Source organism: Apilactobacillus pseudapinorum, from assembly GCF_040369555.1.
GTDB lineage: Bacteria > Bacillota > Bacilli > Lactobacillales > Lactobacillaceae > Apilactobacillus.
In genome coordinates, this window is sequence record NZ_BAABVU010000022.1 from 1 (window position 1) to 230,686 (window position 230,686).

At 32.5% G+C, this 230,686-nt stretch carries 221 protein-coding genes, 2 tRNA genes, 1 other RNA gene, 1 pseudogene, 2 riboswitches and 3 other annotated features (1 of these 230 cut by a window edge); of the genes and pseudogenes, 150 read left to right on the top strand and 75 right to left on the bottom strand.

The genetic code is table 11. The features are described 5' to 3' along the window. The first annotated feature begins 122 nt into the window (after window positions 1–122). From lepA to ABWU86_RS03865, 10 genes are all read left to right on the top strand, one after another. The gene (lepA, locus tag ABWU86_RS03820; protein WP_293792919.1) at window positions 123–1,961 is read left to right on the top strand and encodes a translation elongation factor 4; all 1,839 of its coding nucleotides are present in this window, start codon (window positions 123–125) and stop codon (window positions 1,959–1,961) included. Between the two features lie 177 nt (window positions 1,962–2,138). Then, on the top strand, window positions 2,139–3,392 hold the full coding sequence (locus tag ABWU86_RS03825) for a solute carrier family 23 protein (RefSeq protein ID WP_353321520.1): 1,254 nt from the start codon (window positions 2,139–2,141) through the stop codon (window positions 3,390–3,392). Window positions 3,393–3,559: 167 nt separating this feature from the next. Further along, entirely contained in the window at window positions 3,560–8,590 is a 5,031-nt protein-coding gene (locus tag ABWU86_RS03830) for a CDP-glycerol glycerophosphotransferase family protein (protein WP_353321522.1), read from the top strand. Window positions 8,591–8,923: 333 nt separating this feature from the next. Beyond that, window positions 8,924–9,664 (top strand): fructose permease, encoded by a 741-nt coding sequence (locus ABWU86_RS03835; protein WP_293792915.1) that lies wholly within the window; start codon window positions 8,924–8,926, stop codon window positions 9,662–9,664. A 165-nt stretch (window positions 9,665–9,829) separates the two neighbouring features. Then, window positions 9,830–10,156, top strand: a complete 327-nt coding sequence (locus tag ABWU86_RS03840) for a hypothetical protein (RefSeq protein WP_187291394.1) — start codon at window positions 9,830–9,832, stop codon at window positions 10,154–10,156. Window positions 10,157–10,227: 71 nt separating this feature from the next. Then, window positions 10,228–11,112, top strand: coding sequence for a 50S ribosomal protein L11 methyltransferase (gene prmA / locus ABWU86_RS03845; RefSeq protein ID WP_353321525.1), 885 nt, complete (start codon window positions 10,228–10,230; stop codon window positions 11,110–11,112). A gap of 3 nt (window positions 11,113–11,115) precedes the next feature. Then, complete coding sequence (locus tag ABWU86_RS03850) at window positions 11,116–11,859, top strand: 16S rRNA (uracil(1498)-N(3))-methyltransferase (RefSeq protein WP_293792910.1); 744 nt, start codon at window positions 11,116–11,118, stop codon at window positions 11,857–11,859. A gap of 43 nt (window positions 11,860–11,902) precedes the next feature. Further along, on the top strand, window positions 11,903–14,131 hold the full coding sequence (locus tag ABWU86_RS03855; RefSeq protein ID WP_293792908.1) for a RelA/SpoT family protein: 2,229 nt from the start codon (window positions 11,903–11,905) through the stop codon (window positions 14,129–14,131). Between the two features lie 12 nt (window positions 14,132–14,143). Next, on the top strand, window positions 14,144–14,590 hold the full coding sequence (gene dtd, locus ABWU86_RS03860; RefSeq protein ID WP_293792907.1) for a D-aminoacyl-tRNA deacylase: 447 nt from the start codon (window positions 14,144–14,146) through the stop codon (window positions 14,588–14,590). A 44-nt stretch (window positions 14,591–14,634) separates the two neighbouring features. Further along, window positions 14,635–15,267 carry an HAD-IA family hydrolase gene (locus ABWU86_RS03865; RefSeq protein ID WP_293792906.1) on the top strand — a complete coding sequence of 211 codons (633 nt, stop codon included), beginning with the start codon at window positions 14,635–14,637 and terminating at the stop codon, window positions 15,265–15,267. Here ABWU86_RS03865 and ABWU86_RS03870 read toward each other — a convergent pair. Beyond that, entirely contained in the window at window positions 15,253–16,098 is an 846-nt protein-coding gene (locus ABWU86_RS03870; RefSeq protein WP_353321528.1) for a fructosamine kinase family protein, read from the bottom strand. The genes ABWU86_RS03865 and ABWU86_RS03870 overlap by 15 nt on opposite strands. A 349-nt stretch (window positions 16,099–16,447) precedes the next feature. Here ABWU86_RS03870 and hisS point away from each other — a divergent pair, with 349 nt between their 5' ends. From hisS to ABWU86_RS03905, 7 genes are all read left to right on the top strand, one after another. Beyond that, on the top strand, window positions 16,448–17,746 hold the full coding sequence (gene hisS, locus ABWU86_RS03875) for a histidine--tRNA ligase (RefSeq protein WP_293792904.1): 1,299 nt from the start codon (window positions 16,448–16,450) through the stop codon (window positions 17,744–17,746). An 18-nt stretch (window positions 17,747–17,764) separates the two neighbouring features. Then, the gene (aspS, locus tag ABWU86_RS03880; RefSeq protein ID WP_293792903.1) at window positions 17,765–19,540 is read left to right on the top strand and encodes an aspartate--tRNA ligase; all 1,776 of its coding nucleotides are present in this window, start codon (window positions 17,765–17,767) and stop codon (window positions 19,538–19,540) included. Window positions 19,541–19,629: 89 nt separating this feature from the next. Beyond that, window positions 19,630–20,508: a YitT family protein gene (locus ABWU86_RS03885; protein ID WP_293792901.1), complete on the top strand. Its 879-nt coding sequence runs from the start codon at window positions 19,630–19,632 to the stop codon at window positions 20,506–20,508. A 79-nt stretch (window positions 20,509–20,587) separates the two neighbouring features. Then, the gene (locus tag ABWU86_RS03890) at window positions 20,588–21,739 is read left to right on the top strand and encodes a CDP-glycerol glycerophosphotransferase family protein (RefSeq protein WP_293792900.1); all 1,152 of its coding nucleotides are present in this window, start codon (window positions 20,588–20,590) and stop codon (window positions 21,737–21,739) included. A 16-nt stretch (window positions 21,740–21,755) separates the two neighbouring features. Next, a complete protein-coding gene (locus ABWU86_RS03895) occupies window positions 21,756–22,565 on the top strand; it encodes an ABC transporter permease (protein ID WP_053950121.1) in 810 nt (269 codons plus the stop codon). Window positions 22,566–22,588: 23 nt separating this feature from the next. Beyond that, entirely contained in the window at window positions 22,589–23,812 is a 1,224-nt protein-coding gene (locus tag ABWU86_RS03900; RefSeq protein WP_353321532.1) for a CDP-glycerol glycerophosphotransferase family protein, read from the top strand. Further along, window positions 23,802–24,707: a deoxyribonuclease IV gene (locus ABWU86_RS03905; protein ID WP_293792898.1), complete on the top strand. Its 906-nt coding sequence runs from the start codon at window positions 23,802–23,804 to the stop codon at window positions 24,705–24,707. Before ABWU86_RS03900 ends, ABWU86_RS03905 begins: the two co-directional genes overlap by 11 nt. A 22-nt stretch (window positions 24,708–24,729) precedes the next feature. Here ABWU86_RS03905 and ABWU86_RS03910 read toward each other — a convergent pair whose 3' ends face one another. After that, window positions 24,730–25,542, bottom strand: coding sequence for a pyruvate, water dikinase regulatory protein (locus ABWU86_RS03910; protein ID WP_293792896.1), 813 nt, complete (start codon window positions 25,540–25,542; stop codon window positions 24,730–24,732). Between the two features lie 184 nt (window positions 25,543–25,726). Between ABWU86_RS03910 and rpsU the strand changes: the two genes are divergently transcribed. From rpsU to clpB, 15 genes are all read left to right on the top strand, one after another. Further along, window positions 25,727–25,921: a 30S ribosomal protein S21 gene (gene rpsU, locus ABWU86_RS03915; protein WP_034530758.1), complete on the top strand. Its 195-nt coding sequence runs from the start codon at window positions 25,727–25,729 to the stop codon at window positions 25,919–25,921. A gap of 68 nt (window positions 25,922–25,989) precedes the next feature. After that, on the top strand, window positions 25,990–26,433 hold the full coding sequence (locus ABWU86_RS03920; protein WP_293792887.1) for a GatB/YqeY domain-containing protein: 444 nt from the start codon (window positions 25,990–25,992) through the stop codon (window positions 26,431–26,433). Between the two features lie 113 nt (window positions 26,434–26,546). After that, window positions 26,547–27,515, top strand: coding sequence for a PhoH family protein (locus tag ABWU86_RS03925; protein ID WP_353321535.1), 969 nt, complete (start codon window positions 26,547–26,549; stop codon window positions 27,513–27,515). Window positions 27,516–27,533: 18 nt separating this feature from the next. Next, complete coding sequence (gene ybeY, locus ABWU86_RS03930; RefSeq protein WP_293792884.1) at window positions 27,534–28,013, top strand: rRNA maturation RNase YbeY; 480 nt, start codon at window positions 27,534–27,536, stop codon at window positions 28,011–28,013. Beyond that, complete coding sequence (locus ABWU86_RS03935; RefSeq protein WP_293792881.1) at window positions 27,997–28,386, top strand: diacylglycerol kinase family protein; 390 nt, start codon at window positions 27,997–27,999, stop codon at window positions 28,384–28,386. Before ybeY ends, ABWU86_RS03935 begins: the two co-directional genes overlap by 17 nt. A gap of 16 nt (window positions 28,387–28,402) precedes the next feature. Further along, window positions 28,403–29,311 carry a GTPase Era gene (gene era, locus ABWU86_RS03940; RefSeq protein ID WP_293792880.1) on the top strand — a complete coding sequence of 303 codons (909 nt, stop codon included), beginning with the start codon at window positions 28,403–28,405 and terminating at the stop codon, window positions 29,309–29,311. A 20-nt stretch (window positions 29,312–29,331) separates the two neighbouring features. Then, on the top strand, window positions 29,332–30,093 hold the full coding sequence (recO, locus tag ABWU86_RS03945; RefSeq protein WP_293792879.1) for a DNA repair protein RecO: 762 nt from the start codon (window positions 29,332–29,334) through the stop codon (window positions 30,091–30,093). Window positions 30,094–30,367: 274 nt separating this feature from the next. Beyond that, a complete protein-coding gene (gene glyQ / locus ABWU86_RS03950; protein ID WP_053950112.1) occupies window positions 30,368–31,300 on the top strand; it encodes a glycine--tRNA ligase subunit alpha in 933 nt (310 codons plus the stop codon). Then, window positions 31,300–33,378 (top strand): glycine--tRNA ligase subunit beta, encoded by a 2,079-nt coding sequence (glyS, locus tag ABWU86_RS03955; protein ID WP_293792878.1) that lies wholly within the window; start codon window positions 31,300–31,302, stop codon window positions 33,376–33,378. Before glyQ ends, glyS begins: the two co-directional genes overlap by 1 nt. Window positions 33,379–33,487: 109 nt before the next feature. Beyond that, on the top strand, window positions 33,488–35,332 hold the full coding sequence (gene dnaG, locus ABWU86_RS03960; protein ID WP_293792877.1) for a DNA primase: 1,845 nt from the start codon (window positions 33,488–33,490) through the stop codon (window positions 35,330–35,332). Window positions 35,333–35,349: 17 nt separating this feature from the next. After that, the gene (gene rpoD / locus ABWU86_RS03965; RefSeq protein ID WP_293792875.1) at window positions 35,350–36,462 is read left to right on the top strand and encodes an RNA polymerase sigma factor RpoD; all 1,113 of its coding nucleotides are present in this window, start codon (window positions 35,350–35,352) and stop codon (window positions 36,460–36,462) included. A gap of 87 nt (window positions 36,463–36,549) precedes the next feature. After that, the gene (locus tag ABWU86_RS03970; RefSeq protein ID WP_293792874.1) at window positions 36,550–37,245 is read left to right on the top strand and encodes a tRNA (adenine(22)-N(1))-methyltransferase; all 696 of its coding nucleotides are present in this window, start codon (window positions 36,550–36,552) and stop codon (window positions 37,243–37,245) included. A gap of 2 nt (window positions 37,246–37,247) precedes the next feature. Further along, window positions 37,248–38,051 (top strand): Nif3-like dinuclear metal center hexameric protein, encoded by an 804-nt coding sequence (locus tag ABWU86_RS03975; protein WP_353321540.1) that lies wholly within the window; start codon window positions 37,248–37,250, stop codon window positions 38,049–38,051. 15 nt (window positions 38,052–38,066) lie between these two features. Continuing rightward, window positions 38,067–39,302: a peptidase T gene (pepT, locus tag ABWU86_RS03980; RefSeq protein WP_293792871.1), complete on the top strand. Its 1,236-nt coding sequence runs from the start codon at window positions 38,067–38,069 to the stop codon at window positions 39,300–39,302. 102 nt (window positions 39,303–39,404) lie between these two features. Continuing rightward, window positions 39,405–41,987, top strand: coding sequence for an ATP-dependent chaperone ClpB (gene clpB, locus ABWU86_RS03985; protein ID WP_353321542.1), 2,583 nt, complete (start codon window positions 39,405–39,407; stop codon window positions 41,985–41,987). Window positions 41,988–42,022: 35 nt separating this feature from the next. On the opposite strand, the gene ABWU86_RS03990 is transcribed toward clpB, so the two are convergent. Beyond that, window positions 42,023–42,214 carry a DUF2929 family protein gene (locus tag ABWU86_RS03990; RefSeq protein WP_330376116.1) on the bottom strand — a complete coding sequence of 64 codons (192 nt, stop codon included), beginning with the start codon at window positions 42,212–42,214 and terminating at the stop codon, window positions 42,023–42,025. A gap of 114 nt (window positions 42,215–42,328) precedes the next feature. On the opposite strand from ABWU86_RS03990, the gene dnaE reads away from it, so the two are divergent. The 17 genes from dnaE to ABWU86_RS04075 all read left to right on the top strand — a co-directional run bounded on the left by dnaE (window position 42,329) and on the right by ABWU86_RS04075 (window position 60,933). Beyond that, the gene (gene dnaE / locus ABWU86_RS03995) at window positions 42,329–45,697 is read left to right on the top strand and encodes a DNA polymerase III subunit alpha (protein ID WP_353321544.1); all 3,369 of its coding nucleotides are present in this window, start codon (window positions 42,329–42,331) and stop codon (window positions 45,695–45,697) included. Between the two features lie 137 nt (window positions 45,698–45,834). Next, window positions 45,835–47,595, top strand: coding sequence for a pyruvate kinase (gene pyk / locus ABWU86_RS04000; RefSeq protein WP_293792866.1), 1,761 nt, complete (start codon window positions 45,835–45,837; stop codon window positions 47,593–47,595). 106 nt (window positions 47,596–47,701) lie between these two features. Next, window positions 47,702–48,586 (top strand): CvfB family protein, encoded by an 885-nt coding sequence (locus ABWU86_RS04005; protein ID WP_293792865.1) that lies wholly within the window; start codon window positions 47,702–47,704, stop codon window positions 48,584–48,586. A 14-nt stretch (window positions 48,587–48,600) separates the two neighbouring features. Then, the gene (xerD, locus tag ABWU86_RS04010) at window positions 48,601–49,488 is read left to right on the top strand and encodes a site-specific tyrosine recombinase XerD (protein WP_293792863.1); all 888 of its coding nucleotides are present in this window, start codon (window positions 48,601–48,603) and stop codon (window positions 49,486–49,488) included. Window positions 49,489–49,508: 20 nt separating this feature from the next. Next, window positions 49,509–49,877 carry a hypothetical protein gene (locus tag ABWU86_RS04015; RefSeq protein ID WP_293792862.1) on the top strand — a complete coding sequence of 123 codons (369 nt, stop codon included), beginning with the start codon at window positions 49,509–49,511 and terminating at the stop codon, window positions 49,875–49,877. Then, window positions 49,858–50,610: a segregation and condensation protein A gene (locus tag ABWU86_RS04020; RefSeq protein ID WP_293792861.1), complete on the top strand. Its 753-nt coding sequence runs from the start codon at window positions 49,858–49,860 to the stop codon at window positions 50,608–50,610. The genes ABWU86_RS04015 and ABWU86_RS04020 overlap by 20 nt, the downstream gene beginning before the upstream one ends. Continuing rightward, a complete protein-coding gene (gene scpB, locus ABWU86_RS04025) occupies window positions 50,611–51,171 on the top strand; it encodes an SMC-Scp complex subunit ScpB (protein WP_353321548.1) in 561 nt (186 codons plus the stop codon). It abuts the gene before it with no gap. Next, complete coding sequence (locus tag ABWU86_RS04030; protein WP_053950096.1) at window positions 51,140–51,865, top strand: pseudouridine synthase; 726 nt, start codon at window positions 51,140–51,142, stop codon at window positions 51,863–51,865. Before scpB ends, ABWU86_RS04030 begins: the two co-directional genes overlap by 32 nt. 58 nt (window positions 51,866–51,923) lie before the next feature. Then, a riboswitch (FMN riboswitch) is annotated at window positions 51,924–52,045 on the top strand. 83 nt (window positions 52,046–52,128) lie between these two features. Next, on the top strand, window positions 52,129–52,710 hold the full coding sequence (locus ABWU86_RS04035) for an ECF transporter S component (protein ID WP_293792858.1): 582 nt from the start codon (window positions 52,129–52,131) through the stop codon (window positions 52,708–52,710). After that, complete coding sequence (locus ABWU86_RS04040; protein ID WP_353321551.1) at window positions 52,679–53,749, top strand: helix-turn-helix domain-containing protein; 1,071 nt, start codon at window positions 52,679–52,681, stop codon at window positions 53,747–53,749. Before ABWU86_RS04035 ends, ABWU86_RS04040 begins: the two co-directional genes overlap by 32 nt. Then, on the top strand, window positions 53,742–55,187 hold the full coding sequence (locus ABWU86_RS04045; protein ID WP_353321553.1) for a RecQ family ATP-dependent DNA helicase: 1,446 nt from the start codon (window positions 53,742–53,744) through the stop codon (window positions 55,185–55,187). The genes ABWU86_RS04040 and ABWU86_RS04045 overlap by 8 nt, the downstream gene beginning before the upstream one ends. 50 nt (window positions 55,188–55,237) lie before the next feature. Continuing rightward, entirely contained in the window at window positions 55,238–55,768 is a 531-nt protein-coding gene (locus ABWU86_RS04050; protein ID WP_293792852.1) for a LysM peptidoglycan-binding domain-containing protein, read from the top strand. Window positions 55,769–55,787: 19 nt separating this feature from the next. Further along, window positions 55,788–56,468 carry a (d)CMP kinase gene (gene cmk / locus ABWU86_RS04055; RefSeq protein ID WP_293792851.1) on the top strand — a complete coding sequence of 227 codons (681 nt, stop codon included), beginning with the start codon at window positions 55,788–55,790 and terminating at the stop codon, window positions 56,466–56,468. A gap of 76 nt (window positions 56,469–56,544) precedes the next feature. Next, a complete protein-coding gene (rpsA, locus tag ABWU86_RS04060) occupies window positions 56,545–57,762 on the top strand; it encodes a 30S ribosomal protein S1 (RefSeq protein WP_353321555.1) in 1,218 nt (405 codons plus the stop codon). Window positions 57,763–57,840: 78 nt separating this feature from the next. Beyond that, a complete protein-coding gene (gene der, locus ABWU86_RS04065; RefSeq protein ID WP_053950089.1) occupies window positions 57,841–59,148 on the top strand; it encodes a ribosome biogenesis GTPase Der in 1,308 nt (435 codons plus the stop codon). Window positions 59,149–59,319: 171 nt separating this feature from the next. After that, window positions 59,320–59,595 carry an HU family DNA-binding protein gene (locus ABWU86_RS04070; RefSeq protein ID WP_053950088.1) on the top strand — a complete coding sequence of 92 codons (276 nt, stop codon included), beginning with the start codon at window positions 59,320–59,322 and terminating at the stop codon, window positions 59,593–59,595. 78 nt (window positions 59,596–59,673) lie between these two features. Next, a complete protein-coding gene (locus ABWU86_RS04075; RefSeq protein WP_353321557.1) occupies window positions 59,674–60,933 on the top strand; it encodes a tetratricopeptide repeat protein in 1,260 nt (419 codons plus the stop codon). On the opposite strand, the gene ABWU86_RS04080 is transcribed toward ABWU86_RS04075, so the two are convergent. Continuing rightward, a complete protein-coding gene (locus ABWU86_RS04080; RefSeq protein WP_353321559.1) occupies window positions 60,925–61,755 on the bottom strand; it encodes a phage integrase N-terminal SAM-like domain-containing protein in 831 nt (276 codons plus the stop codon). The genes ABWU86_RS04075 and ABWU86_RS04080 overlap by 9 nt on opposite strands. A 122-nt stretch (window positions 61,756–61,877) precedes the next feature. Between ABWU86_RS04080 and ABWU86_RS04085 the strand changes: the two genes are divergently transcribed. The 13 genes from ABWU86_RS04085 to ABWU86_RS04145 all read left to right on the top strand — a co-directional run bounded on the left by ABWU86_RS04085 (window position 61,878) and on the right by ABWU86_RS04145 (window position 74,938). Further along, window positions 61,878–63,077 (top strand): CCA tRNA nucleotidyltransferase, encoded by a 1,200-nt coding sequence (locus tag ABWU86_RS04085; RefSeq protein WP_353321561.1) that lies wholly within the window; start codon window positions 61,878–61,880, stop codon window positions 63,075–63,077. A gap of 12 nt (window positions 63,078–63,089) precedes the next feature. Further along, window positions 63,090–64,991, top strand: a complete 1,902-nt coding sequence (locus tag ABWU86_RS04090) for an ABC-F family ATP-binding cassette domain-containing protein (protein WP_353321563.1) — start codon at window positions 63,090–63,092, stop codon at window positions 64,989–64,991. A gap of 9 nt (window positions 64,992–65,000) precedes the next feature. Next, entirely contained in the window at window positions 65,001–65,951 is a 951-nt protein-coding gene (locus tag ABWU86_RS04095; RefSeq protein WP_353321565.1) for a thymidylate synthase, read from the top strand. Between the two features lie 20 nt (window positions 65,952–65,971). Then, window positions 65,972–66,463, top strand: a complete 492-nt coding sequence (locus tag ABWU86_RS04100; RefSeq protein ID WP_293792841.1) for a dihydrofolate reductase — start codon at window positions 65,972–65,974, stop codon at window positions 66,461–66,463. A gap of 122 nt (window positions 66,464–66,585) precedes the next feature. Then, window positions 66,586–67,401, top strand: a complete 816-nt coding sequence (locus tag ABWU86_RS04105) for an SGNH/GDSL hydrolase family protein (RefSeq protein ID WP_353321568.1) — start codon at window positions 66,586–66,588, stop codon at window positions 67,399–67,401. Between the two features lie 13 nt (window positions 67,402–67,414). Then, window positions 67,415–68,005 carry a YpmS family protein gene (locus tag ABWU86_RS04110; RefSeq protein WP_293792839.1) on the top strand — a complete coding sequence of 197 codons (591 nt, stop codon included), beginning with the start codon at window positions 67,415–67,417 and terminating at the stop codon, window positions 68,003–68,005. A gap of 11 nt (window positions 68,006–68,016) precedes the next feature. After that, the gene (locus ABWU86_RS04115; protein WP_053950079.1) at window positions 68,017–68,235 is read left to right on the top strand and encodes a YozE family protein; all 219 of its coding nucleotides are present in this window, start codon (window positions 68,017–68,019) and stop codon (window positions 68,233–68,235) included. Between the two features lie 77 nt (window positions 68,236–68,312). Beyond that, complete coding sequence (gene ylqF, locus ABWU86_RS04120) at window positions 68,313–69,170, top strand: ribosome biogenesis GTPase YlqF (protein ID WP_293792838.1); 858 nt, start codon at window positions 68,313–68,315, stop codon at window positions 69,168–69,170. 5 nt (window positions 69,171–69,175) lie between these two features. Continuing rightward, window positions 69,176–69,943: a ribonuclease HII gene (locus ABWU86_RS04125; RefSeq protein ID WP_293792837.1), complete on the top strand. Its 768-nt coding sequence runs from the start codon at window positions 69,176–69,178 to the stop codon at window positions 69,941–69,943. 42 nt (window positions 69,944–69,985) lie between these two features. Beyond that, the gene (gene dprA / locus ABWU86_RS04130; RefSeq protein WP_293792836.1) at window positions 69,986–70,864 is read left to right on the top strand and encodes a DNA-processing protein DprA; all 879 of its coding nucleotides are present in this window, start codon (window positions 69,986–69,988) and stop codon (window positions 70,862–70,864) included. A gap of 47 nt (window positions 70,865–70,911) precedes the next feature. Next, entirely contained in the window at window positions 70,912–73,020 is a 2,109-nt protein-coding gene (gene topA, locus ABWU86_RS04135) for a type I DNA topoisomerase (protein ID WP_353321572.1), read from the top strand. Between the two features lie 69 nt (window positions 73,021–73,089). After that, entirely contained in the window at window positions 73,090–74,001 is a 912-nt protein-coding gene (gene xerC / locus ABWU86_RS04140; protein ID WP_293792833.1) for a tyrosine recombinase XerC, read from the top strand. A 67-nt stretch (window positions 74,002–74,068) separates the two neighbouring features. Continuing rightward, entirely contained in the window at window positions 74,069–74,938 is an 870-nt protein-coding gene (locus ABWU86_RS04145) for an aldose 1-epimerase family protein (protein ID WP_293792832.1), read from the top strand. A 37-nt stretch (window positions 74,939–74,975) separates the two neighbouring features. Here the strand turns inward: ABWU86_RS04145 and yidC are convergent, their stop codons facing one another. Together yidC and ABWU86_RS04155 are read right to left on the bottom strand one after the other, a co-directional pair. Further along, complete coding sequence (gene yidC, locus ABWU86_RS04150; protein ID WP_293792830.1) at window positions 74,976–75,905, bottom strand: membrane protein insertase YidC; 930 nt, start codon at window positions 75,903–75,905, stop codon at window positions 74,976–74,978. A 72-nt stretch (window positions 75,906–75,977) separates the two neighbouring features. Further along, window positions 75,978–76,256 carry an acylphosphatase gene (locus tag ABWU86_RS04155; RefSeq protein ID WP_293792828.1) on the bottom strand — a complete coding sequence of 93 codons (279 nt, stop codon included), beginning with the start codon at window positions 76,254–76,256 and terminating at the stop codon, window positions 75,978–75,980. Between the two features lie 112 nt (window positions 76,257–76,368). Here ABWU86_RS04155 and ABWU86_RS04160 point away from each other — a divergent pair, with 112 nt between their 5' ends. The 8 genes from ABWU86_RS04160 to greA all read left to right on the top strand — a co-directional run bounded on the left by ABWU86_RS04160 (window position 76,369) and on the right by greA (window position 84,139). Next, window positions 76,369–77,139, top strand: a complete 771-nt coding sequence (locus ABWU86_RS04160; RefSeq protein WP_293792826.1) for a TrmH family RNA methyltransferase — start codon at window positions 76,369–76,371, stop codon at window positions 77,137–77,139. Between the two features lie 30 nt (window positions 77,140–77,169). After that, the gene (locus ABWU86_RS04165) at window positions 77,170–77,661 is read left to right on the top strand and encodes an HD domain-containing protein (RefSeq protein WP_293792824.1); all 492 of its coding nucleotides are present in this window, start codon (window positions 77,170–77,172) and stop codon (window positions 77,659–77,661) included. A gap of 12 nt (window positions 77,662–77,673) precedes the next feature. Further along, complete coding sequence (locus tag ABWU86_RS04170) at window positions 77,674–78,021, top strand: winged helix-turn-helix transcriptional regulator (protein WP_435370532.1); 348 nt, start codon at window positions 77,674–77,676, stop codon at window positions 78,019–78,021. Between the two features lie 44 nt (window positions 78,022–78,065). Next, window positions 78,066–78,296: a binding site (T-box leader), on the top strand. A gap of 39 nt (window positions 78,297–78,335) precedes the next feature. Next, a complete protein-coding gene (gene pheS / locus ABWU86_RS04175) occupies window positions 78,336–79,376 on the top strand; it encodes a phenylalanine--tRNA ligase subunit alpha (protein WP_293792822.1) in 1,041 nt (346 codons plus the stop codon). 12 nt (window positions 79,377–79,388) lie between these two features. Next, a complete protein-coding gene (pheT, locus tag ABWU86_RS04180; RefSeq protein ID WP_353321578.1) occupies window positions 79,389–81,800 on the top strand; it encodes a phenylalanine--tRNA ligase subunit beta in 2,412 nt (803 codons plus the stop codon). A gap of 21 nt (window positions 81,801–81,821) precedes the next feature. Further along, entirely contained in the window at window positions 81,822–82,946 is a 1,125-nt protein-coding gene (gene mltG / locus ABWU86_RS04185) for an endolytic transglycosylase MltG (protein ID WP_353321580.1), read from the top strand. Window positions 82,947–82,968: 22 nt separating this feature from the next. Continuing rightward, entirely contained in the window at window positions 82,969–83,643 is a 675-nt protein-coding gene (udk, locus tag ABWU86_RS04190; RefSeq protein WP_293792818.1) for a uridine kinase, read from the top strand. Between the two features lie 19 nt (window positions 83,644–83,662). Then, window positions 83,663–84,139, top strand: a complete 477-nt coding sequence (gene greA, locus ABWU86_RS04195; protein WP_293792816.1) for a transcription elongation factor GreA — start codon at window positions 83,663–83,665, stop codon at window positions 84,137–84,139. Window positions 84,140–84,161: 22 nt separating this feature from the next. Here greA and ABWU86_RS04200 read toward each other — a convergent pair whose 3' ends face one another. Further along, window positions 84,162–86,768: a YfhO family protein gene (locus tag ABWU86_RS04200; protein WP_353321583.1), complete on the bottom strand. Its 2,607-nt coding sequence runs from the start codon at window positions 86,766–86,768 to the stop codon at window positions 84,162–84,164. A gap of 98 nt (window positions 86,769–86,866) precedes the next feature. Here ABWU86_RS04200 and ABWU86_RS04205 point away from each other — a divergent pair, with 98 nt between their 5' ends. The 7 genes from ABWU86_RS04205 to ABWU86_RS04235 all read left to right on the top strand — a co-directional run bounded on the left by ABWU86_RS04205 (window position 86,867) and on the right by ABWU86_RS04235 (window position 92,105). Continuing rightward, a complete protein-coding gene (locus tag ABWU86_RS04205; RefSeq protein ID WP_353321585.1) occupies window positions 86,867–88,930 on the top strand; it encodes a peptidoglycan D,D-transpeptidase FtsI family protein in 2,064 nt (687 codons plus the stop codon). Between the two features lie 132 nt (window positions 88,931–89,062). Next, entirely contained in the window at window positions 89,063–89,212 is a 150-nt protein-coding gene (gene rpmG, locus ABWU86_RS04210; RefSeq protein ID WP_053950061.1) for a 50S ribosomal protein L33, read from the top strand. Window positions 89,213–89,271: 59 nt separating this feature from the next. Beyond that, window positions 89,272–89,802, top strand: a complete 531-nt coding sequence (locus ABWU86_RS04215; protein ID WP_293792810.1) for a 5-formyltetrahydrofolate cyclo-ligase — start codon at window positions 89,272–89,274, stop codon at window positions 89,800–89,802. Next, entirely contained in the window at window positions 89,771–90,466 is a 696-nt protein-coding gene (locus tag ABWU86_RS04220; RefSeq protein ID WP_353321588.1) for a rhomboid family intramembrane serine protease, read from the top strand. Before ABWU86_RS04215 ends, ABWU86_RS04220 begins: the two co-directional genes overlap by 32 nt. A 42-nt stretch (window positions 90,467–90,508) precedes the next feature. After that, window positions 90,509–90,706, top strand: a complete 198-nt coding sequence (locus ABWU86_RS04225; protein WP_293792808.1) for a YqgQ family protein — start codon at window positions 90,509–90,511, stop codon at window positions 90,704–90,706. A gap of 26 nt (window positions 90,707–90,732) precedes the next feature. After that, the gene (locus tag ABWU86_RS04230; protein WP_353321590.1) at window positions 90,733–91,701 is read left to right on the top strand and encodes an ROK family glucokinase; all 969 of its coding nucleotides are present in this window, start codon (window positions 90,733–90,735) and stop codon (window positions 91,699–91,701) included. A gap of 35 nt (window positions 91,702–91,736) precedes the next feature. After that, a complete protein-coding gene (locus ABWU86_RS04235) occupies window positions 91,737–92,105 on the top strand; it encodes a rhodanese-like domain-containing protein (protein WP_353321592.1) in 369 nt (122 codons plus the stop codon). Window positions 92,106–92,145: 40 nt separating this feature from the next. Here ABWU86_RS04235 and ABWU86_RS04240 read toward each other — a convergent pair whose 3' ends face one another. Continuing rightward, the gene (locus ABWU86_RS04240; RefSeq protein WP_293792804.1) at window positions 92,146–92,322 is read right to left on the bottom strand and encodes a DUF3042 family protein; all 177 of its coding nucleotides are present in this window, start codon (window positions 92,320–92,322) and stop codon (window positions 92,146–92,148) included. Window positions 92,323–92,457: 135 nt separating this feature from the next. On the opposite strand from ABWU86_RS04240, the gene miaA reads away from it, so the two are divergent. The 28 genes from miaA (at window position 92,458) to ABWU86_RS04380 (ending at window position 116,500) form a co-directional block, all read left to right on the top strand. Then, window positions 92,458–93,375: a tRNA (adenosine(37)-N6)-dimethylallyltransferase MiaA gene (gene miaA / locus ABWU86_RS04245; protein WP_293792801.1), complete on the top strand. Its 918-nt coding sequence runs from the start codon at window positions 92,458–92,460 to the stop codon at window positions 93,373–93,375. 89 nt (window positions 93,376–93,464) lie between these two features. After that, on the top strand, window positions 93,465–93,836 hold the full coding sequence (locus ABWU86_RS04250) for a MerR family transcriptional regulator (RefSeq protein WP_293792800.1): 372 nt from the start codon (window positions 93,465–93,467) through the stop codon (window positions 93,834–93,836). 36 nt (window positions 93,837–93,872) lie between these two features. After that, window positions 93,873–95,216 (top strand): type I glutamate--ammonia ligase, encoded by a 1,344-nt coding sequence (gene glnA, locus ABWU86_RS04255; protein ID WP_293792799.1) that lies wholly within the window; start codon window positions 93,873–93,875, stop codon window positions 95,214–95,216. Window positions 95,217–95,307: 91 nt separating this feature from the next. Next, window positions 95,308–95,823, top strand: a complete 516-nt coding sequence (locus ABWU86_RS04260) for a hypothetical protein (RefSeq protein ID WP_293792798.1) — start codon at window positions 95,308–95,310, stop codon at window positions 95,821–95,823. Window positions 95,824–95,897: 74 nt separating this feature from the next. After that, a tRNA-Arg gene (locus ABWU86_RS04265) sits at window positions 95,898–95,971 on the top strand. A gap of 99 nt (window positions 95,972–96,070) precedes the next feature. Continuing rightward, window positions 96,071–96,145: a sequence feature (ribosomal protein L21 leader region), on the top strand. A gap of 18 nt (window positions 96,146–96,163) precedes the next feature. Beyond that, entirely contained in the window at window positions 96,164–96,472 is a 309-nt protein-coding gene (rplU, locus tag ABWU86_RS04270; protein ID WP_034531057.1) for a 50S ribosomal protein L21, read from the top strand. 14 nt (window positions 96,473–96,486) lie between these two features. Further along, window positions 96,487–96,828: a ribosomal-processing cysteine protease Prp gene (locus ABWU86_RS04275; RefSeq protein WP_293792796.1), complete on the top strand. Its 342-nt coding sequence runs from the start codon at window positions 96,487–96,489 to the stop codon at window positions 96,826–96,828. A gap of 22 nt (window positions 96,829–96,850) precedes the next feature. Next, window positions 96,851–97,147: a 50S ribosomal protein L27 gene (gene rpmA, locus ABWU86_RS04280; RefSeq protein ID WP_034531059.1), complete on the top strand. Its 297-nt coding sequence runs from the start codon at window positions 96,851–96,853 to the stop codon at window positions 97,145–97,147. A gap of 162 nt (window positions 97,148–97,309) precedes the next feature. Then, entirely contained in the window at window positions 97,310–97,873 is a 564-nt protein-coding gene (efp, locus tag ABWU86_RS04285; RefSeq protein ID WP_053950050.1) for an elongation factor P, read from the top strand. 43 nt (window positions 97,874–97,916) lie between these two features. Then, the gene (locus tag ABWU86_RS04290) at window positions 97,917–98,354 is read left to right on the top strand and encodes an Asp23/Gls24 family envelope stress response protein (protein WP_293792788.1); all 438 of its coding nucleotides are present in this window, start codon (window positions 97,917–97,919) and stop codon (window positions 98,352–98,354) included. Further along, on the top strand, window positions 98,354–98,755 hold the full coding sequence (gene nusB, locus ABWU86_RS04295; RefSeq protein WP_293792787.1) for a transcription antitermination factor NusB: 402 nt from the start codon (window positions 98,354–98,356) through the stop codon (window positions 98,753–98,755). The genes ABWU86_RS04290 and nusB overlap by 1 nt, the downstream gene beginning before the upstream one ends. A gap of 100 nt (window positions 98,756–98,855) precedes the next feature. After that, entirely contained in the window at window positions 98,856–99,716 is an 861-nt protein-coding gene (locus ABWU86_RS04300; protein ID WP_293792786.1) for a bifunctional 5,10-methylenetetrahydrofolate dehydrogenase/5,10-methenyltetrahydrofolate cyclohydrolase, read from the top strand. Then, entirely contained in the window at window positions 99,709–101,049 is a 1,341-nt protein-coding gene (gene xseA, locus ABWU86_RS04305) for an exodeoxyribonuclease VII large subunit (RefSeq protein WP_353321598.1), read from the top strand. The genes ABWU86_RS04300 and xseA overlap by 8 nt, the downstream gene beginning before the upstream one ends. Continuing rightward, on the top strand, window positions 101,049–101,282 hold the full coding sequence (locus tag ABWU86_RS04310) for an exodeoxyribonuclease VII small subunit (protein ID WP_053950045.1): 234 nt from the start codon (window positions 101,049–101,051) through the stop codon (window positions 101,280–101,282). The genes xseA and ABWU86_RS04310 overlap by 1 nt, the downstream gene beginning before the upstream one ends. Continuing rightward, on the top strand, window positions 101,282–102,175 hold the full coding sequence (locus tag ABWU86_RS04315) for a polyprenyl synthetase family protein (RefSeq protein WP_293792782.1): 894 nt from the start codon (window positions 101,282–101,284) through the stop codon (window positions 102,173–102,175). Before ABWU86_RS04310 ends, ABWU86_RS04315 begins: the two co-directional genes overlap by 1 nt. A gap of 13 nt (window positions 102,176–102,188) precedes the next feature. Next, window positions 102,189–102,995, top strand: a complete 807-nt coding sequence (locus tag ABWU86_RS04320; RefSeq protein WP_293792781.1) for a TlyA family RNA methyltransferase — start codon at window positions 102,189–102,191, stop codon at window positions 102,993–102,995. 18 nt (window positions 102,996–103,013) lie between these two features. Next, entirely contained in the window at window positions 103,014–104,705 is a 1,692-nt protein-coding gene (recN, locus tag ABWU86_RS04325) for a DNA repair protein RecN (protein ID WP_293792780.1), read from the top strand. Window positions 104,706–104,767: 62 nt separating this feature from the next. Further along, window positions 104,768–105,385, top strand: a complete 618-nt coding sequence (gene gmk, locus ABWU86_RS04330) for a guanylate kinase (RefSeq protein ID WP_053950041.1) — start codon at window positions 104,768–104,770, stop codon at window positions 105,383–105,385. Further along, window positions 105,385–105,588: a DNA-directed RNA polymerase subunit omega gene (gene rpoZ / locus ABWU86_RS04335; RefSeq protein WP_293792777.1), complete on the top strand. Its 204-nt coding sequence runs from the start codon at window positions 105,385–105,387 to the stop codon at window positions 105,586–105,588. Before gmk ends, rpoZ begins: the two co-directional genes overlap by 1 nt. Before the next feature lie 95 nt (window positions 105,589–105,683). Continuing rightward, entirely contained in the window at window positions 105,684–106,874 is a 1,191-nt protein-coding gene (coaBC, locus tag ABWU86_RS04340; protein WP_353321602.1) for a bifunctional phosphopantothenoylcysteine decarboxylase/phosphopantothenate--cysteine ligase CoaBC, read from the top strand. A gap of 18 nt (window positions 106,875–106,892) precedes the next feature. Next, window positions 106,893–109,307 carry a primosomal protein N' gene (gene priA / locus ABWU86_RS04345; RefSeq protein ID WP_353321604.1) on the top strand — a complete coding sequence of 805 codons (2,415 nt, stop codon included), beginning with the start codon at window positions 106,893–106,895 and terminating at the stop codon, window positions 109,305–109,307. A 15-nt stretch (window positions 109,308–109,322) separates the two neighbouring features. After that, entirely contained in the window at window positions 109,323–110,282 is a 960-nt protein-coding gene (gene fmt / locus ABWU86_RS04350) for a methionyl-tRNA formyltransferase (protein WP_293792772.1), read from the top strand. Then, window positions 110,269–111,609: a 16S rRNA (cytosine(967)-C(5))-methyltransferase RsmB gene (gene rsmB / locus ABWU86_RS04355; protein WP_353321606.1), complete on the top strand. Its 1,341-nt coding sequence runs from the start codon at window positions 110,269–110,271 to the stop codon at window positions 111,607–111,609. The genes fmt and rsmB overlap by 14 nt, the downstream gene beginning before the upstream one ends. Before the next feature lie 2 nt (window positions 111,610–111,611). Beyond that, the gene (locus tag ABWU86_RS04360; RefSeq protein WP_353321608.1) at window positions 111,612–112,358 is read left to right on the top strand and encodes a Stp1/IreP family PP2C-type Ser/Thr phosphatase; all 747 of its coding nucleotides are present in this window, start codon (window positions 111,612–111,614) and stop codon (window positions 112,356–112,358) included. Continuing rightward, window positions 112,355–114,244, top strand: coding sequence for a Stk1 family PASTA domain-containing Ser/Thr kinase (gene pknB / locus ABWU86_RS04365; RefSeq protein ID WP_353321610.1), 1,890 nt, complete (start codon window positions 112,355–112,357; stop codon window positions 114,242–114,244). Before ABWU86_RS04360 ends, pknB begins: the two co-directional genes overlap by 4 nt. Window positions 114,245–114,286: 42 nt before the next feature. Next, the gene (gene rsgA, locus ABWU86_RS04370) at window positions 114,287–115,186 is read left to right on the top strand and encodes a ribosome small subunit-dependent GTPase A (protein WP_293792765.1); all 900 of its coding nucleotides are present in this window, start codon (window positions 114,287–114,289) and stop codon (window positions 115,184–115,186) included. A gap of 10 nt (window positions 115,187–115,196) precedes the next feature. Then, on the top strand, window positions 115,197–115,847 hold the full coding sequence (gene rpe / locus ABWU86_RS04375; RefSeq protein ID WP_293792763.1) for a ribulose-phosphate 3-epimerase: 651 nt from the start codon (window positions 115,197–115,199) through the stop codon (window positions 115,845–115,847). Window positions 115,848–115,849: 2 nt separating this feature from the next. After that, window positions 115,850–116,500: a thiamine diphosphokinase gene (locus ABWU86_RS04380; RefSeq protein ID WP_353321613.1), complete on the top strand. Its 651-nt coding sequence runs from the start codon at window positions 115,850–115,852 to the stop codon at window positions 116,498–116,500. A gap of 80 nt (window positions 116,501–116,580) precedes the next feature. On the opposite strand, the gene rpmB is transcribed toward ABWU86_RS04380, so the two are convergent. Next, window positions 116,581–116,766: a 50S ribosomal protein L28 gene (rpmB, locus tag ABWU86_RS04385; RefSeq protein ID WP_053950031.1), complete on the bottom strand. Its 186-nt coding sequence runs from the start codon at window positions 116,764–116,766 to the stop codon at window positions 116,581–116,583. A gap of 227 nt (window positions 116,767–116,993) precedes the next feature. Here rpmB and ABWU86_RS04390 point away from each other — a divergent pair, with 227 nt between their 5' ends. The 15 genes and pseudogenes from ABWU86_RS04390 to rplS all read left to right on the top strand — a co-directional run bounded on the left by ABWU86_RS04390 (window position 116,994) and on the right by rplS (window position 132,209). Beyond that, the gene (locus ABWU86_RS04390) at window positions 116,994–117,353 is read left to right on the top strand and encodes an Asp23/Gls24 family envelope stress response protein (protein ID WP_053950030.1); all 360 of its coding nucleotides are present in this window, start codon (window positions 116,994–116,996) and stop codon (window positions 117,351–117,353) included. A gap of 16 nt (window positions 117,354–117,369) precedes the next feature. Then, a complete protein-coding gene (locus ABWU86_RS04395) occupies window positions 117,370–119,031 on the top strand; it encodes a DAK2 domain-containing protein (RefSeq protein WP_293792760.1) in 1,662 nt (553 codons plus the stop codon). A 57-nt stretch (window positions 119,032–119,088) separates the two neighbouring features. Beyond that, a complete protein-coding gene (gene recG / locus ABWU86_RS04400) occupies window positions 119,089–121,122 on the top strand; it encodes an ATP-dependent DNA helicase RecG (RefSeq protein ID WP_293792759.1) in 2,034 nt (677 codons plus the stop codon). Window positions 121,123–121,138: 16 nt separating this feature from the next. After that, entirely contained in the window at window positions 121,139–122,179 is a 1,041-nt protein-coding gene (gene plsX, locus ABWU86_RS04405; protein WP_293792758.1) for a phosphate acyltransferase PlsX, read from the top strand. 49 nt (window positions 122,180–122,228) lie between these two features. Further along, on the top strand, window positions 122,229–122,477 hold the full coding sequence (gene acpP, locus ABWU86_RS04410) for an acyl carrier protein (RefSeq protein ID WP_293792757.1): 249 nt from the start codon (window positions 122,229–122,231) through the stop codon (window positions 122,475–122,477). A 62-nt stretch (window positions 122,478–122,539) separates the two neighbouring features. Continuing rightward, window positions 122,540–123,232 (top strand): ribonuclease III, encoded by a 693-nt coding sequence (rnc, locus tag ABWU86_RS04415; RefSeq protein ID WP_053950025.1) that lies wholly within the window; start codon window positions 122,540–122,542, stop codon window positions 123,230–123,232. Window positions 123,233–123,252: 20 nt separating this feature from the next. Further along, window positions 123,253–126,804, top strand: coding sequence for a chromosome segregation protein SMC (gene smc / locus ABWU86_RS04420; RefSeq protein WP_353321617.1), 3,552 nt, complete (start codon window positions 123,253–123,255; stop codon window positions 126,802–126,804). A gap of 180 nt (window positions 126,805–126,984) precedes the next feature. Then, a pseudogene (gene ftsY / locus ABWU86_RS04425) lies at window positions 126,985–127,899 on the top strand (signal recognition particle-docking protein FtsY); the annotation flags it as partial. A 21-nt stretch (window positions 127,900–127,920) separates the two neighbouring features. After that, window positions 127,921–128,262 (top strand): putative DNA-binding protein, encoded by a 342-nt coding sequence (locus tag ABWU86_RS04430; protein ID WP_293792754.1) that lies wholly within the window; start codon window positions 127,921–127,923, stop codon window positions 128,260–128,262. Between the two features lie 14 nt (window positions 128,263–128,276). After that, complete coding sequence (ffh, locus tag ABWU86_RS04435) at window positions 128,277–129,755, top strand: signal recognition particle protein (RefSeq protein WP_293792752.1); 1,479 nt, start codon at window positions 128,277–128,279, stop codon at window positions 129,753–129,755. 110 nt (window positions 129,756–129,865) lie between these two features. Beyond that, window positions 129,866–130,141 (top strand): 30S ribosomal protein S16, encoded by a 276-nt coding sequence (gene rpsP, locus ABWU86_RS04440; RefSeq protein ID WP_053950021.1) that lies wholly within the window; start codon window positions 129,866–129,868, stop codon window positions 130,139–130,141. A 14-nt stretch (window positions 130,142–130,155) separates the two neighbouring features. Then, window positions 130,156–130,413: a KH domain-containing protein gene (locus ABWU86_RS04445; protein ID WP_053950020.1), complete on the top strand. Its 258-nt coding sequence runs from the start codon at window positions 130,156–130,158 to the stop codon at window positions 130,411–130,413. A gap of 54 nt (window positions 130,414–130,467) precedes the next feature. Then, the gene (gene rimM, locus ABWU86_RS04450) at window positions 130,468–130,992 is read left to right on the top strand and encodes a ribosome maturation factor RimM (protein ID WP_293792740.1); all 525 of its coding nucleotides are present in this window, start codon (window positions 130,468–130,470) and stop codon (window positions 130,990–130,992) included. Next, window positions 130,982–131,728 (top strand): tRNA (guanosine(37)-N1)-methyltransferase TrmD, encoded by a 747-nt coding sequence (gene trmD, locus ABWU86_RS04455; RefSeq protein WP_353321714.1) that lies wholly within the window; start codon window positions 130,982–130,984, stop codon window positions 131,726–131,728. The genes rimM and trmD overlap by 11 nt, the downstream gene beginning before the upstream one ends. A 124-nt stretch (window positions 131,729–131,852) precedes the next feature. After that, window positions 131,853–132,209, top strand: a complete 357-nt coding sequence (gene rplS, locus ABWU86_RS04460; protein WP_053950017.1) for a 50S ribosomal protein L19 — start codon at window positions 131,853–131,855, stop codon at window positions 132,207–132,209. 96 nt (window positions 132,210–132,305) lie between these two features. Here rplS and ABWU86_RS04465 read toward each other — a convergent pair whose 3' ends face one another. Next, complete coding sequence (locus ABWU86_RS04465) at window positions 132,306–133,736, bottom strand: C69 family dipeptidase (protein ID WP_435370533.1); 1,431 nt, start codon at window positions 133,734–133,736, stop codon at window positions 132,306–132,308. A 117-nt stretch (window positions 133,737–133,853) separates the two neighbouring features. Here ABWU86_RS04465 and ABWU86_RS04470 point away from each other — a divergent pair, with 117 nt between their 5' ends. After that, window positions 133,854–134,042: a 2-hydroxymuconate tautomerase gene (locus ABWU86_RS04470; RefSeq protein WP_353321623.1), complete on the top strand. Its 189-nt coding sequence runs from the start codon at window positions 133,854–133,856 to the stop codon at window positions 134,040–134,042. Between the two features lie 18 nt (window positions 134,043–134,060). Then, the gene (gene glpK, locus ABWU86_RS04475) at window positions 134,061–135,566 is read left to right on the top strand and encodes a glycerol kinase GlpK (protein ID WP_293792736.1); all 1,506 of its coding nucleotides are present in this window, start codon (window positions 134,061–134,063) and stop codon (window positions 135,564–135,566) included. Between the two features lie 28 nt (window positions 135,567–135,594). Here the strand turns inward: glpK and ABWU86_RS04480 are convergent, their stop codons facing one another. Beyond that, entirely contained in the window at window positions 135,595–136,401 is an 807-nt protein-coding gene (locus ABWU86_RS04480) for a Cof-type HAD-IIB family hydrolase (protein WP_353321626.1), read from the bottom strand. A gap of 86 nt (window positions 136,402–136,487) precedes the next feature. Between ABWU86_RS04480 and ABWU86_RS04485 the strand changes: the two genes are divergently transcribed. The 3 genes from ABWU86_RS04485 (at window position 136,488) to ABWU86_RS04495 (ending at window position 140,209) form a co-directional block, all read left to right on the top strand. After that, on the top strand, window positions 136,488–137,828 hold the full coding sequence (locus tag ABWU86_RS04485; RefSeq protein ID WP_353321628.1) for an RsmF rRNA methyltransferase first C-terminal domain-containing protein: 1,341 nt from the start codon (window positions 136,488–136,490) through the stop codon (window positions 137,826–137,828). A gap of 159 nt (window positions 137,829–137,987) precedes the next feature. Further along, the gene (locus ABWU86_RS04490) at window positions 137,988–138,776 is read left to right on the top strand and encodes a zinc-ribbon domain-containing protein (protein ID WP_293792729.1); all 789 of its coding nucleotides are present in this window, start codon (window positions 137,988–137,990) and stop codon (window positions 138,774–138,776) included. Between the two features lie 17 nt (window positions 138,777–138,793). Further along, complete coding sequence (locus ABWU86_RS04495; protein ID WP_353321631.1) at window positions 138,794–140,209, top strand: TcaA 3rd/4th domain-containing protein; 1,416 nt, start codon at window positions 138,794–138,796, stop codon at window positions 140,207–140,209. A gap of 113 nt (window positions 140,210–140,322) precedes the next feature. Here ABWU86_RS04495 and fni read toward each other — a convergent pair whose 3' ends face one another. The 4 genes from fni to mvk are packed head-to-tail and all read right to left on the bottom strand — an operon-like array spanning window position 140,323 to window position 144,364. Continuing rightward, complete coding sequence (gene fni, locus ABWU86_RS04500; RefSeq protein WP_353321633.1) at window positions 140,323–141,366, bottom strand: type 2 isopentenyl-diphosphate Delta-isomerase; 1,044 nt, start codon at window positions 141,364–141,366, stop codon at window positions 140,323–140,325. Between the two features lie 2 nt (window positions 141,367–141,368). Beyond that, a complete protein-coding gene (locus tag ABWU86_RS04505; protein WP_353321635.1) occupies window positions 141,369–142,427 on the bottom strand; it encodes a phosphomevalonate kinase in 1,059 nt (352 codons plus the stop codon). A 14-nt stretch (window positions 142,428–142,441) separates the two neighbouring features. Next, window positions 142,442–143,416 (bottom strand): diphosphomevalonate decarboxylase, encoded by a 975-nt coding sequence (gene mvaD, locus ABWU86_RS04510; protein WP_353321637.1) that lies wholly within the window; start codon window positions 143,414–143,416, stop codon window positions 142,442–142,444. A gap of 18 nt (window positions 143,417–143,434) precedes the next feature. Continuing rightward, on the bottom strand, window positions 143,435–144,364 hold the full coding sequence (gene mvk / locus ABWU86_RS04515) for a mevalonate kinase (RefSeq protein ID WP_293792721.1): 930 nt from the start codon (window positions 144,362–144,364) through the stop codon (window positions 143,435–143,437). 159 nt (window positions 144,365–144,523) lie between these two features. On the opposite strand from mvk, the gene ABWU86_RS04520 reads away from it, so the two are divergent. The 3 genes from ABWU86_RS04520 to ABWU86_RS04530 are packed head-to-tail and all read left to right on the top strand — an operon-like array spanning window position 144,524 to window position 148,479. Beyond that, window positions 144,524–147,232: an exonuclease domain-containing protein gene (locus ABWU86_RS04520; protein WP_353321640.1), complete on the top strand. Its 2,709-nt coding sequence runs from the start codon at window positions 144,524–144,526 to the stop codon at window positions 147,230–147,232. Window positions 147,233–147,244: 12 nt separating this feature from the next. After that, window positions 147,245–147,748 carry a cell wall elongation regulator TseB-like domain-containing protein gene (locus ABWU86_RS04525; RefSeq protein ID WP_293792719.1) on the top strand — a complete coding sequence of 168 codons (504 nt, stop codon included), beginning with the start codon at window positions 147,245–147,247 and terminating at the stop codon, window positions 147,746–147,748. 14 nt (window positions 147,749–147,762) lie between these two features. Next, a complete protein-coding gene (locus ABWU86_RS04530) occupies window positions 147,763–148,479 on the top strand; it encodes a DnaD domain-containing protein (protein WP_293792718.1) in 717 nt (238 codons plus the stop codon). Window positions 148,480–148,517: 38 nt separating this feature from the next. Here the strand turns inward: ABWU86_RS04530 and ABWU86_RS04535 are convergent, their stop codons facing one another. Together ABWU86_RS04535 and recU are read right to left on the bottom strand one after the other, a co-directional pair. Continuing rightward, window positions 148,518–150,824: a PBP1A family penicillin-binding protein gene (locus ABWU86_RS04535; protein WP_293792715.1), complete on the bottom strand. Its 2,307-nt coding sequence runs from the start codon at window positions 150,822–150,824 to the stop codon at window positions 148,518–148,520. A 20-nt stretch (window positions 150,825–150,844) separates the two neighbouring features. Then, window positions 150,845–151,450, bottom strand: coding sequence for a Holliday junction resolvase RecU (recU, locus tag ABWU86_RS04540; RefSeq protein WP_293792714.1), 606 nt, complete (start codon window positions 151,448–151,450; stop codon window positions 150,845–150,847). 101 nt (window positions 151,451–151,551) lie between these two features. On the opposite strand from recU, the gene ABWU86_RS04545 reads away from it, so the two are divergent. The 5 genes from ABWU86_RS04545 (at window position 151,552) to ABWU86_RS04565 (ending at window position 155,318) form a co-directional block, all read left to right on the top strand. Continuing rightward, window positions 151,552–152,118 (top strand): SLOG family protein, encoded by a 567-nt coding sequence (locus ABWU86_RS04545; protein WP_293792713.1) that lies wholly within the window; start codon window positions 151,552–151,554, stop codon window positions 152,116–152,118. 69 nt (window positions 152,119–152,187) lie between these two features. Then, window positions 152,188–152,571 carry a cell division regulator GpsB gene (gene gpsB / locus ABWU86_RS04550; protein ID WP_293792711.1) on the top strand — a complete coding sequence of 128 codons (384 nt, stop codon included), beginning with the start codon at window positions 152,188–152,190 and terminating at the stop codon, window positions 152,569–152,571. A 19-nt stretch (window positions 152,572–152,590) separates the two neighbouring features. Then, an RNA gene (gene rnpB, locus ABWU86_RS04555) (RNase P RNA component class B) lies at window positions 152,591–152,962 on the top strand. Between the two features lie 84 nt (window positions 152,963–153,046). Continuing rightward, window positions 153,047–154,180 carry a THUMP domain-containing class I SAM-dependent RNA methyltransferase gene (locus ABWU86_RS04560; RefSeq protein ID WP_353321644.1) on the top strand — a complete coding sequence of 378 codons (1,134 nt, stop codon included), beginning with the start codon at window positions 153,047–153,049 and terminating at the stop codon, window positions 154,178–154,180. A gap of 13 nt (window positions 154,181–154,193) precedes the next feature. Further along, window positions 154,194–155,318 carry an NAD(P)/FAD-dependent oxidoreductase gene (locus ABWU86_RS04565; protein ID WP_293792709.1) on the top strand — a complete coding sequence of 375 codons (1,125 nt, stop codon included), beginning with the start codon at window positions 154,194–154,196 and terminating at the stop codon, window positions 155,316–155,318. On the opposite strand, the gene ABWU86_RS04570 is transcribed toward ABWU86_RS04565, so the two are convergent. Beyond that, window positions 155,307–155,696 (bottom strand): ribonuclease HI family protein, encoded by a 390-nt coding sequence (locus tag ABWU86_RS04570; protein ID WP_293792708.1) that lies wholly within the window; start codon window positions 155,694–155,696, stop codon window positions 155,307–155,309. The genes ABWU86_RS04565 and ABWU86_RS04570 overlap by 12 nt on opposite strands. A gap of 33 nt (window positions 155,697–155,729) precedes the next feature. Between ABWU86_RS04570 and ABWU86_RS04575 the strand changes: the two genes are divergently transcribed. Genes ABWU86_RS04575 through ABWU86_RS04605 form a run of 7 tightly spaced genes read left to right on the top strand, consistent with a single transcriptional unit; the run spans window position 155,730 to window position 163,311 of the window. Then, complete coding sequence (locus ABWU86_RS04575; protein ID WP_293792707.1) at window positions 155,730–156,113, top strand: EbsA family protein; 384 nt, start codon at window positions 155,730–155,732, stop codon at window positions 156,111–156,113. A 22-nt stretch (window positions 156,114–156,135) separates the two neighbouring features. Then, window positions 156,136–157,791 carry a formate--tetrahydrofolate ligase gene (locus ABWU86_RS04580; protein ID WP_293792705.1) on the top strand — a complete coding sequence of 552 codons (1,656 nt, stop codon included), beginning with the start codon at window positions 156,136–156,138 and terminating at the stop codon, window positions 157,789–157,791. Between the two features lie 10 nt (window positions 157,792–157,801). After that, entirely contained in the window at window positions 157,802–158,254 is a 453-nt protein-coding gene (gene lspA / locus ABWU86_RS04585) for a signal peptidase II (RefSeq protein ID WP_293792704.1), read from the top strand. Window positions 158,255–158,264: 10 nt separating this feature from the next. After that, a complete protein-coding gene (locus tag ABWU86_RS04590; protein WP_353321716.1) occupies window positions 158,265–159,167 on the top strand; it encodes an RluA family pseudouridine synthase in 903 nt (300 codons plus the stop codon). Between the two features lie 11 nt (window positions 159,168–159,178). After that, window positions 159,179–159,706: a bifunctional pyr operon transcriptional regulator/uracil phosphoribosyltransferase PyrR gene (gene pyrR, locus ABWU86_RS04595; protein ID WP_053949994.1), complete on the top strand. Its 528-nt coding sequence runs from the start codon at window positions 159,179–159,181 to the stop codon at window positions 159,704–159,706. A 32-nt stretch (window positions 159,707–159,738) separates the two neighbouring features. Beyond that, the gene (locus tag ABWU86_RS04600) at window positions 159,739–160,812 is read left to right on the top strand and encodes a carbamoyl phosphate synthase small subunit (protein ID WP_353321648.1); all 1,074 of its coding nucleotides are present in this window, start codon (window positions 159,739–159,741) and stop codon (window positions 160,810–160,812) included. 3 nt (window positions 160,813–160,815) lie between these two features. Then, window positions 160,816–163,311, top strand: coding sequence for a carbamoyl phosphate synthase preATP-grasp domain-containing protein (locus ABWU86_RS04605; RefSeq protein ID WP_353321650.1), 2,496 nt, complete (start codon window positions 160,816–160,818; stop codon window positions 163,309–163,311). Window positions 163,312–163,344: 33 nt separating this feature from the next. Here the strand turns inward: ABWU86_RS04605 and ABWU86_RS04610 are convergent, their stop codons facing one another. The 7 genes from ABWU86_RS04610 to ABWU86_RS04640 form a co-directional block, all read right to left on the bottom strand. Further along, a complete protein-coding gene (locus ABWU86_RS04610) occupies window positions 163,345–163,902 on the bottom strand; it encodes a hypothetical protein (protein WP_293792699.1) in 558 nt (185 codons plus the stop codon). An 11-nt stretch (window positions 163,903–163,913) separates the two neighbouring features. Continuing rightward, window positions 163,914–164,354 (bottom strand): hypothetical protein, encoded by a 441-nt coding sequence (locus tag ABWU86_RS04615; RefSeq protein WP_293792698.1) that lies wholly within the window; start codon window positions 164,352–164,354, stop codon window positions 163,914–163,916. Between the two features lie 146 nt (window positions 164,355–164,500). Further along, a complete protein-coding gene (locus ABWU86_RS04620; protein ID WP_293792697.1) occupies window positions 164,501–164,986 on the bottom strand; it encodes a hypothetical protein in 486 nt (161 codons plus the stop codon). 174 nt (window positions 164,987–165,160) lie between these two features. Then, on the bottom strand, window positions 165,161–165,688 hold the full coding sequence (locus ABWU86_RS04625; RefSeq protein ID WP_293792695.1) for a GNAT family N-acetyltransferase: 528 nt from the start codon (window positions 165,686–165,688) through the stop codon (window positions 165,161–165,163). Window positions 165,689–165,930: 242 nt separating this feature from the next. Continuing rightward, the gene (locus tag ABWU86_RS04630) at window positions 165,931–166,401 is read right to left on the bottom strand and encodes a glutathione peroxidase (protein WP_353321718.1); all 471 of its coding nucleotides are present in this window, start codon (window positions 166,399–166,401) and stop codon (window positions 165,931–165,933) included. A 28-nt stretch (window positions 166,402–166,429) separates the two neighbouring features. Continuing rightward, window positions 166,430–166,975, bottom strand: coding sequence for a folate family ECF transporter S component (locus tag ABWU86_RS04635; RefSeq protein ID WP_353321654.1), 546 nt, complete (start codon window positions 166,973–166,975; stop codon window positions 166,430–166,432). A gap of 65 nt (window positions 166,976–167,040) precedes the next feature. Beyond that, window positions 167,041–167,135, bottom strand: a riboswitch (THF riboswitch). A gap of 155 nt (window positions 167,136–167,290) precedes the next feature. Next, a complete protein-coding gene (locus tag ABWU86_RS04640) occupies window positions 167,291–168,157 on the bottom strand; it encodes a DegV family protein (protein WP_293792694.1) in 867 nt (288 codons plus the stop codon). Between the two features lie 159 nt (window positions 168,158–168,316). Here ABWU86_RS04640 and ABWU86_RS04645 point away from each other — a divergent pair, with 159 nt between their 5' ends. Then, window positions 168,317–170,026: an NFACT RNA binding domain-containing protein gene (locus ABWU86_RS04645; protein ID WP_353321657.1), complete on the top strand. Its 1,710-nt coding sequence runs from the start codon at window positions 168,317–168,319 to the stop codon at window positions 170,024–170,026. Window positions 170,027–170,058: 32 nt separating this feature from the next. Here the strand turns inward: ABWU86_RS04645 and msrA are convergent, their stop codons facing one another. The 7 genes from msrA to parE all read right to left on the bottom strand — a co-directional run bounded on the left by msrA (window position 170,059) and on the right by parE (window position 178,471). Next, on the bottom strand, window positions 170,059–170,580 hold the full coding sequence (gene msrA / locus ABWU86_RS04650) for a peptide-methionine (S)-S-oxide reductase MsrA (protein WP_293792690.1): 522 nt from the start codon (window positions 170,578–170,580) through the stop codon (window positions 170,059–170,061). Between the two features lie 15 nt (window positions 170,581–170,595). Next, on the bottom strand, window positions 170,596–171,033 hold the full coding sequence (gene msrB, locus ABWU86_RS04655) for a peptide-methionine (R)-S-oxide reductase MsrB (RefSeq protein ID WP_053949984.1): 438 nt from the start codon (window positions 171,031–171,033) through the stop codon (window positions 170,596–170,598). A 112-nt stretch (window positions 171,034–171,145) separates the two neighbouring features. Further along, window positions 171,146–171,862 carry a nicotinamide mononucleotide transporter gene (locus ABWU86_RS04660; RefSeq protein ID WP_353321660.1) on the bottom strand — a complete coding sequence of 239 codons (717 nt, stop codon included), beginning with the start codon at window positions 171,860–171,862 and terminating at the stop codon, window positions 171,146–171,148. A 116-nt stretch (window positions 171,863–171,978) separates the two neighbouring features. Next, a complete protein-coding gene (locus tag ABWU86_RS04665) occupies window positions 171,979–172,905 on the bottom strand; it encodes a manganese-dependent inorganic pyrophosphatase (RefSeq protein WP_353321662.1) in 927 nt (308 codons plus the stop codon). A 21-nt stretch (window positions 172,906–172,926) separates the two neighbouring features. Beyond that, window positions 172,927–173,895, bottom strand: coding sequence for a LysR family transcriptional regulator (locus tag ABWU86_RS04670; RefSeq protein WP_293792685.1), 969 nt, complete (start codon window positions 173,893–173,895; stop codon window positions 172,927–172,929). Window positions 173,896–174,019: 124 nt separating this feature from the next. Then, window positions 174,020–176,485, bottom strand: a complete 2,466-nt coding sequence (gene parC, locus ABWU86_RS04675) for a DNA topoisomerase IV subunit A (RefSeq protein WP_353321665.1) — start codon at window positions 176,483–176,485, stop codon at window positions 174,020–174,022. 15 nt (window positions 176,486–176,500) lie between these two features. After that, entirely contained in the window at window positions 176,501–178,471 is a 1,971-nt protein-coding gene (parE, locus tag ABWU86_RS04680) for a DNA topoisomerase IV subunit B (protein ID WP_293792681.1), read from the bottom strand. A 150-nt stretch (window positions 178,472–178,621) separates the two neighbouring features. Between parE and plsY the strand changes: the two genes are divergently transcribed. Next, the gene (gene plsY, locus ABWU86_RS04685) at window positions 178,622–179,230 is read left to right on the top strand and encodes a glycerol-3-phosphate 1-O-acyltransferase PlsY (protein WP_293792680.1); all 609 of its coding nucleotides are present in this window, start codon (window positions 178,622–178,624) and stop codon (window positions 179,228–179,230) included. A gap of 33 nt (window positions 179,231–179,263) precedes the next feature. Here plsY and ABWU86_RS04690 read toward each other — a convergent pair whose 3' ends face one another. The 27 genes from ABWU86_RS04690 to ABWU86_RS04820 form a co-directional block, all read right to left on the bottom strand. After that, window positions 179,264–180,823, bottom strand: a complete 1,560-nt coding sequence (locus ABWU86_RS04690) for a HAMP domain-containing sensor histidine kinase (RefSeq protein WP_293792679.1) — start codon at window positions 180,821–180,823, stop codon at window positions 179,264–179,266. Continuing rightward, the gene (locus tag ABWU86_RS04695) at window positions 180,820–181,506 is read right to left on the bottom strand and encodes a response regulator transcription factor (RefSeq protein WP_053949977.1); all 687 of its coding nucleotides are present in this window, start codon (window positions 181,504–181,506) and stop codon (window positions 180,820–180,822) included. Before ABWU86_RS04695 ends, ABWU86_RS04690 begins: the two co-directional genes overlap by 4 nt. Before the next feature lie 260 nt (window positions 181,507–181,766). Next, a complete protein-coding gene (rpmF, locus tag ABWU86_RS04700; RefSeq protein ID WP_053949976.1) occupies window positions 181,767–181,946 on the bottom strand; it encodes a 50S ribosomal protein L32 in 180 nt (59 codons plus the stop codon). Window positions 181,947–182,008: 62 nt separating this feature from the next. Continuing rightward, on the bottom strand, window positions 182,009–182,563 hold the full coding sequence (locus ABWU86_RS04705) for a YceD family protein (protein ID WP_293792675.1): 555 nt from the start codon (window positions 182,561–182,563) through the stop codon (window positions 182,009–182,011). A gap of 86 nt (window positions 182,564–182,649) precedes the next feature. Then, window positions 182,650–183,777, bottom strand: coding sequence for a nucleotidyltransferase (locus ABWU86_RS04710; protein WP_293792673.1), 1,128 nt, complete (start codon window positions 183,775–183,777; stop codon window positions 182,650–182,652). Between the two features lie 5 nt (window positions 183,778–183,782). After that, window positions 183,783–184,517: a class I SAM-dependent DNA methyltransferase gene (locus ABWU86_RS04715; RefSeq protein WP_293792672.1), complete on the bottom strand. Its 735-nt coding sequence runs from the start codon at window positions 184,515–184,517 to the stop codon at window positions 183,783–183,785. Between the two features lies 1 nt (window position 184,518). Further along, window positions 184,519–184,875 (bottom strand): ribosome silencing factor, encoded by a 357-nt coding sequence (gene rsfS / locus ABWU86_RS04720; protein ID WP_293792670.1) that lies wholly within the window; start codon window positions 184,873–184,875, stop codon window positions 184,519–184,521. Between the two features lie 14 nt (window positions 184,876–184,889). Further along, the gene (gene yqeK / locus ABWU86_RS04725) at window positions 184,890–185,501 is read right to left on the bottom strand and encodes a bis(5'-nucleosyl)-tetraphosphatase (symmetrical) YqeK (RefSeq protein WP_293792669.1); all 612 of its coding nucleotides are present in this window, start codon (window positions 185,499–185,501) and stop codon (window positions 184,890–184,892) included. Then, a complete protein-coding gene (locus tag ABWU86_RS04730) occupies window positions 185,494–186,111 on the bottom strand; it encodes a nicotinate-nucleotide adenylyltransferase (protein ID WP_293792668.1) in 618 nt (205 codons plus the stop codon). Before ABWU86_RS04730 ends, yqeK begins: the two co-directional genes overlap by 8 nt. A gap of 14 nt (window positions 186,112–186,125) precedes the next feature. Continuing rightward, window positions 186,126–186,437, bottom strand: a complete 312-nt coding sequence (gene yhbY / locus ABWU86_RS04735) for a ribosome assembly RNA-binding protein YhbY (RefSeq protein ID WP_293792667.1) — start codon at window positions 186,435–186,437, stop codon at window positions 186,126–186,128. Between the two features lie 14 nt (window positions 186,438–186,451). Next, entirely contained in the window at window positions 186,452–187,585 is a 1,134-nt protein-coding gene (gene yqeH / locus ABWU86_RS04740) for a ribosome biogenesis GTPase YqeH (protein WP_293792665.1), read from the bottom strand. Continuing rightward, window positions 187,572–188,108, bottom strand: a complete 537-nt coding sequence (locus tag ABWU86_RS04745; RefSeq protein ID WP_053949967.1) for a YqeG family HAD IIIA-type phosphatase — start codon at window positions 188,106–188,108, stop codon at window positions 187,572–187,574. Before ABWU86_RS04745 ends, yqeH begins: the two co-directional genes overlap by 14 nt. Window positions 188,109–188,211: 103 nt before the next feature. Continuing rightward, window positions 188,212–188,568: a 50S ribosomal protein L20 gene (gene rplT / locus ABWU86_RS04750; protein ID WP_034531196.1), complete on the bottom strand. Its 357-nt coding sequence runs from the start codon at window positions 188,566–188,568 to the stop codon at window positions 188,212–188,214. A gap of 42 nt (window positions 188,569–188,610) precedes the next feature. Beyond that, the gene (rpmI, locus tag ABWU86_RS04755; protein WP_034531197.1) at window positions 188,611–188,799 is read right to left on the bottom strand and encodes a 50S ribosomal protein L35; all 189 of its coding nucleotides are present in this window, start codon (window positions 188,797–188,799) and stop codon (window positions 188,611–188,613) included. Window positions 188,800–188,846: 47 nt separating this feature from the next. Further along, window positions 188,847–189,356, bottom strand: coding sequence for a translation initiation factor IF-3 (infC, locus tag ABWU86_RS04760; RefSeq protein WP_053949966.1), 510 nt, complete (start codon window positions 189,354–189,356; stop codon window positions 188,847–188,849). Window positions 189,357–189,394: 38 nt separating this feature from the next. Next, window positions 189,395–189,534: a sequence feature (ribosomal protein L20 leader region), on the bottom strand. Between the two features lie 46 nt (window positions 189,535–189,580). Further along, entirely contained in the window at window positions 189,581–191,524 is a 1,944-nt protein-coding gene (gene thrS, locus ABWU86_RS04765; RefSeq protein WP_293792629.1) for a threonine--tRNA ligase, read from the bottom strand. A gap of 331 nt (window positions 191,525–191,855) precedes the next feature. Then, window positions 191,856–192,788 (bottom strand): primosomal protein DnaI, encoded by a 933-nt coding sequence (gene dnaI / locus ABWU86_RS04770; RefSeq protein WP_353321672.1) that lies wholly within the window; start codon window positions 192,786–192,788, stop codon window positions 191,856–191,858. A gap of 2 nt (window positions 192,789–192,790) precedes the next feature. After that, on the bottom strand, window positions 192,791–194,164 hold the full coding sequence (locus ABWU86_RS04775) for a replication initiation and membrane attachment family protein (protein ID WP_293792624.1): 1,374 nt from the start codon (window positions 194,162–194,164) through the stop codon (window positions 192,791–192,793). Window positions 194,165–194,176: 12 nt separating this feature from the next. Continuing rightward, window positions 194,177–194,647: a transcriptional regulator NrdR gene (nrdR, locus tag ABWU86_RS04780; protein WP_293792622.1), complete on the bottom strand. Its 471-nt coding sequence runs from the start codon at window positions 194,645–194,647 to the stop codon at window positions 194,177–194,179. Between the two features lie 17 nt (window positions 194,648–194,664). Next, window positions 194,665–195,249 (bottom strand): dephospho-CoA kinase, encoded by a 585-nt coding sequence (coaE, locus tag ABWU86_RS04785; protein WP_293792620.1) that lies wholly within the window; start codon window positions 195,247–195,249, stop codon window positions 194,665–194,667. A gap of 2 nt (window positions 195,250–195,251) precedes the next feature. Continuing rightward, complete coding sequence (gene mutM / locus ABWU86_RS04790; RefSeq protein WP_293792618.1) at window positions 195,252–196,085, bottom strand: bifunctional DNA-formamidopyrimidine glycosylase/DNA-(apurinic or apyrimidinic site) lyase; 834 nt, start codon at window positions 196,083–196,085, stop codon at window positions 195,252–195,254. A 19-nt stretch (window positions 196,086–196,104) separates the two neighbouring features. Then, window positions 196,105–198,753 carry a DNA polymerase I gene (gene polA, locus ABWU86_RS04795; RefSeq protein ID WP_293792616.1) on the bottom strand — a complete coding sequence of 883 codons (2,649 nt, stop codon included), beginning with the start codon at window positions 198,751–198,753 and terminating at the stop codon, window positions 196,105–196,107. Between the two features lie 105 nt (window positions 198,754–198,858). Continuing rightward, entirely contained in the window at window positions 198,859–199,554 is a 696-nt protein-coding gene (locus tag ABWU86_RS04800) for a Bax inhibitor-1/YccA family protein (RefSeq protein WP_053949958.1), read from the bottom strand. A 76-nt stretch (window positions 199,555–199,630) separates the two neighbouring features. Continuing rightward, window positions 199,631–200,962 (bottom strand): UDP-N-acetylmuramate--L-alanine ligase, encoded by a 1,332-nt coding sequence (gene murC, locus ABWU86_RS04805; RefSeq protein ID WP_293792612.1) that lies wholly within the window; start codon window positions 200,960–200,962, stop codon window positions 199,631–199,633. A gap of 70 nt (window positions 200,963–201,032) precedes the next feature. Further along, complete coding sequence (locus tag ABWU86_RS04810; protein WP_353321677.1) at window positions 201,033–203,426, bottom strand: DNA translocase FtsK; 2,394 nt, start codon at window positions 203,424–203,426, stop codon at window positions 201,033–201,035. Between the two features lie 52 nt (window positions 203,427–203,478). Continuing rightward, a complete protein-coding gene (gene ytpR, locus ABWU86_RS04815; protein WP_293792608.1) occupies window positions 203,479–204,123 on the bottom strand; it encodes a YtpR family tRNA-binding protein in 645 nt (214 codons plus the stop codon). Window positions 204,124–204,147: 24 nt separating this feature from the next. Beyond that, a complete protein-coding gene (locus ABWU86_RS04820; RefSeq protein ID WP_293792606.1) occupies window positions 204,148–204,465 on the bottom strand; it encodes a thioredoxin family protein in 318 nt (105 codons plus the stop codon). 140 nt (window positions 204,466–204,605) lie between these two features. Between ABWU86_RS04820 and ABWU86_RS04825 the strand changes: the two genes are divergently transcribed. Further along, window positions 204,606–204,890, top strand: a complete 285-nt coding sequence (locus ABWU86_RS04825; protein WP_353321679.1) for a hypothetical protein — start codon at window positions 204,606–204,608, stop codon at window positions 204,888–204,890. Between the two features lies 1 nt (window position 204,891). On the opposite strand, the gene trmB is transcribed toward ABWU86_RS04825, so the two are convergent. The 3 genes from trmB to ABWU86_RS04840 all read right to left on the bottom strand — a co-directional run bounded on the left by trmB (window position 204,892) and on the right by ABWU86_RS04840 (window position 207,598). Further along, window positions 204,892–205,542 (bottom strand): tRNA (guanosine(46)-N7)-methyltransferase TrmB, encoded by a 651-nt coding sequence (gene trmB / locus ABWU86_RS04830; RefSeq protein ID WP_053949952.1) that lies wholly within the window; start codon window positions 205,540–205,542, stop codon window positions 204,892–204,894. A gap of 117 nt (window positions 205,543–205,659) precedes the next feature. After that, window positions 205,660–206,865: an ABC transporter permease gene (locus ABWU86_RS04835; protein WP_353321682.1), complete on the bottom strand. Its 1,206-nt coding sequence runs from the start codon at window positions 206,863–206,865 to the stop codon at window positions 205,660–205,662. After that, the gene (locus ABWU86_RS04840) at window positions 206,858–207,598 is read right to left on the bottom strand and encodes an ABC transporter ATP-binding protein (protein ID WP_293792598.1); all 741 of its coding nucleotides are present in this window, start codon (window positions 207,596–207,598) and stop codon (window positions 206,858–206,860) included. Before ABWU86_RS04840 ends, ABWU86_RS04835 begins: the two co-directional genes overlap by 8 nt. A gap of 111 nt (window positions 207,599–207,709) precedes the next feature. On the opposite strand from ABWU86_RS04840, the gene ABWU86_RS04845 reads away from it, so the two are divergent. The 3 genes from ABWU86_RS04845 to ABWU86_RS04855 all read left to right on the top strand — a co-directional run bounded on the left by ABWU86_RS04845 (window position 207,710) and on the right by ABWU86_RS04855 (window position 209,451). Further along, the gene (locus tag ABWU86_RS04845; protein ID WP_293792596.1) at window positions 207,710–208,138 is read left to right on the top strand and encodes an HIT family protein; all 429 of its coding nucleotides are present in this window, start codon (window positions 207,710–207,712) and stop codon (window positions 208,136–208,138) included. Between the two features lie 2 nt (window positions 208,139–208,140). Then, window positions 208,141–208,452 carry a hypothetical protein gene (locus ABWU86_RS04850; protein ID WP_293792595.1) on the top strand — a complete coding sequence of 104 codons (312 nt, stop codon included), beginning with the start codon at window positions 208,141–208,143 and terminating at the stop codon, window positions 208,450–208,452. 108 nt (window positions 208,453–208,560) lie between these two features. After that, complete coding sequence (locus tag ABWU86_RS04855; RefSeq protein ID WP_293792593.1) at window positions 208,561–209,451, top strand: peptidylprolyl isomerase; 891 nt, start codon at window positions 208,561–208,563, stop codon at window positions 209,449–209,451. Window positions 209,452–209,534: 83 nt separating this feature from the next. On the opposite strand, the gene ABWU86_RS04860 is transcribed toward ABWU86_RS04855, so the two are convergent. From ABWU86_RS04860 to ABWU86_RS04885, 6 genes are all read right to left on the bottom strand, one after another. Further along, window positions 209,535–212,009, bottom strand: coding sequence for an ATP-binding protein (locus ABWU86_RS04860; RefSeq protein ID WP_353321685.1), 2,475 nt, complete (start codon window positions 212,007–212,009; stop codon window positions 209,535–209,537). Next, window positions 211,999–213,186 carry a metallophosphoesterase family protein gene (locus ABWU86_RS04865; protein ID WP_293792590.1) on the bottom strand — a complete coding sequence of 396 codons (1,188 nt, stop codon included), beginning with the start codon at window positions 213,184–213,186 and terminating at the stop codon, window positions 211,999–212,001. The genes ABWU86_RS04860 and ABWU86_RS04865 overlap by 11 nt, the downstream gene beginning before the upstream one ends. 78 nt (window positions 213,187–213,264) lie before the next feature. Then, on the bottom strand, window positions 213,265–215,358 hold the full coding sequence (locus ABWU86_RS04870; RefSeq protein ID WP_293792589.1) for a transglycosylase domain-containing protein: 2,094 nt from the start codon (window positions 215,356–215,358) through the stop codon (window positions 213,265–213,267). Window positions 215,359–215,470: 112 nt separating this feature from the next. Continuing rightward, window positions 215,471–217,162: an arginine--tRNA ligase gene (argS, locus tag ABWU86_RS04875; protein ID WP_353321688.1), complete on the bottom strand. Its 1,692-nt coding sequence runs from the start codon at window positions 217,160–217,162 to the stop codon at window positions 215,471–215,473. A 234-nt stretch (window positions 217,163–217,396) separates the two neighbouring features. Further along, window positions 217,397–217,467, bottom strand: a tRNA-Gly gene (locus ABWU86_RS04880). 48 nt (window positions 217,468–217,515) lie between these two features. Further along, window positions 217,516–217,740, bottom strand: coding sequence for a hypothetical protein (locus tag ABWU86_RS04885; RefSeq protein ID WP_053949943.1), 225 nt, complete (start codon window positions 217,738–217,740; stop codon window positions 217,516–217,518). 220 nt (window positions 217,741–217,960) lie between these two features. Between ABWU86_RS04885 and ABWU86_RS04890 the strand changes: the two genes are divergently transcribed. Further along, window positions 217,961–218,299 (top strand): DUF1516 family protein, encoded by a 339-nt coding sequence (locus tag ABWU86_RS04890; RefSeq protein WP_293792584.1) that lies wholly within the window; start codon window positions 217,961–217,963, stop codon window positions 218,297–218,299. Between the two features lie 14 nt (window positions 218,300–218,313). Here ABWU86_RS04890 and ABWU86_RS04895 read toward each other — a convergent pair whose 3' ends face one another. The 5 genes from ABWU86_RS04895 to ABWU86_RS04915 form a co-directional block, all read right to left on the bottom strand. Beyond that, entirely contained in the window at window positions 218,314–219,033 is a 720-nt protein-coding gene (locus ABWU86_RS04895; RefSeq protein ID WP_353321720.1) for an amino acid racemase, read from the bottom strand. 10 nt (window positions 219,034–219,043) lie between these two features. Next, window positions 219,044–220,294 (bottom strand): carboxylate--amine ligase, encoded by a 1,251-nt coding sequence (locus tag ABWU86_RS04900; RefSeq protein ID WP_353321691.1) that lies wholly within the window; start codon window positions 220,292–220,294, stop codon window positions 219,044–219,046. Then, window positions 220,287–221,825 carry a UDP-N-acetylmuramoyl-L-alanyl-D-glutamate--2,6-diaminopimelate ligase gene (locus tag ABWU86_RS04905; protein WP_353321694.1) on the bottom strand — a complete coding sequence of 513 codons (1,539 nt, stop codon included), beginning with the start codon at window positions 221,823–221,825 and terminating at the stop codon, window positions 220,287–220,289. The genes ABWU86_RS04900 and ABWU86_RS04905 overlap by 8 nt, the downstream gene beginning before the upstream one ends. Before the next feature lie 32 nt (window positions 221,826–221,857). Then, on the bottom strand, window positions 221,858–223,741 hold the full coding sequence (asnB, locus tag ABWU86_RS04910; protein WP_293792579.1) for an asparagine synthase (glutamine-hydrolyzing): 1,884 nt from the start codon (window positions 223,739–223,741) through the stop codon (window positions 221,858–221,860). A gap of 230 nt (window positions 223,742–223,971) precedes the next feature. Then, window positions 223,972–226,233, bottom strand: coding sequence for an excinuclease ABC subunit UvrA (locus ABWU86_RS04915; RefSeq protein ID WP_353321697.1), 2,262 nt, complete (start codon window positions 226,231–226,233; stop codon window positions 223,972–223,974). Between the two features lie 173 nt (window positions 226,234–226,406). Between ABWU86_RS04915 and ABWU86_RS04920 the strand changes: the two genes are divergently transcribed. Beyond that, window positions 226,407–226,745, top strand: a complete 339-nt coding sequence (locus ABWU86_RS04920) for a hypothetical protein (protein ID WP_293792575.1) — start codon at window positions 226,407–226,409, stop codon at window positions 226,743–226,745. A gap of 27 nt (window positions 226,746–226,772) precedes the next feature. Here ABWU86_RS04920 and ABWU86_RS04925 read toward each other — a convergent pair whose 3' ends face one another. Continuing rightward, entirely contained in the window at window positions 226,773–228,500 is a 1,728-nt protein-coding gene (locus tag ABWU86_RS04925) for a S53 family peptidase (RefSeq protein WP_353321699.1), read from the bottom strand. A gap of 139 nt (window positions 228,501–228,639) precedes the next feature. Between ABWU86_RS04925 and mscL the strand changes: the two genes are divergently transcribed. Together mscL and ABWU86_RS04935 are read left to right on the top strand one after the other, a co-directional pair. Next, entirely contained in the window at window positions 228,640–229,011 is a 372-nt protein-coding gene (gene mscL / locus ABWU86_RS04930) for a large conductance mechanosensitive channel protein MscL (RefSeq protein ID WP_293792572.1), read from the top strand. Between the two features lie 107 nt (window positions 229,012–229,118). Then, entirely contained in the window at window positions 229,119–229,751 is a 633-nt protein-coding gene (locus tag ABWU86_RS04935; RefSeq protein ID WP_293792571.1) for a deoxynucleoside kinase, read from the top strand. Between the two features lie 39 nt (window positions 229,752–229,790). On the opposite strand, the gene pepV is transcribed toward ABWU86_RS04935, so the two are convergent. Then, window positions 229,791–230,686, bottom strand: the 3' portion of a protein-coding gene (gene pepV / locus ABWU86_RS04940) for a dipeptidase PepV (RefSeq protein WP_353321702.1). It continues 514 nt past the right edge of the window; 896 of the gene's 1,410 nt are visible here — the last part of the coding sequence; its start codon lies beyond the right edge, outside the window; its stop codon occupies window positions 229,791–229,793.

Consider the following 230,686-nt stretch of genomic DNA (forward strand, 5'->3'; position numbering starts at 1 on the left):
TAAATAAAAAGAGTCGTTAAAGCGACTCTTTTTTTGTTTGCTATTAATATTATTTAGTTTGTACAAACCGTGTGCGGTTGTTATAATTATATTAATATATTACGTTGAAAGTAGGAATAAACATGGATTTAGAAAAAATGAAGGAACATCAAAAATACATTCGTAACTTTTCGATTGTTGCTCATATTGATCATGGTAAATCTACTTTAGCTGATCGAATTTTGGAAATGACAGATACTGTCGCTAAAAGAGACATGCAAAATCAATTGTTGGATGATATGGAACTTGAAAGAGAACGTGGAATCACAATCAAATTAAATGCAGTTGAACTAAAATATCATGCTAAAGACGGTCATGATTATGAATTTCACTTAATCGATACACCTGGACATGTCGATTTTTCATATGAAGTTTCAAGAAGTTTGGCAGCTTGTGAGGGTGCTGTATTAGTTGTTGATGCAGCCCAAGGTGTTGAAGCTCAAACCTTAGCTAATGTTTACTTAGCAATTGATGACGATTTGGAAATTGTTCCAGTAATTAATAAGATTGATCTACCTTCTGCTAGACCAGATATGGTTAAAAAAGAAGTAGAAGACATCATTGGAATTGATGCAGATAACGCTGTTCTAGCTAGTGCTAAAAAGGGAATTGGAATTGAAGATTTATTAGAAAGAATTGTCGAAGAAGTTCCAGCACCTACTGGTGATTTAGATGCGCCACTAAAGGCATTAGTATTTGACTCAGTCTATGATGACTATCGTGGAGTTGTTCTTAGTGTTCGCTTAGAAGATGGGGTCGTTAAGCCCGGCGATAAAATCAGATTAATGAACAGTGGAAGTGAATATGAAGTAACCGAAGTCGGTGTTAACTCTCCACATCCAGTTCAAAGAGAATATCTAATGGCAGGGGATGTTGGATACATTACCGCAAGTATCAAGGATATTAACCAAACTAGGGTTGGGGATACTGTAACTAATGCTAATAATCCTGCAGAAGAAGCTTTGCCTGGTTATCGTGAAATGGAACCAATGGTCTATTCTGGATTGTATCCTACTGATAACGCCAAATTCACAGATTTAAGAGAATCTCTAGAAAAACTAAAGCTTAATGATGCAGCGTTAGAATTTGAACCAGAATCTTCACAAGCGCTAGGATTTGGATTTAGATGTGGATTCTTAGGAATGTTGCACATGGATGTTGTTCAAGAAAGATTAGAAAGAGAATTTAATCTAGATCTTATTACAACAGCTCCATCAGTTACTTACCATGTGTTCACAACAGATGGTAATCGTAAAGATGTGGAAAACCCATCAGAAATGCCTGATGCATCCGAAATTAAGTCAGTTGAAGAACCATATGTTAATGCAACCGTAATGGTGCCAAATGACTATGTTGGAGCGGTAATGGAACTTTGCCAATCAAGACGTGGTCAGTTTGATACAATGGAATATATTGATGATTATAGAGTTAATATCATGTATTCAATTCCACTATCAGAAATCATTTTTGATTTCTTTGATAAGTTGAAATCAACTACCAGAGGGTATGCGTCACTTGATTATGAATTAGGTGACTACAAGCCATCTGATTTAGTTAAGATTGATATCTTGTTAAATGGTGAAAAGGTTGATGCATTGAGTTTTATTTCACATCGACAATTCTCAGCAAGTCGTGCCAGAATTATTGTTGAAAAGCTTAAAAAGATTATCCCTAGACAAAACTTTGAAATTCCAGTTCAAGCTGCTATTGGAGCTAAAGTTATTGCTAGAACTAATATTAAAGCTTATCGAAAAGATGTTACTGCGCACCTATATGGTGGGGATAGAACTAGAAGAATGAAACTACTTGAAAAGCAAAAGGCTGGTAAGAAGCGTATGAAGGCAGTTGGTAAAGTTGATATTCCACAAGCTGCATTTATGGCGGTTCTACAAACAGATGAAGAAGAAACTGATAAAAAGTAGTTGACATTTCTTATTAATCTAAGTATTATTTAATAAAAATATAGAGTCTTTAATTTAGTCCCGTGAGGCTGAAAAGATTGAACGAATTTAATTAAAATTTGTAAAGGTCTATTTATCTCGGGATAAATAGACCTTTTTTGCTAAATTAAAGCTCTTAAGTTTTTGGGAGGAAGAATTATGGATAAAAAGCAAGATGTTATTTTAGATGTTAATGACAAACCGGGATTCTGGCTATGGATTGGTTTATCATTACAACACATGTTCTCAATGTTTGGGAGTACAGTAATTGTGCCATTACTAGTTGGATTGAGTCCAAGTATTGCACTATTTACATCAGGTGTAGGAACATTAATTCATATCTTAGTGACACAAAAGAAAATTCCCGCATACATGGGATCTAGTTTTGCTTTCATTGTTCCAATGAAATATTTGATGCAAGTGACAGGTTATCCTGGAATCGCTCAAGGAGTGATCGCTGTTGGGATTATTTACCTAATTGTCGCTCTATTGATCAGCATGATTGGTTCAGAATGGATTGATAAGTTATTGCCAGCCGTAGTGGTAGGACCAGTTGTTATTGTAATTGGTTTATCATTAGCAGGAAGTGCTGCCAACGATGCAATGTTAAATAATGGTAACTATGACTACAAATACGTTATCGTTTCGCTTGTAACATTATTATTAGCAATATTCTTTAATATGTATGTAAAAGGCTTCCTTGGCTTTATGCCAATCTTATTAGCAATCATCTGCGGTTATGTAATTTCAATCGCAATGGGACTAGTAAATCTATCTACTATTGCAAATGCACCATGGTTTGCAATGCCTAAATTTGAAATTCCATTTGTTTCATACAACGTTAAGTTTGAATGGGGAGCAATTATTGCAATCGCACCAATTGCCTTTGTGACAATTACTGAACATTTGGGTCACTTAATGGTCTTAGATGAATTAACTGGTAGAAATTATTTTAAAAACCCTGGTCTAAACAGAACTTTAACAGGGGACGGATTAGCATCAGTCTTCGCTGGATTATTTGGTGGACCAGCCGTTACAAGTTATGGTGAAAACATTGGAGTTATGGCGATTACAAAGATTCATAGTGTTTATGTTTTAATCGGAGCTGCAATCTTCGCCGTATTATTCTCATTTATTAATAAGTTAAACGTACTAATAATGCAAATGCCACTACCTGTAATTGGTGGTATTAGTTTCTTGCTATTCGGTACTATTGCTTCTAGTGGGATTAAGATCATGATTGAAAACCAAATTGATTTAGCTAAGAAGAGAAACTTAATGATCATATCAACTATCTTAGTAATCGGTGTTGGTGGATTCATGTTAAAAATCGGAACATTACCTTTAAACGGATTAGCTGTTTCAGTAATCTTAGGAGTAATATTGAATTTAGTATTACCTAAAAATGAATAAATATTAATAAAATACCAATTAAAAATGAAGTTATTAATGATATAATTTAGCTATATCATTCAAAGTAATCGCTATATTACTTTGCACCAATTGACCGAATTTTTAATCGGTATTTTTTTATTTTCAATATTTATAACAAACAAAAAGATAAGTGAGATGTAATAACAATGAGAGAACCATATTTATCTGTGATTGTAGCCTGTTATAACGTCGAAGATTATATCAGAAGATGTTTAGACTCAATTGCAAATACAACTTTTCCCAAGGACAACCTTGAAGTATTGATGATTGATGATGAATCAACAGATAATACAAAAGATATTATTGATGAATATGCTGAAAAATATGATTTCTTTAGAGCATTACATAAGACCAACGGTGGAATTAGTACCACTAGAAATTATGGGATGAAGCATGCTAGAGGGCAATATATCGCATTTGTTGATGGTGACGATATTGTCCCAGAAGATGCATATTCCAATTTAACTTATAAAGCACGTCAAAACGATTCTGATGTTGTTGTTGGATTCGTAGAACGTTTTGATAAATATCGTTTAACTAATTCATATCTGCACTCATTTGCTGTGCATGATGACTATAATTCTACTGATATTAGAAATAATCATGATTTGCTATATGATACTACTGTATGGAATAAGTTATACAAGCGTTCTTTTATAGTGGAAAATAATATTCAATTCATTGAAGGGATGATTTACGAAGATATTCCCTTCACTTTAGATGTGCACTTGAAATCAAAAAAGACATCCATTATTGAAGATGTTGTCTACAAATGGAGATGGCGAGAAAGTTCAGATTCAATTACTCAAACAAGAAGTGCGATTTCTAACTTCCAAAACCGTTTGGATGCTTTAAATATTGCATATAAAATGTTATTGGATGCTGGTTTTACTAAGGACGATAGTATCATCAGCGATTTTATGTATAAGGTTTTATTCTTGGACATATACATTTTTATCCAAAACCTTGGTGATAATGAAGAAGACTATATATACAAAGTCCAAGAAATGGTTTATGTTTTCCTAAGAGATTGGGAATTATGGAATGCAGATATATTTAAGCAACTGCCAATTAAGCACCAAATAATGTATCATGCTCTTCAAATAAATGACATCTCTTTGATTAATTCATTTACTTACAATGAAGTGATAGGTGAATTTAAAGATAGTTTCCATGGTAAAAAGTACCAACTAAGATTGCCAGAAATTAGTGATGATAAAGAACTAATTAAAGAGCTAATTTTAGATAACAATAATTGTAAAATTGATCAAAAAATTCGTAAGGCTGAATATAGAGATATTAAGAAGGGTACTTTTGAAATCAGTGGTGCTTTTAAATTCAATCGAATTAAATTAATAAAAAAATGGTTCAAGAAATCCAATTCAAGTGAATCCATTACAGCCAAATTAATTAATATAAAAAATAATAAGTCCTTTAGCGTAAATATTATTAGAAAGCCAACAGTATTATTAAAACGTATTATGAAGCCTAAGGGTAAGTACAATAATGCTGGATACGAAGTTGTCTTTAGTATTCCAAAAGCAATTAAACATCTAGGTGTTGGGACATGGAAATTACAAATTAGTAATTCAATCAGCAATAAGTATTTTATTAACGATGTAGCAACTAATCCAACCGCTAAGTTAGCTGATAAGAAATTAATGCCGTTTGAAAGAGACGGGTTTAAGGTTATTACTAGATACAACAGTGTTGGAACATTAGTATTTGATGTTGATAGTATTGAAGCTAAAAAAGGCCATGATCCAATAATTAGTGTTCCAACCGTTAAGGATGAAGAACACGTTATTTTCAATATGGATAATGCAACTGCCAGTGATTACAATATGGTTATGTCAGATGGACACAATCAAGTTATTGCGAAGCAAGATCATGAGGGTGGCTTTATTTTTGCATTGGGTGATTTCAATAAGCTATTTGTAAATAAAAAAGTCGGCTTATTTATTCGTGATACAGTTACTAACGCATTAGTCGGATATTCATTCTTCTCTGAAAAGATGCATAAACAAATTAATTTATCTAATGATTATTCATTATCAATGTATTATGGTGACCCCAATCATATGGAAATGACATATGAAAGAACTCCTTTTGTCATCAATAAAATGACGATTAATAATTCCAACGTCTTAAAGGTAGAAGCTAAGTTAAAAAACTATAGTGATTTAAAGAACGTTAATATTAATAATAGTCGTGTTGAAATGATTAGTAAGGATAAGCAAACCAGAGTTGTTCTTAATAAAGATAATAACGATTTGAAATTTAATGAAGGTATTTTATCTTTCAATTACGAGTTAACCAACGATCAAAAAACGCAGCTAAATCTTTTAAGCGGAGATTATCAATTTAAGGCGTACATCTATAATGAAAATCGAGTAGATATTTATCGAATTAAGTATGCGAAAAAAGCCAAGATTGGGTTAACTGATTTACCTTTCAAAGGCAAAACAGTTGTTAAATATGAAGTGAAAAAAGATGCTGATAAAAACATCTTATTATGTATTAACCAGCCATTCTTTAAACTAATTGATTCTAAAAAATCACTTAGATCACTATCATACTCATTGCTATATCCTTTAATGAGATTTCTACCGCTAAGAAAAATTATGATTTTCGATTCATATTGGTCTTCTAAATTCGATAGCAATGAAAGATTGATGTATGAATATGTAGTTAAAGAGCATCCTGAAATAAAAACTGTTTGGATTTTCAATAACGTTGAAACAAAAATCAGTGGGAATGCTGATAAAGTAAAGGTTAATAGCTTTAAATATTGGTATTACTTAGCGGTTGCTAAGTATATTATTCAGAATACAAATATGCCAAATAGATATGCTAAGCGAAAGGGACAAATTGAAGTAGAAACTCTTCATGGAACATTTTTAAAGCACATGGGTTATGATGAACCACACTTTAAATTTGGAACAAAGAAGATTCAAAACCTTTTTGCTAGCCGTAATCGTCGTTGGGACTATTTAGTTGTTCCATCAGACTATATGGCAAGAACTGCAAGCAAGGCATTTAATTATAGTCAAAAGATTATTAAATCTGGTTTTCCTAGAAATGATGAATTGTATACCAACAACAATGTTGATTATTGTAATCAAATTAAGAATAAAATTGGTATTCCGTTAGATAAAAAAGTTATCTTATATGCTCCAACCTATAGAGCGGAAGCTGGATTTGACTTTAAATTGGACTTAGATAAACTACAAGAAAAACTTTCTGATGATTATGTATTATTAGTTAGATTGCATTATTTTGTAGCACACTCAAATAGTTTTTATTCTAATCCTGGATTTGTCTATGATGTTAGTGACTATGACAACATTAATGACTTATATCTAATTGCTGATACGTTGGTAACCGATTATTCATCAGTTATGTTTGATTTTGCTCATTTAAAACGACCTATGATTTTTTATGCATATGATAAAGACTGGTATTTAGATGAAGAAAATCGTGGTGTTTATCTAGATTATGATAAACAAATGCCTGGTCCAATTGTTTATGATGAAAATCAATTAATTGATAGCTTAGCTAATTTAAATAGTGTTCATGACCAATATAAAGAACAATTAGATCAGTTCTATACAGAGTTCGCACAATATGGGGATGGAGGAACAGCAACAAAGCAAGTTGTTGAAACCGTCTTAAATACTAACGATACTGAATTAGATCAAGAGCCTGATGATAAGTTGATTACTAGAAAAATTGGTCATTTCTTTAATACTAATTATTTACAAGCGGAAATTTTAAATTGGTTATCCAAGAAATTATCAAAGAAGAACATTGTTATTTTTGAAAGTTTCTTTGGAACTCAATATTCAGATAACCCTAAAGCTATCTATGAATACATGAGGGATAATTATCCACAATATAAACTATATTGGAATGTTAATAATGAAGATAAGCAATACTTCATTGATAATAAAATTCCATATATTCTTCGCTTTGGGTTTAGTAGTATTTGGAAACAAGCTAGAGCTAAATATTGGGTAACCAATGTTAGAAGACCATTTAGATGGCAACCTAGTGAAGATACTATTGTTTTACAAACTTGGCATGGAACACCGTTAAAAACACTGGCAGCTGATGTTATGAAAGTAACAATGCCAGGAATGAATGCACAAAAGTATCATAAAGATGTTTTTAAAGATGATAACAGATGGTCAAGATTGATTGCTCCTAATATGTATTCAGTTAAGATTATGCAACGAGCATTTAGAATGAAAGCAAACCAAATGCAATTAGATGGATACCCAAGAAATGATGTATTAATTAATCATACAACTGATGATATTGAAAGAATTAAACAATCACTAAATATCAATAGCAATAAAAAGGTTGTATTGTACGCACCAACATGGCGCGATAATGAGTACGTTAAAAATGATGAGTTTACAGCTAAATTACATCTTGATTTAGATCAAATTAAGAATACTTTTGGTAGTGATGTTTTAGTTTTAGTTAGAACACATTACTTGATTTCAAACAATCTAGACTTATCAAGTTATACTGATATCGCTTTAGATGTAAGTCAATACCCAGATATTGCAGATTTATATTTAATTAGTGACGTTTTAATTACTGATTATTCTTCTGTAATGTTCGATTATGCAACATTGAAACGACCAATGATTTTCTTCACGTATGATTTAGATGCATATGCGAATGAAATTCGTGGATTCTATTTTGACTTCGTTAAAGAAGCTCCTGGACCAATGGTTAAAACAACTCAAGATGTTGTATCCAATCTAAAAGAGATTTTAGATGATTGGCAATCAAACGAAAAGTACATGGCATTCTTTGATAAATATGCATCATGGATGGATGGAAATGCATCTAAACGAGCAGTAGAAAAGATGTTAAGCAAGCATAGTTTGGAACCAGTTGAGAATGATAATCTTTCAGATTACAATTTAGAAAAGACAATGATTGTAAAAGATGGTTCAGCATTATGGGAGCCTGAAAAAGACTTCGCAGACTTTAAGGATATAAAATTTGCAAAGAATGTTGATGGCGATCAAAAAGTGCAAGTGCTTAAGGAAATGCATTTAATCGATTCTCACTTTAATGAACAAGTGGGTGACTCATTTGCATTGATTAGATTAAACAGTAACTCTTATTGGGTAAACATATTTGATTTAACAAAATAGGAAAAAGCATTGAATAATATTCAATGCTTTTTTGTTTGAAAAAATATTAAAAAGGGGTTTATTTTATATAGAAAATGGTTTATAATTTATTTTGTTATAAAGTTCACAAACTAAATATAAGTTATTTTATGTACAAACTAAGTAATATCAGATTATGATATTTATAAATGTTAGTTTAAATATCTTATGAAAACTTACTTTTAAAGAGGGTTTAAGCAACTTTTAAAAGTTTGTGCTAAATTTAACTAAGTTATAGGTGGACATTATATATATTAATAATAGATAAAAGTTTCACAAATTAAAACTATTTAGGGATAAAGGGGTATTGTTATCATGCAAATTAATGGAAGTGCTAACAAAACTAAAAGAACTATTTCATGGACTAGTGCTATCATCTACTTTTTAGTATCTTTGGTTATTAATTCAATGGGGAATGTTTTAACATTAGTAACTAGTGCTAAGATTCACCCATCATTCTTAGGATCAGCATATTGGACTGCTGCTGAAAATAACCTAGGATTTGCGGTTTTAGGTAATGGTAAATGGGTATTATTCTGGGCATTCTTTGGATTAGGAATGTTGATTACTGTATTAAACTCTATTTTAGTTGGTAAATGGAGCTGGAGTAGAGTTCTTGGAAATGCTGCGTTTTTAGGACCATTCTCATTGCTAATTAATTACTTTAACGGAATCGTTACTAATTGGTTACCTGATGCACACGGTTGGTTAATGACTGTTTTATATGTTCTATTAAACTTCGTTGGTGTTTCATTTATTGCAATCGCAATTTCAATTTACCAACGTGTTAACATTGCTTTACATCCTGCAGATGATTTAATGCAAATTTTAAGATTTAAATACTGCAATGGAAATGCTTCAAAGGCAATGTGGTTCTCATACATTCCACCAACATTAATGGCAATCATTGCTATTATTATTACTCATCAATTTAATAACTTTGGATTAGGAACAATCTTTGCATTCTTCTTCCAAGGTGGAATTACTGGAATTGCTGATAAACATATCTTTAAAAACTTAAAACACCAAGCAATTGATGTTGGTGACGTAAAATAAAATCGTAAAGCGCTGAGTTCTTTCTAAATATTGAAATTTCAGCGCTTTTCTTTATGCTTTTATAGGTAGACAATTGGTCAAACTTAATATAAAATTTATATAGAATGATTTATGGACAGATTTATGCTTTATTAAATAAATAATACGAAAATGGAGGTGTTAATAATGCTTAATCGTACAAAAAAGTTTTTGAGAGATAATGGATACTATTACAAAAAGACTTATATTAGACCATTGCTTACTCCTGATAATGTTTATGTGTTTAGATTTGGAAAGAAAAACTTGGATAATCGACTAATCATTAGATACGGTCATAAATGGACTGGTAGACAAAAAATTAATGAAATTGACTTAAGACTTCATAAACAAAAACATCCTCGTATTTTCAAAGACGAAAATTCACTAATGTTGTACTTAGAATCACACTTACAACAACATGAGGAAAAATTGAAACAACTTAAGCTGCAAAAGGCACAAGCTGAGTCTAAGTAATAAGTTAAATTAACGGAGTGTGTCCATATGGATGCACTTTTTTTGTAAAAAGTTAACAGGGGAGTATGGCAATGGAATGGACAGAAATTTCAGTATTAACTAGTGATGAATCACAAGATGCAGTAATCAATATCTTAATGGATTTTGGATCGCTTGGAGTTGAACTTGATACTATCAATGAAGATACTTTAAGTATTAATTCTTATTTTCCAGAGAATTTTGATATTGAATCAAAGGTTCCAGCAATCCAATCAAGAGTTTCACAATTGGCAGAATTTGGTTTGAACCCAGGTGAAGCCAAAGTGATTACTAAGAATTTGAATGATGATAAATGGAATTCAGAATGGGAAAAGTATTATCACGCTAAGAGAATTACTAAATTCTTAACTATCTCACCAGTTTGGGAAAACTATGTAAAAGAGTTTGATGGTGAATTGGTAATAAAATTAGATCCTAAAAAAGCTTTTGGAACCGGTGTGCATCCAACCACCGTATTATGTTTACAAGCGATTGAATCAGTAATTCGTGAAAATGAAAGTATCCTAGATGTTGGTACTGGTTCTGGAGTCTTAAGTATTGCTGGTAAATTACTTGGTGCTGGAGAAATTAGTGCTTATGATTATGATGACGATGCTGTCGATTCTGCAAAGAAAAACGTCGCTTTAAATGGATTTGAAAATGACATCTTTGTTGATAAAAACAGTTTATTAGATGGTATATCTAAGAAAGCAGATATCATTCTAGCAAATATGCTACCAGAAGCGGTTTTACCATTAATTCCACAGGCTGCTAACAACCTTAATGAAGGCGGGAAGATCATTATTTCTGGTATTATTAAAGATAAATTATCAATTACATTAGAAACTTTAGAAAACAATCAATACGTAATAGACCAAGTAACTACTCTAGGTGATTGGCGAGGAATTATTGCTCATTTAAGAAGGGATGACGAATAAGTTATGCAACACTATTTCACTAATGAAAATTTAAACGTTGATCAAACTTTTCAAGTGAGTGATGATATTGCACATCATTTTATGTCAGTTCTAAGATCTGGCGAGGGCAATCAATTTGAGATTGTAGATGATAGTCACAAACTTTATATTGCTGAAATTGTTGATCAAGAAAATAATATTGCGAATGTAATTAGTCAAATTGACAGTGATGTTGAGCTACCAATTCAAGCAACAATTGTTTGTGGATTACCTAAAAAAGAAAAGGCAGAGTTGATTGTTCAAAAAGCAACAGAGTTAGGGGTTAGCAAAGTTATTTTTGTTCCTACAGAATGGGCTATCGCAAAGTGGAAAAATAAAGCTGACAAAAAGATTCAAAGATTAGCTAAGATTGCCAAAAGTGCTGCAGAACAATCACATCGAAATGTGATTCCGGTTGTTGAATACATTAATTCGTTAAAAGAATTAAGTGAGATTGAATTCGACCATAAATTAATTGCATATGAAGAATCAGCTAAGCAAGGAGAAAAATCTGATTTAATTAAAACTCTTGAAAATACTGAGGATGGAGAATCTATCGCGATGTTTTTTGGACCCGAAGGTGGAATTTCTCCTAAAGAAGTTAGTTTTCTAAGTGAAAAGGGTTATCAAACTTGTGGTCTAGGTCCTCGAATTTTAAGAACTGAAACCGCACCATTTTATTTTCTATCAGCATTATCAGTTTGTAAGGAACTAAATTTATATAATTAGTGATAAAATAAATGAAATAAACGATTGGAAGAAGGTTTTGGAAATGTCTGAACATAAGATTTGGTCTAAGGAAGATCTATTTAATGAAATTTCCAGCTACATGAATAAAAAGCATGTAGCGATTGTAAAAAAAGCATATGAATTTGCGTCAATCTGTCATAAAGACCAGTTTAGACAATCCGGTGAACCTTATATTGTCCACCCAATTCAAGTAGCAAGCATTCTTGCAACATTGAGAATGGATCCAGAAACCGTTAGTGCTGGATTACTACATGATGTCGTTGAAGACACGGGCGCATCACTAGAAGATATTGGTGAATTATTTGGCAATGATATTGAACTAATAGTTGATGGAGTCACAAAGTTAGGTAAAATTAAGTACAAATCAAATCAAGAACAGCTAGCAGAAAATCATCGTAAATTATTGTTAGCAATGTGTAAGGATATTCGTGTCATGATTGTTAAGCTTGCTGACAGATTACACAATATGCGTACGCTAAAACATTTGAGACCAGAAAAACAACGTCGTATTTCCAATGAAACCCTAGAAATCTATGCACCATTAGCTGATCGTTTAGGGATAGGTACAATTAAGTGGGAACTAGAAGATATCTCACTAAGATATTTGAACCCACAACAATACTATCGAATTGTCCATTTAATGAATTCAAAGAGAAATGAAAGAGTTTCATACATCACTGAGGCAATTGATGAAGTCAACTCACAAGTAAAGCAAATGGGATTAAAGAATGTCCAAGTATATGGAAGACCCAAGCATCTTTACTCTGTTTACAGAAAAATGGTTACCAAGAAAAAGCAATTTGAACAAATTTATGACCTATTAGCTGTTAGATGCATCGTGGATTCTATTAGGGATTGTTATGCTGTCTTAGGAGCAATTCATACTAAATGGTCTCCAATGCCAGGGAGATTTAAAGATTATATTGCAATGCCTAAGGCTAATATGTATCAATCTCTTCATACTACAGTTGTGGGACCAGGTGGTAGACCTTTAGAAGTTCAAATTAGAACTAAAGAAATGCACCAAATTGCTGAATATGGGGTTGCCGCTCATTGGGCTTACAAAGAAGGTATGACTGATGAAGTTAAGGAATCTACTGATAATAACCGTTTGAATTGGTTTAAACGAATTATCGAACTTCAAGAAGACACCGATAACGCTTCTGAATTCATGGATAGTGTTAAGGGAGACCTATTTGGAGATCATGTTTATGCATTTACCCCACAAGGGGATGTCTTGGAACTACCTAAGGGTGCTGGACCATTAGATATGGCTTACTTAATTCATACCGATGTTGGTAACCATACAGTGGGTTCTCGTGTTAATGGGAAAATTGAACCACTTGATTATCAGATTCAAACAGGAGATATTGTCGAAATTATGACATCCACAAGTTCTGCTGGTCCTAGCCAAGATTGGATTAATTTGGTTTCTACCAGCCGTGCTAAACATAAGATTAAACAATATTTTAAATCTCGTGATCGCGAGAAAAACGTTAACGCTGGAAAAGAAATATTGATGAAAGCAATCCGTGACGCTGGATTCGATGTTAACAGCGTTTTAACTAAAGAGAACTTAGATCGAGTATTGAAAAATACTTACTACAATCAAGTTAATGATATGTATGCGGAAGTTGGTTTTGGCAACAAACAACCTAATGGAATCGTTAATGTCTTAACATCTGATATTAGGGATGAAAAAGAACGTCAACGAATCGAACAACAACAAAAAGACATTCTAGAAAATCATCAAACTATTGATAATTCAACTGATGATAGTAACAAAACGAGTAAAAACAAAAAGCCTTCGGATGGAATCGTAATTGAAGGAGTAGACAACTTACTGGTAAGACTAAGTCATTGTTGCTCACCTGTGCCAGGAGATAAAGTGGTTGGGTATATTACTAAGGGACGCGGAGTATCAGTTCATAGAAGTGAATGTCCGAATATTCATGATGATGATGAAAGATTAGTTAGCGTTACTTGGAATATTTCACCAGATAACCATGCCTTCTTTAATGCTAACGTTGAGGTTCAAGGATACAACAGAAGCAATATCTTAAATGATGTTATTAAAAAGGTAAGTACAGTTTGCAAGCAACTTAATTCCGTTGAAGGAAAAGTTGATCATGATAAAACAGCTACTATTTCTTTGAAATTAGGGGTAAAAAACTTAGAACAGCTTGATATGATTATTGATCACTTGAAAAATGTTGCGGATGTGTACGTTGTAAAAAGACCATTTATGTAAGGAGTAGTTTAGATGAGAGTTTTACTACAAAGAGTTGCGAATGCAAGCGTTTCAGTCGACGAAGAATGTATAGGTGAAATAAACCAAGGATATTTATTATTAGTGGGTGTTAAAGACACTGATACCGAAGATGATATTGATTACTTGGTTAGAAAGATTACTAATCTAAGAATATTCGCTGATGATGAAGGTAAAACTAATCTAAGCCTTAAGGATATTAATGGAGATATCTTATCTGTATCGCAATTCACATTGTATGCAGATACTAAGAAAGGAAATCGTCCATCTTTTGTAAAGGCAGGTAAACCAGATTTTGCGTCAGACATGTATGATAAATTTAATGAAGAATTAAGACAAGCTGGTAACCACGTTGAAACTGGTAGCTTTGGTGCTGATATGCAAGTTCAGCTACTTAATGATGGACCATTTACAATCTTTTTTGACACTGAAAACAAATAAAAAGAGCTTATTAAAGCTCTTTTTTAATTAGGAGATTATTTTATATGAATATGATTTTTGATTTTGATGGAACCATAATGGATACATATCCAATCATGGTTGACGCGTTTGTAGATTCATTAGTTCAACTCAAGGTCGATGATTTTGAAATTGACGACTATGAAATTAATCAAATTATGAGAAGACATTCCCTTGCTACTTGTTTACAAAAATATTCAGCTCACTTTAACCTAAGTGAATCAATTTTATCTGAATATTATCGTAAAAATGAGAGCGAGAATATAGTGGATGCTAATCTATTTTTAAACATAAAACAGGTGTTAACTAAGAATATCGAAGACGGTGGGAAGAATTTTATTCTTACACATCGTGATGATACAGCAATTAAATTATTGCAAAAACATTCTATCGATACGTTGTTTGCTGAGATAGTTACTAAGAATCATAATTTTAAGCGTAAACCAGATCCTGAATCTTTAAATTACCTTATTAACAATAACAACTTAAATCGAGAAAATACGATTATGGTTGGAGACCGTAAATTAGATATAGATGCGGCACATAATGCTGGAATCAAGGGATGTTTATTTGATCCTGATGCAATGATTAATTCAACAGGGGACCCAGAATTTAACTTTAATAACTACTATGATTTATTAAATTCAGAATTGATCTAGTATTGAAATTACAGATGGAAGATACATTTGGCCAAACATAACTAAATGAGCAGTTAAATAATATAGTTGATAATACTTAATTCTATGTTGCCAACCTTCATCTAGTGGAAAGTTTTGATTATATGATTCATAAAATTCTGAATTAAATCCACCGAAAACTGTACTAACCCCGATGTCAAATTCTCTGTCGCCATAGAAAACATCAGGGTCAATTAAAATTGGTTCACCATTAACAAAAGAAAAATTACCACTCCAAAGGTCACCGTGTAAGATGGATGGAACACTTTTGTGACTTTTCATGTCAATTTTAAAAGAGTTGATAACATTGTTAAATTTATCCAGCTCATTATTATTAATTAATCCTTGATCGATTGCCCTTTGAATAAGAGGAGCTAATCTTTGGTCAATGAAAAATGATGACCAGCTATCTTGCCAATGATTATTTTTAGGAATCTTACCTAAATCAAAATTATGATTCAAACCAAAATTCGAACCAATTTCATGGTGGACATTTGCAAGCAGTTTACCTAGTTTATTTTGATCACCAATGTGGGATAAATCTAACCAATTTTGAATTAGATAACCATCACCATCAATTTCACCATAAGTAACGATTTGAGGTGTTAAACATCTCTCGCTAAGTTTATTAATTCCTTCAACTTCATGTTCAAAGAATTGTTTTCCTTTATTTGGTTGAACTTTCATAAAATATTCTTTGTTATCAGCTACTATTGAATAAGCTTCGTTTATATCACCGCCACTAACCGAAGAAATTTCAGAAACGTTTTGAAATGGTAAATGTTTCAACCATTCACTTGATAATCTACTCATTAATATCACCTCGAGGGCATTGTACAATTTATTTTTTGCTTCGTAAACATTTGAGTTCTTGACTTTTTTATTAAATTACATTAATCTGAAACATGAATAGAATAGTTGCTGATGAAGAAAAGAAAAGTACGGATTTATTTCGAAAAAAGAGAGCGTTAGTTTTGGTGAAATAACGACGAATTGAGTTCGGAAAGACACTTTTTAGGCTAATGGTCTTATACCATTCGTTATTATACGTTACATAAGAGTTAAAAAAAGGTGGTACCGTGCTTTTGCGCCCTTGTCTAAATATTTTTTTAGACAAGGGCTTTTTTTATCAGTTTATAAATACGTTATCGGAGGGATTAACATGCGATATCAACGTCCAAAAGGAACCGCAGATATTTTGCCAGGTGAATCAGAACAATGGCAATTTGTTGAAGAAACAGCAAGAATGCTTTTTTCAGATTACAGATATCAAGAAATAAGAACACCAATGTTTGAAAGCTTCGATGTTTTTTCTAGAACATCAGGTGAAACTTCTGATATTGTTACAAAAGAAATGTATGATTTTTATGATAAAGGTGATCGTCATATTACCTTAAGACCTGAAGGGACTGCAGGGGTCGTAAGATCATTTGTCGAAAATAAATTATTCGGTCCAGACACACCAAAACCAGTTAAGATGTTCTACATGGGACCAATGTTTAGATACGAACGTCCACAATCTGGAAGACTAAGAGAATTTCATCAAATTGGAGTGGAAGCTTTTGGAAGCGAATCACCACAATTAGATGTTGAAGTTATTTCAATGGCTGTTGATTACTTACAACACTTAGGAATCGATGATTTGAGAATTGCAATTAATACCCTAGGTGATAAAGAAACTAGAGCAAACTATCGTCAAGCGCTAATCGACTACTTAGAACCTCATTTTGAAGAATTAAGTGATGATTCAAAGGAAAGATTACACAAAAATCCATTAAGAGTTTTAGATAGTAAAGCTCCAGAAGATCAACTAATTGTTGATGGTGCTCCATCAATTTTGGATTATTTAACTGATGATGCTCAAAATCATTTTGATAAGGTAACCAGAATGCTGGATGGTTTAGGAATCAAATATGACGTTGACCATACAATGGTACGTGGACTAGATTACTATAACCACACTATCTTCGAAATTATGGCTAATGCTAAAGAATTAGGTGAAGGATACACAACAATTTGTGCTGGTGGTCGTTACGATGGACTAGTGGAAGAATTGGGTGGACCACAAATGCCAGGAGTTGGATTTGGATTAGGAGTTGAAAGACTACTATTACTAATGAATTCCAAAGAATTTGTATTTCCAAACTTTAATGCTTTAGATGCGTATGTAGTTGGTATTGGTGAAGAAGCTAGTTTAGAAGCATTTAAGGTTGTGCAAGCACTAAGAGATAATGGTTTCGCTGCAGATAAAGACTATCTAGATAGAAAGCCAAAAGCGCAATTTAAGAGTGCTGACAAGTTAAATGCCAAATTCACCTTAACTTTAGGTGAAAAAGAATTAGAAAATAATACCATTCATTTAAAGAATATGGCAGATGGAAAAGAAATAACTGTTGGAATTAATGATGTTAAAACTCGATTTGCAGAATTATTAAATGAATTTGATTCTGATAATTTATAAAATGAGGAGAGATATGATATGAACCGAACAACTTATTGTGGTTTAGTAGATGAAAGCTTCTTGAACCAAGAAGTGTGTTTAGACGGATGGGTTGCTAAACGCCGTGATTTAGGAAAATTAATTTTCGTTGATTTAAGAGATACAAAAGGAATCGTGCAATTGGTTTTCAGTGACAAAAATAGCGCTAAAGCACTAGAAATCGCTGATCAATTAAGAAACGAATATGTTATCGAAGTTAAGGGAACTGTAGTTGCCAGAAATGAAAAAGAAATTAATACCGAAATCAACACTGGAAAAATTGAAATTGCAGTTTCTGATGTTAAAATTCTAAACAAGTCAGAAAACCCTCCATTTGATATTAAGGATGATATTACTGCGTCTGAAGAAACCAAGTTAAAATATAGATATCTTGATTTAAGAAGACCAGAAGTACAAAAGGGTATTATTTTAAGAAGTAAGATTACCCAAGCGGTTCATCAATACTTCAATGAAAATGGATTTGTGGATATTGAAACACCAAACTTAACTGTTTCAACACCTGAAGGTGCACGTGATTACTTAGTACCATCACGTTTATACCATGGTTCATTCTACGCATTACCTCAATCACCTCAATTATTTAAACAACTATTAATGGGTTCTGGGTTCGACCGTTACTACCAAATTGCTCGTTGTTTTAGAGATGAAGATTTACGTGGTGACCGTCAACCAGAATTTACTCAAATTGATATGGAAACTTCATTCTTAAACGCTGAAGACATTCAAAAGTTAACTGAAGGTCTAATTGTGAAGGTAATGAAAGATACATTAAATATCGATATTAAAGCGCCATTTAAGCGTATTACTTGGCAAGAATCAATGGACCGTTTTGGTACCGACCAACCAGATGTTAGATTTGGTATGGAATTAAAAGACTTGTCAGATGTTGTTAAAGATGTTGACTTTAAGGTCTTTAGCAGTGCAATTGAAAATGGTGGCAAGGTTAAAGCAATCGCAGTACCTGGTGGTGCAGATAAATATTCTAGAAAAGATATTGATAAGTATGCTGCATACATTGAAAGATTTGGTGCTAAGGGATTAGCATGGATGAAGGTTACTGACGAAGGTTTAACTGGTCCAATTTCTAAATTCTTTACTGATGATCAAGTTGTTGCTCAATTATTAGAAGTTACTGAAGCAAAATCTGGTGATTTACTATTATTCGCTGCTGATCGTGAAAAAGTTGTCGCAGATACACTTGGTTACTTAAGATGTGATATCGCAAAAGAACTAGACATGATTCCTGAAAACGAATTCGACTTCCTATGGGTTGTTGATTGGCCATTGTTTGAATATGATGAAGGAATTGACAGATGGGTTCCAGCTCACCATCCATTCACAATGCCAAATGAAGGTGATGAACATTACCTAAATGATGGCGAAGATCCACATAAAGCTCACGCACAAAGCTACGATATTATTCTAAATGGTCTAGAACTTGGTGGTGGATCAATCCGTATCCATACTAAAGAACTACAATTGAAGATGTTGAAAGCTTTAGGCTTTACAAGAGAAAGTGCTCAAGAACAATTTGGTTACTTCTTAGATGCATTAGATTACGGTTTCCCACCTCATGGAGGACTAGCTATTGGTCTTGACCGTTTTGCTAGATTATTGGCACAAACTGAAAACATTAGAGATGTTATAGCATTCCCTAAGAATTCTAAAGCAACTGAACCAATGACAAATGCTCCTGCACCTGTATCTAAGAAACAATTAGATGATCTTGGTTTAGAAAGCGAAGACGAAATTTAATATCAAAAAGGCTTCCCAATAGGGGAGCCTTTTTTTAATCACTATTTGTGTTATACTATTTTCATATTAAATGAGAGGTAATGAGACATATGGACGATGTTCAAAGGATTTGGAGAAGACATCAATATTTAGCAAAAGCTTCAACAGCCTTCATGTATGGAATTATGATTTCCATTGCCATGAACTTTTTTTGGACACCTGGAAAAATTTATTCATCTGGTTTTACCGGGTTATCACAATTAATTAATACACTTTCAGAAAGATTTTTACCATTTGCGATATCGCCATCAATTGGTTTGTTCTGCTTAAACATTCCATTCTTTATACTAGCATGGAAGCAAATTGGACATCAGTTTACCTGCTTTACCATTTTAACTGTTTTTCTAGCCAGTTTTATGATCAAAGCACTTCATCCAGTTTATTTAACCAATGATCCTATGATATGTGCAATTTTTGGGGGAGTGGTTAATGGTTTTGGTACCGGTATGAGTCTGAAAAATGAGATTTCAACCGGTGGTTTAGATATTTTAGGAATTGTTATTCGAAGAAAAACAGGTCGAAGTATTGGAACAATTAACATTGCTTTCAATATCTTTATTATTACCGCGGCAGGATTCACTTATGGTTGGCCATATGCTTTCTACTCAGCGATTGGGATTGTAGTTAACGCTAAAGCAATCGATTTTGCATATACTAGACAGCAAAGAATGCAAGTGTTAATTGTTACAGATCATCCTAAAACGGTTATTGATAGTGTACAAAATCATATTCCTAGAGGAATTACTATCATTCATGGTGCAGAAGGTGCTTACCAACATGACACCAAGACCATTTTATTTACAACAATTTCTAGATATGAAATGTCCGAATTGCAAGAAGCACTGGATGAATCTGATGAACATGCATTTGCTAGTGTGACAGAGGCTTCTACTATATTGGGTCACTTTTATGAGCATAAACTTGAATAATAAAATAAATTTTAATTATTAATTATGTTATAATACTGGATTGTGTGATAGTTTTATTAAAATTTTGGTGGGATATGTTTTGAAAGTCATATATATATGTTTAATTAGATTGGTTTCGTTAATTTGCTTTTTTAAGAAAAAGCAAAATGTAATTTACATAATGAGTTTTGATAATAATTTAGGATTAATTAAATCAATGGCAAGAAAAATGCCAAAAGATAAGACCCTTTATGTTTATTATGAAGCTTCAAATGAAGCAGCTGCTACTGACTTAGCAGCATATGGTATTAAAACAGTACAATTTCAAGAAGGCCTTAAGCTAATAATGGATTTAATTCCAAAAATAATGGCAAGTAATGTTGTTTTTTGTGATAATTACTTTCCATTTATGGGAGGAATTGTTAAATCTAAAAAACTAAAGGTTGTTCAGTTGTGGCATGCAAATGGTGCCATTAAGAAATTTGGCTGGCAAGACCCATCAACTAAAGATAGAAGTAATTCTGATAAGAGAAGGTTCCAAAAAGTATATAATAGCTTTGACGAATACGTTGTTGCATCTGAAACCATGGGACACGTATTTGAAGAAAGTTATCATGTTTCATTTGATAAGATGCAAATGATGGGATATCCACGATCAGACAGACTTTTTAAAGATAAATGGCTTCAAATTGCCAGAAGAAGAGTTTACAGTTTCGCACCACAATTAAAGGATAAACGTGTTATTTTATATGCACCAACGTATCGAGATGATGGACAATCTTTTAATCCTCCTAAGGGATTAATCAAGGCATTATCTAACGATGAAAATGCAATGGTGGTAATAAAATTACATCCATTATTGCGTGACATTGAAAGTAAGTTACAGGAAGAAACCAAATGTCCAAACGTTTTATTCTGTAACCAACTTTCAACAACTGATTTGCTAGCAGTAACAGACACGTTAGTTACTGATTATTCTTCTGTGGCTTTTGATTACTCATTGCTACCTAATGCACATTCATTGTTATTCTTTATGTTTGATATTGAACAATACAAACAAAAGCCAGGATTGCAAGAGAACTTGTTAAATTGGTTACCAACAAATCCAATTAAAACATTGGATGAATTGAAAACAGCAATTAGTGAAAATAAAAAAACAGATTTTACTAATTTTAATAATCATTGGAACAAATATAATGACGGTTTTGCTACAACCAGAGTTATTGATAAATATATAAAAACTTTAAAGTAAAGGAAGTGTGATCGACTTGAAGGAAGTCATTACATTAATTAAAGAACAAATTGAAAATTTACCAATCATGTTTAGAGTATCTAAATATGAAGACAAATCTGACTACCAAAGTCATTATTTAGGAATTATTTGGGCATACCTATACCCAATTATCCAAATCATGATTTATTGGTTAGTTTTCGGGGTTGGATTGAAAAAGGGAACATCTGGAAGTGTTGATTACCTAACTTGGATGGTTATCGGTATCACTCCATGGTTCTACATGAACAGTGTAACTTTAGACGCTTCTAAGAGTATCTATCAACAAGTGGGAATGGTATCAAAAATGAAATTCCCTGTAAGTGTATTACCTTCAATTAAGATTCTTACTAACCTAAGTTCTTTCTGGGCAATGCTTGCTTGTTCAATTATTCTTGGATACTTAAAGGGTGGAGTATTACCTAACATATACTGGATTCAATGGATTTACTACTTCTTTGCAATGATTTGCTGGTTATTGGCATTTGGAATCTTTAACTCTACGGTAACTATTTTGGTTCGTGATTACAGAATTTTCTTACAATCAATCATGAGAGTTCTATTCTACATGTCTGGTGTGCTATTTAACTTTGAAACTAATGCTTTCCCAGCATTCTTTGTTAGATTCTTACAATTAAACCCATTCTTCTACATTGTTTCAGGATTTAGAGAATCAATGTTAGGTGAAGATTGGTTCTGGCAAAAACCTATGTTAATGCTTATTTTCTGGTTAATGGTATTATTCTTCCTATTAATTGGATCACATTTACATTACAAGTTTAGAGCAAGATTCGTTGATTATATTTAATATAAAAGGATTGAACGTTTTTTATGATGAAACTTAAAAAGAAAATAGTTAAATTAATAAAAAAATCAATCAGAAGATGTTTGATTCTTATTAATAATTTCTTGATTATTTTCCCCGTTAAGAAAAACTCTGTAGTTTTTGAGAGTTTTCAAGGCAAAGATATAAATGATAATCCAGCGGCAATTTATCAAAAATGGGTTGAATTATATCCTGAATACAAAAATATCGCATATTTTACAGTTAGAAAGTCTGAATATAAGACTTTTAGTAAATTGTACCCTGATGTAAAAATCGTAAAAAGATTTATGCCAAGATGGGTTTGGGCGATGGCTAGAGCTAATTTCTGGGTGTTTAACTCAAGAACACCTAAATGGTGGAATAAAAACAAGGGAACTGTTTACATGCAAACTTGGCATGGAACACCTTTGAAAAAGTTAGGAACAGACATTGAAAATGTGATGATGCCTGGAACTGATACAGAAAGATATAAAAAGAATTTTACTGAAGAAGCTAATCGTTGGGATTATTTAATCGCTCCAAATCAATACTCTAAGGATATATTTAAACGAGCTTTTGGTTTTAACAACAAGTTCTTAGATATTGGTTATCCTCGTAATGATGTTCTTTATTATGATAATAATGAGTTACAAATCAGTAAGTTAAAAAAGCAATATTTAGGTAGAGATGACGTAAGAGTTATTACCTATGCTCCAACTTGGAGAGATGATAACTATAAGCGTAAAGGAGTTTATAATTTTGAATTACCTTTCAGCTTGGAAGAATTCTTCAACAATGTTGATGAAAATACTTTCCTAATTCTGCGTCCACATTATCTAGTAAAAGACTTTATTGACATTACTGGTTATGAAGATCGTGCATTTATCATGGTAGAAGAAGATATGAGTGATATTTATCTAATGACTGATTTATTAATCACTGACTATTCTTCTGTAATGTTTGATTATGCAAACTTAAAGAGACCAATGTTATTTTATGCTTATGATTTAAATCACTATGAAGATGACATAAGAGGTTTTTACTTCGATTACAGAAGTGAATTACCTGGCCCTGTTGTAGAAAAAGAAAATGATTTCTATAATCAAATTCATGTTTTTACTGAAAATAATGAATACGAAGATTATGTAGAAAAATACAATAAATTTTATGATAAATTCTGTGGATGGGAATCCGAAAATTCTTCAGCAGAATTTGTTAAAATCATGAGGGGGATTAATAATGGAAAGTAAGTTTTTAATTGGTTCACATGTAGGTATGAGCGGATCAACTATGTTTTTAGGATCTGCTAAAGAGGCTGATAGCTATGGCGAAAATGTATTTATGGTCTACACTGGTGCACCACAAAATACTAGAAGAAAGCCAATCGAAGAACTACGTGCTGACGATGGAAAACAATACATGAAAGAACATGACATCTTAGAAACAGTTGTTCATGCTCCATACATTATTAATCTAGGAAATATTACTAAGCCCCAAAATTTTGAATTTGGAATTCAATTTTTACACGATGAAGTAAAAAGAGCTGAAGCTATTGGTGCATCTCAAATTGTATTGCATCCGGGAGCTCATGTTGGTGAAGGTGCCGATAAAGCAATTGCGCAAATTGCTAAAGGACTAAATGAAGTAATTGAACCCGATCAAAAAGTTCAAATTGCATTAGAAACCATGGCTGGCAAAGGGACAGAAGTTGGTAGAACATTTGAAGAAATTGCTCAGATTATGGATGGAGTTACTTTAAATGATAAACTATCAGTTACTTTTGATACCTGTCATACTAATGATGCAGGATATGATGTCAAAAATGATTTTGATGGAGTATTAAATGAATTTGATCATGTTATTGGTTTAGACAAAATCAAAGTAATTCATTTGAATGATTCAAAAAATGATTTTGGGAGTCATAAAGATAGACATGAGATTATCGGATTAGGAACAATCGGTTTCGATGCGCTTAATTACATTGCTCATCACGAAGCTCTTGTGGATGTTCCTAAAGTAATGGAAACACCAGCTGTTGCCATCGAAGGAACTAAGAAAAAAGTATCTCCACATTATTTCGAAGTTAAAATGTTAAAAGAACAAAAATTCAATGATTCATTAATGAATGATATCTTAAACCAATAAAAAAAGAGCGTAAGCTCTTTTTTTATTTATATGAATCAATGTTAAGACTTTCCATGATAATTGTAGCTGTTTCTTCGATAGATTTATCATGAACGTTTATAATTAAACATCCAAGTTGTTTATATAGCTTATCAGCATAATCTAATTCAGCATTGATATTATCGGTACTTGAATAAGGTGTTTCTTCTTCGATTCCATATGATTCCATTCTGGTTTTTCTGATCTTTTGAATATCTGCTGTATCACTAGTTAATCCAAATATCTTATTTGAATCAACATCGAAAACTTCTTTTGGTAATTGAAGGGTTGGACCAATTGGAACATTTGATACCTTTAATTTTTTATTTGCAAGATATAAAGATAAGGGTGTCTTGGAAGTTCTGGAAATACCAAGAATCACGACATCTGCCTTGGTTAAATTTTGTGGGTTACTTCCATCGTCATTTTCAACAGAAAACTCCATTGCTTCAATTCTTTTGAAATATTCATCGTTTAGGTCATGGACAAGACCTGATACTCTTTCTGGATTACTGCCCAGTTGACTACTAATTGCTTTCATTGGTCTTTGTACACAATCAACATTTTGAAGATTATTTTCAGAAGCGAAGTCTTCTATTAGTAAGCTTAGATTAGCATTAACTAGAGTATGGAAAATAACAGCATTTTTTTCTTTTGCAATTTTTAAGATTCCAGCTAGCATAGATTCAGTTGTTATAAATGGATATCTTTCATAAGATATATCAGCAGAATCAAATTGCGCTCCAGCAGTTTTTGCAACCTGCATTGCAGTTTCTCCACTAGAATCAGAAATAGCAAAAATATTAATATGCTTCATTTTTAATCACTCCTTCATAATTCAAATATATTATATCAAGATTATATGATAAAAGTATGCTAGAAATTAAAATGTAATATTGACGTTAATAATATTGTTTTGTATAATTATTAAGAACAGTTTTAATAACTAAAAAATAAAAGATAACTGTTGTATTTCGAGCTCGGAGGGAGGGAATTTTCATATGTCAAAAACAGTCGTTCGTAAAAACGAATCTCTTGATGATGCTCTTCGTCGATTTAAACGTACAGTTTCTAAGAACGGTACTTTACGTGAATACCGTAAACGAGAATTCTACGAAAAACCAAGTGTTAAACGTAAATTAAAATCTGAAGCAGCAAGAAAGCGCAACAACAAGAAAAAAAGCCGTCGCTTTTAATTACTAAAAACGTTCCTGTTATTTCAGGAGCGTTTTTTTTGCTAAAAAATCGAAAGAAGGAATTTATAATGAGTATTGCTAATAATTTAACTGAAGATTTGAAGACTGCAATGAAGGAACACAACAAGGTTTCTCTAAACGTAATTAGATCATTGAAAACAGCTTTAACTAACGAAAAGGTTTCTGTAGGTCATGATTTAACTGACGAAGAAGAACTTACTGTTATTACTCGAGAAGTTAAGCAAGTTAAAGAATCAATCGCTGAATTTAAAAACGGTGGTAGAGACGATTTAGTTGCTGAACAAGAACAACAATTAGAAGTTCTAAGCAAATACGCTCCAGAACAAATGTCAAAAGAAGAAATTGATAAAGTGGTTGAAGAAACTATCAACGAAGTTGGCGCAAGTGCAATGTCTGATTTCGGAAAAGTAATGGGTGCTATTATGCCTAAGGTTAAGGGTAAAGCTGATGGAAACGAAGTAAATCAATCAGTTAAAGCTCATTTAAGCTAGAAATAACTAAAAGTATGATTTAATCATGCTTTTTTATACATATTAATAACTTTTTTAAACTAAAAAGTTGTGCTAATATTTGATTATAAAAATGATAAAAAGGAGTCGCTATATTGACAGAAAATACTGAAGTAACCAAAGAATTCATCATTCATAATTTAGATTTTGAACCTAAGCTATTAGGCGCACAAAATAAATACGTTACAATTCTTGAAGAGGGTATGGATGTTTCTATTAATGCTTTTGGGACAAATGTTAAAGTGTCCGGAAGCGAGGACGATGTTAATAAAGTTATCTCAATTTTTAAAAACTTAATGGATTTAATTCAAAATGGAGTTACTTTAAATAGTAGCGATATCGTATCAGCTATGAATATGGCGAAAAATGATACGCTAAGCTATTTTAAGGATCTATACAATCAAATATTAATCAAAGACTTTAAAGGTAAACCAGTAAGGGTTAAAAACTTTGGACAACGTCAATATGTTCAGTCAGTAAAAAGAAATGACATAACATTTGGGGTTGGTCCAGCCGGAACTGGTAAAACATATTTAGCTGTTGTTATGGCCATTGCTGCGTTAAAACACGGTGATGTAGAAAAAATTATCTTAACTAGACCGGCTGTTGAAGCTGGAGAAAGTTTAGGATTTTTGCCAGGTGATTTAAAAGAAAAGGTTGATCCATATTTAAGACCTATATATGATGCTCTTCACTCCATTTTGGGTAGAGAACATACTGCTAGATTGATGGAAAGAGGAGTAATTGAAATTGCTCCGTTAGCATATATGCGTGGAAGAACATTAGAATCAGCGTTTGTTATCCTAGATGAAGCTCAAAATACTACTACGGCACAAATGAAGATGTTCTTAACACGTCTTGGATTCGGTTCTAAAATGATTGTTAATGGTGATATATCTCAAATTGATTTGCCTAAGCATGCAAGTAGCGGTCTAGTGCAAGCACAAACTATTTTACAAAACGTTGATAAAATTAGATTTGTAACATTTGATTCAAAAGATGTTGTTAGACATCCGGTAGTTGCTAGAATTATCGATGCATATTCTGAATATCAAAAAAATTAATCAAACAGGAGTAATTAGATGGACTTAGAAATTTACGATAAGACTAAAGATGGTGTGGACGAAAAACACGTCGAGTTGGTACAAAATGTTCTTCAGTTTGCAAGCAAGCAATTGAACTTAAAGGATAATACTGAAATGTCAGTAACATTTGTTAATAATGATGAGATTAAGGAAATTAATAGTAAGTACAGGGGCGTAGATCGTGCCACTGATGTTATTAGTTTTGCAATCGAAGATGGAGAAGATGAATTCCCATTAATTATGGATGAAGAAATGGCAGCAGAAATACCCGAAAATATTGGAGACATTTTTGTTTCAATTGACAAGGTATCCGAACAAGCAGAATTTCTAAATCACTCTTATGAAAGAGAATTAGGATTTTTAGTTGTGCATGGCTTCTTGCACTTAAACGGGTACGACCATATGAAACAAGAAGATGAGGATGTTATGTTCCCACTTCAAAGAAAGATAATGGATGATTATGGCCTTGAAAGATAAAAAAGTGCCTAGTAAAAATCGTAATTTTATCGAGTCGCTTAAGCATGCAATTGATGGCTTAATCACTTTATGCAAAACAGAACGTAACTTTCGAATTCATCTTTTGATATCAGTAGTCGTAATTATTTTATCAATTATTTTAAAGATTAAATTAGAGCAATGGATATGGATTTTATTAGCAATCTTTATTGTTTTAATTTCAGAAGTAATTAACACGTTATGTGAATCAATAGTTAATTTAATTGTTGGGCAAGAGTATAATAAGATAGCTAAAAAAACAAAGGATGTTGCAGCTGCAGGAGTTGTGATTGCATCAATCTTTGCAATTATTATAGGATGTATAGTTTATATCCCAATAATATTGGAATTGTAATTTATGGAGGAATATTATGGAATTTGATCCAAACTTTCACTCAGGATTTGTCGCAATCGTTGGTCGACCAAACGTTGGAAAATCAACATTTTTAAACCGAATTATCGGACAAAAAATTGCCATCATGAGTGACAAAGCACAAACTACTAGAAATAAAATTCAAGGTGTTTATACAGATGATGATTCACAAATTGTTTTCTTAGATACACCAGGAATTCATAAACCAATTAATAAACTAGATGATTTTATGGAAAAATCAGCTTTCTCTGCATTAAAGGAAGTTGACGCCGTTTTATTCATGGTTAGTGCTACAGAAACAAGGGGAGCGGGGGATAACTTTATTATCAATCGCTTAAAAGAAATTGATAAGCCCGTTTACTTAATCATTAATAAGATTGATGAAATTAATCCTAATAAATTACTAAGTATTATGGATATTTATAAAAAGGCATTAGATTGGAAAGAAGTATTTCCAATCTCTGCTCTTCAAGGAAACAATGTGGATGAACTAATGGCTAATTTAAAGGCGCTATTACCAGCAGGGCCACAATACTATCCTGAAGATGAAGTGACTGATCATCCGGAACGTTTTATTGTTGCTGAATTAATTAGAGAAAAAATATTAATGTTAGCTAGAGATGAAATTCCATATTCAATCGCTATTGATATTTTAAGCATGAAGACAAATGAACATGGTAATGTTGACATTCAAGCTGATATTTTAGTTGATAGACCTGGACAAAAAGGTATTTTAATCGGTAAGCAAGGTTCAATGTTGAAAAAGATTGGAACATTAGCTAGACAAGATATCGAAGATTTATTAGGCAGTAAAGTCTACTTAAAGCTTTGGGTTAAAGTTCATCCAGGATGGAGAAATGAATCTTCAGTTCTTAAGTCATTAGGATACAAGAAAGATAACTACTAAGAAATTGGTTGGTGAACAGAATGGATTCACAAACTTACATGAATTTTCATGGCATTTTATTATATAGGCGTGATTATAAAGAGAATGACATGCTTGTTAAATTTCTAACAGCAGAAGCTGGTAAGAAGATGTTTTTCATTAGAGGAGCCCGTAAAAGAGGCTTCAAAATGATGGCAGATATTTTACCATTCACTTATGGGACATATTCTGGAAAAATTAATAACGATAATCTCTCATATATATACAGCGGGTTAGATACCAGCCACTATGAAAATATAAGTGAAGACATTTTTCTTAATGCGTATGCTACTTATATTATGTCTTTAATTGATACAGCTTTTGATGATTCTGTACCGATTCCATTTTGGTTTAATCAGTTGTTCGCAGCATTAAGGTTTATCGATAATGGAGTAGATCCTGAAGTAATCACTAACATCATGGAAATCCAATTGTTAGATGTATTTGGTGTTAAACCAGAATTAAGAGGATGTAGCGTTTGCGGTAGAACGAATTTGAATTTTGATTATTCTGAAGCATATGGTGGATTAATATGTCAGAATCATTTTCATTTAGACGAAAACCGGCTCCATTTAGATCAAAAAACAATTTATTACTTAAGAAGATTTTCAATTGTTGATTTAAATCGTTTAGGAAACGTTAATGTCAATGAAACCACTAAGGTTAATTTACGTAAATTACTAGATAAAATATATTCTGACGCAGTTGGAATTCATTTAAAGAGTAAAAAGTTTCTGGATCAAATTAATGATTTAAAATTATAGAATTGATTTTTTGGATTTACTAAACTATAATTAAATTAATTAAATACGAATGGTAATGACAGAAGAATGTTACTAAGATTTTTTCAGCGAGAATAGATTGGTGGAAGCTATTCAATACTTTAGTAATTGGCACTTTTGGAACCAAACAAATCAAGCTGCTGATTAATTTCAGAAGTAGGGTGGAACCGCGAATAATCGTCCCTATGTAATTGGTATTTTATATACTTTTTACATAGGGATTTTTTATGCCATTCGTTTACTAGGAGGAAATAAAATGACAGATAAGTTGTCAATGCAAGATATTATTTTAAAACTACAACAATACTGGTCATCACAGGGATGTATGCTAATGCAAGCTTACGACACTGAAAAAGGTGCCGGAACTATGAGTCCATACACATTTTTAAGAGCTATTGGTCCTGAACCATGGAATGCTGCTTATGTAGAACCATCAAGAAGACCTGCTGATGGTAGATATGGTGAAAACCCTAACCGTTTATACCAACATCATCAATTCCAAGTAATTATGAAACCGTCTCCTGAAAACATTCAAGAATTATACTTAGATAGTTTAAAGGAATTAGGGATTAATCCGGAAGAACATGACATTCGATTCGTTGAAGATAACTGGGAAAATCCTTCAATGGGTTGTGCTGGTGTTGGTTGGGAAATTTGGCTTGACGGAATGGAAGTTACTCAATTCACTTACTTCCAAATCGTTGGTGGTCAAGAAATGAATCCAGTAGCTTCAGAAATCACATACGGTCTTGAAAGACTAGCTTCATATGTGCAAGATGTTAATAATGTTTTTGAACTTGAATGGAGTGATGGTGTTAAATACGGTGATATTTTCAAAGAACCAGAATTTGAACACTCAAAATACAGTTTCGAAGAAAGTAATCAAGACATGCTTTTGAAGATGTTTGATGATTTTGAAGAAGAAGCTAAAAAGCAAATTGCTAACGGATTAGTTCATCCAGCGTATGATTATGTTCTAAAATGTAGTCACACTTTTAACCTTTTAGATGCCCGTGGTGCAGTATCTGTAACAGAACGTGCCGGTTATCTTTCAAGAATTAGAAGAATGGCTAGAGAAATTGCTAAAGCATTTATTGCTGAAAGAAAGAAGCTTGGCTTCCCATTAATTAAAGATGAAAAATTAAGACAATCACTGCTACAAGATGATGAAAACAAGGAGGAAAAATAATGGATCATACATTTTTATTTGAAATTGGTCTAGAAGAAATGCCTGCACATGTTGTAACACCAAGTATTGACCAATTAGTTAAAAAGACACAAGAATACTTGAAAGAACAAAGAATCGACTTTGAAAGTATCAAGCCTTATTCAACTCCTAGAAGATTAACAATTCAAATTACTGGATTGGCTGATAAGCAAGAAGATATTAACGAAACAGTTAAAGGTCCTGCTAAGAAAATTGCTTTAGATGATCAAGGTAATTGGTCTAAGGCAGCAATTGGTTTTACCAAGGGACAAGGTGTAAGTACCGATGACATTACCTTTAAGGAAATTAAAGGAACAGAATATGTATTTGTTGAAAAGCATATTGCTGGAAAAGATGTTAAAGAAGTTTTAATGGGATTAAAAGATGTTGTTACAAGCATGAACTTCCCAACTTTAATGAAATGGAACGTTTATCGTTTAGACTTTATTCGTCCAATTCGTTGGATGGTTGCATTACTTGATGATGAAGTACTACCAATTAAGATTTTGGATGTTGCAGCTTCAAACGTAAGTCGTGGACACCGTTTCTTAGGTAGTGACACTACAATTAATTCTGCTGATGAATATGAAGATAAATTAAGAGAACAATTTGTCATCGTTGATGCTAATAAGAGAAAAGAAACAATTGTTGAACAAATTAAGCAAATTCAAGATGAAAACAATTGGGTAATTAACATTAACAAAGGACTACTAGAAGAAGTTAATAACTTAGTAGAATGGCCAACTGCATTCTTTGGTAAGTTTGAAGAAAAGTATCTTCAATTACCATCAGAAGTATTAATTACTTCAATGAAAGATAACCAAAGATTCTTCTACGTTACTGATAAAGAAAATCAAATTTTACCTTACTTCATTTCAGTTAGAAACGGTAATAAAGATTTTATCGAAAACGTTATTGCTGGAAATGAAAAAGTTCTTACAGCTCGACTAGAAGATGCAATGTTCTTCTACCAAGAAGATCAAGCTAAAGATATTGACTTTTATGTTAACAAACTTAAGAAGGTTAGCTTCCATGATAAAATTTCAACTATTTTTGAAAAGATGCAACGTGTAGAACAAATCGCATCAATCATTGGTAAAAAGGCAAACCTATCTGATCAAGAATTGACAGATGTGAAACGCGCTGCACAAATTTACAAATTCGATTTAGTTACTGGAATGGTTGGAGAATTCTCTGAACTACAAGGTGTTATGGGTGAAAAATACGCTTTAATTAAAGGCGAAAATGCATCTGTTGCAACTGCAATTAGAGAACACTACATGCCAATTTCGGCTAGTGGTGACCTCCCAGAAACTAAGGTAGGGGCTGTCCTATCATTAGCTGATAAGTTTGACAGTATTTTAACTTTCTTTGCTGCAGGTATGATTCCTAGTGGTTCAAATGACCCATACGCACTTAGAAGACAAGCTAACGGAATTGTTAGAATCGTTAAAAACGAAAAATTAAACTTTAATCTTGCTGAATTAATGAATGAATTAATTAGTGCAGAAAAAGATGCTAATGTTGCTCCGGAATTAGACCAAGCCAAGGAAATTCCAGAAATTGTATCATTTATTAAAGATAGAATTGTCAAACAAATGAAATCAGAAAATATCAGACATGATATTATTGATGCTGCTGGAAATTCACAAAATTACAATATTGAATTTATCTTTGATGTGGCAGCTGTGTTAGAACAACATAAAGATGATGCAGAATTTAAAGAATCAGTTGAAGCATTAACTCGTGTTCTTAGAATTTCTGAAAAGAGTGATTTTGCAGAAGATGATTTAAACATTGATGAATCACTTTTCGAAAATGACTCTGAAAAGTCATTACATGCTGCTGTAGAATCAATTAAAAATGATTTCTACACTTTAGGTGCTAATGATGAATACACTAAGCTATTTGACCTTAAGAATGATATCGAAGGATACTTTGATCAAACAATGGTTATGTCAGATAACGAAGCTGTTAAGAATAACCATTTACGTGAATTAACTAAGCTATCTAATATGATTAAATGGTTCGCTGACTTTAATCAACTTATCGTTAAATAAAATTGATAGACAATGCTATTATGCGTTGCTAAAATGTTGTATAATAGTTTTCCATGTTTAAAATAAAAGTCGCACTAAGTGGTGCGACTTTTATGGGTGAAAAGGAGATATGATGCCAATGATTCCTGAAGAAGTAATTGAACAAGTTAGGAACGAAACCAATATTGCTGATATTATTGGTCAATTTGTTGCTCTTAGAAAATCAGGTAGTAATTTAATGGGATTATGTCCATTTCACGATGAAAACAGTCCATCATTTTCTGTGAATGAAGATAGACAATTATTTAAGTGCTTTGGTTGTGGAAAAGGTGGAAATGTTTTCACTTTTATGATGGAACTAGAAAATCTAACATATCCAGAAGCGATTTTGAAGGTCGCTGACATGAGTGGAATTGAAATATCTGATCAATATAAACAAAGCAATAGTCAAAAGCCTAAAATGAATTCAACTGAAACTAAGTTGATTGAGATGCATGAAAAGTCGACTGAAGTATATCATCATATTTTAATGAATACTGAATTAGGCCAAAAAGCGTTGGACTATTTGCATGATCGAGGTTTAACCGACGAGACAATTAAGTACTATCAAATTGGTTTTGCACCTAACAATAATGTTATCAATCGTTTTTTAGTTGAACAAAAGTTTGAATATCAAGACATGCGGAAGTCTGGATTGTTTCTTGAAGATGACGAAGGTAAATTGCGAGATAGATTTTTCAATCGAATCATGTTTCCAATTAAAAATGAATTTGGATCTATAATTGGTTTTTCTGGAAGAGTTCTAAACAAGGAAGACTCAACAGCAAAATATTTAAATAGTCCAGAAACAGACATTTTTAATAAAAGGGATGTTTTGTTTAACTTATCAAACGCAAAAGCGGCAATTAGAAAAAATGATGCTGTTATTCTGTTTGAAGGTTTTATGGATGTTATTTCTGCTTATCAATCAGGCATTGAAAATGGAATTGCTTCGATGGGAACTAGTTTAACTAATGACCAAATCAAAGTAATTAATAGACATTGTAGCAGCGTATATGTTTGTTATGACGGTGATGCTGCTGGTCAAAATGCGATTAATAGGGCACTCTCATTGTTAGGAAATTCAAACCTAACGTTAAGAGTTATCCAAATGCCAGAGGGTATTGATCCAGATGAATATCGTAAGCAGTTTGGCGAAGAAAAATTTGCTGATTATATGAGTAAGTCAATAGAATCTCCTATAGCATTTAAGATGAGATACTATAAGTTAAATCGTAATTTAGATAACGAAACCGATAAATTTAGTTACATCCAAGATGTATTAAAAGAAGTTGCCAAGGTTGACCAACCAATTGAAAGAGATCTTTATATAAATCAATTAGCGGATCAATTTAATCTAAATAAAAACGATTTAACGATGACAATGAATTCGTTCATTCAAAAAAATGACGCGGTCAACCGAGTTAATTATTCTCGAAATGGTAAGAATGATAATAATGCTCAGATGATTGCGCCTATTCAATCAGTTAGATATAGATCTAAAGTTGAAATGGCTGAATTATACTTGTTAAATCGAATATTAATGTCACAAGAACTATGGCAACGATTAATGAGTGTCGATGGATTCGCATTTGTTGATGTTGATTATCAATTGTTATATAACTTGGCACAAGAATATATGGCCACACATGATGAGTATAATTCGGCAGAATTTCAAGATTTTATTAAAGAAGAAAAGCTTAGAAAATTATTGATTGATATTGAAATGTTACAAATAAATGATTCACCATCTGTTGATGAAGTGGATGACTATGTTAATATAATAATGAACGAAGCTCCGATTGATTCACAATTGAAACAAAAGCAAATCGAATTAAATGAAGCTAAACAGCTTGGCGATATAGACAGACAAACTGAAATAGCGATGGAGATTATCCAGTTACAAAAACAAAAGAACCTAGGCGGTCGTGCTTAATCATAGGAGGCATATAAATGGCTGAAAAGAAATTAACCAAAAAAGAACTAAAGGAATCAACTGATGCTTTAATCAAAAAGCAAAAAAAGATTGGTCATGTAACATATGATGATGTTAATGACACAATTGCCGTTCCTTTTAAATTATCTAAGACTGATATGTATGAGTTATTAGAAAAAATTGAAGATGCAGGGATTAGTGTCGTAGACGAAAATGGTGAACCAGATCCAAGAGCGCTAGAAGCTGCAAAGAAAGTTACTCAAACAGAACTAAAGAATACAGCTTCTGCTCCTACAGGGGTAAAGATTAATGACCCTGTTAGAATGTATCTTAAAGAAATCGGTCGAGTACCTCTTTTAACCGCTGAACAAGAAGTTAACTTAGCCCTTAGAATTGAAGAAGGCGATGAAGAAGCTAAACAAGAATTAGCTGAAGCCAACCTTAGATTAGTAGTTTCAATTGCTAAGCGTTATGTTGGAAGAGGGATGCAATTCCTTGATTTAATCCAAGAAGGTAATATGGGATTAATGAAAGCGGTAGAAAAGTTTGATTACCGTAAAGGATTCAAGTTCTCAACTTATGCAACTTGGTGGATTAGACAAGCGATTACTCGTGCAATTGCCGATCAAGCTAGAACAATCAGAATCCCTGTTCACATGGTTGAAACCATTAACAAGTTAATTCGTATCCAACGTCAATTACTTCAAGATTTAGGTCGTGAACCTACACCTGAAGAAATTGGTGCCGAAATGGATATGCCAACTCAAAAGGTTAGAAGCATTCTAAAGATTTCTCAAGAACCAGTTTCTTTAGAAACACCAATTGGTGAAGAAGATGACTCACATTTAGGTGATTTTATCGAAGACCAAGATGCAACTAGTCCTGCTGACCATGCTGCATATGAATTGCTTAAAGAACAACTAGAAGGCGTATTAGATACATTAACTGATAGAGAAGAAAATGTTCTAAGATTACGTTTTGGTTTAGACGATGGACGTACTAGAACCCTTGAAGAAGTAGGTAAGGTGTTTGGTGTTACTCGTGAAAGAATTAGACAAATCGAAGCGAAAGCACTAAGAAAGCTACGCCACCCATCTAGAAGTAAACAATTAAAAGATTTTCTTGAATAATCAAAAAACAGATAGCGATGCTATCTGTTTTTTATTTATAATTCCAGTTATAATATAAGTAATTATATAAGTAGAAAAGGTGCTTTTATGGACGCAAATAATTTATCACAAAGACTAAAAACTGTAGCTGACTTTGTTCCAAAAAATAGTAGAGTAGCTGATATTGGTTCTGATCATGCTTATTTACCAGTTTACTTAATGAAACAAAATCAAATCGAATTTGGTATCGCTAGTGAAGTAGCGAAAGGTCCGCTTGAAAATGCCAAACAAGAAATTTTATCAGAAGGGCTTTCAGATAAAATAGATACAAGACTAGCTGATGGACTGCTATCAATTAATAAAGAAGATAATATAAATTGTGTTACCATTGCAGGAATGGGTGGAACATTAATTCGTCAAATTCTTGAAAATGGAAAAAATCATCTAAGTGGTAATGAAGTATTAGTGTTACAACCTAATGTTGGTGAAAATCGACTAAGAACATGGCTGATGAATAATCATTATGAAATTAAAGATGAAACTATTTTAAGAGAAGATGGTCATACTTACGAAATAATTGTGGCTGAAAAAGTAAACCATGATGTTGAATATTCTGAACAAGAATTGCAATTTGGACCATTCTTATTAAAACAACATTCTGAAGTTTTTGTAGAAAAGTGGCAGAATGAAATTAACCGTATTGAAATGGTAATTGATCAAATGAATCAAGCTAAAAAAGAGAAACCAATTGAAAAAATTCAAAAAATGAAGGATGACATTAACTCAATTAAAGAGGTGTTATAAATATGAACGCTAGTAAATTGATTGAACAATTTGAAAAGTTTTCTCCGAAAGATATCGCGGTTGACCATGATCCAATCGGATTACAAATCGGTGATATCAACCAGGATATTCATAAGGTTTTAGTGACTTTGGATGTTAGACCTGAAGTAGTTGACGAAGCCATTGAAAATAATTGTGATATGATTTTTTCACATCATCCAGCGATGTTTCGTCCGGTAAAAAACATGGATTTATCAGTTCCTCAAAATGCAATGTATGCTAAATTAATTAAAAATAATATTTTAGTTTATTCCGCTCATACTAATTTGGATAATGCTGAAGGTGGAATGAATGACTGGTTATCTGAAGCAATGGATTTAAGAAACGTTGAAGGCTTAGTTAGTCAAGGAATTTATAATGATAACGAATACTTTATGGGTAGAATTGGTGATTTAAAGGAAGAAACCACCGTTTATGAGTTTGCCCAAAAATGTAAAGAATTTTTCAATGTTGATGGATTAAGATTAATTAGTCATCAAGATAATCATAAAGTAAAAAGAGTAGCTGTTTTAGGCGGTGATGGAGGCAAGTTTTATTCTATCGCACAACAAAAAGGCGCTGATGTTTATGTAACAGGAGATGTGTATTATCATGTTGGACATGATATGATTGCAGATAACATGTCTGTAGTAGATCCGGGACATCATATTGAAAGTATTTGTAAGCCATATTTATGCGAAATGCTCAAAGAGTGGTCAAAAGAGTTTGGTTGGCCAATAGATGTGATAAAATCTAATATAAACACTGATCCATATCAATTTATTTAAGGAGTGTACATTATTATGTCTAAGTACGAAGATTTAGTACCACGTTTTATAAATTATGTTAAACAAAATACCAGATCGGATGAAAGTAGTGCCACAATCCCATCATCTAGTCGCCAAATTGATTTTTTAAATAAATTAAAAGATGAATTAAAAGAAATTGGACTAGAAAACGTTAGAACCAACGAAGAAAGTGCATATGTATTTGCAACTTTACCTTCTAATGTTGATGAAGATGTAAAGAAAATTGGTTTTATTTCACACATTGATACAGCAGATTTTAATTCTGAAAATGTAAATCCTCAATTTGTCGAAAATTACGATGGAAAATCAAACATTGCGTTAGGCAATGGTGAATACAACCTAGATCCAAATGTTTTTGAAAGCTTACATAAATATGAAGGCAATACTTTAATTACTACAGACGGTAATACTTTATTAGGTGCAGATGATAAAGCAGGAGTTGCTGAAATTGTATCTTCAATGAAGTACCTAATTGATCACCCAGAAATTAAACATGGTGAAATTGAAGTTGGATTTGGTCCCGATGAAGAAATTGGAACAGGTTCACTTAAATTTGACGTTCAAGATTTCGGTGCTGACATGGCTTACACTGTCGATGGTGGAGCTAAGGGTCAATTACAATACGAAACATTCAATGCTGCGTCAGCAACTGTTGAAATTAAAGGAACCGACGTTCACCCAGGTGAAGCTAAGAACGTAATGGTGAACGCTGCAATTTTAGGGATGGATTTCAATGCTAAATTACCAGCATATGAAAGACCTGAATATACTGACGGTAAGGAAGGCTTCTATTTCTTAATTGAAATGAATGGAACTGCTGACTTTACTAAATTGTCATACATTATCAGAGACCATGATAGAGCTAGATTCGAATCTAGAAAACAATACTTTGCAAAAATCGCTGAAGAAATGAATAAATCATTTGGCGAAGATAGAGTTAAAGTAACCGTAAAAGATCAATACTACAACATGGCAGAAGTAATCGAAAAGAACATGGAAGTTGTTGACTTAGCAAAAGAAGCAATGAACAGCGTTGATGTTACTCCTGATATTTTCCCAGTTCGTGGTGGAACAGATGGTTCAACAATTTCATTTAAGGGCTTACCAACACCTAACTTGTTTGCCGGTGGAGAAAACATGCACGGTCGTTTTGAATATGTTTCTGTTGAAACAATGGAAAAGGCTTGTGATGTTATTATCGCTATCGCTAATTTAAATGTTGAAAAATAATAGTCAATAAAGGTCAAATTATTTGAAAATAAAAGACCTTTTGGTAAAATTTACCTATGAGAAGTATTCTCATAGGTATTTTTTTATTAAGCAGGTGAAAAAATGAATCCAGAAGAATTAACAGAAGCTGTTACCCAATCGTTTTCAGAAGCGCAAAAGGTAGCAACTAATAGAAAACATCAAGAAATCACAATCGCACATTTATTTAAAGTGTTAGTTCAACCAGGAGAATTAGCTAGACAAATTTTCTCAGAAGTTGGATTAGATGTTGATGATTTAGAACAAGAGTTAGATAAAGAATTAGATGAAATATCTATAGTTGAAGGAAGTAACGTTAGCTACGGACAAAACATTTCTTCTAACATGTTGTCATTAATTCAATTTGCTCAAAAAGAAAAGGATAAGTTGGGCGATCAATATATTGCTGTTGATACTTTAGTATTAGCGCTAATGGATATTAGTGGCAATAAATTAGTTGATTATTTAAAAGAAAATCATGTTTCAAAAGATATGGTCGAAAAGGCAATTGATAAAATTAGAGGAGGAGAAAAGGTGACTTCAAAGAATCAAGAAGATAATTTTCAAGCTTTAAAGAAGTACGGAGTTGATTTAGTTGCAGAAGCACGTGCTGGAAAGCTAGGACCTATTATTGGTAGGGATGAAGAAATAATTGATGTCATTAGAATCCTTTCTAGAATGACAAAAAACAATCCTGTCCTCATTGGTGATCCAGGTGTAGGTAAGACCGCAATTGTTGAAGGTTTAGCCAAAAGAATTGCTGTGAATGATGTTCCTGAAAATCTAAAAAACAAGTCATTATTTGAATTAGATATGAGTTCATTAATCGCTGGGGCTAAATATCGTGGTGAATTTGAAGAAAGACTAAAGGCAGTCTTAAAAGCTGTTAAAAAATCTGATGGACAAGTTATTATGTTCATTGATGAAATTCACAATATTGTTGGCGCTGGTAAGACAGAAGGAAGCATGGACGCTGGTAATATCTTAAAGCCTATGTTAGCTAGAGGTGAACTTCATCTAATTGGTGCCACTACCGTCGATGAATATCGTAAATACATGCAAAAGGATAAAGCGTTAGAAAGAAGATTCCAAAAAGTGAATGTTGAAGAACCTTCTGTGGATGATACAATTACGATTTTGCGTGGAATTAAAGAACGTTTGGAAATTCACCATGGGGTCAGAATTCATGACAACGCTTTAGTTGCAGCTGCTAAACTGGCTGATAGATATATTCCAGAAAGATTTTTACCAGATAAGGCAATTGATTTAGTTGATGAAGCGTCATCAACAATTGAAGTTGAAATGAATTCAAATCCGACTGAGTTAGATCAAGCTAATCGTAAATTAATGCGTGCTGAAGTTGAAGAGGCATCGTTAAAGAAAGAAGACGACGATGAATCTAAGCAACGTTTAGCTAAGTTAGAACCAGAATTGGCTAACTTGAAAGAAACAGTTAATAAACTAAACGCTAGATGGCAACAGGAAAAGACTTCAATCAAAGCATTAAGCGATAAAAAAGCGGAATTAGATCAAGCTAAGAATGAACTACAACAAGCCGAAAGTAACTATGATTTAGATAAGGTGGCAGTTTTACAACATGGTACAATTCCAGAATTAGAAAAAGAATTAGCTAAGATGGAAAATCAAGATCATGATGATGACTGGTTAGTAAGTGAGTCAGTAACTGAAGATGGAATTGCTGAAGTACTAAGTCGTGAAACTAGAATTCCAGTAGCTCGTCTAATGGAAGGCGAAAAAGAAAAAATACTTCACTTGGATGACAATCTTCATAAGAGAGTGATTGGACAAGATGAAGCTGTTGAATCTGTTGCCGATGCCGTTCTTCGTTCAAGAGCGGGTTTACAAGATCCAAGCAAACCATTGGGATCATTTTTATTCTTGGGTCCAACAGGTGTTGGTAAGACAGAATTAGCCAAGTCTTTAGCTGAAAACTTATTTGATTCTGAAGAACATATGGTAAGAATCGATATGTCTGAGTATATGGAAAAAGAATCGGTATCTAGATTAGTTGGTGCTGCACCGGGATATGTAGGATATGAAGAAGGTGGACAGCTAACTGAAGCAGTTAGAAGAGATCCATATACAATTGTATTATTTGATGAAATCGAAAAAGCTCATCCAGATGTCTTTAATGTCTTATTACAAGTTTTAGATGATGGACGTTTAACAGATGGACAAGGTCATACTGTAGATTTTAAAAACACCTTGTTAATAATGACTTCTAATTTAGGTTCTGACATCTTATTGGATGGTTTAGATAAGGATGGAAATATCTCTGAAAAAGCAAGAAAACAAGTTTCAGAATTGTTGAAGAAGAGTTTTAAACCGGAATTCTTAAACAGAATTGATGAAATCATCACTTTTAAACCATTATCAAAATCAGATGTGAGAGAAATTGTTAAGCAATTAATTCAAAAATTAGGCAATAGATTAAACGACAAACAAATTACAATTAACATCTCTGATGATGCAATAGACTGGATCACAGATAATGGATATGATCCACAATATGGTGGTCGTCCATTACAAAGATTTGTTACCAGAAATGTCGAAACACCGTTAGCAAGATTACTAATTGCAGGTGATATTAAACCTAAAGATACCATCAACATTGGATTAAATAATGACAAACTAACATTTAAATAAAATAAAAAAGCTCAAGTAATTTACTTGAGCTTTTGTTATTTAACTGAATGTTTTGAAATTAGTGATACACAGTTGACTGTAATTACAACAACCACTGCAGAAACGATACCAATTTCAGTTGTGTTATATGTTAGCTGAGTTAATTGGCTAGCAATGTATCCGATGATTTCACCGAAAATAAATGCCCAAAAGATCACCAATAGATTTGAAATAATGAATTTCATCATATCCACCTCACATTTCATAGAAATTTTACCACAGTTAAGATTGAAAAAACAGTTATAAATAATTCAGTTCATATGTATTTTTGTTATAATTGGTTTAAGGAAAGGGATGATTTAATGGATTATACACCACTTAACTTAATGAGTTCATACAGTTTATTGAATAGTACGATTTCAATAGATGAATTAATTTCAACAGCAAAAAAAAGAGGATACAAGTCACTAGCCTTAACTGATGAAAATAATATGTATGGTGCTATTGAGTTTTATGACGCATGTATAAAAGAAGATATTCATCCCATCATCGGACTAACGATTGATTTAGCAGCTATCACAACTAATGACAGTAGAAATCAATTGGTATTGCTCGCTAGAGATAACGACGGATATAAAAACTTGATGAAATTATCAACTTTGATAATGACAAGTGAATCTGAAAAAATTGAATTAGACAATCTTTACTCATACTTAGCCCATAATATTGTAATCATCCCTGATTATGGTGAATGGATAGATTTGTTTAATAACGGAGATTTACAAACATTAGAAGAAACTATTCAAAAAATAGCTGATCATAAAGATGATCAAGCGATATTTATGGGATTAAGTGAAGATAATATCAACAACGTTGAATATAGAAACTACTTAACTAATATCAATCAATCCATGAATATTCAATCAGTCGCTTCTTCTAAAGTACAACTGATTAATCAGGATGATTATTTTGCGTTACAAGTTATGAAAAAGATTGACCAAAACGAAAAATTTCCGAATCCACTAAATGCTAGTCATGAAAAGACTAACAAATGGCTAGACCATCGTTATGAAGTGATCAAGCGTTACATAGATGCTGGATTAGAAGATTCATTGCTAAATAATCAAAAAATAGCTGATAGTACAGATGTTGTCATTGATAAAAAGCAACCGGTCTTACCACATTATGTGAATGATTTAGGATTATCTTCAAAGGAATTTTTAAAGAAACTTTGTGTGCAAGGATTACGACAAAGGGTCGCAAAATTAAAAATAGACAAAAATAATTGGCAAACATACATTGATAGGCTGGGATATGAATTATCAGTAATTGATAAAATGGGCTTTAACGATTACTTTTTAATTGTGTGGGATGTGATTAACTATGCTCATTCTCAAAATATTATGACAGGACCTGGGAGAGGTTCTGCGGCAGGTTCATTAGTATCATTTTGTTTATTTATAACAGATGTTGATCCTATCCAATATGATTTGTTGTTTGAACGATTTTTGAATGAAGAACGTCGCCAAATGCCGGATATTGATTTAGATATTCCAGATAATAAGAGGGATGTCATTTTGAATTATGTTCATGATAAATATGGTGATGAACATGTTAGTCAAATTGTGACGTTCGATACGATGTCTGCTAAACAAGTTATTCGAGATATTGGACGAACTTTTGGCTTAAGTCGAGTGCAACAAAGTGACTGGAGTCGAGCCATTCCTAGTAATCAATTAAGAATAAAATTAACCAACGCTTATAAAGAATCTAAAAGACTACAAAATTTAGTTAACGACAATCCATTGAATAAGTTGATGTTTGATACCGCTATTAAATTGGAAGGAAGACCTAGACATAGCGGAACACATGCCGCTGGAGTTATCTTAAGTGATACACCAATAGTCGAAACATCACCATTAAAGAGTGGGAATGAAGCGCTATTATTGACACAATATTCGAAAGACTATGTTGAACAAATCGGTTTGCTTAAAATGGATTTCTTGGGATTAAGAAACCTATCAATATTAGCAGAAGTTGTAGCGTTAGTTCGTCAAAATGTGGATGCAGATTTTGATATTGAAAAAATTGATTTATCAGATGCCAAAACTTTAAAGTTATTCCAAGACGGAGATACAAATGGGGTTTTCCAATTTGAATCCAACGGAATAAAACGAGTGCTAAAGGCAATGCATCCTGACAACTTTGGACAAATTTCAGCTGTAAACGCATTATATCGTCCAGGCCCAATGCAAAATATTGATTCATTTATTCGCAGAAAAGAAGGAAAAGAACCTGTTGATAGATTCGATCCTAATCTAGATTCAATCTTGTTGCCAACTTATGGAATCATCGTTTATCAAGAACAAGTTATGCAAGTCGCTTCCGTAATGGGTGGCTTTACACTAGGAGAAGCTGATAATTTAAGACGTGCAATGAGTAAGAAAAAACAGAGCACAATGGATGCATTAAAGAACAAATTTGTATCTGGAGCGATTAATAAGGGCTATAGTGAGGCATTAGCTGTTCAAATATTTGATTATATTGAAAAGTTTGCAGGATATGGTTTCAATAAATCTCATGCGGTGGCATACAGTAAGATGGCATTTGAATTAGCATATTTAAAAACTAATTACAGTTTGCAATTCTTTGTAGCAATCTTAAATTCAGTGTTAAATAATAATGACAAAACGAACACATATGTCGTTGAAGCTAAAAAAAGAAACATTGTAATAGAACATCCTAATATTAATAAGTCTGAGACTTATTTTACTGAAAGGGATGGAAGGATTTTATTTGGCTTAGCTGCTGTTAAAGGACTAAGAAAAGATTTTATCCAAGCGATTATTGAAGAACGTAATCTTAATGGTGAATATAAGGGGCTAGAAGAATTCATATATAGAATGCCTAAAAAGTTCCGTGATGTTGATTTGTTAAAATCACTTACTTTTGTGGGTGCTTTTGATGACTTTGGATATAACCGAGCTGAACTAGCAGATTCAATTGAAGAATTTATATCATCGATTAATTTAAGTGGAGCCTCGCAGGAATTATTTAGTACATTAAAACCGAAAATAAAGCGTCGTGATGATATGACCCTACAAGAGAAGTTAAGCTTGGAAATGGAATACACAGGGGTTTATCTTTCTGGACATCCGGTTGAAGATTATGACGTTTTAAAACAAGAAATGAAAATCACTACTTCTGATCAAATGATCAGCAAGGATGAAAATATAAATACATTGGTATATGTTGAAAACGTTAAGGAAATAAAAACCAAAAAGGGCGAACAGATGGCCTTTATTAACGGAACCGATATAGTGGGAAACATCAGTGTCACAGTTTTCCCTTCAACATTTAAGAAATTTGCTAATTTACTTAAACGAGGAATCGTTTTGTTAGTTACCGGTAAAACGGATTTTAGAAATAATGAAGTCCAAGTAATTGCTAATCAAATTCTGCCAGCTGCAAACGTCAAAAGCGCTTTTAATAAGAAAAGACAATTAAAAAAATGGTACCTAAAGATTGATGCAGATCATAACGATAAAGAAACATCAATCAAGTTGTATGAACTAATGAAGACTAACCATGGTGAGAATAAAGTTGTTATTTATAATTCAACTAATAATTCTAAAAAAGAATTAGCAAGTAAATACAGTATGGATAGTAGCAAAGAATTATACGGTAAACTTATTCAATTGTTAGGTAATGGTAATGTAGTATATAAATAATTTTTTATTGTGAAAAAAACTATAAAAATAAAAGACATAAATTTTAAAAAGTGATACACTATAGTGTGAAACCTAGTTATGTATGGAACATCAAAATAATGATTTACCATACAAAATAAAAGGAGAGATTTTTACTTATGAAGAAAACAAAAATCGTAAGTACATTAGGACCTGCAAGTACTGATGTTGACATTATTGTTAACTTAATCGAATCAGGCGCTAATGTTTTCAGATTTAACTTCTCACACGGTGACCATGAAGAACACTTTGATCGTTTGAACAAAGTTCATGAAGCTGAAAAGAGAACCGGTAAGACAGTTGGTCTTATGCTTGATACTAAGGGTGCTGAAATCCGTACTACTAAGCAAAAAGAAGGTAAGATTGAATTCCACACTGGTGACCAGTTTAGAATTTCAATGGACGATACTTTAGAAGGTACTAAAGAAAAAATCGCCGTTACTTACCCAGGCCTATTAGCTGATGTTCATGTTGGTGGCCACATCTTATATGATGATGGTATCCTAGACTCAGTTATTGATGAAATTGACCAAGAAAACAAAGAACTAGTTGTTACTGCCCAAAACAATGCTGTTTTAGGTTCACGTAAGACTGTTACTGCTCCTGGTGTATCAATTAACTTACCAGGTATCACTGAAAAAGATTCAAGCGATATTCGTTTCGGTCTTTCAGAAATGCACATTAACTTTATTGCCGCTTCATTTGTAAGAAAACCAGAAGATGTTTTAGACATCCGTAAATTACTTGAAGACGAACACAAAGAAGACGTTCAAATCTTCCCTAAGATTGAATCACAAGAAGGTATCGACAACTTCGAAGAAATTATGAAGGTTTCTGATGGTTTAATGATTGCTCGTGGTGACATGGCTGTTGAAATTCCAGCAGAAAATGTTCCAATCGTTCAAAAACACTTAATCCACAGATGTAACGAAATGGGTAAACCTGTTATTACTGCAACTCAAATGTTGGACTCAATGCAAGAAAACCCACGTCCTACACGTGCTGAAGCATCAGACGTTGAATACGCTGTATTAAGCGGTACTGACGCTACTATGCTTTCAGGTGAAAGTGCTAACGGTGACTACCCTGCTGAAGCTGTTGCTACTATGGCTAAGCTTGATGAAATGGCAGAAAGCCACTACGATGAATACGGTGACCCACGTCCTGAATTCAAGAACGGTGACGTTACTGAAGCATTCGGTAAGCAAGTTGCTGACATGGTTAGAGATCTTGACATTAAGACTGTTGTAACTACTACTTCAACTGGTTACTCAGCTCGTATGATTTCAAAATACCATCCAAATGCTGACATCTTAGCTTTAACTTTCGATGATCGCGTACGTCGTGGTTTAATGGTTAACTGGGGTGTTCACCCAATCGTTGTAGACAAGCCTGAAAACAGTGATGGCATGTTTGATTTCGCAGCTAAGAAAGCTGTTGAAACTGGCCTAGCTAAAGAAGGCGACTTAATCCTTGTAGTTGCAGGTTTACCTGTTGGCGAAAAAGGTACTACTAACGTAATGAGCGTTAAATTAATTGGTTCTGAACTTGCTCAAGGCCAAGGTGTTGGTGACAAGACTGTTATCGGTAAGGCTTTTTTAGCAAGTAACGCTGCCGACGCAAACAGCAAAGCTGTTGACGGTGGCGTGTTGGTAGCAAAGAATACCAACAAAGACTTCTTGCCAGCTATTAAGAAGGCAAGTGCTGTTATTGTAGAAGATGGTGGAATGACTTCACACGCTGCAGTTCTAGGTATTTCATTAGGAATTCCTGTTATTGTTGGTGCTAAGGGAGCTACTGAAAACATCTCTGATGGTCAAACTATTACAGTTGATTCACGTAGAGGTATTGTTTACAGTGGTGCCGCTAACTCACTATAATAAATAGTTTTAAAGAGGATGCATTTAATGCATCCTCTTTTTTTATCGAAATATTATGTAAAGTAGTGTAGAATTAAGGTATACAGATTCGAAATGAGGAATATTAATGAACGAATATTTAGGCCGAGTTGTCTCCGGAAAAGTGACAGATGAAAATGATAAGAGTTATTTTGTACAAATTGAAGGTACAACTTTTTCATTAGATAAATCAGAAATTGAAAAACCTTTAAAAATTGGAAGTAATTTCAAGGGATTTACCTATGAAAACGAAGACCATAAAATGCAAATTACTAGAAATATTCCGGATGTTCAAGTAGATCACTACGGTTTTGGTACTGTAGTCCAAAGCAAATTTGGACTAGGTGTTTTTGTCGACATTGGTTTACCAAACAAAGATATCGCGGTATCTATCGATGATTTACCTGAACTAACAAAGTTATGGCCTCAACATGGTGATCGATTAATGATTGCTTTGAAAATTGATAAAAAAGGTCGTATTTGGGGAGAGTTAGCGGACGAAGAAATTTTCCAAAGTTTGTCAGTTCCTGCCAATGAAAAAATGAAAAACCGTAATTTAAAGGCGACTACTTATCGTCTTAAATTAGCTGGAACTAGAGTTATTACTGATGACTATCGAATTGGATTTATTCATCCTAGTGAACGTGAATTAGAACCAAGATTAGGTCAACATGTTGATGTAAGAGTAATTGGAATTTTAAGGGACAAAACACTTAATTTATCAATGAAACCACGTGGATATGAAGCGATTAGCGATGACTCTCAAATGATTTTTACAGTTTTAAAGAAATCTGAATCTGGTTCAATTCCATATACAGATAAGAGCACACCAGAATCAATTAAAGAGTTCTTTGGAATTAGTAAGGGTCAATTTAAAAGAGCCGTTGGTAATTTATTAAAGAATAGATTAATCGAGCAAACCGATGGTCAAATGAAGTTAACTGAAAAAGGTAATGAAACAGAACTAGAGTAAGTTTGGTGAATTAAATGGACGAACAAGTTAAAGATTATCTACACTACCTTGTGATCGAAAGAGGTTTATCTGACAATACAATTAAAAGTTACCGTCAAGATATTGTGGGATTTGTTAATTTCTTGAGAGATATACAAGTCGATTCATTTAAGCAAGTGGATTCTAAAACTATTCTAGAATACATGAAGCAAATGAAGGACGAGGGCAAAGCCAGAAATTCTGTAATTCGCTTTGTTTCTAGTATGAAAAAGTTCTTTTCTTATTTGCATAAATATCATTACATTATGGAAAATCCAATGGTTAATGTTGATACGCCTAAAAGCGCTAGTCATTTTCCAGATGTCTTAACTGTTAATGAAGTCGATAAATTATTAACAATGCCAGATGTTAGTGATAAATATGGAATAAGGGACAGAACGATATTAGAAGTTATGTATGCGACCGGGTTACGAGTGAGTGAAGTAGTTAACCTTAAAATGGATAATTTACATTTGGAAATGGGAATTATTCAAACAATCGGTAAAGGTGATAAAGAAAGAATTATTCCCATTGGGACTGAAGCGATTAAGTGGATATACGAATATATGGAAAATAGTCGTCCTTTATTACTAAAGAAAAGAAGATCTGAATATTTGTTTTTAAACGCACATGGTGGTGGCATTAGTAGACAAAGTATTTGGCAAAAATTAAAACACTATGTTGCTTTAGCTGGCATCAAAAAGAATGTCACTCCCCATACTCTTAGACACTCATTTGCTACACATATCTTAGAGAATGGTGCTGATTTAAGAATTGTCCAAGAACTTTTAGGTCATTCTGATATTTCAACAACACAAATTTATACACATGTATCACATGAACATCTTAATAAGGCTTTTGATGAATTTCATCCACATGCCTAATAAATTTAGGAGGAATTAATATGCTACTTAAATATCGTCTAGAATATAAAAAAATTGCAATGGACATGTTATCGTTACTACCCGGTATGAACCAAGGACACCATCTAGAAGATGAAATGAATTGGTACGAAGATAATGACAACCGCATTATTTATTTATGGAAAAATGAAGATGATAATTGGGCCGGATTAATTGCCGTTGAAGATAAAGGTAGCATGTTAGTTCTTAGAAGAATTGTTTTGACTCCTGATTCTTGGAGTATGAATAATTGTTGCAGCATGTTAGATGATTTATCTAATTTATTTATGGATCAAAAAATCGTTGGAACAATGGATACAACATCAATCTGTGAACTGTGGGAGAAACGTAATGGAACCAGAATTCAATAATTCAAATAATATTAATATTCATATTGATGATTTTGATGGTCCCTTAGAATTACTTTTACATTTAATAAAGCAATCAGAAATGGATATCTATGATATTCAGATTGAAAAAATAACTGAGCAATATCTAGGTTATCTAACTGAAATGGAAAACCTAAACGTTAATATTGCTGGGGAATATTTTGTGATGGCTTCAAATCTAATGGCAATTAAGTCTAAGCTATTGTTACCTAGAAACGATGAGATTGATGAAAATGATGATTATGAAGATCCACGTGATGAATTAGTTAATCAATTGTTAATTTATCAAGAATATAAAGAAGTTTCTAAAGTTTTAAAACAGATGGAAACTAAAAGTGCAAAGTATCATAGTGTTGATCCAACTTTACCAACCGTTGATGAAATGATTGATTTTAATGGCAATCATAAATTCAATGTTAGACTTATTCAACAAGCTTTTGATAGAGTTATTGATAAAATTAAAGCAAATGAACCATATGTGCATTCAGTGATAGAATGGCAATTTACAGTTAAGGAACAATCTGAATTTGTCATGGAAAAATTATCACAGCAAAAACATGTCGAATTTGATCAATTGTTTGAGAATACTAATAATATTGAGATGGTGGTAACTACATTCTTATCGTTATTAGAGTTGGTTAAAGAACATAAAATTAGTGTTGGTCAAGTCGATGATAAAATTTATTTAGAACAAGTTGAAGTAGGTGATGAGTAAGTGGTTAATAAGTTAGCCGAATTAGAAGGATTAATATATATTTCCGGAGAAGATGGAATTAGTGAAGATCAACTAATTGAAATGCTAAAGCTAGATGCTGATAATTTGCACGAACTCATCAATCAACTATCTGATAAGTTTAATCGTGATGAATCAGCATTTACAATTATTCAATATGCTAATAAATATCGATTAGCAACCAAGGAAGAATTAGACGATTTGATGAAGGAATATTTGAAGAGTGATGAAAGTATTTCTTTAACCCAAACTGCATTAGAAGCTTTGACAATTATTGCGTATAACCAACCAATTACAAGAGTTGAAGTCGATGATATTAGAGGAGTTAACAGTAGCAAGACAGTTCAAAGATTATTGAGACAAGGATTGATTGAAACTTCGGGATACAAAAAAGTTCCAGGACATCCCAAATTGTATAAAACAACTGATAACTTTTTAAAACTATTTGGAATTAAATCGTTAGACGAATTGCCAAAAATAGAAAATGAGATTTTAATCAAGGAGGAAGATTATGGCGGAGAGACTTCAGAAAATAATGGCTAAGGCCGGAGTTGCTTCTAGAAGAAAGTCAGAAGAAATTATTTTAGCAGGACGAGTAAAAGTAAATGGTCAAGTAGTAACTGAACTAGGTACAAAGGTAAAGGTGTCAGATGAAGTGCAAGTTGATGGTTTACCAATCAATAAAGAAGCACCTGTTTACTACTTATTTTATAAACCTCGTCGTATTATTACTTCAGTTTCTGATGAAAAGTCACGTAAAACAGTATTAGATTTCTTTGAAGATGTTGAACAAAGAATTTATCCAGTAGGTAGACTTGATTATGACACTTCAGGTCTATTATTAATGACCAATGATGGTGATTTAGACAATCGTCTTACTCATCCGAAATATGAAGTAGAAAAAACTTATGTTGCTAAAGTGGAAGGAATTCCTACTAATGACGAATTAAAACAACTTCGCATTGGGGTTGTAGTAAATGGTCATAAGACTAGTCCAGCTAAAACTAATGTGTTAGAAACTGATACAAGTAAGAAAACTGCAGTGGTACAACTAACTATTCATGAAGGAAAAAACCATGAGGTTAAGAACATGTTTAAGGCTGTTGGACACCCAGTTAAAAAGCTTAAGCGAGAATCTTTTGCGTTCTTGAATTTAAGAGGGTTACAACCAGGTGATTATCGACCACTTAAAAAGTTCGAGGTTGAAAAGTTATACGAAATTACAGAAAAAAGATAAAAAGACTTGTGTTTTGTTTGGTAATTTTATATTATTATTTTTGAAAATTAATAAATTGGTTTATCTTCAGGGCAGGGTGTGATTCCCGACCGGCGGTTATAGCCCGCTACCTATCTAAATGATAGTTGATTTGGTGAAATTCCAAAGCCGACAGTATAGTCTGGTATAAAGAAGATCTCTTTTTGAGTATGCACAAATGCCCGTTGATCTGTAAAAGGTTAACGGGATTTTTTTTGAAGATATTCCTCATTGGAGGATTTATGATGGAAAGAAGAAGTAGTAGTAGTTTTAGTTTAAGAAACTTAGTTCAAGTTTCAGTTTTAGGTGGTTTAGCATACTTGCTAACTTATTTATCGGTACCTTTAATTCCGATTGCACCTTACATGAAGTTAGATTTTGGTGACATTCCAATATTATTAGCCACAGTTTTAATTTCAACAAGAAGTGGATTAATCGTAGCCGTATTAAGAGCATTATTGTACTTTATTTTTACGGGTCCATCTTTAATTAGTTTGATTGGGGTTATGGCACTATTAATCGCAAGTATTACGATTGTTTTATCAGTTACAGTTGCTGATAAAATGTTCGAAGGCAAGAAAAAATATATTGCGATGATTTTGATTGAAACATTGATGTTAACGATTGTCATGAGTTTGTTAAACTATTTGATTATTACACCACTATATATAAGTTTGGCAGGTTTCAAATTGAGCTTTAGTTTATTAGATTCAATTATTTATACAGTTGCACCATTTAATTTACTAAAAGGTTTATTTGTAGGGATTGTTTTTGTTATCATTTATAACAGAAGCAATGCTTGGTCAAAATATAAAGAAAAGAGATAATCTAATGAATATAAAGTTCTTAATATTGTGTCTATCAAATAAGCAACCAAGAAGACAAAAGTTAATTCAAAATCTATTGGTTGGGAAGAGAACCGTTTCTACTCTTTTTTGGGGAATGAGATACGGATTATTAGAATATTCAGCAATTTTAAAGAACTTTAATTTAGATAAAATGCCTGCTCAATTAAATCAGCTGATACAAAAAGGCTATGTTGAACAGGTTGATGAATATAAATATATATTGACTACAAAAGGTCAAAAAGAAAAGGATTCTATTTTAGAATCCTTTTACATATTAAAGACAAAATTGAACTATTATGATTATGATGTCATAGCTTTCAAATCAAGGTTATTATTAGCAATTCAAGTAGCTTCTGAATACAGTTATAAAAATAGCAATTATTATCCTGTAACAACAGATTTAAAAAGTGCATCATTAGTAAAAAAATGGTTTAAAACACATAAAAATGCATTGCCAGATCGAATGAAAGAATACTTAACTAATTATCTGGCCTCAATCGATGAAAATTGCGCTAACATATTTGCACAGATGTTTGTCGGATATCAGCGATATGGGATGACCAATCAACAGATAGCTAATGAGATGAACCTTAGCGCTTTGGAAGAATATTTCTTTCAATATGATTTATTAGTCGATTTGATTGAATATATCGAAAATGATGATGATGACCTATTAAAAGAATTATTAGTTGATATAAAAGTTCTTCGTACTAATAAACATGCATTAAACACATATAATGAATTTAAATATGGTAAAACCATTCGAGAAATTGCCGAAAATAATAAATTAAGAAATTCTACTATTAGAGAGCATCTGTTAGAATGTGCAATTTGGATGCCCAAAAAAGAATTTCCATATAAACTGATTATTAGTGAAGAAAAAGAAAATGTTTTAGATCAATATTATCAAGCTAATAATATTGATGATTGGCAATATAATGAAAATATTAGCAATCAAGAGTTTTCTTTTTTTGAATTCAGAATCTATCAAATTATGAGGAGTAAGCCAAATGATTGATAATATTAGTTTAAAAAGCAATTTAAAGAAATGGTTTGGTTATGATTCTTTTAGAACCGGACAATTAGATGTGATTAAAGCGCTGATTCAAAAAGAAGACACTCTAGCGGTATTACCGACAGGAACCGGAAAGACGCTGATATACCAATACATGGGAAAGTTCAGTGAAGGTACAGTGATAATTGTTTCTCCGTTAATATCTTTGATGCAAGATCAAGTTGATAGAATGCGATTTTTAGGAGAAAAGAGAACAATCGCCTTAAATTCTAGTTTGAATTGGTATGAAAAGAAAAAAATCACTCAAAATTTAGCAAATTATAAATATATTTATGTATCTCCAGAAATGTTATCAAATGATGAAATTTTGGCTAATTTAAAAAAGATAAACATTAGTTTATTTGTTGTCGATGAAGCGCATTGTATTAATCAATGGGGACCAGATTTTAGACCGGAATATCTAAATTTGAAAAGAATCATATCATTTTTAGATTCACCTCTAACGCTATTATTAACAGCCACGGCATCGAATGAAGTTATTGACGATATAAAGAATAAAATCGGAATTGTGAATTTAAACGTGATTAAATATTCTGCCAATAGGCCAAATATTGCATTAGATGTTGAAATTATTGATGATCAAAATGAAAAAAATGAACGCTTATTATCTCTAGTTAATAAAGTTAAAAAACCAGGAATTATATATTTCTCTAGTAAAAAAGTAGCCAATTCAGTTTGTAGATGGTTGAATGAGCAAACTAATTTATCTGTGGAGGCATATCATGCTGATATAGATAATGATAGCAGATATAAAATTCAACATCAGTTCATCAATGATAAAATTGATGTAATTTGCGCCACAAGTGCCTTTGGCATGGGAATTGATAAAGATAATATTAGATTTGTTATTCATTATCATATGCCATCAAACCTAGAATCTTATGTCCAGGAAATGGGAAGAGCAGGTAGGGATGGTCAACAAAGCATATCTTATATTCTTTATCGAGAAAAAGATGAAGTACTACAATATCGATTTATTGATGAAGCTATTCCGACAGAAGATATGATTGATTTCTTTTACCATAATAGTGAAAAACTATTAAAAGCTAGTTTGGATGAAAAAGGAGAGTTAGTTCGCTACTATTTTGAAAAGGGATATGACTTAGAAGAAACCAAGTCCATTTTCTTTAGCAGAAAAAATGAACTTATTACATCCTTAAACGACATCGTAGAATATGTTCATTCAAATGGCTGTTATAGAGAGAAATTATTGCATCATTTTAACGAAAATTTCAATAATCATGATAATCAATGTTGTAATGGAAAGCAGACGGAATTAAAATTAGACCATATGGATTTGATTTCCATTAATAAAGATATGGAAACTAAGCAGAAAAGAGAAAAATGGCAGAATATTATACAATCTCTTTTTTCTAATTAGTTAAATTCATGTATAATTAAGACATAAGAAATAAATAGGAGGTCATTATTTTGAATAATAACGACGATAACAATTCATATTCAAGAGTAGAAGCTAGAAGAAAGCATCGTGGTCACAAAACCATTGCAATCGTTTTAATTACAATTCTTGTAGTAATTGGATTAAGTGCATTAGTATTTGGTATGATTAGTAGCCCAAGTAACGATAGTACAACTGATTCTACATCAACATCCACAAGTGTTTCTTCAAGTAGTCATAAGATGAAGAAAGAAAAAGAAGAATCAAGCTCAATGTCATCTTCAAGCTCAATGAGTAGTTCATCAATGAGCAGTTCCATGAGTAGCGATGCAAGTAGTAACAGTAGCTCATCAGCTAGCATGCAAAGTAGTTCAGCAAGCACAACTAGTCAATCACAAGCTGCTACAACTAATAATAGTTATGTTGTAATTGGTCAAAATGGAATGACAGACTTATATCAAGTTTCTAAACGTTATAACATTTCAGTTCAACAACTAATGAAACTAAACGGTATCACTGATGCTAACAAAGTGGTTGCCAACCAAAAAATCAGAGTAAGATAATTAAGTGGTGTTAAATTTTATGGATAATAGTAAGTTACAAGTAGCAATCGATGGACCAGCATCTGCTGGAAAAAGTACAGTTGCCAAGTTAGTCGCAACAAGATTTTCATATATTTATTGCGATACTGGTGCAATGTATAGATCAACAACTCTAAAGGCAATTAGAAACAATTTACCTTTAGATGATGAACAAGTTATTTTAAAAATGTTGAATGATACAGAAATTACCTTTGAACCAGGTGAAAAACAACAAAAAGTTTTCTTAGATGGTAATGAGGTAACTAATGATATTCGACAAGAAGATGTTACTAATAACGTTTCCACTGTTGCTAGTTTAGGAGCAGTAAGAGCTGAATTAGTTGAAAGACAACAAGAAATTGCTGCTAAAGGTGGTATTGTTATGGACGGTAGAGATATCGGAACAACAGTGTTACCAAATGCAGAAGTAAAAATCTTCTTAATTGCTAGTGTGGAAGAAAGAGCTGATCGTCGTTTCAAAGATAACGAAGAAAAAGGTATTCATGTTCCACTAGAACAATTGAAGAAAGAAATCGAAGAAAGAGACTACAAAGACTCGCATAGAGAGGTATCACCATTAACTAAAGCTGCTGACGCTATTGAAATTGATACAACATCAATGTCAATTGATCAAGTAGTTGATGCCATCTCTGATGAAATTAATAAAAAACTATCACTATAAATTAGTCAATAAACTAGATTTTATTAATAACATAGTCTAAAATAATAATTATAGTAGTCTCAAGGAGGAATATCACATGAGTGAATCAGATGAACAAACAAACAAAGATTTATTAGAAGCCTTGGATAGCGTGGACCAAGTTAATATCAACGATGTTGTTGAAGGTGAAATTTTAGCCTTTGATAAGGATCATCAATTAATTATTGGTATCGATAATGCTGGGGTTGAAGGGGTTGTTCCTCGTCGTGAACTATCATCTCAACCTGTTGAAGATGTAGAAAGCAAATTTAAAGTTGGAGACAAAGGTAAATTTGTTGTTATCTCACGTATTGGTGACGATAAAGAAGGCGGAAGCTTCCTTCTATCAATCCGTCGTTTAGAAGAACGTAAGGTTTGGGATGAATTAAAAGCTAAAGCTGAAAACAATGAAACAATTAACGTTACTGTACAAAACGCAGTTCGTGGTGGTTTAGTAGTAAATGCTGGTGTACGCGGATTTATCCCTGCATCAATGATTACTAACCATTTTGTTAGAAACCTAAGTCAATATAACGGTCAAGAATTCGAATGTAAAATTGTTGAAATCGTACCTGAAAAGAATCGTTTAGTTCTATCACATAGTGATGTCGTTGCTAAGAACCAAGAAGCAGCACGTAGTGAAGTTATGGGTAAATTAAACGTTGGTGACGTTGTTGAAGGTAAAGTTGCACGTATGACTGATTTTGGTGCATTTGTTGATCTAGGCGGAATTGATGGACTAGTTCACGTATCAGAAATTTCATACGATCGTGTAAACAAACCTGCTGATGTTCTTGAAAACGGTCAAGATGTAAAAGTTAAGGTTATTGCTATGGACGAAGAACGTGGCAGAATCTCACTTTCAATCAAACAAACTCAAGCTCAACCATGGGATGAAATTGAAGAAAAAGCACCTCAAGGTAGTACTGTTAAGGTAACTATTAAGAGAATCGTTGATTTTGGTGCCTTTGCTGAAGTAATTCCTGGTGTTGAAGGATTAATTCACATTTCACAAATTTCACACAAGCATGTTAATGCGCCATCAGACGTACTTAAAGTTGGTGAAACTGTTGATGCTAAAGTATTAGATGTTAACCCTAGTGAACATCGTTTAGCTTTATCATTAAGAGATCTTGAACCAGAACCAGAAAATGCACAAGGTTCAAACGAACAAGTCGAAGCTACTGATAATGCTACTGAAAATGCTCCTGAAGAAGAAAATGGATTCACTTTAGGTGACATTGTTGGTAAAGGATTAGACGAAGATAATCAATAATATTTTCAATCTTTAAAAATATCCTTCATTTTTGGTGAAGGATATTTTTTTAATGAAGTAAGGAAAGGGTGAATGCTAATGGGTTTACCTACAGTTGCAATTGTTGGAAGACCAAATGTTGGGAAATCAACAATTTTTAACCGAATTGCCGGTGAGAGAATTTCGATTGTAGAAGATACTCCAGGAGTAACCCGTGATAGAATTTATTCTCACGGTGAGTGGTTAGGTCACGAGTTTAGTATGATTGATACAGGTGGTATTGAAATCGGTGATCAACCTTTTGTTAAACAAATTACCGCGCAAGCTGAAATAGCAATTGAAGAAGCTGATGTAATTATCTTTATGGTTAATGGTAAAGAAGGAATTACCAACGCTGATGATAACATTGCTAGAATTTTATACAGAACTAACAAACCAATCGTATTAGCTGTTAATAAAGTTGATAATTTCGAAAGTAGATCAAGCATCTACGACTTTTATTCATTAGGTTTTGGCGACCCATATCCAATCTCTGGGGCCCATGGATTAGGTCTAGGTGATTTATTAGATGAAGTTATCAAACACTTTAAAGAAGAAACAGAAGAAGAAAATGACGATAAAATTCGTTTTAGTTTGATTGGTCGACCAAATGTTGGAAAATCATCATTAGTTAATGCTATTTTGGGTGAAGAAAGAGTTATCGTTTCTAACGTTGCTGGAACCACTCGAGATGCCATTAATACTGAATTCGAACAAGATGGCCAAGAATTCACAATGGTTGATACTGCTGGTTTAAGAAAACGTGGTAAAGTGTATGAAAATACCGAACGCTACTCAGTATTAAGAGCAATGAAAGCAATTGATAACAGTGATGTAGCGCTAATTGTTTTGAATGCTGAAGAAGGTATTCGAGAACAAGATAAGAGAATTGCCGGATATGCCCATGAAGGTGGTAAGGGAATCATTATCATTGTTAATAAATGGGATACACTTAAAAAGACCAGCAAAACTCAACAAGAATTTGAAGCTGGGATAAGAAGTCAATTCCAATACCTTTCATATGCACCAATCCTATTCGTTTCGGCACTTACCAAGCAAAGATTAAATCAAATTCCAGAATTGATTAAACGTGTTTATGATAACCATGCTAAGCGAATTTCTTCATCTATGCTTAACGATGTCTTGATGGATGCAATTGCAATGACACCAACTCCAAGTATTAATGGTCGTAAGTTAAGAATTTACTACGCAACTCAAGTGAAGAGTGAACCACCTACTTTGGTGATCTTTGTAAATGATGAAGATTTAATGCATTTCTCATATAGAAGATATATTGAAAATCAAATTAGAGAACATTTTGATTTCTCTGGGACCCCTATTAAAATAATTTCTAGAAAGCGCAAGTAGACAGTAACTATTAATTCTAACTTTTTTATAAATTATGTGAAAAAAATAATAAAATCGTTGAATTGTAGGCGTTTATGTGATATCTTGAATAAATGTAATGACATTAATTTGTTGTGATTACATAAGTCGAAAAGCATTATTGTTTTCCGAACATTGTGGGAGGTGAAACACATGGCTAATAAGGCGGAATTAGTAAGCGACGTAGCTACTAAAACTGGTTTGACTAAGAAGGATGCAACTTCAGCAGTTGATGCTGTTTTTGAATCAATCCAAGGTAGTTTAGCTAAGGGCGAAAAGGTACAATTAATCGGCTTCGGTAACTTCGAAGTACGTGAACGTGCTGCTCGTAAGGGTCGTAACCCTCAAACTGGTGCAGAAATTCAAATTCCTGCAAGTAAAGTGCCTGCTTTCAAACCAGGTAAGGCTTTAAAGGATGCTGTTAAATAATAACAGCTTGCTTTATAATTAGGCTGGTCCGACAAATGTCGAACCGGCCTTTTTATTTTAATCATAGGAGTGATAAATTTGAGTTATTCGCAGAAGGCATTAGATTTTCTGGAAGACGGAAATATTGAAGAATTTAATAAGCAATATAATTTGGCACTTCATCATGATAGTGATGAAATGGTTTATTCACTCGCAGAGGAGTTATATTCTTATGGTTTCACCAACCAAGCTAAAGAATTATATGAAAAGTTATTAAAAAAATTCCCCGATGAAGACGAATTAAGAACAGACATTGCTGATATTTTAATCAGTGAAGGTAATACAGATGAAGCACTTGAACAATTAAGTAAGATTGGCAAAGATTCACCTGCATATCTTCAATCTTTAATGGTGCAAGCTGATCTTTACCAAACTCAAGAATTATTTGAGGTCAGTAGAGAAAAGCTATTAGAAGCCAAAAAAATAGAGCCAGATGAAGATGTAATTACATTTGCATTGGCTGAATTGTTCTATACGATGGGGGAATACAATAAAGCAATTCCTCAATATTTAACTTTAATTAAAAAAGGAATTATGAACTTATCCGCAGTTAATCTGGTTGAACGAGTTGGAATTTCATACGCTAATGACAGTAATTTTGAAAATGCAATTGGTTATTTAAAGCAAATTAAGACAGTTGATATGTCATCCGATGTTAAGTTCGAAACTGCATTTACGTACCTTCAATTGAAAGAATACGATCAAGCAATTGATATCTTTAAAGAATTACGTGATAGCGATCCACAGTACGCGACCTTATATCCATACTTGGGTCAAGCACTTGAAGCAACTAATAAAATTGAAGATGCTTATAAAGTACTTCAAGAAGGTTTGAGTGTTGATCAATATAATGAAAAATTGTATTTAGCTACAGCTAGAGCAGCGCTTAAATTATCTGAAACTGATGACGCACTAAAATACCTTCAAGAAGGTAATAAGATTGATCCAGATGATATTGAAATCGTATTGGAATTATCTAACTTATTTGTATTTAGAGAAGACTTTGAGGAAAATGTAAAGTTATTAAATACTTATATAGAAAATCATGAACTCGATCCACAATTTTATTGGAATTTAGCAATTTCATATGATAAGTTAGACAATTTAAAATTAGCGCATAAAAATTATTTAGCTGCTAAACCATATTTTGAAGATAATTCCGACTTTTTAAAGGAAGCTGCATTATTCTTTAGGGAATATGGTGATAAGGATAATTCATACGAATTATTGAGCAGATATGTAAAAATGCAACCTAATGATGAAGAGGCTGCATTTATGTTAGAAGAGTATTTAGATTAATTTAGCTGCTAATTGTTTATAATAATTGATTGAGGATAAATCCAAATTTAAATGTGTAGATAAGTCTATATCATTTAGGTTTGGATTTTTTTGAATGTAAAAAACAATATAGGATTGAAATAAGGTAGAAGGATTAAGTGACATGTTTAAAACATCTTCACTCGGTTTAAGGTATTTATGAAGCCCTTGAATTGTAATGTTGGGTTGCTTAGATAATCTTTGTTTCAAAAAAATATCAGAAGAACGTTGCTTTTTTTGGATGGGCTTAATAAATTCATCGAACGATGTTTTAAAAATTAATTCATTTTCAGTGAAATTAATAGAGTCTAGTTGTTTATAAAATCCTGTTTGAAGAAACTCTTCGGATTTATACCCCTTGCTAGTTAACAACATTGTCATACGGGCATAAAAATGAACGTTATTGTTCGTTAAAATAGAGTCTAGTTCATTTATCCATTTAACATTGACATCTTCCTTAGATGTCTTTTTTAAGCCTTTTAATTCAATTGTAGGTAAATTGGAGTTCAAATTATGTGTAAAAAGGTAATTAAAGTAGACGTTGATGTGCGATAAAATTTTGTTATAGGTCGAATTACTAATTTGGCGATTATTTAATAGCATATTTAAATATTCCTCAATATCTCGGTTGAATAGATTTTCAACACGATGATCTGATTGATATCCTTTATTAAACTCAGATAAATAATTAAATAATTCGGTTAATATTTTGTTATATTCATCAATTGTAACTTCAGATAAATCTTTAGATGATAAATGCTTTGTAAAACTATCTTGATAAGGGTAATTATTTTTAGCTGACAAGTTAAAATCACTCCTTCTTATATGAATATATTACAGCACTAAAACTGTTAAACTTCAATCTGTAAATTGAGGGATTAATCTGTTAATATTTAATATAGATTGTATTGAGAGTAGGTATAAAAATGAAAATCGAAAAATTACCGAACGAATTTGAAAAAGCGCGTCCTGTAATGCAACAAATTGAAGAAGGTGGCTACCAAGCTTATTTCGTTGGCGGTAGCGTGCGTGACACTATTTTAGGGTTACCAATTCATGACGTTGATATTGCCTCAAGTGCTTATCCACAAGAAATTAAGCAAATATTCAAGAAAACCGTTGATACTGGAATAGAACACGGAACAGTGATGGTTCTATACAATAAAAAAGGTTATGAGATTACAACATTCAGAACCGAATCTGGCTATCAAGATTATCGAAGACCTGATAAAGTTGAATTTGTGAGATCCTTAGACGAAGACTTAAAACGTCGTGATTTTACAATTAACGCTTTTGCCATGAGAGAAAATGGTGAAGTTACTGATTTATTTGATGGACTAGAAGACATTCAAAAACGCTTAATTAGAGCAGTGGGTAATCCTAACGAACGATTTAATGAAGATGCATTGAGAATGATGAGAGCCGTTAGATTTGCCAGCAAATTGGACTTCGACATCGAAAAAAAAACAATGAGCGCGATTAAAGAAAACAGTCACTTATTAGATAAAATTGCAGTCGAAAGAATTTACACTGAATTTGTGAAAATGATGATGGCTAATCGACCTAAGCAAGGAATTTCTGACATGCTCAATACAGACATGTATAAATACGTACCAGTATTTGGAAATTATCCAAAGCAATTAGAAGCGATTACTAAAGTTGATAATTTAACATTATTGGATGAAATTGAAGTTTGGTCATTTATCGCATTTAATTTTGCAATGAATAGAAACGAAATTAGCTCAATGCTAAAAAAATGGAAAGCATCTAATGACATTATTAAAAATACTCAACAATGTGTTGACGCTATTAATAATATTAAGCAAGACCGATTAGATGAATGGGAAATGTATCAAACGGGAGAAGATTTGTTGATAAAGGCCAACCATATCGCTAAATTATATGGTTTTGAACAAAATGAATCAGATCTAATTAGCAAATATGAACATCTTAATATTAAAGATAAGAAAGAAATGGCTATTAACGGTGGCGATTTGATAAAATCAGGCGTAGTTAAGCCAGGTCCAGAAATGGGTAAAATCTTGTTCAAACTAGAAAAAGCACTGGTATGTAATGAGATAGATAATGACAAGGAATCGTTGATAGAAGCCGCTAAAAATTTTTGAGAGAGTGATTAAATGCAAACCTTACGTGCAGAAGCATTAACTAAAACATATGGTGAAAAAACGTTATTTAAAGACCTTGATTTCATAATTAATGAACAAGATCGAATTGGATTAATTGGTACCAATGGTAGCGGAAAATCATCATTATTGAATGTGTTATCACAAGAAGATATTGATTCAACCGGAAACATCGTAACCTCTAAGACTTATACAATTGGATACCTAAAACAACAACCCAAATTGGATGAAGAACTTACAATTTTAGAAGCAGTTTTTGCTGGTAGCCAAGATGTATTTAATACAATCAGACGTTATGAACAAACATTGGGAAATTATTCTAATCATCCAGATGATCCAAAAGCCGAAAGACAGTATTTAGATGCTGAAGCTAAGATGAATGAGGATGACGCTTGGAATGCGGAAAGTGATGTTAAAACGATTTTAACGCAACTAAAAATTGATGATGTAAATCAAGTAGTTAGTACGTTATCTGGTGGTCAAAAACGACGTGTTGGATTAGCACAAGTTTTAATTCAATCTCCAGATTTGTTAATTTTAGATGAACCAACCAACCATTTGGATTTTGATTCCATCGAATGGCTACAAGAATATTTAGCCAAGTATAAAGGTGCATTATTATTTGTAACGCATGATCGATATTTCTTAGATCAAATTGCAAATAAAATCTGGGAATTATCATTTGGAGAATTGTTCGAATATACAGGTAATTATCAAGATTATTTAGCACAAAAAGCCGAAAGAGTTGATCTTGAAGTTGCAGCAGAACATAAGAAACAAAAGTTGTATAAGCAAGAATTAGCTTGGATGAAAAAGGGTGCCAAAGCTAGAACTACTAAACAACAAGCTCGAATTAATCGTTTTAATGATTTAAAAGAAAATGTTGGTAACCTTCAAACTGAAGAAGATGTTGATATTAACCTAGGTCAACAAAGATTAGGTAAAAAGGTTATTGAAATCGAGGATGCTAGTTTAAATTTAAATAATAAAATTATTTTGAGTCATTTTAGTGAATTAATCCAAAGAAATGAAAGAATTGGTATTTCAGGTGAAAATGGTGCGGGTAAATCATCATTATTAAACGTTATTGCCGATAAGTTACCACTGGATAGTGGTACCATTGAGATTGGTGAAACTGTAAAGATGGCTTACTACACCCAACAAACTGAGCCAATTCCAGACGATAAACGTGTTATTAACTACTTAACAGATGTTGGTGAACATGTTACTGATAATACCGGTAATAAGATTAGTGTTACAGATTTATTGGAACAATTCCTGTTCCCTAAATTTATGCATGGAACATTAATTAGAAAGCTATCTGGTGGGGAAAAAAGAAGACTGTACCTACTTAAATTGTTAATGCAACAACCTAATGTATTATTGTTGGATGAACCAACTAATGATTTGGACATATCTACTTTGACCGTGCTAGAAGATTATATCTCTCACTTTAGTGGAACGGTAATAACGGTTTCACATGACCGATATTTCTTGGATAAAGTGGCAAGTCGATTGCTTATTTTTAATGGTGATGGCCAAATTGAAAGTTATGTTGGATTATTTACGGATTACTTAAGAAAGTCTGCGGATAACCAAAAAGTTGAGAAAAAGAAAAATCATGAACAACATATAACTGAAAAGAAACAACAAAATGATACTTCGGATGAAAAGACGAAGAAGAAACTAACTTATGCTGAAGAAATTGAGTATAATGATTTAGAAAAAGAAATTGACGAATTAGATAGTCAAATTAGCACATTAAAAGAAGAAATGACGCACTTAGGTAATGATTACGATAAATTAGCAGATACACAAGTTCAAATTGATGAATTAACTCGTCAATCTGATGAAAAGATCGCTAGATGGGAATACCTAAGTGAATACGTAGAATAGGGGAACGTTATGTTAGAGGATGCATATTTAAAATTAGCTAGTGATGTATTAAAAAATGGTCATCGTAAAGAAGATAGAACCGGAACAGGTACAATTAGTACCTTTGGATACCAAATGCGTTTTGATTTATCCAAGGGATTCCCACTTTTAACTACCAAGAAAGTACCATTTGGTCTTATTAAAAGTGAATTACTATGGTTTTTAAGAGGAGATACAAATATTCAATTCTTACTAAAACACAAAAACCACATTTGGGATGAATGGGCATTCAAGAACTGGGTTGAATCTGATGAATATGATGGTCCTGACATGACAGATTTTGGACTAAGAGCTGAAGAAGATGCTGAGTTTAAGAAAGTATATTTAGATGAAAAAAAGAAGTTTTGTCAAAGAATAGTTGAAGATGATGATTTCGCTAAGAAATATGGTGATTTAGGATTGGTTTATGGTAGTCAATGGCGTAAGTGGAAGACCACTACTGGAGATACTATTGATCAAATCCAAAATGTAATCGATGAAATTAAACGTAATCCAGATTCAAGAAGATTGATTGTCTCAGCATGGAATCCAGAAGATATTCCATTTGTTGCTCTACCACCTTGTCATACAATGTTCCAATTCTATGTAACCGATGGTAAGTTGAGCTGTCAATTGTACCAACGTTCAGGTGATATCTTCTTGGGTGTTCCATTTAATATTGCTAGTTATGCATTATTAACATCATTAATCGCTAAGGAATGTGGACTAGAACCGGGTGAATTTATTCATACTTTAGGGGATGCTCATATTTATTCTAACCATGTAAATCAAATTGAAGAACAATTACAAAGAGAACCATATGAAGCACCAAAACTTTGGTTAAATCCTGATAAAAGCAGTATTTTTGATTACGATATGGAAGATATTAAAGTAATCGATTATAAGCATCACGATCCTATTAAAGCACCAGTTGCTGTATAAAATAAAAAGGGGTAAAAATTATGATTTCTTTTCTTTGGGCTGAATCAAACGATCACATTATCGGATTAAATGGCGATTTACCATGGCATTTACCTGCCGATATGAAGTATTTTAAGGAAACTACTACTCATCAAATTATTATGGCCGGTAGAACTACTTATGAAAGCTTTAAAAGACCGCTACCAAATAGATTAAATACTGTATTAACAAGTCATGACAAATCAGAATATCCTAATGATGTTGTTGTATTTAATGAATTAAGTGAATTCTTAGAATTTGCTAAAAAATTTAGTGATAAAGAAATATTTGTCGTTGGTGGTGCTAAAATATTTAGTGAACTAACCGAATATGTTGATAGATTATATAAAACTGTGATTGATTATGATTTTGATGGTGATACAAAGATGCCAGAAATAAATTATAATGACTTTAATTTAGTATCAACTAAAGAAGGAATCTTAGACGATAAGAATATTTATCCACACCGATTCGAAGTTTATGAACGAAAATAAAAAAAGAGGTTACGGATTATTCCTAACCTCTTTTTATGGGGGATTTTAGTTTGAAAAGAATATTAAAATGTCTGCTCTTTTTATTGTTAATTGGCTGCATTGCTGGAATTAGTTTTACTGTGATGTCAGAGAAACTTAATTCAAACAATTCACGTGTTAACTTGTCAAAAAATGCTAAAGTTAATATTGTCGCACTTGGTGATTCTCTTACCCAAGGGGTCGGAGATCCCAAAAAATCAGGTGGATATGTTTCTAGAATAAAAACGCAATTGCAAAAACGTGGTTATAAAAACGTTCAAAGTTATAATTACGGAATTGCTGGTCAAAGAAGTGACCAAATCAATGCCAGAATTCAACAAAATAAAAATCAGCTTACTAATCAATTAAGAAAAGCAAATGTAATCGTAATAACCGTTGGTGGAAACGATTTACTTCAAAGTTTACAGAAAAATGCATTAATAAGTAGCGATTCTGCATTTGAAAAAAATATGGATGTTGCTATTAAAACATACCAAAATAATTTACAATCACTTTTAAGTCATGTCAGAAGAGTGAATGCAACTGCACCGACTTACGTTTATGGAATTTATAATCCGGTATATGTATACTTTCCTAACGTAACTAAGATTAGTCAATATGTGGATAAATTTAATGTCATTACAAGTCATAAAGTTAAGCAATATCGAAAAATGCATTTTGTTGACATTATTGCCTTAACATATGGTCAATTCAAAACAAAAGACCAAAGGGAAAAGTTAGAAAATAGCAATAAAACCATTTCAATCAATCCGTTCAATTTAATTGAATTAGATGGTTCACAAGGCGAAATAAATAACTATATTTCACCAGATGATCATTTTCATCCTAACGATAAAGGTTATGATTTTATGACTAGTCAATTATTAAACGCAATGAAAAAGAATAATGATATTAAATAAGAGGCTATTAGCAATGGAAAAGAAGAAAGAAAAAAAGTTATTTAAATATTTATTTATTTTATTAGCTTTGTTAATCATTGGAAGCGCGGGTTACGTTTGGGTTCAAATGCATAGCGCTGTTGTTAACCCACAAAGTGGTAAAGTAAATAAGGACAATACACCAATATCAGTGCAACTAAATAAAAAACAAGTAAACGCACTTTCCAGTTATTATTTACAAAAATTTGAAAAGAAGAATAAGAACATGGATTATAAGTTCTGGTTGGGAAACCAGGCATATGTTTACGGTAAGATAACTATCTTAGGTTCTAAGGTTGGTTATTTATTAAGCTTAGATCCACATTTGTTAAGTAATGGTGATATCGAATTAGATGCAAGTAAATTGGAAGTTGGTAAGTTAGATATTCCAGCCAATTTTGTAATTGGTTATGTTGGAAAACATTACAAAATCCCTAAATGGGTTGAATTAGATAGTCACAATAGTAGAATCATATTACACGTTAATAAGCTTGGTGGAAAAAATGAACTATCTTATCAAGCCCAAAAAATCGATATGAATGGTGATGGAGATTTTCATTTTAAGGTTCTAATTCCTAACCAATAAAAGGAGAAATAATGAATAGTTTTTATCATTTTTTAATGACAGAAAGAAATCCAAAAAGTACTGATGCAATTGCTCAATTTGCTAATAATGCTTTTTATGATCAATCGTTCCCAAAACAATCAAATGAGTATGAAGAAATATCTGAGTATTTAGAAGAAAATGCGTCATATTTACCAAGTATGACAATATTTGATGAAGCTTGGGAAAACTACAAAAACAACAAACATTAAAATGAACCTATAATTAGGTTCATTTTTTGGTTATTAATATAGTACAATTAAAATATATAGAATAGGAGCGGATAAATATGATTCAATGGTTCCCAGGACATATGGCAAAAGCCATTAGACAATTTGAAGAAAATATTCACTTAGTTGATATTGTTTTTGAATTGGTAGATGCAAGATGCCCATATAGTTCAATTAACCCAGAGGTAGCAAGAATTAGTCAGGATAAACCTAGATTAATGATCTTAACAAAATCTGATTTAGCAAATCCTAATATCACAAATCAATGGCTATCATACTTTAGAGCACAAGGATATGCCGCAATAGCGATTGACTCCAAGAAGAATACGACTGGTAAATACATTACTAAGGTTGTTAAAGAGTTGTTAGCAGATAAGATAGATGAAGCACAAAAGAAGGGCTTTGATAAAAAAATTATTAGAGCTATTTGTGTAGGTGTTCCGAACGTTGGAAAGTCAACATTATTAAATCAAATCGTAAAACGCCGTGCAGCACAAGTTGGAAATCGAGCAGGTGTTACTAAGGGACAACAATGGTTACGTTCAAGTGATGAATTGGAACTATTAGATACCCCAGGGATACTATGGCCTAAATTCCAAAATGATGAAATTGCTAATAAATTAGCATTATCTGGTGCGATTAAAGATAGTATTTACCACAGTGATGACGTTGGACTATTTGCACTACATTTCTTTAGAGAATTCAATGGTGAAGAACTAATGAATAGATATCATTTAAGCGAAGATGATATGGACTTATCTGATGTTGATCTGCTATTGAAAATAACTGAAAAATTAGGGATGCATGATGACTATGAGCGAGCATCAATGAGAATAATATTGGATGCTAGAAAAGGCAAAATTGGTCGTTTTACATTAGACGCGGTTAGTGATTTGGATAATGAAGAGGTCGAATAGAAAAGATGACTGAATCAATTAAAGAAATTAAAGAAATTTTAAGCCAGGTTGACGACATCAATTCTGATCTAATTGCTAAGTATTGTGATGACAGCAGAACTGGAGTGCAAAAGCTAATTAGTCAAACTAAAAAAAGGATTGAAAAGCTTGAAAACCAAAAAGCTTCATTTCAAGAACGATTAAAATTTGAAAGAGACTTTTGGTCGAAAGGCGTTGAAATTGTTGCTGGTGTCGATGAAGTTGGCAGAGGTCCTTTAGCGGGACCAGTTGTGACATGTGCTGTCGTTTTACCAGAAGATTTCAGTATTTATGAAGTAAATGACTCTAAGCAGCTCTCTGAAAAAAAGAGATATGAACTTGCTAGCAAGATAAAAGAAAATGCTTTAGATTACAGTTATGGAATAGCTGATAATAAGTTAATAGATGATATTAATATTTATGAAGCTACTCGTGTAGCAATGAAGCAAGCAGTCATGGGATTGAAGAAAACTCCTGATGAATTAATTGTTGATGCAATGCAAATCCCTGTGGAAATTGATCAACTAAGATTAATCAAAGGGGATGCCAAAAGCGCCAGTGTTTCAGCTGCTAGTATTCTAGCTAAAACATACCGAGATGATTTAATGAAACAATATGACAAAGAATATCCGGAATATGATTTTGCTAATAATGCTGGATATGGCACAAAAAAACATCTAGATGCACTTTATAAATACGGTGCGACACCAATTCACCGTAAAACTTTTAAACCTGTCACAGATTTAATTAATTAATTTTTTCGTATATACCTTTAGTTAATTGGAGGTATATTGAAAATGAATACGAGATTTTTATTATTAAAGCTTAAGTTATGTGCAGGAATTGGAATTAAATCTGAATATCGGTTCTACGAATGGATGATAGACAGATATAAAACGATTCCAAAAAGCATCAATATTTCAGCAGAAGAAATTGCAGAAATACTAATGTTGAATAAAAATAATTCAAAAACGTTTATTAATTCATATAATAGTGATAAATTAAATAGTGTACTGAATCACCATATTAATCACGTTAAGTGGTTTACCATTTTGGATGACATTTATCCAGAAGCTTTAAAAGAAGCATATATGCCACCAATCGTATTATTTTACTTTGGTGATTTAGAATTATTAAAAACTAAAAATTTAGCAATAGTTGGTGCCAGAAATAATACTGAATACTCTGTCAGTGTTATAAAAGCATTAATGCCAGATATCGTTAATAATCAAATTACCGTTATTTCTGGATTGGCCAAAGGTGTAGATCGTTTGGCTCATTTAGCCGCAATTTCATGTGGTGGGCGAACTATTGCTGTGATTGGAACTGGATTAGATAAGTATTATCCAAAGGAAAACGAAGATTTACAACGGACGATTGCTAAAAGGGATTTACTGATTAGTGAATATCCGGTCGGAGTAACTCCAGCAAAACATCATTTTCCTGAAAGAAACCGAATTATCGCTGGATTGGCTAGCTCAATATTGGTAACAGAAGCTAAGTATCGATCCGGAAGTTTAATTACCGCAAATTTAGCATTACAAAATAACAGAAACATACTGTCAGTTCCGGGGAGAATTGATAGTGACCTTTCCGTAGGTTGTAATGAATTAATTTCTGCTGGTGCAAAGCCAGTACTAACTTCCAAGGATATTTTAGAAGAATATTATTATTAATATTTGCCTTTGGGAGAATCGAAAATAAATTTTAATGAGGGATGCAGATGGCGACTACTACAAAATCAACCACAAAAAAGAAGAAACAGTCGACTAAAAAGAAGTTAGTTATTGTCGAATCTCCAACAAAGGCAAAAACTATTCAAAAATATTTAGGTAGAACATACCGCGTGATTGCAAGTAAGGGGCACGTTAGAGACCTTCCTAAGAGTAAAATGGGTGTAGATGTGGATAACGAATTTGAACCACACTACATTTCTATTCGTGGTAAGGGAGATACAATTAAGGAACTAAAAGCTGAAGCTAAAAAAGCTAAAAATGTTTACCTTGCATCTGACCCGGATAGAGAAGGAGAATCTATCGCCTGGCACATTTCTCATCTACTTGGTTTAAAAGAAGAAGATAAGAATAGAGTTGCTTTCCACGAAATTACTAAGGATGCGGTTAAAGAAGCATTCAAAAACCCTCGTGAAATTGATATGAACCTGGTTGATGCACAACAAGCTCGACGTGTCTTAGATAGACTTGTGGGTTATTCAATTTCACCATTATTATGGAAAAAGGTTAAAAAAGGCCTTAGTGCCGGAAGAGTTCAATCAATTGCACTTTGGTTAATTATTCAAAGAGAACGTGAAATTAAGAAGTTCGTACCTACTGAATATTGGACAATTGATGCTGATATGAAGAAGGGTAAGGATGCATTTAAAGCAAGTTTTTACGGCGTTGACGGTAAAAAGACTGAAATTAATAGTAATGAAGAAGTTCAAACTGTTTTAGCCAAGTTTGATAAAAAGAAACCTTTTGACATTACAAGTGTTGTAAAGAAAGAACGTAAGAGACAACCACAACCACCTTTTACAACTAGTACAATGCAACAAGATGCCAATGTTAAGTTAAACTTCAAGACCGGAAAAACCATGATGGCTGCTCAACAGCTTTATGAAGGAATTAATATCGGTAAAGAAGGTAACCAAGGATTGATTACCTATATGAGAACTGATTCCACTAGAATTTCAGCGCTAGCAAAGCATGAAGCTTCTGAATTTATTCATAATGAATATGGTGCTGAATATGCTGCTACTAAGCCTGTAAAAGGTAAATTGCCAGAAGGGGCTCAAGATGCCCATGAAGCAATTAGACCAACATCAGTTAAAAGAACACCGGCAGCTTTAAAACCATTTTTAACTAACGATCAATACAAATTATATAATTTAATTTGGTCTAGATTTATGGCGAGTCAAATGACTCCAGCCATTATGGATACTATGACTGTTGATATGGAACAAAATGGTGTTAACTTCAGAGCTAATGGTTCTAAACTTAAGTTCGAAGGATTTTTAAAGGTATATAACAAGGGCAAGGAAAAGGATAATATTTTACCTGATCTTGTTAAGGGAGATTCAATTACGATGAGTAAGAATAACCCTGACCAACATTTCACTCAACCACCTGCTAGATACAGTGAAGCTAAATTGATTAGAACCCTTGAAGAAAATGGTGTTGGTAGACCTTCTACTTACGCACCAACTTTAAGTACTATTCAAAAAAGATACTATGTTAAGCTTGTTGGTAGACGTTTCGAACCAACAGAACTTGGTGAAATTGTAAATAATATTATTGAAGAATACTTCCCAGATATTATTAATGTTGATTTCACCGCGGATTTAGAAAATAATCTGGATGAAATTGAAGAATCGAAACAAGACTGGGTTAAGGTAGTTGATAAGTACTTCAGACCATTTGAAAAAGAAGTTAAAAATGCTGAAAAGAATATGGAAGATGTACAAATCAAAGACGAACCAGCTGGATACAACTGTGAAATTTGTGGAGCCCCAATGGTAATTAAGATGGGTAAATACGGTAAATTTTACGCTTGTTCTAGATTCCCAGACTGTCGTAATACTCAAGCGATTGTTAAGAAAATTGATGTTACTTGTCCTAAGTGTAAGGAAGGTGACGTCATTGAAAGAAAATCCAAGAAGAATCGTATCTTCTATGGATGTTCAAGATATCCTGAATGTGACTTTGTTACATGGGATAAACCAGTCGGTAGGGATTGTCCTAAAGACGGTAACTTCTTAGTTGAAAAGAAAATTAAGGGCGGAACACAAGTTGTTTGTCCTAATGGAGACTATGAGGAAGCAGTTCAAAAATAAAATAAATAGCCCCTAAAATATTTTGTATTTTAAGGGCTATTATTGTAAATATGATGAAGAGTGATAAAAATGCAAAAAGATAATGACATTGAATTAATTAATTGGTTCATGGATTATTTGCTTGATGAAAGACAATATTCTAACAATACAGTATTGGCATATAAATCAGATATTCTAGATTTTAAGGAGAGCTTAGCTGATGAGAATAGAAGTCTCCATCAAGCTGATGATCTAGATGTTAGCAACTACTTAACAATTCTGAAGAAGAAAAACGAAAGTAGAAATACCATCATCAGAAAAATTTCATCATTAAGATCATTCTACAAGTTTCTAAATAGAAATAATGAATTAGAAGACAATCCGTTTGATGATGTTAATTTAAAAAAGCATCCAAATCACTTACCAAGATTCTTTTATGAAAAGGAATTATATGAGCTTTTCAAGTCAGCTAAAAATGGTGAAAATAGCCAATTAGCACTTCGTAATTATGCTATCCTTGAATTGTTGTATGATACGGGGATGCGTGTTAGTGAATGCGTTAATCTTTCGTATAAGGATATTGATTTTGATAATAGAATCATAAATGTAATTGGTAAAGGGAATAAACAAAGATACCTTCCATTTGGTAAATACTTAATAAAGGCATTGGATGAGTATGAAAAGGGATGTCGACGAGAAATCATGAATAAATATAATAAAAATCATGATTTTGTTTTTATTAATCAGCATGGAGATCAGTTAACTAGTCGAGGAATTGAATATATTCTAGATGATATTGTGAAACGAACTTCTTTGACTACTAACATCCATCCTCACATGTTGAGACATACTTTCGCTACTCAAATGTTGAACAATGGGGCTGATTTGAGAACAGTTCAAGAACTATTAGGTCATAGTAGTTTATCAACAACGCAAATTTATACACACGTTACTAATGAACATTTATTAAGGGATTATAATAAATTTTTCCCACGTTCGTAGTATAATAGTTGATTTATGAAAGCGCTTTATTGTAGAATTAAATTATAAATTCGTTAGGGGTGATAACATGATAAAAACGATTAGTAATGACTATTTAAAAGTTAACATTAATACTCTTGGAGCTGAAGTTACAAGTGTTTTAAGCAATGAAGGTGTCGACTATATTTGGAATGGTGATGAAAAGTATTGGAAACGTCATGCGCCCATCTTATTTCCGATTGTCGGTAGATTGAAAAATGACGAATATACTTATAACGGTAAAACATACCATATGGGACAACATGGTTTTGCTCGTGATATGGAATTTGATGTAGTTAATGAAAATTCATCATCAATTACATTTGAGTTAAAAGCCAATAGTGAAACCAAAAAGGTTTATCCCTTTGATTTTAGATTAGAAGTTAGCTACGAATTAGTTGATCACAAATTAAAAACTAACTTACATGTTTATAATGAAGGGCAACAAGAAATGTTGTTCTCAATTGGGGCCCATCCAGCATTTAACGTTCCGCTTGACGGTGTAGGCCAATACAGTGATTACAAAGTCGAATTAGCGAATAAAAAGTCATATGACGAAATTTTTTTTAAGGCTCCTTATGCTGACTTCGATAATGTAAAACGAATTAATTTAATGGAACCGGTGTACCTATCTCATGAAATGTTTTATGATGATGCAAAAGTTCTTAAAATCAATGATGAAGAAATCACTAGTATGTTAAGCAGTGATAAAACTGATCGCGGCGTTTCAATGACAGCATATAACACTGAATATGGTGGAATTTGGTCCAGTAAAGATGCTCCATTTGTCTGTTTAGAACCATGGTGGGGAATAACTGACGGTATTAATAGCGATGGAAAACTTGAAAATAAGATTGGTATTAATAGAATTGAAAATGGACAAGATTTCGAAGCTAAATTCGATTTATTATTTTTCTAAAAAAAGAACCTTTGAATAAAATTCAAAGGTCTTTTTTTTATCTATTTTGTTTTCCAGAGTTACGTTTTCTTAATTCATCATGATTAACGTTATTTTCTTTTGAATTGGTATCTTCAGTATCTGGTGTGATATCTTCTTCTTCGACTTCAGTTAAAATCTTTTTATCTGCATCTTCTGCTTGTTTAGCTGCTTGTGCTGCAATTTCAGCTTTCATCTTTGGACGGTATAGATTAATAATGAATGTTTGTAAACATGCAAACAATCCACTAATAAAGAAGTAAATTCCTAATCCAGCAGGTGCTGATAAAGTGAATGCTGCAATTAAAACTGGTGTGAAGTATGAAACCATCTTCATTTGTTTCTTTTGATCTTCTGGAAGTCCTTGGGTCATTAAGTATCCTTGGATAACATATGCAAGGAATGAAAGAACAACTAGAACTAAGCTTCGATCTCCTAGTTTAACACCTAAGAAGATAGTATGTGAAACTTCAGGTGAGAAACGAATACCATTGTATAAAGCGATGTAGACAGGCATTTGAATTAATAGAGGAAGACAACCGATTCCTCCAGCAACGTTAATATCATTGTCTTTGTACAATTTCATCATTTCTTGTTGAATTTTGGATTGTTCTTCTTGTGAAGTAGCTTCTTTTTGTCTCTTTTGAATTTCCTTCATTTTTGGTTTGATGAAATTCATTTTTTCTTGCATTAATGTTGATTTCTTTGTTTGACTAATCATAGCAGGAAGCAAGATCATTCTCACGATAATTGTTAAGATGATGATTGCTAATCCGTATCCACCAACAAACTTAGCAATGAAATCAAGAATGTGTTGACCAGGTAAGGCCAAGTATTGATAGGTTAATCCATATGGTTTTCCATTTGAGTCAACACGTACACATCCTGATAGGACAAGTGCCAAAGCCCCAATTATTGATAAGGCACTAAACTTTTTAATTTTTTTCATTTTAAAAAACCTTTCATGTAAATTCATTTTTAATGATAACAGAATTGAATATTTTTAAAATATCCAACTTGATTATTTTATCATAAAACCAGTTGTTTTTAGATTTTCGATATTTTTTATTTCAATGTTGTTAACATGTCCGAATGGGGTAGGTGATTGTTTGATAATATTAATAAATTTATCTACAACAGAATCGGTTCCTGAAACGTTGATTAAAACATTACCATTGCTTAAGTTAGTGACGAAACCATTTAAATTTAATTTATCAGCTTCTTTTTTAGTCGAAAATCTAAATCCAACCCCTTGAACTTTTCCGCTTACGATTATTTCTAACGATTTTTTGTCGTTCATAAGATTACCTCTCCATTTATTTATTAATGTATATAGTAACATATATGTTTTATTACTATATTATGCTAAAATAATAGTAAAGATAATTTTTTAAAGGGGCATTAAACCTGGAATGGAACAAATTATTTCTGCTAAAAACGAGCGAGTAAAAAAATGGGTTAAATTAAAAACTAAAAAGGGAAGAACAACTTTCAATCAATATATATTAGAAAGTTGGCACCTTGTTTCAGAAGCTATTAATGCACATCAAACGGTTAATGTTATCCTAACAACTGATAAACAATATGAATTACACCAAGAAGATATCGATAATTTTTCGGGTGAAGTGATTGAAATTAGTGAAGATGTTGCGAAGGCATTAGGATCTACATCGACTCCACAAGGAATATTTGGAATCGTTAATTTGGATAATGATGCTAAAGAGCAAGATATTGATTATTCAGGTGCATGGTTGTTATTAGATCAAATTCAAGATCCTGGAAACATTGGAACGATGGTTAGAACAGCCGATGCAGCTGGTTTTAAAGGGGTCGTATTTGGAACAGGAACATCTAGTCAATTTAATCCTAAAGTATTAAGATCTATGCAAGGCAGTCAATTTCATGTCAGCATATTTGAAGGTGATTTAAATCAATGGATTAGTAACTTCAAAGCTAATCATGTTCCAGTTTATGGAACTGAGTTAAATCCTCAAGCAGTTGGATACTTGGATGTTGATCCTACTGAGAACGTTGCACTTATAATGGGTAATGAAGGTAATGGAATGCAAGATGAATTACTTGACCAAACTGATAAAAATATATATATTCCTATCAAAGGAAGAGCCGAATCACTAAACGTTGCAATTGCAGCTGGAATTTTAATGTTTCATTTAAATAAATAATTATTAAAGTTGATGAAAGGAGAGATATAAATGAAGAATGACGCATGGCAGCATGATCAAGAGTATTTAAGCTATGTATCGGATTTATTAAACAATCCAGAAGTAAAAAGATTGGATAATTATATACAACACCATTCATCAACAAGATTACAGCATTGCATTAACGTTTCGTACGAAAGTTATTTGGTTGCAAAGAAAATGAATCTAGATGTTAAATCAATATCTCGTGGTGGTTTATTACACGATTTATTTTATTATGATTGGCGCACTAGTAAGTTTAATTTAGGATCACATGCTTATATGCATCCTAGAATTGCACTAAGAAACGCTGAAAAGATAACTAATTTAAATGATAAAGAAAAAGATATTATTACTAAGCATATGTGGGGATTAACATTGAGTAAGCCTAAATGTGCTGAAAGTGTAATCGTTGCTTTGGTTGATGATTACGATGCTGTAAGAGAATACATCACACCGAAGTATCGATCGCTTAAGAATAAAATAAAACGCAACGCTTTATAGGATTGGAGGTATATGTTAAAAATGCAAAGAAGTTCAGATTTAAAAACAACTATTGATTTTCATTTGTGTCCTAAATTTGAAAGAACCTTTCAAATGTTAGGAAAAAAATGGAATGGATTGATTATTGAAACTTTACTAGTTAATGGTCCACAACGTTTTAAATGTATAGCTCAAGTCGTATCAAAATGTAGTGACCGTGTTTTAGTTGAAAGACTAAAAGAGTTAGAAGAAAATGGCATTATTACAAGAAAAACATTCTGTGATTCTTCATTAATTCAATATGAATTAACTGAAAAGGGAATGGCATTAGGACCAATTATGGAACAAATTCATGAATGGTCTGATGAATGGACTGATTAGTTCAAATTGGCTTGACCAAATGCCGAAATTAAGCTATTATTTAGATAAATGTGTTGAAGAAAAAGTAGTAAGCTAATTGATAAGATTGACAGAAAGATTACATATTGTTGAGAGTAATCACCTTATTAGCCGAATTCGTTTTCTGAACTGATGTTGGGAGTTAATTAATAACGAAAAATAATCCGGTAATCCACCGTTATGGAACTTAAGTGTATGAATAATTTTTATAGTATTATTCATAAACTAGGGTGGTACCGCGAAGCTTCGTCCCTTTTGGGATGAGGCTTTTTTTGTTGAAATGAGAGGAGAATTTTATGTCTTTAGAAGATGATTTAACCAAGTTGCGTGATGACGGAATTAAACAAATTCAAGAAGCAACTGATGTTAACGAAATAACAAAAGAAATAAGAGTAAATCTACTTGGTAAAAAAGGACCTATTACTCAAGCGTTAAGAGGAATTAAGGACTTACCAGTAGAAAAAAGACCAGAAGTTGGTAGCTATGCAAACCAAATCAGAGATGATATTCAAAATGCGTTAGATACTAAATTGGTTGAATTAGAAGAAAAAGCGCTAGAAGCACAATTATCTGCTGAAAAAATTGATGTTACTTTACCAAGTACACCTGTAACTAAGGGACATCCACATGTTATTCAATCAATTATTGATGATATTTGTGATATGTTCATTGGAATGGGTTATGAAGTTAAAAGCGGTCCAGAAGTAGAAGAAGATAAGTATAACTTTGAAATGATGAACCTTCCAAAGGATCATCCAGCCAGAGATATGCAAGATACTTTCTACATTACAAAAGAAATTTTAATGAGAACTCAAACTTCTCCAATGCAAGCTAGAACTCTAGAAAATCATGACTTCTCTAAAGGTCCTCTAAAGATGATCTCACCAGGTGTGGTTTATCGTAGAGATACTGATGACCCAACTCATTCACACCAATTCCATCAAGTTGAAGGAATTGTAATCGATAAGAACATTACAATGGGTGATTTAAAGGGAACTCTTGAATACCTATTACACCAATTATTTGGTGATAAATATGATATCAGATTAAGACCAAGTTATTTCCCATTTACTGAACCTTCAGTTGAAGCAGATGTTACTTGTTTCAAATGTGATGGTAAGGGTTGTGACGTATGTAAACATTCTGGTTGGATTGAAGTTTTAGGTGCCGGAATGGTACACCCTAACGTATTAAAGATGGCTGGAGTAGATGCAGATGTATATGGTGGATTTGCATTTGGATTAGGACCAGACCGTTTTGCAATGTTGAGATATGGCGTAGATGACATTCGTGATTTTTATTTGAACGATGTAAGATTCTTATCGCAATTTAATTAAGGAGAGATACTAATGAAAATTTCATACAATTGGCTAAAGGAATATATCGACTTAGATGTATCAGCTGATGACTTAGCAGAAAAAATTGAACGTTCATCTGTAGAAGTTGATTCAGTAATCAAACCTAGCGAAGGACTTAAGAAAATCGTTGTAGGAAAGATTGTTGACATGGAAGACCATCCAGATTCAGATCATTTACACGTTTGCCAAGTAGACGTTGGCGAAGATGAACCTGTTCAAATTGTTTGTGGAGCACCTAACGCCCAAGTTGGGAAAAATGTTATTGCTGCATTATCTGGAGCAAGAGTTGCAGACAATATGAAGATTAAAAAATCAAAAATGCGTGGAATTCAATCAAACGGAATGTTATGTGCATTGGACGAAATTGGATATCCTAAAGACGTTGTACCAAAGGAATGGGCAGATGGAATTTACTTCTTACCTGAAGATGCTACTTTAGGTGATGATGTATTTAAGTACCTAGGTATGGATGATGCTCTAATCGATTTAGATGTAACTCCAAATCGTGGAGATATGTTAAGTATTTACGGTTCTGTTAGAGACCTATCTGCTATCTACAATAAGCCATTTAAATTTGATATTGATAAAGTAAGTGAAACTTCTGACAAGAAGACCAGTGATCAAATTAACAGCAAGGTTGATAACGAAATTGCATGGAGTTACTTAAACCGTGTAGTTAACAATGTTGAAGTTAAGCCAAGTCCAATTTGGATGCAAGTTAGATTATGGAATGCTGGAATTAAACCGGTAAATAATATCGTTGATATTACCAACTACAGTATGTTGAAATTTGGACAACCAATGCATGCTTATGATTTAGATAAATTAGCTGGTACTATTGAAGTGCGTTATGCTCGAGATGGCGAAAAAATTACTACTCTAGATGAAAACGAAGTTGAATTAGATGGCAATGATATCGTTATTTCTGATGATAATGGTGCAATTGCTATGGCTGGTGTAATGGGTGGACTAGACTCTTCTATTACGGCTGAAACAAAGAATGTTGTATTTGAATGTGCTGTTTTCGATCCAATCAAGGTTAGAAAAATGGCTAGAAAACATGTCATTCATACTGATGCTTCTCAACGTTTTGAAAGAGGCGTTGACCCAATGGGACTTGAAGATGTACTTTCATCTGCATCAGAAATGGCAAGAACTATTGCTAATGGTGAAGTAACAAGTGATACATTAGTAGGTAGTAAGTATGAAGCTAAAAAAGTTGAAATCGATATTACTGATGAAAGAATTAATCACGTATTAGGAACTTCACTTTCTGTTGAAGACATTACAGATATCTTCAATCGATTAGGCTTCGAAGTTGAAGTGACTGATAATAATATGCATGTTATTGTTCCAACCAGACGTGGTGATATTCATATTCAAGCAGATTTAATTGAAGAAGTTGCCAGAATTTATGGATATGATAATTTACCAAGTACTTTACCTACAACCACAATGACAACCGGTGGACTAAATGAAGAACAATTATTAATTAGAAAATCTGGCAAATTACTTGAAGGATTCGGCTTAACTCATGCGATTTCATATGCATTAACAACTGCTGATAAAGCTAAAATGTTTATGATGGATTCATCAAGTGAAACTGATTTAAGTTACCCAATGAGTAGTGATCATACTACCTTAAGAATGAACTTAGTTTCTGGATTATTAGATGATATTGCATATAATCAAGCACGAAAAGTTGAAAACGTTTCTCTATACGAACAAGGTCGTGTATTTTATAAACAAGATGATAGCCAAGTTAGACCTGATGAAATTGAACATATTGCGGGTGCAATTTCAGGTTCAATGAATGAAGGATCATGGAATCAACCAGAACAAAAAGTTGATTTCTATCAAATTAAGGGAATTGTCGAAGAATACTTATCAACAATTGGATTTGATGGTCAAATTTCTTATAAAGCAAACAGCGATTATAATGAAATGCATCCTGGTAGAACTGCTGATGTATATGTTCATGGTCACTACGTTGGTTTTGTTGGACAAGTACATCCAAAGGTTGCTAAAGAATTCAAAATTAATGACACTTACGTCTTTGATTTGAATCTAAAGACAATTATCGAATTACCAAAACAAGAACAAAGCTATGAATTAGTATCAAAATATCCATCAATTAAGAGAGATATTGCAATGTTGATCGATAAGAATGTTGAAAATGACAACATTGTTGATGTGATCGTTAAACGTGGTGGAGCATATCTTACAGATGTTAATCTATTCGATTTATATGAAGGTGAACATGTTCCCGATGATAAAAAGTCATTAGCATACTCATTAACATTCCAAAACAAGCATGATACATTAGTTGATGAAGACGTTAACAGTGCTATGGAAAAAGTACAAAGAAATCTTGAAAAAGAATTCAATGTCGAAATTCGTTAGAATCTAGATGGGGGAATTATTTTGAACGAAGATAAAAAGACAAATGATTTCGAGAAGAAGCATTCAAATCTAGGTAAAAAGATTTCACTAAGTATCATTGCGATTTTGGTTGTACTTGGTACATGTATTTTTATAGTTGGTCACCAGTACGTAAAAGAGTCATTAAAGCCACTTAATCCTAAAAGTAATGATTTGATTCAAGTGCAAATTCCTTTGGGTGCTTCTGATAAGAAAATCGGTTCAATATTGCAAGATAGCAAGATTGTCAAAAGCGGATTGGTTTTTGATTACTTTGTTAATAGTCATAATTATGCTGACTTGAAAGCAGGATACTATGAACTATCTCCTTCAATGAGTTTACAAACAATTGCTGATAGATTAACCAAGGGTGGTTCTGATCAACCATTACAAGGAATATATGGTCGCATGTTAGTTCGTGAAGGTGATACAATTAGTCAAATCGCTAAGACTGTACAACAACGAAGCCGTTTCTCAAGCGATGATTTCTTGAAGTTGATAAGTGATAAATCATATTTAAAAGAATTAAAAGCTAAGTACCCACAACTACTTAATTCTGCTTTTAAATCTAAAAATAAAAAATATGTTTTGGAAGGATATTTATATCCAGCCACATATAATTCACAAAACAATGTTTCATTGAAGCAACTCGTTAATCAAATGATTGCAAAGACGAATCAAGAAGTGAGTCCTTATTACAAGGAAATAAAGAAACAGAATTTAACTGTCGATGAAGCAATAACATTAGCTTCATTCATCGAAGTTAATCATGTGGGAAAAATTGATAGACAAAAAATGGCTGGAGTATTGTATAATCGATTGAACAGTAATTTACCACTTGATGTAAAATCAGCAATTAAGTATGCTAATGGTAAATCATCAGTTCAAGTGCTTACTAAAAAAGATTACAATAGTACTTCTGCTTATAATCTTTATCAATATACTGGAATGGGCCCTGGTCCAATAAGCAATCCAACGTTTAAGTCATTAGTAGCTGTATTGCATCCAAGAGATATGGTAAAGTCGTATTTTGCATATAGTGTAAATACTAGCAATAAAAAAGTTAAATATTATAATACTGATGTAAGTACTAATTTGTTGTTTGATAATGATAGTGTTATGAGATAAATCGGTTTATGGAGAGAATATTATGGTAGAAAAGAAAAAGCGTCCCGTTGTTATTGGAGTTACAGGTGGTTCAGGTAGTGGTAAGACCACAGTTAGTCGTGCCATTTTTAATCAATTATTAGGTCATTCAATTATGATTTTACAACAAGATTCATATTACAAGGATCAATCTCATAAGACTATGGCTGAAAGAGAAGAAACTAACTACGATCATCCATTAGCTTTTGATAGTGATTTATTGTTAGAACATTTAAATAAACTATTAAACTATGAATCAATTGAAAAGCCAGTTTATGACTATACTCAATTGAATCGTAGTACTGAAACAGTGACACAAGAACCAAGAGATGTTATTATTCTTGAAGGAATTCTAATTTTGGATGATAAACGTTTAAGAGACTTAATGGATATCAAAGTTTTTGTTGATACAGATGATGATATTAGAATCTTAAGAAGAATCCAAAGAGATACTAAGGAACGTGGTCGTACATTAGATGAAGTTATTCAACAATATCTAGAAACTGTTAGACCTATGTATAATCAATTTGTTGAACCAAGTAAACGATATGCTGATATTATTGTTCCTGAAGGTGGAAAAAACCAAGTTGCAATTGATTTATTAACTACAAAGATTCAATCAATTTTAGTAAAACACGGGAATAATAAAGTTTTAGATAATATTGATACAACAATTTAGTTAAAAGGAGAATTACAAAATGGCAAAAGACGAAACTTTTCCTATGACAGCTGAAGGTAAAAAGAACCTGGAAGCTGAATTAGAAGATTTGAGATTAAATCAACGTCCTCAAATTATTGAAAGAATTAAGATTGCTAGAAGTTATGGTGACTTATCAGAAAATTCTGAATATGAAGCCGCTAAAAATGAACAAAGTATGTTAGAAAGTGAAATTGCTAAGGTTGAACACATGCTTCAATACGCTGATGTTGTAGACAGCAGCGAATTAGAAGATGATGTTGTTAACGTTGGTAAAGAAGTAACTTTCAAAGAACTTCCTGATGAAGAACCTGAAACTTACCAAATCGTTGGTTCCGCTGAATCAGATCCATTATCTGGTAAGATTTCTAATGATTCACCAATTGCTAAAGCATTATTGGGACACAAGGTTAATGAAGAAGTTGTTATTTCAATCCCAGCTGGTGATATGAAAGTTAAAATTATTGAAGTTAAATAAGGTTAAATAAAAAGAGAATCGATTACGATTCTCTTTTTTTGTGTCTAAGCATCCATATTATTATTAGAATAATTAATGTTATTAAGCTAATTATGACACCTAGGTTTAAACCGCTAGGGTAGAATGATAAAACTAATTTATGGTTACCAGAGGTTAAATTGTCGGCACCTATAAATTGGTTATCAATTTTCTTGATGGGATAATTTTTACCATCAATTGTTAAATGCCATCCGCTAGAATAAGGGATGGATGTTGAAATTGAGTTGTTTTTGTTTGTAGTAATAATGTCTGTTTTAAATGTATTATTTTTAAAGTTAATGTGATTATTCTGATCACGGATATATTTAGTATCATTTAAATATGTTTTAAAGTTAAGATTTACTAACTTAAAATTACCTGTGAAAAGTTGATTAGTGTTAAGTTTGATTTTGATTTGGTTGCGTTTATTGTTAGGGAGACTAACTACAAAACTGCTATCAAACTTATCTGGTAAATATAGTTCTTCATTATTCATGGTAATTGATGCGTTATTTTGATTCATATTTGATGGAATCAAAAGATACGGAACCTTATTCTTTTGACCGTTGTAACTGATAGTAATGACTGCTTCTTTCAACAAGTTATTCTTTTTGATAACCTGATTGTTGATTGAAGTTATTTTATTAGTGTTTTGTGATGTAATAGTGTATTGGTTGATATCCTTAAATACGGTCGTGTTATTTAAAGAGATGTTTTTAACCATTTTATTTTGATAATCAATTGGATCAATCGCATTAATTGAACTAAATACCTTGCTGCTTGTTGCATAAATAACTGGCAAATTACTGTTAGACTTATAAGTTTGAAAAACATCAATTCGTTGAAGGTCATGTTTCAATATATCATTTCGATTACTTGATTTTTGAATCATCGAATATTGATGCCTTAAAGTTGATGTGTTAATGAAGTACTTAAAGTTCAGCATTGAATCGGTAATTAACGTTCCATTTGAATAATCGATTGATCCAGAAGTATAGGCACTACCGATGTTGCTATTAAAGTCAGTGGTGTCTTTTTGAATGGTAGAAGAAAAGGCGGAACCACCGAAGAAGTTTGACTCGATTGAATCATCTCTGGTTCTGTAAAAATCTTTGCTAATTCTATAAAAAGATGAGTCGGATTTCTTAATTGGATCAATGTGTGAGTTTAGCAAAGATGTATATTGAATGTAGTCATCATTGGAAACATAAGAGATGCTATTTAGGGATGTAAACATATTCATTCCCATATCACCAACTGAAATTATTAATAAGCAAATGAAATAATAAATACTTCGCTTATTTGACAAATGAATGATTAAAAAGCTGATGGCAATGAAGGAAAGCGAAATGAGGTACTTAGTAATGTTCATGTAATTGAATTTGTTGATTTCAATGGCAGTATATATAAATGCTGGAATAATTATTAGTGCTGAAACAATTATTGTTTTTATTTTGATGGTATTTCCTAAATTATTTAATCCAATGGCAGCAATATAAATAATCCAAAAGCAAACTATAAATGAAAATCTATATGGGTACCAGATTGGAAATTGCAATGCATGCCATATTAAGTCAAGTGGTTGAAACACCATGGAAAATAATAAAAAGGTGGTCACTACTAAGACGGCAATTTTCTTTTTTAAACCAATGCTTGAAATTCCAAAGTATGCCAAAAATCCGACAATTGCGATAGAACCGACAAAGATATTTGGGTATCCGCTTGGCATTTGGGAAAAGTTAAAAGAACCATTAAATAGCTTCGTTATCATGAATAGCGGATTATATTCAATGGTGGTCTTCATGTTTAAAAGTGTGTATGATGCCTTTCCACTTTTAAGTTCGATTAAATTAGGAATTAAAATAAATGATGATAATAATATTGAAACAATTATTGATGTTGTAATTTTACCGAACTTGATTAAGGTTGATTTAAAATTGATGTGTTTAATATATAAACTGAATATTACATAAATAGCAATAAAGATACTAATCATGTAAGCAATATAGTAGTTAATGATGATAATTCCAGAATAGGAAACAATAAACAAAGTCACGGTTTTATTGTTTAATATCTTATCAATGCCCATTATTATTAGTGGAAGTAGAATTACACCATCAAGCCACATAATATTAAGTTGGTTTGCAATCATCCATCCATTCATTGAGTACGCAATAGATAGAGTAATTATTAAAATGTTGTTTTTAACTTTTTGATTTTTCAAAAAAATTGAAAACGTTAAACCACTTAGTGCATATTTGATAATCGTGATTAATAAAACAGCGGCGTTTATAAATTTAGCAGGAAAAATGAGCAAGATTAAATTAAGAGGACTCATTAAATAGTATGCCCAAATTCCAATCATTTCACCGCCGTATCCATTTGAAAATGAGTAAAGTATTTCACTGAAGTTGTGATTTAATAGGGTTCTACGGAAGTATGCAAAAAAATCTATATACTGTTGTCCTAAATCTACTGTAAGAATACTACTATTACCAAAGGGAAACATATTGCGATATCCAAAGTAAAATGTAATAATTGTAAATGGTATAAAGAAGCTTAGGAGATATATGTAGTGTTTTTGATAAAATGTTTTTAATTTATTAATCATAATAAGCACATCCTTGTTTCAATACTAACTAACTAATAGTATACAATAAACAGATTAAAATAACGTTAAACAGATAAGATATAAGGAGTTAGATTGTTTTGAATAGTTTTTTACAAAAAATATTCCATCATAGGGATCGTGGAGCTGATACAAAAGTTCCTTTTAGATTAAATATAATATTAACGGTTGTTGGGGTATTATTTGCAATCTTAGTTATCCAATTGGCTTACTTGCAAGTAGTTAATGGAAACCAATATAAAGCAGAAGTTAGTCGTTCGGACAATTCGGTTAAATTAGGAAATGTCCAAAGAGGGATTATATATGATTCTACTGGCCGTGTTTTGGTTGGAAATAAAGCGCATCAAGCTATTCAATACACTAAGGGCTTGAGTGTTACAAGTGCTACTTTATATAAAATCGCTAATAAACTTGGAGAATACTTAAGCGTTGATTATTCAACCTTAACTCCAAGACAAGAAGCTGAATTTTATTTATCTAATCCAGACAATTTACAAAAAGTGATTGATAGCATGACTTTTGCTAAGGGTACTTCTACAAGTGATCAATACATTCAAGAACTCGCAAAAGTAATTAAAGAAAAATTATATAGCACTGATAAGAAGACTCGTAATGCAGCTGCCATTTTCCAAAAGATGAGTGGTTCATATCAATTGTCTACCACATATATTAAATCATCAGGCGTTACTACCAAGGAATTGGCAGAAGTTGGTGAACATCTATCTGAAATGCCAGGGGTACAAATTGGTGATAGTTGGACTAGAGAATATCCAAATGGGGATGCAATTCAAAGTATCGTTGGAACAGTTTCTTCAGAACGAGTTGGGTTACCAAGTGATCGTATCAATACATTGTTAGCTGAAGGTTATTCAAGAAACGATAGTGTTGGACAAAGTTATTTGGAAGCCAAATATGAATCTACTTTACGTGGTTCTAAATCTCAAACATTAATCAAGAGTGGTAGTTTAGATAAGGCTATTAAGCAATATGGTGGTCAAAAAGGTGATAACTTACAATTAACTATTAACTCTGAATTTGAAAAGAAAATTCAAAGTTTAGTGGAAAATGCCGATCGTAACACTGGTAATTCAACAGGAGCATATGCTGTTGTAATGAATCCTAATAATGGTGCAATTATTGGTTTGGCAGGGGTTAGTCGTAATCCGGAAACCGGTAAGATGACTCCTAATGCTTTGGGAACTATTAATAGTTCTATAGTAATGGGATCAGTTGTTAAAGGTGCAATGGTTTCTGGTGCGTTAATGGATAAGGTAATCACACCAACTAATTCAACTTTAACTGATAAACCAATTATTACTGGTGGAATTAAAAAAGCATCTTGGTTTAACCAAGATGGAAATCACGATATTTCTTTAGATGCATCAACAGCGCTTGAAGTATCGTCAAACTCATACATGATGCAATTAGCTATGAAAGAAGCTAAATTTAATTATTACTCAGGAGCACCACTTACTATGAATCCTGATGTATTTAACATTATGCGTGGATACTTTAACCAATTTGGATTAGGCGTTTTAACTGGAATTGATTTACCTGGTGAAACAAAAGGGATTCAAGGTCCTGGTGGATCAGCCAACATTGGTAAGGCGCTTGATTTATCTTATGGAAATTATGACGCCTACACTCCAATTCAAGTAGCACAATATATTTCTACTATTGCCAATGGCGGATATAGAATTGAACCACATATTGTCCAAAGTATTCGTGAATCTAATAAAGACGGTAAACTAGGTAGAGTTAAATACACAGTTACACCAACTGTCTTGAATAAGGTTGATATGACTGATGCTCAAAGAAAAGTTGTAACAGATGGTTTTTATAAGGTTGTTCATGGAACTAGCCAATACAGAACAGGGATTACTTTAAATACTGTAAGACCTTCTATTTCAGCTAAGACTGGTACAGCCCAAACATTCTACTCTAGTGGTAAAAAAGGTTCAAAACCGGTTGAAACAGTTACTTTGAGTTTAGGTTCATTCTCACCATCAAAGAACCCACAAGTAGTTGTAGTTGTAGCAATTCCTAACTTGCCAAGTGACGCAGAAAGTAATAATGTTAATTTGGCCGAACAAATTTATCAAGCATATTGGAAGTATGTTCAGTCCGATAGTGGCTTAAAATAATGCTGTTAAGTAATTTTGCTTAACAATATTTATATAAACTCTGGTCAAATCAAATAAAAAATGATAATATATTAAGAGTTGAAAGTTGTTTATATAAAATTAAAATACAACTAACTTGGAGGTGTAACTAATATGCGAGTACACATTACTATGGAATGTACAGAATGTCACGAACGTAATTACTTATCAACTAAGAGTCGTCGTAACAACCCTGATCGTTTGGAACTAAAGAAATACTGTCCACGTGAAAGAAAAGTTACATTACATCGTGAAACAAAATAAGGATTCGGGTTTTATAAAAAAGGCCCAATCCTTTTTTTATATCCTGGGAAGTGTTTATAGTGAATAAAAAAGATGTTAGAACACAAATTATTGAAAAAGTTAAAACTACCAGAAAACAAGAAAATTATGAACATTTATATGTAAAGCTGTTTAATTCTATTGAATGGCAAAAAGCTGAATCAATTGGCATTACAGCTAGTACAGAAATTGAAATTAATACAAATCCAATAATTCAAAAAGCCAAATTAGAAGGTAAAACAATTTTTATGCCTAAGGTTATTTCTTCAACCGAAATGGAATTCAAAATTATTGATCAAATGACTAATATGAAGAAAAGCAAATTTGGTATAATGGAGCCCGAGAACGGTAGAGTCGGAAATGTTAATGATATTGATTTATTAATTATTCCTGGACTAGCTTTTGATGTTACCACTGGAGATAGACTTGGATTTGGTGGAGGATATTACGATAGAGTATTAAAAGAATATCCTGGCAACACTATCGCATTATCCGATAGTATTAGTAAGTTTGAAAAATCAATATGGGAAGTAGATGATTTTGATCAAAAAGTTAAAAGAATTATATTCTAATGTACAAAGCACAAGATTTTACAGAAGAATAGATGCAACGCCATATATCTCAGAAATGCTGCTAGTTCTAATTGTATTTGTATACATATTCGGAATTCTTACAAATAGTAGTAACGCGATTATAGATGGTGGAGCAATGTATAGACCATTGGTAACGATGTATAACCAATGGTGGAGATTTATTACTCCTATCTTTATTCATTTATCAATTTTTCATATTTTAATGAATGGGATTAGTTTGTATTACATTGGTATCCAATTAGAAAAGATTTTCGGTCACTTAAGATTCTTTGCAATTTTTATGATTTCAGGAATCTTTGGTAATATTGCAAGTTTTGCTTTTTCTACAACGGCAAGTGCAGGTGCAAGTACAGCAATCTTTGGATTGATTGGAGTATTTTTAATGTTGGGTGAAACATTTCATGATAATATGTATGTAAGAAGAATGTCGCAAAGCTTTTTATTCTTACTAGTTTTAAATATTGGATTTGACTTATTATCACCTGATATTGATTTATCAGGACATATTGGTGGTTTAATTGCTGGATTTTTAGTTCCTTATGTAGTTGGATTACCATCAGGATATAAGGTTCCAATGGTAAAACGATTGATGGCACTGTTAGTTCTAATTATTTTTGCGATTATTTGTTTAAAAACTGTTTAAATTTTAAATTAATTAGTGCAATTTTCGTTAGGATGTGGGAAAATGAAAACGTTGTACGATGTTCAACAATTATTAAAAAAGTTTGGAATTTATGTTTATGTTGGAAAAAGAAAATGGGATATTGAAGTGATGGCACTTGAATTAGATCATTTACATGATGCTGGATTAGTATCTAAAGATGAATTCATTCAGGCTAAGCTAGTCCTAAAGCATGAACATGCTATTGAAGAAAATAAATAACAAACAATTTTTAGGAGGAAACTAAAATGGTACGTAAGTTAATCGGAATCGATTTAGGAGGTACAACAACTAAGTTGGCTTTCTTAACTGATAGCGGTGAAGTTTTAGACAAGTGGGCTATTACCACTGATGTAAGCGCTAACGGTGAAAAAATTGTTCCAAATATCATTAACTCTATCACTAAAAAGATGGAGGACTCTGATCATAAAATTGATGATTTTATCGGTATTGGAATGGGAACCCCAGGTTCAGTAAATAGAGAAGATGGAACAGTTATTGGTGCATACAACCTTAACTGGAAAACAACTCAAAATATCAAAGATCAAATTGAAAAGTCATTAGGATTACCATTTGCTTTGGATAACGATGCAAACGTAGCTTCACTTGGTGAATACTGGAAGGGTGCCGGAAGCAAGGACTCAGACGTTGTATTCGTAACACTTGGAACAGGTGTTGGTGGTGGTGTTATCGTTAACGGTGAACTAGCACATGGTGTAAATGGTGGTGCCGGAGAAATCGGTCACATTACTGTAGAACCAGGTGGATTTGAATGTACTTGTGGAAAGAAAGGTTGTTTAGAACAATACGCTTCAGCTACTGGAGTTGTTAAAGTTGCTAAGCATCTTTCAGCAGAATTCACTGGACAATCAAGATTAAAAGAAATGATTAACAGTGGTGAAGAAGTTACTTCTAAAGTAGTTTTCTTCTTAGCTGATAACGGTGATATTTTTGCTAACCAAGTAGTAGACAAGGTTTGTTACTACTTAGGTTTAGCATTAGCCAACGTTGGTAACACATTAAACCCTGATAATATTGTTATTGGTGGTGGTGTTTCTAACGCAGGTAACACTTTACTACAACCAACTACTAAGTATTTCCAAGAAAATGCATTTAGACCTGTTAGAGATTCTACTAAGATTCGTTTAGCTCAATTAGGAAACGACGCTGGTGTAATTGGTGCAGGATCATTAGCATTAAGAAATATCAATAAATAATATAAATAGGGGCGTTGTTATAAATGTTTTCATCCATGATTTTAATCATTATCATATTAGCTGCTATTCTTGTATATAACTTAATTACTAGAATCAGAGCTAATAGAGTTGCTACCTTTGTTGATGAAGCTCAATTTAAAGAAGGCGGTCATCGAGGTCAAATCGTTGATTTAAGAGAAAATCGAGATTTCGAATCAGGACATATTCTTGGTGCAAGAAGTATTCCTTATTCAACAATTAAGATGTTCTACAAAAACATTCGTAAAGATATGCCCGTATATCTATATGACCAAGGCAAAACTTTAAGCATTAAAACTGCTATTTTACTTGGAAAAAATGGATACAAGGATATTTACATTTTGAAATCTGGTTTCAGAAATTGGAATGGAAGAACAAAGAAGTAAAATAAAAACACTTTGCTAAATGCAAAGTGTTTTTTTATTGCTAGTTTAAATGAGCAGAACGTTGTTTACGAACAACTCTTCTTCTGTTTTCTTCTAATTTGTCAGCTTGACCTTCAACTGGGTCAACAACTTTTTTCTTGAATGAGAATAAAGCTCCCGCAACGGCACTTGATGTTGCTAAAGCACCAACGAAAAATCCTTTTGCAAACTTTTTCATTACAAATCCTCCTATTGAATTATTGATATACATCTATATTATGCTTTTTTTTACTTCATTTATCCAGTCTTTATTATATTTTAATTCAATATTTTATATGCTAAACTAAGATAAGCAGAAATGGTGGGATATAGAATGCATAAAGTATTAGTGATTGTTGGACCAACAGCGGTTGGAAAAACCAGCTTATCGATTAAATTAGCTAAAAAATTAAATGGTGAAGTGATTTCTGGTGATTCGATGCAAGTTTATAAAAAACTTGATATTGGTACCGCAAAGGTCACTAAAGATGAAATGGAAGGAATTCCACATCATTTAATTAATATATTGGATGTTAATCAAGATTATTCTGCTGCTGAATTTGTTAAGTCTGCTAATTCTCTGATAGAAGATATTACTAAAAGAAGTAAATTACCCATTATTGCTGGAGGTACTGGTTTTTATATTCAAGCTTTATTAGATGGTCTAGTATTAGGTGGAGAATTCGATAGTGACCCAGCTTATCGAGATAAATTACATCAATTTTCTCTCGATAATGGTAGTGAACTATTGTGGGATAAATTAAATGATATTGATCCAAAAGCTGCTGCTAAGATTCCCAAAAGTAATGAAAGAAGAATTATTAGAGCACTTGAGGTCTATCATCATACTGGTAAATTATTCTCAGAACAGAATAATAAAGAAGTTACGTTGGATGCATACGTAATTGCACTTAATACTAATCGACAAGTATTGTATGATCGAATTAATCGAAGAGTTGATTTGATGATTGAAAATGGCTTGATTGATGAAGCAAAATGGTTATGGAAGCAATCTAGTGATGATTTGCCTGCCCTTAAAGGAATTGGATACAGGGAATTTGCAGGATATTTTGATAATCAAAAAGATTTAAAGAGTGTTGTTGATTCGATAAAACAAGATTCAAGACATTATGCTAAGAGACAGCTAACATGGTTTAGAAATAAAATGAATGTAACATGGTATGATATAATTTCTGACATGGAAGATGAAAAAAAGATAGAAAAAGATGTTTTAAACTGGTTAAATAAATAAAAATATAAATAATATGTAAGAAGTTATAACATAACGTATTGACATTAGCTTAAATAATGTTATTATTATGTTGTTAGAAGGAGTTAGATATGAAAGAAAAAGATTTAAGACGTTCGCTTTCAGTTCTTCCGATTGGAACCGTTATGAAGTTAACGAGCTTGACCGCTAGACAAATTAGATATTACGAAGAACAAGGATTGGTATTTCCTGAAAGAAATGATGGAAACCGTCGTATGTATTCTTTGAATGATATTGATGTAATCCTTGAAATTAAGGACTATTTAGATGAAGGTTTGAATATTTCTAAAATTCAAGATATTTACAAAAAGCGTAAAGAAAGTAACGAGCAAAATGGTAATTCTAAGGAATTATCTGATCAAGAAGCGCGTAAGATTTTATCTGACGAACTTTTAAACATCGGAGGATTAAATTCCAAAGATGCTGAAAATAATTCTTTTTAACTAATTTAATGTTGAATACGTTAGGAGTAGGTATATATGGCTACAAAGCATGATTATTCAAAAGACGATATTCGTCGAATTGTGAAAGAACAAGATGTTAAGTTTTTACGTTTAATGTTCACTGATGTTTTAGGAACATTAAAAAATGTTGAAGTTCCAATTAGTCAACTAGATGATTTATTAAATGACAAAATTATGTTTGATGGATCTTCTATTGAGGGATTCGTGAGAATCGAAGAAAGTGATATGTATTTGCATCCTGATTTAACTACATGGATGATTTTCCCATGGAGCACAGAACGTGGAAGAATTGCTCGTGTGATTTGTGAAGTTTATAAACCAACTGGAGAACCTTTTGAAGGTGACCCTAGAAATAATTTAATTCGTGTTCTAAAAGACATGAAAGAAGCTGGTTTTACTTCATTTAATATTGGACCAGAACCCGAATTTTTCCTATTTAAGATGGATGAAAACGGAAAACCAACAATTAACCTAAATGACCAAGGTAGCTACTTTGATATGGCACCACTTGATTTAGGTGGAAATTGTCGTCGTGAAATCGTTCTTACTCTTGAAGAAATGGGATTTGACGTAGAAGCAGCTCACCATGAAGTTGCACCTGGTCAACATGAAATTGATTTCCAATACGCAGATGCATTAAATGCTGCTGACAATATTCAAACATTTAAATTAGTTGTTAAAACAATCGCTAGAAAATATGGACTATATGCTACTTTTATGCCAAAACCATTAAGTGGTATCAATGGTTCAGGGATGCATTTAAACATGTCATTATTTAATGATGATGGTGATGTATTCTATGATGAAAATGGTGAATTAAAGTTATCAGAAACTGCTTACCATTTCCTAGGTGGATTAATCAAACATGCTAAGAGTTACACAGCAATTTGTAACCCACTAGTTAACTCATACAAACGTCTAGTTCCTGGTTATGAAGCTCCAGTATATGTTGCTTGGTCAGGCTCAAACAGATCTCCATTAATCCGAGTACCAAATGCTAGAGGTTTAGCTACTAGACTAGAACTTCGTAGTGCAGATGCTTCTGCTAATCCATACTTAGCTATTGCTTCAGTTCTAGAAGCTGGTTTAGATGGATTGAAAGATGGCATCGTTCCTCCTAAGAGTGTAGATAGAAATATTTATAGAATGGACGAAGACGAAAGAGAAGAAAATGAAATTGTTAACTTACCAGATGATTTATTAGATGCATTAGAAGAATTATCATCTGATGAAACAATGAAGAAGGCATTAGGAACTAAGATCTTTAACAGCTACTTGGCTGCTAAACATCTAGAATACGATGCTTACAGAGCCCAAGTATCTGATTGGGAACGTAACCAATACATGGAAAAATACTAATAACTAACGAAAAAAGTCGGAATTTTTAATTCCGGCTTTTTTGTTTTCAATAAGATATCGAAATGATAAAATCTTATGAGAGGTGTTTAAATTGCTAAACTTAGAAAAAATGATGCAACAATCAATAACTAGATTTAATTATATGGGTCAAAAGAGAGAGTTATTGATTAATGGTAATAATAAAAAACAAAAAATATTTATTAAAATCGATACAGGTTTATCAGCTTTGGCGACTGACTCAAAAAGATTTTCAGTTTATACATATGAGCAGGGACAAATAGATCCAAACAATTACAAGAAAGTTTTACTTCAAGATGCAGTTGAAATATTAAGTTTTACTTTGTTGTATGCAAATATTTGCAACTTGTCTGATATAATTATTGATAGCCAAAAAGATATTGATAAGATTACAAATCTAAGACCTGATAGTGATTTTAATCAAATTTACTTATCAATCAAAAAAATGATGTTTAATGCTTTTTATAATCACTCCAAAAATGACTTTAAATTCTTCTGGAAAATGCTTCTAAAGTTTATTTTGGTAGACTTTAATGTCGATATGAATGAGTTGGTTAAGAACTTCGAAAAATTCAGTGACATAAGATAGTTAATATTATTTTTTAAAAATCATATTGACACGTTGTTTATAATTAGATATAATATTTTTTGTTGATTATTGATGTCGCGATAGCTCAGCTGGATAGAGCAACGGTCTTCTAAACCGTAGGTCGAGAGTTCGAATCTCTCTCGCGACATTAGAATAAATTGTTGGGGACATATCATTTCGATATGTCTTTTTTTCTTGACTAAAACTTTAAAACTATGTATACTTACTTTGTTGTATTTGTGGACTTTCACAGCTACAACCGCACGAAATGAGTATTAAGTCTCTACATGAGCGCTTAATTTCGGCGAGTCTAAGCATATTATTCAAGGAGGTGCACATTATGTACGCAATTATCGTAACAGGCGGAAAGCAATACAAAGTTGCTGAAGGTGAAGCAATCTACGTTGAAAAGCTAAACGCAAACGAAGGTGAAAAGGTTACTTTTGACCAAGTTGTTTTCGTTGGTGGTGACTCAGCTAAGGTTGGTACTCCACTTGTAGACGGTGCTTCAGTTGAAGGTACTGTTGAAAAGCAAGGCCGTGGTAAGAAGATTACTATTCTTCGTTACAAGCCTAAGAAGGGTTCTCGTTCTAAGAAGGGTCATAGACAACCATACACTAAGGTTATGATTGACTCAATCAAAGCTTAATAAGGGAAATTGAAATGATATTAGCAAGTATTAATCATGATAAGCATGATCGAATTACTGGATTCAGTATTACTGGTCATGCTGACTCAGGTGAGTATGGTAAAGACATTGTGTGTGCTGCAGTGTCGGTATTATCGATTTCTACTGTTAACGGGTTAGACGTGGTTGCCCATGTTTCTCCTAAAGTAGACAGCAATGATATCGATGGCGGGTACATGGAAGTTTCTGTACCAGAAGCTAATTCAGAACAAGATGAAATTGCTGCTCAAGCAATTTTACTAACATTTAAAAATGGAATGCTAGATATTTCTCAAAGTTATGCTGATTATATTAAATTAGATATTATTAAAGATTAAATTGTACGGAGGTGTAATTCCTATGTTAGAAATGAATTTACAATTCTTCTCTCACCATAAAGGGGGAGGTTCAACAGCCAATGGTCGTGACTCTGCTGGTCGTCGTCTAGGTACAAAGGCTGCTGACGGTTCAAAAGTTACTACTGGTTCAATCATTTACCGCCAACGTGGTACTCACATTTACCCAGGTAAAAACGTTAAGCGTGCCGGTGATGATACTTTATTTGCTCTAGTTGACGGTGTTGTACGTTTTGAACGTATGGGTCGTAGCAAGCGCCAAGTTTCAGTATACCCAGTATCTGAAGCAGTTGCTAAGTAATTAGTGAATAATGTATAAAAAGCCTGATTTAATTTCAGGCTTTTTTTATTACCAAAGACTTATTTAATTAAATTTTACATGATACAATATATATAACAGTTAGAATTACAATTATATGATTGTGATTACAAGTAATTAATATTATTAGGAGGAGTTTTAATTATGGCAACTATTTCAACTGCCCAATTTAAAACAGGATTAACAATTGAAGTTGATAACGCAATCTGGCGTATCATTAACTTCCAACACGTAAAACCAGGTAAGGGTGGTGCGTTCGTTCGTACTAAACTTAAGAACCTAAGAACTGGTGCTGTTCAAGATAAGACATTCCGTGCGGGTGCTAAGATGGAACAAGCACAAATCGATACTAGCAACATGCAATACTTATATGAAGATGGTGCTGGTTACGTATTTATGGATATGGAATCATACGAACAAATTACTGTTCCTGGTGACAAGATCCAAGATGCATTGAACTACCTACAAGAAAACATGGATGTAAGTATCGTTCAATACCAAAACGAAGTTATCGGTATCGAAGTTCCAAACACTGTTACTCTAGAAGTTTCAGAAACAGAACCAAGTATTAAGGGTAACACTGCTTCTGGTGGAAGCAAGCCTGCTACTATGACTACTGGTTTAATTGTACAAGTACCATTCTTCGTTAATGCTGGTGACAAGCTAGTTATTAACACTAGTGATGCATCATACATTTCAAGAGCTTAATAGATAATTATTAATCTGTTTTTATCGATTGGAGGGAAATTCTATGGCAGAACAAACTGATGTTTCTTTAATTAAAGCTAGTTCCGAACTGGGAGATATTAAAATCTCACCCAACGTATTAGAAATTATTGCTAGTATTGCATCTGTTCAAGTTAACGGTGTAAAACGTATGCGAGGTTCATTAGCAACTAGTGTCAATGAATTATTTGGACGTAAGGAATTTGGTAAAGGTATTAAATTAAACTTTAAGGATGATAAACTTATCGTTGATGTTTATGTATACTTAAACTACGGAGTTTCCGTTCCTAAAGTTGCCTTAGAAATTCAAGAACAAGTTAAACAACAACTTCTATTTATGACTGAACTTGATTTAGGTGAAGTTAATGTTCATGTAGAAGGGATTGTTCCCGAAAGAATTGATAAAAAAACTGACTCTAATAATTTATTGAATAGCAACAGTAGCGATAAGGGTGAAAAATAGTGGAATTTACAAGACATAAAATAAGAGAGTATGCATTTCAAACATTGTTTGCTATTAATGCGAATGATACAACCGATAAAGAATTATTCTTCCATGCTATCTCAAGAACAGATGAAGATGAAAATATTCCTGAATACTACAATACTTTAGTTGATGGAGTCATCGAAAATAAAGATAGTCTGGATAATAGTATCATCTCATATCTTGTTTCCGGTTGGTCAATTAATAGAATTGCTAAAACTGATTTAGCGATTCTAAGACTTGCGTTTTTCGAAATTAATTACGTTGATGATGTTCCTGCTAAGGTAGCTATCAACGAAGCATTAGAATTAACAAAGAAATATAGTGATGATCACTCTAGAAAATTTGTTAATGGAGTTTTATCAAACACCATTGTTTAAAAAAGGGGATTTGCAAATGTTGCAAATCCTTTTTTGATACATAAAATCTTATCAGTATGCTAAAATAAAGATGAAATTAATTCTTTGGAGGTTTTTTACGATGGACAACATTATTGATGGAAAAGCATTAGCAAAAAAGGTTAATCAAGAAACTGCATCTATGGTTGAAGAGTTACATAGTAAGGAAATTGATCCATGTTTAGCTGTAATACTAGTTGGTGATGACCAAGCTAGTCACAGATATGTTCGTAGCAAGCATAAAAAGGCACAACAACTAGGTATTAAGTCAATCGTAAAAGAATTACCAAAAGAAACAACAGAACAAGAACTATTAGGTATTTTAAACGAATATAATAATAGTGAAGAAATTGATGCGATTTTAATTCAATCACCACTTCCTAAACATATTAATGAAAAATTCGTTATGAGCCAAATTAATCCAGATAAAGATGTTGATGGGTTCCAAGTTATTAATTCTGGAAAACTATTTTTAAACGATAAAAGTAATTATCCTGTGGCATGTACACCAAAGGGTGTTATGACAATGTTTGCTGAATACAATATTGAACTAAAAGGGAAAAAAGCAGTAGTGATTGGTAGAAGTACAATCGTTGGTAGACCAATGGCAGCATTATTAATTAATGCAGGAGCAGAGGTTACAGTGCTTAATCACTATGTTGATGACATGAAAGAATATACTGGGGATGCTGATATCGTGGTTTCAGCAACCGGAAAACTACATACATTAAAGGCTGAAGATGTTAAAGAAGGTGTTGTAGTAATCGACGTAGGTCAAAATGTTGATGAAAACAACAAATTAGTTGGTGATGTTGATTACGATTCAATCAAAGAAAAAGCATCATACATAACACCAGTACCTGGTGGAGTTGGTCCAATGACCATCGCTACTTTAATGAGACAAACCGTTGAGTTAGCTAAATGGAGTGATATTAATGGATAATGATTATCTTACGGTAACAGATTTAACAAACTATATAAAAAAGAAATTTGATAGAGATCCTTATTTAGGGAAGGTCTATTTAACTGGGGAAATTTCCAACTTCAGATTAAGACCAGTCCATCAATATTTTAGTTTGAAAGATGATAATGCTAAAATTAGCGCAATTATGTTTAAATCTGCATTTAGTAAGATTAAATTCAAACCTGAAGAAGGAATGAAAGTCTTAGTAACCGGAAGAATATCACTATATGAAGCAACTGGTAATTATCAAATCTATATTGAAAGTATGGAACCAGATGGCGTGGGGGCATTATACCAAGCCTTCGAACAATTAAAAAAGAAGTTATCAGCTGAAGGATTATTTAATGCTCCTAAAAGAAGTCTTGAAAAATATCCCAAAAAAATCGCAGTTGTAACTTCTCCTAGTGGAGCTGTTATTAGAGATATTATTACAACAGCAAGAAGAAGATATCCGATTGCTCAAATTGTTTTATACCCCGCAGTAGTACAAGGGACTGCAGCTGTAGAAGATATTGTTAGACAAATTAGAAGAGTAAATCAAAAAGGCGATTATGATACCCTTATTATTGGACGTGGTGGTGGATCTATTGAAGATTTATGGCCATTCAACGAAGAAATAGTCGCTAGAGAAATTGCTAATAGTAAAATTCCTATTATTTCATCAGTAGGTCACGAAACTGATACTACAATTGCAGATTTAGTTGCTGATGTTAGAGCAGCTACGCCAACTGCGGCTGCTGAATTAGCGGTTCCTGTTTTGACAGATGTTATTACTGATATTGAAAATAATGAAATTAGAATTGTTAATGCATACAAAAATATGATTATTCAATTACAACAAAGGTTAAATAAGATCACTAGTTCTTATATCTTTAAACAACCCGAAAGATTGTATGATTCTTATGTTCAAAGAATTGATATGTTAAATGAACGATTGAATAATGCGCTTCAACAAAGCATTAATGCAGCAGATAAAAGAATTAATGATTTAATTTATAACTTGAAAATTAATTCTCCTAAAAATAGGATTAATGAACAGAAACAAGTTTTAAAAGTTGAACAAAAACAATTGTTGAGAAATATATCATTACTTTTGGAAAATAAGAATAATAAAGTAAATCAATTGATTAGTTCTTTAGATCATTTAAGTCCTTTAAAGGTTATGTCTAGAGGATTCAGTTACACTACTGATAATGAAGGTAACGTGATTAAAAAAATCTCGGATGTAAAAAAAGATGATGAGATTAAGCTTAAATTAATTGATGGGACAGCTAAAGCAACTATTAACGAGGTTATAAAGGAGAATAAATAATGGCTGAAAAAGTAAGTTTTGAAGAAAATATGAAAAATTTAGAAATGATTGTTTCTGAATTAGAACAAGGAGATATACCTTTGGAAAAAGCACTTAGTGAATTTCAAAAAGGAGTAAAGCTAAGCGCAGAACTACAAGATACTTTAAAAAATGCTGAAAAGACATTAGCAAAAGAAATAACTGATGATGATAAAGAAGTTGCTTTTGAAGAGTCAGAAAGTGATGAAAAGTAATGAAAGATTCTACTTTTCTAACAGATTTTGTTAATGAATATAAAAACAGAATTGAATTAACAATTGAAAAAGAAGTTTTGAAGGACGTTAGTCAAAGTGACTTATCAGAGTCCATGTTGTACTCTCTGAAAGCTGGTGGAAAGAGATTACGTCCGTTATTAACATTAGCTGTTTTAAAAACTTTCAATCACAATATCGACGAGGATGAATTAAAAGTATCCAGTGCGCTGGAACTTCTTCATACATATTCTTTAATTCATGATGATTTACCTGCTATGGATAATGATGATTTAAGACGTGGAAAAGCAACGAATCACGTTGTATATGGTGAAGGATTAGCCACATTAGCAGGGGATGCACTGCTAACTTTATCATTTCAATGGTTAACTGATAATAATTTATCTGATGCAAAAAAGGTTCAATTAGTGTTGGAATTATCTAAAAAAGCAGGACCTTCGGGAATGGTTGCTGGACAAGCAATTGATATTCTTAATGAGAATAAACCATTAACACTTGATCAAATTAAGCACTTACATGAACAAAAAACTGGTGATTTAATCAGATACGCATTAATTGCCGGAGGAATCATGTCTGATTGCGAAAGTGAAGTTATTAAACTTTTAGATAATTTCGGGGCAGACTATGGATTAGCTTTCCAAATTTATGACGATATTTTAGACGTTACTTCTAACACAGAAGATTTAGGCAAGCCAGTCCATCAAGATAGCGTAAAAAACACTTATACTAACCAATTAGGTTTGGATAAGGCATATGAATATTTAGAAGATACATTAGATCATAGTAAAATGATTCTAAATAAAATTAGTGATTTAAATGGTATTGATGTTTCATTGCTAATGTCTTTTCTAGATTATTTTAATATCGAAAAATAGGGGTAATTTAGCAATGCAAAAAGAAAGAGTAGATGTTCTACTGGTACAACAAGGCCTTTTTGATACTAGAGAAAAAGCTAAAAGAGCTGTAATGGCAGGTGAAGTACTAGGAAAAAATGAAGAACGTTTAGATAAACCAGGCGTTAAAATTCCAGTTGACACAAAGTTACATTTAAAAGGAAAACCAATGCCATATGTTAGTAGAGGTGGATTAAAGCTTGAAAAGGCTTTAAAAGTTTTCAATTTGGATGTTAAAGGAAAAACAGTTCTGGATATTGGTTCATCAACTGGTGGATTTACTGACGTAATGTTACAAAATGGAGCTAGAATTAGCTACGCTTTGGATGTTGGAAGCAACCAATTAGTATGGAAATTAAGAGAAGATCCAAGAGTCGTTGTGATGGAACACACTAATTTTAGATATTCTAAACTCGAAGATTTTAAAGATGGACAACCAGAATTTGCGTCAATTGATGTATCATTTATTTCACTTCACTTGATTTTACCTGTTTTAAAAGATATTCTAATTGAAAATGGTCACGTAGCAGCACTAATAAAACCACAATTTGAAGCAGGTAGAGATAAGATTGGTAAGCATGGAATAGTTAGAGATCCTAAAGTACATGCTGAAGTATTAGATGATATTATCAAGTTCGCTGTCAAAAGTGGTTATTCTGTTGAAGGCCTTGATTTTTCACCAATTACTGGTGGAGAAGGAAACATTGAATTCTTAGTTGATTTAAAGTCTGTTGACAATCCATCAATTAATCCGGACATTTCAATTGAACAAACAATTAAAAATGCCGAAGAATTAAAGTAACGAAAGGAAGTCTTCTAATTGCTTGAACACTTATCAATTCATGATTTTGCGATTATCGACCATTTAGAAATTGATTTTTCAAATGGGATGACAGTGCTTACAGGTGAAACTGGTGCAGGTAAGTCTATCATTATAGATGCTGTCGGCTTATTAGCTGGTGGAAGAGGATCACAAAACTTTATTAGAACTGGAAGAAACAAGCTTCTGATCCAAGGCCTTTTTGTCTTTCCAGAAGATGGATTAACATATCAAGTTTTAGATGATATGGGAATCGAACACAGTGATAACAGTGTGATATTACAACGTGAAATCTATCGAAATGGTCGAAACATTTGTCGTGTTAATGGAATGATTGTTAATACTGCAATGTTAAAAAAGGTTGGAGAAACCATTGTTGATATTCATGGTCAAAATGAACATCAAGAGTTAATGCAACCTGAAAAGCATGTTCACTTGCTGGATGAATTTGGTAAGAAAGAAATTAAAGACTTATTGAACCAATACCAAGAAACTTTTGAACATTATCAAACACTAAAAGCGTCAATTAACGAAAAAAGAAGTAATGAAAAAGAATGGTCGCAAAGATTAGATATGCTTGAATTTCAAGAAAATGAAATTAGCAACGCTAATTTACAAATCGGTGAAGAAGAGGAACTTGTTAGCCAAAGAGATCATTTATTAAATTACCAAAAAATCGTAGATGCACTTAACTTAAGCTTTAGTGCAATTAACGGTGACGATAATATTAATCCATTAGATATTATCGGTGAAGCTAAAAATTCAATGGAATCAATTGAAGAAGTAGATCCTCAATTTAGAGAGATATCAGATAATATTAAGAATGCTTTTTATTTATTACAAGATGCCTCCGATAATATTTCTGATCAACTAGATTTACAAGAGTTTGATCAAGGTAAGTTGGAAGAAATTGAAGAAAGATTAAATACTATTTATGTTTTAAAACGTAAGTATGGAGATTCAATCGAACAGATATTAAACCATTACCAAAATGTTGTTAAAGAACTATCAACAATGCAAGCCGACCAAACTACTGGAGAAAATCTAAATGAACAGTATGAATCAACTTTAAGCCAATTGACATCATTAGCTGATGAATTAAATGTTAAACGCCATAAAGTTGCCACAAAGCTTGAAAAATCAGTGCATGATCAATTATCTGATTTATATATGGCGAAGACAGAGTTCAAGGTTAACTTTGAAAAGCTCCCAATTGGCGAATTCCATTCATATGGAAATGAAAAAGTTGAATTTTATATGAGAACCAATCCTGGTGAAGCGATGTTGCCACTAGCTAAAATTGCTTCTGGTGGTGAACTTTCAAGAATTATGTTAGCTCTAAAGACACTATTTACAAGTGTCCAAGGCGTAACATCAATTATATTTGATGAAGTTGATACCGGTGTTTCAGGTCGTGTTGCTCAAGCAATCGCTGAGAAGATTAGTAAAATTGCTCAAAAATCACAGGTGCTATGTATTACGCACTTACCTCAAGTGGCGGCAATGTCTGATCATCACTACTTTATTGAAAAGAAGATTGAAAAAGATCGCACTATGACAAGCATAGTAAAATTATCAGTACAAAAAAGAGTTCAAGAGTTGGCAAGAATGTTATCTGGAACAACAGTTACCGATTTAACATTACAACATGCAAATGAATTACTTAAATTGGCTGATGAAACAAAAAAATAGTTTGAAAAATTCGTAAAAATAGACCATAATAGAAGTATTATAAATTTTTGAGGGGTTTTAGAATGGCTAAAAGAGGAATGTTAATTGTTCTTTCAGGTCCTTCCGGTGTTGGTAAGGGAACTGTTAGAAAAGCCTTATTTAATGAAGAAGATGTAGACTTCAAATACTCAATTTCTATGACTACTAGAAAGCCTCGTGAAGGTGAAGTAAATGGAAAAGATTATTTCTTTGTTACTAAAGAAGAATTTGAAGACCACATTAAGAATGGTGAAATGCTTGAATATGCTAAGTATGTTGATAATTACTACGGTACACCATTGAACTATGTTAACCAAACTTTGGACGAAGGACATGACGTCTTTTTAGAAATTGAAGTAAATGGTGCAATGCAAGTTAGAGCAAATTGCCCAGAAGCAGTTTTCGTATTTCTTACCCCACCAGATTTAGTGGTATTAAAGAATCGTTTAATCGGTCGTGGTACTGATGACATGGATGTAATTGATAAACGAATTCAAACCGCTGTTTCAGAAATTAAAATGATGAGAAATTATGATTATGCTGTATTAAACGATAAAGTTGAAAATGCAGTTGATCGAATTAAAACTATTGTAAATAGTGAAAGACTTAAAGTTAACCGTGTTATGCCGGATTACTTATCAATGTTAGGAGAAGAAGATTAATGTTATTATACCCATCTGTAGATAAACTACTTGAAAGAGTTGATTCAAGATATTCTTTAATTATGTTAGCAAGTAAGCGCGCACATGATATTGATGCAGGTTCACCATTACTTTTGGATGAATACAAATCAAGAAAAACTGTTGGTAAAGCTTTTGAAGAAATTGCTGATGGTAAAGTTGAATTAACTAGAGATAAAAAATAATTAATTGAAACCTTTGCAGCAGTGCAAAGGTTTTTATTTTGTTTTTTTGTTACAATATACTTATTAGAAACTATGAGAAAATAGGAGGTTACAAGATGAAAAACATGAAAGTTGCTCTTTATGTTACAGGTAGCATTGCTGCATATAAATCACTTACGTTAGCAAGACTATTAGTTAAAAATGGTGCAGATGTTAGAGTTGTGATGAGTAATGGTGCACAAAAATTTGTAACTCCACTTGCATTTCAAACTTTAACTAAAAATAATGTATTTGTTGATACATTTGATGAACCTAATCCAAAAGAAATAACACACATTGATATCGCAACATGGGCAGACTTATCTATTGTCGCTCCAGCAACAGCAAACACAATTGCAAAAATCGCAAATGGCATTGCTGATGATGTTGTATCAACCACGCTTTTAGCTACTCCTACTCAAAAAATTGTTGTTCCAGCAATGAACAACAATATGTGGGATAATCTAGCAACGCAACGTAACATTAAACAATTAGAAGATGATGGAATTGATATTTTATATCCAACTGATGGTTTCTTAGCTGAAGGATATGCAGCTAAAGGTAGAATGATTGAACCTGAAGAAATTATTCTACAAGTACAACAAATTATGAAAAAATCTGAATTATTGGCTGGAAAAAAGATTTTAGTTACTGCTGGTGGAACGAGTGAACCAATTGATCCAGTTAGATACATTACTAATAGGTCATCAGGAAAGATGGGTTACGCTATTGCTGAGGCGTGTGCTAATGCTGGTGCTGAAGTGAAATTAATCACGGCTTCGGATATGCAGGTCTCAAATCCAAATATCGAAGTAGAAAGAGTAATAACATCTAACGATATGTTGGATGCTGTAAAAAATAATTTCGATAGTATCAATGTTTTAATCATGGCTGCCGCTGTTTCAGATTATAAATCTGAAGTTGTCAGTGACCAAAAGATTAAGAAGAATGGCGATTATTTAGAAATCAGACTAAAGAAAACACCAGATATTTTAAAAGAAGTAACCAAACAAAAAGGTAATCAATTTATTGTTGGATTTGCTGCTGAAACACAAGATTTAATAGTTAATGCAATTAAAAAGTTAGAAACAAAGAAATTAGATTTATTGTTAGCTAACGATGTAAGTAACGATAATATTGGTTTTAGTAGTGATAATAATCAAATCTCATTTATTGATAAAAATGGGGTTTTTGCAAAAACCAATATTGAATCGAAAGCGTCTATTTCAAGTAAATTAGTAAAAATTTTAAGCGAAAGATTAGATTAAAGTAGAGGGGGAATTAGCTTGAATTTAGCAAAAGTGATTGTTGATGTGCCAACCATGCAAACTAATGACCCATATACTTATTTAATACCGGATGAACTAGCAGATAAAATCCAAAATGGAATGAGGGTAGTTGTTCCGTTTGGTTCAGGTGGTAGAAAAATCCAAGGAATTGTTGCTGATATTGACCATAATGGTGATTTTGATGGTGAGTTAAAAGAAATCGATGGATTGTTAGATTTAGATTCAGCATTAAATGATGAATTATTGTCGATGTCTGAATGGATGGCTAAAAAGACCTATTCTTTTCAAATTAGCTGTATTTTAACGATGTTACCAAGTGTTATGCGGGCTAAATATGAAAAAGAACTTATTATCAATGATAATGAAGGAATCGATGATGAGGTTTTAGGTTTATTTGATGGATCCGATTCAATTGATTTTAAAGTTGAAGATATTAATTCCAGTATGCTAAGAAGAATCATTCAATATCGAAAAGAAGGTAAATTAACCGTTAGATATAAAGTGAATGATAAAGCTAAGGCGAAAAAGGTTTACGCTGTTAAGCCGATTATCAGCATAAACGAAGCTGAAACTGAATTAAGTAATCTCCGAAAAAACTCTAAAAATCTAGCTAAATTACTAGATTATATTATTAATAATAATGAGACATCGATTCCGCAAAGAAAATTAGTAAATGATTTCAATATTCCAGAAGCGACTATTAAATCGGGAATTGAAAAAGAATGGTTAACTAGATTTTGGCAAGAAGAATATAGAAATCCATACGAACAAGAAGTTAAACCTAATTATCCTTTAAAGCTTAATGATGATCAGCAAAAAGCGGTCAATGCAATCAGTGAAGCTACAACTAATGACCAAAGTGACGTCTTTTTACTAGAAGGAGTTACTGGTTCAGGTAAAACTGAGGTTTATTTACAAGCTATTCAAAAAGCACTAGAAAATCGAAAAACAGCATTAATGTTGGTTCCTGAAATATCTTTAACTCCACAAATGGTTAAGCGAGTTAAGGGTAGATTTGGTAATAAAGTTGCAATGTTACATAGCGGACTTTCAAGTGGTGAAAAATATGATGAATGGCGTCGAATTAATAATGGCGAAGCAGATGTAGTGGTTGGGGTTAGATCAGCCATTTTTGCTCCATTAAACAATATCGGAATCATTATCATGGATGAAGAACATGAGGCGAGCTATAAACAAGATGATGCACCTAGATACCATACTAGAGATGTGGCGAAATGGCGTTGTGACTATCATAATTGTCCATTGGTTCTGGGAAGCGCAACACCTAGTTTAGAATCTAGAGCTAGGGCAACTAAAGGTGTTTATAAGCTCCTTTCGTTACCAAAAAGAATTAATAATCAATCTCTTCCAGAAGTTAGAATCATTGACATGAAGGAAGAAATAAAAACCACAGGGGATGAAGATTTCTCTCAAGAACTTTTAGCGGCAATGAATAATAGATTACAAAAGCATGAACAAATCGTTTTAATGTTGAATAGACGTGGATATTCATCTTTTGTAATGTGTAGAAGTTGTGGTTTTGTATTGCACTGTCCTAATTGTGATATTTCGCTAACTTTACATATGGATAGTAAAACCATGAAGTGTCATTATTGTGGTCATGAAGAATCAATTCCTAACAAGTGTAAGAACTGTGGTAGCAAAAAGATTCGCTATTATGGCACAGGAACCCAAAAGGTACAAGAGAAATTACAAAACTTGGTTCCCAACGCTAGAATTTTAAGAATGGATGTTGATACAACCAGAAGAAAAGGCGCCCATGAAAAAATTTTACAAAAATTTGGTAACCATGAGGCTGATATTTTATTAGGAACTCAAATGATTGCAAAAGGTTTAGATTTTCCAAACGTAACTTTAGTTGGTGTTTTAAATGCAGATACTTCACTAGATTTACCAGATTTTAGATCAAGTGAAAGAACCTTTAACTTATTAACTCAAGTAAGTGGACGCGCAGGAAGAGCTGATAAAGAAGGACTAGTTTATATTCAAACATTTAATCCTGATCACTATGCAATTCGATTAGCCCAAAAACAAGATTATGAATTGTTTTATCGCAAGGAAATGTCAGTAAGGCACCAAACTAATTACCCGCCATATTTCTTTACAGTAAAGATTACAGCTTCTGATGTTAACGAAGCTAAGGCTGCAGCCAAAATGTTTGAAATTCAAAAGATTTTAAAGGCCAAGTTAAGTGATAAAGCGTTAATGCTAGGACCATCGCCTAGTTCAATTTTAAAGTTAAAAAATAAGTACTATTATCAAATAATTATTAAATATAAAAATGAGCCAAACTTAAGCGAATGCTTAAATTATATTTTGAACCATTATCAAAAAGATGCTCAAAAAGGATTGTATGTAAATATTGATCCAGATCCATTGAATTTTATGTAAGGATGTCGATAGTTAATGAAAACAGTTGTATTTATGGGAACCCCTTCGTTTGCGGTCCCAATTTTAAACGGAATAAATGACAGTGATGAATATCAAGTAAAAGCAGTAGTCACTCAACCAGATAGACCTTTTGGTAGAAAAAGAGTTTTAAAACCATCTCCTGTTAAAGAGGCTGCCATTGAACTAGGGATTGAAGTTTTACAACCAGAAAAAATAAGCGGTAGCGACGAAATGGCTAAAATTATAGAAATTGCACCAGATTATATTATTACCGCAGCTTTTGGACAATTTTTACCAGAAAAATTATTAGCAGCAGCTAAAATCGCAGCGGTTAATGTACACGGTTCATTATTGCCTAAATACCGTGGTGGAGCACCGGTTCAATATTCATTAATCAACGGAGACGAAGAAACTGGTATTTCTATTATGTATATGGTTAAAAAAATGGATGCAGGGGATGTTTTAAGTCAACAATCATTAAAGATTGAATCAGATGATGATACCCAATCATTATTTGATAAATTAAGTCTGATTGGTAAAGACTTATTATTAGAAACATTACCTAAAGTAGCCAACAATAGTATTACTCCTGTTCCTCAAAACGAAGACGAAGTGGTATTTTCTCCAAATATTACTCGAGAACAACAAGAATTAGACTTTAATAAGTCAGCATTTTTAGTTGATAGGAAGGTCAGAGCGTTAAGACCATCTCCTAATGCATTCGCAATTTTAAATGGCGTTAGAACTAAATTTTGGGCAACTAAGCCAACTGATGAAAAAACTGATTTGCAACCAGGTACTGTTGTAGAGAAAACTAAAAAGACATTAAAAATTGCTTGTGGGGATGAATCTGTCTTAGAAATATTAGAACTTCAACCATCAGGTAAACCAAAGCAAGAAATCAACGCTTTCTTAAATGGAGCAGGACAATCAATTAAACAAGGAGATATGGTGATCACCGATGCCAACAAGTAATCCAAGACTATTAGCTGTTAAAACACTTAGTAAAATATCTAATGGTGCATATTCAAACCTACAATTGAATCAAGTAATTGAAAATAGTGATTTATCTTCAAAAGATATTGGATTACTAACAAACATTGTCTATGGGGTAATCCAACATAGATTAACATTAGAATATTATCTAAATCACTTCTTAAAAAATGCTGATAAGGTTGATGATTGGGTTAAGGAACTATTGTATTCAGCCATTTATCAAATGGAGTATCTAGATAGAGTTCCTGATAGAGCGGTTTTTAATGAATCAATTAAGATCGCTAAAAAAATGGGCCATGATGGAATTAGAAGACTTGTTACCGGTGTATTGCATCAAATTCAAAGAAATGGTCTGCCTAGCTTTAACGAGATTAAAGATCCAATTGAAAAGCTTTCAATTGAGTATAGTGTTTCTGAATGGATTATTAATGAGCTAATTGATCAGCTTGGCAAAGACAAAGCCTTATCAATATTAGAAAGCATTAACGAACCTTCTAAACAATCAGTTCGTTTTAATTCTAAATTAATAACTAAGCAAGAATTAGTTAAAAAATTAACTGATGAAGGTTATGAAGTAGAAGATAGTAAGTTAGTGGAGTCGGGATTGATTTTATCTAAGAAGTCTGCAAGTTATAGTCAAACTTTCAAAGATGGTGAAATGACTATTCAAGATGAAAGTGCCATGCTTCCGGTTGAATCAATGGATATTAATGCAGGCGATAATATTTTAGATGCCTGTTCTGCGCCGGGTGGAAAAACAACTCAAATAGCGGAACATTTAAATGTTGATGATGGTGGAAACGTTACTGCTTTGGATTTACATGACAGTAGATTAAGGCAAGTGAAGAAGAATGCTAAACGACTAGCTGTTAATGATGTTCTATCAACTAAAGCGTGTGATGCAAGAAAATTAGACGACTTTTATGAAGACGAATTTTTTGATCAAATCTTAATTGATGCACCATGTTCTGGAATCGGATTAATTCGTCGTAAACCAGAAATTAGATATGAAAAGACAATTAATGATGTTAATAAGTTAGCATCTATTCAAATTGATATTTTAAACTCAGCTGCAAAGAAACTAAAGATTGGTGGCAAGTTAGTTTACAGTACTTGTACAATCTTAAATCAAGAAAATTCAGATGTGATTGATAAGTTTTTATCTGAAAATAGTAATTTTAAAAAAGTACCAGTTGTATCTAAAATGGATGTAAAATTAAGTGATGATTATTTAAGAATTTTCCCTGATGATTTTAATTCAGATGGATTCTTTGTATGTAATTTAGTTAAAACTGGAGGTGAATGATAATGGAAGTTGCTGCAAATTCAGTTATTGGTAAGCAAAGAACAACTAATGAAGATTACATTGGTTATTTTTATAATAGTCAAAACGCTATGATTGCAATTTTAGCTGACGGTGTTGGTGGAAATAACGGCGGTGATATTGCTGCATCAAAGGCGGTTGATTATATTGGTAGTCAGTTTGAAAATTATCAAATAAAATCAATCAATGAAACTAAAGAATGGCTTAGCGATGTTATTAAGAACATCAATAGTCAAATTATTGAAATTGGGATGCATGATGAAACATTAAGCAAGATGGCTACAACACTTGTAGTTGCTTTGTTCTTTGGTAATCAATTTATGCTAACACATTTAGGTGATAGTAGATGTTACTTACTTAGAAATGAACAATTGCAACAACTTACTATTGATCATTCATATGTAAACTTCTTAGTAGAAAAGGGTGAACTTAAACCCGAAGAAGCTGCTAGTTCAGAAATGAAAAACGTAATTGTTAAGGGATTAGGTGTATCTTCCAACGCTGAAGTCGATATTTCTACGATTCAAATAAAACCAAATGATGAGTTGCTAATATGTAGTGACGGACTAACTAAAATGATTGATAACGATAAAATTCAGTCAATATTGAAAAATAGTGTTCCTACTAAGCAAAAGCTAGAGATGCTTATTAATCAAGCTAATGATAATGGTGGATTAGATAATATATCAGCCATTGTAATTAATAATTTGTTAGGAAGTGATCATCTATGAAAAAAGGATTTGTTTTAAGTGATCGCTACGAAATTATTGATAAAATTGGTGAAGGTGGGATGGTAAATGTTTATTTATCAAAAGACCTGAAAGAAAATCGATTAGTTACTATCAAAATTATTAGACTTGATTTCCAGGGAAGTCAAAAGGCTAAACGCCACTTTAAGTTTGAAAAATTAGCGATTAATAAACTGAATAGTGATCATATCGTTCAAGTATATGATTTGGATCGTTCTGACGATATTCAGTATTTAGTAACAGAATATGTCGAAGGATATGATTTAAAACGATACATTCAAGAAAACAATCCTATTTCTACTAATGAAGTTATTTCCATTATGAGTCAGCTAATTGATGCTGTGAATGAAGCTCATCAACATGGCATTATTCATCGCGATTTAAAACCACAAAATGTGTTAATTGATAAAAATGGAGTGGTTAAGGTTACTGATTTCGGAATTGCGTTAATTGAAAATCAGATTCCGTTTACTCAAACTAATGCTGTAGTTGGATCAATACATTATATTTCTCCTGAACAAGCACTAGGAAAGAAAGCCACCAAACAATCTGATATTTATTCATTAGGAATTATTTTGTATGAATTACTAACTGGAAAAGTTCCGTTTGATGGCGAATCACCATTAAATATTGCAATGATGCATACGGATGAAAATATTCCATCAGTGATTGAACAAAATCATAATGTTAGTCAGGCATTGGAAAATGTTGTTATTAAAGCGACAGCTAAAAAACTAGATGATCGATATAATAATGTTTTAGAAATGAAAAATGATTTACTAACATCGATGAATAAGGATAGAATTGATGAACCCAAGCTACACTTTATTTCACCAAAAAGAGAAATCGATAATGGCGAAACTAAAGTGTTGAACTTAAACGATTTAAAGAAATATAAAGATGACGATTATCAAGAAGATAACAGTAACAACAATCATATGATGTTAAAACAACTATCGTTAATCATAGTTCTTTTAATATTTTTATCTGGGATTTTTCTGTTCTTTAACTACACATTCTTTACTAGGGTATCGGTTCCTAATGTTGAAAATCTGACTTTAAATCAAGCCAAAAAAGAGCTTAAAGACTCACATCTATTAGTAAGCAAAATTAAATATGTTTATGATAGTAAAGTGCAAGCGAATCATGTTATTTCAACCAATCCTGGTACTGGAACCAAAATGATCAATCATTCAAGTATCGCACTAACTGTTAGTAGTGGATATAAAAAAGTAAAGGTTGATAATTATGTTGGCGAGTCAATTGATATAGCTGCTGGTAGATTAGCTAAATTAGGTTTTCATGTTCAACAATCTTATCGATATTCTACTGAATTTAAGTCTGGGACTGTTTTACAACAAAGCATTCAACCACGGACTGTGGCTAACCCACAAAAAGATACTATTAGTTTAACTGTATCAATTAATACCAAGACATTTAAAATGGCTAACTTGATTGGTATGACTGAATCAGAAGTTAAAAGATATGTTAAACAAAACAATTTAAACGCTAAGTATTTCTACGAAAAGAGTAATAGTCAAAAAGCAGGACGAGTTTATCAACAAAATCCTACGACGGGACTAGAAACTAAGTATGGTGATAACATTGAAATTTGGATTTCTAAAGGAATTCAAAATAGTAAAAATTTAAGCCATAGCGTTGACGTTACCTTAACGATACCATTTAAGGATAATGGAAACGGTAAAAATAAAATAACCATTTTTGCTAATCAAAATGGCGAAGATGAAAAGGTCTATCGAACCTTTTATATTAAACAAAGTACAAAAATAACAATTCCTTATAGTTTAAAGGCGCATCAACATGCTAAATATAAAGTATATAGAGATGGTCAGTTGATAATGAAGTAATGAATTGTATAATAATAATAGAAATGTTGTCGAGGTGATATATTGGCTGAAGGAAAAATTTTCCAATCCCTAAGTGGATTTTATGATATTATTAGTGACGGAAAGATATATAGGACAAGGGCTAGAGGTAATTTTAGAAAGAAAGGGATTACTCCTTTAGTAGGTGATAATGTTGAATTTGAATCTACTACTCCGAAAGAAGGATATTTGTTAAAGATTTTTGATCGTAAAAATTCTTTAGTAAGACCACCAATTTCTAACATTGACCAAGCGGTTGTAGTAACGTCAGCTGTTCAACCTGACTTTTCATACAATCTATTAGACCGTCAATTAGTAGCTGTAGAAATCAATAAGATTACTCCAATTATCTATTTCACTAAGACTGATTTATTAGATGATCAACAATTTGATTATTTTAAGGAAGTAAAATCTGTTTATGAAAATGCTGGATATAAAGTTATTTTACCTAGTAATCAAGGCGATAATAATAAATCTGTTGAAGAAATTAAAGACTTGTTTGCACATAAAGAAACAGTATTTATGGGACAAACTGGTGCAGGGAAGTCTACACTTCTAAATAAAATTTCTCCAGATTTAAATCTAGCTACCGGCGAAATCTCAGCCGCTCTAAATAGAGGGAAACACACCACCAGAAAAGTAAGTTTTATTGAAATAAATAATGGGTTGGTTGCAGATACTCCTGGATTTTCATCATATGAAGCATTTGATATTAAACCCGAAGAATTACGAGATTACTTCCCAGAATTTAGGGAAAATGCTAATAAATGTAAATTCCGTGGTTGTGTTCATATTAATGAACCGGGATGTGCAATTAAATCTATGTTGGAAAATGACGAGCTTTCCCATGAACGTTATCATGATTACGTTCAGTTGTATGACATTTTAAAAAATAAAAAACCAATTTATAATAAAAAGAAATGAGGAACTATAGATGATTAAAGTAGCACCATCAATTTTAAGCGCAGATTATTTAAATTTGGAAAGAGATATTGCTAAGGTTGAAGCAGATGCAGAACTATTACATATTGATGTAATGGATGGCTCATTTGTACCAGCAATTTCTTATGGACCTAACTGGGTTTCACAAATCAAAAAAATATCAAATCTTGTTTTAGATGTTCACTTAATGGTTGTAAATCCAGAAAGATTTGTTGATGAATTTGCAGATAAAGGTGCAGATATTATTGGTGTTCATGTTGAAGCCACTCCACATATTCACCGTGCCCTACAAATGATCAAAAACAAAGGTGTTAAGGCTGAAGTTGTTATCAACCCAGGTACACCTGTTGAAGCAATCAAACCTGTTTTATACATGGTTGATCAAGTTCTTGTGATGACTGTTAACCCTGGTTTTGGTGGTCAAAAGTTCTTAGATGAAACTGTTAAGAAGATTAAGCAATTAGATGATATTAAAAAAGCTGAAGGCTATGACTTTGATATCGAAATTGATGGTGGGGTTAACAACGAAACTGTAAAGGCAGCTGCCAATGCAGGTGCTACAGTTGCCGTTGCTGGTTCTTATGTATTTGGTGCAGATAACCCAGCCGAAAGAATTCAAACTATGAAAGAAGCTACTAAATAGTTATGAAAAAAATCAATTTATTACTTGGTGGACCAACTGACTTATGGCCAGATGAAATGAATAATATGGATATCGATGGTGAATGGATTGGAGTTGATCGTGGCAATCTTTGGCTAATCGAAAAAGGCAAAGATCCAGTTATAGCGATTGGTGATTTTGATTCTATGAGTTCTGATGAACAAAAGATTGTTTCAAGTCATGTTAGCGATATTAGAACCTTCGATCCACATAAAGATTACACTGATACCCAGTTAGCTCTTACGATTGCTGATCAAGAGTTAAATGCCGATATCATTAATATTTATGGTGCGACAGGTGGTAGAATTGATCATTTTATCTCTAACTTCTTAGTGGCAACAGAACCTAAATATAAGAGTATAGTTCCTAAGTTAAGAATTATCGATAAGCAAAACACCATCACTTATTACACTCCCGGTGATGGAAAGGTAATCAAAGAAGCTAATAAACATTATCTTGCTTTTATTCCGTTGAATAAAATGAATCTATCCATTTACGATGCAGAATATACATTGGATAATCATTTTGTTCCAAGAGCTTTTGCGTATTCTAGTAATCAATTCGTTACAGATGAATGTAACTTTTGGTTTGATGAAGGAATATTATGTGTAATTCAAAGTAAAGATGAAAAATAAAAAGAGATGACCAATATCATGGTCATCTCTTTTTTCGTATAAAAAAAGCTCAACTATAAGTAAGTTGAGCTTAAATATAATTAGGCACGAGTAACTTTACCTGATTTTAGAGTACGGGCACTAACCCAAACTTTTTTAGGCTTTCCATCTACAAGGATACGAACCTTTTGTAGATTTGGCTTCCAGCTACGACGTGAAGAATTCAAAGCGTGTGAACGCTTGTTACCAAAATGAGTTCTTTTACCATTGATAAAATCTTTAGCCATTGGAAATTCCTCCTTTTTAATGATTTCTAATCAAAAGCGTTGCTTTTATTACATCTCACCTTAATAATTTAGCATATTAAAGCCGAATTTGCAATGGTTTTCTTTCAAGTGAATATACTTGACAGCTTCAAACATTAATTATAACAATACTTTAGCTTTTATTTAACATGTGGTAATATTATATTACGAATATATTAAGAAATCTATCTTTTAAGGAGGCTATTGTTATGGCCGTAAAAATGAAAACAGAATATGGATTAATTGATATTGATAATAATGTCATTTCAACCGTAGTAGGTGGTGCTGCCACAGATAACTATGGTGTAGTCGGAATGGCAAGCAAAAATCAAATTAGAGATAATTTCAATGAAATACTAAAAAAAGATAATTATTCACGTGGTGTAGTTGTTACTCAACATGATAACGATGTAGCAATTGAAGTTAACATTATTGTTAGCTACGGTACAAAAATTTCTGAAGTATGTAAAAATGTTCAATCAAAGGTTAAGTATAATTTAGAAACAATGCTGGGTATTACCGCAAGTTCAGTGAATGTAGTTGTTCAAGGAGTAAGAGTTTTAGATTAAAAGGAGGTTCATTTTAGTGTCTATTTCAAATATAAATAGTTCTAAATTTGATCAAATGGTTCAAGCCGCTGCTACAACCCTTAATAGTAATGCAGAGTTTATTAATTCTTTAAATGTTTTTCCTGTCCCAGATGGTGATACAGGAACTAACATGAGCATGTCTTTCCAAAGTGGAGCGGATTACGTAAATAAAGATACAAGTGAATCTGTAGGTAAATTAGCGCAATCATTAGCTAAAGGATTGTTAATGGGTGCACGAGGAAACTCAGGGGTTATTTTATCTCAGATTTTTAGAGGATTTTCTAAATCAGTTGAGGACAAAGATTTTCTAAGTGGTAAAGATATCGTAGAAGCTTTTCAAAATAGTGAAAAAACTGCATATGGTTCAGTGATGAAACCTACTGAAGGTACTATTTTAACAGTAATTAGAGGGATCTCTGAAGCTGGACAGGCTTCTGATGTAAATGATTTAGCAAAACTATTCGATTCATTATATGATGCTGCAGAAAAGGCACTTCAATCAACTCCAGATTTATTACCAGTTTTAAAACAAGTTGGTGTTGTTGATTCTGGTGGACAAGGCTTGGTATTTGTAATTAAAGCCTTTGCGGATGTTTTAAATGGTCGAGAAATTGAAACCAGCCATCAACCAAATACTGGTGAAATGGATCAAATGATTGATGCAAGTCATGAGCAAAGTCATGAAAGTGCTCAAGGTAAGTTGAATCCAGATGACATTGTATATGGTTATTGTACTCAAGTTATGGTTAGAATTGGTCGTGGTAAAGAAGTTGAATATGCTTTTGATTATGACAAGTTTTATGAACATTTAGCTGGTATCGGTGATTCATTACTAGTTGTTAATGATGATGAAATCGTAAAAGTTCACGTTCATACTGAACAACCAGGTGAAGTTATTTCATGGGGACAAAAATTTGGTGATTTAGCCAACGTTAAAATTGATAATATGCGTCTTCAACAAGAAACAATCATTGAAAATGATGACACTAAGCAAGAACCTAAAGACATTGCAATCATTGCAGTTGCTTCAGGGGATGGAATTGGTGAGTTATTCACTAGTTTAGGTGTTACTGATGTTATTAAGGGTGGACAAACTATGAACCCTAGCACCCAAGATATCTTGGATGCAATCAACAACAGCAATGCTAAGAATGCTTTAATCATTCCTAATAATGGAAATATCTTTATGGCAGCTCAACAGGCCGCTGACGTTGCTGAAATTCCTGTAGAAATCGTTCATGCTAAAACGATTCAACAAGGTTTAACTTCAATGTTATCTTTCAATCCTGATGCTAGTTTACAAGATAACGCTTCTGAAATGGAAGATATGTTAGATACTGTAATTAGTGGGGATGTAACACACGCTGTTAGAGATACAGAAATTGATGGTGTCAAAATTAATAAAGATGACTTTATGGGTATCATCGATGGTAAGATTCAAATTGTTAAAAAAGATTTAACAGAAACTGCTATCGAAATGATTAAAGAAATGATAGATGAAGACAGTGAAGTAGTAACCATTATCTATGGTGATGGAATCACTGAAGAAGAAGCTAATGATTTGTCTGAAAAAGTAGAAGCTATTGATGACGAATTAGAAGTGGAAGTCCACGAAGGTGGTCAACCAGTTTATCCATACTTAATTTCTGTCGAATAAATTTATCGGACATAGTTCCGATTTTTTTATTTTAATAATATTTTGAGATGAGGTGATATGTTGAAAAATTTGTATGATTCGGTTTCAGTTCTAAAAGGCGTTGGTCCAAAAAAGGTTGAGGCACTGGAAGAACTTGGAATCAAGAGTATTTATGATTTATTAACTTATTACCCATTTAGATATGATGATTTTCAAGTTAAGGATTTGACCCAAATTGTTGATCAAGAAAAAGTAACTTTAAAAGGAAAAATTGCTGCTGATCCAGTTATCGCCCACTTTGGTCGTAAAAGAAACATTTTAAATATAAGACTATTGGTGGATAACGATGTTATAAAGGTTACTTTCTTCAATCAACCTTGGTTAAAGAAACAACTACCAGTTGGCAAGGAAGTACTGATTCATGGTCGATTTGATAAAGCCAAAGCATCACTTGCTGGAATCAAAATATTGTCTTCTGTTGATAATAATGAAATGAATGCGATATACCCTGCCAATAAGCATATTCGTCAAAAGACTATCAGCGATTTAGTTAAATTAGCCTTTGATGAATATAAAGATGCAATTGATGATATTATTCCAAATAAAATTATTGATAAATATAAGTTGGAAAAGCAAGTTAAAGTCATTCATGATATGCATTTCCCAACAAATACACAGGATGCGATGCTTGCTAGAAGAACAGCTAAATTTAATGAATTCTTTTTATTTCAGATGCAGTTACAATCTCTTAAGATGGCTGAACAAAAAGATAAGGGAATTGAAATTAATTATTCTGCTGCTGACATGGAAAATTTTATTGCAGAATTACCGTTTGAGCTCACAGGAGCACAACTAAGAGTTGTTCAGGAAATATATGCAGATTTGAAATCCAGCCGGCAAATGAATAGATTATTGCAGGGGGATGTTGGTTCTGGAAAAACAATCGTTGCTGCATTATCTATTCTTGCGACGATTGATGGTGGTTATCAAGCCGCATTAATGGCACCAACTGAAATCTTAGCAGAACAACATGCAAATAAGTTAGCTAAGTTATTTGAAAACACTAAGGTAAATGTAGCCTTGTTAACTGGTGATACTAAGCCCGCAGCGAAGAAGGAACTATTACCTAGAATTGCTTCTGGGGAAATTAACCTGGTTATTGGTACGCATGCACTAATTCAAGATACAGTGGTATATAATAACTTAGGACTTGCAATCATCGATGAGCAACATCGTTTTGGTGTTAACCAACGAAAAATTCTGCGTGAAAAAAATGATGGGACTAATGTCTTAGCAATGACAGCGACACCAATTCCTAGAACGTTGGCAATTACATCATATGGTGAAATGGATGTTTCAATTATTGATGAATTGCCTAATGGTCGACAACCGGTTAAAACGGCTTGGATTAAAGAAGGTCAATTTAAAAATTCGATTCCGTTTATTAAGGATCGACTAAATAGCGGTGAACAAATTTACGTTGTAACGCCTTTAGTAGAAGAATCTGAAGCTGTTGATATGAAAAATGCTGTCAACATATATGAAAACTTTCAGAAGTTATTTGAGCCTGATTTCAAAGTCGGTTTACTTCATGGTAGAATGAAAGATGATGAAAAAAATACTATCATGAGAAGTTTTGAAAATAACGAGTTTCAAATATTAGTTTCAACCACGGTTATTGAAGTTGGGGTTGATGTAAGTAATGCAACCATGATGATTGTATTTAACGCTGATCATTTTGGATTAGCACAACTTCATCAGCTTCGAGGAAGAGTTGGTCGTGGAAGTAGTCAGTCATATTGCTTGTTAGTATCTGATCCAAAAACTGAAACTGGAGTTAAGAGGATGAACGTAATGGTACAAAGTAATGATGGCTTTGTGATTTCACAAAAAGATTTGGAATTACGTGGCCCAGGTGATATTATGGGAAAAGCGCAATCTGGACTACCTGAATTTAAAGTTGGTGATCCGGTAGCTGATTTGAAGATGTTGAGCATCGCTCAACAAGAAGCCATTTTAGTGGTTAATACTAATAATTGGCAAAACGAATCAGAATATAGTAAATTATATAGTTACGTTCAACAAAAAAATAATAATAAAATGTTTGACTAAGAAGGAGTTTTATAAGATGAAAATTGCAATTGATGCTATGGGTGGAGACAACGCACCGTTAGAAGTAGTTAAAGGGGTAGAAATGGCTAGAGATCAATATCCTGATATTGAATTTAAGCTATTTGGTCAAATCGATAAGGTTAAACCTTTAATCCAAAATAACGAAAGAATTGAATTAATTCAATCTGACGAAGTTATTGAAATGGGTGAAGAACCTGTTAAAGCAGTAATGAAAAAGAAAAATTCTAGTTTGGATATGGCTGCTCAAGCTGTTAAGGATAAAGAAGCAGACGCCTTTTTCTCAGCTGGTAACACTGGTGCAATTTTAGCTGCTGGTTTATTTATTATTGGTAGAATTAAAGGAATTGACCGTCCAGGTTTGGCAACTACTTTACCAATTATTAATGATGAAGAACATGATAACTTTGTAATGTTAGATGTAGGTGCAAACGCTGAATCTAAACTATTTAACCTTTACCAATATGCATTCATGGGTAAGTATTATGCAGAAAACGTTAGAAACATCAAAAACCCACGTATTGGATTATTAAATAACGGTACTGAAGCTGACAAGGGTGATTCTTTACATAAGGCAGCTAACGAATTATTAGCTAATGACAAGAACTTAAACTTTATTGGTAACGTTGAATCAAGAGAACTATTAAATGGTGCTGCTGATGTTGTTGTTACCGATGGATTTACTGGAAACGCTGCTCTAAAAGCTATCGAAGGTACTGCATTATCACTTCTTACTTTGATTAAAGGTGAAATCATGTCAGGTGGTCTTAAATCAAAGGTTGGTGCTCTAATGCTTAAGCCAACATTTAAGAAGATTGGTAAGGAAATGGATTACTCACAATACGGTGGAGCTGTTTTAATGGGTACTAAAGCACCTGTTGTTAAGGCTCATGGTAGTAGTGAAGCAGTAACCATTAAGAACACTATTTTCCAAATCAAGACAATGATTGATTCAAAGACAATCGATAATGTTGTTGAATATTTTGATAAGCATGCTGATGATATGCAACAAATCAAACAAAACGCGAAAAACAACTAAATATCTGTTATAATTAATTATATTATTTACGATTTGAAGGAGATAAGTTATGACAAAAGAAGAAGTATTTAATAAAATTGCTGATTTAGTAGCTGAACAATTTGGAATTGATAGAACTACCATCAAAGGTGATTTAAACTTTCAAAATGATTTAGATGCTGATTCAATTGATTTCGTTGAATTTGTATTGTCTCTAGAAAGTGCATTTGGTACTGATATTTCAGATGAAGATGCTGAAAATATTAAAACTATTGATGAAGCCGTAGACTACGTTATGTCTAACGCTGATAACAAATAATTAAAAAGGCGATTACTCAATAGTAATCGTCTTTTGTTGTATTAATAACTGGAGGAGTTAGTTTGGAAAAAGAATTTGATGATCTATTAGAGAAAAAATTTAATATAAAATTCAAGGATGAATCATTATTAGATGAAGCTTTTACTCAAGCCTCATACGTGAATGAACATCCAGGCAAAAATCTAAAGTTTTATGAAAGAATCGAATTCTTAGGTGACGCTGTGTATGAACTAGTTGTCTCAGAATATATTTACAAGAGATTCCCTAATTTACCACAAGGTAGACTTACTAGACTAAGAGCTGCAATGGTGAATGAGCAAAGTTTTAGTAGTTTTGCCAGAGAATGTCATTTTGATAAATACATTAGATTAGGTAAAGGTGAAGAAAAAGCACAAGCAAGAAGCCGTGATTCTTTGCTTTGTGATATTTTTGAATCTTTCATTGGTGCGGTTTACTTAGACCAAGGAATGGAACCAGTAGTTAAGTTTTGTCATCAAGTAATTTTTCCTAAATTAGATGAGGGATGGTTTGATGAATTCTTTGATCACAAAACAGAATTACAAGAATTGGCACAAGCAAACGGACCAGTAGAAATTGTATATAACCTACTCGATGAAAACGGACCTGAAAATGATCGTCGCTTTAAGGTTTCAGTTACCATTGATGGGGTTGAAAAAGGTGTCGGTGAAGGACATTCTAAAAAGAATGCCGAACAAGGAGCTGCGAAAAAAGCGATTAATAAACTCACAGAATAAAACAGGATGGAGAAAATACATTGAAGTTAAAATCATTGGAAATTGCTGGATTTAAGTCCTTTGCAAATAAAACAACAATTAGTTTCACTGATGGTTTAACTGCAATTGTAGGACCTAACGGTAGTGGTAAAAGTAACGTAATTGAGGCAATTAGATGGGCTTTAGGTGAACAATCATCTAAAACACTGCGTGGTACTAAAATGTCTGATGTTATTTTTTCAGGTTCAAGTACACATAATCCAGTAAATCGTGCAGAAGTTAAATTAACTCTAGATAATTCAGATCAATACATCAATAGTCCTTATTCAGAAATAATTATCACTAGAAGACTATATCGTTCTGGTGAAAGCCAATACTTAATTAATAACTCAGAATGTCGATTAAAAGACATCAATAATCTTTTTATGGATACCGGGATGGGAATTGGATCTTTCTCCATTATTTCTCAAGGAAGCGTTGAAGACATCTTTAACAGCAAGCCTGAAGATAGAAGATCAATTATCGAAACTGCAGCAGGAGTTTATAAGTATAAGCAACAAAAGCATGATGCTAACCTTAAATTACAACAAACACATGAAAATTTAGATCGTGTTGAAGATATTATCTTTGAACTTAAGGATCGAAATGATCAGTTAAAAGAACAAAGTTCTACGGCAGTTAAATACCTTGATTTGAAAAAGGAATTGAAACAATATGATATTTCTCGAATTGCCCTTGAATTAAATAGTCTAGGAATTGAATTTAATGCTACTGGGAAAATCATTCAAGAAGAAGAACAAAATGCTGAAACTATCAGTACTGATTTAGATAGATTAAGTACTGAAAAGAAAAATCTTAATACTCAATTATCTGAATTGTTGTCCAAAAAAGAACAACAACAAGATGCGTTATTAAACTACACTAAGAAAATTGAACAACTTTCAGGACAACAAAACCTTTCTAAACAAGAAATTGAATTTAAGAAAAGTAGTCTGGTTGAACATAAAGATGCCTTAAATAAATTGAAGGCACAATTGAGTGGTTTAGAACAAAAAGAAAAAGAAATTAATGCTGAAATTGAAAAGGTAAATAGTGAAATTTCAATTATCAATGAAAAATTAGGATCGTTAGATGAAGAAACTATTAACAAATCAATATCAGATAAGAGGGATGAATATGAATCTCTTCGTGGCGAATACGTTGCTATTATGCAAAAAATTGCCAACGTTAATAATGAAAGTACTTATTTAGAAAAGACACAAAAGCAAGCTGATGTCCAAAGTGATACTAATAGACAAAAGATTGCAGGCATTAATGATGAAATTAATCAATTAGAAGAAAATCTTTCTTCATTGAATCAAGAGTACCAAGATAACCTGGCCAAATATGAAGATAGTAAAAAAGTAGTTGATAAGTATCATAAAGAACAAGTTCAATTAAAAAATGATGCCGCTAGAATTCAAGATAATTGGTATAAAGCACTTGAAAGAAACCAAAGTATCAAGATTAAATACAACAGTTTAAACAATCTGCAAAATGATCACAGTAATTTCTTTAAAGGTGCGCAAAGTGTTCTAAATAACAAAAATAAATTAAGCGGAGTTTTGGGCTCAGTTTCTGACTTTATAAAAGTTCCAGCTGAATATACTAAAGCAATTGAAACTGCGCTTGGAAATCAATTACAACAAATTGTGGTGGCTAATAATCAAGATGCTCGAAATGCGGTTAAGTTTTTAAATGATAATCGATTAGGACGTGCTACCTTTTTACCAATTAATGAAATTAGTAGAAGAAGCGTTAATAACAATGTTTTAGCTGCTTGTCAGCAAAATAATGGTTTTGTCGGCATTGGTAACCAATTGGTTTCAATCGATTCCAAATTAGATGCAGTTACTGCGCACCTTCTTGGTAATTTAATTGTTACTAAAGACTTAAGTTCTGCCACTCAACTTAGTAATCAAATCAGACATTCTAACCGCATTGTTACCTTAAATGGAGAATTGGTTAATGCTGGTGGTTCTATTACTGGTGGTACGAATAAGAAGCAATTCGACGGCGTTTTAACGCAAAAAAACAATTTAGTTGAATTAGAAAAAGAATTCGCTAAAGGTAAAACAATTGCTGAAGGTCTTGAAAAGGAACTTAATGAAGCACAAGCAAAGCTACAATCAATCAATGATGAAATTGAACAATATTATCAACAACAAAGGGATGCCGCTGGTTTAGTCGATATTAGCAAGAATAAAGTTAGCTTTGCTAAGGATACGTTGGAAAGAAAGCAACGTGAGTTAAAAGCTGTTAAACTATCAATTGGTGGACTTTTTGAAGATGATATTGAAGAAAAGAAACAACAAAATGAAAAACTAAAAGAACAATTGAATTTAGACTTATTAAACAATCAATCACAATCTCGTGATGTATCTGAAAAGATTGAAACGCTTGAAAAAATGAAAGAATCTAACGTTTCTGAAATTCAAAGTACTAGGGAAAAATTAATTGTTCAAAAGGAAAAACTTTCTAATTTAAGAGATCAAAAAGCTAATTTAATTGAAGATTTCGATAGACTTGGATCTGAAATCGATGATGAAAAAGAAACTATCGATGAGTTAAACGAAGCTATTAGTAATAATATGTTATCCGCTAACCAAGATAGTGAGATTAAGAAAGTTAATGAAAGTATTCAATCAACTCAAGAAGATTTAGAACAATGTAAATCTGCAATTGATGAGCACCAAAATAGCATCAAAGAAATTGAAGAACAAATTGATAAATTAAGTAAAGATTCTATTAGCCAGCAAAACTATTTAAATAAGCAAGTTAATAAGTTTGATCAATTAAAAGGTCAGCTTGTTAATTTAAAACAACAGTTGGTTGGTAAATATGAAGTAGACATAAAAGATATTGATGATATTGTCATCGATGATAGTGTTGAAAATATTAAAAATAGAATTGCACAATTGAAGCGAGAAATCGATAGTTTGGGAATTGTTAATGTTTCTTCAATCGATGAATACAAAGAAGTTTCTAAACGTTATGAATTTTTGGTTCAACAATCTGATGACCTTAAGAATTCAAGTCAACAATTAACTGATACGATGAATAAAATCGACGTAACAGTTGAAAAGAAGTTTTCAGAAACATTTGAAGCAATCGCTTATCAATTTTCAAAAGTCTATAATGAAATTTTTGGTGGTGGGAAAGCTAAACTAGTTTTAACCAATCCAAATGATCTTTTGACAACTGGAATTGAGATTATGGCACAGCCTCCTGGCAAAAAGTATAGACATATGTCATTATTGTCTGGTGGAGAAAAGGCATTAACTGCAATTGCGTTACTTTTTGCGGTGCTTAAGGTAAAACCAGTTCCATTTAGTATCTTGGATGAAGCAGAATCCGCGTTAGATGCTGAAAATGTTGATAGATACGCACATTACATGACGAAATTGGATGATGGAACACAGTTTATCGTGATTACCCATAGAAAAGAAACAATGGTTTATGCAAATACATTGTATGGTGTAACTATGCAAAACTCAGGTGTTTCTAAAGTAGTTACAGCAAATCTTAACAAGTACAATGCATCGGAGGGATAACCAATGGGATTATTTGATGTTTTTAAGAAAAAAAGTAATGATGAACAAAAGATTCAAGATTCAACAAATGATGTAAATGAAAATCAAGACATCGTAAAAGATGCTGAAGTTACTCCTGATGAAACTAGTTCAGTAGATACTGAAGTTCAAGAAGATGCGGATGGATCACAAGAAAAATTTACAGATGGATTAGAGAAATCAAGAACTACCTTTGGTGACCGTTTAAACCAATTATTTGCTAATTTTAGAAGTGTTGATGAAGAATTCTTCGAAGATTTAGAAGACACTTTAATTGAATCAGATGTTGGTTATGAAATGGCTGTTAACTTAACTGATCAATTGAGAGATGAGGTTAAGTTACAAAATGCTAAAAGTAGGGATGAAGTTCAAAATGTTATTATTCAACAAATGATTAACATTTATGATGAAAACGGTAATGATGAAAATCCTGATATTCAGTTTGCAAGTGAAGGTCCAACTGTCATTTTATTTGTTGGAGTTAATGGTGTTGGAAAGACAACCACTATTGGTAAAATGGCAAACATGTATAAGAATGCTGGTAAAAAGGTATTGTTAGCTGCGGCAGATACATTTAGAGCAGGAGCAATTCAACAACTTGATGAATGGGCTAAAAGAGACGGCGTTGATATCGTGAAAAAAGAAGAACAAAGCGATCCGTCAGCTGTTGTTTATGAAGCTGTTCATAAAGCTAAAGATGAAAATTATGATATTTTATTCGTTGATACTGCTGGTAGATTGCAAAATAAGGTTAACTTAATGAACGAACTAGCTAAAATGAAAAAGGTGTTAACTAGGGAAATTCCTGATGCCCCTCATGAAGTTCTTTTAGTTTTAGATTCAACTACTGGCCAAAATGCACTTAGCCAAGCTAAGTTATTTAAAGAAACCACAGCAGTTTCTGGAATTGTTTTAACTAAGTTAGATGGGACTGCTAAGGGTGGAATTGTTCTAGCAATTAGAAACGAATTGCACCTACCAGTTAAATATGTTGGATTGGGTGAAAAAGTTACTGATTTAAGACAGTTTGACGCAAATGATTTTATTTACGGATTATTTAAAGGATTAATTAAGTAGTCCTTCGGAAGGATTGATTTAATGGAAATCGAAAAAAATTATCGGATTAATTCTTTATTTGAGTTCTATAGACCGTTACTAACTAGTAAACAGGATAGCTATATTCAACTTTATTATGCTGATGACTATTCTTTAGGTGAAATATCAGAAGAGTTTAATGTGAGCCGACAAGCGGTTTATGATAATATAAGACGAACAGAAGTTATTCTGGAAAAATATGAAGATCAATTACATTTATATGCTGATTTTCAAAAGAGAAATCAACAAACTGACGCAATCAGAAATTATGTTAGAAAAGAATATAGTGATGATGCAAAATTAAATCAACTTGTTGATGAATTAGAAAACACAGAAGAAAGATGAAAGTGGTGAAATAAATGGCATTTGAAGGATTAACAGAACGACTTCAAAAAGCGATGCGTAATTTACGTGGAAAAGGGAAAGTTTCAGAAGCTGACCTAAGAGAAACAATGCGTGAAATTAGACTAGCGCTTTTAGAAGCCGATGTTAACTTCACTGTTGTGAGAAATTTCGTTAAACGAGTACAAGAACGTTCACGTGGAGCTGAAGTTTTAGAAGGATTAAATCCAGCACAACAAATTGTTAAGATTGTTAATGAAGAATTAACAAAGACTATGGGGGAAGAAGCTGTTCCTCTTAATAAATCCGATAAGATTCCAACTGTTATTATGATGGCCGGTCTTCAAGGGGCAGGTAAAACTACTACAGTTGGTAAATTAGCATTGAAACTTCAAAAAGAAGAAAATGCACGTCCACTTCTAATTGCAGCCGACGTTTACCGTCCTGCTGCCATTGATCAATTAGAAACTGTCGGAAAACAAATTAACGTTCCAGTTTTCCAACAAGGAACAGATGTTAATCCAGTTGAAATCGTTAAAAACGGGATGGCTAAAGCTAGAGAAGAACATAATGATTATGTTTTAATTGATACGGCTGGTCGTCTTCAAATCGATGAAAAATTAATGGATGAGTTAAAAGAAATTAAAGCGCTAACTAATCCAGATGAAATCTTATTAGTTGTCGATGCAATGACTGGTCAAAACGCTGTCAATACTGCTGAAGGTTTTAATGAAGCACTAGATATCACCGGGGTAGTACTAACTAAGTTAGATGGTGATACTCGTGGTGGGGCAGCTCTTTCTATTAGAGAAGTAACCCAAAAGCCAATTAAGTTTATTGGTCAAGGTGAAAAGATGGAAGCTCTAGATGTATTCCACCCTGATAGAATGGCATCTCGTATTCTTGGAATGGGAGATATTCTTTCATTAATCGAAAAGACACAAAATGATTATGATGAAAAACAGGCTAAACAATTAGCTGAAAAAATGCAAAATAACACTTTTGGATTTGAAGATTTTCTTGATCAATTAGAACAAATTCAAAAGATGGGTCCTTTGGATGAAATTATGAAAATGATTCCAGGGATGGCTAATAATCCGGCTTTGAAGAATGTTAATATGGATCCTAAAGATTTAGAACATATTAAAGCGATTATTTATTCAATGACATACGAAGAACGTAATAACCCAGACTTATTAAATCCTTCCAGAAGAAGAAGAATTTCAAGAGGTTGTGGACGTCCAATTCAAGAAGTTAACCGAATGATTAAACAATTTAATCAAATGAAAGACATGATGAATAAGATGTCTAACGGTAACATGTCAGGAATGGAACAAATGATGGGTAATATGGGTGGAATGCCAAATATGCCTGGAATGCCTGGTATGGGTGGCGGAATTGGTGGTAAATTGTCTGAAATGGCAATGAAACGAATGAGCCGTAAGATTAGCAAGAAGATGAATAAAAATAGACGCAAGAGAAACAAAAAGCGTTAATTTTATCACTTTTAGTAAAAAAATGATGGTGTAAAGAAAAAAACCTTTACAAGCATCAAAATAACTGTTATATTTAATATCGTTAAAAGAAATACAGGAGGTGTTTATTAATGTCTGTTAAAATTCGTTTGAAGAGAATGGGTTCAAAGAAACGTCCTTTCTACCGTGTTGTAGTTGCTGATTCACGTAGCCCTCGTGATGGTCGTTTTATCCAAACTGTTGGTACTTACAACCCATTAACTGAACCAAGCACTGTTAAACTTGAAGAAGATGATATCTTCGAATGGTTAAACAAGGGTGCTCAACCTTCAGATACTGTTCGTAACTTACTATCTGAAGCTGGTATCATGAAGAAGTACCATGAAGCAAAATACTCAAAGAAATAAAGTGATAGCTAGTTATGACTAATTTTGATGAGCTGATTAAAAAAATCGTAAAACCACTGGTGGAAAATCCAGAGGATGTTGCTATTGAACATAGTGAATCTGATCGTTTTTATGAATATCATCTAATTACTAATTCTGCTGATGTTGGTAGAATTATTGGTAAAAAGGGCCATGTAGCGCAAACAATTCGTACGATTGTTTATAGTGCTCGTGTTTCAGGTGAAAAGCGCGTTAGATTAATTATTGACGATAGTAAAAATAAAAACTCTTAAATGAAACCTTGGTGTTTTGTTTAAGAGTTTTTTAACATAAAAAGGGGAATTACAATGGATTTTTATAATATTGGTAAAATTGTAAATACTCAAGGACTACGTGGTGAAGTAAGAGTTATGTCAATTACTGACTTCCCAGAAAAACGTTTTCAAGTTGGTAATGAGGTTTATGCATTTTTAAACGAAGATAAAAGCGAAAAACTTGAAATAGATGGTGTTAGAAGTCATAAAAACTTTATATTACTTCATTTTAAAGGTAAGCCTACCATTAACGATGTTGAATATTTAAAGCCATCAATTTTGAAAATTGCTGAAGATCAACTAGACACTGATGACCTAAATCCTGGTGAATATTATTATCACCAAATCATTGGTCTAAATGTGGTTGATACTGATGGAAATAAGATAGGTACTGTTAAGGAAATATTATCACCAGGGGCTAATGATGTGTGGGTGGTAAAACGTGATAACAAATCTGATTTATTATTACCTAAGATTGATTCAGTTATCTTAGATGTTAATTTAGATGATAATGTTATTACTGTTGAAATTCCTGGAGGACTTGATGATGAAGATTGATGTCTTAAGCCTTTTTCCTGATATGTTTGAAGGTCCATTAGGTGATTCAATCTTAGGAAAAGCCAAAGATAAAGGTGCTTTAGATATTGAAATAACTAACTTCAGAGACTATTCGACTAATAAGCATGGCAATGTGGATGATTATCCTTTTGGTGGTGGTGCTGGTATGTTATTACAAGCACAACCAATTTTTGATGCCTTAGAAGCAACTCAAAATAAAGCACAAGAAAGTGGTTTATCAAAGGGAAGAATTATTCTGTTAGATCCTGCTGGGAAAAAATTTGACCAAAATGAAGCTGAAGAATTAGCGAAAGAGGACCATTTGACTTTTATTTGTGGTCATTATGAAGGATATGATGAAAGAATTAAGTCATTGGTTACTGATGAATATTCTTTAGGCGATTTTGTTCTTACTGGTGGAGAATTACCAGCAATGGTAATGATTGATGCTACTGCTAGATTGCTAGATAATGTGTTAGGAAACGATGAATCAGCACCAGGGGATTCTTTCTCTAGCGGACTGTTAGAGTATCCGCAGTATACGCGACCAGCTGACTTTAGAGGTATGAAAGTTCCTGATGTATTAACTAGTGGGAATCACCAAAAAATTGAAGAATGGCGACAAAAAGAATCACTAAGAAAGACATACAAACGTCGACCAGATTTAATCGATTATAGTAAATTAACTGATTTACAGAAAAAATTATTAGCTGAAGTAAAAATAGAGGAAGAATAATAGACCTTTACAATCAATAATGGTTATGATATTATTCTAATTGACTATTTTTATAGTTAAATAAAACGGTATTCCGCTGTTGCTTTGGAAGACATGAATGCTAGTTGGAAGGATGTTATTTTTTATGCGTCAAAACGAATTAATCTCAAAGATTAACGCGGAACAACTTAAGAGTGATGTTCCAGAATTTAGAGCCGGAGATACTGTTAAAGTATCTGTTAAGGTTGTTGAAGGTAGCAACGAACGTATCCAAGTATTCGAAGGTGTTGTTATCAAACGTCACGGTTCAGGTATTCAAGCTACTTACACTGTTAGAAAGATCACTTCAGGTGTAGGTGTTGAACGTATCTTCCCACTTCACTCACCACGTGTTGCTAAATTAGAAGTAACTCGTCGCGGTGCTGTTCGTCGTGCTAAGCTATACTACCTACGTGAACGTCACGGTAAGGCTGCTCGTATTAAAGAAGCACGTCGTCGTTAAGATAAACTTTATATCTAAACAAAAACAGGTATTGAATTTAATTTCATACCTGTTTTTTTGTACATAAAAAGAGTGCTGATTAGCACTCTTTTTTAATTATAGATTTTCATCAGTATTATAGTTTAATTTTGAAAAATCAGTTGAAGCAGCAATTAATTTATAAGCAAGGTTTTGATAACTATTCATTGCTAATTCAGCACATTCATTACTAATTTTAGTTGTGTATTCACTTAATTCGTGATGATCTAAATCAGTTGCTTTAGCATCAACTTGATTAATTTTTTGTTGGAACGAGATATTTAATCTTTCTTGAACATCACCAACAACATCTACAAAATGATTGTAGTGTGGATCTAGTAGCACACCTACTAATTTGAAAATCCAGTATGCAGACTTAGGGTCATATGTCATATCACCAATTTTATATTCTTTTGGCGTATCATTGATTCCTGCAAAGAATGGCACAAATACACTTTGTGCTGCTACACCCATTGATAACCAGTGAATACCGCTTACTTCAATTGGGAGGTTAGGTCTGATTTGTAAAACATGTGATTCCTGTGCTTTAGCTAAGCTAATAGGTCTGTATCTTTTACGTGATTCAATAGGGCCTTTTCCAACTGGATCAAATTCTGTTCCTTCATAATGTGATGCTAAGAAATCCTTTGCATCTTGAACAGATATTAATTTAGATGGCTTTCTAACGAAAGGCATATCATAATCTTCTGGATCTTGTGTGATTTCAGGATTAAACATTCTTTGACCATACCAGACACGTGGATTGTTGTAGTATAAATCTGATTCACTACGAGTACCAAATATTTCTCTGAAGTTAAAAGTACCATCATTAGCTTTATTTAGTTTGTTGTCGTTAACAAAAGCAAGGATATCTTTTGACCAAGCAAAGTTATCATTATCGGTAAAGTCAATTTCTTGAATTGCTAAACGATTTGATACAACAGCATAGGAGTCATCAGGAATCTTCATTGCAACCCAGTGATGTCCGGAACCAATTTCAAAGTACCACACTTCATCTGCATCAGAAAATAGAATTCCATTACTTTCAGCAGCACCATGAGTGCTTACGATTTCGCCAAGACGATTAACTGCGTCCCTTGCTGAATCAGCATATGGTAAAACGACAGTAACGATGGATGCTTCTGAAATACCATCTTCAAGTAAAGGATCATATCCTAATACATAACTATTAGAATAAGCACTTTCCGTTGCACTCATTGCAACACCTTTTTCGTTAATACCTTCTTCTTCAAATAAACCTTCTTTATCGGTCCATTCAGGAGTTGCAGTGTATTTATATCTAACCTTAGGTAAAGTGCAAGAGAAGCCATTTTCTTTGGCTTTAAATAGTTGTTCTTCTTTATATTCTTTATGTGGATGAACAATAAAATGCTTTGGCCAAGTGGCTTTACAATCTTCGTTTCTACCAATCATAGTAGAACCATCTACAGATGCATTCTTACCAACTAAAATACTGGTACATGCATCATATTCTGGAAACTTTGGCATTTTCACACTTCCTCTTTTTTATGTATTTAATTTATTGTACATTAACTAGGCTAAAAATTGAACTATATAGGTATTTAAAGTATAATCAGACTAAAGTACAGAGTTAGGAGAATGATTATGCCATTAGTACATATTGATTTAATTGAAGGAAGAAACGAAGAACAACTAAAAGGATTAGTAGCTGACGTTACTGATGCAATCGTAAAAAACACTGGTGCTCCAGCTGAACACGTTCATATCGTATTAAACGAAATGAAGAAGAGTAATTACAGTGTTGCTGGAAAATTAAAAAGTGACGAAGACTAATTAGATTAAGGAATAATTATGAAGAACGAACAATATATAATGTCGATAGACGAAGGTACTACTAGTGTTCGTGCAATGATCTTTAATCATGAAGGTAATGTTGTTAGTAAGGCACAGAAAGAAATCACTCAACATTTTCCACATTCAGGATGGGTTGAACATGATGCTGAAGAAATTTGGGACGCTGTGCAAACGGTAATATCAGAATCGTTAATTCAATCAAAAATCCCACCATATAAGGTCAGAGGGATCGGTATAACCAATCAACGTGAAACCACGGTTATGTGGGATCGTGTAACTGGTGAACCAATTCATAACGCGATTGTTTGGCAGTCTAAGCAAACCAGTCATATTGCAAATGATTTAAAAGAATCAGGGTATACTGATTTAATTCATCAAAAGACCGGGTTAGTGATTGATTCATACTTTTCAGCAACTAAAATAAAGTGGTTGTTGGATAATGTTCCGGGAGCACGAGATAAAGCTAACAGTGGTGACTTATTATTTGGAACGATTGATACTTGGATTTTATGGAAACTAACAGGTGGACATGTACATGCTACTGATGTTTCAAATGCTAGTAGAACAATGTTATATAACATTCATGATTTAAATTGGGACGAAGAAATTCTAAATATTTTAGATATTCCCAAGGAAATCCTACCGGAAGTCAAATCATCATCAGAAATATATGGGTACACTGCTGGTTATACTTTTTACGGAGTCCAAATTCCCATTTCAGGGATTGCCGGAGATCAACAAGCTGCATTGTTTGGTCAATTGTGTTTAGAACCAGGAAGTATTAAAAACACCTATGGAACTGGTTCATTCATCGTTATGAATACAGGTGATAAGCCAGTCATATCTGATAATGGATTATTAACGACGATTGCATATGGAATCAATGGCGAGATAAACTACGCCCTAGAAGGAAGTGTATTCGTCGCAGGATCTGCCATTCAATGGTTAAGAGACGGATTACGTCTCATAAATGATGCAAAGGAAACTGAAGCGTTAGCATTAGCGTCTTCAAACGACCATGATGTCTATGTTGTTCCTGCCTTTACTGGATTAGGAGCTCCATATTGGGATCAAGACAGTCGTGGCGCTATTTTTGGCTTAACTCGTGGAACTTCTAAAGAGGACTTGGTAAAAGCAACATTAGATTCCTTAGCTTTTCAAACTAAGGATGTTGTTAATACTATGGTAGAAGATACCCAACTAGACCTAAAACATCTTAAAGTTGATGGTGGGGCTGCACAAAATAATTATCTAATGCAATTTCAAGCGGATATCTTAAATACGTCAATTGAACGTTCATATATTGCTGAAACAACCGCATTAGGAGCAGCATACTTATCTGGTTTAGCAGTTGGCTTTTGGAGAGATATTGCTGAAATCAAACAATTAAAGCCTAATCAAAGCTTATTTAATCCAGAAATGAGCGAAGATGATCGTCATAAATATTATCAGGGATGGCAATTAGCTGTTAAAAGCACGCAAATGTTTCATCCAGACAAATAAAAAAGACTTGATTTTATATCAAGTCTTTTTAAATTTCAAAATATTCTTCTAAATATCTCGCTAAACCATTTTGATCATTATCGTATTCAGTAATGTCATCGGCTAATGCTTTAATCTTAGGTTGACCATTCTTCATCGCCACTCCCAATCCAGCATACTTCAACATGGTTTCGTCATTAAATTCATCACCAAATGCGATGATATTTTCTTGGCTAATGCCATAGTAATCAGACAATACTTCTAAACCAGTTTTCTTAGAAATGTCCTTCGCTGCCAATTCAACGATTGAATCGGGACCACCCCAAGGAGAGATTTGCAATGTGTCACCATAATTATCGTTAATGTAATCAACAAATTTGTTCATCTTATCAGGATTAATTTGTAGTGTTAAACAAACAGGATCTTCTGTTAAGTTTTCTTCGGTCACAAATTCTTCAGGAGCTAAATGAGTTGGAAAAAAACCAATCTCATTGTTAGCTTCATGATTAGCTAAAAAGAGTTTTTTACCTTCAACAGCCATTAGGTTAATACCTAATTCATCAGCATGGCTTAAAATATCAAACACAACATCTCTTTCAATGTTGTATTCATAAGCGTGATTCCATTTTGCTAATGGATTGTAACCAAGGCTTCCATTAAAACTGATTAATGGATTGTCTAAACCAATTTCATTATAGATGTCTGTAACTAGACGGGGTGGACGACCAGTTACAATATTGACAACGTGGCCTAAATCCATTACCTTATTTAAAGTATTAACCGTTTTTTGTGAAACTTCGGAATTATTGTTTAAAGTAGTTCCATCTAAATCAATTGCGATAAGTTTCTTATCCATATAGTTGTTTCACCTCGCGTAAAAAAATATAATAGTAATATGTTAACTAATAAAAAATTGTAAGTCAATGTAAAAGGAGTATCCAAGTGGAATTACCAGCAGATTTTAAAAGTAAATATCAAAAATTAATGGGTGATGATGCAGACTCCTTTTTTAAGAGTTTGGATCAAGAAACCAATCCAGGATATCGAGTTAATCCATTAAAAGAATATGTAGTGCCAGAAAACGATGAAGATTCAATTGATTATTGTCAGTATGGATATTACGGGGATGTAAATGGAAAAAGTGTTGAGCACCAAAGTGGTGCCATTTATTCACAAGAACCTAGTGCAATGTATGTTGGAGAAGTAGCCGATATTACACCCGGTGACTATGTTTTGGATTTATGTGCTTCTCCTGGTGGAAAGACAACCCACGTTGCTAGTTATATGCAAAATCAAGGATTATTAGTCACTAATGAAATTGATTATAAACGTGCGAAAGTACTAGTGGAAAATGTAGAACGATTTGGAATTCGGAATGCATTAATCTTGAATGAAAATCCTAATAACTTGGCAAAACATTTTCCAAGATTCTTTGATAAAATCTTGATTGATGCACCATGTTCTGGTGAAGGGATGTTTAGAAAGAATAACGATGCCATTAATTACTGGAATGCTGATTATCCTGTTGAATGTGCAATTAGACAAAAGGAAATCATTGAACAAGCAGTTAAAATGCTTAAACCAGGTGGCAAAATTATATACTCAACTTGTACTTTTGCACCAGAAGAAGATGAACAAATTGTAGAATGGATGCATGATGAATTCGACTTTACAATTGATCCAATTCAAAAGTATGAAGGGATGGTTGATGGAAAACCCGACTGGGCAAATGGTAATCCAGATTTAACCAATACGGTTAGACTGTTTCCTAATCATTTTAAAGGCGAAGGTCATTTTATTTCTAAATTATCTAGTAATGAGAACGGTAGTGCGAAAAAGATAAAGCATCGCCTTCAAGGAAACTTAACTCAAGATGATAAGAAATTATGGGATGAATTCAAAGAAAGCAATCTAATTAATTTTGATCCAAAACATTTAATCTTGTTTGGTGATCAGTTATATACCTTTGATAATACGTTACCTGACTTAAAAGGATTAAAGGTTATGAGACCTGGACTACATTTAGGGACAATTAAGAAGAAACGTTTCGAACCTAGCTATGCACTTGCATTAGCATTACATTCAGATGAAGTAGTTAATCGTCTTGAAATCACTGAAGATGATTGGAAACAATACGTGCATGGTGATACGATTAGCTGTGATGCTGGATTGAGTAAGGGATGGTATCAACTTATTTGTAAAAACCAACCCATCGCTTTTGGAAAAGTTGTGAATGGAACCGTCAAAAATTTCTTTCCAAAAGGATTAAGATTTAATTTTTAATAATTTTTGTTGAGAGGTGCTAAATGCATCTCTTTTTTTATGTATCTAATAATATTTTATTTATAAATGAATAAACTAGTGGTTAAATAACAAAACTTCTTATGGTATAATAATTATTTGTAAAGTATTTTTAATATTTATTCTTTAGGAGGAATTTTTATGAGCGCAAAGTTTTGTCCCAAATGTGGAACTGAATTAAAAGAAGGGGCTAAGTTCTGTCCCAAATGTGGTTTTGATGTAAATAGTTCATCATCTGATGCAAAGACATCTGATAAGACCAATGAAAGTATTGAACAAGCCAAACAATACTCAAGCAACTACATTAATTGGTTGGTAAATACCATCAAGAATCCTACAGATGTTGTTGAAACCAACAAATATTTTGGTATTACTTCATATGTAATTGCAGCTATTATCACTTATTTCTTATCATCTTCAATTGTAAGTCATTTTAGTGGATTATATGATTCAAGTTATCAATATGAAATCAGATTTGCTGTTGCTTTTGCTGGTTTTGATGTTGTTAAAATTCTTGATAACCCAGGATTATTTAAAATCATGTCAGTAGTAGCCGTGATTGCATTCGTTGGTTTAGGTTTCCTATTCAATAAATTAGCAAATGGTAAAAATGGTAACAAAGAAAGCTTCTTTGATTACACTAATAAGCTAGCTACATATACAAATTATGCAGTCGTTTTTGAAATCTTGATCTTAGCTTTCTCGTTAATTACACAAGATCCAACAATTCAAATTACATTCATTCTTGTTGGTATTTTGTTAGTTACTTATTTCATTGGACTAAGTTACTCAATCGTAGATAGCAAAAAGGGAACTAAACTTCCTAAATTATACTGGGTAGTTTTATGTGTATTTGTATTAGTTATTGTTTCATTCATTCTATTCTCTGGTTTTGTGATTACTTCAACTGGAATTCAAGTAAACAACTAAGAAAAGGGTAATGCTAAATGGATAATGTTAAATATTGTCCCAATTGTGGTGCAAAAATTGACAGTTCCGAGTTATTTTGCTCAAATTGTGGATTAAGATTAACTGAAAGTACTGACGATAAAGCTACACAAGTTACCAATAATACTTCAGTTGATCAATCAAATACAAATGTTACAAGTAGACAAGCAATTAAGAAACAAAATAAGCATAGTAAGAGAAATAAAATTATCTTACTTGTTGTGCTAATTGTCGCACTATTAGGATATGGATCATATTTATTCGGTAATCATTACTATTCAAAGGATGCAGTATTGTCTAGAGCGATGGCATCCATTAAATCAGATAAAAATACCGATAAATATTTTGTTTCTGACAGTTCTAAGATAGCGGCAAATGATCAAACTTTGAAGCCACTATCTACTTACGCTGGTAAGCATGGTAGTTATTTATCATCTTTAAAGACACAATTAACTTCAAATGGTCACAGTGATGATTATTTATTTTCCGTTGAAAATGATGGAAAAAAATGGTTATTATTTCCTGATTATGAAGTACATGTTAAACCAGTAAATCCAACTGTATCAACCACTCAAGACGATGCATCTGTTACTTTAAATGGAAAGAAATTGGGAGTTATAAAGAATCAAAATATTGATTTTAAATTAGGTACACTTATGCCTGGTTATTATACAGTTGCGGTTTCAAAGAAACTTTCATTAAAGACTTTGACAAATTCACAAAGTTTATTTATTAACACTGATTCAGAACCATTAGATATGCCATTAACAACTGTTAAATTCACTGTTAATGCAGGAGCGAATGCAGACGTATATATTAATGATCAAAAGATTGGAACCGCTGATAAGGATGGAAATCTAAAAGTCGGGGATACTCCATATTCTTCTAATATGTACATCTATGCAATTATTCATAATAATGGTACTGATGTTAAATCAAATAAATATCAAATTAGTCAAGATGATAATGGAAATGATATTGAATTAATTTATCCAGGTGCTGTTTCTAAAGATGACGCAAGTTCACTATTAACTAATTTCTTTGATGATTTATCTCAAATGGTAAGTGATTCAAGTAATAAATTTGATGCAGACAGTTATTTCGTTGATGGTTCAAGTAGTAAAGATGCAAAATACTTTGCAAACTGGGCTGTCATGGAAAGTAATAATTCTGATTTATCAGATGGAGTAGGTATTTCTGCCGATGTACAATCAATTGTTCCGTCAAATAGTTATTCAACAGTTAATGGTACGATTAAATACGTTTTCTACGGTGCAGGTAAAGATGATGATTCAGATCACATTCAAGTATATTCATTTACAAGTAAGATGAGAAAGACAAGTAATGGATACAAGATTATCTCACTAAAAGAAGTTAAGAAAGTTAAGGACTATGACAAAGACAGTTCGTTTTAACTTTTAAAATTGAGAAGCCATAAAAGGATTCTTTTTTTATTCTCGTTAAAAGTAAAAAGTTACTTTAACTTATTAGAAAGAAAAGAAAAAAGCAAGCAAAAACCGCTTGCTAATTAATAGGGAATGTTTCGCTGGTTAATATAATTTTGGAGATATGGATCAGCAATCATTTTAATTTTTTTCAATTCAGATATACTACGGCATCCCAGCATGGTCATAATATTTATTAATCCATCTTTAAAATCATTAATAAATCTAACTGTTTCATCTTCACCATTCTTAATTAATGAATACAAAATAGGGGCTGCTATACCGACTGCATCAGCACCTAATGAAATTGCCTTAGCAGCATCCAAAGGTGTTCTAATCCCACCAGAAGCAATTATAGTTATGTCGTCAGAAACGTGAGCTTTCTTAGTTTCTAAAAGTGACTCAACGGTAGTTTGTCCCCAATCAGAAAGGTAGTCTAATTCTTGTTCTTTTCGACGATAATTTTCTATTTTACTAAAGTTAGTGCCACCTTTACCGCTAATATTAATGTTTTTAACTCCATTATCAATTAAAAGCTGAATCGTTTCTGCACTCATACCAAAACCAACTTCTTTAACAATTACAGGAACATTTAAATTTTGATTGATTTCTTTAATGTTATTAATCCAGTTAAATTCACGGTCACCTTCAGGCATAATGATTTCTTGCGGAGTATTAATGTGAATTTCCAATGCATTAGAATCCATCATATCTACAGCTTTTTGAGCATTTTTTACGTCTACTGAAGCACCAATATTAGAAAAAATGGTTCCGTTTGGATTTGTTTCTCTAACAATACTAAATGAGTCAGATAAAGTTGAGTCTTTTAAAGCAACACTTTGAGAACCAGTAGCCATTGCAATACCAGTTTCTTCTGCAATTTTAGCCAAGCTTTGATTTAATTTTTTAGTATATTCGCTTCCACCGGTCATGGCTTCGATGTAGAAGGGGAAGTCTAAGTCAATTTTATCAATATAACTTTCTAAACTAACTTCGTTTAAACTTATTTCTGGAATTCCTTGATGAATAAATCTTAGATGATCAAACCCAGCATGACTTTTCTCATCATAAAATTTAATAGCTAGAGAGACATGTTCATCTTTTCTGTGTGATTGTTTACTAACCATAGTTACTCCTTTTCAGCAATATTTAAGTGTAGGGGAATAATATCATTTCTTTTCCATTCGTCTTCAATTAAATCGATTGAACTATTATTCTCAACAATTGCGATTCCGCAATCACCACCACCTGCACCGGATGATTTTCCAGCTCCGTTATAGGATTCAACGATTTCACATAGGCTTGAAAGTTGATCAGTTTCAATATCAACACCAGTTGAATTAGATAGGGATTTAATAATTTTACGATTTTCTCTTATTTGTTGTTTTATTACTTCGATATCTTGATTTTTAAATCCATCAATCATTTTTAGTATGCATTGTTTGCTAGATTCGATAAATGTTGTATATGTTCCAACGTTAGAATCTTTTTTTACTTGGTCTAATAAATTATGAGTTGAAGCAGGAGTTCCAGTCCATCCGATTAGTAATTTTAAGTCGTTAGGTGGAGTTAATGGTGATATAAATAGATCTGGCCAAGACGTATTTATTATTTCAGATACTGATAACTCACTATTTTTTAACCATTCTTTATCAAATGAACTATATGATATCCAACCACCAAAACTACTTGCAGCAACATCACCAAGAGAGCCGTTTCCTTGGACATTTAGATGTGCAATTGCTGATAGTTTAAAGATTTGTAGTGGAGATAGGTTTAACTTATAAAATTTATTAATTGCTTTTACAATTACAACAGTAACAGCTGCGGATGAACCCAATCCATATTTCTTACCATCATTACTATTCAATGTGCTATTGATGTTAATATTAAATATTTTTTTACTAATATTCATTTCTGAAATATAATTATCCATTACCATCAAAGATGATAAGACGTAATCAAAAGATTTATCGTTATTTAATAAATGAATTGAATCGTTCACTAAATTCCATTGAATTGATTGGCTATATTGATTTGATTGAATTTTTCCGTAACTACCATTTGCTTCTTGTATTGTTGCAGTAATGTATTGATCAACTGCAGCGATAATAGCAGGGGTTCCGCTTTCAACTACTGCATATTCACCAGCAATATATAATTTTCCTGGTGCTTTTACTGAAATCATTGTATTTAGTCCTTTCAAATTAATTTAACTTTTTCTCCAGGACCGGATACTTTAATTTGGTCTTGTGAAAATTGATTTGATAACTTATTGATAATTGGTTTGATATTGTTTTTTTGACATATTATTTTAACGTTTGGACCAGCATCCATAGTGTAGTAACATTCAATACCTTGTTCTCTTAAAGTTTTTACCATTTCGATAACAAGCAAACTATCTTTATTCAAATATAGGTATGATGGGTCAGCACTTAATGTTAGTGAATGCATTCTCATGGCATTAAGTTCAGCAGTTTTGCCTAAAGTTGAAAAGTCACCATTCTTGATAGCATTTTCAATTGTTGAAAAATCATCGTTTGTTTGTTTTATCCAACTGTCATAGAAGGGAGAAGTTTCATAAGAAATTTTCATTCCAACTCTACTACTTATCTTCTTTGGATTGCCATTTAAAACGATTGCTATCATGTTAATGTCCATCTTAACGGGGTCTTCAATACTGTACCCATAAGATGTATTGTCATCAGTTCCTTTATTCCAAGCTGCAAATCCACCAAAGATTGATCTAGTAGCTGAACCAGAACCACGTCTTGCTAGCATAGATAGTTCTTTATCTGACAATTCTAAACCAGCAGCCTTACTTCCAGCAGTGGCAAGTGATGCATAAGCTGAAGCAGATGAAGCTAATCCAGCCGAATTGGGAACATGGTTGTATGATTCAACTTTCGCATATAAGTTAATTCCAGCCTTTTTTCTAATAAGGTCTAAAAAGTTAATTATTTTTTTATCATCAGTGATTTCATCGTTAATCGTAATTAAATCCTTTTGAAGGGTAGAGTCAAATATCACAGAAGTATCTGTATAAAATTCATCTAGAGTTAAAGAAATACTGCTATTTGCGGGTATAATTAATTCTTCATTTTCCTTACCCCAATATTTAACTAAAGCAATATTAGTATGAGCTCTAGCAGTGTATTTTTTTCCAATATTTTCCATCTTATCCTCCATACTGATTTAATTAAAAGGTTGAATCCATGTATCTAATGCTCCAGCTTTTAATAAGGCATTTTCAATGGTATTAGCATCATTTATATTTTTAGCAAGTGCAATAATACATCCTCCTAATCCGCTACCTGTTAATTTAGTACCTAAAGAACCGTTGCGATTAGCTATTTCAACTAGCTCATCGATTTTATCATTGCTGACCTTTAATTTCTTAAGCTCTTTTTGATTTTCAGACATTAACGCACCAAGTTCAGTAGGGTTATTATTTTCAATATCATATTTAGCTTTAGTAACTAATTCACCAATGTGTTTAATTGATTCCATTGTTTCTTTGTTCTTATGAGTTAATTGTTGCTTTACATAGTTGATTGCAATATCTGTTCTTCCCTTGATTCCAGAATCAGCAATTACTAAAACGGCGTTTAGATTGAAATCAATTTCATTTAAGACACGATTACGAATAAACCAAACCGGATTGTCTGATCCTGCAGTAGCAGTATCTAAACCAGAAGGGTTCCCATGGGTAATGGTTTCTTCTATATTACTTAATTCTAACAATGTATCCTTATCTAAAGGAACGTTAAAATAATTATATAGAGATTTAACAATTGCGACAGAAGTTGCAGCAGAAGAACCCATACCTCTCTCAGATGGAATCGCACTTTCGATTGTCATTTCAAAGGAAGAATCTTCTTTATTTAATTTGTGTAAGGTATCATTGATTAAATTTTTAATTCCTAGTAAGTCATTAGGAATATTGTTGATATTGCCAATGTAGTATTTACTATTCAATAATATACCGTTATTTTTTTCGACAATTTTCACGTTTAAATCTATCTTAGGGATAGGAAGGGCAATTGCAGGTTGACCATATACAACACTGTGTTCGCCCATTAGAATTATTTTAGCGTGACTATGTCCGATTGCTTGATTTGTCAATGTTATCGCTCACTTTCTCTTGATTTTAATATTATCATAAAAGTGACAGAATAAAAATAACTTAAATTTAGTAAATTAGGGTTTTAAATTAATAGATATAACGGTACGAATTGTAGTATCATTAAAGTAAGTATTTTTTGAAAGATTGGTGAACTAATTATGAGTAAAACCATTTTTTCAGTGGTGGATATTGAAACTACCGGTAGTAGTCAATCTAACGATACAAATCGAATTATTCAATTTAGTTGTACGTTCATTCAAAATGCTAAAATAATTGGATCATTCAATTCGTTTATTAATCCTGAAATTAACATTCCAACTGAAATTACAAAACTAACAGGAATATCAAACCAAACAGTCGTTAACGCACCAACTTTTTCTGAAGTAGCTAATAAAATATATGAACTACTTGAAGGAACAGTTTTTGTTGCGCATAACGTCAATTTTGATTTTCCATTTTTAAATTTAGAATTTCAAAGAGTAAACCATAAAGAATTACATAATAAATCAATCGATACAGTTACTTTAAGTCAATTGTTATTACCAACAGAATCTAGTTATAAACTAACCGATTTAAGTAAAAGTCTTAATATTGTTCATGAGCATCCACACTCATCAAGTAGTGATGCCTTAGCAACTGCTAAAATATTAATCATTCTTTTACATCAGTTGGATAATTTACCTAAAAAGACAATCAAACAAATTTTAGATATAAATCCATCCTTACCAATGAACACTTTGGATTTATTTAAATATGTATACAGTAATAAGAAAAATGAAGATAATCCTAAAATGATTAATATTAAGGATTTGAAAATAAGAAAGATTAAATATAAATCTTCAGCTTCATTTGAAGAGCTTAAATATCCAAATAATAAGCGTAAAAAAGAAAAAATGTTTAAGGGTATCGTTGAATTTAATGAAACAGAAAATAAGCTGATGAATTCAATTTATGGTAATTATCATTCCCATAATGACAGTACTAATACAATTATTGAAACTAGCGGTGATTTTAACTACGATTTTAGTTATTTATTTCCGTTAAGTTATCTAATATCAAGCAATCAAAAGATAGTAGTTGCTGCAGATGAAGAGTTTTTATCTAACTCATCAATTGTTCAACAAGTGAATAAATTGAATAAGATTATTCCAAATGATGTTAGAAGTTTAATAGTTAGATCTGTTTCAGACTATATTGATATCGATAAATTCTCTGATAGTTTAAAAGTTAAAAGTAATTCCAAAAACACCCAATTTTTGAAATGTAAGATTTTGATATGGCTTACTTTCACAAAAACTGGTGATATTAGAGAATTAAAACTGGATAAAGATAACAATCAAAATTACTTTTTGAATGTTGTTAGCGATGAACAAAATCATGGATATTATATTAAAAAATTATCAAATGATTTTAACAATGCTAACGTCGTTTTAGTTTCTCATGATTATTTATTAAATAATTATGACGATTTATCAGAAGGTAATCCATATTTGGTAATTAAAGATGCAAGAAAACTAAATAAGCATGCTTTAGATCAGTTTAGAGTTGATTTTAAGTTTAGTGACAATAAAATTATTTCTAATCATCTTACCAATCTTTTATACCAAAGCCACAATCGGAATGTGTACGATATCTTTAATAAATCAAAGAAGCATTACAGCTTGATTAAAAAAATAGAAAATCTATTTACCAAAAATTGTACTCAAATTGAAGAACTGCAAGATGAATTTTTATATTATTTTTATTCTAAAGCTAAATTAGAAAAAATCGTTGATGGATTTATTTTAAAACCAGATACTGAAAAACTTGAAGAATTCATAACAAGTAAAAAGAGTTTATTTAATTCCATCTCTAGAAATAATCAAATTATTTTAGATATTGCGGATGATTTAAAAAGATCAATTAATCATTTTACAGGTCAAGACAAAGCCATTCTTTATGCTTTCTTCGATCAAATTAATGAGTTTAGTAAGTTTATTGAAAACAATATTTACAGATTGTTTAAGCTTATGTCATATAACCAAGAAAAAACTTTTGCATTTCTAACTAATGACGATAAAGATATTAATAACGGTAAGTTTGTTGGTGGATTTATCAGAAATACCAATATACTATCTAATGGTTTATATCAAAAATTTAAGAATATTGTATTTATGGATAGTTCTATATATTCATCTAAAAGATCACAATATTTCTACGATGAGTTAGAATTAAACCGTAGTAATACAAGAATGATTAAGTTTGAAGATGAATTAGACTTAAATGATTCGGTTAATTTGATATTGGATGAATCTTTACAAATTCCAATGAAGATTAATAAGTTAATGAAATATAATAGTGGTAATTCATTTATTCTTACAAACTCTAAAAAAAGGGCTAGGGAGATTCTAAAATCTTTACGAGATTCTGATGTATATGATGAAAACGTCATTCTAATTCAAGATTTTATAGGGAATAATGATAAGATAGTCAAGAAGATAGTAAATGATTCCAAGAATATAATTATTGGGAACAATGAATTAATGGATTTAATTTGTCAAAAGGGTAAAAAAATTAATAATCTGATTATTGATGCATTTCCGTTAAACGAATTTGATGACGTGTACTTACAAGCTCAATATGATTTGATTAATGATCAACATGGTAATCCAAACGATGGATTATCAATTCCTTTAAGTATATTAAGCATTAAAGATGCAATTAAAAGTGTTATAAAGGCATCAAATCGTAATGCGCTTATTTATTTTAGGGATAAAGAAGTTATTGATGGACCATATGGTAATAATTTAATTGATTTATTACCAAATCATATAAAACCAGAATATTTGGAAAAAAGAAAAATCATTGAAAAATTTAAGAAGAATTAGTGAGGTGAAACCATGAATTATTCTTTATCAAAAAAGTTTAATTATTTCAGACTATTTAAATGGCTTATTATAATTGTTATTGTTTTGTTTATTATGATGATAGGGCTTTTATTGTGGGCTAGATTGCCGATTTCAACAGCTAAAAGCCAAGCAACCAATTTAGCTGAGAAAAAAGCAGGTATCACTAAAGTAGAAAGATTCTATATGTCTGATTTAAATAGAACCTATTACACAATTCAAGGAACAAATAAAGAAAAGCAAAACGTTATGGCTATAATTGAAAAGAAAACGGGAAACATTAATATTGTTAAGACATCGGATGGGATTTCCTCTGATAAAGCTAAGAATATAACCAATGAAAAGCAAGCTATCAGTAAACTAATTAGTGTTGCCCCAACTATTTTCAATGGAGAAGCAGCGTGGGCAGTTAGTTATTTTAATAGCAAAAATGGATTAGCTTATTCTGTAGTTGATTTTAAAACCGGTAAAATCCTAAGATTTATAGATAATGTATAAAAGGGGTGCTTTCTATGGATAAATTTGCTAAGGCGCTTTTGCAGTCTGGTAATACAACCATCTCAAATTTACTTTTGAAAAACTATCCCAAACTGGGTATGAATAGTGATCAACTAGTGTTATATTTGCAAATAAAAAGAAGTATTGATTTGGGAAGTTACTTCCCAGATATTAACGAATTGACTGAATCAACAGGTATGTCTAGTGCTAAAATTTATCAAATACTTCACGAGTTAATTCAAAATAAGTTGATGAAAATAAAAACTTTAACTGATAGAAGAGGCCAATCTTTTGATATCTATGACTTTTCTTTAATGTACGATAAATTATCAGAATTAAATCAAAATAATAATGACGATGTTTTTGATAATAAAGGAGAATCTATTGTAACAAAAGAGTCTGATAGAAAAGACACCTTTAATAAAATTGAATCAGAATTTGGTCGTCCACTTTCGCCAATTGAAATAGAAACAATTAATCAATGGATAAATGATGATCATTACGATACGAAAATGATTCAATTAGCCTTGAGAGAATCTGTTTTAAATCAAGTTTATAGTTTGAAATATATCGACCGCATCCTTGTTAATTGGGAGAAGGCTAATATTAAAACACCCGCTGATGTTGAAAAGAATAGACATGAACGAGAAACTAGAAGAAATAAAAACAGCTCTCTGAATGTAAATAATAATGACAAACCAGAAATACCAATCTTTAAAATAGACAAATAAAAAGAGCCTAGAATTAAATTCTAGACTCTTTTTATTTATTAATGAGTTTGTTGACTATTACTACTTTGATTGCTGTTGTTTTGAGTGTTTGTAGTTTGATTATTATTGGTGTTTGTTTGAGAAGTTTGTTGATTTGATTCGTTATTATTAGAACCTGAACCAGATCCTGATCCAGAACTTTGAGTTGCGTTGTTCTTATCTTTTTGTGAATCCTTATCGTCATCTTCGTTATCTTTATTGGTCTTAGAATCTTTTGTAGCTTTCTTAGTACTATCTAAGACGGTTGATAAACTTGCACCTTTGTAACCAGTTGTTTTATCCGGTTGAATTGCTGAGTATCCATTCTTATAGTATTCAGTTTGTCCGCCAGATTTAACTGCTGTAACACCACTTGGTTTTGTCCAATCAGTGTTTGATTTACCTTGAGAAATATATTGCATTTCATACTTGTAAATTAATTGAGCAATATTAGTTTGTGCCGCAGAGATGTAATTTCCAGTTTCATAAGGTTTATCATATCCTGTCCAAACAGATAGGGCGTAGTTTTGAGTATAACCTGTAAACCATGAATCCATTGCTGCATATGCAGGAAGAACACCATTGTATGTGTTATCTGGATATTGAGTAGTTCCTGTTTTACCAGCTTGGTATAAACTAGGAATGTATGCTGCAGTTCCTGAACCACTTGCTGAATTAATAACACCTTTTAGCATTGATGTCATCATGAACGCTGTTGCAGGACTCATGACTTGAGTTCCTTCAGAAGTGAAATCATGTGAAACTTTATCAGGCGTAACAACTCTGCTAATTAAGTAAGGTTTGTGGTAAACACCATTATTAGCAAATGCTGAGTAAGCGGCTGCTTCTTGTTCAGTGGATACATATAAACCAATACCATTTTGAAGTGAAAGATCACTATTAAATGTCATTCCTAACGAACTTAAGAAGTTAGTTGCTTTACTGATTCCAACATTTTCAAGTGTTCTAATAGCAGGGATATTTCTAGATTCAATTAATGCTTTGTGCATTGAAATTGTACCTTGATATTTATTATCAAAATCTTTTAGTGAAATACTTGTTCCACCATAAGTGTATGGAGTGTCATGAACTAATTGATAAGTAGGGTAATTTAGATATTCAATTGCAGGACCATAATCCATTAAAGGTTTTGCAGTTGAACCACTAGAACGATCGGTTTGAACAGCACGGTTTAAACCAAATTGAATATCACTCTTTCTACTACCAATCATTGCATTAACGGCACCAGTCTTTGGATTAACAAGGGTAGCACCAATTTGCATTGTGCTGTTAGGGAATCCAACAGCAGCATCGTTGTTTGCTAAATCATATAGTTTCTTTTGAGCTGATAAGTCTAGATTAGTATAAACTTTCAATCCAGATTGAGTATTGTATCCTTGTGCTTTTAATTCTTGAATAACTTGTTTTAGATAAGCATCAATATACTTTTCGTTAACAGAGCTAAAGCTACTACTTTTATGGCTACTTACTAATCCTGTTTTAACACTAGTCTTTTTAGCTTCATTGGCTTGACTTTGTGTAATTGCTCCATAAGATGCCATTGCATTTAATACTTCATCTCTTCTTTGTTGAGCATATTTAGGATAAATGTATGGGTTATAGTAACTTGGCGACTGTGGCATTCCAGCTAACAAAGCAGTTTGAGCAAGCGTTAATTTACTTAATGATTTTCCAAAATAATATTCAGAAGCAGTTTCCATACCGTAAACATTGTTACCCATGTAAACCTTATTAATGTAGAATTCTAGAATTTGTTGTTTTGAATAAGTTTTTTCAACTTTTAAAGCCAACCATGCTTCTTGAGCTTTACGTTTAAAGGTTCTATCAGAAGCAGCTGTTGAGAACACTGATAACTTAACTAATTGTTGAGTTAATGTAGAACCACCTTGTAGGTTTAAACTTCCAGAAGTGATATTTGATAGGGAAGCACCTAAAATTCTAATAGGATCAACACCATGATGCTTGTAAAAACGACGATCTTCGATAGAGACAATCGCATTTTTTAGCTCAGATGGAATCTTATTTGATTTTATATAATCTCTATCTTGAACACCAAGTCTTGAGATAACATGGCCTTTATTATCATAAATTTTGGTTGAATTATCACTTGAAAGTGATTGATATGAAATATCAGGAGCAGTTGACGCAAAAAATACGAAAACAATACTACCTAATACAATTAGAAGAGAGATAAATCCAAGTCCACCAACGATAATTTTTTTAATCCAGCTAGCGCGTTTAGAAGATTTGTATTTTTTTTGGTTTCTTTGGACTCTGCTTCCGAGGTTTGGGTTGTTCTGAGACATGTATTATTCTCCTTTACGGTTTAGATTAATTCATCTACAACACTTAAATAAGGAATTGTAGGGTTAATTGAATAATTAATTTTATAACCAAGTTCTTCAATTATATCCTTTTTTATTGACTTTTTACCACCATTAAATTGATTATCCCAGTAGGTAAAGAGGTCAGAAGCCTTAAATAGATATACTTCATCACTTGATATAAATTTTATAATTGCAAAACAGATACCACCATTTTCGATGCATTTTTTCATGTGGTTGATTTGATGTTCATGAAAATTAGCTAATGGAAATGATGTTTTATTTTTGGTTTCTTTGGCATCAAAATCGATATACTTACCTTTATATACTCCATTGTAGTCAGTTGTCGAAGCTCTTCTAAAGTATGCTTCCTTAATAGTAGCAGCACTTCTTTTAGGATAGTCTACTTTAACAATTTGCACAGGAGTAGGTTTTTTATGTATAACAGCAATATTTTGAGCTAAATAGAATTCGTTACTTCTATTCAATTCTTCTTCCAAAGTCATTCCACGACCACCATATAATGTTGGTTTTACGTATTTATCGTTTGGGGCTTTATTATTACTGTTAGCATTAAAGGATTTCCCATTTGGATATTTAATTACCATTGTAACCACCTTTCAGCAAACAATACATTATTAACATCATAATTATTAATGATATTATACCATTAGTAATAAAAAGATAGTAATAGAAGGGAGGGCATCTTATGTCCCGCGTATGGATAACTGGATATAGAAGCTACGAACTTGGAGTTTTTGGAAATAAAGATCCTAAAGAATTAGTCATTAAGAGCGTTATCGAAAATAATATAAAACAAGAAGTTATCGATGGAGCAGATTGGATTATTACTGGCGGACAAATGGGAGTCGAGCAATGGACAGCAGAAGTTGCTACTAGTTTAAAAGAAGAACTTCCTGGAGAATTTCAATTATCAGTAATGCTTCCTTTTAAAGAATTTGGTAATCAATGGAACGAACAAAATCAAGCACGACTTTCATCAATACTAAGTAATGTTGATTTTTCTGCAAGCGTATCAAATGATCCTTACAAATCTCCGATGCAATTGCGAGCTTATCAAGAATTTATGCTTACACATACCGATAAGGCGATACTAATCTATGATGTTGACAATCCTGGTAAAACACAATATGATTATGAGCAGATTAAAAGATTTTCAGAGCAAAATGATTATGGATATCGGTTAGTCGACTTTGATGAATTACAAGAAGCGGCAAATGAATACCAAAATAATTTAAATAATTCTGATGATTAATTGAAAATATTTGAAATTCTGGTAAAATAATATTTGTTCGAGATTATTTATGAATACGAGGTGTGAATAATGAACAACATTCAATTTACCCCTAAAGACATCTTAGAAAGAGCATTTACTCAAAAGATGAGAGGGTACGATCCAAACGAAGTTGATACTTTCTTGGATGGAGTTATTAAAGATTACCAAGCTTTCGATAGCGAATTAACTAATCTAAAAAATGAAAACGATCAACTAAAGATGGAAATTCAAAGATTAAGACAATCTGGTGGCTCATTTAATGAACCGAGAGTTGCTCCATCAGGCTACTTCGATGATTCAAATTCAACACCATCAAGTCAAGATACATTAGGTAGAACACGTATTGAAAACGAATTACTAAAGCGTGTTTCAAATCTTGAACAACGTGTATTTGGTTCAACTGAAGGACCAAGTAGCATTGATAGATTTTAATTAATTAACAACTGGTGTACATTCTGAGTAATCGCGGTCAACTTTTGTTGGCTGAGGAAAGTCCACTCTCGCACAGGCTGCGATGCTTGTAGTGTTCGTGCTCGGTGAAAAAATAAGCCGGGGGACTACTTTGTAGTAACGGCGGAGAAAATAGCTAAGGTTTACTATGCTTCAGTACTCCTGAAAGTGCCACAGAGACGATACAATATTGGAAACGGTATTGGTGGAACGCGGTAAACCCCACGAGCGGGAAACCCAAACTTTGGTAGGGGAGCTTCACACACGGAAATTGAACTAAGTGTGGGGGAGAATTTAATTCTCAGATAGATGATTACTACTTTATATTTTAAGGCCTGACTTAAATATAAAGCACAAAACATGGCTTACAGGAATGTACACCAATCAGGAAAGGGTGGAAGTTTTCTTCCTCCCTTTTTTTATTGAATATTTTTGATTCGTGAAAAGGAAGAATTAAATGAATAAATTTAAATTAATGGCAACTTGTGCTGCTGGAATCGAAGCGCTTGTTGGAAAAGAATTACGTAACTTAGGATATGATGTTCAGGTCGAAAATGGACGTGTTAGATTTGAAGGAACGACCGAAGATATCATCAATACTAACTTGTGGTTAAGAACAGCTGATAGAATCGAAATTATCGTTGGAGAATTTGACGCCAAAACTTTTGAAGATCTGTTCCAAAACGTTAAAGCGTTACCTTGGGACGAATTACTTCCAATGGATGCAAACTTCCCGATGAATGGAAGATCACATAACTCTACATTACACAGTGTTCCTGATGTCCAAGCAATTGCAAAAAAAGCCGTTGTGAACAAATTAAATGAAACTTATCACCGTCGCACTCGTTTGCCTGAAACCGGTGAATTATATAAATTGGAAACAAGAATTAATAAAGATCATGTAATCGTTACCTTAGATACCACTGGTGAAAGTTTATTTAAACGTGGATATCGTGTTGCCAAAGGACCAGCTCCAATTAAAGAAAACATGGCGGCAGCATTAATTCTTTTAACCAGTTGGTACCCAGATATGCCATTTTTAGACCCAATGTGTGGTTCTGGAACGATTCCAATTGAAGCTGCAATGATTGCCAGAAATATCGCACCTGGTTTCAACAGAGAATTCTCATGTGAAAAATGGGAATGGATGGACAAAAAAATGATTGAAGATGTTCGTAATAAAGCTGATGAACAAGCTGATTACGATAAAGAAATTGATATTATGGCATCTGATGTTGATGGAAACATGATTGATATTGCCAAAGTAAACTCTCAAGAAGTTGGTCTTTTACATGATATTCAATTTAAGCAACTATCAGTTTTAGATTTCAAGACTGATAAAATTAACGGGGTAGTTGTTTCTAACCCACCTTATGGTGAACGTTTAAGTGATAAACAAGAAGTTAGAAAGCTATACAAAGGGCTAGGTAAAGTATTCAAGCCAATGACTAGTTGGTCTAAATATTTCTTAACTTCTGATTTAGAGTTCGAGAAGTTTTATGGTCAATCAGCTACAAAAACAAGAAAATTATTTAATGGTAATTTAAGAACCGATTACTTCCAATTCTGGGGTAAAAAGATAAGAAAATAAAGGATGTTATATATTGACTCAAAGCATTGCAATAATTGGTGGCGGAATAGTTGGATCAACTGCTGCATATTATCTCAGTGAATTTAATAAAAATAATGATTTAGATATTACTGTGTTTGATCACGGTTGCGGTCAAGCAACAAAAGCTGCAGCTGGAATAATTTCCCCTTGGTTATCAAAAAGAAGGAATAAGTCCTGGTACGAATTAGCTAAGGATGGCGCAACTCTTTTAAATTCGATTGCTGATAAAACAAACATGCCCGAAGATATTTATAATCAATGTGGCACTATTATCACTAGAAATAATCTTGAAGATATTACTGAACTGTATGATTTAGCTATTGAAAGAAGTAAGGATACAGAAACAATTGGTGAAATATATAAATTAACTCCAGACGAAATTAAAAGACATATTCCAATTATAAACTCTAATCTTCCAGGTCTTTTGGTTACCGGTGGTGCAAGAATAAAAGGTGATAAATACACTGATCATCTTTTAAAAATTGCTAAAAGTAATGGTGTATCTGTAATTAATAAAGAAATTTCAATTAACGAAAATGTTAATGTGGTCTGTGACAGAAAAGAAATGCAGTTCGATAAAATTATTTTAGCGACTGGAGCATGGACAAAAAACGTATTGTCTAATTTACCTCTAGATGTTGATATTAGACCGCAAAAGGGTCAATTAATTGAATTATCTATTAATGATATTAATTTATCACATGAAGACATGCCGGTTTTAATGCCCGAAGGGGAATCTGATTTTATTCCCCTTGGAAATGGTCGTTTGATTGTTGGGGCTAGTCATGAAAATGATAAAGACTTTGATTTAAATCCAGATGCTGATGTAATAGATGAATTATTAAATAGCGCTACATCGTTATTACCATCCCTGTCAGCTGAAAATCTAATCCGCGTAAAAATCGGAACACGCGCTTATACAAGTGATTTTTCTCCTTTCTTCGGTAAAATTCCTGGATACGAAAAAATCCTAGTCGGTAGTGGACTAGGATCATCGGGGTTAACAACTGGACCTTTAGTTGGAAAAATTTTAGCTGAAATGGCAATTGATAACTTGTCGATGGATATTGAAAAATATCGAAAACCAATCGAAAATTATATTAAACTAGTAAAATAAGTGAAGGGCCTGCGTCGCAAGATTGTGGGCACCTTCATTTTTTGTATCTTCAATCCAATTATTGATCACTAAACTATATTTACTTTGTTCTGACAGAATTTTATCGACGTAATCTTGAAAATGCTTTGCATATTGTTTTTCTAAACTTTCATGAACAATTTTGCTATCTGTATAATAAACAACAATATCGTCAGATTTGACAAGTTTTTCAAGTTGCTTAAATCCTAATAAGCAAGCTTCAAATTCTGCTTCATGGTTATTTTTAGCTTCAAGTTTAAGTTTGTATTGGTATTGTTGATTATCATGAACAATTAATATTCCACAGGAACTATTTCCGGAATTGTTCATAGTGGCTGCATCAGTGTATAATTTAAACATAATCACAAATTCTCCAAAGGAAGGTTTTACTTAATGATAACCCAAAAACGAACATTTTTATACCAACCAGAACCATTGTATACGGTAATTAACTGGACATGGACGTTCGCATTGTTATTTATCGCGATAATCTTTTGGCTAGAAGTAACTGTTATCCAGTGGATTACAATCTTTTTCTTCTTAGTTTTTTGTCTATTCACATTATTTCAAATTATATTTAGAAAAATAACGGTTGTAGATGACAGAATCATTATTAGCAAAGTATTAAATCCTAAATGGTTAGATATTAAACTTTCTGATATTGACTCTATTAATTTCACTAAGCATCGTGCTACTATAGTAGTTAATAATAGGAAATTTGACTTATTATTACCATCTAATTCTGTAATTGAATTAAGTAATTTAATTAATAAATAATTAACTAGGAGATGTTCTTACCATGAAAACAGATATTGAAATTTCACAATCAGCCGATTTAGTTAACATTAATGATATTGCTTCACAATTAAACATTGGAATCAACGAATACGAACCATACGGTAAATATAAAGCAAAATTAAATTTACCTTTTAAGGGTGAAAAAAATGGAAAACTAATTTTAGTTACTTCCATTAATCCAACTGCTGCAGGAGAAGGTAAGACAACTTTAACAATTGGATTAGGAGACGCATTCCATCGTATTAATCAATCATGTGCAATTGCACTAAGAGAACCATCATTAGGACCTGTTATGGGAATTAAGGGTGGTGCTACAGGTGGTGGATACTCACAAGTTGCACCAATGGAAGATATCAATCTATTCTTTACAGGTGATTTTCCAGCAATTACTGAAGCACATGATACTTTATCAGCATTAATTGATAATCATATTCATCATGGTAACAAACTAAATATTGATCCTAGAACTATTACATGGAAGCGTGTCGTAGATATTAATGACCGTGAACTAAGAAAGGTCGTTATTGGATTAGGTGGTAGAACATCGGGTGTTCCTAGAGAAGACGGTTTTGACATTACAGTCGCAAGTGAAATTATGGCTGTTTTATGTCTAAGTGAAGATTTAGCAGATTTAAAAAATAAACTGGGTAAAATTTTGATTGGATACAACTATGATAGAGAACCTGTGACAGTAAACGATTTAGGTGTTACTGGGGCATTAGCTTTACTATTAAAAGACGCAATCAAACCTAACCTAGTTCAAACATTAGAACATACACCAGCGTTTATTCATGGTGGACCATTTGCCAACATTGCACATGGATGTAACAGTATTCTTGCAACAAAAGCTGCAATGCAACATGCTGATTACGCAATTACAGAAGCTGGTTTTGGTGCTGATTTAGGTGGAGAAAAGTTCCTAGATATCACTTCAAAGAAATTAGGTCATCGTCCAGATGCAATTGTAATTGTTGCAACTGTAAGAGCATTAAAGCTAAACGGTGGAGTTAATAAAAACGATCTTGACGAAGAAAATGTTGATGCTTTATTAGCAGGTGCTAAGAACTTAGGTAGACATATTGCTAATATGAAGCAATATAACAAACCTGTTGTTGTTGCAATTAACGAATTCTCAAGTGATACCGAAAAAGAAATTAATGCATTGAACGATTACATTACAAAACAAGGTGTAAAGCCATTTAATACAACTGTTTGGGAAAATGGTGGAGCAGGTGCTACCGATTTAGCAAACGAATTAGTTAAACTTTGCGAAAATAACGATGAATTCAAACCATTATATGAAGATGATGATGAATTTATGGTTAAGTTAGAATCCATTGTTACTAAGATTTATCATGGTAAGAACGTTGTTTTAAGCGCGAAAGCAAAACGACAATTAAAAACAATGGAAAAATATGGTTGGGATAAATTACCAATCTGTGTCGCCAAAACACAATATTCATTCTCAGATGATGCAAAACAATTAGGTGCACCTGAAGATTTCACTATTAACGTAAGCGAACTTCAACCTAAACTAGGTGCTGGTTTCATTGTTGCATTAACCGGAAAAATACTTACAATGCCTGGTCTTCCATCTCATCCAGCTGCCTTAAATATGGACATTGATAACGATGGAAAAATTACAGGATTGTTTTAGGAGTTAAAGCATGCCGATTTTATATATTATCTTAAGTGTTATCGCTTTAGTAGGAATTGATCAAATTATAAAAATTTGGATTTCTGCTAATATTATAGAAAATACAGCAAAACCGTTCATCCCTGGAGTATTATCCATTGCAAACATCCATAACAGTGGTGCTGCTTGGAGTATTTTACAGGGACAACAATGGTTGTTCTCAATCATTACATTTGTTGCTGTCGTTGCGGTTATCTACTTTATGATAAAATTAAAGAATAGAAAATTATATGTAGTTAGTTTAACAATTTTACTGTCAGGAATTATTGGTAATTTTATTAATCGCTTATTTGACGGATATGTAGTAGACATGTTCCAAGTTGATTTCATTAATTTCCCAATCTTTAACTTTGCAGACATTTGTATCACTTTTGGAATTGTTATCCTATTCATTGCAATATTAAGAGATGGTGATTTAGATTAGTAATACAGTAATTTATACAGTAACAGAGGGTAATGTTAGACTTGATAAGTCCATTACTGATAACATTGAGGATTTAAGCCGTGCAAGAGCGAAATCATTAATTGAAGATGGTCTGGTTCTTGTTAATGGTGAAAAGAAAAAGCCTAAATATGATGTCAAAATTGATGATCAAATTACGGTTGAAATCCCTGAGCCAGAAACTATGAATGTTGAGCCAGAAGATATTCCATTAGATATTGTATACGAAGATGACGATGTCTTAGTAGTTAACAAGCCACAGGGTATGGTAGTTCATCCCTCAGCCGGTCATCCTAATCATACTTTAGTTAATGCGCTATTATTTCATAGCCCATTATCAACAATCAATGGTACATATAGACCAGGAATCGTCCATCGAATTGATAAGGATACTTCTGGTTTATTGATGATTGCAAAGAACAATCATGCTCATGAGAGTTTGTCACAACAACTAAAAGATAAATCAAACATTCGTGAATACATTGCATTAGTCCATGGAAACATAAAAGAAAATAGTGGGGTAATCAATGCACCAATTGGTAGATCTAAAAAAGATCGTAAAAAACAAGGGATTGTTGAGGACGGTAAGAATGCAGTTACTCACTTTAAAGTCTTAGAAAGATTCGGTGGAGAGTACACATTAGTATCTTGTATTCTAGAAACTGGTAGAACTCATCAAATCAGAGTGCATATGAAATATATTGGTCATCCACTAGTAGGAGATCCATTATATGGTCCCAAAAATACTATCCAAGGAAATGGTCAATTCTTACATGCTAAAAAGCTAGGATTCGTTCATCCAGTAACTAATGAGCAACTTGTTTTTGAAACACCATTACCTGAAATTTTTGAACAAACAATTACTAAATTAAGAAATAAATATAAGATTCAATAGGAGGAACCATCTTGAGTAAAGTCGTCGTAGATAAAATGGCAATGCAAAGAGCATTAACCAGAATTACTTATGAAATTATCGAAAAAAATAAAGGGGTAAATAACCTAGTTTTAGTTGGTATTAAAACTCGTGGAATTTATCTTGCTAAACGTATCGCTAATCGTTTACAAAAATTAGAAAACAAAGAAGTTCCTGTAGTTGGAATTGATGTTACTAAGTATCGTGATGACATCCAACACACTAATAATGAACCAGAAGTCCTATCTGATAATGAAGTTTCATTGAAGGATAAAAACATCATCTTAGTAGATGACGTATTATTTACTGGTAGAACTATCAATGCAGCTTTATCAGCGATTGCTGAATTGGGAAGACCTAATAACATTCGTTTAGCTGTTTTAGTTGACAGAGGTCATCGTGAATTACCAATTAGAGCTGATTTTGTTGGTAAAAATATTCCAACTTCTAAACAAGAAATCATTCAAGTTCAAGTAGATGAAATTGATGATCAAGACTCAGTAGAAATTGATGAAAAGTAACTCTTAAATAATTCATTTAAGGAGACATTGTTATGACCACTAGATATTTAATATTAGAAGATGGAACATCATATAAGGGAAAAGGCTTTGGTGCAGAAGCTACCACCACTGGTGAAATTATTGTAAATTCTAATATGTTAGGCTATCAAGAAGTTATAACAAATCAAATTTACCATAATCAAATCATCGTTTTCACCCAACCATCAATTGGTAATACTGGGATTAATCACAAAAGTTTTGAAGCAATCGTAACCAATACTAAGGGTGTTGTGGTAAAGGAATATTCTAATGTTTCTACTAATCGATTAGGGAATCTTAATTTAGATCTTTTCCTAAAGCAACATAACATCCCAGGAATTGCTGGAATTGATACCCGTGAATTAACCCGTAGACTAAATAAAAAGCCAACAATGAAGGCAAGTATTGTTGATATTGATGATGAACATGCCTTTGATCAATTACATGCAACTGTTTTAACCAATCAACAAGTTAAGCAAGTTTCTACAACATCACCATTTCCAAACACTGGTGATGGTAACAATATTGTACTAATTGATTTTGGGCTAAAATACGGTATTTTAAGAAAGTTAGCTGACCTTGACTGTAATGTTATCGTCATGCCTTGGGATACTTCTAGCAAGTCCATTTTTGACCTAGATCCTGATGGCGTAGTTTTATCCACTGGACCAGGATCACCTTTAGACTTACCTAGTTCTGTTTTAGACATGATTAAGGATGTTCAAAAGGAAATTCCAATGTTCTCAATGGGATTAGGTCATGAATTATTTGCATTGGCCAATGGTGCTAATGTCTATAAACTAGATGGTGAACACCACGGTAGCAATCATCCAATTCGACAAATTATTACTAATCAAATTATTTATGCTTCACAAAGTGAGGGATACGCTGTTGACCCTAAATCCATTATTCATGATCAATTATTAATCACATACGTTGACCTAGTGAATGGAACCGTTCAAGGAATTAGACATCGTGATTATCCTGCTTTTTCAGTACAATTTTCTCCAGATGGAGGTCCCGGACCACAAGACAGTGCGGATACATTTGAAGAATTTCTAGAAAACGTTAGCTCACAAAGGAGATAACACATGATCGATAATGAAATAAAAAAGGTATTAATTCTAGGTGGAGGACCTTCTAAAATTGGTAGTGAAACTGAACTAGATGCATCAGCATTTCAAATGATGGTAGCCTTAAAAAAACTAGGCATATCAGTACTAGTAATGGATAACAATCCATTTTCATTAACTCTTTCTGAAGTTCAACCAGCTAACATTTTTATCAAAGAAATTAATGTAAAAAACGTAATTGATGTTTTAAATAAAGAACAACCAGACGCTCTTATTCCAATTACAGGTGGACTAAGGGCTGTTCATGTTGCTCAAGAATTGATTAATCAAGGAATCCTAGATGACCTAAATGTAAAAGTATTAGGTATTTCAAAGGAATCATTAAAGGTTTTAAATAGTCCAGATAAAATGAAAGCTGCAATTAACAGCGTTTCTGAACCTGCAGTTCCATCTAAAATAATTCGCAGTGAATCTGAAGCTTTTGCTGTGGTTAGAGATATTGGTTTTCCGGTTAACATCAAGAAAGTTAACCAAAGAGAAAGCACTGAAAGAATCATTTGTAATAATGCTGAAGATTTATCCGATTTACTTGAAGATGAGTTTAAAGACGACAGTGTATGCGTAATTGAGAAGAGCATTGTTGGATACAAACAGGTCGAAACAGTAGGGGTTAGAGATCAAACCAACACTAAAATACTAATTGCTGGACTTGAAAATATTGATGCTGTTGGAGTCCATTCTGGAGATTCAATGATTATCACTCCAGTTCAAACTTTAAATGATATTGAATATCAAAATATTAGAACTGCGACCTTCAAGATTATGGATTACTTAAACATTATTGGACCTTGTCATATTCAATTTGCTTTAGATACCAATGATGGATCAAATTACTACGTAACTAAAATTAACCCGATTATTAACAGTAACACTGCTTTAGCGGCTCGTTCTACAGGGTATCCGTTGGTTTATGTATGTACTAATTTATTATTGGGTAACTCATTAAATGAAATTAAGTTGCATAATAATTACCATCATTTAACTCCAATTATGGAACCAACTTTAGATCACGTTGTTGTTAAAATGCCGGTTTGGCCATTTGATAATATTCAAGAAGCTGATCAACATCTTGGTACAAAGATGAAATCTGTCGGTTCTACAATTGGTGTGGGAAGAACTGTTGAAGAAGCGTTACTAAAGGCGCTTAGAAGCTCTCAATTTTCTCCTAGAGATGTATTACCAAGTATGAAAGAAATCAGTAATGACGAATTGATTAGTCAATTAATTCATCCAAAGTCTGATCGTTTACTAGTGTTAATTGAAGCCCTTAGACGTGGATATCAAATTGATGAATTAGAAGAGTTAACAAAGATTGACCAATTCTATTTCTATAAGTTAAGAGCTTTACTTGATGTGGAAGAGCTCATTATTAAAGAACCAATGAAGCTTAGCACTATCGAAGTAGCACATGATTTCGGTTTTGGTGATGGTATGATGGCTGAAACATGGCAAGAACCGATTGAATCAGTAAGATCTTTATATCATGCTGAAAATGAATATCCAACTTACAAAACAATTGAACCTTCAGCTGGAGAGTTTGATCAAAATATTAGATCATTTTACAGTAGTTATGAAGTTGAAAACGAATCGCATCAAGAATCTGAAAAGACAGCTTTGGTAATTGGACGTGGGGGAAATAAACTTGGTCCAAATACTGCAGCTGACTATTATACAGCTGAGATGTTAATTCAACTTCATAGAATTGGTTACAAGACAATTGTAATGAACAATAACCCGAATGCTTTATCATTAAGCCCTCAAATCAGTGATAAACAATACATTGAACCAATTCAATTAGGAGCTATTCTTAATATAATTGAACTGGAAAAACCGGTTAGGGTATTTATTCCTGGAAATCGTCACTTCTTATTAAAACAATTAAAGCAATATACCAATTTAAACGTTCAAGTGCTTCCACCTGATCAAGAAACAGGGGTTGTTTTACCCAAAGACGTTACTTATGCATTAAATTTCTTTGTTACTAAAGAAGATAGTTACTTCATATCTACTGAAAAGCTTATTAGTAATAATAAGAGTGACTTAGACTATGTTACTGCATATGAAACTCCGTATGTCTTAGATGATAGTACTTTGGAGCAAGATATTAAGCTATCTAAAGAGCATATCGCTAGTTCTAATTGGATTGGTTTAGTTCAAATCTTGTTTAATCAAACTAAAAATGGCAAATCTGAATACGTTGGAATCAGGCCACTAAGACTTACTGAAACCATTTTCCTAAGCAGGGCGACAGGAATTAATTGGGTACGTGCCCTTGTCAGATTCTATACTAAGAAATTAGATATAGACGCCCTTATGGCTTCTATGCCTGATGTTTCAAATAGAACCACGCAAATGCAAGCAACATTCCCATTTAAACAATTAAACGTCAAAGTTGATCATGCGAATAGTTCTCAAGAAGTAGGGGCTAGAATAAAATTTAAAATTGAAGATTAAAAAAGACATTTCATTTTTGAAATGTCTTTTTTATTAATTGTTTTCAAAATATTTATCATCAGGTGTTCGCCCAGTGTTATTTAATACGACACTAATACCATTAACGGATCTGTTATCGCTATCATTTGTTGGTTTAGCTGATACCTGAGCTTGAATGTTATTATGACTATCTAATTGTAAGTTAGAGAATGTTATTGTTAAGGATTCACCATTTGTATCATCACCATCACTGGGTTGATTGATAATTAATTGGTTATTACTTAAACTGTATGAACATTTTTCACCATTAGTCCACTTATCATATTCTGGATATTTATAAGCCATTGAGAAATTACTTAAGTCATCTGAATATAAAACGTCTTTATCATTAAGAAAGTATAAATAAAAGTTATTATCATTGTAAGAAAATGTCCAAATGGTTTTCTTTTCAGTAGTTTCTTGAATGATTTTAGCTGGGGTAGGTCCCAGTTGTGTAGGACTACCGTTAACAACTTGATTTCTAACACCAACAACAACTGTAACTGAAATCAAGACAGTAATTAAATAAAAAAGGTTTTTATGTGCTTCTTTAAATGCTGAAATAAATCCCATAATGTTCACTCCTAATCGTCAGAAATTTTATCACCGGTATTTTTAATGGTTACTCTTTGATTACCTAAAGTAGCGTCGATGTTTTTACCGTTGGTCTCTAAATCAGTGAACTTTAAAGAAGAAAGACTAAAGCTATCATCTGTTAATTTATAATCAGTTGAGTTTGAAACCATTGCAATATGGTATTCATCATCTTTATAATGAGCTTCATCTGAATCCAAATAGAAGTAGATAGTGGCGTCTTCGTTATCTTCATCTTTATATGTAACTTTCCATAAAGTGTGATCTTTAATAGATTGCTTAATTAAAGATGTAGGTGCTTCTGATGCGCTAAAAACATTTCCACTCGTAATAACATTTTTTACTCCGAGCAAAATTAAAATAACGATAACTGCAATTATCGCATAAAAAGCATTTTTATGTGATTTCTTAAAGTTTGTAATATTAGACATATATGAATCCCCCTGTTTTTATATATAATCTATCTATAAGTATATCATAATAAAGGTGAATAATATATATCCATTAGTTTTAATGTATAGATGTATGCAAAATAAAAAGACCACCTTTATATAAAAAGGGGTCTTTAATCAATAATTTATTTAATATATCCATCCTTGCTGATTGTCGCATTTTGTTTAAAGGATGTACTTTCAGAATCAGTTTCAATAACTCCTTTAAATTTGTTATTGTTAACCTTCTTCAAGTTATATATCTTAATGTTGACTTGTTCTTCATCATACTTGATGTTAAACGTGATTTCGCCACCATTATTTTGATATGTTCCAACGTCATCACTGTAATTATTAGGATTCTTGTATATTCCATTTAAATCTGATTTATCTTCAGCAATTAAAACTTGATTATCCTTATTAAAGAATAAATATGTAACGTTTGAGTCGCTGCTTCTAAGCTTCCAAATAACTTTTCCTTTTTGATCAGCCTTAACTAGCAAGCTAGCATTATTATTGGTAAATTGATAGAACTTACCATTATCAATCGTGTTTCTAATTCCCAATCCAATTAAAACAATCACTACAAAAGCAAACAGATAAAATTTTCTGCTTCGTTTAAATATTTTCATAATAACTCTCCAATTCCATAATATGTATGCATTCTATCATATGAACCTTAAAACTAAGATTAATTTGCCTTCAAAAATTAAATAAAAATAAAAGGGCGCATTACACTGCAATTTAATGTATAACTATACACATTAATATAAAAACTCGCAGCACAGAGCTCCCTAAATTTCACCTTATTTATGATTAATCACATCTACAGATATTCCAAGTAACTTATTCGCATAAAGATAATCATCCTTAGTACAATCTTTATTAGAAGTAAGTAGGTGGAACTTTTCGCCAGAATCAATTGAAAATAAGTTTGTGTCAATTAGTCCATTCTTGATATAAAAACGATATCTAGCATCACGTTGTTTAGAATTAGCAAAGCTACCAATTGTAGATTCACATTCTAATATAAAACCATCCTTAAATTTGCTATTTAAAGCATTAAGAACCAATTTACCAAGTCCTTGGCCACGAATACTAGAATCAATAGCAAAGTATAAAATAAAGGCCTTATCATTTAAATCAACTAGATATAAGATACCAGCATGTTTATTGTTATGCTTAATCAAATACATTTTAATACGATGATCAGAATCAGCAAGCTGTATTAAATCATCAAATGAAATTTTTTCATAATCTGGAAAAGAGTCATTATATAACTGATGCCAATAATTTGACTCGTTTAAATCTTTAATTTCGGAAAATGAAATCATATAAAAATCCTTTCAACATTTTATACAAGTTTAACATATTATTTACGAAATCAATAATTACAGTAATAAAATTAAAAATGCTGTTTCTTTCTTACTTTTTAGGTTACTTCGCATAATATATATTATGTAAAGTAGATAGATAAAATTAAATAGAGAAACATTTCACACATTCCCCCTTTATATATTTGCAATTAATTAATAGTAAAAAATGAAAAAGCATCCAATTTAATGGATGCTTTTAATTATTGATTAAGTTCACTAATAATATCTTGTTCGAACTTACGAGGATTCTTTAATGGTGAATATCTTTTAATAAATTCACCATTCTTATTAATTAAAAATTTAGTATAGTTAAACTTTATACGGCCTTTACCTGAAGCATTTTTCAAGTAAGTAAATAATGGTAATTCATCTTTACCGTTAACTTTCACTTGTTTGCTCATTGGGAAAGTTACACCGTAGTGTAATTGGCAATATTCACTGGTCTTTTGATCATCTTTTAACTCCATGTGGAATTGATTTGATGGAACGCCAATGATAACAAAATTATCGTCTTTATATTTATCGTATAAGTATTGTAGATCTTTTAATTGTCCTGCAAGACCACACTTACTTGCTGTATTAACAACAAGTACTACCTTATTTTTTAAATCATTAAAATCAATGTTTGATCCATTCATTTCAGTTAACTTAAAATCGTAAAAATTTTTAATCATATAACTTCACTCTCAATCGAATTTATTATTTCCAACAAGACTTAATTAGTTTTTGCATGATTGGGTTACCTAGAACAACAACAAGCAATACCATTTGAATTGGTGTTGTAATAACTTGTTTTACTAGTCTAGTCATGATAAATACTTTAAAACTGTATCCTGATGTTAATGGTGATAAAGTTAAGAATAAAGTATTCATAAATGTGTTTACCAATAAGGTAATAATTAATTGAGCTACAATTGCTTTCCATGGACTGAATTTTTCATTTTTGTATAAAAATAGTCCAAAGATAAATGCTGCAGTCATTGCAGATAGAGTAAAACCTGGTAAGTACATTTGTCCACTCAATAGTGTAAACATTACATCACAGACCCCTGCTACTACTGCTGAAATGATTGGTCCATACATGGATGCCATTACAGCTGTAACTAGGAATGAGAAAGTAAATACAACGATTGGAGTGTGTATTCCAAATTTTCCTAATACATATGACAATGCCATTAAAATAGCAATTGTTGATGCGTCCCTAACGTTAATACGTGGAACTCTAAATAAAGTTGAAACATTCATAAAAACAAGACATCTCCTAGTGGAGCTGCCACTAAATCATTATAAAAACGATATTATAAAAACGTTGTGGCGAATGCGGGATATACATCGCAACCGTAGTTTTCGTCTAGCGTTCACATTCCGTTCCACTAGCACTTTACGCATATAACCCTACTCCTAAATTTTTTGCAAAATAACTTGCAACATCTATATTATCATTTATAAAAACATAAAACAACTAACATTTTATACTTTTGTTCAATTAATGTTTGTGTTTTGGTGAATAATAACCCTAAAATTCTAATTAAGTACGTTTATTTAATGTAAAATATTAACTTATTTGGTTTCTGTATCAATCATCCAGGCTAATGCTAATGATTTATTTCCTAAATGAGTTCCAATAACTGGACCAAAATAACTTTCTTCAATCTTCATATCAGGATAAATAGACTGAATACTTTCTTTCCATTCGTGTCCAGCTTCAGGATCATTTCCATTAATAACGATGGCTTTTACTGGATAATCAACTTTATCAATTGCTTCTTTAAATAGTTCTTCAGTTCTCTTTAATGCTTTTTTACGAGAACGAACTTTTTCAAAAGCTACAATTTCGTTTGATTGCTTATCAAATGTTAGAAGAGGTTTAATTTTTAACAAACTACCTAAAAACGCTGAAGCATTTGACAGTCTTCCACCTCTAACTAGGTTTTGCAAATCATCTACAACAAAAATTTCATCAATGGTATCTCTAACCATATCTAAGTGTTCAATAACTTCTTCAATTGATTTACCTGCTTCAACCTGTTTAGCAGCTTCAATTACCAAGTTCCCCATTAATTTTACTGTAATTTTTGAATTGTAAGGAATTACTTTAATATTTTCAATAGTGGGTGCTAACGCGGATAGTGAATTAAAGAACCCAGAAATAGTACTTGCTAAATGAATACTGATAACTGCATCGTATCCCTCTTCAGCTAGACTATTGTACATATTGATTAATTCTCCCATAGCAGGTTGAGAAGTACTTGGGAATGATTGCGAATTCTTCAATTTTTCATAGAATTCCTCGGTTGAGATATTTACCTCTTCTTCATAACTCTTACCATCAATCATGACAGGCATTGGAATAATATGAATGCCATATTTTTCTTGCTCTTCTTTTGATAAGTAAGAAGTACTATCTGTTACGATTGCAATTTTCATTATTTATCATCCTTTTAATCTTAATACGATCTTTTAATTTATATAAAAATTATAACATTAAACCAGTTTTATATCATGAGAACTCTGTTATTTTTGCTAAGTATAGCTTATTTAAGTTATACTATATTATAAGATTTTTAACGAAAGAGAGATGATAAAATGTCATTTGATGGTTCATTCACACATGCTATGGTCGCTGAATTAAATAACCTAGTTACTGGTGGTCGAATTTCAAAAATTAATCAACCTTATGATAATGAAGTCGTTATCACAATTAGATCTAACCATGAAAATTACCCTATTTTAATTTCTGCGAACCCTAACTATGCACGTGTACAAGTTTCAAGAACTTCATATGTTAATCCCAAGGTTCCAACTAATTTTACAATGACATTGAGAAAACATCTAAGCGGATCAATTTTAAAAAAAGTTACTCAAGTTGATAATGATCGAGTAATGGTTTTTCATTTTACAACACGCAATGAAATTGGTGACCTCAAAGAAATGATGTTAGTTGTAGAAATTATGGCTCGTCATAGTAATATTATTTTAGTAGATACTCAAGATGATATGCGTATTATTGACGCTATTAAACGCATTGGTGCTGATAAGAATAGATATAGAACCATTTTACCAGGAGATACCTACATCACCCCTCCAAACCAAAATATGATTAATCCATTCAGTGATGACTTTGACTTTAACATAGTGGAAACATTGCTTTCTAACTATCCTAACCAAGAAGTTTTATCTACTGAATTTCGTAAAACATTTCAAGGTTTAGGAAAGGATACATCACTATTTTTAGCAAAAATGATGCATGTTAGTACAAATCATAGAGATGGATTCAGTGAATTCTTTTCATTTTTTGATAATCCAAATCCTACACTGATTGAACATAATGGATCAGCAATTTTTACAGTTTATCCTTTTGAAGAAAAAGCTACAACCTTTAACTCTTTAAGTGAACTTCTTGATCATTTTTATGAAACTAAAGCTAGATTAGATCGCGTTAAGCAACAAGGTAGTGTTTTAATCAAAGTGGCTAAATCTGAACTTAAGAAAAACAAAACTAAAAAGAAAAAGTTGGAAAAGACTTTAGAAAACACGAAATACGCTGATGATTATAGAATTAAAGGAGAAATTTTAACGACCTATCTACATGAAATTAAAAAAGGGATGACTAAAATCACCCTTCCTAACTTTTATGATAATGGTAATCCGATTGAAATTAGTATTTCTAACCAAATTTCTCCATCAGAAAATGCACAAAAGTATTTCAAAAGATATCAAAAAGAAAAGAATGCTGTATCTTATGTTACTGATCAACTTGAAAAGACGAATAATGAAATCAATTATTTTGATAATATCTTATCTCAAATTGAACTTGCTAATCCATCTGACTTAGATGACATAAAAGTTGAATTTGAAAATGAAGGTTATTTAAAACATCATAATAATCATTCAAACAAAAAAACTACCAATACTAAAATTAGTAAGCCTGAAGAATTTATTACTGATGAAGGTGTTCATATTCTTGTTGGTAAAAATAATTTGCAAAACGATAAGTTAACAATGAAAGATGCTGATAAACGTGACACTTGGTTGCATACTCAAAAGATTCATGGATCACACGTTATTATTAAAGACTTTAATCCGGATGATAAAACGATTGAAGACGCTGCTATGCTTGCAGCATATTTCTCTAAAGCACGTGATTCAGCAACCGTTCCAGTTGACTATGTTCAGGTTAAAAAAATTAGAAAACCTAACGGATCAAAACCTGGCTTCGTTATATATGAAGGTCAACAAACAATTTATGTCACTCCTAGCAAAGAATTCGTTGATAACTTAAGAAAGAACAAATAAAAAAAAGATTGCCGATTGGCAATCTTTTTTTGTTATCTAGCCCATTTTGTATCTTTAAATTGTTGACGACCACCTAATTCTTCTATTTGTGCTCGTAATGGGTTCTTTTTGTAGAAGTCTTGGTGATAATCTTCAGCTGGATAGAATGGTTTTGCATCTTCAATTGAAGTAACAATTGGATCATCAAACATGCCACTTTCAGCTAAAGCTTTTTTAGAAGCTTCTGCCACTTCTCTTTGTTCTTCGCTATTTACGAAGATTACTGGACGGTAGCTGTCACCACGGTCTTGGAATTGACCAGCAGCATCAGTTGGATCAGTTTGTCTCCAGTAAATTTCAACAAGTTCTTTGTATGAAATAATTTCTGGATCAAATGTGATTTCAACTGCTTCAGTATGACCAGTAGTATGGCTACATACTTGTTCGTATGTTGGGTTGGCAACGTGTCCTCCAGTATAACCTGAGATTACACTTTCAATTCCTGGTTGTTGATCAAATGGTTCAACCATACACCAGAAACAACCACCCGCAAAAATTGCTGTTTCTTTACTCATTATAAAATCCCCCTTTTATTTAAATTCAGCTGCGTATTTACCGTAGCCTTCTTCTTCTAATTTATCAACTGGAATAAATCTTAATGAAGCTGAGTTAATGCAGTATCTCAATCCACCCTTATCTTGTGGTCCATCTGGGAAAACATGTCCTAAATGTGAGTTTGCTTCACTACTTCTAACTTCATTTCTAATCATTCCGTGAGAAGTATCTAGATTGCTCTTAATACTGCTTTGTTCGATTGGTTTAGTGAATGCTGGCCATCCACATCCTGAGTTGTACTTATCTTTTGATGTAAACAATGGTTCACCTGAAACAATATCTACATATAATCCATCTTCAAAAAAATCATCGAATTCATTTGTAAATGGTCTTTCAGTACCAGCGTTTTGAGTAACTTCATATTGTTCGTCTGTTAAACGACTTCTTAATTCTTCTTCACTGTATTTTTTCATAATTAACAGCTCCTTTGCTTAATTATGACATATCAAATGCTGATATATCGTACACGACATATCTATAATGATAACGAATATTGAAAATATTGCAACTCATTAGCACAATATATTATTCGGCATCCTTACCCCAATATGCATTACCAGCAAGTGCCATTAGAATGTAATAAATGTATTTTCCAACGTTTGCAAAATTAAATTGACTAAATGCCTTAGCTAATTGAATAAAGTCGTATAATAGCCAGAATTTCCATTGTGTTGAAATCTTCATGGCATTCATAATATTTGCGATTAATGAAATCCCAAATACAAAACTTGTTAATACATATAGGACGGAATCAGATGAGTTAAGTTGACCGTATCCAATGTAATTGATACCAAAGCTAAATAACAATGATAATAGAGATAAAAAGACGAAAAGTATTTTACCTTTAGCAGTATTCATTAAGTTTGATTTCTTAAATTTATCAGAATTTGTCCATGTCTTAATTGCCCAGATCTGAATAATAAAACTAATTGGGTAAGTTAAAATTGCACCATGATTACCAAGTAAGTAATCAATAATACAACCCAAGATAATCTCAGGAACTCCTATCCAATTACCCCAATTACTAAATCGACCAACTAATCTAGTAGACATAATAGACATACAAGCATCAAATGCACTAATTAAACCAAATGGAACAAAAATTGCCCAGTGTCCCCAATGAGTCACATCATTAAGTGATTCAAATAGATATCCTGATAGAAATGCACAAATAAATATAATTACAATTCCTAATAAATCCATCACTCTTGAAGTTGCTAAATTTCTTAATACTTTTACCATTTTGAAAATCTCCTATTGTTTTTATTTGAGACAGCCGTATTCCGGATGCAACGCTGTCAGATATTTTATATAAATAAAAAGCACATCTCTAGGATGTGCTTTTTACCGTCCTAATACTAATCTAAAACATCAGTTAATTGAGGAACAACTTGTTTCTTTCTTGATACAACACCTGGTAAGGCAATTGTGTCGTCAGAAATAGTTTGGTTAAATGCTTTTTCAACAGCATCTTTAGGTTCACCATATACAATGGCTTCTGAGTTGCTGTCTAAAACATTAGTAGCAATAACTAAGAATAAATCATATCCTTCAGCTTTTGCTTCTTCTTCCATAGCTTTTAGTAAATCAGCTTTACGTTTTAAGACGTCGTTAACATCAACAGTGTTAATTTGGTCGATACGAACAGCTTTACCACCCATAGTGAATGACTTAGCATCACCGTCAATTAGGTCTTTATCAGATCTAGCATCAACGTTAGTACCAGCTTTTAGCATCTTGATACCGTATTCTTCGTAGTCAACATTAGCAATCTTAGCTAATGCTTCAACTGCTTTCTTGTCAACATCTGTAGTTGTTGGTGATTTTAGTAATAATGTATCAGAAATGATTGCTGATAGCATTAGTCCTGCTAATTTTTCAGGAATTTCAACATTTTTTTCGTTAAACATTTCAAAAATTACAGTACTTACACAACCAACTGGTTCTGCGCGATAAAATACTGGTTTTTCAGTATTAAAATCTGCAATTCTGTGATGATCAACAACATGAGTTACAGTTAATTTATCAATATCTGAAACACTTTGTTGAGGTTCATTATGATCCACTAGCATAACAGATTCAACTTCTGATGAAGCTTCACTAATTACACGAGGTGTATCTTGTTTAAAGTAGTCTAAAACAAATTTAGTTTCTTCACTAGGTGTACCTAAAGCAACTGCTTCAACATCGTAACCTAATTTGTTTTGTAGATATGCATATTCGATAGCTGCACAAATTGCATCAGTATCTGGACTTTGGTGTCCGAAAACTAATTCTTTAGCCATGATAAAACTTCCTTTATCTTTTTAGTAGTTGTCCTTTAATCTTGTTAGGTAGTCTCTTTCATCTAAGAATTTATCAAATTCTTCTAGGAATGAACCCACACGAGGAATCATTTTCTTATTTGTTCTGTAGACGAATGCTAGATCAAAATTAATGTTTGGATTCAAACGGGCAACCCATGTATTATTATCTTCCAATTTTTTAACATCTTTGTCAATCATAAATGAACTTGGAAGTGCAGTATTTAATCCAGTGTTAACTGCAAAGCGTAAGATTTGTTCTGGAGTTGAGAAACAAGCACCACTCTTAGGACTATCTAGTAGTTGATCCTTGTATTCAGTTTTTAGAATTGAATCTAAGAAGTAATCTTCTGGATAAGTAACCCATGGTCTATCCAATGTGTCCTTAAATTTAATTTTATCTTTTCCAGCAAATTTTTCATTATGGTGAATGTACATTAAGTCATCACTCATAATCTTTTGTGCTTCATATGGCTTCCAGTTCTTAATTGATGAATCTGGTAAGTACATAATTGCTAAATCAATACGGTTGTTTTCCAAGCTTTCCCAAATTTCCTTACGGGTTAACATTCTTAAGTTAATCTTCAATTCAGGATTCTTTTTGTATAATTCAGCGATGAACTTTTCAAATACTTTAACTTGAATTGATGATAAAACACCAATGTTAATATCACCAGTTGAAGCGCTGTTTGATTGTTCAATTTCGTCAGCAGTTTGGTTTAAAATTTCATAAATATCTTTTGTAGACTTTAGCATAATGTTACCAGCTGATGATAACTTTAATTTTTTACCAATTGAATAAAATAATGGTGCCCCAACAGTCTTTTCAAGCTTTTTAATTTGTTGAGTAAGAGCTGGTTGAGTAATTCCCAAAATTTGTGCTGCTTGAGTGTAATTCATAGTTTCTGCTAATTGCAAAAAGTATGAAAGTGTTTTTGAAGAGAAAATATTTTCTTGCTTAGTTTTTTTCATTTTTTACCCCTATTTATCCATAAAATTATCATATAATAAATTCTTCATTAGAATATAATAACCTAATCATCATAAAATAACAATAAATTTTATGATTTTGATAATAATTATTCTATAGATAATATTACTTAATATTAGCCACTACTTCAGGATGTAATACCATCATATTTAATGGTTGTCCTTCAGCATCAACATCTAATAAAGCAGAACCATTTGATTGTCTATCGTTAATTGGATGTTCCGAAGGCATAATGTCATGGGTACGACGTCTATCAGTAACCACTTGAATTGGATTGTAACTGTCGTTAGATTCTTCAAGCTTAACCAAGTCCACTAATTCATGTGGATTCTTCTTAAGTGGTTTTAGAACTTGAACCCCTCTACGTGCACGACTTGCTAATGGAACTTCACTAACTTTCATATTCTTGTAGAATCCACGTTGGGTAATCATCCCCACAACATCATCTTCCCTTACCAATGCGACATTAGCGACAAATTCATCATCCCTAATATCCATTGATCTAACACCAGTTGAACGAGCACCTGAATAAGATACTTCATCTAATTCAAAACATGTTGCTAATCCGACATTTGAAGCAATAAACACTAATGGATTATCGTCTTGTTTTTCTACATATTCCACATTTAATACATAGGCACTATCATCTTTTAGCTTTTCATAAACAGCTGGTCTAGAACGATAGTTACGTCCAGGTGCTAATTTATCAAATTCGGTTTGTTTGATATAGCCGTCACTAGTTGAAATAACAAACTTACCAGTTTCTTTAAGAGTCTTAAATGACATGACCTTAATGATCGCTTCATCATCACTTAAACCAATTGTTTGAGAAATATGTTCACCAGTTTCCTTCCACTTAGCATCAGTGATTTCATGAACTGGACGGTAAATTAAGTTACCTTTATTAGTAAACATAAACAAATGTTGTAGTGTGGTTAGTTCTTCTAAGAAAATTGGATAGTCATCTTCTTTTAGACCATCATCATCAACATCTGAAGCTTTGTATGAACGAACACTACTACGTTTTAGATAGCCATCATGACTAACCATCACAACAACGTCTTCTTCTGGAACAGTAATTGTCTTACTGATTTTTAGTTCTTCGACTTCGGCTTCAATCTTAGTTAAACGATCATTACCATATGCTTTTTTAATTGCCTTAAATTCATTAGTAAGAACACGATTCAATTCACTATCATCGTTTAAGATCTTATTGAATTCTAAAATATCAGCAGTTAATTTGGCTTTTTCAGTTTCTAGTTCAACCACATCTGTATTAGTTAAACGGTATAGTTGTAACTTAACGATTGCATCTGCTTGTTTTTCAGAGAAATCGAATTTAGTAATCAAATTATTACATGCATCTTTACGATTATCACTTGCTCTAATTGTCTTAATTACATCATCTAGGATAGATAAAGCTTTAATTAAACCATCAACAATATGTTGTCTATCCATTGCTTTATCTAAATCGTATTGAGTACGTTTAGAAACCACTAATCTTTGATAATTAAGATATGAGTCCAAGATTTCCTTTAAAGATAATCTTTCTGGACGCATTTTGTTGATTGCGACCACGTTAAAGTGATAGTTAATTTGTAAATCGGTGTTTTTAAATAGGTAATTTAAGATTCCGGTAGCATCTACATCTCGTTTTAATTCGATAGCAATAGATAAACCATTACGGTCACTTTCATCTCTAACTTCAGCAATACCATCAATTTTCTTATTGATTCTGATTTCATCAATTTGTTTTACCAATTGAAGTTTATTAACTTCATATGGTAGTTCACTTACTCTAATTAATGTTTTATTACCACGTAGTTCTTCAACATTAGTCTTAGAACGAATAATAATCTTTCCACGACCAGTTTCATATGCTTTTTTAATTCCATCAAGACCTTGGACAATTCCCCCAGTTGGGAAGTCAGGGCCCTTGATGAATTCCATTAATTCTTCCAATGAAGCATCTGGATGTTTTTGTAAGTGCATTAAAGCATCTAATACTTCTGTTAGGTTGTGAGGTGGAATTTCAGTTGCATATCCTGAAGAAATACCAGTTGCACCGTTTACTAATAAGTTAGGGAAACGTGATGGAAGTACAGTTGGTTCATTTTCAGTGTCATCAAAGTTTGGCACCCAATCAACTGTATCTTTATCAATGTCTCTTAGCATTTCAGATGCAATTTTACTCAATCTAGCTTCGGTATAACGCATCGCCGCAGCTGGATCTCCATCCATTGAACCATTGTTACCGTGCATTTCAATTAATGGTTCTCTGATTTTCCATTCTTGACTCATTCTTACTAATGCTTCATAGATAGAACTATCACCATGGGGATGGAAATTACCCATAACATTACCAACTGACTTAGCTGACTTTCTGAAACCTTTGTCAAAGGTATTTCCATCCTTGTTCATTGCATATAGAATTCTTCGTTGGACAGGCTTTAGTCCGTCACGAACATCTGGTAACGCTCTTTCTTGAATGATTGATTTAGAGTATCTACTAAATCTTTCACTCATGATTTGTTCAAGCGTTAGTTTTTCAATCACTGAATGATTAGCCACTTCGTTTCCTCCTATCTATTCAATTTCTGTTTCTTTAGTTGTATCTAAAATACTGCCGTCTTCTTCTAGTGTGAATTTAACGTTTTCTTCAATCCATTCACGTCTTGGTTCAACTTTGTCACCCATAAGAGTAGTTACACGCTTTTCAGCAAGTGCAGCATCATCAATTTGAACTTGAATTAAAGTTCTGTTATCCGGGTCCATAGTAGTTTCCCATAATTGATCGGCGTTCATTTCGCCAAGACCTTTAAATCTTTGTAAAGCAGGATGTTGGCCAAACGCTTTTAACTTGTCTGTTAATTCGTCGTTAGTCCAAGCATAATCAACTTGGTTCTTCTTACCAGACTTTTGTTGAATCTTATATAAAGGTGGAAGTGCAATGTACACTCTACCTTGTTCAACCATTGGACGCATGTACTTGTAGAAGAATGTTAATAACAGAATTTGAATATGGGCACCATCATCATCGGCATCGGTCATGATGATGACTTTATCATAGTTGGCATCTTCAATATTGAAGTCCGCACCAACACCAGCACCAATTGTATAAATCATGGTACTAATTTCTTCATTTTTTAAGATATCATCTAGTTTTGCTCTTTCAGTATTTAAAACCTTACCACGTAAAGGCAAAATTGCTTGATGCTTACGGTCACGTCCTTGTTTAGCAGAACCACCCGCAGAATCCCCTTCGACTAGGAATAGTTCATTTTTAGAAACATCTTTAGATTGCGCTGGTGTTAATTTACCAGATAGTAATCTTTCCTTCTTGTGTTTCTTCTTACCATTACGACTTTCATCACGAGCTTTACGCGCAGCTTCTCTCGCCTTACGTGCTCTTAATGACTTATGAACTAATTCTTGAGCAAAATCATTGTTTTCCAATAGGAAGTAACCTAATTGTTCTGAAACAATATTATCAACAATAGAACGAACTTCAGGACTTCCTAGTTTTTCTTTGGTTTGACCTTCGAATTGAAGCATTTCCTCAGGCACTTTAATTGAAATAACCGCAGATAGACCTTCTCTAACATCAGTTCCGTCTAAGTTCTTTTCTTTATCCTTTAATAGTTTTACTCGACGCGCAAAATCATTAAAAGACTTGGTCCAGGCACTTCTAAAACCTGATTCGTGAGTTCCACCATCTTTAGTTCTAACGTTATTAACGAATGAAAGTGTGTTTTCTGTATAACCGTCATTGTATTGAGCAGCTACTTCAACTTCAACACCATCTTTTGATCCATCAAAATACATGATGTTACCAAGAGTATGCTTATCTTCGTTCAAGTATTGAACAAACTCTTTAATTCCATCTTTAAAATGGAACTCTTCGCTACGTTCTTGACCCACTCGTTCATCAGTTAAAGTGATTTTTATGCCGTTTAATAAAAATGCTGATTCTCTTAAACGTTGTCTTAAAATATCGTAGTTATAAATAGTGGTTGTAAAAATACTACTATCAGGCTTGAAAGTGACAGTAGTTCCACTATGTTCTTTTGTTTTACCGATTTTCTTAAGGGTGCCAATTGGTTGACCACCATTTTCGAAATCTTCTTCATATTTGTAACCATCTCTAACAATAGTTACACTTAAACTGTTTGAAAGTGCATTAACAACACTGGAACCTACCCCGTGCAAACCACCGGAGGTCTTGTATCCACCATTTTCTGTAAACTTACCACCAGCATGTAATACAGTTAAGATTACTTCTGGAGTGGGTTTACCAGATGAATGCATTCCTACAGGCATTCCACGTCCATGATCCACCACTGTAATACTATTATCATTATGTATAGTAACGTTAATTTCGTCACCATATCCGGCTAATGCTTCATCGACCGCATTATCCACAATTTCGTATACCAAATGATGTAATCCTTTACTATCGGTAGAACCGATGTACATACCAGGACGTTTTCTAACTGCTTCCAATCCTTTAAGAACTTGAATGGAGTCATCATTATAGTTTTCTGACTTATTAGCCATCATTACGCACTCCCTTTCATACAATATAATATATTACATTATTTAAAAACGTTTTAAAAGGGCTTTAGTTTAGGAATTGCGATACTAGGTTGTCTAAATTCGTAAAAATGGTAGAATTAATAGATAGTTATTTTGGGGGAGGAACGTTTTTTGAAACTTATACTATTATTAATAGTGGCTTACTTATTAGGGTCACTACCTAGTGGAATCTGGGTTGGAAAATTATTTTTCCATAAAGATATCACTAAATTGGGTTCCGGAAACATGGGAACCACCAATACGTTTAGAGAATTAGGAAAGACTGCTGGAGCGGTTGTAATGATTCTAGATATTCTAAAAGGAACAATCGCTACATTACTTCCAGCTTTCTTCAATATCTCACACGTATCACCAATTATATTTGGTCTGTTCGCTGTATTAGGCCACACTTTCTCAGTTTTTGCTCATTTTAAAGGTGGTAAAGCTGTTGCAACAAGTGCAGGGATGCTATTAGCAATTCACCCTATTTTATTCTTATGTGCATTTGCTTTTGAAATTATTTTTACTTACTTAACAAGTATGGTTAGTCTTGCTAGTATGATCTCATTCCCACTTATTACCATCTTAATATTAATGGATGGTGATTACTGGTTAGGTTTAATCGGAATCATATTAACTGTCTTCATCTTTGTAAGACACCGCAGTAACATTACAAGAATTAAAAATGGAAACGAAAACTTAGTTCCATTTGGGCTTGTATATAAACATCGTAATAAATAATAAAAAAAGAGCTGTCAATGACAGCTCTTTTTTTTATTTGGTATTTTTAGCATCTAATTGTTTCAAATGTTCTACTTTATCTTTTGATAATATTGGGAATGAAATGGTAAATATTGAACCATAGCCCGCAGAACTTTCAACATTAATTTGCCCATTATATGCTTCCACTAGACGTTTAGCGATTGATAATCCAAGTCCATTCCCACCTTGATTACGGCTTCTAGCCTTATCTACACGGTAAAAACGGTTAAATATCTTATTGATACTTTCTTGGCTTAATCCTTCACCAAAATCTTGAACGGCAATATCTACGTATCGATACTTTCTAGAAAGAGAAATATGAATTTCTTTTCGTTGTTTAGAGTACTTAACTGCGTTATCCAATAGGATAATCAATATTTGTTCTAAATGATTTCGATAGATTTGTACAATTGTTTCGTCATCAATATCATCATCTAAGATAAACTCATAATCTGGATGAATCATCTTAAAATCATTGTATTGTTGATGAACAACGTCTTGTACATCCGTAGTCTTATTACCATAGTTTATTTCGACTTGTTCAGCTCTTGATAAATCTAACATTTCTTGAACTAAGCTCTTCATTCTATTAATTTCATAAATAGAAGACTTAATAGATTCATCCAAAACTTCTGGATCATCTTTCCCCCATCTAGAAAGCATATCTAAATGGCCTTGAATTACGGCAACTGGGGTTCTTAATTCATGAGATACATCTTCAACGAATTGTTGTTGTTGATCAATATATCTTTGCATAGTGTCAATCATATCATTGAATAGATCACCTAAATCGGTTAACTCATCATTTTGAGTTAACTTAGGCACACGACTATCCGTTTCTGGAGATTCCTTAACACTATGAATAGTGTTAGAAATAATACGAATTGGTCGAAGCATATACGATGATAAAAAGTATGACAATGCAGCTGAGAAGAAGATACCAATTATAAGAATAACAAATAAGATTCCAGCTAATTTATTGATATACAAATTATAATCTGACATTGAATCAACAACTCTTAAATACCCAATTAGAGCGTGCATCTTATCAGATGAATAAATTGGTGAATCTAAAACTAAAACAGTTTTACCATCACTTCTGGTGATTACAGATTTTCTTGATTCTACAGGCTGAAATTTATAAATCTTTTTTGGTGACTTCTTTGATGAAAAGATTGGTTCTGATTGATTATTGTATACACTAACAACGATATCTTTACTGAATAAATTAGTGTAAATAGAATCAGAATATACGTTCATTGCCATTCCGTTATTAGGAGTAGCACCCTTTAAATTATTGTTAGGACTTAAGACGTCATTAACTTTTTCAAAATCTAAAGGTTGATTAACATGACTTAATCTACTAGAGATTGTTACATCTGATTCAACTGTACGTGCGTTTTCCTGATGTAATAAAACATCAGAAAATCGATTATAGATTAAAAAAGAAAAAATTGATAGGATAACAAAAATTATAATTGCTGAACCAATTGACCATTTCCACTTTAGAGAAAACCATCTTCGATTACTACTTACTGTCTTTGATACTTTATCATCATTGAGGGGTATCATGATCTCATCACGTAACCGGTTCCTCTAACAGTTTGGATATAGCTCTTTTGATCTGGTCTATCAATTTTGTTTCTTAGGTAACGAACGTAAACATCAACAACGTTTGTTTCTGCACTTGAATCGTAACCCCATACCTTAGTTAATAAAACATCTCTAGCTAATACAACATTAACGTTTTCCATTAATGTTAATAGTAATTCGTATTCACGTTTAGTTAAATCAATGATGTCGTCGCCGCGTTTAACAATGCGACTTTCTTTTTCTACTGTAATATCCTTAAAGTAAACAACTTTTTGATCTTCAGCACTTTCGTCACCTTCGATATCAATACGACGAAGTAAAGCTCTAACACGTGCTAATAATTCTTCAATAGCAAATGGCTTAACAATGTAGTCGTCAGCACCGTGATCAAAGCCAGAAACACGGTCAATAACTGAATCTCTAGCAGTCATCATAATGATAGGAGTAGTCTTCTTTTCACGAAGTCTTCTAGCAACTTCCATACCATTTAACTTAGGTAACATTAAGTCTAAAAGAATAACGTCATAATCGTTATTAAGAGCTTCTTCTAGCCCTTCACGACCGTCTAAAGCTACTTCGGTATCATAACCTTCATGCTTTAATTCTAACTCTACAAATCTAGCTAAGCTTTTTTCGTCTTCAATTATTAAAATTCGGCTCATTTAAGTACACCTCTCCATTTATTTTAGAAAATCTTAACTTACTTTGTATATTTTATCACAATTTTTCTCATAATAGAAGAGCATAATCCGAATATTATTATTAAAAACTCAACCAAAATGACTCTATTGTCGGATAAAATAAAAAATCGATTTGTTTAATTGATTATAGTTTAATATAAAACTAATAATAAATAAATAATTTTATATTTAAAATAAAAAAAGCTATCAGAACCCATGGTGTTCTGATAGCTTTTATTTAATTAGTTGTTTTCATTAACAACTTGTTTTCCATCATAGTATCCACAACTAGGACATACAATGTGAGGTTTACGTAATTCTCCACAGTTTGGGCAAGCACTCAAACTTGGGTTAGCCAACTTAATGTGACCACGACGCATACCCTTCTTAGCTTTTGAAGTTCTTCTTGCTGGTACAGCCAATGCAAAAACCCCCTTTTTATTATAAAATATCCACTAGTGAAAAAAATTTTTAAGTCTTGCAACTAGTTATCACTATCGTTAAAGAAATTCTCTAACTTAGCAAGACGTGGATCTACTTTTTTATCATTTGCCTCTTGTTCAGCGAAGTCGTCTTCTGAAATTACCGCCCAGTCATTACCTTCTGGCATTTCATTACTTTCGATTTCATCCGGAGACAAAATGTGCATTGGAATTTGTAGAATGATGTTATCGGCTACAGATTGATCAAAATCAATTAAACCGTCATCATCTACTAGAAAAGCAACATCATCTTCTCTTTCGCGTTCTTTAAGTCTAGCTTGTGTATCTACATAAACTTCATCAATAGTGAAGTCTAGTGGTAAATCAACAGGCTTTAAAGAACGCGAAGATGGTACAACTACCTTTCCTGTTACATGAGCGTTAACAATCACATCACCTTTTTCATAAAAGACATGTGCTTCAACATGAATGTCATCATCTGCAGAAATAACGTACTTGCTATATCTACTCATGATATCATCTGATAGATTAATGTCTTCACTAGTTGATAGTGGTTGATTCTTGTATTCGGAAAGTTCTTTTACGAACCATTTCATGTCTATTCCTCCTAATGCAACAGCGTTTATTATACATATTAAGACGTTAGTTTGTCAAGGTCATTTCCTTGATACCATCCCTTTTATTAATAAATAATTGGGTGTTTCCCTACATCTTGTTTTCTATTATTAATACTTTCGTAAATTTTACCAGCATTTACATCAAATTTTAGTTCATTTTCAGATAAATGCTTATCAATTTTAGTAATAATAGGTAGATTTATATCCTTTTTAATATGGTTTAAATAACCATTACCAACTTTGTTAAAAGCTAGTATACGAGCGTATTGACTACCTAAATCATCATCTTTTTTCCAATTTAGTAATGTGTAAACACATAACCTTCTAAGACGTGAATAGGTATATCTTTTCGATTTAATTAAATAAATAAACTCATCAAAAGTATTTGATTGATAAATAAATTTCTTAAATCGATATTCTAACCCCTCATTCATTTGATAAATATTTTCCAACTCATGAATTGAACTAGTTGTAACCTTATACTTTAACAATGGCCAAAAATCAGCCCATGAACATATTTTGTTAAATACGCTTTTATCATATGCAGTTGGTAAAAACTTAATAGTTTCATCAATTCGATTAGTTTCAATAGCATCCCTAATTGATGAAGCACTTGCCATTTTAATGTCGTGATTCAATTCCTTATCGTGATGATTTGAACCTTTACGGAGAATCGGCACTAACTGCATATGATGTTCCATACTGTTATTAGCAATTGCGTAGTTTAACGCTAACACATCATTGGGATCACTAATACGTTGTCCAGTTACCCCATCAATAGCTTCTCGAATCAAACCAGCATAGGATTGCTTGTAATCATTATTTACGAATTTTGAATTACTCAAGTCTTTTTTAGCTAATCCTTCGAAGTCTAATTCTGGATGTTCACTACCAAATGCTAACCATTCGCATTTAAAATTAGCTAAAATTTCTACTGCCTTTTGAGCAAATATATCGGCAGGTTGAACCGCTGATTGCACAGGCAATTCAAGGACTATATCGGCTCCATTATTTAATGCAATTTCAGCTCTTTGCCATTTATCAATTATCGCTGGTTGTCCTCTTTGGACCCAGTTTCCAGACATGACAATAATTACTATATCGGCTCCAGTCGTTTTTTTAGCTTGTTCAATCTGATATTTATGACCATTATGAAATGGATTATATTCAGCTATAATTCCGACTGCCTTCATAGTAACTATCCTTTCTTACATTTAAAGAACCATCTAGTGGTATCTTCACTAATCTCTTCATTACCAAAATTAGCAGATACCTCAATTGAACTAAAGCCAACTTTTTTCAATAGATTTAAATATGTTTGTAATTCATATGTCCTTTCGAAATGAGTCTCACTAAACTGATCATATGCATCGATGTCTTCATTGTAGGTGAAGAAAACTAAATCATGTTCAACTGAATGGTCATATTCACCAATGTATGATTGCCATTGAAAAGCATTTTCATCATCATGATAGTTATACATATAACCGGGATACACAACATCAGTTTGATATGGTGTAATCACGTCAAATAAAAATGTTCCATTGTCACTTAAATGATTTAAAACATTTTCGAATGTAGTCTGTAATGTTTCTAAATCTGATAAATAGCATAATGAATCGTCGAAACATGTAATAACGTTGAAATTAGGCAAGTCTGATAAGTCAGTCATATCACCTTGAATTAATTCAACTTTATTTTCTTTATCTCTAAGTCTTTCATCAGCTAATGTAAGCATGTCGTCGGATAAATCCATCCCACTAACCTGATATCCTTCATCAGATAAGAATGATAATAGTCTCCCTGTACCACATGCCATGTCCATGATGGATTCATCTTTAGTTACGTTATTTTTAACATATGATAACCATTTATCATACATTGTTTCATCAAATAACTCATCATAGAATTTAGCAAACTTTTGATAAATCATATTAGTCGTTTACCCAACTGTCGATATCAACGTAGTCTGCATCAGACCATAATTTTTCTAGGTTGTAGTATTCACGTTCATCTTCTTGGAATACATGAACAATAACATCCCCCATATCCAACAAGATCCATTTAGCTGTATCTTTTCCTTCAACAGCTTTAACGTTGATTCCAGCTTCTTCAGCTTTATCGGCAATTTCTTCTGAGATTGATTTTACCTGTCTATTTGAAGCAGCATCCATGATTACAAAGTAATCTGCCATTAAACTCACTTCATGTACATCTAATGCTACGATGTTATGTGCTCTTTTACTGTCTCCAGCTTTTACAAGTACTTCTAATTGTTCTTTACTGTTCATTATTGAACTCCTTATTATTTGATATTTGATCCGTTTACCCATGCATTATAAGTATCAATTGTTTTAGGATAAACTGGTTTATTTTCACTGATTAAAAATTCTAATGTGTGTTTAGTTTGATAAGCAACACCATCAGCTAAATCGTTGAATGTAATCTTTCTAGCTTCTTCTACTCCGGGAAAATCTCTTCCCATTTCAATATAATCGGCCATGTAAACGATTTGTTCTAGTTTAGACATATACTTAGCACCTGTTGTATGGTGCTTAATTGAATTAAGAATATCGATATCGGTTACTCCCAATTCATCTTGAACAAGTAAATATCCTACTTCTCCATGCCAGATGGCATTTCCATAATGCAATAGTAAATCATCCAAATGATATTTTTTGATGACATCTAAAAAGTCATCATCTGGTCTTTGTTTAGCATAATCATGACATAATCCGGCAACACTAGCTTTTTCTACATCTTCTCCATTTTGCTTAGCTAACTCAAATGCCATTTGTTCGACACGTAAAACATGTTCAAATCTAGATTGGGTTAATGCATCATCAAGTTTTTGAATTAATTCTTCTCTTGATAATGGAATATATTTACCAGTGTATGTTAAATCAATATCATTCATATAAATCATGCTCCTTTATATATTTAGCGACTACATCCGGAACCAAGTAACGAATTGATTGACGGTTCTTAACTAATTTACGGATCATAGTTGAAGAAATATCTAACTTAGGTACATCCACCCAAATTACTGGATATTTAGTAGTCATTGGATAGTTTTCTCTTCTGACACCAACAAAATGAGTTAATTTAAAAAGCTCATCTACTTTATACCATTTAGGTAAGTATTCAACCATGTCACCCCCAATTATAAAGTAATATTCATAATCGGGATGTATCCTATTTAATTCTATCATAGTGTTATATGTGTAACTGGTTGTTTGATTAATGATTTCAATCATTTCAATATCGAAATCATCATTATCGTTTATCGCAACATTAACCATGTTTGTTCTATCAGTAGCATCAATTGCCTCTTTATGGTCAATGTGTGGCGGAATAAAATCCGGCATGAAATATACCTTTTCTAAACCTAATTGACTGCGAACTTGTTCGGCAATAAACAAATGACCATTATGAATAGGATTAAAGGTTCCACCAATAATACCAATTTTTCTTTTATGATTTGATACGTTCACTTGACTTACTGTTTGCACTTTTTGATCATGCATGGTTAAAAACACCTCTACATATTTCTAACTTCGACAGAATAAATTTGGAATTTTTCTTTACTTGCAGGCAAGAATAGAAGCAAAGTCTTACCAATAGTTTGAACAACATTAATATTACTATTGCTTTCAATGTATTCTTGAACATCTTCAACTTCTAAGTCTGAGTTTTGTTGGATGTTAACTTTAATTAATTCTCTTCTGTGAAGAGCATCAGTAACTTGTTCCAACCATGTTTCATTTAAACCGTTTTTTCCAATTGAGAAAAGTGGTTTCATTCTATTAGCTTGAGATCTTAAATATCTTTTTTGTTTTCCTCTAAGTTTCAAATTATTACTCCTCTTTAAATCATTGCTTTTCTAATTAATACTGCTACACCTTTTGGTGCCCATCCAGCAACTACAACATCAGCTGGAACAGTAATCCAACCTAACCCTTCAAAAACTAAATCAGATTTTTGATTAGTTTTAAATTCAAATCTAACTAGTTCAGGGAAATCTTCAATTGATTCTGGACTAGGTGGTGTTAATAGTTCACCAAAATGTTTTTCATAAAATGCATCTGCATTTTCTAACTTGGTACGGTGAATCAATAAGTTGTTTTCAACATAAACTGTAAATCCATGTTTTTTATCACCTTGAACATAATCAAATCTAGCGACACCACCGAAGAATAGTGTTTGTGATGGATTAAGTTGATATACCTTAGGCTTAATTGGCTTTTGTGGTTGAACAATTTTTAAGTCCTTACCATTTAAGTAATGTGCCATTTGTTCCTTATGAATGATACCTGGTGTATCAACTAACTCATGACCATCTTCTAAATCAATTGTTATTTTATCCAAAGTAGTACCTGGGAATCTTGAAGTTGTAATCAACTCTTTAATTCCAGTGTTTTGACGGATGATTTGATTAATTAAAGTGGACTTCCCAACGTTAGTAACCCCGACAACATACACGTCTCGATCTTCTCTTAGCTTATTAATGTTATCCAATAAATCATCAACGGATTCATTTGTCTTAGCTGATACTAATTCAACATCAATCGGTCTAATTCCGGCTTCATTAGCTCTTTGACGTAGCCAGTCCTTTAGCTTAGTTCTCTTAAGAGAATTTGGAAGTAAATCAGCTTTGTTACCAACTAACATAATTGGATTATCCCCTACGAATCTGTGTAATCCAGGAATTAAACTACCATTAAAATCAAATACATCAACCAAGTAAACTATTAATGCATCGGCATCACGAATTTGATTTAACAATCTTAAGAAATCATCATCAGTTAAACTAACAGGTGAAATTTCATTATAATGTCTCAATCTAAAACAACGTTGACAGTAAATTTCACCTGTTTCTTTACCTTTTTCAAGAGCAGAATTAGGTGTAAATCCTAAGCCTTCTGGATCGTCTGTTTGAATTACAGCTCCACATCCTATACATCTTAGTTCTTCATCTTGTATTTGATTAATTTCTGTCATTAATATCCTCCTGCCAGTCTAAATCACTGAACTTCTTTCTTAACTTTTTCCATATTACTGATTCAATCATACGATTAGGCTTTGTGTTCCATGCATCAGATTCGATTAGTGGTTTTACCAAAACGCTTCGTACATTTGCGTTGTTTGAAGCCCATACGTCAGTTAACAATTGGTCACCCACCATGATAACTTGTTTTGAATCTAAATTATATTTTTTTAAAGCCTGCTTAATTCCTCTTGGAAGAGGTTTGCAAGCTCTAGAGATGAAGTTAAGCTTTAAACTTTCTAAAGCTCTCTTCACTCTATTATGTTTATTATTAGAGATGACAATCAATTCAATATTGTATTTCTTTAATTGATCAATCCAATCTCTTAGTTGAGGAGTACCATCTGGATTATTCCATGGAATCAATGTATTATCTAAATCACTAAAAACAGCCTTAATGCCCATATCCTGCAATTTAGATGGTGAAATACTGTATATAACTGGAATCATCCAAGTTGGTTTAAATTTAGTTATCATCATAACACTCCTCAAATTTATGTATTATGGGGCACAATTGTTGTGTCCCATATAAGAAAAAAACTCCCACCTACTTACCTTAAGTGGTGAAAGTTTTTATAAATTATTTAATAGCTTTCTTTGCAGTTTCAGCTAATGAAGCAAAAGCTTTTTCGTCGTTAACAGCTAAGTCAGCTAACATCTTACGGTTCATTTCAATGTTTGAAAGTTTCAAACCGTGCATTAATTTACTGTAACTTAGACCGTTCATACGAGCAGCAGCATTGATACGAGCAATCCATAATCTTCTGAAGTTACCCTTGTTTGCTCTACGATCACGGAATGCATATTCACGTGACTTCATAACTTGATCTTTAGCAGTCTTGAATAGACTGTGCTTACCTTCACGGTAACCTTTAGCTTCTTTTAAAACACGCTTACGACGTGCGTGAGTAACTGTTCCACCCTTAACTCTTGGCATATTTAAATCCTCCTAATTGTATGTCTTACTTAAAAGTTTTAATTAAAACATCTTTGTGTATTTGCTTGCTAATGTATCGTTTACCATGCTTGTACCACGTAGGTTACGACGTTGTTTCTTAGTCTTACCGTGGAAACGGTGACTTGTAAATGCGTTAGCACTCTTTAAACCACCTTTGGCAGTCTTCTTGAAACGCTTTGCAATTGCACGATTTGATTTAGTCTTTGGCATTGAAAAAATCCTCCCTTAATTTAACTTTAAGTATTATAAAATACTATCTAATTTTTATCGCTTGATTTAGGTGCGAGCATTAGGAACATACTTCTTCCATCCATCTTTGCTCGTTGAGTAACGCTAGCAACATCTGATGTAGAATCTGCCATTCTGTTTAAAACATCACGACCAATTTCCTTATGTGTGATGGCACGTCCCTTAAAGCGAATTGAAACCCTAACTTTTTCACCTTTTTCGATGAAAGTCTTAGCTCTTTTTAGTTTGGTATTGAAGTCATTAGTATCGATAGTAGGACTCAATCTAATTTCCTTAACACTAACTACTTTTTGCTTCTTACGAGATAGACGAGCTTTCTTTTGTTGTTCAAAACGGTATTTTCCGTAATCAAGTACTTTTGCTACCATTGGCTTAGCCTTAGGAGCAACAACTACTAAGTCAAGACCTGCAGCTTCAGCAATTTGCATTGCTTCGTCCTTTGTCTTAACTCCTAATTGATCACCGTTTGCACCGATTAAACGAAGTTCACGAGCTCGAATTCCATCATTAACCATCATATCGTTTGCTATGGTAATTCACCTCCAAGTTTATTAAAAAGCAGAAAAAAGCGGGAGCCCACAATTGAGCACCCGCTTTTGGTCCCTTAAAAAACATTTTAAGGGTTAAACCGATATCATGCCTAGCCATCTTTAAACGATAACTCAGGCGAGAAGCGGGATGCTTCTGCTTTTTCGTTATTTATATAGTATCAAGATATATGATACTTGTCAACAACATTTAATTATTTTTCTCTTGAGTAGTTATTAATGTCTGCTTGAATTTCTTTTACGAAATCATCAATGCTCATGTTTACAGTATCTTGTTCACCATACTTACGAACTGATACTTCATTAGCATTCTTTTCGTTTTCACCAACAACGATTGTGTATGGAATCTTGTTAGTTTGGGCATCACGAATTAAGTAACCCATCTTTTCATTTCTATCATCAACACTAGTACGGATACCTAGAGCAGCTAATTTGTCATTAACTTCTTTAGCGTAATCACCGTATTTTTCCATGCTAACAGGAATTACTTTAACTTGTTTTGGAGCTAACCAAGTTGGGAATGCACCCTTATAAACTTCAATTAGGTAAGCAATGAATCTTTCCATAGTTGAAACTAATCCACGGTGCATCATAACTGGACGGTGTTCTTGACCATCTTCACCAACATAGCTTAGACCAAATCTTTCAGGTAACATGAAATCTAATTGAATAGTTGATAGTGTTTCTTCATTACCCATTGCAGTGTATGTTTGAACATCAAGTTTTGGACCGTAGAATGCAGCTTCACCTTCAGCTTCAACATAGTCTAATCCTAAATCATCCATAGCACCTTTAAGCATTGATTGTGATCTGTTCCACATTTCTTCATCATCAAAGTACTTTTCAGTATTCTTAGGATCTCTGTAACTTAATCTGAAGTGGTAGTTCTTAATATCGAAGTCTTTGTATACTTCTACCATTAAACCTAAAACCTTCTTAAATTCATCTTGAATTTGTTCTAGAGTTAAGAAAGTGTGACCATCATTTAATGTCATTTCACGAACACGTTGTAGTCCTGATAAAGCACCTGATTTTTCATATCTGTGCATCATTCCTAATTCCGCAATTCTCATTGGTAGTTCACGGTATGAACGAATGTGGTGTTTGAAGATTTGAATATGACTTGGACAGTTCATTGGTCTTAATTCAAGTTCTTCACCATCACCCATGTCCATTGGTGGGAACATGTCTTCACGGTAGTGTTGCCAGTGACCTGAAGTCTTATATGCATCTAGGTTCATTAGAACTGGTGTAATAACATGTTGGTATCCGTTAGCTAATTCCTTATCAATGATGTATCTTTCAACAACACGTCTGATAGTAGCACCATTTGGCATCCAGTAAGCTAAACCGGCACCAACTTTAGGATCAACAAAGAATAGGTCAAGTTTGTTACCAATAACTCTGTGATCTCTTTCTTTAGCTTCTTGACGTCTGTTTAAGTCTTCTTCTAAATCAGCTTTCTTAAAGAATGCAGTTGCAAAAATTCTTTGTAGCATTGGGTTAGAAGATTTACCTTCCCAGTATGCACCAGCAACTGAAAGAAGTTTGTATTCTTTAACTGCCTTAGCTGAAGGTAATACAACACCTTCACCTAGACCAAGGTAATCTCCGATTTGGTAGAATACAACTTCACCATCTTTAGCCATTTCGTTAACTAACTTAGCTTGGTATGGATCACCATCAACTTGTTTTAGTGCATCATCTAGTGATAATACTTTTCTTTCAATTTTAACGTCGTCTTTTACCATTTTGTTAATACGTTCTTCTGCTAATGGTAATTCGTCAGCACTAACTTGGCTATCGCGTTTATCTGTATCAACAAAGAAGCCATCGTCATTTGCAGTACTTTCACCAAATTGAATGTTATTAAATTGATCTGCTAATGCAGCTTTTAATAATTGAGCAGCAGTTTGACGTAGTACCTTCAAACCATCTTCAGAATCTTTTGTAACGATTTCAATTTTTCCACCTTTTTCTAAAGGTAAATCAATATCAACCATTTCTCCGTCGATTTTACCTGCTACAGATTTTTTAGCTAAACTAATTGAAATTGATTTAGCGATATCTTCTGTAGTTACACCTTGATCAAATTCTTTAATGCTTCCGTCAGGAAACTCAAATGAAATTTTTGCCATTATTATGCACTCCCTTGTCTAATTTTCGAATGAAAACAAAAAACGCCCCCAGTATCTTAAGATACTAGGGACGTCTAAATAAACGTGGTTCCACCCGAATTCTACTCACATATATAAATACGTGAGCCTCATAATAGTTGATAACGAAACAACCCGTGTCAGAATTTTCCTCTGCCTAATAAATAAAAGTGGTAACTTCAATAATAATCATAGAAACACTTCCAGCAAATGTGCTTCCTCCCTGAATGTTAATTATTAAAATCATGTCTTTTATTAACTGTCTTTATTATCAATATTGTAACCACAATTGTCAAGAATAAATTACTAATTTCTATTGAGGTCTTCTATTTTTTCCAAATAAAGATACCTCTTTCGATAAGAAACGAACTCTTTGCATGATTCTCTTCGCCTTCAATGGTTCTTCTTCACCCTTGTTATTTACAGCAAGATGTTCTTTTTCGAACTGATCCATTGAAAAGTTTGAAGTAAAGAATGTGCTAAGTGCATTTTGCATACGATATTCAAGAATAACTCCTAAAATATCATCCCTAACCCATGATGACATTGAATCAGCACCAATATCATCCAAGATTAATACTGGTGTTTTCTTAATTGTATCTAGTTTATCGGATACCATGTTATTGGAAATTGCGCTCTTCATTTCAACAGCAAAACTTGGGAAATGTACTAAAGTCACCTCAGTACCGTTTTTAGCTAATTCATTTGACATTGCAGCCATTAGAAATGTTTTTCCAACACCAAATTCTCCATATAGATACATCCCTTGGTGCCATCCCTTAGGGTCGTTACTATATTCATTAATAAAATCAGTTACTTTAGCCATCGCATCTAAACGGTAGTCATTTTCATCCAAATCAAATTGACTTAGACTAACATTTTTGATGTTCTTAGGCATTGACACTGCATGAATTCTCTTCAAGATCTTATTTTGTTTCATGCTTTCGATCTTTTCTTTAGTAGGAACGTATGATATATCAATTAATCCCTTTGAAACTACTAATATGGGAGTGTATCCCGGAACATTAGTTGGTTCATTGTTGTTAATCTTATTTTTTTGTTGGACAAACTCATAAAGTTTAGAAATTGATTTTCTAACCGCATTTTCTGCTAAATTTTCTTTATTTTCGTCTAAAAATGCTTTTACTTCGTCATCCTGCAAAGCCAAAGAAACTAATTGGTCATATTTTTGACGATACTTAGGTTCATTGATTTTATTACTCATTTCTTCACTTAAGTTTCTCATTATTAACCCTCATTTCTATTGTTTTGCATTTGCTTAATTCTTTCTTGTAATGCTTTTTTCTTATCTGCATTAACTTTACCATAATCCTTGGGTTTATTATCTTCTTTTGCCCAATCAGGTAATGTTTCTTTTACCACATTTTTACGTTGATATCTCTTATTAGACTTAGGCGCAGCACTTGTCTTAGTACGATCTTTAATAAATTGTAATGCTTGTTCAGCACTCTTAATTTTATTTTGTGACCAATCATCAGCAATTGCTTCAAATAAGTTCCTATTGAGTCCTGAATTACCTAAATCGATTAATATGTGATAAGTAATCATGTTAATCACTTCAGAACTAAGGATTTGTCTTTCAACAACACTACTAATGATTCTTTCTTCGTTACTGTGAACATATCCACCCTTAGCTCGTTTTAATGAATTTAAAAATTCCATTGGTGAATATTGACGCATTGATTTAACAAGCTTATTTTCCATTTCGTTTAAATTAACATTAGTATTTTGCTTGTTATTAACATTGTTACTGGAGTTTTCTTGTTTTCTATTGGAAGTAGTATTTTGGAATCTTCTAGAAACAATTACTTTAAACTTCTTCGGATCAAACACGTTATTAGCAACATTAGTAGATTGTTCAATTAATCTAGCTGTCGTGATTTCATCAATACCAAACAATTCATGCTCTGTATTAATTAAATTAATGTTTTTCTTTACGTCAGTAATATTTACAAATGATTGGCTCAAAATATCTAGTAACAAGTTAAAGTCGAAATCGTCACTCTTAGGTAAATCAACAACTTCACTACTACCAACATTTGATGATAAGTTATTCTTGATATTTTTAATTACATCAGGTGTATCTTTAATCTCACTATCTTTAATTTTAAACACTTGAAGAAAGTTTTGTGAGATATCTTCGTAATCTTCAAGATTTATTGTTTCTGTTTTTAATTGTTCAAAGATATCTAAATATCTGTACTCACCAATAATTTGTAATAGTGAAACACTCAATAAATCATCCATGAAGAATTTGGTAGCTTCTAATGGACTAACCAATTGATAAACAAAACTTTCGTTGTCATCTTTTCTTTTTACAAACGTCTTTATTAATCCAACGGCTTCGAGTTTGGTTCTAGCATCTAAAATCGATTTAATATCTGAATTTAAATACGTAAGTAGTTCAACATGGTTATGTTCTTTTAACGGGTTCTTTTCTTGGCTCATTCGCCATAAGACATTAATTAATGTGTACGCCAAAGAACCCACAATTGGCTGGTACAAAATATCAAGAGATTCTCTTTGTGTATCAGATAATTGTGAGTCATTAGTTAGTATAAATTTGGATTGCGGATTAATTTCTAACCATTTCTCGGTCATACATATTCCCCACTACTTTTTATTTTTGTGATCTTTATCTAAAACTTCTTTTAATTCGTTGTAGAAAACGGTCATATCCTTAAATTGACGATAAACACTCGCAAATCTAATGTAGGCAATGTCATCAACATTAACTAGTTCCTTCATCACATATTCACCAATTAATTGACTTGATACTTCGTTTTCACCCAATGATCTAATTTGATTTTCTACTTTATCAGCGATAGATGTCATGGCATCCATAGGTACCGGACGTTTTTCAGCAGATCTGATTATCCCACGGAGGATCTTTTCATGATTAAATTCTTCACGATTACCATTGTTTTTAATTACTAGTAATGGTGTTTGTTCGATTCTTTCAAATGTTGTATATCTGTAATTACAATTTTCGCATTCGCGTCGACGTCTAATCACTTGGCCATTTTCTGCTGGTCGACTATCAACAACTCTGGAAGAGTTTTTATGACAATGAGGACATTGCATATTATCGTTCACCTCAGTTAATCTATATTATTAAATAATTTTACCACTTGAGAGCGTGTTTGCATAATACTACCGTTACTATCAATAACATCGTTAGACAATTGTTCTTTAATATTTAAAGGCCATTGACTATTAATTCTTTTTAGCGCCTCTTCTTTGGTTAAATTATCTCTACTCATTAATCTCTCAATTTGTTTATCTTGATCACATGACACGGTGATTATTCTATCACAAACGAAATGATATCCATTTTCAAATAAAGTGGGTGCGTCTAAAATCACAATTGATTCTTTGGACGAATTAATTTTACTATATATTTCACTACGGATAAACGGATCAATAATTCTGGTTAACTCTACAAGTTGCTTTTTATCTGAGAAAACAATTTGTGCTAATTTGGTTCTATTTAACTCACCATTAGATAATAAAATATCTGGACCAAAAAAGGCAGCAATAGCTTTTAGCCCTTCGCTGCCTTTTGATTGGACATGGTGAGTAATTAAATCAGCATCAATAATTTGATATCCGCAACTTAATAAGTATTGAGAAACAGTGGATTTGCCTGTCGCAATCCCACCAGTTAATCCAATTACTCTAGTCATATTTATTCAACCACTTTTCTTTGGCAATTTGGACAATAAGTTGTTCCTCTTTGAGCAACTTTTATCTTTTCCAATAGTGTATCACATCTTTCACAAGGTTCGCCCTTACGTCCATAAACATGTAGATGGTTTTGGAACTGTCCTGCTTCCCCAAACGCATTGGAGTATGAATGAACAGTAGTTCCATGTCCCTTAATAGCCATTTTAATTTCAGCAATAATATTCTTTCTTAATGCTTCAATTTCTTCATCGGTAATTAAGTTCGTTTGTGTTTCTGGATGAATTGATGTTAACCAAAGAACTTCATCACAGTAAATATTACCTAATCCGGCAATATTACTTTGATTTAATAGGAATGGTTTAATTTTTCCTCTAGCTTTATTCATGATTGATTTCATGTAATCAAAAGTTAAAGTTTCATCAGTTGGTTCTGGACCAATAGTACCTAGTCCGGATAATGTCTTTTCATCCCCATTTTTTACTAAGTACATACGACCAAATTTTCGACTGTCTTTATATCTTAGTTCACGATCATCATCTAAATGGAAAATAATATGAGTGTGTTTGGTTGGTTCAGTTCCATCTGGTTCAACATCATACTTTCCTTCCATTCTCAAATGAGAAACAAGGGTCATATCATTATCAAATCTAAACAATAGATATTTACCACGACGATCAATTCGAATGATTTGATGTTTTTGTAGTACGTCTTTGAATTCCTTTTCAGAAACATTAATCATTTTTGGATATAAAACATCAATAGTATTAACTTTAGCACCCTCTACTAATTGGGTAAGCCCTCTTCTAACAGTTTCAACTTCAGGTAATTCAGGCATCTTTCTAACCTCACTTAAATTATTTCAAGCTGTACCAACTATTCCCATAATGACTTTTTACGTTTAATGGGACGTTTAATTTCACAGCAGAGTCCATTACTTTAGGAACTAACTCTTCTAAAATTTCAATTTCTTCGCTAGGTGCTTCAAAAATCAATTCATCATGAACTTGAAGTAACATCTTAGCTTTTAAATTACGTTTTTCTAGTTCTTGTTCCATTTTAATCATCGCAATTTTGATAATATCAGCAGCACTACCTTGAATTGGTGAATTCATAGCAGTTCTTTCTGCAAATGATCTTAAATTAAAGTTCTTAGCATTAATATCTGGCAGATATCTACGACGATGTAAGATAGTTTCAACATACCCTTTTTCTCTTGCACTGTTGACGCTATCTTCCATGTATTTTTTAACCCCTGGATATTCATCAAAATACTTTTCAATGAATTCTTTAGCATCATTTCTACTAATTCCAGTATTTTTGGCCAATCCAAAATCTGATATTCCGTAGACAATTCCAAAATTAACAGCCTTTGCTTGTCTTCTATATTCTGGAGTAACCTCACTATTATCGGATAATCCAAATATTCTTCTTGCAGTAGAAGCATGAATATCATCATTATGGATAAATTCATCTTGCATATTCTTATCTCCAGAAATAGAAGCTAATACACGTAGCTCAATTTGGGAATAATCTGATGAAAAGATTTGCCAATTACTTTCACTAGGGATGAAAGCTTGTCTAATCTTACGTCCTTCTTCTGTTCTAACTGGAATATTTTGCAAGTTAGGATCAACAGAAGATAATCTACCTGTTTGCGTAAGTGTTTGCAAGTATCTTGTATGGACTTTATTATCAACGTGAATATCTGACAATAATCCTTCGACATAAGTGGATAAAATTTTAGAATATTTGCGGTATTCCAATACTTTTTCTACAATTGGATAATCTGGTGCTAATTGTTCCAAAACACCTACCGCAGTAGAATAACCAGTTTTAGTTTTCTTAACTACTGGTAATTGCATCTTATCAAATAAAATTTCTCCTAATTGTTTAGGAGAAGCAATGTTGAATTCTTCACCTGCATCATTATAAATTGATTGCTTAATCTCCAACAGTTTTTCGGAAATTTTTGATTTCATTGAAATTAAGATGTCTTTATTAATTACAACTCCCGCTATTTCCATTCGTGCTAAAACAAATGATAATGGTAATTCAACATCTCTATATAAGTCTAATTGATCATTTGATTTCAATTCATCAAACAACTTATCTTTTAAGCTATTAATCGCATTAACTTTTCGAGCGAAATGGTCAAACAAAATATCATCATCAGGAATTGCTCGCTTAGCACCTTTTCCATAAACATCCTCGTCAGATTGAACATCAAAATAATCATGGCGATTAGCTACTTTTCCTAAATCATAACTATTATCGTTAGTATCTAATAGATAAGATGCTAAAAGTAAATCGAAATCGACATTGTTTAATTTAATACCTAGCCTATTTAATCCGACGTATGTTCGCTTACCATCAAACACATTTTTACTGATTTTATCACTTTCAAGTAAAGCTTTTAAATTGTCATCCATTAATAATTCGATGTCTCTTGAAATGTAGTTAATTTCATCGACTTTCATCGCAAATCCAATATAATCCGCCGTATGATAGTTATCTCCATCAATTCCGAGGTAAAAACTTACGTTTGAACCATCTTTAACATCAATTTCTTTGGCATTATCCGAGTTTAATTCAACGAATTCAACTTTATCCATTGTTTCAACTTGATCAGCACTCATTTCGCTTAAGAACTTTCTAAAGTTCATTTCACGATAGAAATTAATCAAATCTTCAATATGGTCACCATCATAAACAGTATCGTCTACAGTTATTTCAATAGGTGCATCCCGATTAATAGTGGCTAATTTTTTTGCTAAAAATGCATTTTCTTTATCTTCAGTTAAATGTTCTAGTAACTTCTTACCACTAACTTCATCTAAATGTTCATATAGATTTTCAACACTACCAAATTGAGTAACTAGTTTTAAGGCAGTCTTGTCACCAACTCCAGTTACACCGGAATAATTATCAGAAGAATCACCCTTTAGCGCTTTCCAATCAATGATTTGTGCAGGTGTAATCCCCATTGTTTCTTTAACATAATCAGTGTCGTATCTTACAACTCCAGAAACTCCACGATTTGAAATAGATACAGTTGTTTTATCTGAACATAATTGAGTTAAATCATTATCACCAGTTACGATCGTTGTTTCAAATCCTAGTTGATCTGCTTCCTTTGATAAAGTTCCAATAATATCGTCGGCTTCGTAATTATTTAATTGATAATATTTAATTCCACGATTTTTTAGTAATTTTTTTACATAATCAAATTGTTCTCTTAATTCATCCGGAGTCTTATCACGTCCAGCTTTATAATCAGAATACATTTCAGTTCTAAATGTAGTTTTTCCAGCATCAAAAGCAACCAAAACATTAGTTGGTTTAAATTTATCTAGCATGATGTTTAACATATTGTTAAACCCAAAAACTGCATTAGTATGTATACCTTCGTTATTAACGAAACTGTTAACCTGATTAATTAAAGCAAAGAATGCTTTATAGGTTATACTGTTTCCGTCGATCAATAATAATCTTTTCTCAGACATATAATTCTCCTTATCGTTTTCGATAATTTAATTTTAACATGTACATATACTATTATTATATAAAAAATAAAAAAGATGGTGTTGTAGAAACACCATCTTTTTTTACTATCTATCGTTATTTGCGAATCCAAAAATACTTAGTAAGTGAATAAATAAGTTAATGAAGTCCATGTATAGAATCATTGCCCCACTTATTGCTAAACCATTTTCAGAAACTTCTGAACCATATTCGTTAAATGATTGTTTAATCTTTTGACTGTCATATGCAGTAAAGGCTGTAAAAATAATAACCGCGATAAATGAAATAAATAAATCAAATAGCGGGTTGCCTAGGAAAATGTTGATGATACTTACAATAATTAGCGCAAATAATGCTGCCATTGCTTGAGTACCAACTTTATCCAAGCTCTTCTTTGTAGTAACCCCAATTAATGCCATAACAGCGAAATCAATTGTTGTTGTTAGGAAGGCTTCTGCAATTGCAGTTGAACTGTATGCCATAAAAATGTATGAGAACAATCCACCTGTTAAAGCAGAGAAAACAATCAATGAAATGAACCCTGCAAAAGCATTACGCAATGCAAGATTTTGTGTTGTGAACGCTAATACCATCCAAAGAATAAGTCCAACGATTGATGCACCAGCGTTGAATGTAACATGGTACATTCCACCCATTAGGTAAGCAACAAGTCCTGAAATTAAAACTGAAAGGGTCATCCATCCGTAAGTCTTAGTTAAGAAACGGTTCATACCAAATGCGTCATTAACTAATCTACGTTCTGATTGATCATAGTTATTCATATTTTTTTATAATCCTCCTAAGAATCCTTTAATAGGTTAAAAACATTTTAATAGATTAAATAAAAACTACAAGAATTTAATTCATATTATTTGTAACATCATTTAAAAGATTTTCGTAAATACGTTCATAGTTTTGAATATCTCCAGCACCCATGAAAACAACAACTGCATCATGATATTCCAATAATGGAGACATATTATCTGCTTCAATTAAGCCACCATTTTTAGTGATTTTTGCAGCTAAATCAGCACTAGAAACATTTCCAGATTTTTCTCGAGGTGAACTGTAAATCTTAGTGATGTAAACGTCATCCGCCTTATTCAAACTAGTAGCAAAATCATCTAAGTAAGCGATAGTTCTACTAAATGTATGTGGTTGGAAGACTGCAATAATTTTTTTATTTGGATATTCTTGTCTCGCAGCATCAATAGTTGCATCAATTTCTGATGGATGATGTGCATAATCATCGATAATAGTCATATCTGCTACTTTTCTTTGTGCAAAACGTCTCTTTACACCTTTAAATGTATCAAATTCATTTTGGACTTCTTCCAAATTATCATGTTCAAAATATGAAACAGCAATAACTGCTAAAGCATTTAACACATTGTGTTCACCGTATGAGTGAATTTGGAAGTGACCAATTTTTTCGCCTTTGTATTCAACATCAAATTCTGATCCAGAAGTACTCTTAACAACGTTAACAGCTCTAAAATCATCATCTTCTCTAGTTCCATAGTAATAAATTGGAACATCAGCTTTGATATCTCTTAGATTTTCATCATCGCCCCATGCAAAGATACCTTTCTTTGTTTGGTTAGCAAATGATTGGAATGCACTTTTAACATCATCAATACCTGTATAGTAATCAGGATGATCAAAATCAATGTTAGTCATGATTGCGTAATCAGGACTAGTAGCTAGGAAGTGACGACGATATTCGTCAGCTTCATAAGCAAAAAATCTTGCTTCAGGAACACCTTTACCTGTTCCATCACCAATTAAATAATCAGTAGGAGCAATTCCAGATAATACGTGTGCTAGTAATCCTGTAGTACTAGTTTTACCATGGGCACCACACACACCAATACTAGTATGTCCTTTAATCATTTCGCCAAGAAATTCATGATATCTAAATACTTCTAGACCCATTTCTCTTGATTTTTTGATTTCTGGTTGATCATCTGTAAAAGCATTTCCTGCAATTACAGTTAGTCCTTCTTTAATATTATCAACATTGAAAGGAAGAACTTTAATTCCTGCTTGTTCTAATCCCACTTGAGTAAAAGTATATTTATCAATGTCAGAACCTTGTACTTCATATCCTCTATCTTTTAGGATTCTTGCCATTGCCGCCATTCCAGTACCTTTAATGCCGACAAAATGATATATCTTCTTTGCATCCATATTTAAATGCTCCTTTTATCTCTCGATAAATCTATCATAGCAGATTTATCAACAGATGTTCTCTTTTTTTCTAAATATTTAACTTTTGATAATCACTTTCAGTTAAATAAACATCCCTTGGTTTTGAACCGTGTTGACCAGATACATAATTATGTTGTTCCAAGTCATCAATCAAGCTAGCCGCTCGGTTATAACCAATGGAGAATACTCTTTGTAATTTAGAAGTAGAAACTGTTTCTTCACTAGAAATGTATTCCAAAACATCTGGCATCAATTCGTCTTGTTGTTCAACTTGACTAACTGATTTTAATAATGATTCTGGTTGGAAAGCATACTTAGGTTGTCCTTGTTTTCTGACTTCATTGGTAATTCGTTCAATTTCATCATTAGTTACGAAAGTTCCTTGTAAACGTGAAGACTGACTAGCCCCATTTCCAAGGTATAACATATCACCCTTACCTAATAGTCTTTCCGCCCCTGCTGTGTCAATAATGGTTCTTGAATCAACTTGACTTGAAACCATGAAAGCAACACGAGTAGGAATATTATTTTTAATGGTACCTGTAATAATATCAACACTAGGTCTTTGGGTTGCAACGATTAAATGAATACCAGCCGCTCGTGCCTTTTGAGTAATTCTAACGATGTAGTCTTGAACCTCACTTGATGCAACCATCATTAAATCAGCCAACTCATCAATTACGATTAAGATATAAGGCATCTTTTTAGTGTACTCACCGGCATTCTCAGCCATTTCATTGAATTGCTTAATATTTCTAGCACCTGCTGCGGCTAGTTTTTCATAACGCTCATCCATCTCTTTAACAGACCATTTTAATGCAGCAGAAGCTTGTTTTGGATCTGATATTACTGGTGATAATAGATGAGGTAACTTATCATATGGAGCCATTTCTACGGCTTTTGGATCAATTAAAATCATCTTTAATTGGGCAGGCGTGGCCTTATATAGTAATGAAATTAATAAACTATTTAAGAACACACTCTTACCTGAACCTGTGGCCCCAGCAATCAATCCATGTGGCATCTTACTTAGGTCTGCCATTTGTGGCTTACCCGTTAAATCAACCCCTAACGCGACAGTTAGCGGTTTATCGGTATTCATGAATTGAGGTGTATTGATTACCTCAGATAATTTAACTGGTCTTGGTTTAGGATTTGGAATTTCTATACCAACCGTGGTTTTTCCAGGAATTGGCGCTTCAATTCTAATATCTTTTGCTGCCAATGCCAGTTTTAAATCATCTGTTAGGTTAGTAATCTTACTTACTTTAACCCCGAGTTGAAGTTTAATTTGGAACTGTGTAACCGTTGGACCATTAGTCCAGTCAACAACACTTGCATCTACATTAAATGCTTGTAGCGTTTCATCTAGGATTTCAGCTTGTGATGTAATCCAATCATCCATGCTATCATCTTCAAAAGTGTCTGCAGGTGATAGTAAACTCATTGATGGGAAACGATATCCCCTATCATCGTAATCGGCTGATACACTTTCATCATGACTGTATTCTGCTTCTTCTTGATCCTTCTCTGGTTGATTATTAAAGATAGATAAATCTTTTTGAACATTATGTTCTTGATTTAAGATTGATGATAAAGAGTTACCTAATCCATGTTGTTCAATCGGTTTACGTGCTGCAACAGATTGACTAAGACTATTATCGCTTTGACTATCGGATTGTTGATTATTATATAAATCACCAGCTTCTTCGTCATCGTTCATGGATACGAAGCTATCGCCTTCATCATCATTGTTCAAGTCATCTTTGATATCATCATCATTTTCTTCAACATTATCATGACTATCTTGAACTACGTCTTTATTCAAATCTTCATCAGCTTCATCTTGATGAGTGCTTCTATCAATAAATTCATCAAAAGAAGAGTTGGCTTTATTTTCGAAAGTAGTATTATCTGATTCAACAATATCTGATGCAGCATCAATATCAGCATCTTTCTTTGCCATACTTTCAATGTATGGAGTTGCATAAGAATCTGCTTTTATATCATTGAATTGACTAATTTCATTTGCTTCTTCTTCAACTGCGTAGTTATCTTCTTGTACATCAACCTCAACTGGAATAGTTGGATTAGCTAAGTTAATTGCATCAGTTGAATCGTCAGTAATCAATATCAAAGATTCATTGTCTCTGGTTAATTGCTCTTTTAGTTTTTGGTACTTATTTGAACTTGATGCTTCATAAAACTGTACTTTTGTTGCTGATGAACTATTATGCGTAGGAGTAAATGCAGCTGCTCTTTTAGCAATTGGATTTTCTGTTCTGGTCAATATTTCATCATCAACGCTATGTTTAGATTCTTTAGGGGTATCTATAGTTTGATGGGATGAACTTTGTTCAGACTTATTAGCATGTGTTGGTTCTATCGCATTATGTTTTATATTATATTTTCTGTAAAAAGCCGGTCCATCATAGTGTTCCATTCAAACGTCATCCTTAATTTTGTAATTTATGTATAACAAGAGAGATTATCTCTTATTTTGTAAATAAAGTTTCTGATTTAGCAAAATCAAAAGCTTCTCCTACTTCTTGGTAATCATTAGGTAAGATAAGTGCTCCTGGACGATTTGGGGCGTTCTTAATTAATAATTCACGTCCTGAACAAATCATACCAATGCTTTCTTCACCCTTTAATTCTCCTGGCCAAATAATAAGTCCATCTGGCATCATTGCACCAACTTTAGCAACAACAACCTTGATGTTTTCTTGCATATTTGGTGATCCACTAACAATTTGCAAAGTTTTACCATTGTCAATTTCAGTTTCTGTAATTTTCAAATGATCAGACTTGGGATGTTCTTTAACAGATTTTACATACCCAACAACAAATTTAGGATCTTCATCTAATTCCAATGTATCTGAAAGACCATTGTTTTTTAATACTTCATTTAATGAATTTAAATCATCTTGAGTTAAATCAACTTTACCATCAACATCTTTTAGTCTTGGTAAAGCTTCTGAAGCAGATAAAAAGTTAAATCCAGTAACACGGTCGGAGCTTTCGTCAGAAATTCTAACCACGCTATCTTTATATTCAACTTTTTGTTCTTTGGCATCTTCACCTAAAATAACGACCAAGATGTCACCTGTTTGTTTAGGATTGTAACTTGCAATTAACATTAAATCTTACCTTCCAAATTAGTTTTATAGAGAATCAATAAATTCTTCAACTTGTTTCTTAGTCTTTCTATCTTTGTTTACGAAACGGCCGATTTCTTCCCCGTTTTCAAAAGCGACAAAGCTAGGAATACCAAAAATAGCCATATCTGCGGCTAAGTCAATGTTTTCATCACGATCTACAGTAATAAAAGTGTAATCTGGGTATTCTGCTTCGATTTCTGGCATTGCAGGTTTGATGAATGCACAATCTGGGCACCATCCAGCAGTGAAGAATAACATGTATTTTCCATCACTTAATTTTGTTTTTAGTTCTTCTAAGTTCATAGTTGGTAATTGTTCCATAATTATCTCTCCTATTGTCATTTTCCTTTATTATAACGTATTTAGGCAAAATTATAATGCAGTTTGATTATAAATTTTAGTGTTATATAATATACATTAAGAAAAAGGAAGTGGTATATATTAGAGCGCATAACGCAATTGTGTCTAGTTTAACTATTGGGATTGTTGGGGCAAGTATTTACGTTGCAAAAAAATTAAAAGAAGAACAACACCTCAAAAAAATTAATTTACAAGTAAAGCATGCGAAGGATACATTAGCATCCAACAAAGTATGTGGAAGCTGGATTATGAAAAAGAATAATGAAAACGATTATATCGGAGCGATTAACGTTTTAGATAACAACAACAATATAAAAGATCACTATTTTGAAATCAGTTCAAACTATAAGTTTAAATGGGTTTCAGAACTTCAAGAAGACTACTAAACTAGTCTTCTTTTTTATTGAAGTAAGCAACAATCTTATAAATAGGACCCTTACTACTAAACTTGTGTTCATATTCAGTTTCTACGTTATCTTCCATGTAATCACTATTGTGTAAATCTAGAGATAACATATCAAAATACATACCGTAGTTGTTAAAAGTAACTACTGAATATTCGAATAATCCACGATTATCAGTCTTAAATACAACTGGAGCATCTTCTTTTAAGATGGTCTTGTAACTATCTAAAAATGTTGGAGAAGTAAGTCTTCTTTTAGCATGTCTAGATTTAGGCCATGGATCAGAGAAGTTAAGGTATACAGTGTCAATTTCATGTTTACCAAAGAATGTATCTACCCCTGCTCCATCAGTATGAACTAGTTGTAAGTTTGGTAAGTCTGCTTCAACTACCTTCTTAAGAGCAATCGCGATAACAGTCTTTTGGATTTCAATTCCTAAGAAGTTAACTTCTGGATGTCTTTTGGCCATTTCAACAATAAATTGACCTTTTCCAGTACCGATTTCAATGTGAATTGGTTGTTCCTTTTCAAAACGTTGTGACCATTTGCCAATCCAATTTTCTGGTTCAGTCACGATATACTTTTCATTTTCTTTGATAAAATCATCAGCCCAAGGTTTATTTCTAACTCTCATGATTTATCCTCCTCATAAAAAATAGCCAAAACAAAGTTTTGACTAATTATTTTTTGCCAATTGTTCATAATTACTAAAGCTTATTTTACTGGGTTTTCAATGCTTTCGTCAAGCGTATTAGTAATTTGATTGGGCTTTTTTTATTTTATTTGGTACATATATTTTAATTAACACAAAATATTCAATCAATAATAAAACTAACAACTCAATTGAATCAATAATGTTAGTTGATATTATCGATGCGATAAAGAAAATTATAACTATAATGATCATAATTTTAGCAATAACGTTGATGAAAGATTTAATTCTTTGTTCACCATCAATTGGATATATTGCGATAAACACATTGTCGTTAAAGTTATTAAAATATGGAATTAATTGAAATACTATTAGGTACACAAATAGTAATGAAACAATGATTGCAACTACTTGATTATCAATTAAAGCAATAAGTACCCCACCTAAGATTGTTAATCTAAAGACTAATCCACTGATTTCTTTATCACGAATTAATCCTCTGGAGTAAAGCAGACTATATACATCTTTGTTAAACCACTTAAAAATACCATCAAGTGCTTTTCTTCTCTTAACGATTCCTTGCATATTATCGACATCAGTAAACATATTAAAGAATCGATTTAAACTATTTTCATGACTTTCTTCATTTGCGATTACAGTTTTCCAATCAATGCTATGTTCTTTAAGCTTTCTTAACTCAAAATGACTAAAGACAAACATAACAAGTGCAATCATTAAGCTCACAAAAACGTTTAAGTACAAAAAAACAATTAACGTTATCAAGGGAACAATCACTTGATATAGAATTTTGAAGTTCTTTTTCGTGAAATGATAATTATTTAAGAATTGATTATTCAATACATATATTTTAAGAAAAATAAGTGTAATCAAAAGCACAATAACGTCTAATACACTGGTTGTAGCAACACTTTTTTCAAAGAACGGAATCGTTACAAACCAAATCAACACTTGAACAAAAATCGCAATAACTGAACTATAAATTAACCCCATTTTAAAGAAGTTATAGAAGGCCTTTTCTTTAGGCATCCAAAAAATATAATCAGCTTGTTTGGCAAACGTCGTTACCTTTATCAGAGTTATTGATAACAAGAACACAATTATTAATATCGGTTTTTCCCACCACAATTGTGGAGTAAGTCCTTTAATAAATTGCGAATATTGATATCCTAACCCACCAATAATAAACATTAATGCGATTACGAAAAAATCATTAAAAACATATTTTAAGTATTTACTCATTTGCGTGAAATGGGACTGCAAACGTTGACTAAATAAATTATTCATGGCTGTTTTCTTCCTCAGCTAATTCAAGATAAATATCGTTTAATGAGCTGTCATCCATGCCAAATTCTTTTTGCAACTTTTCAATAGTTCCTTGTGTTCTAACTTCCCCATTATGAATTAGAACAAATTCATCACAAAATCTTTCTGCTGTATCCAATACGTGTGTAGACATTAAGATACTGCTTCCCTTTTTCTTTTGTTCCTCAATCAAATTCAATAAGTCATTTACCGCGACTGGATCTAGGCCTAAAAATGGTTCATCAATTACAAATAATTTGGCATTTGTAATAAATGCACATAAAATCATCACTTTTTGACGCATCCCTTTAGAAAAGTTTGTTGGGAACCAGTCTAGCTTTTTATCTAATCTAAACATCTTCAATAATCGATCTGCACTATTCCAAGCTTCTGTTTCGTCTAAATCATATGCTGAAATTGTGGTTGCGATATGTTCCTTAAGTGTCAATTCTTTGTATAGAATTGGAACTTCAGGGATGTAAGCAATTTGTTTTTTGTATTCATTGACGTCATCATCAATTGAAATACCGTTAATTTTAATTTCACCAGAAAATGGTTTTAGTAATCCGATAATGTGGTTGATTGTAGTAGACTTACCGGCCCCATTCAGTCCGATTAATCCCACTAATTCACCGTTGTTAATCTTAAAGTTAACTTCTTTTAAGACAGGAATTCTTGAATATCCCCCTACTAAATCTTTAACTTCTAAAGTCACGGATAACACCTCTCTATTTTTTCTTAAAACACATTATATCATAAGTCTTTTAAGATAAATTTATGTTAATATGTATATAATTACAGCAATATCAAAGAAAGGAAGAATAATATGAATGATTGTGTATTCTGTAAAATAATTGATGGGCAAATTCCTAGCTATACTATTTATGAAGATGAATATGTAAAAGCATTTTTGGATATTTCCCAGGCTACACCTGGTCACACTTTGGTTATTCCTAAGAAGCACGTCGCCAACATTTATGAATACGATGAAGAACTTGCTGAAAAAGTATTTTCAAGAATTCCAAAGATTGCAAGAGCAATTCAACAATCTGCTCCAGATATCTTAGGGATGAATATCGTTAATAACAATGGCGAATTGGCATACCAATCTGTTTTCCATTCTCATTTCCACCTTATTCCAAGATATAGCAATAAAGATGGCTTCTCAATGACTTTTCAAGACAACTCAGAAAAGTACAATCAAGAAGCTTTTGAGCAAATTAAAAGCAAGATTATTAACTCATTGGAGGCATAATCATGATTAAAACTGCGTTAAAATTAGTTGGTTTGTCTGCTGCTGGATTAGCAGCGTATCTTTATCTATCTGATAGAAAGCCCAGTGAATTTGCCAAAACAACTTATGATTCAACTAAGGATAAGATTCAATCTTTTTCCAACGTTTTAGATCATAAGAACGATTTTTCAGTAAAGTTGACTCAAATGCAAGATGAGCTAAGTAAGTCAAAACCTACTCTGGAAGCAATGAGTCGTGATATTTCTGAATATCAATTTAAAATCAAACCTCATTTGGACTTGATTAATCAAAGAATTAATAACATGACTAAATAAAATTTTAAAATTTCTTAAGAAATTTTGTGATAGAATTTAAATTGTGTTAACTTAATAACCGTCGAACCTAGATGGTTTAATAAAAAAGAAATGGATGTGTATTATTTTATGAACAAGAAAGTTCTAGTTGGTCTTGCAGGTGCACTATTAAGTGTTTCACTTGTTGCCTGTGGAGATAAAACTGTTGCCGTTACAAACGGTGGTAAAATCACAGAAAGTCAATACTACAGTAGTATGAAGAACACCTCAAACGGTAAGCAAGTTCTTCAACAAATGATTCTGGACAAAGTATTGAACAAAGAATACGGAGATAAGGTTTCTCAATCAGAAGTTAATGCTCAATACAACCAATACAAGACTCAATATGGTTCAGAATTTGAAACTTTACTTGAACAACAAGGTTTAACTACTGCAAGTTTCAAGAACCAACTAAAATCTAACTTACTTCTAAAGGCTGCTGTTAGAGCAAACATCAGTTACTCAACTGCTGATCTAAAGAAGCAATTCAAATCATACCAACCAAAAGTTACTGTTAACGAAATTTTAGTTTCTGACAAGAAGACTGCTGAAAAAGTTATCTCAGAACTTAAAGACGGTAAGAAGTTCTCAGATTTAGCTAAGAAATACTCAACTGATACTTCAAACAAGAACAAAGGTGGCCGTGTAGCTGCATTTGATAACACTGATACAAGCATCGATTCATCATTCAGAAAAGCTGCTTACAAGTTATCAAACGGTGAATACACTAAGACACCTGTTAAGACTCAATACGGATACCAAGTTATTCAAATGGTTAACCACCCTAAGAAGGGTTCATACACTGACCACATCAATGACTTAAAGGATCAAATTGCTACTTCTAAGTTGAACGATAGCACTACTCTAAAGAACGTTGTATCAAAAGTTCTTAAGAACGGTGGAGTTGAAATTAAAGATAAAGACCTACAAAACATCTTATCTTCATACCTAACTGACAGTTCATCATCAAGCAAAAAATAATTAATAATAAAAGACGTGGATATTTTATTCCACGTCTTTTTTGTAATCAAAAAAGCCTTCAATTAATTTGAAGGCCTTTTATTTTAACGATTATTTAAATTAAGAATGTATTGTTCATCAACATATTCTTGAATTCTATTATCACAGGTTACATAGATTACTTGAATACTATCACTAATCTTCTTTAAAAGATTAATTGCATTTTGCGTTCTTTCAAAGTCAAATTCTGTTAATCCATCATCAATAATCATTGGAATATGATAGTCCCTTCCAAACACTACTGACAATGCCAAAATCATTGATAAATAAAGTTGTTCAACCGTTCCACGAGAAAGTTCCCCGGCAGCAAACTGCTCTTTATCATTTCTAGTAACTTTTATATTATTTTTTAGATACTTGATTCCAATATATTTATCATCAGTTAGTAACTTAAAGAATTCCTCTGCTTTCTTTTCAAATGATGGAACCCTATCAGCAGTTGCAATATTTAATGATTCATCAATCCACGCATCTGCCAATTTCATTGATAACCACTCATCTGTTAACTCATTAATCTCTGCTTCAAGATTACTTTGTTGCTGAATTAGTTCACTGTAAGTTCCGTCTGATATATATTGCTTGATATTGAAGTTAACTGTTTCAAATTCTTGTGATAATGATAAAATTTCATTTTTTAAGGCATCACTATTATTTTTGAATTTAGAAACCTTATCATCAATTTCACGATTATCATTGTATTGTTTTAACAGTTCAATGTCTTCGTCTGTAATTTGATCCTTAATACTATCTCGTTGTTCTTTATTAATCTTAAGTTGCTTTTGTTTTTCAGCAAGCTCTTTGAATGACTCTACATTATCAATATTACGCGAACGAAGAAAATCATTTAGTGAATTCTTAATAGTTGTTTGCTTATCCACTAATTGGGCTTTTTGCGTTAATTGTTCATTCATTTGTTCATTATTACGAATATTAACGCTATTTTCTTCATTCATTTTACTTACAAACGTTCTGACTTTATCCAATTGGACATTGAATGTATCGTCAGTATTAAAATCATTCAAATATGAATCCCATTGCTTAAAGTAATTAGATAAATCAGTAGATATACTCTTATAGTCATTTTCATACTGAATTACCTGATTAGTATTGGGATGATTGATGAAGTATCTTTGTTCGTTTATCCATCCCTGCAATTCACTTAATGTGATGCTGTTCCTAATTGCATAGTCATTAAGTTTAGATTCTAAAATGCTGGAATCATTACCCTTTTTGGTTTTACTTTTCATGAATTTTACAAATCCAAAACCAATTAATAACAGGATTCCCACTAATCTAGAGAAAGTTACGGGAATTATTAAAGCAATAATCGCCACGATTCCAATTAAAAGCGTTGGTAATAAGTTCATAAAGCTAGCCGAAGCGCTTTTATTTTTTGAATCATCAAGCTCATCTAACTTACTTTGAACATTATTTAACTCGTCTTCGCTAACAACGGTTTTTTGTTCGTTTTGGTGATTAATTTCATCAATCATCGATTTTTTAATTTTTAAATCATTAATCATTTCGTTTACTTTCGAAAATGACTGACTTAATTGATCGATTTGATTACGGTTACGATTGTATACTTCAAGTTCTTTATTTTCTTGTCTTTGTACCGTCAATCTTTTAATTGATTCATCAATATTTTTGATTTGCTCTGAAGATAAAAATAATGCGTTTTCTAGCTCTTTTAGCTTAGATACATCTTCTTCATCAAATCCATCCCTAATCGTTTCGTTAGAAGTGTTTATTTGAGATAATCTAGAATATACAGGCCATACTTGTCTTAAATGCAGTAAGTTGGTTAATTCTTTATCAATCTTTTGTAATTCTGCTTTTTGCTTATCAATTTTATTACTGATTGCATTTTTTTCTTCAGTTAATTGATTGTAATTATCTAAATTACCTTTACTTAATTGAACCTTATCAACTAATTCGTCATATTCTTTTAGCTTTTGATTTAATTCAGGTTTTCTACCGGTTGGCGCATATAGTTCTTTAGATTTCTTCTCAATTTTATCTCTCAATTCAAGCCATTGATTACTACCAACAAACCCAACTTTTTGAATTCTGTTTACTAATTCATTCTTACTTAATTTGGAAATAGATTTAATATCTAAATCTCCAAAATAAAATAATTGTTCAAATGTGTTTCGATCAATTGGACCTAAAAGCTTATCTAATAGACTTGGATTAGTTTCAATATCATTATCAACATCATAGACGGAAACATCCCCACCATTTTTACCATCTAATCTGGTAATGATGAAATGACGGTTATCTTCAGTTGTAATCGTTAATTTTCCACCGTATGCTTTAGTTTCTCGTGGCTTGTATTGTTCATAAGAACCGGCTCTTCCGTCTACAAATCCAAATAATATTCCTTCAATTAAACTTAATAATGTTGTTTTTCCTGCTTCATTATTTCCAAAGATAACTTGAAGATTAGACTGGTTAAAATCAAAAGAAATATCATGCCATTTCCCATATCCTAGGACATCAACTTTATTAATCTTCATTAATATCTTCCCTTCCGCTTATCAGTTTCATCTTTGCTAGCGATTTTAAATTGTCATTGCTTTCATCAATATGATTAGCAATGAAGTCATATTTTCTCAATGTTTTAGCTATATCGTTAATTTTTTCTTCTGAGAAAGTATTATTCTCTGCTTCATCCCATATTTCTTGATCAATTGAAGATAATTTGACAGCACTATCTAGCTTGAACTTAACTTCATAAATCCATGCATTCAATTGTCGATATTCACTACGCAACAAGTTATTTAAACGATATATGAAGTCTTGTTGCTTACTATCAGAAATTGCTTCATTCAAGGATAATTCCAGATTAATAAGTTGCATTTTATTAAAGTCTTGTTGTTTTAATTTATCCAAAACTTGATTTAATGTTGATTCAACGTCATTAAACTTAATATTCATTTTCAAACTACTCCAATCGATAACTGAAGTTGGTTTGAATTCAATATCTAGTTTATTTAGATTATCTGTTATTAATAAGTAACCCTTATCACCCGGTTCATTTTTATGTCTTCCCTGTATATTACCCGAATATATGATTGGCGGTGTTTGGTTCAATGTTTGTCTTTTGTGAATATGACCTAATGCCCAATAATCATAATTCTTAGATACTAAATCATTTACACTAAAGGGTGCATAATGATCACCTGTTTGTTCCAATCCACCATGTAACATTCCAATATGCATATCTACATTACCTTTAACTGGATAGTCATCTATTTTTTTATCAGTTATCCATTTACTGGCATAGCTAAATCCGGTAATCGCAATTGTTTTACCATCTACTGTCAATGATTTAGTTTCAACATCATTAGAGAATACATGAACATTTTTAGGGAAACTAATAACGTCTCTATTTAAATCAAAATAGTCGTGGTTACCAAAAATCATGTAAACATCGATATTATTTTCGTTCAGTTTTTCCATTTCTTTTTGGAAAAAATCGTATGTTTTTGGGGTTTGATTATCACGATCAAATAAATCTCCCGCTAATAAAATAAAGTCAACTTGTTCATTAATCGCATCATTTACAATCTTTTGAAACGATATAAAAGTTGAATTGTATATTTCATCCCATAGTTCTTTAGGTGTTTCATCGTTTTTTAATCCTTGAAAAGGACTCTCTAAATGTAAATCTGCAGCATGAATAAATTTCACTAATAATTTCCCCTTTTTTTGTAAAAAACGTCGTATCACATACAACTATGATACGACGTTTTATATTAGTTGGTCAATTTACTTACCAACATATTTTTTAGCTTGGTTCCACCAATTATTGGCGTTTTTCTTTAAGTTATCGATTCCTTTACCAAGGTCTTTAGATACCTCGTTAGCTCCATTTTTAACATCGTTCCAAAAATCAGAACTACTTGAGCTAGAAGATCCTTGTCCTTGATGTGAATCAAGATATGAAGCATCTTTAACTGAGAAACTATTATTACCAGTTGTTGGCAAGATTTGTTCCATTTCGGACTTGAATAACGGACCTACTCCAGTTCCACTTAGGTTCTCTAAATGGTGCCCAGCATTGGTATTATCGAATCCTTCCCAGGTTGCAACAACCACTTTAGGTGTATAACCAATAATCCATTTATCTCTAGTAGCATCAGAATCACCAGTATTATCTGCTTCAGTACTTCCAGTCTTTCCAGCAACTTGATAACCACTTGGTTTTGCTGATACCCCAGTACCATTATCAAAGACACCTAACATCATACTAGTCATTTCATCAGCAACCTTCTTCGACATAACATTTTTAGAAGTTGTGGTGTCATTATCAACAATCACTTTTCCTGATGAATCGACAATTTTTCTAATGTAGTGAGGCGTTGTCATATTTCCTTCGTTAGCAAACGCAGTGTATGCTCCAGCCATTTCTTGTGGAGATACTCCGCTAGATAAGCCGCCAAGTGCCAAAGCAAGATTCTTATCTTTCTTTTGCACCGGCAAACCGAATGACTTAACTGATTGATATCCCTTATCAACACCAATCTTATGCAATAGCCAAACAGCAGGCGCATTCATACTTTGAGCTAAAGCTGTATACATTGGGATTGTCCCTGTATATACATTATTGTAATTTTGTGGTGTATATTTATTGGATCCATATGATATCTTTTTATTTTGTAAGATATCGTTATAACTATAACCATTTTCCAAAGCTGGTACATAAACCGCTAATGGTTTAATTGTAGAACCAGGTTGACGCTTGATTTGTGTAGCACGATTATATCCTCTAAACACGTGTTGGCCACGGCCACCCACAACCGCTGTTACTCCACCAGTTGTTGGATCTAATGCAATTGAAGCAGCTTGAACTTTAGTACCATCAGCTGCATTACTAGGAAACATGCTATCGTTTTTAAAGTCATCTTGAAGGCTATTTTGTTGGCTTTGATTTAATGTTGTATAAATCTTGTAACCACGGTTCATAATATCAGATTCAGATAATCCGTATTTATTAATCGCTTCATCAATAACTGCATCAAAGTAGTATGGATACTTATATCCATCCTTATATTGATAAGTGTTTTTAACGACAATTGGTGTTTTCTTCAAACGATTAGCTTCAGATTGGCTTATCTTATTATTATCAGCCATCAATTGGAGAACAACGTTTCGACGTTTCAACGCAAGTTTAGGATGATCTACTGGATTATATGCACTAGGATTAGTTAGCATTCCAGCAATTACCGCAGCATCTTGCACTGGTAAGTCTTTAGCGTTCATACCGAAATATCTTCTAGAAGCATCTTCAACACCATAAACACCATTACCAAAATATGAATTATTCATGTACATAGTTAATATTTGTTGCTTAGTATATACATTTTCAACCTGAATTGATAAAAATAATTCTTTTAACTTACGGCTAAAGGTTTGTTGTTGCGTTAAATATGCATTTTTTACTAGCTGTTGGGTTAAAGTACTCCCACCACCACTAATGTATTCTCGATGTAAAATCTTATTCTTAATCATTAATAGAACAGCTCTACCGAATCCCTTAATAGAGAATCCATGTTCATTGTAAAAGTTACGATCTTCAGTTGATAGAATCGCATTTGGAATATTGGATGATATATCTTTATATCCCACGTAGGTTCCTTTTTGAGAATAAATTTTACCAGCTTTTTGGTTTTTAGAATCGTATATAACTGTTGATTGTTCCAATGACGATTGTAGATTTTGCACATGTGTTGTTTTAGCAATGAATGTGCAGTATGCGCTGATAACAAAAATAAGCGTTAATACAGCGATGATTATCCATCTAGTCAATTGGTAACGGTGCCAGAAAATTTTTAGGGCACTTTTATTTCTGTCAATTTTCATCTAGTTTTATTACTCCTTCACCGATGATGATATTAATACTATTTTAACCCAAAATCGGTTTAAAAGCTTAAATAAAAAACAGATTTAACTAAATGTTAAATCTGTTTTTTTATTACATTTCGTCTGGTGCTTTAACACCTAGTAATCTTAGTGATTCTTTTAGAACAATTGAAACAGACTTAACTAATGCTAGTCTTGCATCACGTTCTTCGTCATCTTGTAAAATCTTAGTATGTGCATAGTACTTGTTAAAGGCTTTAGCTAGTCTTAATGAGTATTTTGCAATTACTGAAGGTTCAAATTCATCACAAGCCATCTTAACTCTTGCTGGAAAATCATTTAGTAACTTAATTACGTTCCATGATTCAGCATCATTAAGTGTCTTATCTGCATTTTCTAAATCAACATCTCCGGCTTTACGTAAAATACTTTCAGCACGAGCTCTAGCATATTGTACGTAAGGACCTGTTTCACCTTCAAATCTTAATTGATCTTCTAGGTTGAAATCAATGTTGTTAATCTTTTCGTTCTTTAAATCACCGAAAACAATTGCTCCAACCCCAACTTCTTTAGCGACTTCATCCTTGTTTGGTAAGTCAGGATTCTTTTCAGCAATTTGTTTCTTAGCAATATCAATTGATTCGTTTAGAACTTCGTCAAGTAAGATAATTCTTCCTGAACGAGTTGATAACTTCTTACCATCAACAGTGATTAAACCAAATGGAATATGGTGTAAATCCTTAGCAGAAGGAATACCCATTTCCATTAATACAGCTTTAAGTTGCTTAAAGTAATAAGTTTGTTCTGAACCAACAACATATAAGTTCATTGCTGGATGGTATGTTTGATCACGGTAAATTGCAGTAGCGATATCTCTAGTAATGTATAGTGATGCACCATCACTCTTAAGAATTAAAGCAGGGTTTAAATCGTATTTTTCAAGGTCAACAATAGTTGCTCCTTGTGACTTGCTTAATAATCCCTTTTCTTGTAGAGAATCAACGACATCTTGAAGCTTATCATTGTAGAAAGCTTCACCATTATAAGTATCAAAAGTGATACCTAGCTTGTCATAAATTTCACCAAATGCTTCAAGTGAAACTTCTCTAAACCACTTCCATAGAGCGGTAGCTTGTTCATCACCATTTTCAAGTTTTCTGAACCAATCTCTAGCAACATCATCTAGTTCAGGTTGTTCTTTATCAATCTTATGGAATTTAACGTAGTACTTAACCAAGTTGTTGATAGGGTCTTTCTTAACGTCTTCTTCATTTCCCCACATTAAGTAAGCAGTAATTAACTTACCAAATTGAGTACCCCAGTCACCTAAATGGTTATCCTTAATTGGATTGTAACCATTTTTACGTAAAATTTCAGCAACTGAATTACCAATAACTGTAGATCTTAAATGACCCATAGAAATTGGTTTAGCGATATTTGGTGAAGACATATCGATGGTAACATTGCCACCCTTACCGTCTTCATTTTGTCCATAATTTTCTTTTTGTTCTAAAACAGCTGATAAAACATCTGAACTGAAATTAGATTTGTTCAAGAAGAAGTTAACATATGGACCTGCAGCTTCAATATGATCAAATTCATCTTGATTAATTTTTTCTACGATATCACTCGCAATTTGTTGCGGAGCTTTTCTAAATTGTTTAGCTAAAATAAAAGTAGGAAATGCTAAATCTCCCATCTTTGAATCCTTTGGTCTTTCAATTTTAGGTAGAATATCTTCTACTGAAAGTTCATTATCCAATGCATTGCTTAACGCACTAGCAACTAAATTTTTATTATCCATTATCCAAAACCTCCAAAATATAAAAAAATCCCTTACAATCCAATTAATTGTAAGAGACGGAATAACCCGCGGTACCACTCTATTTGATATAAAATATCCGCTTTTGTATTTAATTCTTGTTAATTCTAAAAAGTGCGATTCAAAATACCCTAGTCATTGGCTTACACCGCCCCAATGTCGCTTCAAATGGAATATTTTTACTAGTCTTTTATCATTGAATTGTATCTGTTAGTAAGCGGGTAACGGGAATCGGACCCGCGACTTAAGCTTGGGAAGCTCATATTTTACCACTAAACTATACCCGCAGATACAAACAATATTATATCACACGATTTAAGTTTTGGTAATAAATGTTAAGCCGTTTTTTTCTTAGCTGGTTTAGCAGCTTTCTTGCTAACAATCGCACGTTTATTATATTCATTAACAACAATGCCGTCTTCTTCATGGTGTTCATCGATAAATACCATTACTGAGTTTTCATAAACCTTTTCTACGGTTCCAGCAAAGTCATGTTTTAAATAACCAAATCTAGGTGCAGAAACGTGGTCGCCAACTTCAAATTCTTTTGGTTCAGCCATCCTTTTGCCTCCTTAATAAAAAATAACGCGATATTGATAATATCAAATGGTGTTATTAATATCAAGATATTTTTTATATTTATCATTCATTATTAATTGTTCTCATGAAAATCTCTTTAAAAGGCTGTTTATGACGTCATTTTAAAAATAAATTAAAAAAGAAAGTATTAGTAATGTTAATAAAGTGTTTGTGATAAAATTGATTTTGGGAGGCGGTATTATGTGGGCTTCTTTAACTATTGCAATGCTATTTATATACATTGTTGTTACCACAATTGGTTTAACTAGATATTCAGCTAAACGTGTAATTCAATGGCTAATTGCTAGTCGTTTGTCATATATAGTAGTGATTGTTACTCAAATAGTTATCACATTTAGAACTGTTGATACTCATTTAATATCAAGTCTTATAACTGATGGGTTGTCAATAATTCTCGGTGGATTAACTGAATTGAACTATAGTAATAAACAACGAAATAACTTATATAGCTTTAATATCCTAATGTTAGTAACAAATGTTGTAGTATTAATCTGCATCACTAACATTAATATAAAATAAAAAAGTCATCGAAATTAATCGATGGCTTTTTTTCTGTTTTCTAATGCTTTTTCAATTGAACGATCAACTAATACAGATTGGGCATCAATGACTTTAAAATCATGATTAGATGCCCTTTCTTCTGCAACAGAAAGTTCAGTACAACCAAGAATAACAACGTCACTGTCTAATTCATTTTGCATCTCATCTAAAATGTGATGATATAAATCAGCATTAACTTCATTTTTTTCTTTTACATATTTATAAATCAATTCCATCGTTTCTTCCTGGATATGTTTAGTGGGTTTCACAATTTCATATCCGGCTTCTTGTACTTCATGATCATAAATACCATCAAAAATGGTTCCATTGGTTGCGATTAATCCAATCCTTTTAGCATTAGGATATTTAATTTTTATTTCTTTCACTGCTTCCTTTGGCATATGCAAGATTGGCACGTTAGTTGCATTTTGCAACTCTTCAAAGAAAAAATGCGCAGTATTACAAGGAATCACAAAAAAATCAGGATTAAATTGTGACTGTTGTTTAATATCCTCCATTAAAGGAATTAACGGACTGGGTTTACTGTTATCTAAAATGTAATCAGTTCTATCAGGAACTGTTGCATGATTAACTAAAATATAATTTAAATATTCTTGGTCATTAGAAGCGGGAGTTCTTTCGTTCAATAAATGAATATAACTTTCAGTTGCTTCCGTTCCCATTCCACCAATAATAGAGAAAAAATGTCTCATCTTATCATCCTTATTTTTCGCTAAAGTATCGTTTGAAATTCTTAGCATAATTATGCTTAATCCAAACATCTAGTAGCCAACGTTTGAAACTCTTATCTTTGTCATACCAGAAAGTAGTTCCGTATTGACCCTTTCTAATTAGTTCCAAAGCAAACTCTTTGTCAGCGTTAGATTTAGCATACTTCTTAAATACGTCTTTACCAAGGCCTAACCATAGATAGCGTTTTGTTTTATCTTGATTTGCATAAACTACATCTTGATTTTCAAGGCTGTTATATGCGTAATCTTGTACAACCCAATCAGCTAAGTTATATCCGTTTAAACTAACAAAGAAGCTACTTCTTCCTTGTCTTAAGTTAATTTCAAACAACTTAAAGGTATTGTCTCTTGTGTCATACTTCATATCAAAGTTAGCATAACCAACATAGTTGATATTTTCTAAGAAACTTTGCACCATTGAATATAGTTTTTCATTATATTCTGGCAAGATTGCAACATAGTTACCAATGTTAGAAGGTGTTGGATCTTCCAATAAAGGATGCCCTAAACACATCATTTTAACCTTATGATTTTTATCAACATATGCATTCAAGGTGCGCATGTTACTGTCATCACCTGGAATGTAGTCTTGTAGAATTAAGTCTGATGTATATCCATTAGTGTAGACTTTCTTTACAATATCATTGAATTCATCTTCGCTTTCAATGATAAATGCCTTTTTTCTACCTTCAAAATGAACATCTAACCATTCAACACTATTAGTTGGCTTTAATGCCACTGGATATCCAAATGGTTGTTCGATTGTATCATTAGATTCAAAATCATCTTTGCTAATAATTTTGGTTTTTGGATATGGTAAGTCAAATTTTTCACATAGTTTGTAAAAGTTTTCCTTACTGTTTAATTGTTTGATTAAAGTATAGTCAACATATGGACAAACAAAAACATCTTCTAATTCGTTCTTATGCTTAGAAATCAATTCAGCGTATCCATCTCCACAACCAATTAAAATAACTGGTTCACTATGCGTTGCATACTCTTTCTTTAGTTCTAACATAGAATTAATCCAAACAGGATCTTCACTAAATCCATCGATTAGTGTTAAATCGATAATCTTTGTGAATCTGGTTGGAGCTAAGCTTCTTTCAGCATATGCTTTTACAGGTGTTTGATATTTTTCATATAATGAACGAGCCATTCCGTAGGCGTTAAAATCACTACCTAATAAAATGACCGTAAAGTCTAATTTTGAATTATTCATGTTTTATCCCTTTCAAAACATTTTGAACTACAACGGGATCTGTTTCGTATGGTGTATCTACTCCGTTGATTTTTTGGTAAGGATCTCGTCCTTTACCCGCAACTACTATCATAGCATTTTTATCTCCAGCGTAAATAGCTTTTTTGATTGCTTCCTTACGATCCAATTCAATTTCGACTTTAACTTTTTTATGATCAATATGTGAATCAATTTCATTAATAATATCCTTAGGATCTTCAAAGGCTGGATCATCAGTTGTAAGAAATGCAATATCAGCATTTTCAGATAACGCTTTTCCGAAACCTTCTCGACGATCAATACCTTTATTTCCAGGACTTCCAACAACAACGATTACCTTACCGTTTTTGTTATTATTTTTTAGAAAACTTAAAAGTGCATGCATACTTGCATAATTATGCGCATAGTCAACGTAAACCATCCCATGTTCATCAGCTGCATACGATTCCATTCTACCCGGAACCACAACTTCACTTAGTCCAGCTTTAGCATCTTGACTAGTAGCATCATCAATCGCCGTTGCGATAATGGCTGAAACTGCATTTGCTTCATTGTAATCACCAACAACATTAATATAATATTGTCCATCCATATTTAGACCGGTAGCCTTATCAGTTTGACTATCTAATTGAATTTCATTTTTGTCGACAGTGTCAGAAATACTGTTAAAAACAAAATCCATTTGATATTGATCAACATTAGCACCTTTACGACTAAATAGGTAAATTTTATCTGGATCTGTAGTAGCTTTTGCTGCTTCGTAAACGTCATTTAAATAATCAGTATCTGCATCAATTATGCAGTAAGTAGAATTAACCATTAATTGTTCCTTGCAGTGCAAGTAATCTTCGAAGTTGGGATGTTCATTAGGCCCAATATGATCTGGTGAAATATTTAAAAATATTCCCACATCAAAGTGTAGCCCATATACTCTAAGCTTTTTATATGCTTGTGAAGAAACCTCCATGACAACACTTTCCATCCCATTATCAACTGCCATTCTCATGTATTTAAATAAATCTAGTGATTCTGGAGTTGTTAAATGCGATTTAAATCGTTGTGATGGTTCATTCCCAACAACTGTATCAATTGTTGAAATTAAAGCCGTTTTATTGTTGTTATGTTTATCTAAAATACTTTTTGCAAAGTATGAAGATGTTGTTTTTCCCTTAGTCCCAGTATATGCAATTGTAAATAAATTATTCTGAGGATAGCAGTAAAAGGCAGCGCCTACTAGAGACATTGCCTTCTGCACGTTATTTACAATAATTTGCGTTAAACCAATACCTTCACTATAGCTTTGTTCCGCTATATATCCGGTTGCACCGGCCTTTTTGGCCATCGCTAAATACTCTGGCTTAAAGTTACCTTTGCAAAAGAATAAAGTATTATCTTTAACATTTCTGGAATCGTAAGTCACCTCATTAAATGAAGTACTATTAGCTAACGTAACACTTTCCAATAGTCCATGTTCAGATAGTATTGTCTTAATTTCATCAATTCCAAGATTCATTGTTTTAACTTCCTAACGTCGAGATTTCAAAATTATGCTTGTAGTTGTACTTTGTTAATAGTATCAGCATTAGTATCTTCTGGGAAGTATACTTCATACCATAAAATAAATAGATATGGAGTCATGATCTTTTGCATACTTGACTTACCTTCATCATGTTCCTTTAGAATTCTTAATAATTCGTCAGTATTGAAGAATTTTTCAGCAACATCTGATGTGAAGGCTTCTACGATTCTTTCATGGAATTCTGGTTGTCTAATCCATGAAGCAATTGGTGATGGGAAACCAAGTTTTTCTTTCATTGCAACCTTATCTGGAAGAGCTCTTTCAGCTGCTTTACGTAATGAAATCTTAGTTCCTTCTTTATTGATTCTAGTCTTAATTGGCATTGTTGAAGCAAATGCAGCCACTTCTTTATCAACAAGTGGAGTTCTAACTTCAAGAGAGTTAGCCATACTCATACGGTCAGCCTTTTGTAAGATATCGAAAGGTAACCAAGTATTAATATCGAAGTATTGCATTTGAGTCATTTCATCTTTATCAGCTACTTCATCAAAGATGTACTTAGAATATGCACCAGAATCAACGTTTAATGATGGATCCTTCAATAGTTTATTTCTGTCATCAAAGTTAAATACATAGTTAACACGGTAGTATCTTTCACTCAATGGTTGAGCACCACGAATTAAGAAACGACGACCATGGAATCTAGGCATCTTAGTTGCCATCTTAGCAAGTGCTTGTCTAATGAATGATGGAACAAACTTTTGGTATCTTTCAAATGGAATAGCTTCCAAGTATGTGTTGTATCCACCAAAGAATTCATCAGCACCTTCACCAGATAAAGCAACTTTAACTTCTTTACTAGTACCTTGTGCTAAGTAGAATAATTGAATAGCTGAAGGATTTGATAATGGTTCATCCATGTAATACATCATTGTAGGTAAGAAGTTAAAGTAATCTTCACCTGTAATCTTAATTGGTGTATTCTTTTGACCAATTTGGTTAGCAAAGTCAGTTGACCATGAAAGTTCACTAAATTTAGGATCATCGAAACCTAATGAGAATGACTTAATTGGTTTTAACTTAGATGCTTCATTTAAAACGTAGCTTGAGTCAACACCACTTGATAAGAAACTACCAACTTCAACGTCAGCAATCATATGTGCTTTAACTGAGTCTTTAACGATTGCTTCAATTTTTTCAGCATCTTCTTCTACAGTTTGACTGTTATCAATGTGATCATAGTTAAACTTGTAGTATCTGTGAGTTTCTGTCTTCTTTTCATCAATATGATGAACAAAGTAAGTTCCTGGAAGCACTTTAAATACGTTCTTAAATAAAGTTTCAGCTGATGGAATAAATTCGAAACTTAAATGAATTGGTAATAAGCTAAGATTTAATTCTTTTTTGAATGCTGGGTTTGACATAAATGCTTTTAGTTCTGAACCGTACATAAATGCTTCACCATCATCATAGTAGTAAAGTGGTTTGATACCAAAATGATCACGGGCACCAAAGATTTCGTTGTTTGCACTATCGTAAATAACAAATGCATACATTCCACGAAGTTTATCTAGTAACTTAGGACCCCATGCTTCGTATCCTCTAATTAAAACTTCTGAATCAACATCAGTTTCAAATTCCCAACCTTCTGAAATTAATTCTTGTCTAATTTCTTGATAGTTGTAAATTTCACCATTAAAAGTAAGTACTTTTTTCTTATCTTTACTGTATAGAGGTTGACCACCGTGTGCTAAATCAATAATTGATAAACGACGGAATCCCATTGAGACCTTATCGTCTTGGAAGTATTTTTCATCATCAGGACCACGATGCTTAATTCTATCAGCCATCTTGCTGATTGTGTCGTTAGGCACGTCTTTTTGGTTTACATATCCACAAAATCCACACATAAGTAAATTCCCCTTTAGCTTTTTTATTATTAAATGATTGATTTATTTTTTTATTGTACTAAATTCATTGTACCAAAATATTACTAATTTAGGCTATAAAAATGGTACTTTAGTCATCACAATAAATTAGTTAGTACACAAACTAATATTATTAAGTATAATCATATCACACTATCTGTCCAGAAAAATCTTCCTAAAAATAAAAAAGAATGTATTTAACATTCTTTTCTCTATCTTCTTTCTTGATTATATTCAGCCATTGCTGAACCTGTAATTGAATCTTTTACATTTAAAGCATCTTCAGGTGTCCCTGAATAAAGGATTTTACCGCCGTATCGACCTGCTTTAGGACCCACATCAATCATCCAATCAGCTTGACTAATCACTGCTAAGTTATGTTCAACGATAATTAAGGTGTTTCCTTTATCTACTAATTCTTTAAACAAATTAGTCATTGTAGATACATCATTCATGTGAAGCCCAGCAGTAGGTTCATCTAACAAGTAAACCGTACCGGTTTTGTTTAATTGTAAAGCCAATTTTAGTCTTTGAACTTCTCCACCTGACAACGTATCTAATGATTGTCCAAGTGATAAGTAATCAAGACCCACTTTTTTCATATTTAATAATCTATCCCTGATTTCAGCATAGTCATCAAAAAAGTTAATTGCTTCATTGATAGATAAGTTCAATACTTCCGCGATGTTTAATCCATTAACAGTGTATTGAAGTGCTTCATCACTATATCTTTTTCCGTGACATTTTTCACAAGTTTGAATAACTGGATCCATAAATGCCATATTAGTAATTTGAACCCCTCGACCCTTACATAGCGGACATTTACCTTTTCCGTTATAGCTAAATAGTTGTCTGGAGACATTATTTTTATCACCGAAGATCTTTCTAATTTGATCTAATATATCTAAATAAGTTGCTGGTGTAGAACGAATATTAACCCCAACTGCATCTTGACTTAAATCAATAAAATCATCTGTTAACTGATCTTTTACAGCTTGAATTAATGAACTCTTTCCAGAACCAGCCACTCCCGAAATAACTGTTTGTGCCTTTAATGGAATATCAACATTCGCATTTTTTAAATTATGAATATTTACATTTTCTAATTTTAGATAATCAGAGAATTTCTTTTTCGGTTTAAAACTTAATGGCTCTTTCAATAATTTCCCAGTAATTGCGTCACTATTTAATAGCTCTTGATAAGTTCCTTCAAAAGTTATATTTCCCCCATCTTTACCCGGTTTAGGTCCAATTTCGACAACATTATCAGCAATTGGAATTAACTCAGGGCTATGTTCAACCACCAAGACAGTATTGCCTTTTTCTTTTAATTTCTTAAGGGCATGCTTGATTAGTTTTATATCTGCGGGATGTAGTCCTACACTGGGCTCATCTAGAATATAAACCATGTCAGATAAGGAACTATTCATGTATTTGGCAATCTTAATTCTTTGTGTTTCACCACCAGATAAAGTATCAGTACTTCTATCAAGGGTTAAATATCCTAATCCTAATTCAACTAAAGATTGAATCTTGGTTCTTAATTCTCTAATTAAATCCACCACAAGTGATTCATCAATATTATCTAAAAATTCAATCACATGGTTTAAATCCATTTTAAGAACATCTGCTATGTTGTTATCGTTAATTAGACATGTTAAAACTTCTGGTCTTAACTTAGTTCCATGACATTTATCACAATCAGTTCTAGTAACAATTTCACTAATAGCTTCTTTGTGATGTTCTCCTTCTTTACTTTCAATAATAGATCTTTTAATTCTAGGAATAACTCCTTCATATAAAATGGATTTCTTCCATTCTTTTGGAGCATCAGTTAAATGATGTTGTGGTGCATATAATAAATCATGCAATTCTTCATCACTATAATCTTTTATCTTTTTATCATTATCAAACAATCCAGTATAAGCGTATCTCTTCCAACGCCATGTTCCTGGACCAAAACTAACGAAAGTGATTGCACCTTCGTTAAGTGACTTATCGTAATCAATTACTTTATCAGGATTAATGTGGTCAACGTATCCTAAACCTTGGCATTGATCACACATCCCTTGTGGTAAGTTAAATGAAAACGTATCTGAGTAACCTACAAAAGGTTTTCCAATTCTTGAGAATAGTAATCTAAGAAGTGAATAAATTCCTGTATATGTAGCTAATGTAGATCTTGGATTTTTACCCACTTTCTTTTGTTGAATGACTATTGCAACTGGTAAATTATCTATTCTACCAACATGAGGAGCTCCATATTTAGGAAGATATTGTTGCGTAAAACTAGGAAAAGTTTCGTTCAACTCTCTTCTTGAGTTGGCAGCAATTGTATCAAATACTAATGATGATTTCCCTGCTCCAGATAAACCGGTAAAGACAGTAATAGCATGTTTTTTGATACTAATATCTAAGTGCTTTAAGTTGTTTTGAAAAGCGTCGTGAACCTCGATAAAATCTTGTTTTGACATTTCAATCCTCCTATATTCACTGATGGTATTCATTATAGTAGTTATTAGTATCAAATGCATTTATCTTGTTTAATAGTTAAGAATTTATAAAATTATCTTGATTGATAGTATATTAAATCAATTTAATACTATAATAAAATTAATGGTAACCTATACAGAAAGAAGATGAAATTATGACAGAACCAAAGAAAGAACAAATGCTATGTTTAGTAATGTTTATCTGTAATAAATATAAAGGCAAGGACTTCAGATTTGCCAAGTCTTTAATTTCTCACAACTTTGAAGAAACAGTTGAAAAACTACACACCGCTTATGAAGAATCAAGACAAGCGTTCAAAAAACGTATGTTAAAACCAATCAAGATTCCTGCAGATACAGTCGCAATCGATTATAGTGCTGCTTTTGAAAAATTAACCGCTACTAAAATCATGACTTATCAACTAAAGAAATACTCAAAACATGCACTAATTGCTAAACAAATGCTTGAAAGAATCGGCGAACCAGTCGATTAAAAAAAGGACTTCAAATGAAGTCCTTTTTTATTTTATTAAATTAAATAATTTGTCAAAGTTAACAGTTCCCAATCCAGTTGCTTGATTGTAGATCTTATTATCTTGAGGAGCATAATAAATGTTCGTTTCATTGTCACCATACAGTGGATTAAATGGCGAATTGTTAGATTGAGCTAATGAATATATTCTTGGATTCCACAATCCTAATCGACGATTCAACTTACTTACATAGATTGCATTAACCGCTGCTATCTGCGGTGCAACGATACTGGTTCCACCATCTATTAACCACTTCCCATTATAGTAAACTGAGTAACCCGTTTGCGGATCGCCATTAGCAACTATATCAGGCAAGTTTCTTCCACTACTTGTTCCCGTTAATACTTTTGGAGTCGCTAATTGGTTTGCCACGCCTTTTGACATGTCCCAGTGCTGAATTGCACGATATGAGTTAACTCCTGATACATTTTGTTGATAATCAGGTGTCGCATTAAATTTGCTGAATCCACCCCCGCTACCTACAAAATAACTGTCCAAGAAAGTTGATTGGTTAGCGTTATATAATTCGATGGAATTAAAGTATGGATAAAGAAAATCGTTAGACCAGACACGTTCATTACTAACGTTAACCACATGTCCATTCACATTGTATTTAGTGGGAACTGTGGTGGCTCCCACTGCTGTAATGTATAGGGATGAAGCTGGTGTTTCAACGGTAAGTTTGGTAATCCCACTTTGAATCCCATCATATGCACCATTATCACCAGTTGAATTAAAGATACTTATGCCTTGTGAAGCTCCTTGAAGTAAAATTTCGTTGATAATGTCATTATAATTATCCGGCAGAATCTTATTATCAATCATTTGTTCAATTTCTGCTTCACTTATCCCCCAACTTAATGAAATACTATCGGACTTATTACTACCAATTGCATTAGCAAAACTATTAATCATTCCCGATATTGTGGGTTGAGCTAAATAGACATTAATATTGGCATTATTAGCAATTGAACTAGCTTGTTGAATGTCCATCGTGGTTTCATCACTTAATTTTTGATTATCTTTATTTGAATCTGTATAAACATGAATCCGATTTAATGAATTCTTGATTCCCATCTTTTGCCAAAATGCTTTGATATCATTCTTACTAAATCCACCAAAAGAAATAATGCCAATGTTAGCGACTTTATGGGACTTATTATTAATCGTGTCTTGCAAATGATAACGTTTTATAAAATCAGATGGACCTCTTTTTACGCCAAAGCTACTTGATTGGCTACTGCTTGATAAGTGATCATAATTACTTAATCCAATTATCCCACTAATTTTTTGGTCTAAACTATTAGCCATTTTCGGTGTTTTATTGGGCTTAGTAACATAGGTTTTATTAATTTTTTCCTTAATCAGATTGAAATGAAAAGCTTTTTCAATATTATTTTTTGCTCCTGTAACTTTGATAACTAAATTACCAGGATATACTTTTGCTTTTAAATGATGACTAGCCAAGTATTTTTTTATTTTATTTATGGTTGTAGTTGATTGTCCATATTTACGGGAGAATTCTTTCGTTGATAAAAAGTTAGTTCTTGGTTGACTCACATAGTTGACCAATTCATTGTTATTTTGATCTTTCAAAACGATTGTAAAACTAGATTGGCTACTTTTATTTGTTTTACCGAATGCTGTAACATGATTTGCTTCCTGCACATATAGCATCCCCGCGAAGCAAAGCACTAATGTGAAACTAAAAATCATCTTTTTTAAATTCAATATTCTCACCGCCTATGAAATAATGATATTCCTAAAAAAGTCTTAAGTATATGAATTTAAACAATTCTTTAGAAATTTTATGTTAAGATTAGTGATAGATATAAATTGAAGGGAGGTTTATCATTTGTTAAAAGAATTTAAAGCCTTTATTGCTAAGGGAAATGTTATGGACCTAGCTGTTGGTGTAATCATTGGTTCTGCCTTCACAGCTATCGTAAAATCATTTACTGCTGATTTTATTAACCCTATCCTTGGTATCTTCACTGGTCAAATTGGTTTATCAAGTTTTGTAATTACTGTTGGTAATGCTAAGTTCTTAGTTGGAAGTTTCATCAATGACTTAATTAACTTCTTAATTATCGCATTCGTTGTCTTCCTTATCGTGAGAACATATAACCGATTAGCAAAACGTGATACCACTCCTAAGGACACTAAGACTGATGCATTATTAGGAGAAATCCGTGACCTATTAAAAGACCAACAAAATAATAAATAATTAAAAACCTGTGTGATATTCTCACGCAGGTTTTATTTTTTTGATATTAAGTTGATACTTAAAATATGATAAAATAGTTATTACTAATTACTAAATGAGGAGTTAATATGGTGATAATTACAGCTGGAATGATTGGAGTAGGAAAAACTACTTTAACTGGTAAGATTGCTGAACATTTAGGCACAACCGCTTTTTACGAACCAGTTGGAGAAAATCCTGTTCTACCTTTATATTATAATAATCCAGAACAATATGGATTCTTGCTTCAAATCTATTTTTTAAATAAACGTTTTTCAATGATCAAACAAGCGTTATCAGACGATAACAACATTTTAGACCGTTCTATTTATGAAGATGCGTTGTTCACAAAGCAAAATAACGCTGAAGGTAATATTTCAGACATGGAACTTAAAATTTATCTAGAACTTCTAGATAAAATGATGGATGAATTAGACGAGTTACCAAAAAAAGCTCCTGATTTGATGGTATATGCTGAAACTGACTTCGAAACTATCCTTCACCGTATTAAAAAACGTGGAAGAGATTATGAACAATTCGATAATGATCCAAAACTAAAAGAATACTATTTCCACATGTGGGAAGCTTACAAGAAATGGTATGAAGAATATGATAAAAGTCCTAAAATGAAACTGGACTTACAAAAATACGATTTATCTGATGACAAAAATGTTGATATTGTGCTTGCACAAATTGACGAAGAACTTAAAAAAATTAGATAACAAAAAGACCAATCACGGTTGTGATTGGTCTTTTATTTTTTATTCTAAAGTTGCTAATTCATTAATTGATTGACCGTAAATAGCCATAGCTAGTAATAAATCATCAATTACTTGGTATTCATTAGCTTGATGCATTGTGTTTTCAGTCCATGGGAAATCTGCACCGAAAGCAACTCCATATTTCATTAAACGTCCGTAAGTTCCTCCACCAACAACACCTGGTTGAGCGTCAGTCTTACCTGTACGTTCTCTATAAACATTTAATAACTTATTAACGATTGGTTGGCTTGGATCAACATAATGAGCTTCCATGTCATCTGTATTTTCAACAGTTCCATCCATCACTCTAGCAGCTTCTGTTAAGTGGTCACCAATTTCTTTTACAGTGATACCCTTTGGATATCTGAAGTTAGTGTTAACGAATCCACCATCAGTTGGGTTGAACTTCAAAATACCAACGTTCATAGTTAAATCGCCCATAATTTCATCGGTATGACTTGCGCCAATACGGTTAGCTCTAGAATCACCATGCAAGAATTCAGCAACGAATTTGATAAAGTTTTTAGCGTCTCCAGAGAAATCATATCCTCTTAAGAAGTTAGCCATGAAGGTACCACCATTAACACCGTTACGTGGTTCCATTCCGTGAGCAGATTTACCAATTAGATGTAATCTGATTCCTTCTTCTGTAATTTCTGAACCACCATCTAACTTTCTGTCTTGCATGAAAGTAGAGAATTCTTCAGCCATTTGATCCTTAAATGATGTCTTGATTTCAGCGAAGGCATCTCTTGGAACCATGTTTTCTCTAAGACCAGCATTGAAATCTTCTAAGAAGTAATCAGCACTTTCGTCTTGTTGATTTCCAAAGGTAGTTTCAAAAGTAGTGTTACCCTTTTCTCCATTAATAACAGGGAATTGTCCGTCAGGAGAGA

What these genes read in the sequence shown, in the direction of transcription:
- ABWU86_RS04820 (WP_293792606.1), bottom strand. Translation starts at nt 204,465, where the DNA reads ATGGAACAATTACCAACTATGAACTTAGAAGAACTAAAAACAAAATTA.
- gmk (WP_053950041.1), top strand. Translation starts at nt 104,768, where the DNA reads ATGGCTAAAAGAGGAATGTTAATTGTTCTTTCAGGTCCTTCCGGTGTT.
- fmt (WP_293792772.1), top strand. Translation starts at nt 109,323, where the DNA reads ATGAAAACAGTTGTATTTATGGGAACCCCTTCGTTTGCGGTCCCAATT.
- ABWU86_RS04070 (WP_053950088.1), top strand. Translation starts at nt 59,320, where the DNA reads ATGGCTAATAAGGCGGAATTAGTAAGCGACGTAGCTACTAAAACTGGT.
- ABWU86_RS04110 (WP_293792839.1), top strand. Translation starts at nt 67,415, where the DNA reads ATGGAAAAGAAGAAAGAAAAAAAGTTATTTAAATATTTATTTATTTTA.
- dnaE (WP_353321544.1), top strand. Translation starts at nt 42,329, where the DNA reads ATGGATTATACACCACTTAACTTAATGAGTTCATACAGTTTATTGAAT.
- ABWU86_RS03990 (WP_330376116.1), bottom strand. Translation starts at nt 42,214, where the DNA reads ATGATGAAATTCATTATTTCAAATCTATTGGTGATCTTTTGGGCATTT.
- ybeY (WP_293792884.1), top strand. Translation starts at nt 27,534, where the DNA reads ATGGACTTAGAAATTTACGATAAGACTAAAGATGGTGTGGACGAAAAA.
- ABWU86_RS03835 (WP_293792915.1), top strand. Translation starts at nt 8,924, where the DNA reads ATGCAAATTAATGGAAGTGCTAACAAAACTAAAAGAACTATTTCATGG.
- ytpR (WP_293792608.1), bottom strand. Translation starts at nt 204,123, where the DNA reads ATGTTAATTGCAAGTTACAATCCTAAACAAACAGGTGACATCTTGGTC.
- ABWU86_RS04085 (WP_353321561.1), top strand. Translation starts at nt 61,878, where the DNA reads ATGAAAATCGAAAAATTACCGAACGAATTTGAAAAAGCGCGTCCTGTA.
- dnaG (WP_293792877.1), top strand. Translation starts at nt 33,488, where the DNA reads ATGATGCCAATGATTCCTGAAGAAGTAATTGAACAAGTTAGGAACGAA.
- parE (WP_293792681.1), bottom strand. Translation starts at nt 178,471, where the DNA reads ATGGCTAATAAGTCAGAAAACTATAATGATGACTCCATTCAAGTTCTT.
- ABWU86_RS04660 (WP_353321660.1), bottom strand. Translation starts at nt 171,862, where the DNA reads ATGGTAAAAGTATTAAGAAATTTAGCAACTTCAAGAGTGATGGATTTA.
- ABWU86_RS04100 (WP_293792841.1), top strand. Translation starts at nt 65,972, where the DNA reads ATGATTTCTTTTCTTTGGGCTGAATCAAACGATCACATTATCGGATTA.
- rpmA (WP_034531059.1), top strand. Translation starts at nt 96,851, where the DNA reads ATGTTAGAAATGAATTTACAATTCTTCTCTCACCATAAAGGGGGAGGT.
- ABWU86_RS04615 (WP_293792698.1), bottom strand. Translation starts at nt 164,354, where the DNA reads ATGTCTAATATTACAAACTTTAAGAAATCACATAAAAATGCTTTTTAT.
- ABWU86_RS04895 (WP_353321720.1), bottom strand. Translation starts at nt 219,033, where the DNA reads ATGAGACATTTTTTCTCTATTATTGGTGGAATGGGAACGGAAGCAACT.
- aspS (WP_293792903.1), top strand. Translation starts at nt 17,765, where the DNA reads ATGAACCGAACAACTTATTGTGGTTTAGTAGATGAAAGCTTCTTGAAC.
- ABWU86_RS04890 (WP_293792584.1), top strand. Translation starts at nt 217,961, where the DNA reads ATGTGGGCTTCTTTAACTATTGCAATGCTATTTATATACATTGTTGTT.
- ABWU86_RS04625 (WP_293792695.1), bottom strand. Translation starts at nt 165,688, where the DNA reads ATGATTTCATTTTCCGAAATTAAAGATTTAAACGAGTCAAATTATTGG.
- glnA (WP_293792799.1), top strand. Translation starts at nt 93,873, where the DNA reads ATGGCTACAAAGCATGATTATTCAAAAGACGATATTCGTCGAATTGTG.
- ffh (WP_293792752.1), top strand. Translation starts at nt 128,277, where the DNA reads ATGGCATTTGAAGGATTAACAGAACGACTTCAAAAAGCGATGCGTAAT.
- ABWU86_RS04020 (WP_293792861.1), top strand. Translation starts at nt 49,858, where the DNA reads ATGGAACCAGAATTCAATAATTCAAATAATATTAATATTCATATTGAT.
- murC (WP_293792612.1), bottom strand. Translation starts at nt 200,962, where the DNA reads ATGGATGCAAAGAAGATATATCATTTTGTCGGCATTAAAGGTACTGGA.
- hisS (WP_293792904.1), top strand. Translation starts at nt 16,448, where the DNA reads ATGCGATATCAACGTCCAAAAGGAACCGCAGATATTTTGCCAGGTGAA.
- ABWU86_RS04155 (WP_293792828.1), bottom strand. Translation starts at nt 76,256, where the DNA reads ATGAACGACAAAAAATCGTTAGAAATAATCGTAAGCGGAAAAGTTCAA.
- ABWU86_RS04620 (WP_293792697.1), bottom strand. Translation starts at nt 164,986, where the DNA reads ATGAAAATATTTAAACGAAGCAGAAAATTTTATCTGTTTGCTTTTGTA.
- fni (WP_353321633.1), bottom strand. Translation starts at nt 141,366, where the DNA reads ATGGTTAGTAAACAATCACACAGAAAAGATGAACATGTCTCTCTAGCT.
- ABWU86_RS03885 (WP_293792901.1), top strand. Translation starts at nt 19,630, where the DNA reads ATGGACGATGTTCAAAGGATTTGGAGAAGACATCAATATTTAGCAAAA.
- ABWU86_RS04575 (WP_293792707.1), top strand. Translation starts at nt 155,730, where the DNA reads ATGATAACCCAAAAACGAACATTTTTATACCAACCAGAACCATTGTAT.
- ABWU86_RS04250 (WP_293792800.1), top strand. Translation starts at nt 93,465, where the DNA reads ATGAAAGAAAAAGATTTAAGACGTTCGCTTTCAGTTCTTCCGATTGGA.
- ABWU86_RS04665 (WP_353321662.1), bottom strand. Translation starts at nt 172,905, where the DNA reads ATGGCTAAAGAATTAGTTTTCGGACACCAAAGTCCAGATACTGATGCA.
- ABWU86_RS04915 (WP_353321697.1), bottom strand. Translation starts at nt 226,233, where the DNA reads ATGTCAAAACAAGATTTTATCGAGGTTCACGACGCTTTTCAAAACAAC.
- ABWU86_RS04235 (WP_353321592.1), top strand. Translation starts at nt 91,737, where the DNA reads ATGATTTTAATCATTATCATATTAGCTGCTATTCTTGTATATAACTTA.
- ABWU86_RS03840 (WP_187291394.1), top strand. Translation starts at nt 9,830, where the DNA reads ATGCTTAATCGTACAAAAAAGTTTTTGAGAGATAATGGATACTATTAC.
- ABWU86_RS04535 (WP_293792715.1), bottom strand. Translation starts at nt 150,824, where the DNA reads ATGTCTCAGAACAACCCAAACCTCGGAAGCAGAGTCCAAAGAAACCAA.
- ABWU86_RS04730 (WP_293792668.1), bottom strand. Translation starts at nt 186,111, where the DNA reads ATGCATGATCAAAAAGTGCAAACAGTAAGTCAAGTGAACGTATCAAAT.
- ABWU86_RS04705 (WP_293792675.1), bottom strand. Translation starts at nt 182,563, where the DNA reads ATGAAATGGTTCGTAAAAGAACTTTCCGAATACAAGAATCAACCACTA.
- ABWU86_RS04300 (WP_293792786.1), top strand. Translation starts at nt 98,856, where the DNA reads ATGGACAACATTATTGATGGAAAAGCATTAGCAAAAAAGGTTAATCAA.
- ABWU86_RS04015 (WP_293792862.1), top strand. Translation starts at nt 49,509, where the DNA reads ATGCTACTTAAATATCGTCTAGAATATAAAAAAATTGCAATGGACATG.
- yqeK (WP_293792669.1), bottom strand. Translation starts at nt 185,501, where the DNA reads ATGAATGATATTGATTTAACATACACTGGTAAATATATTCCATTATCA.
- ABWU86_RS04645 (WP_353321657.1), top strand. Translation starts at nt 168,317, where the DNA reads ATGTCATTTGATGGTTCATTCACACATGCTATGGTCGCTGAATTAAAT.
- ABWU86_RS04230 (WP_353321590.1), top strand. Translation starts at nt 90,733, where the DNA reads ATGGTACGTAAGTTAATCGGAATCGATTTAGGAGGTACAACAACTAAG.
- ABWU86_RS04935 (WP_293792571.1), top strand. Translation starts at nt 229,119, where the DNA reads ATGGTGATAATTACAGCTGGAATGATTGGAGTAGGAAAAACTACTTTA.
- der (WP_053950089.1), top strand. Translation starts at nt 57,841, where the DNA reads ATGGGTTTACCTACAGTTGCAATTGTTGGAAGACCAAATGTTGGGAAA.
- glpK (WP_293792736.1), top strand. Translation starts at nt 134,061, where the DNA reads ATGAAGAACGAACAATATATAATGTCGATAGACGAAGGTACTACTAGT.
- ABWU86_RS04505 (WP_353321635.1), bottom strand. Translation starts at nt 142,427, where the DNA reads ATGATTTCAGTAAAAGCACCAGGAAAATTATATATTGCTGGTGAATAT.
- ABWU86_RS03935 (WP_293792881.1), top strand. Translation starts at nt 27,997, where the DNA reads ATGGCCTTGAAAGATAAAAAAGTGCCTAGTAAAAATCGTAATTTTATC.
- ylqF (WP_293792838.1), top strand. Translation starts at nt 68,313, where the DNA reads ATGATTCAATGGTTCCCAGGACATATGGCAAAAGCCATTAGACAATTT.
- ABWU86_RS04835 (WP_353321682.1), bottom strand. Translation starts at nt 206,865, where the DNA reads ATGAATAATTTATTTAGTCAACGTTTGCAGTCCCATTTCACGCAAATG.
- ABWU86_RS04800 (WP_053949958.1), bottom strand. Translation starts at nt 199,554, where the DNA reads ATGAATAACTATGATCAATCAGAACGTAGATTAGTTAATGACGCATTT.
- ABWU86_RS03975 (WP_353321540.1), top strand. Translation starts at nt 37,248, where the DNA reads ATGAACGCTAGTAAATTGATTGAACAATTTGAAAAGTTTTCTCCGAAA.
- ABWU86_RS03825 (WP_353321520.1), top strand. Translation starts at nt 2,139, where the DNA reads ATGGATAAAAAGCAAGATGTTATTTTAGATGTTAATGACAAACCGGGA.
- ABWU86_RS04090 (WP_353321563.1), top strand. Translation starts at nt 63,090, where the DNA reads ATGCAAACCTTACGTGCAGAAGCATTAACTAAAACATATGGTGAAAAA.
- xerC (WP_293792833.1), top strand. Translation starts at nt 73,090, where the DNA reads ATGCAAAAAGATAATGACATTGAATTAATTAATTGGTTCATGGATTAT.
- ABWU86_RS04925 (WP_353321699.1), bottom strand. Translation starts at nt 228,500, where the DNA reads ATGATTTTTAGTTTCACATTAGTGCTTTGCTTCGCGGGGATGCTATAT.
- glyQ (WP_053950112.1), top strand. Translation starts at nt 30,368, where the DNA reads ATGACAGATAAGTTGTCAATGCAAGATATTATTTTAAAACTACAACAA.
- ABWU86_RS04560 (WP_353321644.1), top strand. Translation starts at nt 153,047, where the DNA reads ATGAATAAATTTAAATTAATGGCAACTTGTGCTGCTGGAATCGAAGCG.
- ABWU86_RS04810 (WP_353321677.1), bottom strand. Translation starts at nt 203,426, where the DNA reads ATGGAACACTATGATGGACCGGCTTTTTACAGAAAATATAATATAAAA.
- ABWU86_RS04360 (WP_353321608.1), top strand. Translation starts at nt 111,612, where the DNA reads ATGGAAGTTGCTGCAAATTCAGTTATTGGTAAGCAAAGAACAACTAAT.
- ABWU86_RS03830 (WP_353321522.1), top strand. Translation starts at nt 3,560, where the DNA reads ATGAGAGAACCATATTTATCTGTGATTGTAGCCTGTTATAACGTCGAA.
- ABWU86_RS04690 (WP_293792679.1), bottom strand. Translation starts at nt 180,823, where the DNA reads ATGATACCCCTCAATGATGATAAAGTATCAAAGACAGTAAGTAGTAAT.
- ABWU86_RS03905 (WP_293792898.1), top strand. Translation starts at nt 23,802, where the DNA reads ATGGAAAGTAAGTTTTTAATTGGTTCACATGTAGGTATGAGCGGATCA.
- xerD (WP_293792863.1), top strand. Translation starts at nt 48,601, where the DNA reads ATGGACGAACAAGTTAAAGATTATCTACACTACCTTGTGATCGAAAGA.
- ABWU86_RS04310 (WP_053950045.1), top strand. Translation starts at nt 101,049, where the DNA reads ATGGCTGAAAAAGTAAGTTTTGAAGAAAATATGAAAAATTTAGAAATG.
- ABWU86_RS04710 (WP_293792673.1), bottom strand. Translation starts at nt 183,777, where the DNA reads ATGAAGGCAGTCGGAATTATAGCTGAATATAATCCATTTCATAATGGT.
- ABWU86_RS04045 (WP_353321553.1), top strand. Translation starts at nt 53,742, where the DNA reads ATGATTGATAATATTAGTTTAAAAAGCAATTTAAAGAAATGGTTTGGT.
- ABWU86_RS04495 (WP_353321631.1), top strand. Translation starts at nt 138,794, where the DNA reads ATGGATAATGTTAAATATTGTCCCAATTGTGGTGCAAAAATTGACAGT.
- clpB (WP_353321542.1), top strand. Translation starts at nt 39,405, where the DNA reads ATGAATCCAGAAGAATTAACAGAAGCTGTTACCCAATCGTTTTCAGAA.
- rpsP (WP_053950021.1), top strand. Translation starts at nt 129,866, where the DNA reads ATGTCTGTTAAAATTCGTTTGAAGAGAATGGGTTCAAAGAAACGTCCT.
- ABWU86_RS04905 (WP_353321694.1), bottom strand. Translation starts at nt 221,825, where the DNA reads ATGAATCTTGGAATTGATGAAATTAAGACAATACTATCTGAACATGGA.
- yidC (WP_293792830.1), bottom strand. Translation starts at nt 75,905, where the DNA reads ATGAAAAAAATTAAAAAGTTTAGTGCCTTATCAATAATTGGGGCTTTG.
- ABWU86_RS04670 (WP_293792685.1), bottom strand. Translation starts at nt 173,895, where the DNA reads ATGAAAAAAACTAAGCAAGAAAATATTTTCTCTTCAAAAACACTTTCA.
- rpoZ (WP_293792777.1), top strand. Translation starts at nt 105,385, where the DNA reads ATGTTATTATACCCATCTGTAGATAAACTACTTGAAAGAGTTGATTCA.
- ABWU86_RS04005 (WP_293792865.1), top strand. Translation starts at nt 47,702, where the DNA reads ATGAACGAATATTTAGGCCGAGTTGTCTCCGGAAAAGTGACAGATGAA.
- ABWU86_RS04600 (WP_353321648.1), top strand. Translation starts at nt 159,739, where the DNA reads ATGACCACTAGATATTTAATATTAGAAGATGGAACATCATATAAGGGA.
- ABWU86_RS03900 (WP_353321532.1), top strand. Translation starts at nt 22,589, where the DNA reads ATGATGAAACTTAAAAAGAAAATAGTTAAATTAATAAAAAAATCAATC.
- ABWU86_RS04920 (WP_293792575.1), top strand. Translation starts at nt 226,407, where the DNA reads ATGACAGAACCAAAGAAAGAACAAATGCTATGTTTAGTAATGTTTATC.
- asnB (WP_293792579.1), bottom strand. Translation starts at nt 223,741, where the DNA reads ATGTGTGGATTTTGTGGATATGTAAACCAAAAAGACGTGCCTAACGAC.
- ABWU86_RS04125 (WP_293792837.1), top strand. Translation starts at nt 69,176, where the DNA reads ATGACTGAATCAATTAAAGAAATTAAAGAAATTTTAAGCCAGGTTGAC.
- ABWU86_RS04380 (WP_353321613.1), top strand. Translation starts at nt 115,850, where the DNA reads ATGAAAAAAATCAATTTATTACTTGGTGGACCAACTGACTTATGGCCA.
- rplS (WP_053950017.1), top strand. Translation starts at nt 131,853, where the DNA reads ATGCGTCAAAACGAATTAATCTCAAAGATTAACGCGGAACAACTTAAG.
- pheS (WP_293792822.1), top strand. Translation starts at nt 78,336, where the DNA reads ATGTCTTTAGAAGATGATTTAACCAAGTTGCGTGATGACGGAATTAAA.
- ABWU86_RS04240 (WP_293792804.1), bottom strand. Translation starts at nt 92,322, where the DNA reads ATGAAAAAGTTTGCAAAAGGATTTTTCGTTGGTGCTTTAGCAACATCA.
- ABWU86_RS04610 (WP_293792699.1), bottom strand. Translation starts at nt 163,902, where the DNA reads ATGGGATTTATTTCAGCATTTAAAGAAGCACATAAAAACCTTTTTTAT.
- ABWU86_RS04105 (WP_353321568.1), top strand. Translation starts at nt 66,586, where the DNA reads ATGTCAGAGAAACTTAATTCAAACAATTCACGTGTTAACTTGTCAAAA.
- ABWU86_RS04030 (WP_053950096.1), top strand. Translation starts at nt 51,140, where the DNA reads ATGGCGGAGAGACTTCAGAAAATAATGGCTAAGGCCGGAGTTGCTTCT.
- pknB (WP_353321610.1), top strand. Translation starts at nt 112,355, where the DNA reads ATGAAAAAAGGATTTGTTTTAAGTGATCGCTACGAAATTATTGATAAA.
- ABWU86_RS04040 (WP_353321551.1), top strand. Translation starts at nt 52,679, where the DNA reads ATGCTTGGTCAAAATATAAAGAAAAGAGATAATCTAATGAATATAAAG.
- infC (WP_053949966.1), bottom strand. Translation starts at nt 189,356, where the DNA reads ATGATGGTTAATGATGGAATTCGAGCTCGTGAACTTCGTTTAATCGGT.
- ABWU86_RS04745 (WP_053949967.1), bottom strand. Translation starts at nt 188,108, where the DNA reads ATGATAACTAAATTTAAACCAACTTGGATGATTCCAGTTATATACAGT.
- rplT (WP_034531196.1), bottom strand. Translation starts at nt 188,568, where the DNA reads ATGCCAAGAGTTAAGGGTGGAACAGTTACTCACGCACGTCGTAAGCGT.
- ABWU86_RS04390 (WP_053950030.1), top strand. Translation starts at nt 116,994, where the DNA reads ATGGCCGTAAAAATGAAAACAGAATATGGATTAATTGATATTGATAAT.
- ABWU86_RS04315 (WP_293792782.1), top strand. Translation starts at nt 101,282, where the DNA reads ATGAAAGATTCTACTTTTCTAACAGATTTTGTTAATGAATATAAAAAC.
- mvaD (WP_353321637.1), bottom strand. Translation starts at nt 143,416, where the DNA reads ATGGAAAATATTGGAAAAAAATACACTGCTAGAGCTCATACTAATATT.
- ABWU86_RS04545 (WP_293792713.1), top strand. Translation starts at nt 151,552, where the DNA reads ATGTCCCGCGTATGGATAACTGGATATAGAAGCTACGAACTTGGAGTT.
- ABWU86_RS04525 (WP_293792719.1), top strand. Translation starts at nt 147,245, where the DNA reads ATGAATTATTCTTTATCAAAAAAGTTTAATTATTTCAGACTATTTAAA.
- plsX (WP_293792758.1), top strand. Translation starts at nt 121,139, where the DNA reads ATGAAAATTGCAATTGATGCTATGGGTGGAGACAACGCACCGTTAGAA.
- era (WP_293792880.1), top strand. Translation starts at nt 28,403, where the DNA reads ATGGAATTTGATCCAAACTTTCACTCAGGATTTGTCGCAATCGTTGGT.
- yqeH (WP_293792665.1), bottom strand. Translation starts at nt 187,585, where the DNA reads ATGACAGAAATTAATCAAATACAAGATGAAGAACTAAGATGTATAGGA.
- miaA (WP_293792801.1), top strand. Translation starts at nt 92,458, where the DNA reads ATGCATAAAGTATTAGTGATTGTTGGACCAACAGCGGTTGGAAAAACC.
- ABWU86_RS04635 (WP_353321654.1), bottom strand. Translation starts at nt 166,975, where the DNA reads ATGAATGTTTCAACTTTATTTAGAGTTCCACGTATTAACGTTAGGGAC.
- pheT (WP_353321578.1), top strand. Translation starts at nt 79,389, where the DNA reads ATGAAAATTTCATACAATTGGCTAAAGGAATATATCGACTTAGATGTA.
- acpP (WP_293792757.1), top strand. Translation starts at nt 122,229, where the DNA reads ATGACAAAAGAAGAAGTATTTAATAAAATTGCTGATTTAGTAGCTGAA.
- msrB (WP_053949984.1), bottom strand. Translation starts at nt 171,033, where the DNA reads ATGAAAAAATACAGTGAAGAAGAATTAAGAAGTCGTTTAACAGACGAA.
- rpsU (WP_034530758.1), top strand. Translation starts at nt 25,727, where the DNA reads ATGTCAAAAACAGTCGTTCGTAAAAACGAATCTCTTGATGATGCTCTT.
- ABWU86_RS04275 (WP_293792796.1), top strand. Translation starts at nt 96,487, where the DNA reads ATGATATTAGCAAGTATTAATCATGATAAGCATGATCGAATTACTGGA.
- ABWU86_RS04490 (WP_293792729.1), top strand. Translation starts at nt 137,988, where the DNA reads ATGAGCGCAAAGTTTTGTCCCAAATGTGGAACTGAATTAAAAGAAGGG.
- ABWU86_RS04145 (WP_293792832.1), top strand. Translation starts at nt 74,069, where the DNA reads ATGATAAAAACGATTAGTAATGACTATTTAAAAGTTAACATTAATACT.
- ABWU86_RS03970 (WP_293792874.1), top strand. Translation starts at nt 36,550, where the DNA reads ATGGACGCAAATAATTTATCACAAAGACTAAAAACTGTAGCTGACTTT.
- ABWU86_RS04860 (WP_353321685.1), bottom strand. Translation starts at nt 212,009, where the DNA reads ATGAAGATTAATAAAGTTGATGTCCTAGGATATGGGAAATGGCATGAT.
- ABWU86_RS04115 (WP_053950079.1), top strand. Translation starts at nt 68,017, where the DNA reads ATGAATAGTTTTTATCATTTTTTAATGACAGAAAGAAATCCAAAAAGT.
- ABWU86_RS04570 (WP_293792708.1), bottom strand. Translation starts at nt 155,696, where the DNA reads ATGTTTAAATTATACACTGATGCAGCCACTATGAACAATTCCGGAAAT.
- ABWU86_RS04200 (WP_353321583.1), bottom strand. Translation starts at nt 86,768, where the DNA reads ATGATTAATAAATTAAAAACATTTTATCAAAAACACTACATATATCTC.
- ABWU86_RS03910 (WP_293792896.1), bottom strand. Translation starts at nt 25,542, where the DNA reads ATGAAGCATATTAATATTTTTGCTATTTCTGATTCTAGTGGAGAAACT.
- ABWU86_RS04320 (WP_293792781.1), top strand. Translation starts at nt 102,189, where the DNA reads ATGCAAAAAGAAAGAGTAGATGTTCTACTGGTACAACAAGGCCTTTTT.
- rpmG (WP_053950061.1), top strand. Translation starts at nt 89,063, where the DNA reads ATGCGAGTACACATTACTATGGAATGTACAGAATGTCACGAACGTAAT.
- glyS (WP_293792878.1), top strand. Translation starts at nt 31,300, where the DNA reads ATGGATCATACATTTTTATTTGAAATTGGTCTAGAAGAAATGCCTGCA.
- nrdR (WP_293792622.1), bottom strand. Translation starts at nt 194,647, where the DNA reads ATGCAATGTCCTCATTGTCATAAAAACTCTTCCAGAGTTGTTGATAGT.
- ABWU86_RS04870 (WP_293792589.1), bottom strand. Translation starts at nt 215,358, where the DNA reads ATGAAAATTGACAGAAATAAAAGTGCCCTAAAAATTTTCTGGCACCGT.
- xseA (WP_353321598.1), top strand. Translation starts at nt 99,709, where the DNA reads ATGGATAATGATTATCTTACGGTAACAGATTTAACAAACTATATAAAA.
- efp (WP_053950050.1), top strand. Translation starts at nt 97,310, where the DNA reads ATGGCAACTATTTCAACTGCCCAATTTAAAACAGGATTAACAATTGAA.
- ABWU86_RS04530 (WP_293792718.1), top strand. Translation starts at nt 147,763, where the DNA reads ATGGATAAATTTGCTAAGGCGCTTTTGCAGTCTGGTAATACAACCATC.
- recU (WP_293792714.1), bottom strand. Translation starts at nt 151,450, where the DNA reads ATGGTAATTAAATATCCAAATGGGAAATCCTTTAATGCTAACAGTAAT.
- rpmB (WP_053950031.1), bottom strand. Translation starts at nt 116,766, where the DNA reads ATGGCTAAAGATTTTATCAATGGTAAAAGAACTCATTTTGGTAACAAG.
- ABWU86_RS04855 (WP_293792593.1), top strand. Translation starts at nt 208,561, where the DNA reads ATGAACAAGAAAGTTCTAGTTGGTCTTGCAGGTGCACTATTAAGTGTT.
- rplU (WP_034531057.1), top strand. Translation starts at nt 96,164, where the DNA reads ATGTACGCAATTATCGTAACAGGCGGAAAGCAATACAAAGTTGCTGAA.
- ABWU86_RS04290 (WP_293792788.1), top strand. Translation starts at nt 97,917, where the DNA reads ATGGCAGAACAAACTGATGTTTCTTTAATTAAAGCTAGTTCCGAACTG.
- ABWU86_RS04640 (WP_293792694.1), bottom strand. Translation starts at nt 168,157, where the DNA reads ATGAAAATTGCAATCGTAACAGATAGTACTTCTTACTTATCAAAAGAA.
- ABWU86_RS03855 (WP_293792908.1), top strand. Translation starts at nt 11,903, where the DNA reads ATGTCTGAACATAAGATTTGGTCTAAGGAAGATCTATTTAATGAAATT.
- rpoD (WP_293792875.1), top strand. Translation starts at nt 35,350, where the DNA reads ATGGCTGAAAAGAAATTAACCAAAAAAGAACTAAAGGAATCAACTGAT.
- ABWU86_RS03850 (WP_293792910.1), top strand. Translation starts at nt 11,116, where the DNA reads ATGCAACACTATTTCACTAATGAAAATTTAAACGTTGATCAAACTTTT.
- argS (WP_353321688.1), bottom strand. Translation starts at nt 217,162, where the DNA reads ATGGATAATAAAAATTTAGTTGCTAGTGCGTTAAGCAATGCATTGGAT.
- mutM (WP_293792618.1), bottom strand. Translation starts at nt 196,085, where the DNA reads ATGCCTGAATTACCTGAAGTTGAAACTGTTAGAAGAGGGCTTACCCAA.
- rpe (WP_293792763.1), top strand. Translation starts at nt 115,197, where the DNA reads ATGATTAAAGTAGCACCATCAATTTTAAGCGCAGATTATTTAAATTTG.
- ABWU86_RS04225 (WP_293792808.1), top strand. Translation starts at nt 90,509, where the DNA reads ATGAAAACGTTGTACGATGTTCAACAATTATTAAAAAAGTTTGGAATT.
- lspA (WP_293792704.1), top strand. Translation starts at nt 157,802, where the DNA reads ATGCCGATTTTATATATTATCTTAAGTGTTATCGCTTTAGTAGGAATT.
- ABWU86_RS04580 (WP_293792705.1), top strand. Translation starts at nt 156,136, where the DNA reads ATGAAAACAGATATTGAAATTTCACAATCAGCCGATTTAGTTAACATT.
- topA (WP_353321572.1), top strand. Translation starts at nt 70,912, where the DNA reads ATGGCGACTACTACAAAATCAACCACAAAAAAGAAGAAACAGTCGACT.
- ABWU86_RS04445 (WP_053950020.1), top strand. Translation starts at nt 130,156, where the DNA reads ATGACTAATTTTGATGAGCTGATTAAAAAAATCGTAAAACCACTGGTG.
- pepT (WP_293792871.1), top strand. Translation starts at nt 38,067, where the DNA reads ATGTCTAAGTACGAAGATTTAGTACCACGTTTTATAAATTATGTTAAA.
- msrA (WP_293792690.1), bottom strand. Translation starts at nt 170,580, where the DNA reads ATGAGTAAAGAAACAGCAATTTTTGCGGGTGGTTGTTTCTGGTGTATG.
- ABWU86_RS04775 (WP_293792624.1), bottom strand. Translation starts at nt 194,164, where the DNA reads ATGACCGAGAAATGGTTAGAAATTAATCCGCAATCCAAATTTATACTA.
- cmk (WP_293792851.1), top strand. Translation starts at nt 55,788, where the DNA reads ATGGATAATAGTAAGTTACAAGTAGCAATCGATGGACCAGCATCTGCT.
- trmB (WP_053949952.1), bottom strand. Translation starts at nt 205,542, where the DNA reads ATGAGAGTTAGAAATAAACCTTGGGCTGATGATTTTATCAAAGAAAAT.
- ABWU86_RS04165 (WP_293792824.1), top strand. Translation starts at nt 77,170, where the DNA reads ATGAAGAATGACGCATGGCAGCATGATCAAGAGTATTTAAGCTATGTA.
- ABWU86_RS04160 (WP_293792826.1), top strand. Translation starts at nt 76,369, where the DNA reads ATGGAACAAATTATTTCTGCTAAAAACGAGCGAGTAAAAAAATGGGTT.
- polA (WP_293792616.1), bottom strand. Translation starts at nt 198,753, where the DNA reads ATGTCTGAGAAAAGATTATTATTGATCGACGGAAACAGTATAACCTAT.
- ABWU86_RS04885 (WP_053949943.1), bottom strand. Translation starts at nt 217,740, where the DNA reads ATGGCTGAACCAAAAGAATTTGAAGTTGGCGACCACGTTTCTGCACCT.
- ABWU86_RS04470 (WP_353321623.1), top strand. Translation starts at nt 133,854, where the DNA reads ATGCCATTAGTACATATTGATTTAATTGAAGGAAGAAACGAAGAACAA.
- ABWU86_RS04605 (WP_353321650.1), top strand. Translation starts at nt 160,816, where the DNA reads ATGATCGATAATGAAATAAAAAAGGTATTAATTCTAGGTGGAGGACCT.
- rpsA (WP_353321555.1), top strand. Translation starts at nt 56,545, where the DNA reads ATGAGTGAATCAGATGAACAAACAAACAAAGATTTATTAGAAGCCTTG.
- thrS (WP_293792629.1), bottom strand. Translation starts at nt 191,524, where the DNA reads ATGGCAAAAATTTCATTTGAGTTTCCTGACGGAAGCATTAAAGAATTT.
- ABWU86_RS03865 (WP_293792906.1), top strand. Translation starts at nt 14,635, where the DNA reads ATGAATATGATTTTTGATTTTGATGGAACCATAATGGATACATATCCA.
- dtd (WP_293792907.1), top strand. Translation starts at nt 14,144, where the DNA reads ATGAGAGTTTTACTACAAAGAGTTGCGAATGCAAGCGTTTCAGTCGAC.
- ABWU86_RS04170 (WP_435370532.1), top strand. Translation starts at nt 77,674, where the DNA reads ATGTTAAAAATGCAAAGAAGTTCAGATTTAAAAACAACTATTGATTTT.
- ABWU86_RS04900 (WP_353321691.1), bottom strand. Translation starts at nt 220,294, where the DNA reads ATGAATAATTCAAAATTAGACTTTACGGTCATTTTATTAGGTAGTGAT.
- ABWU86_RS04430 (WP_293792754.1), top strand. Translation starts at nt 127,921, where the DNA reads ATGGAAATCGAAAAAAATTATCGGATTAATTCTTTATTTGAGTTCTAT.
- rpmI (WP_034531197.1), bottom strand. Translation starts at nt 188,799, where the DNA reads ATGCCAAAGACTAAATCAAATCGTGCAATTGCAAAGCGTTTCAAGAAG.
- coaE (WP_293792620.1), bottom strand. Translation starts at nt 195,249, where the DNA reads ATGACTAGAGTAATTGGATTAACTGGTGGGATTGCGACAGGCAAATCC.
- prmA (WP_353321525.1), top strand. Translation starts at nt 10,228, where the DNA reads ATGGAATGGACAGAAATTTCAGTATTAACTAGTGATGAATCACAAGAT.
- rsfS (WP_293792670.1), bottom strand. Translation starts at nt 184,875, where the DNA reads ATGAACAGTAAAGAACAATTAGAAGTACTTGTAAAAGCTGGAGACAGT.
- trmD (WP_353321714.1), top strand. Translation starts at nt 130,982, where the DNA reads ATGAAGATTGATGTCTTAAGCCTTTTTCCTGATATGTTTGAAGGTCCA.
- ABWU86_RS04465 (WP_435370533.1), bottom strand. Translation starts at nt 133,736, where the DNA reads ATGCCAAAGTTTCCAGAATATGATGCATGTACCAGTATTTTAGTTGGT.
- recO (WP_293792879.1), top strand. Translation starts at nt 29,332, where the DNA reads ATGGATTCACAAACTTACATGAATTTTCATGGCATTTTATTATATAGG.
- ABWU86_RS04035 (WP_293792858.1), top strand. Translation starts at nt 52,129, where the DNA reads ATGGAAAGAAGAAGTAGTAGTAGTTTTAGTTTAAGAAACTTAGTTCAA.
- coaBC (WP_353321602.1), top strand. Translation starts at nt 105,684, where the DNA reads ATGAAAAACATGAAAGTTGCTCTTTATGTTACAGGTAGCATTGCTGCA.
- gpsB (WP_293792711.1), top strand. Translation starts at nt 152,188, where the DNA reads ATGAACAACATTCAATTTACCCCTAAAGACATCTTAGAAAGAGCATTT.
- ABWU86_RS04095 (WP_353321565.1), top strand. Translation starts at nt 65,001, where the DNA reads ATGTTAGAGGATGCATATTTAAAATTAGCTAGTGATGTATTAAAAAAT.
- ABWU86_RS03870 (WP_353321528.1), bottom strand. Translation starts at nt 16,098, where the DNA reads ATGAGTAGATTATCAAGTGAATGGTTGAAACATTTACCATTTCAAAAC.
- rsmB (WP_353321606.1), top strand. Translation starts at nt 110,269, where the DNA reads ATGCCAACAAGTAATCCAAGACTATTAGCTGTTAAAACACTTAGTAAA.
- dprA (WP_293792836.1), top strand. Translation starts at nt 69,986, where the DNA reads ATGAATACGAGATTTTTATTATTAAAGCTTAAGTTATGTGCAGGAATT.
- ABWU86_RS03920 (WP_293792887.1), top strand. Translation starts at nt 25,990, where the DNA reads ATGAGTATTGCTAATAATTTAACTGAAGATTTGAAGACTGCAATGAAG.
- ABWU86_RS04520 (WP_353321640.1), top strand. Translation starts at nt 144,524, where the DNA reads ATGAGTAAAACCATTTTTTCAGTGGTGGATATTGAAACTACCGGTAGT.
- greA (WP_293792816.1), top strand. Translation starts at nt 83,663, where the DNA reads ATGGCAAAAGACGAAACTTTTCCTATGACAGCTGAAGGTAAAAAGAAC.
- recG (WP_293792759.1), top strand. Translation starts at nt 119,089, where the DNA reads ATGTTGAAAAATTTGTATGATTCGGTTTCAGTTCTAAAAGGCGTTGGT.
- ABWU86_RS04845 (WP_293792596.1), top strand. Translation starts at nt 207,710, where the DNA reads ATGAATGATTGTGTATTCTGTAAAATAATTGATGGGCAAATTCCTAGC.
- udk (WP_293792818.1), top strand. Translation starts at nt 82,969, where the DNA reads ATGGTAGAAAAGAAAAAGCGTCCCGTTGTTATTGGAGTTACAGGTGGT.
- ABWU86_RS04850 (WP_293792595.1), top strand. Translation starts at nt 208,141, where the DNA reads ATGATTAAAACTGCGTTAAAATTAGTTGGTTTGTCTGCTGCTGGATTA.
- ABWU86_RS04715 (WP_293792672.1), bottom strand. Translation starts at nt 184,517, where the DNA reads ATGATTTATCAAAAGTTTGCTAAATTCTATGATGAGTTATTTGATGAA.
- pyk (WP_293792866.1), top strand. Translation starts at nt 45,835, where the DNA reads ATGAAGAAAACAAAAATCGTAAGTACATTAGGACCTGCAAGTACTGAT.
- dnaI (WP_353321672.1), bottom strand. Translation starts at nt 192,788, where the DNA reads ATGAGAAACTTAAGTGAAGAAATGAGTAATAAAATCAATGAACCTAAG.
- ABWU86_RS04695 (WP_053949977.1), bottom strand. Translation starts at nt 181,506, where the DNA reads ATGAGCCGAATTTTAATAATTGAAGACGAAAAAAGCTTAGCTAGATTT.
- rimM (WP_293792740.1), top strand. Translation starts at nt 130,468, where the DNA reads ATGGATTTTTATAATATTGGTAAAATTGTAAATACTCAAGGACTACGT.
- lepA (WP_293792919.1), top strand. Translation starts at nt 123, where the DNA reads ATGGATTTAGAAAAAATGAAGGAACATCAAAAATACATTCGTAACTTT.
- ABWU86_RS04480 (WP_353321626.1), bottom strand. Translation starts at nt 136,401, where the DNA reads ATGGATAAGAAACTTATCGCAATTGATTTAGATGGAACTACTTTAAAC.